We start from the raw sequence: 191366 nt of genomic DNA, 5'->3' as shown, positions 1-191366 counted from the left end.
GATCAGGTGCCGTTGCGTAGGCGACGAAGGAGCAAGCAACGGCACCTGATCGACGGGACCGGCGGGGCCGCGAACTCGAGCGCGCCAGCGCTCCAAAAAACACAGCCGCGAACTCGAGTTCGCCAGAACTCCAAGTAACACAGCATATTTCCCGCAATCGACCTACTCTGGATGACATGCGCAGGTCGTCATTGCCGCCGGTCGCATGCCGGGTCGCGGAAACTCTCATCGCCCGCGGGCACCACGGCGTCATCGTCTGCCCCGAGACGCCGGCTCCCACCGCGGCCGACGCCGCCCGCGCCATGGGCGCCCAGCCCACCGCGATCCTCACCGCCCAGGTCTTCCTCCTCGACGACGACCCCGTCCTGCTCCTGGTGGCCGACCATCACCACGTGGACCTCGCCCGCACCGGCAAACGCCTCGAGGGCACCCTCACCCCCGCCCCCACCGCCCTGGCCGAACGCATCACCGGCCAGCCCGTCGACGGCACGGCCCCTCTCGGCCACCCCACCAACCTCCCCACCTGGGTGGACACCGCCCTCGCCGCCCACCCCGAAGTCTGGGCAGCGGGCGGCCACCCGAACACCGTATTCCGCACCAACTTCCGCGAAATCATCCGTATCACCGCGGGTCTGCCGATTGATATCGACTGAATTCGGCTTCCCATCCCGACCGTGTGAGTTGGATCAAACGGACACAGCGACCGGGAGGACGCGCGCCGGACGGGCGTAAGTTGGGGGCGGTGGGCGATGTGCAACCTTCTGAGACCGGACTGGTCGTTCCCGATGATCTGAGCGGGATAACGGCTGAGCAGTATCGGGCCTCTATGCGGCACTATCCGGCCGGCGTCACGGTGGTGACGCTCGGAGCCGAGAGCGGACCGGTGGGGTTCACGGCCACCTCGTTCGCTTCCCTGTCGCTGGAACCGCCGCTGGTGTCGTTCAACATCGCGCACACCTCATCGAGCATCAACGCGTTGCGAGCCGCGGACTCGGTGGTGATCCATTTCCTGGGCGAACACCAACAACACCTGGCCCACCGCTTCTCTCGTACCGCCGCCGACCGCTTCACCGACCGCGCCCTCTGGACCACCCTCGACACCGGCGAACCGGTCCTGCACGGCACCCCCATCTGGCTGCGCACCACCCTCCACAAACTCATCGACCTGGGCGACCACACCCTCGCCGTAGGCCTGGTCACCCGAGTCCACGACCAAACCGAAGAGTCCCCCTCCGCAGCCCCGTTGCTCTACTACAACGGCAAATACCACCGCCCCACCGCCCTCGACACCTGATCAGAGCGTCTGTGTAGGCCGGTGACCCACCTGCCACAGCTAGGTTGGTCCGATGAGCGAGGAATACGACTGGTCGTGGTTGCGCGCCGGTGTTCCGAGAATCGACCTGGACACGTATGTGGCGATGCCGGAAGACCTCGCTCGGGTGATCGAGGTCAAAGACGGCCTGCTGGTGCATCGCGACTCACCTTCGCCGAATCACATCGCCAGCGCCGACGTGATCAAACAGTCCCTGCGGGAAGCGATCCGGAAACGCGCCACCGGGCAGCCCTGCCTGAAGGCCAGCGGCGAACTGGACATGCTGGTCTCGGAGGTTCCCTTCAACTTCCGCCGCCCCGACGCCATTGTGTACCGCTGCATCGAAGACCCCCGCGACAAGTGGAAAACCAAGCCGACAGCAGGCGACACCCTGCTGGTCGTCGAAGTGGTATCACCGGCGACGGTTACCGCCGATTGTGTGGATAAACGGGCGGAATACGCCCGCCTGGGAATCGAGCAGTACTGGATCGTCCGCATGGAGAACAACGACGGCCGCGTGAAATCCATCGAGATCCTTCGTCTCAATACCGCAGGCGTCTACATCTCCACCGAAACCCGGTTCCGCTCGCACAATCCCCTCGCGATCGCCATCACTGATCCGCTCGACGTCACCATCACCTGGGACGCCCTCGACGCGGACCTCGACTGATGCCTGGCAGCCTCGGCATCTGATCGGCGCTATTCGCAGGCCACGCCGTCGCCGTCTCGGTCCAGGCCGGAGCGGTAGCCGGGATCGCCTGTGCGCAGCGGGGCTGCGCCGGCGGCTCTGGCAGCGGCGCAGTTCTTGTAGTAGGCGCTGGCGGGCGCGGGCGCTTCGGGCTCCGGGACGGCTGCCACCCGTGGGGCGGGGAGGTCGACGGTGGTGGTCGGGACGGGGACGATGACCGGCGGTGGAGCCGGCGCCGCGATCGTGGTGGTGGGTGCAGTGGTGGTGGGTGCGATGGGTGACGGCGGGAGATCGATCGTGGTGGTCGGGGCGGTGGACGCCGTGGTGGTCGGGGCGGCGGTGGTCGTCGACGGCTTGGCCGTGGTCGATGATTCAACGACGCGGGGGGTCGAGGTGGGTGATGTCCGCGCGGCCGGTGAGGGGTTGTCGTCACTGAGACCGGCGACGACCGAGAGACCGAGCACGCCGGCGACTCCGATCCCGGCCAGCAACGGCCAACGCCGCTTCTTTTCGGGTCGGCGGGGCGGACGAGCCCACGGATCGGGCGGCTGAATCGGTCGAGTCACGGTGTCCCCTTTGATTGTCGGGCAATCTCGGGGGCTTCATCGCGACGGGTTCGACAGGCGTTACCCAGCTGGGAGGCAGTCCAAACCTGGAATTTCCGAGAAGCGGTCGGTCGGGTTCTCGGACGGATACCACTCGACGGAAAACGAATATCGGCCGCCGAGAGCAGGTCTCGACGGCCGACGTTCGGCGAATCTCGCCTGTGACGAGTTCAGCCGATCAGGCAGGGGGCGGCGCCTTCGGGGGAAGAGGCGCTGAGGGGACGGGTTTCGGGGGTCGGGTTCCAGTGCCCGTCGGTGGCGGCGTAATTCCAGGCGGGGCCGTGGCTGACCAGGGTGGCTACGGCACTGATCAAGCGGTCTACATCGGCGGCGGTGGTGCCGAGGCCGATGCTGGCTCGGAGGGCGGCGTCGAGGCCGAGGCTCGCGAGGAGGGGGTGCGCGCAGAAGCGGCCGTCGCGCACGCCGATGGCGTGTTCGGCGGAGAGGTACGCGGCGACTTTGCCAGGGGCGACATCGGCGATCGTGAAGGCGACGATGCCCACACAGTCGGGACTGTCGGACCAGATACCGACCAGGTCGACGCCGGGGATCGCGGACAGGCCGTCACGCAGCCGGTCGGCCAGAAAGCGCTCGTGCGCGACGAGTTCGGTGGGATCGATGGCGGCCAGCGCATCGCAGGCAGCGGCAATAGCGGCCGCGCCGAGGACATTCGGCGAACCGGCTTCGTGCCGCTGCGGCGCGCACGCCCATTCGACCTCTGTCACACCGACATTGCGCACCGCACCACCACCGGCCAGGTAGGGCTCGCCCTCGTCCAGCCAGTCGCGCCGGCCGACGAGCACACCCGAACCGAACGGCGCGTACAGCTTGTGTCCGGAGAAGGCGAGGTAGTCGATCCCGGTCTCGCGCAGGGAGATCCGGCGATGCGGAGCCAGCTGCGCGGCGTCGACGAGGATGCGCGCACCACACAGGTGGGCGATGGTCGCGAACCGTTCCAGCGGCAGCACCTCACCGGTGACGTTGGACGCGCCGGTCACCGCGAGCAGCGCGGCAGGCTTGCTGCACAGCTCGGCGACGACACGCTGAATCGTCTCCTCGACCGTGGCGGCGGCTCGCACGACGCGACGACCGTGCTTCGCCCACGGCAGGAAGTTGGCGTGGTGCTCGATATCGAGTACCACGGTCTCCCCTGGCACGCACCCGGCCAGCAGGTTCAGCGAATCGGTGGTGTTGCGCGTGAACACCACGACCTGGTCGTCGTCGGCGTCGAGGAACCGGGCAACGGACCCACGCGAGGCCTCGTAGCACTCGGTGGAGATCCGCGAGGCGTATCCCGCGCCCCGGTGCACGCTGGCGTAGAACGGCAGCAACTGCGAAATCCGGTCGGTGACCTGCTTCAACGCCGGCGCACTCGCCGCGTAGTCGAAGTTGGCGTAGGAGCTGGTACCGCCCTGAACGAGCGGAACCTGCAGGTCGGCACCGGAAACGGCGGCGATGGCACAGGTGGGGTCGATTACAGCAGTCATGACGAAATCCCGTCGGCTCAGGGACCCGCTCCTGAAGAGGTGGCCCGCGCTTGCCGCGCCCAATTCGGACGTCAGCCTGGTCGTCACCCGGAGCACCCCACCGCGGAGGAGGGTTGCCGACCAGCAAGCCGGGGCTGAACGCTGGTACTCGTGACCTGCAACGAGAGTGACAGACGACCACCGGACCTGTCAACCACCGATCGCCGGCGCGCTCGGAGCCGACCCCGGCCACGCACGAGATCTCCCGGTTCGGCGCGGCGGTCGGACCGTCGCGACCCGCAGCGGGAAATCGGTTGTCCACGTGCGCTTTCCTTTGCGACACTCCGGTGATGCCTGCCTTCGCCGATTTCGACCGACGCCACTACCCCACCGTCGATGTCGCCACCGGCTACGACGGCTGGGCCGACACCTACGAGCGCACCGTGATGGACGAGATGGACTCGGCGCTGCTGGATCGGCTTCGCCGCCCGGATTGGGCGGGAGTGCGCCAGGCGGTCGACCTGGGTTGCGGGACGGGGCGAACCGGCGCGTGGTTGCGCAGCCGCAGTAGCGCCGAGATCGACGGCGTCGATCTGAGCGCGGGCATGCTGGCCCGTGCCCGCGTACGCGGTGTACACCGCACACTCACCAGGGCCGACGTGTGTGCCACCGAATTGCCCAGCGGCACTTACGATCTCGTGATCTCCTCACTGATCGACGAACATCTGCCGGACCTGCGCCCGTTCTACGCCGAGGCCGCGCGGCTGGCTGTCCCAGGAGCCACGTTCGCCCACGTCAGCTACCACCCACAGTTCATGATGGTCACCGGAATGCCGACGCACTACACCCCGGCTGGGGGCGATCCGATCGCGATCAGCACCCACCTGCACCTGCTGAGCGAGCACATCACCGCGGGCACCGACGCGGGCTGGGTCCTCACCGAAGCGGCCGAGGCCCTGGTGGACGACGCCTGGCTCGCGGCGAAACCCAAGTGGGCCGACCTGCGCGGCCACCCGTTCACCATGGCGCTGGTCTGGACGCTCGGCATCGCATAGGCACCGCGCCGCACGCTTCGAGGCACGCCCGACGCGAAGGGAATCGCCCATGAGGGGGCGTGGCGGAACTAGCATCCGACGAAGGGAATCGCTGCGCTGAGGGCTCGGCAGATCAATGTGGCGCTGCGGGTGGGGTCCGATGTCAAACCGGTACACAAGGGGTGAACTTTGCCCGTGATGGACGCCGTACGATCGAGTGAAGCGAAAATAGTCCACGTAGTTGATCGGAAGAAGACCATGTCACACGCCTTGAGCTCCACTTCGGCGGACGTGAGCGCCGATCTACCCGACGAATTCGTCCACCTGGCCAGGTTGGCGCTCGCCGGGCGCGAGCAGGACGTCGCAATGTTCGTGCGCCGCGCCGCGCGCCGCCACCGGCATGCCAGTCCCGAACTGGCCGATGCGCTGATCGCGCTGCTGCGCCAGAACCCCACGCGCGCCAACCCCCTACGCGCGGAAGTGGATACGCCGATTCCGGTCGACGGCGACAGCCGACTGCCGCTGCTGCGGGTGATCCCGCCCGGCTCCACTGCCGAAGTGCCGATCCTGGCCGCCGAAACCTATGACGTGCTCACCCAGATCGTCGACGAACGCCGGCAGGCCGACCGGCTGGCCGCCGCCGATCTGACTCCGGCCGGCAGCTTGCTGTTCGTCGGTCCGCCCGGTGTCGGCAAGACGATGGCCGCGGCCTGGCTGGCCCACCAACTGTCGCTACCGCTGGTGGTCCTGGACTTGGCGACCATCATGAGCAGCCTGCTCGGCAAGACCGGCACCAACCTGCGCCATGCCATCGACTACGCCAAGCAGCGGCCGTGCGTTCTGCTGCTCGACGAGCTCGATGCCATCGCCAAGCGTCGCGACGACGATCGCGACGTGGGCGAGTTGAAGCGACTGGTGACGGTGCTGCTCCAGCAGATCGACGACTGGCCGACCGGCGGGGGCCTGGTCATCGGCGCGACCAACCACGCCGATCTGCTGGATCCGGCCGTGTGGCGGCGCTTCGATGTGAGCGTGGAGTTCGCGCTGCCCGAGGCCGAGCAACGCTGCGAGGCGATTCGCCGATTCGCCGGGCAGCCACTGCCCGACGGCGCGGTGGACGCGGTCGCGCTGGCGTCGGAGGGCTTGTCGTTCAACGATATCGAGCGCGCGATGTTGCGATTGCGCAGGCGTTGCGTGCTCGAGGACCAGCTACTGCCCGGGCTGATGGCCGAGCATTCCGCGCGACTGGCAGCTGAACTTCCCAAAACGGATCGGTTACGGCTGGCACAGACGCTGACGGGCGTGTCAGGCTTGTCTCAGCGCCAGATCAGCGCGCTGACGGGGGTGTCGCGCGACACCATTCGTGGTTTCACGCATCGACGGGAATAACGTGGCAGCTGGGGGGATTCACCGGTGGCGGGACCGCGATTTCTGATCGGCTTCGGTGAGCGACTCACCGCGCCCATCTCTCCCAGCAGATCGGGCGGCTCGCCGCAGTCCCCGTACACGGTGGCGCAGGCGCGAGCCCGACTCGCGCCGATGCTCAGCGCGGCCACCTCGAGTGCGGACGCGCTGCCGAAGACGGCCTGCCCGGAGGACGAGACGGTCACGGCGGTCACTCTGCATCCGCAGTACCTGTCCAAAAGTGGTTATCCCACACGACTTCTCACATCGATGCAGTTGGATCCACTGGGCAGCAGGCCGGTGGCGATCGCGCCGGAGCACGGCCGACCACGGGCGAGCACCCTGCTGTTCCTGGCGACGACCCGCGTCAATCTGCAGTTGCTCACCGCGCGGATCAATGCCGACACACCGCTGGGCGGCGCCGAGATCGGAATCGTCAGCCTGGCGGAATTCCGGCTCAACAATGCCGCCGACAGGCTCAGACTCGCAGCGCAACCGCGTAATTCGGAGACCGTCGCCGAATTGGTGCTGCACTCCGATCGCGACATCGCCCTGCAGGGTCTGCTCGACTTCTCCCGCGATCTCGATCTCGACGTGGCCATCGACCGCCGACTCGACAACGGTGGTCTGGCCTTCGTCCCCGTCACCGGAACCCACGCCGCCATCGCCGCGCTCGCCGGCTACTCCTTCACCAGGGTGATCCGCCGCATGCCGCGCATGCGCACCCAGCTCGGACGCGACACCACCACCAGGACAGCGCTGTCGACGTTCCGCCCGGCCTTGCCGACGGCCGAGCCGACCGACCGGGAACTCACCATCGCGGTCTTCGACGGTGGCATCCCCGCACGCACCCCGCTGACCCGCTGGGTCGACGCCCACACCTTCGCCGACAGCGCCGCGCCGCAGCGCACCTATCTCGACCACGGCCACCGCGTCACCTCGGCGCTGCTGTTCGGCAGCGTGGACCCCGTCCAGCCGGTCCCAGTCCCCTACGGCTACATCGACCACTATCAGGTGCTCGACGAGGACACCGACGACGACCAGTGCGAGCTGTACTCGGCCATCGAGCGCATCGATACCGTGCTGCGCCAACGCAAATACGAGTTCGTCAATGTCAGCATCGGGCCCGAACTCCCCATCGAGGACGACGAAGTGCACGCCTGGACCGCGTTCTGGGACGACTACCTCAGCGACGGCACCACGCTGGCCACCATCGCGGTCGGCAACAACGGCGAGGCCGACAAGCCGAGTGGCAATGCGCGCGTGCAGGTTCCGGCCGACAGCGTCAACGCGCTCGCGGTCGGTTCGTCGGATCGGGTGGGAGCGCAATGGAATCGCGCGCCGTACTCCGCGATCGGGCCGGGCCGCTCCCCCGGCACCGTGAAGCCCGACCTGCTCGCCTTCGGCGGCAGCGATCACGAACCGTTCCACGTCGTCGAACCGGACGGCACCGCTGTTCCCGACTCCGGCACCAGCTTCGCCGCCCCGATGGCCCTGCGCGCCGCACTGGGCGCCCGCACCCTGTTCGGCCCGAAACTCGGTGCGCTAGACCTGAAGGCCCTGCTCGTGCACACTGCCGAAAGACGCACCAGTTCACCGGATTCCGACTCAGGACACGGCCGTATCGCCGCCACCCTGGCCGACATGGTTCTGTGCGGCGACGGCGAAGCCAGAGTTCTCTATCAGGGTGAGCTCACCCCCGCGAAGTACCTGCGCGCCCGGATTCCGCTCCCCGCAGCGCTTCCCGCCGGGATGGTCCGCATTCGGGCGACCCTGGTCTTCGCTACCCCGGTCGACCCCGCCGACCCGGGCAGCTACACCCGCAGCGGCCTCGATGTCACGTTCCGTCCGCATGACGAGCGGTTCGCCGAACCGACCAGAATCCACCCGGATTCGGCCCCGTTCTTCCGCGCGACCGAACTCGACCCCGAGGCCGTGCTGCGCCGTGACTCCCACAAGTGGGACACCGTCTTGCACGCCGAGCGGAGCAAGCGCGTCAACAGCCTGCGCAACCCGGTCTTCGACATCCACCACACCGCCAGGGAATCCGGCCATCCCACCGTCAACGCACAGCCGATCCGCTACTCGATGGTGATCACCGTGCGCCACGCCAAGGTCGACGACCTGTACGAGCGGGTGCTCAGCACCTATGTCACCCAGCTCGAAGCGCTCCACCCGACGATCGAGATCCCACTCGATGTCTGAGTTCCCGGCGGAGATCTTCGTCGACCCGATCGCGGCGCGGCGGCTGAGTTGTCAGAGCGTATACCGGCTGCAGCACCTGGGCGCGCGGCTGTTTCCGTGGCAGGAGGAGACGTTCACCGAGATCCTGCTCGGCCATCTCACCGGGGTCGACTACCGCATCGACGCGCCGTGCCCCGATTGCGTGCCGCCGCGCCGGTGCACGTCGTGGGGGTCGGCGACGCAGGCGACGGGATCGGGCGGGCTCCGGCTGCTGACGCGACCGGAGGAGGGCGGTAACCGGGCCCGTGGCAGGCGTGGAGTCGGTGCGGATTTCATCTACAGCGTGCAGGACCCTTCAGGTGCCAGCGAAGTGCGGTTACTCATCCAGGCCAAGCGGGCCAGACAGGGTGTACCGATCAAATCGGCTGCTCTGCCTTCCGCGCAGCGAGCCGATCTGCAGGACGCCGCAGCGCATTTCGGCGCCACCGCGTATTACCTGTTCTACGCCGAGTCCGAGTCGGCGCACGTCGGTCACCTCACCCGCTGCGCCGAGCACACCAGCCCCTCGGATACCTCGATCGTGATCGTCCCCGCACAGGTCCTCACCCGCGCGTTCGACGAGGACAAGCGGGGTTCGATCGCGGCGGAACTCGTCTTCGCGCTCGGTCGCACTCTGCTGTGCCTGGACGGTTGCGCCCCCGCACCGGGCCTGTCGGCGTTCGACCGCGTCCTCGGCTTCGTCCGCGAGGACAATCCCGGCTACCAGCCCGTGGACCCGGCAACGCGACTGCCCGGCACGCCCGCCGTCACCGTCGTCGGCACACGCGCCAAACCGCCCCGGCGGCCGCCGTCACGCCGCGTGACCCGCGCGGGCCACCAGGTCGGCAACGGCGAGATCCTGTGGGTCGACCTGAGCGCCGCCGACCGTTGGGCACAGGCGGGCAGCTCCTCGCACATCACGGAGCCCAGCTGGTACGACGGCGTCGACGCCGACCGATTGCGCGAGCGAACCAGCAGGTACTGGCGACTCGCGCTGCACCGGGCTGTCGCGGTGCGGTACGTCGCAGCCTGGGCCGACGGTGAGGTTCGCGCGGTCTACCGCGTCCTCGACGATTCCCTGGTCATCCACCACGACCACGGCGGCAAGATCTCGTTCGACCTCGCCGATCTCGATCCCGCATCGAGCATCCACGCTCAGGTCCGGCGCCGCGCCGAGACCTATCAGTCCGGGCGCTCGCCACGCGCACGCAACGTGGTCGGTTACCCCTGACCGATTGCCCCCGAGTTGCCTGATCACACCCAGTTTCCAACCATCTAGGCACCCCATGATGGACACCCAAGATGATTGGGTACCTCCACTATTTGCTAGAGTTCCCTCTCATGTCCACGAACACGAACTCCGTCCGCGGCCTTCCGCGCTACCCGGTGTACGCGCTCGGACGGCTCACCAAGGCGCTGCACGCCGAGATCGGCGTCCCGTTGCGCGATCACTGGGTGCTCACCTTCATCGAGGAAAACGCCGACCTGACGCAGAAGAAGGTGGGCGACGCGCTCGGTATCGACCGCAGTGAAGTCGTCCGCCTAATCGACGCGCTGGAACGCGCCGACCTGGTAGAGCGCACCCGCGACGGCAAGGATCGCCGCAAATACCGGCTGCGGATCACCGAGGCCGGGCGCAAGCAGTGCAAACGCACCGACAAGCTGATCGCCGAGGCCACCGCCCGCGTGCTGAGCGGCCTGGATGAAGACGAACAGCGGACGCTGCACCGGCTGGCGGTCACCGCCCTCGGCGAATTGCCGGAATCACCGTCGTGAACAGCGCCGACGGCACGCCTTTCGCTGCCGTCCGGCAACACCCGCACCGAGTACCGTTGGCATCTGGTGACCATCCTGTTTGCCCTCCGGTAACCCGCTCATGAAACAACAGACACCACCGATGGGGGTCAACCGATGAGAGGTGGACTGAGCACGATGCTCGAGCCACACACTGAGGTACCGGCGGTCCTGCGCGACCCGCTGTTGCGCGCGGATCTCGCCGCGCCGCCGCGCACCCTGGTCGACATCCTGACCAGCACCGCCCTCGCACACCCGGACGCACCGGCCATCGACGACGGCACCGTTGTGCTCAGCTACATGGAACTGATCGCCACGATCGAGGCCAGGATGGCCGAGCTCACCGAGGCGGGCGTGCGACCGGGCGACCGGGTCGGCGTGCGGATGCCCTCGGGCTCCGCCGCGCTGTACGTGACGATTCTGGCCGTGCTCTACTGCGGCGCCGCCTACGTGCCCGTCGACGCCGACGACCCGCAGGAGCGAGCCAGGCTCGTCTTCGGCGAGGCGAGGGTGAGCGCGATCGCCACCGGCGACGGCATCGAGTCGGCCACCACGGCCACCGGCGACCACGACTGGAACACCCTGCCCACCCCCGCCGACGACGCGTGGATCATCTTCACCTCCGGCTCCACCGGCACCCCGAAAGGGGTTGCGGTAACCCATCGCAACGCCGCCGCCTTCGTCGACGCCGAGGCCCGGCTCTTCCTGCGAAAGGCCCCGATCGGCCCCGGCGACCGGGTCCTGGCCGGCCTGTCGGTGGCCTTCGACGCCTCCTGCGAGGAAATGTGGCTGGCCTGGCGCAACGGCGCCTGCCTGGTTCCGGCGCCGCGCGATCTGGTGCGCACCGGCGCCGACCTCGGCCCGTGGCTGATGCGCCGCGAGATCAGCATCGTCTCCACGGTGCCGACGCTGGCCGCGACCTGGCCTGCCCAGGCGCTGGAATCGGTGCGACTGCTGATCTTCGGCGGCGAGGCGGTACCTCCGGAGCTGGCCGAACGGCTGACCGGCGCCGACCGCGAAGTGTGGAACACCTACGGGCCCACCGAGGCGACCGTGGTCGCCTGTGCCGCGCTGCTCACCGGCGAGATGCCCGTCCGGATCGGCCTGCCGCTCGACGGCTGGGACCTCACCGTCGTCGACCCGCAAGGCAACCCGGTGGGCGAAGGCGAAACCGGTGAACTCGTGATCGGCGGCGTCGGACTGGCCCGCTACCTCGATCCGGCCAAGGACGCCGAGAAGTACGCGCCGCTGCCCTCCCTCGGGTGGGAACGCGCTTATCGCAGTGGGGATCTGGTCCGCAACGACCGCGAGGGCCTGATCTTCCTCGGCCGCGCCGACGACCAGATCAAGATCGGTGGCCGCCGCATCGAACTCGGTGAGCTCGACAACGCGCTCCAGCATCTGCCGGGTGTCAGCGGCGCGGCCGCCGCGATCCGAACCACCAAGGCCGGCAACAAGATTCTCGTCGGCTACCTCACCGGCGCCGGTCCTGATTTCGATGTGAAGAAGGCCAGAGAGATTCTGGCCGAACAACTTCCGGCTCCACTGGTGCCGCGACTGGCTGTCGTCGCCGACCTGCCGACCCGCACCTCCGGCAAGGTCGACCGCGACGCACTGCCATGGCCGCTGCCGTCGACCGACGAACCCGAGACGGGACTGTCCGGCACCGCGGCGTGGGTGGCGAACCTGTGGGACGCGATCCTCGGCACCCAGCCCACCGATCTCGACGCGGAATTCTTCGATCTCGGCGGCGGCTCACTGTCGGCGGCGCAGCTCGTCGGCGCGCTGCGCGAGCGGTACCCGCACGTCACCGTCGCCGATCTCTACGACCACCCGCGGCTCGGTTCGCTGGTCGAACTGCTCGACGGCAGCGCACCGGTCGCGGCCGTCGACGTGCGCGTCGTGCAGCCGACGCCGCTGCGCGCCCAGATCGCCCAGGTGCTGGCCACGATCCCGCTGACCACCCTCACCGGGTTGCAGTGGGTCACGTGGCTGACCGTGGTCTCGGGCATCGCGGGCTGGTCGGGTTCGCTGCCGTGGCTGCCACGCCTGTCCTGGTGGTGGATTCTGCTGGCGTTCGTACTGTTCATCTCGCCGATCGGCCGCATGACGATCTGCGTGGCGGGCGCCCGAATTCTGCTCGCCGGACTTCGGCCCGGGTCCTACCCGCGCGGCTCGGCCGTGCACCTACGTCTATGGGCCGCCGTACGCCTGTCCGAGGCCAGTGGCGCCGAAAGCCTGTCCGGCGCACCGCTGATGGTTCCGTTCGCTCGCGCGCTCGGCGCCAAGATCGGCAAGGGCGTCGACCTGCACAGCCTGCCGCCGGTCACCGGCATGCTCGAACTCGGCGACGGCGCCAGCGTCGAACCCGAGGTCGACCTGTCCGGCTACTGGGTCGACGGCGACATCGTGCACATCGGCGGTATCACCATCGGTGACGGCGCGGTGATCGGCGCCCGCTCGATCCTGCTGCCCGGCACCAAGATCGGCAAGAAGGCCGAGATCGCCCCGGGCTCCGCCGTCTCGGGCAAGGTCAAGGGCGAACAGGAATGGGCGGGTTCGCCCGCCACCAAGACCGGGAAGGCACCGCGCCGCTGGCCCGACCACTCCCCGGAACGCGCCAGGCACTGGCTTGTCGTGTTCGGCCTGTCGTCGATGGTGCTGGCCGCGATGCCCGTGTTCGGCCTCGCCGTCGGCGGCACTTTCATCGCCTGGTGGGTCCGCGAGGAGACCACGATCAGCGCCGCCGCCCTGCACGGTTTCGCCATCCTGCCGCTCGCCACGCTGCTCAGTCTCGGCGTGTACGCCGTGGCGACCGTGCTCGCGGTGCGGCTGCTCAGCATCGGTCTGCGCGAGGGCTACCACCCCGTGCGCAGCCGGACCGGCTGGCAGGTGTGGGCCACCGAACGCCTGCTCGATTCCGCCCGCACGTTCCTGTTCCCGCTGTACGCCAGCCTGCTCACCCCCGTCTGGCTGCGCCTGCTCGGCGCGAAGATCGGCAAGAACGTCGAGGCGTCGACCGTGCTGATGCTGCCCAAGTTCACCGTGATCTCCGACGGCGCGTTCCTGGCCGACGACACCATGATCGGTAGCTACGAACTCGGTGGCGGCTGGCTGCGCATCGGCGAATCCAAGGTAGGCAAGCGCGCCTTCCTCGGCAATTCGGGGATGACCGCGCCCGGTCGGCGCGTGCCCAAGAACGGTCTGGTCGCGGTGCTCTCGGCCGCGCCGAACAAGGCCAAGGCAGGCTCGTCCTGGCTGGGCAGCCCGCCGGTGCGGCTTCGTCGCGCGACCGAATCCAGCGACACCTCGCGCACGTTCGATCCGCCACTGCGGCTCAAGCTGGCCCGTGCCTTCGTGGAGACCTGCCGGCTGATCCCGGTGATGGTGACCTTCGCTATCGGTCTCAGCGTGCTGCTCGTGCTCGCGTTGATCGCTCAGCACACCGATTACCTTGTCGCGGCTCTTGTCTCAGGTCTGGTACTGATGGCCGCGGGCGCTGTCGCCGGTGCCATCGCGGTGGCCGCCAAGTGGTTGATCGTCGGGCGGATTCGCGCGGTGGAGTACCCGCTGTGGAGCTCGTTCGTGTGGCGCAACGAGGTCTCCGACGCCTTCGTCGAGACCGTCGCGGCGCCGTGGTTCGCGCGGGCCGCCACGGGTACTCCCGTCATGAATCTGTGGCTTCGCGGACTCGGTGCCAAGATCGGCCGCGGGGTATGGTGCGAGTCCTACTGGCTACCGGAGGCGGACCTGGTGACACTCGGTGACGGCGCGACCGTGGAGCGCGGCTGCGTGGTGCAAACACACCTGTTCCACGACCGCATCATGTCCATGGACACCGTGACACTCGACGCGGGCGCCACCCTCGGCCCGCACTGCGTCGCCCTGCCCGCCGCCCACATCGGGGCGGGCGCCACCATCGGCCCGGCGTCGCTCGTCATGCGCGGCGACGTGGTTCCGCCGTCGACTCGCTGGTGGGGCAATCCCATCGCGCACTGGACCGATCCCGCCTCGACGCGGGAGTCGAGGCAGCGCGGAGCCGCCTGATGCGGAGCAAGTTCTACGAGGACCCCATCGACGCGTACCTGCCGCAGAACGGCAATCGCGGCTACCGCGTGTCCCGCTACGAGCTGGAACTGAGCTACCGACCGGCCAGCAACCGGCTCGCCGGGCGTGCGGTGATCATCGCGGTCACCACTGCGGTGCGGCCGTGGTTCACCCTCGACATGTCGCAGGCATTGATGGTGTCGAAGGTTCTCGTCAACGGATCGAAGGCGGTGAAATTCGTCCATCAGCAGGGAAAGCTCGCGCTCACGCCGCAGCAGAAGATCCCCGCCGGTGGCGTTCTCGAGATCACCGTCCACTACTCGGGCACCCCCAAGCCGGTGCGCGGCCCGTGGGGCGAGGTCGGCTGGGAAGAGCTCACCGAGGGCGCGCTGGTGGCGAGCCAGCCCAACGGCGCCGCGTCCTGGTTCCCGTGCGACGACCACCCGAGTTCCAAAGCCTCCTACCGGATTTCGATCACCACCGACAGCCCGTTCTACGCGATGGCCAACGGCACCCTGGTCGGTAAGCAGGCCAAGGCCAGCCAGACCACCTGGGTGTACGAGATGGCCGAGCCGATGGCGAGCTATCTGGCGACGATCCAGATCGGCAACTACCGCAAGTACCGGGTCGGCGCCGTCGGTGAACCCGTACCGATGCACGCGGTCATCCCGCCACGGTTACGGGCGAGCTTCGAACACGACTTCGCGCGTCAGCCCGAGATGATGGCCCTGTTCACCGAGCGGTTCGGGCCGTACCCGTTCGACGACTACTCCGTGGTCGTCACCGACGACGAGCTCGACATCCCGATCGAGGCGCAGGGCATTTCGATCTTCGGTGCCAACCATTGCGATGGCAAGCGCGGCGCGGAACGTCTTGTCGCACACGAACTCGCGCATCAATGGTTCGGCAACAGCCTCACACTGAAGCGGTGGCAGGACATCTGGCTGCACGAAGGTTTCGCCTGTTACGCGGAATGGATCTGGTCCGAAGCGTCCGGTGGACCGACCGCCGATCAGCTGGCGCGGGCGGCGCGCGCGAACCTGGCGCGTCAGCCGCAGGACATCATCGTCGGCGATCCCGGACCCAAGGACATGTTCGACGACCGGGTCTACAAGCGCGGGGCGCTCACCCTGCACGCGCTGCGGCTGGAACTACGCGACCATCTGTTCTTCGAGCTGATTCGCGAATGGACCGCGCGCTTCCTGCATTCCTCTATTACTACGGAGGAGTTCGTCGACCTGGCCGGTCATTACAGCGTGGCGCCGCTGCGTGGGTTGTTCGCGATCTGGCTCGGGACCAAGCCGCTGCCGCAACTACCGCCGCTGGGCGGGCAGGCGCATCAGAACACCAGATAGCGCTGGGCCAATTCCTCGATGAACGGATCGTCGGCCTGCACCATCTCCAGCGCCTCGAGATCGTCGGCGACCGAGATGGTCCTGGCGTCGTCCTGCTCGGGGTCGGGTCCGTCCTGGGCGAGCTGACGCTGCAACTTCCGCCGGACTCTGTCTTTCAGTGAATCGCCCATATCTCCAGGGTGCCCGGTAATCAGCTCGCGAATCAGCGTCAGACGGGGGTGAGCCACGTTCCCCACGGCGTGTTGCGGAGCACGGTATAGAGGGCGAGCAGGCCGAAGAAAGACCACACGGTCACCGCGCTGAGCCCGGGCACGCGCCACCGCTGTCCGCGACGAGCGCGCAGGATCCAGTCGATGACGAAGACCGCGAAGGCCACGGTCAGGGGCAGGGCCAGCAGATTGCTGTGCAGCGAGTCGACGATGTTGCCGTCGGTGAGGTTGTGCATCGCGCGCATGCCGCCGCACCCTGGGCAGTACACCCCGAACAGCGCGTAAACCGGGCACAGCCCGTAGGAACCCTCGATGTGGGGGTCACGGAATTGCAGCAGGGCCAGCGTGCCGACGCCGAGACCGGCGGCGAGCAGGGGTGGCGTCATCCGCTGCCAGGTCGAGCGCGCGGTACCCCGGTTCGGGTCCGCGCCGGAAAACTCGGCCGTGACGTGCGTTTTGTCCACTCCAATACGGTAGCGGCGGCCGTCCGCCGCCGCCAGCGCGACCGATGCCCGATCGTGCCCATCCGGTGTAATTTTTCGCTGATTTCAGGCGATTTCACAATGTCAGCACGCTCGGTGACCCAGTTCACAACAAGTGGGACACTGTGACCCGCTAACACTAGCTAGCACCCTGGCTTGCACTGTACGGTGGCCTACGACACAAAGGAGTGCCGACAATGCTTGCGAAGTCGATGATGACGCTCGCGGCAGCGCGATCCATGGTCTCTCACCTCGAGACCGGCGCACTGACCGCACAGTTCCGTGCCGGGCTGCGTACCCGCAGTTTCGCCACCGCGAAATTCAACGCCCCCACCGTCGAGCACCGGGTCGTCCCGGTGACCACCGCGGACGGCGCCCAGCTCCGGGTCCACGTCTACGGTCCCGATACCGCCCCCACCCTGGTCCTCATCCATGGCTGGGCCTGCAGTATCGAATACTGGAACCCGCAGATCACCGCCTTCGCCGGCGAGTACCGCGTGGTCAGCTACGACCAGCGCGGCCACGGCGCCTCCACCCTCGGCACCGCCGCCCCCAGCGAACACACCCTGGCCGACGACCTGTCCGCGGTCCTCGACGCGACGCTGCGCGAAGACGAGAAAGCGGTCCTGGCCGGGCACAGCATGGGCGGGCTCACCATTCAGGCCTGGGCCAAGCATCACCCCGAACAGGTCTCCGGACGCGCGTCCGCCGTGCTGCTCGCCAACACCGCCAATGCCGCGATCCGCTGGGAAACCGACATGCTGCCGCTGCTGAACAAGCAGCTCACCGTCGCGCAATACCCGGTCACGCTGCTCGGCGCACCGGTACGGATGCCGCAGCCGGTCAGCGAGTCGCTGCTGTTCGCGCCGCTGCCGATCCCCGGCGGCTGGCTCACCCAGCAGGTTCTGCGCAGTCGCATCCTCACCCCCGAGGCCACTGCCGACGAGGTCGACTTCGCGATGGGCATCATCCGCTCCTGTCGCCCGATCGCGCGCGGGCGCCACGCTGCCGCGATGGCCGACATGGATCTGTCGGCGGGCACCGCCAATCTCACCGTCCCGACCACGGTGATCGCCGGCGCCAGGGACCGGCTGCTGCCACAGCGCCTGTCACGCCCGATCGTCGACACCCTGCGCCGCACCGGCCACCTGGCCGATTTCCACGTGCTGCCGCACGGCCACCTCAGCAATGTCGAAGACACCGACGCCTTCGACGCCGTTCTGCACCAGATCCTGCGCAGCTCCATGAACTCTCGGGCCACCCGCCGCAACGTCGCTGCCCGCTGACCCGAGCCAGTTCTCCTGAGACCGATCAACGGCGATCGGCTCAGGAGTAACCGCGAAGAAGGCCCCCGACCTCGTCGGGGGCCTTTCTCGTAGGTTCAAGGGAGCAGCAGACCCCAGTACAGTGCCCAGAGCACGAATCCTGTTCCACCGCAGACCAAGAGGACCCATCGGGTCCGCGCTCCGGCGCTCGCACCGGCGAGGGTGCGACGGGCGCGGGCGAGCACGAAACCGAGCGCGACCACCGCGCCGAAGGCGATCAGCTGCAATGCCAGCCAGGGCAGGGTTCGGCCGAACAGCAAGGGGCCGAACGAGGTTGCGCGGGTGGTGAGGATGTAGCCGAGCTGGACGATCGTGCCGAGGATGCCGATCACCGTCGTACACAACAGCACTCGCGCCGGCAGCCGATCGGGCAGTCGCCAGGAGCGGACCTTTCCGGTGCACGCGTAGCCGCCCAGCGCCAGGATCGTGCCGAACAGCAAGGTCAGCTGCACCGCGGTCGATTCCCACCATGCGGTGGGAGTCAGCGCCCGCACCGAATGCCCCTGTGCCGCAGGTTGATCCGTTGTCGGCGGTGTCGCGGAGCCGGGAAGCCCGTTGACCCAATCACCCATGAGCTCGCCATATCCCGGCGCCAAACCGGGAAGTTTGTCGAAGCCATCGGTGGTCGGTTGTCCGGCGTGCTGGGCGTTCGGGAGGGTGCGCAGCGTGTAGTTCGTCTTTCCGGCATGCTCGAAGGCGGTCTGGAAGCCGCGCAGACTGTCACCGGGTGGAGTCAGACGGTCCAGATCACCCCAGATCGCCAGGACCGGCTGGGTGATCCGCTCCAGCACCGGGATCGGGTCGTAGTCGGCTTGGGCGAACTGACCGGCCGCGACCAGCTGACGAATACCGTTGCGGGCCAGCACATCGACCATCGAACCGCGCACGCCCGCCGCACCGAACCGCGTCTCGTTCGCCCAGTTCTGTTGCGCGGCGGGTGCGGCCGAATTCGCGCCGATCGTGATCAAGAACGCCGCGTCGCCGGATCGCGACGCGGCGAGGGGCGCGACCCATCCGCCCTCCGACAGGCCCCACAGACCCACCCGCGCCGGGTCCACCTCGGGCCGATTCCGCAGTGCGGCAACGCCTGCCAGCGCGTCGTCGGCCAGGAGGGAGTAGTCACGGTGCGACGGCGTGTAATCCTCGGTGCGCTTGTCGTAGCGCAACGCGACGATGCCAGCGCGGGCGAACGCCTCGGCGACATCGTCGTAGTGCTCGCCGCCGCCGTCGCCCGATCCGTGGACGAGCACGACGCCCGGCCTGCCGGACGCGCCCGCCGGAGCATGCACGGTGCCCCCGGTGGTCGTGCCGTCCGAGCGGGTGACGGTGATGTCGACGGTGGTGGTGTTCTGCGCGTGCGCCGCCGGAAATCCGGTGACGACGGTGATCATGAAGGTGAGCAGGATGATTCGCCGGAAGAAAGAGAGCACGCCTAGTCCTAGTTTGCGGTGTTCGTGCGAGGTGCGGGGAAGGCGAGGAAGCGCGTCAGCACACGGCGGGCGCCCGGGCGATCCTGCGGGTGCGACTGCTGAAAACGCTTGAGCAGCGTCATGTAGCCCTCGAAGAATTCCTCGAGTTCGGCCGGCGTCGCGTAGATCGCGCCACGCGAGAAGGGCATCATGTCGGCCCACTCGCCCAGCTCGGCACGCTCGGCCTGGAAGCGCTGGAACATCTCGATGTCTTCGGCGATGTGCTGGGCGACAAGACCTTCCATCAGCTCGCGGAGCTCCGGTGACTGCTCGCGATCCATCCGGTAGCGCAGGTCCTTCGGCGGCGAACGCCACCACCGTTCCTTGCCCTTGGCCAGTTCGGGCGCCTCTTCGATGAAGCCGTGTTCGGCGAGTTGGCGCAGGTGGTAACTGGTCGCGCCGGTGTTCTCGCCCAGCCGAGCGCCCAATGCTGTCGCGGTGGCCGGTCCGTTCTCGGCGAGCGCGCGCAGGATGCGCTGACGCAGGGGATGCGCGAGCGCGCGCAGCGCTGCGGGATCGGTGATCTCTCGGGGCGGTACCTCGTCGGCCATAGTTACAACGTACTCTTTGCACAAATATCTGTGCAAAGAAATTTATGCAACATGGGGTCCGGCCCATGGCACTATCGACAGCACGCTCGTCTCTGGAGACGGAGGGTCCGTGTACGTCTACACCAATCTGTCCGCCGCACTGCGCGACGAGACCTCACCGCTGCGCGAATACCTGCGCGAACGGTTTCCCCACACCAGGGGCGTGCAGGCCGAGTACCGGCGCGGAGCCGGACCACTACTTGTCGACACCGGCGGCGCGAACCCGGCCACCCTCGGCGCCGCGTTCGACTTCGAGATCAGGTTCCTGCTGGTCCCCGAACACGCGCCGGTTCTGCCGCTACTCGGATTCTTCGGCCATCCGCGAGAGTCGGCCGTCATCGAGTCGGTGATCGAGACCGCTCAGGCCGCGGTCGCCCCGACCGCCACCGACGTCGACCGACTCAGCCGAGCCTGCTGGGCCCTTGCCCTGTGCACCGACGTCTACCGGCGCGGCCTGCTGCGCGAGTCAGCCCTGGACAACTTGCTCGAAACCGACCGCTTCACCCCCGAGCACCTCCTGGCCCTCGCACCCCCCGACGCCATCCGCCAACTCTGGGAACTCCGCGGCCTCGCCGAAGAACACCTCCTCCCCCACCTGCACCCCCCGACCTTCCCCGGCCCCACCTTCGATGCCTCGGTCCTGTGCAACGCCGACGCCGACCTCATCAGCGCAGGCCTGCTCCTCGACCTCAAAACCCACCTCGGCCCGAAGAACCAGCGCACCGGCATCCGCGCCGACTCCCTGACCTCCCACGCCCTCTACCAGGTCATCGCCTACGTCCTCTTCGACCACACCGACACCTACGCCCTCACCCACCTCGGCCTCTACTCAGCCCGCTACGCCCACCTGGCCACCTGGCCCCTCCCCGACCTCCTCACCACCCTCGCAGGCACCCCCATCGACATCACCCACGAACGCCGAACAGTCTGGAACCTCCTCGGCGGCCACTAGATACAGCAAAAGACCCTCCCCGGTTTCCCGGAAAGGGTCTGATGACCTCGGAGCCGCCTGGGGGAATCGAACCCCCGACCTTTTCATTACGAGTGAAGCGCTCTACCGACTGAGCTAAGGCGGCGTGCCATTTCGGCGACGCGAGTCTATCGCGGGAAGGGGTAGAACGCGAAAACGGGTGGTCAGGTGGTGCGGGCGGTGATGAGGGTGGCGGTCATGGCGGCGATGGCGAAGCGAGGTTTCACGTTGAGGTCGAGGGCTTCGCGGCAAGCCAGGACGGCGTCGATGCTGCGGAGCAGGCCTTCGGGGCGGACGTTGGTGGCGAGGTCGGTGATCTCGTCGGCCATGTCGGGGTGGGTGAGGGTGATGGGGGCGCCGCGGCCGGCGAATCGCATGGCCAGGGCGTCGCGGTACATGCCGGCGATGTCGATGAGGGCGCGATCGAGTGCGTCGCGGCCGGTGCGGGTGGCGCGGGACTTCTGGCGGCGTTCGAGGTCTTTGAGAACGCCCGCCGAACCGCGGGTGGCGGACGCCGAGCCCTTGCCGGTGCCGCCCGCGCCGAGAGCGGTGGCGAGTTCGTCGCGTTCGCGGTCGTCGCGATCGGCGCTCATCAGTTTGGCTTCGTCGTCGGCTGACTTCACCAGTTCGTCGGCGGCGGCGTAGGCGGCGCCGGGGCGCTCGGTCGCGGTGACCAGAGCGAGGGCACGCTTGCGTCGCTGGCGAGAGTCCTCGTCGGTGGCGAGGCGGCGGGCTCGACCGACATGGCCGCCGCTGATCGAAGCAGCCCAGTCGGCGGTCTTCGCGTCGAGTCGGTCGCGCTCGCGCAGGACCTGGGCGATCGCGGGAACGGTCGGTGTCACGAGGTGAACGTGCCTGCACCGCGAGCGCAGGGTGACGGAGATGTCCTCGGGGTCGACGGTGGGAGCACACAGCAGGAAGACAGTGCGGTCCGGCGGTTCCTCGACCACCTTGAGCAGCGCGTTGGCGGCCCCCTCGGTGAGGCGGTCGGCATCTTCGACGACCACGACCTGCCAGCGACCGGTGCTCGGGCGACGTGCCGCGATCTGCACGATGGCCCGCATCTCCTTGGTGCTGATGCTCAGCCCCTCGGGGATGATGCGCCGCACGTCACCGTGGGTACCGGCCATCGTGGTGGTGCAGGCATGGCACTGCCCGCACCCGACGGTCTCGGGATCGGTGCATTGCAGCGCCGCCGCGAAACACAGCGCCGCGACAGACCTCCCCGAACCGGGAGGCCCGGTGAACAACCACGAATGCGTCATCGCCCCGGTGACCACACCGGCCCGCGCCGCCTTCGCGGCAGCGGCCAGCTCGGTCTCGACCACGTCCTGGCCGACCAGTCGATCGAAGACACCTGCCACGCGCTACACCCTAGCCGCGGGGTCCGACAGGATTCACCGAGGCCGGGCGGGTACGCAGGCGAGCGATCAAACCTCTTCTGCCCCAGCGGATTTCGCGGCGGCCTTCTTGGCCGGAGCCTTCTTCGCTGCCGTCTTCTTCGCGGTGGACTTCTTCGCCGCGGTCTTGGTCGCCGTCTTCGTCGCCGTCGACTTCGCCGCCGCCTTCTTCGCGGGCGCCTTCTTGGCCGCCTTCTTCGCGGTCGTCTTCTTCGCCGCCTTCTTCACCGGCCCACGCGCCCGCCGATCGGCCAGCAGTTCGGACGCGCGTTCGTCGGTGATCGACTCGACCTCGTCGCCCTTGCGCAGGCTCGCGTTGGTCTCGCCGTCGGTGACGTACGGACCGAAACGACCGTCCTTGATCACCATCGGCTTGTCGGTTGCCGAGTCCTTGCCCAGCTCACGCAGCGGTGCCGCGGCCGCGGCCTGACGCCCGCGACGCTTGGGCTCGGCGTAGAGCTTCAGCGCCTCCTCGAGGGTGACCGAGAACAACTGATCCTCGGTCGCCAGCGAACGGGAATCCGTGCCCTTCTTCAGGTACGGGCCGTAGCGGCCGTTCTGCGCGGTGATCTCCTCGCCCGAGGTGGGATCGTTGCCGACCACGCGGGGCAGCGAGAGCAACATCAGCGCGTCGTCGAGGGTGATCTCGGCCAGGTCCATCGACTTGAACAGCGAACCGGTGCGCGGCTTGACCTCCGCGGCCTTCTTGGTCTTCTTCGCGGGCGCCGCGTCCGGTTCGGGTGCGGGCGGTTCCGGCAGCACCTCGGTGACGTACGGGCCGAAACGTCCTTCCTTGGCGACGATTTCGTTCCCCGACACCGGGTCGACGCCGAGCGAGCGCCCCTCCTGCGGCGTCGAGAACAGCTTCTCGGCGACCTCGGGCGTCAGCTCGTCGGGCGGCAGATCGTCGGGCAGGTTCGCCCGCTGCGAGATCCGATCCCCTTCGGGGTCATCGGGATTGATGATCATCCGCTCCAGGTACGGACCGAAGCGGCCGACGCGGACCACGACATCGCGGCCCTCTTCGTCGACGAACATCTTGATCGAGTTCACTTCGCGCGCGTCGATGTCGTCGAGCTGCACGGAGACCATCTTCTTGAGGCCACCCGACCGCGCGACCGAACCCTCGGCGCCGGATTCGCCACCGAAGTAGAAGCTGGACAACCAGTTTCCGCGTTGCTCGCGTCCACCGGCGATGGCGTCGAGGTCGTCCTCCATCGCGGCGGTGAAGTCGAAGTCGACGAGTCGACCGAAGTAGGCCTCGAGCAGGCCGACCACCGCGAACGCCACCCACGCCGGGGCCAACGCGCTGCCGCGCTTGTAGACGTACCCGCGATCGAGGATCGTCTTGATGATCGAGGAGTAGGTCGACGGGCGGCCGATGCCGAGGTCTTCCAGCGTCTTGATCAGCGAGGCTTCGGTGTAGCGGGCGGGCGGGTTGGTGCTGTGGCCGTCGGGAGTGAGCTCGACGGCCGTGACGCTCTGACCCTCTTCCAGTGCGGGCAAGCGGGATTCGGCGTCGTCGGACTGGCCGCCCGCCTCCTCGTCCACGCTCTCGACGTAGGCCTTGAGAAACCCGGCGAAGGTTATGGTGCGACCCGAGGACGAGAACACACACTCCTCGCCGGTCCGCGCGGTGCCGGTGATGCGCAGGGTCAGCGTGGTGCCGCGCGCGTCGACCATCTGCGAGGCGACCGTGCGCTGCCAGATCATCTCGTAGAGCTTGAACTCGTCGTTGTCGACCTTCGAGGCCAGCTGACCGGGCGTCATGAAGGTGTCACCCGAGGGACGGATCGCCTCGTGTGCCTCCTGCGCGTTCTTGACCTTGCGGGTGTACTGGCGTGGCGACGGCGAGACGTACTCCGCGCCGTAGAGCTGGGTCGCCTGCGAGCGAGCCGCCGCGATCGCCGACTCCGACAGCGTCGTGGAGTCGGTACGCATGTAGGTGATATAGCCGTTTTCGTACAACCGCTGCGCGACCCGCATCGTGCGCTCGGAGGTGAACCGCAGCTTGCGGCCCGCTTCCTGCTGCAACGTGGAAGTCATGAACGGCGGGTACGGCTTGCGCGTGTACGGCTTGGCCTCGGCCGAGCTGACCTCGAGCGCGGCGCCGTCGAGCGCCTCGGCCAGCCTGCGGGCATAGGCCTCGTCGAGCACGACGACACCGGTGGCCGACTTGAGCTGACCGTCGGAACCGAAGTCACGACCGGAGGCGACACGGTCGCCGGAGACCTGCACCAGCCGCGCGCCGAACGTGCGCGGGTTGGTCGAATCAGACTTCTCGTCGGGACCCGCGTCGAGCTTGGCGGCGATGTCCCAGTACCCGGCGGAGCGGAACGCGATGCGCTCGCGCTCACGCTGCACGATCACCCGGGTGGCGACGGACTGCACGCGACCGGCGGACAGCCGCGGCATGACCTTCTTCCACAGCACCGGGGAGACCTCGTAGCCGTAGAGGCGGTCCAGAATGCGACGGGTTTCCTGGGCGTCGACCAAATCGTTGTCGAGCTCGCGCGTGTCGGCGGCGGCCGCGAGGATGGCGGGCTCGGTGATCTCGTGGAAGACCATCCGGCGAACCGGGACCTTCGGCTTGAGCGTTTCGAGCAGGTGCCAGGCGATGGCCTCGCCCTCGCGGTCGGGGTCGGTGGCGAGGTAGAGCTCGTCGGCGTCGGCCAGCAAGCTCTTGAGCTCGGCGACCTTGGCCTTCTTATCCGGGTTCACCACATAGATCGGCTCGAAGTCGTGATCGACGTCGACACCGAGGCGGGCCCACGCTTGCCCCTTGTATTTGGCGGGCACGTCGGCGGCACCGCGCGGCAAGTCGCGGATATGACCCACCGAGGCCTCGACCGTGTAGTTGCGACCCAGGTAGGGCGCGATCTTGCGGGCCTTGGTCGGCGACTCGACGATCACGAGACGACGCAGGGGTCGGCCCTGGTCGGCTGAACTGCGGTCTCGTGTTGCCACCGGCGAACACCTTCCTTCTAGATCCGCGCGTCGGGAGGTCCGCTCGGTGCGCGGCTGGGGCAGACGGCGACGTTCGGACATCACCACCAGTGACGTTTATACCCTGCGCACTTGGGGTAGAGGCATTTGCGGCGTTTCACGACGCGGGCGCTGTCCTGGGCGATGGTACCCGGAAATGACTCGTCCCCCTCCTCCGCATGCGGAGGAGGGGGACGAGGCGTTGTTGTGTTCCGCAGCTCAGGAGAGCGCGCGAACGCCGGTGGCCTGCGGGCCCTTGGTGCCCTGGCCTACCTCGAACTCGACCTTCTGGTTTTCCTCGAGGGTACGGAAGCCCGTGCCCTGGATCTCCGAGTAGTGGACGAAGACGTCAGCGGAGCCGTCCTCGGGCGCGATGAAGCCGAACCCCTTCTCCGCGTTGAACCACTTCACAGTTCCCTGTGCCATTCTGTTTCCTTCTCTTTCTACCGGAAACGGCGGACAACTGGGTTCGTCCACCGGGCCCGTTCCGACCGCTGTACTGTTGGTCCCCCTGCAAGGAAATCCTGAGCACGGCGTTCGCAACAACGATCCTGCTGATGGTTTGGACCTTGGATCCGTCCCTCGAACACAGAAGCTTGCGACCGAGACCCAGTGAACCATGTCTCTGCGCAATTCGACAGTCGAGTTACCGACTATTTGCAAAATTCATGATCTTGCGAATGTGCAGGTAAGGGACAGATTGGGTGTATCCGTACTTTCGGTCTGTTTGCTTCTTGATAACCGAGTGAGCTTCCAGCAAACATGCTGTGACCCAGATCGCTACTGGGTTACGAAATCCCAGGTAGTGGTTGTCGCACACACACGTTTCACACTTCGCGTGTCGCGTGAGAGAAGGACTGGATGAATCCGACAGACCGGACCGAGGTCCGAGAGCACGATACGGGCGAGAGCTACGGGCGATCGTTGCTCAATCGTGTCCTGACCGAGGCGGCTGCCGGCGGCAACCCGTTGACCCACATCGCCGAGCTGCCCGCACGGCGCGCGCACACCACTGCGTGGCCGGAATGGGTGCCATCGGAGCTGGTCACAGCCCTGGACGCGCAGGAGATCACGCTGCCGTGGGAACACCAGACCCGCACGGCCGATCTCGCGGCGACCGGAAACCACGTCGTGGTGAGCACGGGAACCGCGTCCGGGAAATCGCTCGGTTACCAGTTGCCGGTGCTCACCGCGCTGCACGACGACCCCCGCGCCACCGCGCTGTATCTCTCCCCCACCAAGGCACTCGGCGCCGATCAACTCCGCGCCGTCGGCAGCCTGATCCATGACAATCCGCTGCGAGAGGCGCATCCGGCGAGCTATGACGGCGACACTCCCGCCGAGGTCAGACAGTGGGTGCGGGCCAACGCCCGCTGGATCTTCACCAATCCCGACATGCTGCACGTCGGGATTCTCCGTTCGCATCAGCGCTGGGCACGGGTGCTGCGCAACCTGCGGTATGTGGTGGTCGACGAATGCCACGCATATAGAGGGGTGTTCGGTTCACACGTCGCTCTGGTGTTGCGAAGGCTGCGTCGGCTCGCCCGGTTCTACGGCGCCGACCCGGTGTTCATCCTGTGCTCGGCGACCAGTGCCGATCCGGCCGCGTCGGCGAGCAGGCTGATCGGGGCGCCGGTGGCCGCTGTCACCGAGGACGGGTCGCCGCGCGGCGCCCGGACCGTCGCCCTGTGGGAACCGCCGTTGAGCGCGATGCGGGCCGGTGAGAACGGAGCACCGGTGCGGCGCACCGCGACCAGCGAGGCGGCCAAGATCATGGCGGCGCTGGTGGCCGAGGGCGCCAGGACACTGACCTTCGTTCGCTCGCGGCGCGGTGCCGAACTGATCGCGCTCGATGCCCGTCGCGTCCTCGCGGAAACCGCCCCCGAGCTGCAGGAACGGGTTGCCGCCTACCGGGCGGGCTATCTGGCCGAGGACCGGCGGGAGCTCGAGCAGTCGCTGTCGCAGGGGACATTGCTCGGCGCGGCGAGTACCAACGCACTCGAACTAGGCGTCGACATCGCGGGCCTCGACGCCGTGGTCATCGCCGGTTTTCCCGGAACGGTCGCCTCGTTCTGGCAGCAGGCCGGGCGGGCGGGCAGACGGACGCAGGGTTCGCTGGTGGTGCTCGTGGCTACCGACGACCCGCTGGACACCTACCTGGTGCACCACCCGCGAGCGCTGCTCGACCGGCCGATCGAGGCCACCATCACCGACCCGTACAACCCTTACATCCTCGGCCCCCAACTGCTGTGCGCCGCGATGGAGCTGCCGCTCACCGACGAGGAGGCGAGCGAATTCAGAGCCGACGAAGTACTCGCCGACCTCGCCGATCAGGGCCTGATCCGGCGCAGGCCGGGCACCCGCGGCGCGGGTGCGCGCTGGCACATCACCGCGCACACCCATCCGCACGACGACGTGGATGTGCGCGGTGGACTCGGCTCGCCGGTCGCGATCGTCGACGCCGAGACCGGACGCCTGCTCGGCACCGCCGACGCAGGCCGGGCACCCGCCACGCTGCACACAGGGGCTGTCCATCTGCATCAGGGCGAGACCTATCTGGTCGACGAACTGGACCTCGAGGGTGGTGTCGCGTTCGTCAACGAGGTGGATCCCGGCTTCACCACCAGTTCCCGGCAGATCACCTCGATCACCGTTCAGGGGGTGATCGAGGAGCGCGTGCTCGGCGCGGTCACGGCTGCATCCGCGCAGGTGGCGGTGACAAACCAGGTCGTCGGCTACCTGCGGACCCTGGTGACCGGCGAGGTGCTCGACCAGGTGGAGCTCGATCTGCCCGCGCACACCCTGCACACCAAGGCCGTCCTGTATACCGTCACGCCCCCGCTGCTCGCCGCCGCGGACATCTCCGACGATCAGCTTCCCGGCGCGTTGCACGCCGCCGAGCACGCCGCCATCGGCATGTTGCCGCTGGTCGCGGGCTGCGACCGGTGGGACATCGGCGGTGTCTCCATCGCCGAACATCCCGATACCGGCGCGCCGACGGTGTTCGTCTACGACGGCCAGCCCGGTGGCGCCGGGTTCGCCGAGCGCGGATTCGCCCAGCTCACGGACTGGTTGTCCGCCACGCTGAGCGTGATCCACAGCTGCGCGTGCCAGGACGGCTGCCCCTCGTGCGTGCAATCGCCCAAGTGCGGAAACGGCAACAACCCCCTGGACAAGGACGCCGCCGCGCGCTTGCTGGCCGCCGTTCTCGGCGAGCTGCGGGCTCATGGGGAGCTACCTGTGGATTCATGATGTCCGCACGCTCGCGGCGTGACCGGCGAGACACCGCACTCGAAGAATGTTGGTCACTCGTCCGAATTACTGCTGACCAGCAGCGATATGCCAGCCGACGCCCCATGTCCGAATAAAAAGGACCACTATTCTATTAACTGGCACATAGCCAACTGGAGCCACGGGCGCGATTACATCGTTTTTTTCATTTTTTTCTCGCCCAGATCAAAGAATGCGCATGAAATAGCGCATAAGCACTTCCGGTTAATTCGAATTGGTTCGGTGCGGAACAACCACCGGCCAGTGATAACACTTGCGCGTCACTCATTCTCTTCCACCGGACCCGCCCGTGCCGAAGCCTGCACAGTGCGCATACCGAACACTCCCGCTGACACATTCGCCTCGACATCTACAACAACATCCCACTGCGCGACCGAGCACCGCCGTACTCGAACCCCCATCCGCCGGGCGATCTCCCCGGCCTCCCCACATGCCGCCTCCGCGCTCTCCGCCAAGAGACCCGCCGCGGCCAGCGCGCCCAGATCCGCGGCCCCCTGCGCCCGATGCCGAGCCACCACCGCTACACCCACCTGGCCCACCAGCAACGTCAGGCAGATCAACCCCGCCAACGCCACACACACGAACGCCGTTGCCCCGCCCCCATCCGCCGTGAACCACGACGACCTACGATCCTTCGACCCGCACGGTTTCACCTCTCGAGCCGTTCCCTCCGCCGGCACCTACGCATCGCTGTCACGGATCCACTCCCGGCTCGGTGACGGCCACCGCTTCGGCGCGAAGGCGCAGGCCGGGCAGGAGTGGGGTGTTCGCGGCGACGGTGGCGACCACCCGATCGCCTTCGGTGCGGAGTTCGACGGTCGCGCCCGATGGGGCGACAGATCGTCCCGCGGTGATCGCGCGCGAGGTGTCACCCCGGGCAGCGAGGCGGGCGGTCTCGCGGGCAGCATCGGTGCAGCGGACCTGGGTGGATCCTGCGAGCAGTGCGCCGACGCACAGGGCTACGGCGCACACCAGGGCCGCGAGTGCGATGGCGGCCTCGACCGTCACCGCACCCGCGTCGGCCACGAGAGTGCCGGTGTCGCGGCGGTTTACACGCTCGTGTTGAGTGCCTTGTCGATGATGCCGGTCAGCGCGTTGACAATGCTGTCCCCGGTGACGACCCCGTAGAGCACGGCTCCGAAGGCCGCCGCGGCGATAGTGCCGATCGCGTACTCCGCCGTGGACATGCCGTCGTCCTCGAGCAGCAGACGCGTGATTCGAGTGCGGGCCCCCAGGTATACCGCGTGCGCGAACGTCATCGTGATCCCCTCTCTGGTTGCACCGCGCGGCCGATCCGCGCGGTGAAGTTTCGGTGGCCCCGTCGCAACCGGTCACAGCAGCCCACCGCCGCCGAGCACGCGGTCGGCGAGACCGATAACGACCGGCACGATGCCGAGGCAGACGAAAGCGGGCAGGAAGCACAGGCCGAGCGGGCCACCGATCAGCACGCCCGCGCGTTCGGCGCGCGCGACGGCAGCGTCCTCCACGGCTTCGCGGCGTTGCGTGGCGAGTTCGCCGACTGCCGCGGCCAGCGAGGCGCCGGAGCGCGCCGAACGACGCGCCATCCTGGCCAGCGACTCCACGTCATCGGCGCCCGCCGACCCCACCGCATCCGCGGCCGCCCGTTCCCATGCCGTCGCCGCGTCGGCGCCCAGCGCGAGAAGGTCTGCGGCCCTGAGCAATGCCGCCCGAAGAACCGGCGGTGCTGTCGGCGCGCTGGCTCGCGCGGCCGCGGCCATCGGCAGTCCCGCTCGGAGACACGCTGCCAGTAGATCGAACGCGGACGCCGACCCGAGCGGGTCGACCTTCGCGGTGTCACCTGCCGTCCCGGAGACGCCGGCCGTCGTCGGACCGAGCGCACGCACCCGTCGACTGACGGCCACTCGCCCTGGTAGCAACACAATCGCCACGGCCGCGATCAGCAACGCCCCCGGCGCAGCAGCACCATCCATCCCCTGCACAGCAAATCCCCTCCTCGAAGTTCGGTCCACACCCATCCACACCCCGATCCGAACTGCCCCATGCGGGGCACCGCGATCAGCGCGTGGTCTTGTTCTGTGATCACAGCTGTCCACAGGCATTCGGCGACTACTCCCGCCCTGCCGTCGGGCCGTGACGCACACCGAGTGAGGCTGTGCTCTTGCAGCGGCGCACATTTGTCCACAGGCCTTCACACGAGTTGTCCACTACCGCCGTCCGTTCGACACCGTCCGGTGCAGATCAGGCGGTGCTCTTACGGGTGATGACATCTGTCCACAGCAGTCCACAGCAGGCGAGGGCGGCGCCCAACGGGAGAAGTAGTTCCCCGGCTGGAGCAGCGAACAGGATGGTGAGCGGGGCAGCTCCCATCAGTTGTCCCAGGCCGATGCCTACCAGGGGAAGGCCGGCCAGAACGGTGGCCGATGCTCGGGCGCCGGCCAGTGCGGCTTCGGTGCGGTCGCGAAAGCGGATGCGTCCGAGTAGGTCGGACCTGGCGGCGGCGAGTAGTTCCGCCAGCGCCAAGCCGTGCTCTTCGGCCACCCGCCAGGCCGCGGCGACTCGCGACAGTTCCTCGGCGACAATCGAATCCGGCTGGACCCAACCGTCGGCTCCGGAACCACCGAGGCGGCTGCGGCCGGCACTGATCGCCAGTACGCGCGCCGCTTCGCCGCGCGACTCGGCTGCGGCGGATTCGGCCGCCGCGCTCGGGTGGGCGCCCACGCGGAGCTCCCCGACCACAGCTTCGAGGCCGGCCAGGAGGTAGCCGCATTCGCGCCGTCGTTCGCGGTCACCTCGACCACGCCGTTGACGGACCGCCACAGTGGTTCCCAGCATCAGAGCGGCCGACCCGACGCCGGGTCCGAACATGAACGCCGTGCACCCCAGCGCGATTCCTGCACACCACTCCACAGGCACGCGTTGTCGCGCAGTGCTCCCGCTCGGCGCGAACAGCCGGGTGAACCGCCGTTGACCGCCTGCCACAGGCAACACCAGCACCGCGATCGCGCAACAGAGCAACGCACTACCCATGAGGCCGCCTCCTCCACACCGAAACCCGCATCTCGTTCGCCACACTCGCCGGCGGCTCCGAGCTCTACCCGCGGCGATCGCCGCTCCGCCTCGCCGCCCGCCGACCACCGCCCGGAATGGCGCGTAGACCTGTGAAGCCAGTTGCCCGCCGCTGTAATTCGCTCATGGCGACACGAATCCCGCGGAGCCACCACCGCATACGCAACCGAGTTACTCATCCGAGACGCACCTCGAGCAGTCGGTGGAGTTCGCCGACCGCGGGAGTCGGGTGGTCGTCCGCCCGCCAGGCGGGGATGATGTGGACTCCCTCGAAATCACGGTGCAGGACCCCGATTTCGTGGAGAGCACGGGTACCGTCGGCGCGGCGCCGAACGTGCAGGACTACCTGGACGGCGGCAGCCAGCTGGCTGTGCAGGGCCGCGCGGTCCATCCCGCCGAGCGCCGCCAGTGCCTCCAGGCGCGCCGGAACTTCCTGGGGCGAGTTGGCGTGGACTGTCCCCGCACCGCCGTCGTGGCCGGTGTTGAGGGCCGTCAAGAGATCGACGACTTCGGCACCACGGACCTCCCCGACGACGATGCGATCCGGGCGCATCCGCAAGGCCTGACGGACCAAGTCGCGCACCGTAACAGCGCCTACCCCCTCGACATTGGCCGTCCTGGCAACCAGCCGAACAACATGTGGATGGACCGGAGCGAGCTCGGCGGCGTCTTCCACGCAGACGATTCGTTCGGCAGGGTCGACGGCGGCGAGCAGGGCCGAGAGCAAAGTAGTCTTTCCCGCTCCGGTACCTCCCACGACCAGGAACGCGAGGCGGGCGCGGACGATGTCGCCGAGCAGACGGCGGGCATCCGGGGGAATCGAACCGGCGGCGGCCAGCGCGTCGAGGCCCTGGGTCGCGGGGCGGAGGATGCGAAGGGACAGGCATGTGCCGTCGTGGGCGACGGGGGCAAGCACCGCGTGGAGTCGAACGCCGAACGCGTCGCCCAGCGTGGCTTCGGTTCCGGCGAGTTTGCCGTCGACCCAGGGTTGAGCGTCGTCGAGGCGGCGGCCTGCGGCCGAGGCCAAGCGCTGGGCGAGGCGGCGAACAGCGGCTTCGTCGGCGAAGCGGACATCGGTCAGCTCCAGGCCGCGGCCACGGTCCACCCATACCGCATCCGGCCCGGTGACGAGTACATCGGCGACCCGAGGATCGTGCAGCAACGGCTCCAGCAGCCCCGCACCGGTCATCTCGGTCTGCAACAGGCGCAGGGCCCGGAGCAGATCGGTGTCGGCAAGCACCCCGCCCGCTTCCGTACGGATCGCGGCCGCCAGCTGCGCGGCATCTGGCACGCCCGGATGCTCGGCGAGGCGCTCACGGACGCGTTCGAGGAGGTCGACGGTCACAAAGGAGGTCATGTCGCGCCGGCTCCGTCCATCCGAAGGGCCGCACGAGGGATGGAGCGCCGGGCGCTGACGGGGGTAGTCATCCCTCGGCTCCGACCATGGCGAGGACAGCGTCGGCGGCGTCGCGCAGGGGGCCGCGCCGGCGGATGCTCAGGCCACCGCGTTCGAGACGGGAGGCGAGGCCGGCCTGCCCGCGGACCGCGGCGAGAAGGGGCAATCCGAGAAGTTCGGCGACTTCCGCGCCGCGCAGTCCGCCGGGCGCGGGACCACGGACGACCAAGCCGCGGTTGGGGTTTCGTTCTCCGAGATAGGCCGAGACGACTTCGGCCGCGGCGATGGAGCGCAGTCGGGCCGGTACTACGAGGACGACCAGATCGGCGGCGTCGAGCATCGCGTCGGCCGCCGGGCCACGCTCACACGACACATCACAGACCACGAGATCTCCTGCGTCCCTGCCCGATTCGATGACCGCACGGACCGCCGCCGGCGCCAGCCCGACGAACGCGTGCCCCACGGAAGCCGAGTCGGGCCGTGATCGCCCCGGACCCACCCCGGTGGCGGGTCGCGCTCGGCCGCAGGACAACACCGCCAAGCCGGGAGCCCCGACGGGCAACGCGTTGTGCAGCGCCGCAGCCGACACCCGTCCGTCCTCGATGATCAGGTCCGGCCAGCGCAGGCCCGGCACGTTCTCCATGCCCAAGACCAGATCTATCCCACCGTCGAGCGGGGCACCGTCGATCAGCACCGTGTCGCGACGCACCCGACGCGCGGCCCCGCGCAGCGCGGTCGCCGCGGCGAGCGTGGATGCGCCGGCACCTCCTCCCGCGCCGACCACCGCGACGACTATCCCTTCACCCGTGCGGGATTCGGCGTGTTCGGCGAACTGTTCGACCAGTGCGACAGCCTCCGAGGGCAATGCGACAACACGTTCGGCACCCACCGCCGTCGCCGCTTGCCAGTCGGGCACGGCAGGTTCCCCCTCGGTGACCAGGACGACGCCCGCCCGCCGCGGGAATCCGCCGACGGCGGCGGCAACAGCGGCGGCGGTATCGAGGATGACCATGCCTGCCCCGGCCCACGCATGCCTGCCGACCGGCATCACCCGTTCCTCGGTGACGCGCTCGGCGGCCGCCGCGACTCGACGCACCTCCGCGCGCAGCCGTTCATCACGCACGAGCACGAGAGCGGGCGCGATCTGTGGCGGGCCACCGCGCATCGGGACTGGGTTCATGCGACTCAGCGTTACCGAGCGAGGAGTTCATCAACACCCCGAAAACACCGATTGTGGATAACTCGGGGGTGTGGAGAACTTTGACGATCGTCCTGAAAATAGAGGACGGCCCCAGCCGGGGGGGAGGAGGCTGGGGCCGTCGGGTTCAGCCCCGGGGGGTCGGGCTGAACGCGCCTGGACTAAGTCCAGGTGCCAGCAATACTACACCCACCCCCTGCCGCGGGCGCAAGTAGCATTCGCCGACATTCTTCGGCGATTCGCGCCGCCCGGCGTCCCCGGGGCAAACCCTTTTCCACGGTGCGGGCAGTCGATCCTGCGGTGCGCGCAGGTCGTGCCTATTCTGTTGACGTGACGCCAGAACGCGACCAGACCTCGCCTACGGACACAAGTCTCGGCAAAACGGGCCGAGCCCCGGTGCCGGGCGGGCGCGTCGCCGCGTTCTTCGACCTCGACAAAACGGTGATCGCGAAGTCGAGCGCTTTCGTCTTCAGCAAACCGTTCTACGCGCAGGGTCTGCTCAACCGCAGAGCCGTGTTGGAGAGCAGCTACGCACACTTTTTGTTCCTGCTTTCCGGTGCGGATCACGACCAGATGGAACGGATGCGGGCAAACCTCGCCAACATGTGCGCGGGCTGGGATGTGGAGCAGGTGAAAACCATTGTGGCCGAGACTCTTCACGATCTGGTCGACCCGCTGATCTACGCCGAGGCCGCCGATCTGATCGCCGATCACAAGATCCGCGGCCACGATGTGGTGATCGTCTCGGCCTCCGGCGAGGAGATCGTCGGACCGATAGCTGAGGTGCTCGGCGCCTCGCACACCGAGGCGACCCGGATGGTCGTCGAGGACGGCAAGTACACCGGCGATATCGAGTTCTACTGCTACGGCGAGGGCAAGGTCGCCGCCATCGAGAAGCTCGCCGCCGAGCAGGGCTACGACCTGTCGCGGTGCTACGCCTACTCCGACTCGGTGACCGACGTGCCGATGCTGAGCGCCGTAGGCCACCCGACAGCGGTGAACCCCGACCGCGCGCTGCGCAAGGAGGCGGCGAGCCGCGGCTGGCCGGTGCTCACGTTCTCCAACCCGGTGTCGCTGTGGTCACGATTCCAGGCGCCGTCGACCACCACTGTCGCCGCGACGGCGGCTGTCGGACTGAGCGCGATCATCGCCGGCGCGATCAGCTACCGACTGCTCCGCAAACGACGCTGACCGGCCGCTTGCAGCACGAATCTCCGAGCGACACGCCGAATTCATCGGGATTCGGTTATGCCCGCGAAACCCTTGATGTGAGTGCCATCACAGTGTAAGAATGGAGTCACGGAAGGACGGAAGGCCAAGACGGAGCCGGAAGAGAAGGTTTCGCCTCCCATCCCACCCTTCCCAGCACGGACACCAGGCACCCACGCGGAGCGCGCCGCGACAAGGCCGAAAGAGTTGTGGGCCTGCGAAATTCGAGCCAACGTCGGCGAACGCCTCGCACAGGTTGCGGGGATGAACCGGCGGGGCTGGGATGATCGCCGAGGCCACCGAACACAACCCACCCTGCACGCTTGGTAACCGGGTGTTCCGTGCTAGCGGGCGGTGAGGTCGGGCAATCGACAACGCCGCCCGTTTCGATGTGTACGGCCGGTTCAGCCGGCCGCCGCGTCGGCGATCGAGTTCGCCTCGCGGGCCCCGTCTTCCAACGCGCCCGCGCAGAACAGCACCCAGCCACCCACGCCCTCCGCGGTGCCCATACCGAATCCGGCGGCCGCGTCGAGGTAGGCCTGGCGGCGGCGCAGCCAGAACACTTCGGGCACGCCGAGGCTGTGCGGATCGAGCCCGCTGGATACCGCGACCAGTCGCGAGGCAGCGCGCGCGACGACACCGTCACCGGTGCCGAACGGGCGCAACGACAGCAGCTCGCCGTGCACGATCGCCGCGATCACCGGGGCGGGCGCCTTGCTCGACTGGACGGTTTGCGTGAGCATGTCGAGCCGCTCGGCGACGCCGGGAGTCGAGCGCGGGCGACCGAGTTCCTGCCCGTCGGTCACCAGGTCGGCGGCGGCGAGCAGGTGCAGCCGGGCCAGCGCCTGCAGGGGCGCGCGCCGCCAGGTGCCGACGAGATTGGTGAGCGCGTCGCCGTCGAGCGCCTGACCCACCCGCAACGCGCCGGCCAGCACCGGGTCACTGACCTGACCGTCGGCGGGCAGGTCGGTGCTAGCGCCTTCGATGGCCGCCGAGGAGCGGGCGGCCCGCACGGCGGCTTCGGCGGCGGTGGTCGCCCAGCCACGCCGGTTCGACTTGTGCCGATGCACGGCCGCGAGCGCGTCGCGCGCCTTGTCGGCGGCCTCGCGCACGCCGGGCAGGTCGACCAGGGGCTGGAGCGGATCAGTCACGGCATGGAGGTTACCGCTCGTACAGTGCGGCCCCCACGGTCACATACAACCCGCGCACCGTCGGCCAGCTGCGATCCGGCCACGGCACCTCGGCGAGCCGCTTGGCTGCCGGGGTCACCGCCCTGCGACGCCGCGCTTCCCGCTCGGCCAGCCGTTCAGCATCGATTCGATCCACCGGCGTCTCCAACCCCGCGATCCAACCCGCACCACCTCGGACGAATCCACGCTACGCCGATGAGCCGGGCTCTCGAAGGGTTTCGGGAGCCCGGCCGGCACCCTTACCCCGTGAGCAGCTCGCGACCAGGAATCGCCTCGAGCAATGCCCGTGTGTACTCCTCGCGCGCAGATGCGAACACCTCGTCCGTTGTGGCCGCCTCCACCACCTTCCCCTCGCGCATGACCAACACGTTGTCCGCGATCTGCCGAACAACCGCCAGGTCGTGAGTGATGAACAAATACGTCAGCCCCAGTTCGGCCTGGAGGTCGTTGAGCAAGGTGAGGATCTGAGCCTGGACCAGGACGTCCAGCGCCGAGACCGCCTCGTCGCAGACCACCATCTCGGGCGAGAGGGCCAGCGCGCGGGCGATCGCCACCCGCTGACGTTGCCCGCCCGACAACTCGTTGGGATAGCGCCGCAGCACCGACGCAGGCAGCGACACCTTGTCGAGCAGGTCACGCACCACCGCTTCGCGCTCGGCGGGAGTACCGATCTTGTGCACCCGCAGCGGTTCCTCGATCGTGCGGAAGATCGAGTACATCGGATCGAGCGAGCCGTAGGGATTCTGGAAGATCGGCTGCACCCGCCGCCGGAAGGCGAACGCGCCCTTGCTGTCGAGCTTCGCGACGTCCTTGCCGTCGAACTCCACGGTGCCCGACGTCGGTTCGAGCAGGCCGAGCACCATCTGCGCGATGGTCGACTTGCCGGATCCCGACTCACCGACGATCGCGGTGGTGGTGCCGCGACAGACCGTGAAACTCACCTCGTCGACGGCCACGAAGTCCGTGGACAGCCACGGCCGCTTGCCGCGAATCTTGAATGCCTTGGACAGGTTTCGCACATCGAGCACGGTGTCGGGCAGTGCGTCGGATGCCTTCTCGGCGACAGCCACTTCGACAGCCTGCGCGCGCACTTCGGCCCGCTGCCGCGACGACGACATCCGCGATGCCGCCAGCGACGGCGCCGAGTTCACCAGCTTCTTGGTGTACGCGTGCTGTGGATCGCGCAGAATCTGCAGTGCGGGACCGGATTCCACCACCTTGCCGCGATACATCACCACCAGGTGCTCGGCCCGTTCCGCGGCGAGGCCGAGGTCGTGGGTGATCAGCAGCACCGCGGTCCCCAGCTCGGTGGTGAGCTGTTCGAGATGGCCGAGGATCTGGCGTTGCACCGTGACGTCGAGCGCCGAGGTCGGCTCGTCGGCGATCAGCAGTTTCGGCCTGCACGACAGGCCGATCGCGATGAGCGCGCGCTGGCGCATACCACCGGAGAACTCGTGCGGGTACTGGTTCACGCGGCGTTCGGCATCGGACATACCCGCCTCGGCCAGCAGTTCCACCGCGCGTTCGCGGGCCGCGGCGCCGGTGGCGATACCGTTGGCCACCAGGGTTTCCCGGATCTGGAAGCCGATCTTCCACACCGGGTTCAGGTTCGACATCGGGTCCTGTGGAACCAGGCCGATGCCGTTGCCGCGGATGGCGACGATCTCCTTCTCCGACGCTTTCGTCAGGTCCTTGCCGTCGAACAGGATCGAACCGCCCGTGACCCTGCCGGTGCCGGGCAGCAGGTTGATGATGGCGTGCGCGGTCGTGGACTTGCCCGAGCCGGATTCGCCGACGATGGCGACGGTTTGCCCGGGGTAGACGGTGAGGCTCACGCCGCGGACGGCGGGGATCTCCTTGCCGTCGGAGGTGAAACCGACGTCCAGGTCCCGGATTTCGAGCAGGGGCTCGGGCGCGGATTTGTCGAGGCTCATCGGGTGCGCTCCTTCGGATCGAGCGCGTCGCGCACCGCGTCGCCGAGCATGATGAAGCTCAGCACGGTGATGGCCAGCGCGGTCGCCGGATAGAACAGGATCGGCGAGGTACGGATCTCGGTCTTGGCGCGGTCGATATCGGCGCCCCAGGACACGATGCTCGGCGGCAGACCGACGCCGAGATAGGACAGCGTCGCCTCGGTGACGATGAAGACGCCGAGCCAGATGGTGGCGACCACGATCAGCGGACTCGCCGAGTTGGGCAGCACGTGTTTCATCAGCGTGCCGAGACGCGACACGCCCAGCGCCTTCGCGGCGGTGACATATTCGCTGTTCTTGGCCTCGACCACCGCGCCACGCGTGATGCGCGCGGCCTGCGGCCAGGTGAAGGCCACCAGGATCGCGACGACCGTCATGATCCCCGCGGGCCGCAGCAGCTGCAGCAGCACGATCGCGGCCAGCACCATCGGAATGGCGTAGAAGATCTCGGCGATGCGCGAGACGATCGTGTCGAGCAGCCCACCGTAGAAACCGGAAATCGCGCCGAGGATGCCACCTACCAGCAGGAACAGCATCGCCGATGCGATGCCGACGCTCACCGACGCACGCGCGCCGTAGACGGTGCGGGCATAGACATCACAACCCTGCTTGTCGAAGCCGAACGGATGACCCTCGCGCGGGCCCTCCATGCCGAACTCCCCCAGGCACAACCGCGGGTCCTGGCTGGTGAACAGCGACGGCCACACCACCACGAGCATGACGAACACGATCAACACCACCGAGACCAGGAACACGGGGTTTCGGCGCAGTCGCCGCCACGCGTCGCCCCAGATACTGGTCGGGGTGCCCTGGTCCAGGACACGGTCGGTGGCGAGCACCTCCACCTCGTCGGCGGGGGCCACGAAATGCTGTTGCTTGTCATGCATAGCGGATCCTCGGGTCCAGTGCGGCGTAGAGCAGGTCGATCACGAGGTTGACGATCAGGAACACCACCACCAGCACCGTCACGAACGACACCACCGTGGGTGGCTCGCCGCGGATGATCGCCTGGTACATGGTGCCGCCGACGCCGGGAATGTTGAAGATGCCCTCGGTGACGATCGCACCCGCCATCAACGCGCCGAAATCGGCGCCGAGAAAGGTGACGACCGGGATCATCGAATTCCGCAGAATGTGCACGCGCACCACGCGTCGGCGCCCGAGCCCTTTGGCCGTCGCCGTGCGAACGAAGTCGGCGGATTTGTTCTCCGCCACCGAGTTTCGGGTCAGCCGCAGCACATAGGCGAACGACAGCGAGCCGAGCACGAACGCGGGAACGATCAACTCGCTCAGGCTCGCTTTACCCGTGACAGTAACCGGGGCGATCCCCCATTTCACACCCAGAAAGAATTGCGCGAGATAACCGACGACAAACACCGGCAGCGCGATGATCACCAGGCTCGCGATGAGCATTGTCGAATCGAAGAGCTTGCCCTTTCGCAACCCGGCGATCATGCCGAACAAGATGCCGAAAAGACCTTCGATGAACACGGCGAGAAACGCCAGCCTGATGGTGATCGGGAAGGCGCGTTCGAGTTCTTCGCGGACCGGTCTACCCGAGAACGAGGTGCCGAAATCTAAAGTCAGAATTCCCTTCAAATAATGCAGGTACTGCACGATGAAAGGCTGATCGAGGTGATACCGGGCGCGCAGTACCGCCTCGGCGGCCGGCGTCAACTGTTTCTCGCCGGCCAGCGCCTTGATCGGGTCACCCGGAATCAGAAAGACCATTGCATAGATGAGCAGCGTCGCGCCCAGGAATACCGGGATCATCTGGAGCAGACGCCGAACTACGTACCAAGCCATCGTTTCCTCCGAAAACGACCGGGGCCGAGCCACTTCGCAGTGGCCCGGCCCAGCTGTCGAGTTCTATTTCTCGATGTTCTCGAAGTCGAACAGGCCGTTCCAGGTGAGCTCGGCCTTGGTGACCTTGTCCGAGCGGCCCGCGTTGGCGACGTAGTCGAACACTGGGATGTCCGCCATCTCCTTGATCATGATCGCCTGCGCTTGCGCGATCAGCTTGTAGGAATCCGCCTGTGTGGGGGCGGCGAGGGCGGCGTTGAACAGCCGGTCCACCTCGGGATTGTTGTAGTTGACGTTGTTGGTCTCGGAGAAGCTGTAGTACTGCGAACTGAGGAACTGCATCATCGTGGGGTAGTCGCCCTGCCAGCCATAGCGGAACGCGGTACCGATCGTCTTGGCGTTCACCGCGTCGCGAATGTTCTTGAACGTCGGCATCGGGTTGGCGACCGCGTCGATGCCGAGGGTGTTCTTCACGCTGTTGGCGACAGCTTCGATCCAGGCCTGGTGGCCGCCGTCGCTGTTGTAGGTGATCTGGTACTGACCCGACCACGGCGATATCGCGTCGGCCTGCGCCCACAGTTTCTTGGCCTGGTCGGGGTTGTAATCGAACACTTCCGCACCCGGCAGGTTCGCGTCGTAGCCGGGCAGGGTCGCGGCGGTGAAGTCGCGCGACGGCGTGCGCGTGCCGTTGAAGATCTTGTCGATGATCTGCGGGCGGTTGATCGCCATCGAGATGGCCTTGCGGCGCAGAATGCCTTCCTCGCCACCGAAATGCGGCACGGTGGTCTGGATGCCGATGTGCTGGTTCTGCGCGGTCGGCTTGGTGATGGCACGGTCGCCGAGATCGCTCTCGTACGTGGTGATCGCGCTGTCGGGAATGGTGTCGAGTGTGTCGAGATTTCCGGCCTGCAGATCCGCGTACGCGGTGTCGTAGGACTGGTACATCACGAATCGCAGGCCCTTGTTCTTGGCCGGGCGGCCACCGGGATAGTCCGGGTTGGGCGTGAGATCGATCTTCACGTTGTGTTCCCACGAACCGAACGCGTAGGGACCGTTGCCGATCGGCTTCTCACCGAACGCCTTCATATCCTTGAAAGCGGCATCGGGCAGCGGATAGAACGGCGCGTAGCCGAGCGCGCTCTCGAAGTCGATCGAGGGCGACTTCAACTCGACGGTGAAGGTGCGATCGTCGACAACCTTCAAGCCCGACATCGTCTTGACGGTGGGATTCTCGGCACTCACCTCGTCGAACCCGGCAATCGGGCTGTACACGTAGCTCTGCAGCTGCGCGTTGTCGGCGAGTGCGCCGTAGTTCCACGCGTCGACGAACGATTTCGCGGTGACCGTGGTGCCGTCGGCGAACTTCCAATTCGGCTTGATAGTGATCTTGTACGACTTCCGATCAGCCGTCTCGATCTTCTCGGCCACCTCGTCGTGGGCCTCACCGCTGGCGTCGTAGTACTTCAGCCCGGCGAACAAACGGTCGACGACACGGCCGCCCATGTTCTCGTTGGTATTGCTGGGCACCAACGGATTCTGCGGCTCGCCCGCATTGGTGGTGACGATGCTCGAATCAGCACTGTCGTCGGACGAGCACGCGGTGAGACCGAGGCTTGTGGCCGCCAGTCCCGCCGCGACCAGCGCGGTCGCTCTGATGAATCTCAACGCTCTCTCCCGGTTCAATTCCGTGGCTAACGGTCGGAGGTTAGCGGCTCCGGCTGGATTTTTCAGCGATCCGAGCCATTTTCAGTTCACATGTATCAGTACGGTTACTCGCTGGAAACGCAGGAAAAATTGCCGAGCCCCTCGCTCTCGGCAGAAAAATATGAACAAATATCGGGAACGCTCAGCTGAACCGTTGAGTAAAAACGATAGCTCGCGACCGTCCGGTCTGTCCGGCGAAGTCATCGGATGAACTAGCCCTATTGACCGCCGCGAAACATCGTCACGACAACGGGACACGCCGTCGCGGGTCAGTTGGCTACTGTCTAGACAGCTGGGCCGCACCCCGGCGACCGACCCGACCGCACCAGGCATGTGAGGCTGAACCGACGTGACCGAAACTGCTGCAGGACACCAGGACTCGTTTCCGCCCAGTGCGGAATTCGCCGCCGCCGCCAACGCGGACGCCACGCTCTACGACCGTGGCGAGACCGACCGCGACGGCTTCTGGGCCGAACAGGCCAACCGGCTGCACTGGCACAAACCCTTCACCGAAGTACTCGACTGGACCGACGCGCCGGTCGCGCGCTGGTTCGGCGACGGCGAGCTCAACGTCGCCTACAACTGCGTCGACCGCCACGTCATCGACGGGCACGGCGATCAGGTCGCTATCCACTGGGAAGGCGAACCCGGCGACTCGCGCGACATCACCTACCGCGAACTGCTGGAGGAGGTCTCGCGAGCGGCGAACTATCTGACCGAGCTCGGACTGGCGGCAGGCGATCGCGTCGCGATCTACATGCCGATGGTGCCCGAGGCGATCGTGTCGATGCTGGCGTGCGCGCGGCTGGGACTCACGCACTCGGTGGTGTTCGCGGGCTTCTCGCCGAGCGCGCTGCGCCAGCGGGTCGACGACGCCGAGGCCCGACTGATCATCACCACCGACGGACAGTGGCGGCGCGGCAAGCCCGCACCGCTCAAGGAGGCCGTCGACGAGGCGCTGGCCGCCAAGGGCGACGTGCCGTCGTCGGTGGAGCACGTGCTCGTGGTGCGCCGGGTCGGCACGGAGGTGCCGTGGACCGACGGTCGCGATCTGTGGTGGCACGAAACCGTCGCCGCCGCTTCACCTTCCCACGACGCACAGCCCTTCCCCGCCGAGCACCCGCTGTTCATCCTCTACACCTCCGGCACCACCGGAAAACCCAAGGGCATCCTGCACACCACCGGCGGATACCTCACCCAAACCGCCTACACCCACCACAACGTCTTCGACCACAAAGCCGGAGACGACGTCTACTGGTGCACCGCCGACATCGGCTGGGTCACCGGACACAGCTACATCGTCTACGGCCCCCTCGCCAACCGCGCCACCCAGGTCGTCTACGAAGGCACCCCCAACTCCCCCGACGAACACCGCCACTTCCAGATCATCGAGAAGTACGGCGTCACCATCTACTACACCGCACCCACCCTGATCCGCACCTTCATGAAATGGGGTCGTGAGATCCCCGACGCCCACGACCTGAGCACCCTGCGACTGCTCGGCTCCGTCGGCGAACCCATCAACCCCGAAGCCTGGCGCTGGTACCGGGAAGTCTTCGGCGCGAACAAGACTCCCATCGTCGACACCTGGTGGCAGACCGAGACCGGCGCCATCATGATCGCGCCACTGCCCGGCGTCACCGCGGCCAAACCGGGCGCCGCGATGGGCCCGCTGCCCGGCATCTCCGCGACGGTCGTCGACGAAGAGGGCAAACCGGTGCAACTCGGTGAGACCGAGGCCAACGGCTACCTCGTGCTCGACAAGCCGTGGCCGTCGATGCTGCGCGGCATCTGGGGCGATATGGATCGCTACCGCGCCACCTACTGGGAGCGCTACGCCGAGCAGGGATGGTACTTCGCCGGCGACGGGGCCAAGCTCGATGCCGACGGCGACCTGTGGGTGCTCGGCCGGGTCGACGACGTCATGAACGTCTCCGGACACCGCATCTCCACCGCCGAGGTCGAGTCCGCGCTGGTGGGGCATCCAGCCGTCGCCGAAGCGGCGGTGGTCGGCGCCACCGACGCGACCACCGGACAGGGGATCGTCGCGTTCACGATCCTCACCGGCGAGGCCGCGGCGTCGGCGGGGCCCGACCTGGTCGCCGAGCTGAAGGCGCAGGTGTCCAAGGAGATCAGCCCGATCGCGCGGCCACGCGAGATCCACATCGTGCCGGAACTGCCCAAGACCCGCAGCGGCAAGATCATGCGCAGGCTGCTGCGCGATGTCGCCGAAGGGCGCGAGCTCGGCGACACCTCCACGCTGGTCGATCCGGGCGTTTTCGAGGCCATTCGCACCGGGAGCAACTGACGCGCACCGGCCGGTGACCTCAAATGTCACCGGCCGGGTCCGTTAGGATCGAGTAAAGGTGTGCCGGGAAGTCTGGTCGGCATGCGGTCGTGAATCGGAGTCGATGAGCGCCCGCAGTTCCGTCGACCTCTGCCGGAAGGCTTGCCCTTGATCACGCGCGTCCGCTCCGAGCTCACCCGCTATCTCCGCACCGAAACCGTCGGCGGTGCGCTGCTGCTCGTGGCCGCCGCGGTGGCCCTGATCTGGGTGAACTCGCCGTGGGGCGCGAGCTACCAGACGATGATCGACACCCGCCTCGACATTCCCGCACTGCACCTCGACCTCACCCTGGCCGATTGGGCCAAGGACGGTCTGCTCGCGATCTTCTTCTTCGTGGCCGGGCTCGAGCTCAAACGCGAGTTCGCCGTCGGCGAGCTACGCGACCCGAAACGGGCCGCGCTGCCGGTCATCGCCGCGGTGGGCGGTGTGATCACCCCGGCCGTGATCGCGCTGGTGGTGGGCCACGGCGTACCCGGCATGGACAAGGGCTGGGCCATTCCCGTCGCCACCGATATCGCCTTCGCGCTCGCGATCCTGGCGATGACCGGTTCGCGGATCCCCACCAGTGCGCGGGTGTTCCTGCTGAGCCTGGCCGTGGTCGACGATCTGCTCGCCATCATTCTCATCGCGGTGCTGTTCACCGCCTCGCTGTCGCTGCTGTGGCTGGCCGCCGCCTTCGCCTGCTGCGGGGTGTGGGCACTGGCCCAGAAGCTGCGCCTGCACACGCCGCTGTTCTATATTCCGGTCGCGCTCGTGTGCTGGTACGCGCTGCACGAGGCGGGCATCCATCCGACGCTGGCCGGCGTCGCACTCGGGTTGCTCACCAGGGTCCGCAAGGATCCCGGCGAGAAGATCGCGCCCGCGACGCACCTCGAGCATGTGGTGCAACCGATCTCGGCCGGCTTCTGCGTACCGGTGTTCGCGCTGTTCGCCTCCGGTGTGCCGCTCAACGGCGCAGTGTTCGGATCACTGTTCACCGACCGGCTCGCGCTGGCGATCATCCTCGGGCTCTTGCTCGGCAAAACCATCGGAATCTTCGGTGTGAGCTGGGTCGTTATCAAACTCGGCTGGGCGAAACGCCCAGCCGGACTGGAGTATCGCGACATGTTCGCCCTGTCGGTACTCGGCGCGATCGGGTTCACCGTTAGCCTTCTCGTGGCGGAACTCGCGCTCGCCGACGTCGGCGACGATGCCATCGATCTTGCCAAGGCCGCCGTTCTGGTGACCTCGATGGCAGCATCGCTGATCGGATCGGCGCTACTGTTGCGCCGAGGACGTGTGCACCAGGCGCGCCGCGATGCAGACCAGTTACCACAGGGAGAAGGGTCGACGAAGTGAGTTACACCCAAGGCGGAAATGACGGTCGGACGGTCACTTCGATCCCGTTGACCGACGCCAATCCGCCCGGATCGGCGAGCATCGGCAGCCTCGTGCGCGATGCCACCGAGCAGATGTCGACACTGGTGCGCGCCGAGGTGGCGCTGGCCAAGGCCGAGGTCACCGGTGAGATCAAGAAGGGCCTCACCGGCAGCGTCTTCTTCATCCTCGCGCTGACAGTGCTGCTGTTCAGCTCGTTCTTTTTCTTCTTCTTCCTCGCCGAGCTGCTCGACATGTGGCTGTGGCGCTGGGCCGCGTTCCTGATCGTGTTCCTGCTGATGGTGCTCACCACTGTCCTGCTGGCCTTGCTCGGCTGGCTCAAGGTACGGAAGGTGCGCGCGCCGGAGAAGACGATCGGTTCGCTCAAGCAGGCCGCCGAGGTGCTGCCCGCCGCGTTCACCCACCGCGATGCGGCCGACGCGCACGCGGCCATCGGATCCAGTGGTGCGGGCGCCACTTCGCTGGAGAAGTCGAGCAACCGATGACGCGCCGGGCGGGCCCGGTCGCAACAGCCGGACCCGCCCACTAGGCTCGATCGGCGTGTCGTCCAATTCATTCCCGGATCCCTCCAGTGTCCGTTTCGACGGACCGTGGACCCACCGGGACGTGCACGCCAACGGAATCCGCTTCCACGTCGTCGAAGCAGTTGTCGCCGAAACCGACGGTGCGGACCGCCCCGAGGCGCCCCTGGTGCTGCTGCTGCACGGTTTCGCCGATTTCTGGTGGTCGTGGCGGCATCAGCTGACCGCGCTGGCAGGCCACGGGTATCGCACCGTCGCCGTCGACCTGCGCGGCTACGGCGATACCGACAAACCACCGCGTGGCTACGACGGCTGGACCCTCGCAGGCGACATCGCCGGCCTGGTCCGGGCGCTCGGGCACACCGAGGCCACGCTCGTCGGCCACGCCGAAGGCGGACTGGTCTGCTGGGCCACCGCGGTGCTGCATCCGCGACTGGTCCGCTCGATCGCGCTGGTGAGCTCGCCGCATCCCGCCGCGCTCAAGAGCGCCGTGCTGCGCGATCCGGCCCAACGGGCGACCTGGTTGCCCGATTTCCTGCGGTATCAGCTGCCGCGCTATCCCGAAAACCTGCTCACCCGACGTGGTGGCGCCGAGGTGGAGCGCCTGCTGCATGATCGGGTCGGTGAATCCTGGTCGCGCACTGCGGAATTCGTCGAGACCGCGTCGCGGATGCGGCATGCCATCCGGATACCGGGGGCCGCGCACAGTGCGCTGGAGTATCAGCGCTGGGCGTTTCGCAGTCAGTGGCGACCGGACGGTAAGCGGTTCATGGCCACGATGCGCACCCCGATCGACATCCCGGTGCTGATGCTGCGCGGCGAGCACGACTCGTATCTGCTCGACGCCACGTTCCGGCGCGGGGAGTCGTTATCGCCCCATCGGACGCTGGTCTCGATTCCGCGTGCGGGGCACTACGCCCATCAGGAGAACCCCAGCAGGGTCAACGAGGCGCTGACCGCGCACTGGCGCGAGCAGAACGGTGTGAACGGGTCGCCGCCGCACGACGACTTGGTTTCGCCGTAGTTTCGGAGCGCCGGCGCGCTCGAAATGGGTCTGGCCTTTGGGTAGGGACGTATCGGGTTCGACCGGGTCCGGGTTAGTTGGAGGCTGTGTTTTTGGAGCGCTGGCGCGCTCGAGCGGGGCCCCTGAGGCCCCGATCTTCCCTCCCTACGGGTACTCCTTCGTCGCACCCTTCGGTCAGTCCAGATCGGGGCGGGCCCCTTGGGGTACAGACATACCGGGACTACCGGGCCCAGGCGGTGTGCGCCGTGCGTCGACGTACCTCTGGCTACTCGGGGACTGGGTGATCAGCTCAGTACGCAGGCGCCCGTGTTGACGGGGGTGCTGCTCGGGGCGGCTGCGGCCAGTTCGGACGCGACCTCGTGCAAGGTGAGGACGTAGCCGGTGTCGTCGTCGGTGACCGCCGCGCCGAAGACCACGCCGAGGAGCTGGCCCTCGGCGTCGACCAGCGGGCCGCCGGAGTTGCCCGCGCGGACCTGACCGCGCACCGTGTAGACCTCACGTTCGACGGTGCCGTCGCGGTGGATGGTCGGGCCGGTGAGGTCGAGGGTCTCGCGGACACGGGCCGCGCTGGCGGTGTACGGGCCGCCACCGGGGTAACCGAGCACGATCGCGCTCTCGCCCGAACTCGCGGGCTCAGGGGCCTGGGGCAGCACGGGGGCGGTCAGACCGGGGACGGCGAGGACCGCGATGTCCTTGGACGGGTCGAACAGGACCACGGTGGCGTCGAGCGCACCGCGCGCGGTGTCGACCGACACGGTGTTGGTGCCCGCCACGACGTGCGCGTTGGTCATCACGCGTTCCGGCGCGACGATGAAGCCGGAACCTTCGAGCGCCCGCTGGCAACTGGGTGCGGTGCCGCGGATGCGCAGCACGCTCTGCTGCAGCGACGCCGCAACCGGGCTGGCCAGCACCGAGGGATCCGGCGGTTCGACGGCGGCGATCGGCGCTCGGCCGAACGGGCCGATCACATCGGGCAAGCCCGACGTGTCGAGCAGCTTGGAGAATTCGTTGGGAACCTTGCGCAACCAGTCCGGCGCGACCGAATTGACGTCGGCGAGCACCTTCGACCCGTTGATCGCGGCGGCGACAGCGGGCTGGGACGCGGTGGCCAGCGGCAACGCGAGCAGCCAGGCCGCGACCAGCACGGTCACCGCCTGCAACACCGCACCGACAACACTGTCCACGCTGCGGGCGACCGGCTGGCGGATGCTGGTGCGCGCGGCCCGGCCGAGCACCATGCCCGCCACCTCACCGACGATCACCAGCAGCACGATCAGCAGGATGCCGCCGAGTACCCGGCTGCGACCCTCACTGAGGTGCTTGAGGATGTGCGGTGCGATCAGAATGCCCGCGACGGCGCCCAGCGCGACGCCGAAGAACGCCAGCGCCGACGCCACCGCGCCCTGCCGCCAGCCGGTGGACGCCGCGACCAGCGCGATCAGTACCACCGCGATGTCGAGCCATACCGAGGCGGTCACAGGGTCATTCCGACCGCAGCCAGCGAGCTCTCCAGGTCACGCACGTCGCCCCGATCCCAGTTTCGTTCCCAGCCAGCGGATTTGATGATGCCGGCGAGAATACCGCCGGTGAGTCCCCACACCAGCATGCCGTCGACCTGGAACGCGGGGCTCTGGTAGCCGAGACTGCCACGCACCATGAATCTGTGTGCCGGATCGAGCAATTCGGTGAGCGGCACACGCACGACACGCTCGGTTTCGCCCTGATCGACGACGCGGACCGCGCTGGGTGCTCGCCAGTAGCCGAGCACCGGGGTCACGTCGAATTTCGACGGCGGAACGAACAGTTTCGGCAGCAGCGCGAACGGCTGGACACCGGCCGGGTCGAGTCCGGTCTCCTCGGCGGCTTCGCGCAGGGCGGTGCCGACCGGGCCGTCGTCGCCGGGATCCTCGGCGCCGCCGGGGAACGCGATCTGGCCGCGGTGCTGGCGCATGGTCGAGGCACGCTGAGTGAGCAGGACGTCGGCGTCGGCGGGCAGGCCCCCTGGCACCGACTCATCGGCGTCGGGCGAGCCGCCGAACAGCACGAGGACAGCTGCCTGGCGTGGCCTGCCGGTGATCGACATGGCCCGGCGCAGGGCGCGGGATGTAGCGAGCGTGTCGTCGGCGTCGGGGCCGCCGGATCTGATCGCGGTGCGCAACCACGAGGGAACGCCGGAATCGTCGAGCCTCGCTACATCGTTCACGCCATCGCCTTCGATCCACACGCCACTGTTACGTCCTCTGTCATACCGTGACCCCGAGCTTCGCGGATACCGTATCCGCGATGTCGGCCACGTCGGCAAACGTACGCACCTCCACGCTCGCGATGGTGCCGTCGGCCCGCACGAGCACCGAGACGGGCAGCACCGCGGGCGCACCGACCGCACTGCGCACGGCGGCCTGCGGATCCTCGACGCCGGGCAGGGTGATGCCGAGTCCGGTCAGCCGAGACAGTGCCTTCGCCTCGTCGGGATCGCTGTGCACGGTCATGACCGTGAGTGCCGAGCCCGCCCGCTGCGCGAACTCCTGTAGATGCGGCAACTCGGTGGCGCAGGGTCCACACCAGTAGGCCCACAGGTTGAGCAGCGCGGGCTTTCCGGCGAGCGCCGCGGCGAGATCGACGGGCGTGCCGTCCGCCAGACAGCTCACCTGGAGACCGGCCAGCGGCCCCGATCCGGATGCGGACGCGGGCGACGGGCAGGGTTGGGACCCCGCCGCCGCTCGTTCCTCGGCCGACACGCCCGATGTCTGTTGCGATGTCTGCGCAACGACGCCGGTGGTCTGCGAACCCTCACGCGGCCACAGCGCCACCGTGGCGGCGACCACCAGGATCACCGCGGCGAGTACCCAGCGCACAGCGGGCCGCCGTAGCAGCGAGGCTTCGCTCACAGGCCGACCATGTTCAGCAGGTGATCGCGCTCCGGGCCCTTCACCAACTCCGCGGCCACCGCCGGGTCGGTGGGGCCGAGCCCGAACGACGGGCAGTCGCCGGCGAGCATGCACGCGCCGCAGGCCGGCTTGCGCGCATGGCACACCCGACGCCCCTCGAAGATCACCCGGTGCGAGAGCATCGTCCAGTCCTTGCGCTCGAACAGCGCGCCGACCGCGTGCTCGACCTTGACCGGATCCTCCTCGTCGGTCCACTTCCAGCGACGCACCAACCGGCCGAAATGGGTGTCGACGGTGATACCGGGCACATCGAACGCGTTGCCGAGGATGACGTTGGCCGTCTTGCGCCCGATCCCGGGCAATTTCACCAATTCGTCCAGAGTGTGAGGCAATTCACCGTCGTATTTTTCGACCAGCGCCTGGCCGAGGCCGATCAGCGAACTGGTCTTGTTCCGGTAGAAGCCGGTGGGCCTGATGTATTCCTCCAGCTCCACCCGGTTGGCCTGCGCGTAGTCGTAGGCACTGCGGTACTTCGCGAACAGGGCGGGAGTGGTGAGGTTCACCCGGACGTCGGTGCACTGGGCGGACAGGATCGTCGCGACGGCCAGTTCCAGCGGCGTGGTGAAGTCGAGCTCGCAGTGCGCGTCGGGGAACGCCGCGGCGAGCGTGCGGTTCATCCGGCGGGCGCGCCGGACCAGTCCGATCCGCGTTTCCGCAGCTATCGCACGGTTCTTGCGTTTGCGAGCGGCCGAGATGCCGGTGGGTACGGCGGCCGAATCCGCTGCCGGATCGGCATCGCCGGCGGCGGCGGGGGCAGGGGAAACGGGCACCGCTTCACCATACGGAACCACTACGACAACATTGCCCGGCCAGTTTGCCCGCTGTGTTCCATCTGAGACCTGGACCGTGTTTACTGCCAGTCATGCAAGGACTCGCTGTGGTGCTCTTCCCAGTGCTGTTGATGCTGTTCGCGCTGGGGATGGAGCGGGTCGAGAATCGGCTCCGAAAGCTTCTCGAACCCGACGAAGAGGTTCAGCAGTACCTGGACAACGCCAGCAACGCCGAAGTGAAAGAGCTGACGAAGCTCGGCCTGCCCGCCGCCGTGGCGCGCGTGCGCAAGCGCCGTTCCCGTACCTCCGAATTGGATGTCGCACGGGCGAGCTAAACGATCGATTCTCAACGCGCAATCCACTCTTTACGTGGTGTCTGTCACTGCGGTGCCGGAATGCCGCGTAGACTGCGCGGTTGGTCGATTCGCTCGACCAGGTTCGCAAGCCATATCCCATAAGGAGCACATTCGTGGACGAGGCCCTCGCCAGAGCAGGCATCTTCCAAGGCGTCGAGCCCACCGCGGTGGCCGCGCTCGCCAAGCAGCTGCAGCCCGTAGATTTTCCGCGCGGCCACGTCATCTTCAACGAGGGCGAACCCGGCGATCGGCTGTACATCATCACGACGGGCAAGGTGAAGATCGGCCGGCGGTCCCCGGACGGCAGGGAGAACCTGCTGACCATCATGGGTCCGTCCGACATGTTCGGTGAACTGTCGATCTTCGACCCGGGCCCGCGTACCTCGACCGCAACCACGGTCACCGAGGTCCGCGCCGTGACGATGGACCGCGACGCACTCAAGTCGTGGATCGATCAGCGCCCTGAGATCGCTGAGCAGCTGCTGCGCGTGCTGGCACGACGCCTTCGCCGCACCAACAACAACCTCGCCGACCTGATCTTCACCGACGTGCCAGGTCGCGTCGCCAAGGCGCTGCTGCAGCTCGCACAGCGCTTCGGCACCCAGGAAGCGGGCGCGCTGCGCGTGACCCACGACCTGACCCAGGAAGAGATCGCCCAGCTGGTCGGTGCTTCCCGGGAAACCGTCAACAAGGCGCTCGCCGACTTCGCTCATCGCGGATGGTTGCGCCTCGAGGGCAAGAGCGTGCTGATCTCGGATTCCGAGCGTCTGGCACGTCGCGCTCGCTGACGTTCGAACACCTGCCGTCCCGGTATGACGGGACCGTTGATGCGTGTGGGCTCACGAGGAGAGGGCCTCGTCCACACCACCGCGGTTTCGTTGTGCCGGGACATCGGCCGTTGTCCGCCGGACATCACTCGATCGCCGACACGGCAAGCGCGTCGGCGATCGACCGGTGTTCAGTTCTGTTCGGCCCGCAGGTATTCCAGCTGCGCCTGCACGGAACTGCGCGCGGCGGGCCACAGGCGTTTGTCCACGTCGGCGTACACCTTGCGGACCACCGCGAGAGCGCCGGCGCCGGGACCCAGTTCGACCAGCGCGGCCCGCACCTGGTCGAGCCGCTCACGCCGGTGGTCGAGGTAGTACTGCGCCACCGGCGCCGCATCGGGGTGGTCGGGCCCGTGCGCGGGCAGCAATGCCTTACCCGCGCCCAGCTCACGCAGCTTTTCCAGCGACGCGAGGAAGTTCGCCAGCGCGCCCGGCGCGGATTCGAGCACCGTGGTGCCGCGGCCGAGGACCGTGTCACCGGTGAGCACCGCGTCGTCGAGCAGCAGGCTCACCGAATCGGTGGTGTGTCCCGGCGTACCGAGCACCGTGATCCGCAGGCCGGCGGCCTCGATCACCTCGCCGTCCACCAGCGGCACGACCGCGCCACGCAGATACGCCGGGTCCACCGATCGCACCGGCGTCCCGGTGGCTTTCACCAGGTGATCGATGCCGCCGGTGTGATCGTGGTGGTGATGGGTGATCAGCGTCAACGCGATCCGGCCGCCGGTGGCCTCGACGATGTCGGCGGTGTGTTTCTTGTCCTTCGGTCCCGGATCGACGACCACATAGGAATCGCTGTCCGGGCCACGCAGCAGCCAGGTGTTGGTGCCGTCGAGCGTCATTTGATTGGGGTTGTCGGCCAGTAGTACCGATGCCGTCGCAGTGACCGGCCTGACCTGGCTGTACGCGGGATGTTCCAGTGCCATGACGGCTGCCTATCCGACCTCGACGATCAATTCCACCTCGACGGGCGTGTTCTTGGGCAGTTCCGAGACGCCGACGGCCGAGCGCGCGTGCACGCCCGCCTCGCCGAACACCTCACCGAGGAACTCCGACGCACCGTTGATCACGATCGGCTGATCGCTGAATCCGGGTGCCGAGGCGACGAATCCGACGACCTTCACGATCCGCACCACCTGGTCGAGCCCGACCAGGTCGTGCACGGCCGCGAGCGCGTTCAACGCGCACAGCCGGGCGGCCTCCTTGGCCTGCTCCACATCCACCTCCGCCCCGACCTTGCCGACCGCCGACAATTCACCGTCGACGAAGGGCAGCTGGCCGGAGGTGTACACCAGCGAACCGGTGCGCACGGCGGGAATGTAGGCCGCGACAGGAGCGGCGACCGGCGGCAGGGTGACACCGAGCCGGTCGAGCGCGTCCTTCCACGCGGTGGCCACGGCTACTTCTGCCGCTTCAGGTAGGCGACGTGCTGTTCGCCGGTCGGTCCGGGCAGCACCGAGACCAGCTCCCAGCCATCGGACCCCCACTGGTCGAGGATCTGCTTGGTCGCGTGCGTCAACAGCGGCACGGTCGCGTACTCCCACAGGGTGACTTCACTCATGGTGTGAGTTTAGGGCTCACCCCGAACGCCTGGGCGAAACGGGTTATAGGCTCGGCGGCGTGGGAGCACCAACAGCAGAGCCGGTTTCGTCGGTTCCCGAACCGTCGACCGGATGGCCACAGCGCGCGGCCAAGGCCCGCTTGCACTACGTGACCGGCAAGGGAGGCACCGGCAAGTCGACCGTTTCGGCCGCACTCGCACTCGCGCTCGCCGCAGGGGGACGCAAAGTGCTGCTGGTCGAGGTCGAGAGTCGCCAGTCCATCGCGCAGTTGTTCGATCGGCCACCGTTGCCGCCCACCGAGACCCATATCGCCAGCGCCGACGGCGGTGGCGAGGTGACGGCACTGGCTCTGGACATCGAGTACGCGTTCCTCGAATACCTCGACATGTTCTACAACCTCGGCTTCGCGGGGCGGGCGATGCGCCGGATGGGCGCCATCGAGTTCGTCACCACGATCGCGCCCGGTCTGCGCGACGTGATCCTCACCGGCAAGATCAAAGAGTGTGTGGTCAGGGTCGGCAAGGACGGCAAACCCGCCTATGACGACATCGTCGTCGACGCGCCGCCGACCGGCCGGATCGCAGGCTTCCTCGACGTCACCACGGCCATGGCCGAGATCGCCAAGGGCGGTCCGATCGCCTCGCAGGCCGAGGGCGTGTCCAACCTGCTGCATTCCGATCAGACGATGATCCACCTGGTGACGCTGCTCGAGGCGCTGCCGGTGCAGGAGACCGCCGACGCGATCGCCGAGCTCACCGCCGACGATCTGCGGATCGGCACGGTGATCGTCAACCGGGCGGCCACCGCCGAACTCACCCCGGCTCAGCGCGACACGGCCGTGGCGGGCGAACTCGACACCGCCGCGGTCGCCGCCGACCTGGCGAAGGCCGGCATCACCCTGTCCGAATCGGACTTCGACGGCCTGATCGCCGAAACGGTCGACCATGCGATCGTGCTGACCGCACAGAACGCGAGTGCCGCCGAACTGGCGCAGATCGACGTCCCCCAGCTGTCCCTGCCCGCCCTCGGCGACGGCATCGACCTCGGTGGCCTCTACGAACTGGCCGAACAGCTATCCGCGCAGGGAGTCCGATGAGCGAGCACGTTTCCACCCCGCCCGCGCTGGATGTCTCGCAGATCATCGCCGACCCGAGTGCCCGCGTGATCGTGTGCTGCGGGTCCGGCGGCGTCGGTAAGACCACCACCGCGGCCTCGATCGCGCTGCGAGCGGCCGAATCGGGTCGCAAGGTGGTGGTGCTGACCATCGATCCGGCGCGCAGGCTGGCGCAGTCGCTGGGCGTGGCCGAACTGGACAACACCCCGCAGCGCGTGGAGCTGGGTCCCGAGGTGCCCGGTGAACTGCACGCGATGATGCTGAACATGCGCCGCACCTTCGACGACATGGTGCTCGAGCACACCAGCGCGGACAAGGCCGAGCAGATCTTCGCCAACCCGATCTATCAGACGGTGGCGTCGTCGTTCGGCGGCACGCAGGAGTACATGGCGATGGAGAAGCTCGGCCAGCTGGCCGCGCGTAAGGAGTGGGACCTGATCGTGGTCGACACTCCCCCGTCTCGCAACGCGCTCGATTTCCTCGACGCGCCCAAGCGGCTCGGCACCTTCCTCAACGGCAAGATGATCCGGTTGATCATGGCGCCGGGACGCGGTGTCGGCCGGATCGTCACGGGGGCGATGAGCCTGGCGATGCGCGGGGTGTCGACGATTGTCGGCGGGCAGATGCTCAAGGACGCCTCGACGTTCCTGCAATCGCTGGAATCGCTGTTCGGTGGGTTCCAGGACCGGGCCGAGCGCACCTTCGCGATGCTGTCCAAGCCCGGTACCCACTTCCTGGTGGTCGCCGCGCCAGAGCCGGACGCGTTGCGCGAGGCGTCGTTCTTCGTCGACCGGCTGTCGACCGAGAAGATGCCGCTGGCCGGTCTGGTGCTGAACCGGACCCATCCCGCGTTGTCGGAGCTGTCGGGCGACCACGCGCTGACTGCCGCCGACCAGCTGGCTGATTCGAACCCGCTGACCGCATCGGTGCTGCGCATCCACGCCGATCGGGTGTCGACGGCGGCGCGGGAGCGGCGGCTGCTGCACCGCTTCACCGGTGCGCACCCGCGGGTGAAGATCGTCTCGGTGACCGCGCTGCCCTTCGAGGTCTCGGATCTCGAAGCACTGCGCGCCGTCGGCGATCAGCTGACCGGTACCCCGGCTTCGGCCTGATCGATTCAGACAAATCCGCTATAGCTCACAATCCGGTAACACTCACCAACGGCGCCGATTCCGCAAACCACGCGGTCTCGGCGCCGTTTGTGATAACGGTCCGGTCTCGTCTGCTAGATAGCTACCTGGTGCTGGCGCTGGGCGTTGAAGAATTCAGCCCACGACGTCACGTCGGGATGCTGTTTGAGCAGCGCACGCCGCTGCCGCTCGGTCATCCCGCCCCACACACCGAACTCGACGCGATTGTCGAGGGCGTCGGCACCACACTGCATCAGCACTGGGCAGTGACGGCAGATCGTTGCCGCCTTGCGCTGCGCCGCACCGCGAACGAACAGCTGATCAGGGTCCACTTCCTTGCATCGCGCCTGGGCAACCCAAGCGATCCTTGCCTCGGCCTGCTCTACATCCAGTCGAGCGATGGGGGTTGTGATGTGCATTTGATGTGCCCCTTTGCAGTCCGAACACCGTTGTGCGGCGCTCCAGAATCGCGAGCGCGGATCACAGCAACCCAACTACCGCTGCGTCCCGCACCACATTCCACTTTGAGTGTTAGCTCTATCACACTGGGTTCTCAATCTAGGTAAAGGTATGGCGGTTACGCAAGACCGCCCCCCGATTTTTTGGTACGGGCGTCCATTCAAATCGGGCCAGAACCGCGCAGTAGTGCTGATCACCGGCGTGGCCGGTCGCGACACGCCGATGTGATCATTTTGTTGACACGCCCGAGCAACCCCCCTGGCACCGCCCGGACATTCCCCGTCGAGCAGCACAGCCGTGAACCTCACCACCCCACCCTCTAGTCTGGGATCGTGCCGATCACTCAAACGCTCGCGAGGCTGGCCGGCAGCTGCGCGCTGGCCGCCGTGCTTGTCGCTGGGCTGTTGTTCCCCTTGGCCGGTGGATTCGGATTCATCTCCAACCGCGCCGCCGACGCCGTCGACAATGTCTCCGCCGAACTGGTGGAGGGCACGGTCCCCGCCGTGTCGACGATGGTCGACGCGAACGGGTCGCCGCTGGCGTGGCTCTACGAGCAACGCCGCTTCGAAGTGCCGAGCGACAAGATCTCCAACAACATGAAGCTGGCGATCGTGTCCATCGAGGACAAGCGCTTCTCCGACCACAAGGGCGTGGACTGGCAGGGCACGCTGCGCGCGTTCCTCACCAACACCTCCTCCGGTGCCGTGCAGCAGGGCGCGTCGACCCTGGACCAGCAGTACGTGAAGAACTTCAACCTGCTCGTGGTCGCCAAGACCGACGCCGAACGCCGCGCCGCGATCGAGACGACACCGGCGCGCAAGCTGCGCGAGATCCGGATGGCGCTCACGCTGGACCGCGAACTGTCCAAGGACGAGATCCTCACCCGCTACCTGAACCTGGTGCCCTTCGGCAACGGCTCCTACGGCATCCAGGACGCCGCGCAGACCTACTTCGGCATCGACGCGTCCCAGCTCAGCATCACCCAGTCGGCGATGCTGGCGGGCATGGTGCAGTCCAGCTCCAAGCTGAACCCCTACACCAACGTGGCCGGCGTCACCGACCGCCGCAACACCGTGCTCGACACGCTGATCCAGAACATCCCGCACCGCGCCGAGGAGTTCCGCAAGGCCAAGGCCGAACCGCTCGGCGTGCTGCCCGAACCCAAGGGCCTGCCGCGCGGGTGCATCTCCGCCAACGACAAGGGCTTCTTCTGCGACTACGCGCTGCAGTACCTGGCCGAGGCCGGGATCAGTCGCGAGCAGATCGACAAGGGCGGCTACCTGATCAAGACCACACTCGATCCGGTGCTGCAGGAATCGGTGAAGCGTTCGGTGAACGAGCAGGCCAACCCCGACCTCGACAACATCGCCGAGGTGATGTCGGTGGTCGCGCCCGGTCAGGATTCGCACCCCGTCCTCGCGATGGCGTCGAGCCGCACGTACGGCCTCAACCGCGACGCCAACGAGACGCTGCTGGGCCAGCCGTACTCGATGGCCGGTGACGGCGCGGGCTCGATCTTCAAGCTCTTCACCACCGCCGCCGCGATGGAGAAGGGCCTCGGCATCGCCGCCCAGGTGGACGTCCCCGGCACCTACGCCGCCAGGGGCATGGGCTACTCGAACTCGCCGGGCTGCCCGGCCGACTCGTGGTGTGTCAAGAACGCGGGCAACTACCCGGGGTCGATGTCGGTGACCGACGCGCTGGCGACCTCGCCCAACACCACCTTCGTGAAGATGATCCAGGACGTGGGCGTCTCGGCCGCGGTGGACATGGCCGTGCGCCTGGGCATGCGGTCCTACACCAACCCCGGCACCTCCGGGCACGGCAACTCAAGCCTGGCCGACCACATCAAGAACAACAACATGGGCTCGTTCACCCTCGGCCCGTTCGCGATCAACCCGCTCGAACTGACGAACGTGGCCGCCACGCTCGGCTCGGGCGGCAAGTGGTGCCCGCCCTCGCCGATCAAGGAGGTCGTCGACCGCAGCGGCAAGACCGTTCCGCTCACCCAACAGGCCTGTGAGCAGGTGGTCGACCCGGGTCTGGCCAACACCCTCGCCAACGCGATGAGCAAGGACGACGTCAGCGGTACCGCCGCGGGCGCCGCGCGCGCGGCCGGGTGGTCGGCACCGATGTCGGGTAAGACGGGCACCACCGAGAGCCACCGCTCCTCGGCGTTCCTCGGCTTCACCAACGCGCTGGCTTCGTCGGTCTACGTCTACGGCGACAGCCCGACCCCCGGCGAGATCTGCTCGTTCCCGCTGCGCAACTGCGGCGCCAGCGATGCCTCCGGCCTGTTCGGTGGTAACGAACCGGCCCGCACCTGGTTCAACGCCATCAAGCCGTTGATGGACCGGTTCCCGCCGCCGGGCCTGCCGCCGGTGGACGACAAGTACGTCCGCGGCGCGAACAACTCCCAGGTCCCCGATGTGGCGGGCAAGTCGCAGGGCGAGGCCACCTCGATCCTGTCCGGTGCAGGCTTCCAGGTCTCCGCGGTGACGGGCGCCGGTTCGCAGGCCAAGGGCACGGTGATGGGCAGTTCGCCGAACGGCTCGGCCATTCCGGGCTCGGTGGTCACGATCTACATCAGTGACGGCACCGTCCGGGTGCCCGCGCCGACGACTCCCCCGCCCGCCGCGCCGGCACCGGTGATTCCGGGGCTGCCGCAGATTCCGCGCCTGCCACCGATCCCCATCCCGGTGCCGCGCTAGTCACACGACAAAGGCCGCCGTCCGATTCGGACGGCGGCCTTTGCTCGTTTCTACAGCCGGGCCTTGACCGCGGCGGAGAGCCGCGAACCGTCGGCCTTGCCGTCGGCCAGCGCGGTGGCCGCCTTCATGACCTGACCCATCTGCTTCATTCCCGGACGCTCACCGAGCTGCTCGGCCACCTCCGCGATCGCGGTGTCGGCGACCTGCGCGACCTCGGCGTCGTTGAGCTGGGTCGGCAGGTACTCCTCGATGATCTCTTCTTCGGCCCGCTCGTTCGCGGCCAGTTCACCGCGACCGTTCTGCTCGTAGATCACGGCCGCCTCGTTGCGCTTCTTCGCTTCCTTCTGCAAGAGCGACACGACATCGGCATCGGAGAGTTCGTGCGCCTCCGTACCGGAGACCTCGGAAGTCTGGATAGCGGCGAGCAGCATCCGCAGGGTCGCGAGACGCAGTTTGTCCTTGGCTTTCATCGCGGTGGTCATATCCGCGCGCAGCTTGGCTTTCAGTTCCGACATGCGGTTTACCGTAGTCGTTCGCTCAGTGGAGTCCCATCACATTTTCGTCGCAGCGAAAATTCCAGACCGTTTGTGCGGAAACACACGCGCCGATCCGGGAGGGGGTCGCCTATGCTGGGCAAATGCCCGTTATCTCGACGTCCGCTGTCCGCCGAACCGCGTTGGGAGCCGCCGGGGCCGCCGTCGCAGGCATCGGCTACGCCACGCTGATCGAACGGAACGCGTTCGTCCTGCGCGAAGCCACGATGCCGGTGCTCGCGCCCGGTTCGCCGACGTTGCGCATTCTGCACGTCAGTGACCTGCACATGATGCCGGGCCAGCAGCTCAAACAGCAGTGGCTGCGCGAACTCGACCGCCTCGAACCCGACCTGGTCGTGAATACCGGCGACAATCTTTCCCATCCCAAGGCCGTGCCCGCGGTGGTGCAATCCCTCGGTGCGCTACTGGCCCGACCCGGCTTGTTCGTGTTCGGTTCGAATGACTATTTCGCGCCGGTGCCGAAGAATCCGCTGAAATATTTCAAGAAAGATCACCGTCGCGTCTACGGCGATCCGCTGCCGTGGAAGGACCTGCGCGCGGCATTCACCGAGCGCGGCTGGCTCGATCTGACCCACACCCGGCGCGACCTCGAGGTGGCGGGCATCCGCATCGCCAGTGCCGGCGTCGACGACCCGCACCTGCAGCGCGACCGCTACGACACCGTCGCGGGCGCACCGAACCAGCTGGCCCAGCTCAGCATCGGTGTCACGCATTCGCCCGAGCCGCGCGTGCTCGACCGCTTCGCCGAAGACGGCTACGACCTGGTGCTGGCCGGTCACACCCACGGTGGGCAGCTGGTCGTCCCCGGTTACGGCGCGCTGGTCACCAACTGCGGTATCGACAAGTCCCGGGTGAAGGGTGCCTCGCAGTGGGGCGAGCACACCCAGCTGCACGTCTCGGCCGGCATCGGCACCTCACCGTGGGCGCCCTACCGCTTCTGCTGCCGTCCCGAGGCCACGCTGCTCACCTTGGTCGGCGCCCAGCCCAAGCGGCCGTCCGCCGACACCGGCTTCGGCATTTCGACCTCGGAGGCCGTCGCCCGCTAGGGTCTGGCTCCGAACGACATTGTCATTGAGGTGTCATCAGGAGACGACCGTGAGCAGTGGATCCGACGACAGGCGCGACGACCCGACCGTATTCGGCGGGCCCGGCGCACCGAACCAGCCCGACCAGCAGTGGCAGCGGCCCGGTTCGCCGGATCCGGCTGCGGAACAGCCGAATCCGGGCGCACCAGATCCCACCGCGGTGTGGACGCCGGGCAGCACCGGTCTCCCTCCGACCCTGCGCTGGGACGGCTCCGGGCCACCACCCGGGCTTCCCGAACCCACGCAGTGGGCGCCGGCGGGTCCGCAGGATTGGCAGGATTCCGGTAATCCCGCTGCGGGACAGCAGGTTCCGCAGCCGGGACAGGCCGACCCCACCCAGCTGCGCCAGCCGGCACCGTGGCCCGGGGCGAATCCGCCGGTGGGCCAGCCGGGTTCGAATCAGCCTTGGCAGCCCGGCATGAATACACCCGCCGGACAACCTGGCCAGCCGTGGCACCCCGAGGCCCCGCAGCCGGGCGGACCGGTAGCTCCCGGCGCCAATTTTCCTGGCGGACACCCTGGTTCGAATCAGCAGTGGCAACCGGGCATGAATCCGCCTGCCGGACAACAGCCTCCGGGTCAGTGGGGCGCGCCGGTGCCTCCCGGTCAGCAGTGGGGCGGTCCCTCGGCCGGTGCGCAGCAGCAGTGGGGCGCCCCGGCGAATCCGCCCGGTCAGCAGCAGTGGGGCACGCCGGCCGGGCAAGCAGACCCGACCAGAGTCGGCGCACCGGGCTGGCAGCAGGCACCGCAGCAATACGGCGAAATCCCCCCGCTGGATCACCAGGGCATCCAGCCCTACGGCCAGCCGCTCCCGCCCAACCGGAAATCCGGGAACAAGGCGGCGATCTGGGCCGCGGCAGGTGTGGCGGCGCTACTTCTGGTCGGCGGCACGATCACCGCGGTCGCGCTCACCCGCGGCGACGACGCACCGACGACCACCGCGGGCGGCGCTCCTTCGATGGTCAGCGCCCTGTCCACCACCCCGGCACCGGCCTCGTCGAGCAAGCCCAAACCCAGCACCACCACCCCCTCCCCCTCGGGCGCCGCGTCGAATCGCAAACCCCTGATCGAGGGCTACCAGGTAGTCGCCTCCCCGGACCGTGGCGCCGCCTACGATGTCCCGGCAGGCTGGAAGGTCGCCACCGAAACCACCATCGGCGGCGTCGGCGAACCCCCGGGCGACTCGGTGATCGGCAAGGGCTACGCCTCCGACGGCCGCGACTACTGCCCGAACTCCACCCGCACCATGTCGCTGCTCACCGGCTCCAAGAACGCCGACAACGCCGCGGCGGGCGCCGAACTCGGCACCAAAGCCGCCCCCCTCGCCTACCAGGGCTCGAAAGGCACCCCCGGCCCCGCCCAGCCACTGAAGTCGATCGACGGCAAAACCGAGGGCATGTTCACCGAGACCACCGGCACCGTCCCCGCCCCCAAACCCGGCTGCGCCGGCACCTACTCCGTCTACACCTACGCCTTCAAAGGCGCCAAGGACGGCAGCTTCGTCATGGTCATGATCGCCGACACCGGCGTTCCCGGCGCCATCGACGCCGCCGAGGCCAAGCGCATCTTCAGCTCCATCAGATCCCTCGACTAACCCCCATCTGACCAGCCAATTTAACGTTTCACGACCCCACGTTGTAAGCTACTTCAGGTTCGCCTCACGGGGTGTGGCGCAGCTTGGTAGCGCGCTTCGTTCGGGACGAAGAGGTCGCAGGTTCAAATCCTGTCACCCCGACGTGTTGGTTGAGACACAGAAGAGCCCCTGATCAGTTCACTGGTCAGGGGCTCTTCGCTTGTCTGTGGGGGTTTGCGGTCGAGGGGGTTCGGCCAGCAGATGGTGAGGGCCGTGAGGGAGATCAGGCTGAGGATGAGGGCCAGGATGGTGGGGCACATGGGGGTCGCCCTTCCGGGGTGAGCGGAGTGGGAGCGCGGCGGTGGGCTCGTGGTCGAGTGTGGGCGCCTCCATGGCGAACGGGGTTGCCTGCGTGTTCGGGGTTGGTTGAGAAGTTCTCCCCACGCGAGGTTGCCCGTGGTGAGGGTGTCGGTGTGAGCAAGGGATAACCTGCCGCTTACTTTCTGTCACTTGATAGAAATTCGCGGTCGATAGCGTATACACCCATGTCGACAAGGGTGGATGCACCGGCCGAGGGCTCGGGAAGGCCGTTGCGCGACGTCGTGTACTCGACGTTGCGGGGGGAGTTGATGAACGGGGACATCCGGTTCGGGGAGCGGCTCACCGAACCCAAACTGTCGACCAGGTTCGGAATCTCCCGCACGCCGGTTCGGGAAGCACTCACCATGCTCTGCTCGGACGGGCTGTTGCAGCGCGAGGAGTTCGGGTTCAGTCCGGTGCGGCCGAGTGTGGCGCGGATTCGCGATCTCTACGAGCTGCGGCTGACCCTGGAACTGGGTGGCATGACGCGGGTACGAGCGGATCCGCGGATCACCCACGACACCGCGCTGCTCCACGCCGAGCGGCAGAAGTGGCTGGCGCTACAGGCCGACCCGCCCGCCCAGGAGCCGGGTTTCGTCGTCGTCGACGAGGAATTCCATGTCGCCCTGCTGACCGCGGCGGGCAATGCCGAGATGGTGCGCGCCCTGGTGGCGGTGAACTCCCGGATCCGGCATGTCCGCATGTACGACTTCATGATCAACAACCGCATCGAGACCACGATCAGCGAGCACCTCGGCATTCTCGACGCCGTCCTCGCCGGTGATCTCACACTGGCCCAGCAGCTCTTGCACACCCACATCGGCGATTCGCTGGATGTGGTGCTCGAGCGGATCTCGCGTGCTGTCGCCGCCATGTCGCTGAGTGAATAGAGGAGCGTTTATGTCTGCCACCCCGACCGCACGGGTCGCCGCCGCCTACGCACGAATCGCCGAGGTGGATCGGCCCGAGGTCTGGATCACGCTGCGCTCCCAGGAGGTGCTGACGACCGAAGCCGTCGACCTGGAACGCCGTGTCGCCGCGGGCGAGCAGTTGCCGCTGGCGGGCCTGCTCCTCGCGGTGAAAGACAACGTCGACGTGGCCGGCTTGCCCACCACCGCCGCCTGTCCTGAATTCGCTTATGAGGCAACGGAAACTGCGTCGTCGGTGCAGCGGCTGGTCGCGGCGGGCGCATTGGTGCTCGGCAAGACCAACCTCGACCAGTTCGCCACCGGGCTCGTCGGCACGCGCAGCCCCTACGGCGCCGTCCGCAACGCCCTTCATCCCGAATTGATCTCCGGCGGTTCGAGTTCCGGTTCCGCGGCGGCGGTCGCGCTCGGCATCGCCGACCTCGCCATCGGCACCGACACGGCGGGTTCGGGACGCGTACCCGCCGCACTGCACGGTATCGTCGGCATCAAGGCCACGCTCGGCGTGATCCCCACCCACGGCGTCGTCCCCGCCTGCGCCGACTATGACGCGGTCACCATTTTCGCCGCCGACCTGGACCTGGCGGTCACCGCCGTGAAGACGATGGCGGGCAAGGACTCTCGCGACCCACGCAGCCGCGAATGGCCCGCCGACGTCCGCCTCGCGGCATCCGCCGAGCCCGAGATCGCCATCCCCCGGCCCGAAGACCTCGAACCGCTGAGCCCGGCCTACCGAACGGCGTTCACGGAAACTGTCGCGGCCCTGCGTGATCACGGCCTGCGCCTCACCGAAATCGATATCTCGCCACTTCTCGACGCGGCCCGACTGCTCTACGACGGCGCGATAGTCGCCGAGCGGTACGCGGCGGTCGGCGAGTTCGTCGACAAGGGCGCACCGGGTCTCGACCGCACTGTCGCCGGAATAATCAGTGCCGCACGAGCACTCGACGCGCACACGTTCGCGCAGGACCTGGACGCCCTCGCCCGAGCCCGCACCACCGCGACAACGCTGCTCACCGGCTTCGACGGCCTCCTACTGCCCACCACCACCGAACACCCGTCGATCGCCGAAGTGGAAGCCGACCCGCTCGCGATCAACCGCCGGCTGGGCACCTACACGAACTTCTGCAACCTCCTCGACCTCGCCGCCGTCGCGATCCCCGGCAAGCCCACCACCGATAACCTGCCGTTCGGCGTCACGATCGCAGTCCCCGCGTTCGCCGACCAATCGGCGGTCGACCTCGCCGCGCGCATCCTCGGCACCCCGGCGCCGCTGCTCGTGGAAACCGGTGTGCCCCTTGCCGTGTTCGGCGCCCACCTGCGCGGCCAACCGCTGCACTGGCAACTCGAACAACTCGGCGCCCGCTTCGCCGGCGAGATCGCCACCTCCGACGCCTATCGCCTGACCGCCCTCGACACCACCCCGGCCAAACCCGGACTGGTCCGCCACGGTGAGGGACACGGCGCACCGATCCTCGGCGAACTGTTCCTCGTCTCCCCCGCGGGCCTCGGCCGATTCCTCGCCGAACTACCGCCGCCGATGGCCCTGACCAGTATCGATCTCTCCGACGGGCGCGCGGTGGTCGGCTTCGCGTGCAGCTACGACGCCGCCGTCGCCGCCACCGACATCACGCGGTACGGGAGCTGGGTGGCGTATCTACGGGATCGGTGACGTCGATGCCGAGCTCGGCGAGCAGGCCCGTCACGCGATGGCCGATGTCGTCGCGGATGGGCCGCACCTGCTCGGTCTCGAGGCCGGCCGGATCATCGATGATCCACTCCACGTAGCGCACCCCGGGCACCAGCGGACAGGTATCGCCGCAGCCCATCGTGACGATCACATCGGCGGCACGGATGATCTCATCGGTCCACGGTTTCGGGTACTCGCGTGAGATGTCGATGTCGACCTCCGCCATCACCGCCACCGCGGCCGGATTGAGCTGCCCACTCGGCACCGACCCGCCCGACCAGGCCACCGCTCGGCCCAGCGCCAGCTCTTCGAAGAATCCGAGCGCCATCTGCGACCGGCCCGCGTTGTGGGTACACAGGAACAGCACCGTCGGACGCGGCCGGGCCACCTTGCCCTCGATCTTGGCCAGCGCCTGCAACCGCTGGCGCCCGAACCGCTCGGCCAGCAGCGGTAGGTACAGGGTCACCGTCGCCCGAGCAGCGAAATTCTCGTAGGAGGAATGCAGGAAACGGTGGATCGTCTCCAGCTCGAACATCGTCGCGAATTCTTCGCGCAGCCGCGCCTCGGCACGGTCGAGCGCGTCGGAGTGCTCCGCTATTTCGACCACCCCCCAACACTTACCCGAATCCGGGCCATACGCAAACGCCCGGGCCGATCACCCCTCGATCGACCGGCCCGGCACGCGTACTCACCGACACAACGTGGAACATCTTCGGCCCAGCCCGTCGGTGTGGTTACCGTCGGCAGTGCGTCTTCAGCATCTGGAAGAGCCACCTTCTGGCTGCACCGCCGGGTCCGACCGATCACCCCTCGAGACCGATCGGACCCGGTTGTTCCGGTGTCTGAAGCAACAATGCGGTGTCGGTCTCTAGAGCTTCTTAAGAACAACTTGTCGGCGAAGTCGGGTTTTCGGCGATGATAGAAGTACCGACGCAAGGAGATCGACCATGGAAACCGCGATCGTCTGGTTGCTGGCAAGCCTTCTGTACTGGTTCAGCAACTTCTGATCCCCTGACACCGTCCACGAGAGAGCCCGGAATCAGGCCCTTCGCCCACCCATGAGACGAGGCAGGTACGCGTATCGCCGTACCTGCCTCGTGCCGTTGTGTGGATCACATCGAGCCGCCGGAATAGTTCACCGGCAGCAGCGGTTGGACTCACTGTCGACGTCCGAACAGCCCCGGGCCTCACCCCATTTGTCGCTACGAGCGACCACCCGCCGAGAGGCGCTTGTGGGGCGTCGGCACCCTGACGGGCCGTCCTCGAGGCGGCCCATCGACTCGAACGCCGCCAGGTCACCCTCATCGACCTGGCGGCGTTTGCCGTATCCGGGTCGCGGGCCACGCGCGCGTGCTCGAGGATGGGTCCATGACTTCGGATGGGCAGTTGCGGCGGGGGCTGGGGTTGGGGGATTCAGTAGTGGTGGGGCTGGGGGCGATGGTGGGGGCCGGGGTGTTCGCGGCGTTGGGCCCTGCGGCGGGGGTGAGTGGGTCCTGGTTGCTGGTGGCCTTGGGGGTGGCCGCGGTTATCGCCTATTGCAATGCGATGTCGTCGGCGCGATTGGCTGCGTTGTATCCGGTGTCCGGAGGGACGTATGTGTACGGGCGGGAACGGCTGGGGGCGTTCTGGGGGTATCTGGCGGGGTGGGGGTTCGTGGTCGGCAAGACGGCGTCGTGCGCGGCGATGGCGTTGACGGTGGGGAGTTACGCGTGGCCTGAGCAGGCGCACGCGGTGGCGGTGGGGGCCGTGGTGGCGGTGACGGGGATCAACTATGTGGGGGTGCAGAAGTCCGCGCTGGCTTCGCGGGTGATCGTGGGCGTGGTGCTGGCAGTGCTGGCGGCGGTTGTCGTGGTGGGAGTCGGTGGGAGTCGTTCGGGGGCATCGGTTCTCGACCAGGAGATCGGGCCGTACGGGGTGTTGCAGGCGGCGGGGTTGTTGTTCTTCGCGTTCGCCGGGTACGCGCGGATCGCCACGCTCGGCGAGGAGGTGCGTGCGCCGGAGCGGACCATTCCGCGGGCGATCATGCTGGCGCTGGCAGTGGCATTGGCGGTGTACGCGCTGGTGGCGGTGGCCGCGTTGCTGACGTTGGGGTCGGGTGGGCTGGCGGCCGCGCGTGATCCGCTCGCGCAGGTGGTCGAGGCGGCGGGGGCGGGATGGCTGGCGCCGGTGGTTCGGGTGGGTGCGGTGCTGGCAGCGGCGGGTTCGCTGATGGCGTTGGTCCTGGGGGTCTCGCGGACCGCACTGGCGATGGCGCGCGACGGGCATCTGCCGCGGGCGCTGGCGATGATCCATCCGAAATACGCGGTGCCGCATCGGGCCGAGCTCGCGGTGGGTGTGGTGGTCGCGGTGCTCGCGGCGACGGTGGATCTGCGCGCGGCGATCGGGTTCTCCTCGTTCGCCGTGCTCGCCTATTACCTTGTCGCCAACCTGTCCGCGGCCACGCTGACCGCCGCCGAGGGCAGGCCGCAGCGCTGGGTTCCGGTGCTCGGAGCGGCGGGTTGCGTGGTGGTCGGGTTCGCGTTGCCGATCGAGTCGGTGCTGGCCGGACTCACGGTCCTCGCGGCCGGCGCGGGGGTCTACGGGTTTCGCAGGGTTGCGGGGAAGTGAACATGCCTGTGATTAGGGGATTCAGCGGCCACGCTATACGGGTTACGGTGCGCGGCACGGGCTACTCTCGCCCGCATGCGGCACATCACGGGCGTTTTCGCGGGAACGATCGCTGCGGTGCTGGCCTCGGCGTGCCTATTCGCCGTTCCGGCGCACGCCGCGCCGAGTACGACCTGCGAGGTGACCTCAGGTCGCGACCTGGAGCGCGCCGAGCCCGAACAGGTGGGGCTGGATTCGGCGAAAATCGAAGCGGCACTGCAGTTCGCGGCCACCCGCAACCGGCTCAATGTCCAGATCTTCCGGCACAACTGCCTCGTCGGTGAGGGCCTGCGCAACGACGAGACCGGCAATACGCCGTGGAACGTCTGGAGCGTCACCAAGTCGGTGGTGTCGATGCTGGCCGGAATCGCTTCCGACGAAGGCAGAATCGATATCGCCGCCCCCATCGACCGCTACCTGCCGCCCGGACTCGGCGACGCGGCGCACCGGTCGATCACCGTCGAGAATCTGCTCACCGAGACCTCCGGCATGCAGGTGGGAGTGCTGTCCGAGGGCATCACCGCGGTGATCCCCATCGACCCGCACTCGGCGGTGCAGGCGCTGTCGGTGCAGCTGACCAACCCGCCCGGCACCACGTTCAGCTACAGCCAGCGCAATGTCGATCTGCTGTCCTACGTGATCGAACTGGCCGTCGGCGAACCGCTACAGCAGTTCGCGCAGCGGGAATTGTTCGACCCGCTCGGCATCCCGCGCAGCGACTATTACTGGGCAAGTGACCGATCCGGCCATACCTACGGCTACGCCCATCTCCTGCTGCCGCCCAACGACCTGGCCAAGATCGGCCTGCTCGTCTCGAACGACGGCCGCTGGGGCGCCGACCGGGTGATCTCCTCGGACTATCTGCGCAAAGCCCGCACACCGTCGGCGGCGAACAGCTGCTACGGCTACCTGTTCTGGCTGGGCGCCGATTGCAGCGAATCTCCCGACTTCCTGCCCCCCGACACGTTTTTCATGTCCGGACTCGGCCTGCAGAACGTCTTCTTCCTGCCGAGCCTGGACATGACGGTGATGTGGACAGGCCCGTTCGGCAACCAGACCGCCTACGGCCCGAGCGGCATCCTCGCCCACGCCGAAGAACTGCCCCACGAGTTCTTCCGCCGTCTGTTCGCCGCCGTCACCGACGCCGCGGTGCCGATCGCCGAACCGTACGTGGAGCCCCCGCTGGAATTCGACGCGGGCAAACTCATCGACGCCAACATCCTGCTGGCCGTATTCGGCATCGGCCCCGGCGCCTACCCCGGCTGCACCGTCTTCGATTGCCTCAACCAACCCCTGGCCGCCCCCTTCGCCAGCATCCCACCGGGCTGCGCCATCCTGGCCTGCGTAGGCCACGACCCACGCACCCCGGGAATCCGCTAGCCGTTCACAGCCGCGGCGAGTCGGCCCGAGTCCAGATAGTCGCGAAACAGCACCACTTCCCCCTCCCGAACCCGGATCACCGTGATGGCGGAGCGCACTCGGATCCGCTGCGCCCCGGGCTTGGTCACCTCGACCTCGGTCTCGACCACCACGGTCTCCGGATCGTCGGTGGCGTAGATACGGGGATGAACCGCGTGGATCCGGACCGATGACGTGGCGGCCCAAGCCTCTTCCAGTGCGGCGCGGATCGCCGCCCTGCCCTCGATCCGAGCTGGTGCGCCCGGCGGCGTGAACGGCAGCTCGAAAACGCCGTCGGCGGCGAACGACTCAGTGAACGCGGCCGCGTCGCGGGCGGGGAGAACGGCCATGAGCCGTTCGGCGACCTGGACCGGAGTGGGGATCATCGGCAGCCTTTCGATGAAACGGAACGATGGACCCGCTTATCATCCGGAACGCTCGCCCCGCTTGTCAACGGCCGCGCATACAATCACAGCCGTGACCGACGAACCACGCCCGCTGCGCGCCGATGCCCGCCGCAACCGCGAACGGGTGCTGGCCGCGGCCCAAGAAGCCTTTGCCGCCGAAGGGATTTCGGTTCCCCTCGACGACATCGCCCGGCGCGCCGGCGTCGGCGCGGGCACCGTCTACCGGCATTTTCCGACCAAGGAGGCGCTGTTCACCGCCGCGATCATCGACCGAGTCGAACGTGCCGCCGCCTACGCGCGCGAACTCGGTACCGCCGACGACGCGGGCAGCGCCTTCTTCGAATTCCTGGCCTTCCTCGGTAGCGAGAACGGCGTGAAACGCGATCTGGCCGACGCGGTCGGCTCGGAGCGGCTGGCCGCGCTAGGATCTACCGCCGACCTGAGTACGGCGATCGGCATCCTGCTGGTGCGGGCGCAAAAGGCGGGCGCGATCCGACCGGACCTGGAGGTCGACGACCTGATGCTCATCCTGAAAGCGGGATTCGCCGCCACCCGCGGCGCCGACGATCGCCGGCGCCGTCTCACCTTCTCGGTCATCCTCGACGGGTTGCGCCGGGTCGAGCCCTGACAACGACAAAGGCCGGGCACACCCGAAGGTGGCCCGGCCGTCGACGGGTGATCAGCGGTTCTCGAGCAGAACTTCCGCGATTTGAATCGTGTTCAGCGCGGCGCCCTTTCGGAGGTTGTCGCCCGAGATGAAGAGCGCGAGACCGCGACCGCTCGGCACACCCGGATCCTGGCGGATACGGCCGACGAGGGAGTCGTCCTGGCCTGCGGCGGCCAGCGGGGTCGGCACGTCGACCAGACGTACGCCCGACGCCTTGGCCAGCAGGTCCTTGGCCTGCTGCACCGAAATCGGTTCGGCGAATTCGGCATTGATCGACAGCGAGTGCCCGGTGAAGACCGGGACCCGCACGCAGGTGCCGCTCACCAGCAGATCGGGCAGGCCCAGGATCTTGCGGCTCTCGTTGCGCAGCTTCTGGTCTTCGTCGGTCTCGAAGGAACCGTCGTCGACCAGCGCACCGGCCAGCGGGATCACGTTGAAGGCGATCGGCGCGACGTAGTTGTTCGGCGCGGGGAACTCGGCGTCCGAACCGTCGTGCACCAGCTTCTCCGCGTCGGCGGACACCGCGCGGATCTGCGAGGCGAGCTCCTCGACACCGGCGAGACCGGAGCCCGAAACTGCCTGGTAGCTGGACACGATCAGGCGCTGCAAACCGGCCACATCGTGCAGCGGCTTGAGCACCGGCATCGCGGCCATCGTGGTGCAGTTCGGGTTCGCGATGATGCCCTTGGGCAGGTTGCGGGTGGCCTCGGGGTTGACCTCCGACACCACCAGCGGCACATCGGGGTCCTTGCGCCATGCCGAGGAATTGTCGATCACGGTGACGCCCGCCGCGGCGAAGCGCGGGGCCTGCACACGCGACATGGTGGCACCGGCCGAGAACAGCGCGATGTCGAGACCCGACGGATCGGCCGTCTCGGTGTCCTCGACGACGATCTCGCCGCCGCGCCAGGGCAGCGTCTTGCCCGCCGAACGCGAGGAGGCGAAGAACCGCACCTCGTCGGCCGGGAAGTTGCGCTCTTCGAGCAGCTTGCGCATGACGGCGCCGACCTGACCGGTCGCACCGACAACACCTACACGTACACCCATTGCTTAACGCCCCGTTCCGCCGTGGACGACAGCGGCTTCGTCGCCGCCGAGATCGAATGCCTTGTGCAACACCTGCACCGCTTCATCCAGTTCCGTGTCACGCACGAGCACCGAGATCCGGATCTCCGAGGTAGAGATCAGGTCGATGTTGACGCCCGCGTTGGCCAGCGCCTCACAGAAGGTGGCGGTGACGCCCGGGTGCGACTTCATCCCCGCGCCGACCAGGGAGACCTTGCCGATGTGATCGTCGGAGAGGATCTCGGCGAAGCCGATCTCGTCCTGACGCTCGGTGAGCTTCTGCACCGCGCGGACCAGGTCGGTCTTGGGGCAGGTGAAGGTGATGTCGGTCTTGCCCGTGTCGACCTTGGAGATGTTCTGCAGCACCATGTCGATGTTGATCTCGGCGTCGGCCACCGCGCGGAACACCTTGGCCGCGTAGCCCGGCTCGTCGGGCAGGGCGACGACGGTCACCTTGGCCTCGCTGCGGTCGTGTGCGACGCCGGTCAGGATTGCCTGCTCCACGGGAATGTCCTCCATCGATCCGAAAACAGTGGTGCCGATCTTGTCGGTGTAGGACGACCGAACATGAACGGGAACGTTGTAGCGGCGCGCGTACTCCACGCAGCGCAGCATGAGCACCTTCGACCCGCAGGCCGCCATCTCGAGCATCTCCTCGTAGGAGATCTTGTCGAGCTTCTGGGCGTCGGGGACGATGCGCGGGTCGGCGGAGAAGATGCCGTCGACGTCGGTGTAGATCTCGCAGACATCGGCTTTCAGCGCCGCGGCCAGCGCGACGGCGGTGGTGTCGGAGCCGCCACGGCCCAGCGTGGTGACGTCCTTGCTGTCCTGGCTCACGCCCTGGAAGCCGGCCACCAGCACGATCTGTCCCTCGGCCAGCGCCTCCTGCAGGCGGCCCGGGGTCACGTCGATGATCTTGGCGTTGCCGTGCGCGCCGGTGGTGATCACGCCGGCCTGCGAGCCGGTGAACGAGCGAGCTTCGGCGCCGAGCGTGTGAATAGCCATGGCCACCAAGGCATTCGAGATGCGCTCGCCCGAGGTGAGCAGCATGTCCATCTCGCGAGCAGGCGGCGCCGGGGCCACCTGCTCCGCGAGATCGAGCAACTCATCGGTCGTGTCGCCCATCGCCGAGCACACGACAACTACATCGTGCCCCTGCTTCTTGGTCTCCACGATCCGTTCAGCGACGCGCCGGATCCGCTCGGCGGTAGCCACCGAGGATCCTCCGTACTTCTGAACTACGAGAGCCACAGCAGGTCCTTCACGATCGAGTGTCAGGTTGGTATCAGCGACCAAGAGTACCGGGCGCGGGCCACCGGTTTTGCTGCTACCTGCCCTGCCTGTGGAAAACGACACAGGCTTGTCACCTGTGGATAACCACGGAATTCACGCTCGATCGAACCAGGTGACCTGCGTGCCGTTGTCGAATTCCTTGCGCCGCACCGGAGCGAACTGTGTCGGTTTGAAGACGCCGGTGAAGACAGGGACACCCTCGCCCGCGACGATCGGATAGCTCTTGATGATCATCTGGTCGATCTCGTCGAGCAGCTGCCCGGCCAGCTTCCCGCCGCCACACAGCCAGATGTCGCCGCCCTCGCGCTGCTTGAGCTCGCGCACCAGCTCGAGGGGATCACCGGAGACGATCTCGACTCCGGGATGGTCGGCCTGGTCGAGTGTGGACGAGACGACGTACTGCTTCAGGTGCGAGAACGGGCTCTCGACGTGCTCATCCGGCAGCACGTAGGTGCCGCGCCCCATCAGCACGGTGTCCCAGTTCTTGGCAGGCAGGTCGGGGTCCATGCCGAAGTGCGCGCGCAGGTGGGTCGGGATGGAGTCGGGAAACTCCGTCATCATCCACTCCACATAGTTCTGCGGTGTCGGATAGAAGTCGACCTCGCCGCCGGAGCCCGCGATGTAGCCGTCGAGGGAGACGCCGATGTAGTAGACAAGCTTTCGCATGGTTACCGCCTCAGATGTAGTACTCTGTTTGAAGTGGTTTCAACGTAGTACTACGGATGGAGTGGTGTCAAGTGCGAACTAATCCCGAACGTCGGCAAGCCCTGCTCGACGCGGCCATCGAGGTCCTCGCCGACGAGGGCGCCCGCGGCCTCACCTTCCGCGCGGTGGACAAACAGGCGGCCGTCCCCGCGGGCACCGCGTCGAACTACTTCGCCAATCGCGACGAGCTGCTCACCCAGGCCGGCGTCCGCTTCTACGAGGTGGTGCAGCCGAGCGAGGAGACGATGGCCCTGGTCAGCGACGGCCCGAAGGACATCGACAACATCACCACGCTGATGAAAGAGGTGGTCGGGCGCATCGAATCGCATCGCAAGGCCTATCTCGCGCTGCTCGAACTACGACTCGAGGCAACCCGGCGGCCCGAACTGCGCACGGTGCTCACCGAACGCGTCCGGGCCGACATCGATTTCAACGTCCGCAACCATCTGGCGTCCGGTCTGCCCGGCGACGCGGAGTCGGTACTACTGCTCTATCTGGCGCTCAATTGGCTCATCGTCGAACACCTCACACTGCCCGGAATCTTCACCGAGGAGCAGAGCATGGCACTGATCGAAACGGCCGTCGAGCGTGTGATAAGCAGCTGACCCGGTCATTTGTCCAGACCATAGACGTGTTGACGATCACTGGTACCACTGTGCACAATCGGGCGCGAAAGCTGCGGGGGTTCGGAGGATAGACACAGATGCGCTCGAAGATCGACATCCGATTCACCGTTGACGCCGAGATCGACCAAGTGATGGACGCACTACTGGCCGTTGACCTGATGTCGGAGTGGTCGACCTCGCTCAGTGATGTCCGGGTCGGGCCGCGCGATGCCGACGGCAGGCCGCGCCGAGTTTTCGCCACCGCCCACTTCATGGGTAACTCCGACGCCCAGGTGCTCGAATACTCCTGGGAGCAGTACCGGTCCGAGTGGCGGGTGGTCGACAGCAGCCGCGGTTCCAAGGGCGGCGGCTGGATCGAACTGGTCGACACCCCGGAGGGCACCGAGGTCGACTACCACGTAGAACTCTCCCTTCCGCTGCCCATTCCGGGCATCCTGTTCAACCGAAGCCTGCGCAAACTGCACGACGAGACGGTCGCGAACTTCATCGACTTCGCCGAGCGGTACCCAGAGGTCGGTGGCTTCGCGGCCGGCTAGATCGCGCCGTCGGAGAACCCCGCGTCGTCGATCTTCAGTCCGCGAATCGCGACCCGGGGTGCGAATATTGACCCCATGATCGGAAATCGACGGGTCCGGTTCCAGCCCGTCACCGAAGAGAACTCGGTGACCCAGCTCGAGCTGTTCTTCGACCTGGTGATCGTCTTCGCGTTCACCATGGTCACCGCACTGGCCGCCGACGACACCACCGCGGCGAACATGCTGCGTGCGACGCTGGTACTGGCCCTGATGTGGTGGCTGTGGATCGCGTATTCGTGGCTGGGCAATGTGGTGCGCGCCGACGAGGGCATCACGCGGGTCGCGATGTTCGTCGCGATGGGCGGTGCGTTCCTGGCCGCGCTCACCATTCCCGAGGCCTTCAGCGATCTGGCCGGTGGCTGGTTCGGTCCGCTGGTGTTCGCGGTGGCCTATCTCGTCGTGCGACTGGTGCACGTGGTGGTGTTCTGGACGATCAGCGCCGGGGATGCCCAGCTGCGCAGGCAGTTGCTGCGCTGGGCGGTCGGCTCGGTCACCGTCGGAACGACACTGCTGGTCGTCGCCGCGATGACGACAGGTCTCACCCAGATCCTGCTGTGGCTCGCCGCGATCGTCGGGGACATGGTCTGGACCTGGGCGGCGGGCACCGACTGGCGCCTCAACTCGGCCAAGCACTACTCCGAACGCTACGGGCTCATCATCATCGTGGCGCTGGGCGAATCCATCGTCTCGATCGGCATCGGAGTGGCCGGACTGCCCATCTCGTGGCCGATCACGCTCGGTTCGATGCTCGGCTTGGCCATATCCGGCCTGCTGTGGTGGCTGTACTTCGATGTCGCCGCGATCTCGATCGAGCACGCGTTCGCCCATGCCAAGGACGCGCGACAGATCAAGATCGCCCAGAACACCTACATGTACGGGCATTTCCCGATGATCGTCGGCATCATCGGGCTCTCGCTCGGCTTGAAGAAGGTGCTGTACTACGTCGGCGATTCCTCGCACCACACGCTCACCGATCCGCTGTACGGCATCCCGCTCGGTGCGCTCTACGGTGGCCCCGCGCTGTTCCTGCTCGGCATCACGTTCGCGAAATACTATGCGACCAAGTCATTGTCGACCGAACGCCTGGTGGTAGCCGCGTTGCTGTTCGCGCTCATCCCGTTCGCCGCGCACCTGCCCGCGCTCGCCTCGCTCACCGTGCTGTGCGCGCTGCTGTCCGTGCTGGTGATCTTCGAGACCCTGCGCTTCGCCCAGCCGCGCGACCAGATCAGGCACGCTTGACCTGACCGAGGTGGTGGCGCACGCCGTGCTCGGCGGGCGTCGCCCCACGGTGCGAGGGCGGGACCCGCACCCCGGCACGCACCGCGTCGTTGATCTGGTCGAGGTTCTCCCGCAGCATGTCCGCGACCAGTTCGTCGGTGCGCGGGTCGTCGAGCAGCTGGCGCAGCATCCGGTAGACCGTGTCGGCGACGAGCCGGATGATGTCGTCGTGGAACGGGACGTAGCGCAGTTTGCCGGTCTGCGGGTCGTTCTTGATCAGGTCCATGATCAGCTGGTCGACCTCGGCGTGGTTCTCCTCCAGCGCGGCGGCGATGTTCTGGGTGTAGTGGCCCGCGCGCAGGACCTTGGAGACCTCGTCGAGGATCGCGATCGTCATCGGACGCTTGATCACGTCGACGATCGTGCCGACGAACCGGTTGACGATCGTCGCGGTGACCCGCTCCCCCAGTGCCCGGTCGGCCACCCGGCCCAGCCGGATCAAGATCACCACGATGCGCAGCAGCCGGAAACTGCGGAACAGCGGGCTGGTCACCGGGATCATGCCGAGGACTTCGTACCAGTAGATGAACGGGAACGACCACGGCCACCCCGCACGCCGCCAGCGCCAGACGAACTCGACGAGGAAGATCGCGCAGATCGACGTGTCGACGATGACGATCGCGTGGTACGTCGGGCCGCTGACATCGAAGAAGGTGATCCACACGACCAGCACCACCGAGATGATCGCGAGGATCAGCATGAGGATGTCGGTACGCAAGGTCGGCGTTTTCGAGCGCACGTCCGGCAGGGCCTCGACCCGTTCGATCCCCGGTGAAGCCACTGTTGCTCCTGAATATCTGGCGGTCGGCGCCGCGTAGGTCGGCCTTGACATCGCTGCCCACGCTAATTGGTCGACCGACGCCGCGAGGGGAGTTGCCGACGCCGGTCGGTGGCGTGTTCAGCCGCGCAGGACGGCCTCGATGTTGCGTTCCGCCAGCGCGGTGATGGTCAGGGACGGGTTGACCGTCGCGGTGCTGCCGGGAATCGCGGCACCGTCCATCACGTAGAGGCCGGGGTGTCCGTGGACGCGGCCGAAGGCGTCGGTGGCTTTGCCGAGGACCGCGCCGCCGAGCGGGTGCGCGGTGAACTGGGCGTTGGCGTCGTAGCCCAGCGCGCCGTATTCGGCGACCGCGCCCGCGCGCTCGGCGATCCGGTGGTCGACCACGCGAGCCGCCGCGGCGACCGCGTGCTGCGTGGCCGTCGACCAGTTCAGGCCGACGCCGCCCGACGCCGTGTGATAGCCGAAACGGGCACGGGTCGGGTCGAGGACCATGCCGAGCGAGGCCAGCGCGCCGGTCTCGAACGGGATACCGGGGATGTACCAGTTCTCCAGGGTGAGGGGCACGTTGGATTCGTCGTGGATCCGGCTGGCGCTCGGCACACCTTGGCCCTGCCCCGCGACAGCGCTCGCGCCGCGGGCCAGCACCACGTCACCGTTGGTGCCGAAGCCGTCGCCGATGTGCTCGTTGAGGTTGGGCAGCGTGCCGGTGGCCTGGGCGCGGACCAGCAGCTCCGAAGTACCGATGGAGCCGGCGCCGAGGAACAGCTTGTCGCACGTCAGGTTGCGGGTGCTCAGCACCTGACCGGTCGGAGCCAGCTTCGATACGGCCACCACGAACCTGCCGCTCGCCTCCTGGGCGATGGCGTCGACGCGATGGCCGGGGAACACCTGGGACTTGCCGGTCTCGCGGGCGTAGCGCAGGTAGTTCTGGTTGAGGTCGAACTTGGCGCCGTTGGAGTTGCCGAGGTTCGAGCGGGCCGAGGTGGCGGATACGCGGGAGGTGCCCGCGAGCTCGCTGCGCAGCACGTCCCAGGTGAAGATCGAGTCGTTGGGCAGCGGCTGGTATCCGGCCGCGCGCACCTGGTCGTCCCAGGCGCGCGAGTGCGCGAACGGCGAGGAGTTGTAGATGTCGGCCGGCATCGTGTCGAGCCGCAGCATCTGGCGCACCCGCGGGTAGTAGACGCTTTCCAGCTCGCCGTAATCGACGACGCCACCGAAGACCTGGTCGAACAGTGTGCGTTGCGGAGCCACCATCGCTCCGCTGAAGATCACCGAACCGCCACCGACCGCGGCGGCGCGCCACACGTCGAGCCCGGAATATTCGGTCACATCCAGCACCCCGCCGAACGCGCTGAAACTCATCGGCACCTTGGTGACGCCGGTGAAGCTGGTGCGATGCCAGAACCCGCGGCCGTCGGGTAGATCGTCGCCGGTGAAGATCTCACGCCACGGGTCGTTGGGCCAGTGTGAACCGCGCTCGAGCACGGTGTTGGCGATCCCGGCCTCGGCCAGGCGCAGCGCCGTCACGGCGGCGCCGAAGCCGGATCCGATGACGATGGCCTGCGTGTGGGCGGGTGCGTCCGGAATCGGCGCGAAGATCTCCGGCACCCAGGACTGGAACATCGCCTCGCGCGGATCCGCCGAAGCGGGCACGCTCGCCAGCGTCGTTCCCACAGCACCGGCAACAGCCGCCAGTCCCGCCGCCTTGAAAAAGGCACGTCTGTGCACCAGGCCACCTCCCTCATCACGCATGGCCGACGCGAAGAATACCTTGCAAACCGGACAATCGCCCGGTCGTACGGGTATTTGTCACATGTCATGGCGACGCGTGGTGCGGGGTGGGACCTCAGCTGGTGAGCAGGCGGATCACCGCGATCGTGCCGACAACCACGATCACCCCTCTGAGCGCATTCGGCGGTAACTTCCGCCCGACCTTCGCGCCGAGCTGCCCGCCGATGATCGAGCCGACCGCGATCAACGCGACCACCTGCCAGTCCACCTCCGCAATCGCGATGAAGATCACCGCCGACACCCCGTTGACGATCAGCGCGAGCACGTTCTTCACGCCGTTGAGCCGCTGGATGTCCTCGTGCACGAACACCCCGAGCAGACCGATCAGCAGCACACCCTGGGCGGCCCCGAAGTAGCCGCCGTAGATGCCGGTGGCGAAGACCGCGACCAGCAGAATCGGGCCGCCGTGTTCCGGCGCCGCCGACGCACCGTTCGCCCTGCGCTGCTTCACCCACGCGGCCAGTCGCGGCTGCACGACGACCAGGATCAGCGCCACGATGATGAGGACAGGGACGATCGCCTTGAACGCCTCCGCGGGCATCGTCAGCAGCAGGATCGCGCCGGTGATGCCGCCCAGCAGCGACGCGGTGCCCAGCTGCAGCAGTCGGGACCGCTGCCCCTCCAGTTCCCGCCGATAGCCGATCACCCCGCTCACCGAGCCGGGGACGAGACCGATCGTGTTCGACACATTCGCTGTCACCGGCGGCAACCCGAACGCGAGCAGCGTGGGAAAGGTGATCAGCGTGCCCGATCCGACGATCGTATTGATGCCACCCGCCGCGATACCCGCGGCGAAGACGGCCACCTGTTGTAACCAAGTCATTCGAATTCCTTTGGTACGTCTCGTCGGACGCGAAGGTCCGTACAAGCGTGCGTTATGGGGGAAACCGTACTGGTCAACCGGTGAGCGAAAGCCAGCGGACTCGGTTCACCTAATTGGCCCGGGTCGCTTACGAGCAAGGGTGGGCACGCGGTAAGCTCGGAGGATCATGCTGCAGCGGGCTCTTCTTCTCGGCCGCCGCGACGGGTCCTGATACGGACCGGCTCCCGTCGCGGGGTTCCAACGCGCCGGTCGACCCGCTCCCATTCACGGGAATCCATCACACCCACGGAGAAACTTGCATGTCCTCGGCTGACGCATTCGTATCCGCTTCGCGCACCATTTCGGCCCCCGGCAAACCCGCACCGGCCGACCAGCCCGCCTGGAACACCCAGAAGAACTCCTCGATGCCGTCGTTCCGGTATCGCCCCTTCGCCGAAGAGGTCGAGCCGATCACGGTGCCCGACCGCACCTGGCCGGACAAGATCATCGATCGCGCCCCCGCGTGGTGCGCCGTCGACCTGCGCGACGGCAACCAGGCGCTGATCGACCCGATGAGCCCGGCCCGCAAGCGCCGCATGTTCGACCTGCTGGTGCGGATGGGCTACAAGGAGATCGAGGTCGGTTTCCCGGCCGCGAGCCAGACCGACTTCGATTTCGTCCGCGAGATCATCGAAGACGGCGCGGTCCCCGCCGACGTCACCATCCAGGTCCTCACCCAGTGCCGCCCCGAGCTGATCGAGCGCACCTTCCAGGCCTGCGCGGGCGCACCGAACGTGATCGTGCACTTCTACAACTCCACCTCGATCCTGCAGCGTCGCGTGGTCTTCCGCGCCGAGCGCGACGCGGTGAAGAAGATCGCCACCGACGCGGCGTCGCTGTGCCTGGAGATCGAGAAGCGCTACCCCGACACCGAGTGGCGCTACGAGTACAGCCCGGAGTCCTACACCGGCACCGAGCTCGACTACGCCCGCGAGGTCTGCGACGCGGTCTCCGAGATCATCGCGCCGACCCCGGCCAAGCCGCTGATCATCAACCTGCCCGCGACCGTCGAGATGGCCACGCCGAACGTGTACGCCGACTCGATCGAGTGGATGCACCGCAACCTGGCCCGCCGCGACTCGATCGTGCTGTCGCTGCACCCGCACAACGACCGTGGCACCGCCGTCGCGGCCGCCGAGCTGGGGTACCAGGCCGGCGCCGACCGCATCGAGGGCTGCCTGTTCGGCAACGGTGAGCGCACCGGCAACGTCTGCCTGGTCACCCTGGGCATGAACATGTTCTCGCGCGGCATCGACCCGCAGATCAACTTCTCCGATATCGACGAGGTCCGTCGCACGGTGGAGTACTGCAACCAGCTGGCCGTCGCCGAGCGTCACCCCTACGGCGGCGATCTGGTCTACACCGCCTTCTCCGGCAGCCACCAGGACGCGATCAACAAGGGCCTGGACGCGATGAAGGCCGCCGCCGACGCCCAGGGCGCCGATGTGGCCGACATCGTCTGGGAGGTCCCGTACCTGCCGATCGACCCGAAGGATGTCGGCCGCACCTACGAGGCCGTCATCCGGGTGAACTCGCAGTCGGGCAAGGGCGGCGTGGCCTACATCATGAAGACCGATCACGGTCTGGTGCTGCCGCGTCGCCTGCAGATCGAGTTCTCGCAGGCGATCCAGGCGATCACCGACGGTGAGGGCGGCGAGGTGACGCCCAAGGAGATGTGGGACGTCTTCGCCACCGAGTACCTGAACCCGATCCTGCCGCTCGAGCGGATCAAGCAGAAGGTCACCGCGGCCGAGACCGACGGCGGCGTCGACTCGATCGTGGCCACCGTGAAGGTCGACGGCGTCGAGCAGGAGATCAGCGGTTCCGGCAACGGCCCGCTGGCGGCGTTCGTCGACGCGATCGCGACCGTCGGCTTCGAGGTCCGCGTCCTCGACTACAGCGAGCACGCCATGTCCGCGGGCGACGACGCCCAGGCCGCGGCCTACGTCGAGGTAGCCATCGGCGACAAGGTCGTCTGGGGCGTCGGCATCGCCACCTCGATCACCACCGCCTCGCTGCGAGCCGTCGTCTCGGCCGTGAACCGCGCGGCGCAGTAGCTCGCTCTATGGCGGCCGGGACCTGAGGTCCCGGCCGCTTTTGTGCCTGTGGATAGATTCTCGGGCCTGTGGACAACTTCGGTTCGCCCGGTCGGCCTCGTTCCGGATATACCGGTTGAGCTGGGAGCATTCGAATTCGCTCTGGGGCATGGGAGTTACTGCCCCCGACGCGCGAAAATTGCCTCCGTGTTAGCGTTTTAGGGCATATTCAGCGCCGAGCTTTCCTGCTCGTTCAGCGAGCAAGTGGGGGAACTGTGACCAACAACGACCATAATCCGACCTCGCCGCCGTGGCTGCAGAGTCCGTCGGCTGACGTGTCCGAAGCTGCGTCCGGTCCCTCCGGTGTGCAGACCGCGACCGAGGACGACATCGAGCCCGCCGACACCGCTGCCGAGCCGACCGGTGACGCTGTCGAGCCGTCGACCGGTGACCAGCCCGTCGCCGAGCCCGGCGCGGCCGGCCTCGCCGACCAGACCGTGTACCAGCCCGCCGGTTTCGCGCCGCCTGGCCAGTTCGCACAGGGCGCGCCGTACTCGGTGCCGGATCCGTACCAGAACAACGGCGGGCAGCCGCCGGTGAACGGCCCCGAGCAGCAGCCGTGGCCGGGTCAACCAGGCGAGCAGCCGTGGCTTCCTGGTCAGCCGAGCGCCGAACAGCCTTACCCCGGTCCGCACGCGACGGGCGAACAGCCGCAGCCCGGCGTGCCGCCGCAGTACCCCGGCGCGGAGGGTCAGCCGTACCCCGGTCCCGAACAGCAGCAGCAGTTCCCCGCCCAGGAGCAGGGCCCGCAGTCCGAGCCCATCTACAGCTGGGCGCCTCCGCCGCCGCCGATGTACCAGCAGCCGATGCAGGGTGGGATGCCGCCCGGTCAGCAGCCGGAACAGCCGGGGCAGTTCCCCGGCCAGCAGCCCGATCAGGGACAGTTCCCCGGTCAGCACGGGCAGTTCCCCGGCCAGCTCGGCCAGCCTGGTCCCCCGCCGGGTCAGCAGTGGGGCGGCGGCCCGGCTCCCCAGCAGCAGCAGCCGTTCCAGCCGCAGCACATGCAGGCACCGGGCCAGCCCGGCCATTCGGTCAACGACCTGAACCTGCTCAAGCGCGCGCGGAAGTCACCGCGCAGCGGGTGGCGCAAGGCTGTGCACAAGGTGTCCGGCGGTGTGATCAACCCGGGTGAGTCGGCGGCGGATGTCGTCTACCGCGATCTCGGCGAACGGGTCAACCAGCCCGTGCGCGGCGACTACCGGATCGCGATCCTCTCGCTCAAGGGCGGTGTCGGCAAGACCACCACCACGGTCGGTCTCGGCTCCACCTTCGCGTCCCAGCGTGGTGACCGCGTCATCGCCATCGACGCCAACCCCGACCTGGGCACGCTCGCCCACCGGGTACCGCGCCAGACCCGTTCGACGGTGCGCAATCTGCTCGAAGACCAGCAGATCACCCGCTACTCGGATGTCCGCGCACACACCTCGCAGGCCCCGAGCCGACTGGAAGTGCTTGCCTCCGAACAGGATCCGGCCGTGTCGGAGGCCTTCAGCGAGGCCGACTACCGCAAGGCCATCGGCATCCTGCAGTCGTTCTACAACATCATCCTCACCGACTGCGGCACCGGCCTGATGCACTCGGCGATGTCGGGCGTGCTGGACATGGCGAGCTCGCTGGTGCTGGTCACCTCCCCCGCGATCGACGGTGCGCGCAGCGCGTCGGCGACGCTGGACTGGCTCGATCACCACGGCTACTCCAAGCTGGTCGAACGCACCGTCGTCGTCGTGAACGCTTCTCGCCGTGGCGCTTCCACGGTCGACCTGGATCAGCTGCGCAAGCTGTTCCTCGACCGCACCCGCGCCGTGCAGATCGTCCCGTTCGACGATCACCTGGCCGAGGGCGCCGAGATCGATCTCGAACTGGTCAGCAAGCCGACCAGGCGGGCCCTGCTCGAACTGGCCGCGATGGTCGCCGACGACTTCAGCTACCACGGTCAGCAGCAGCCGTATCAGCCGGGCCAGCCCTACCCGGGTCAGCAGTACCAGCCGGGTCAGTTCTGAGGTAGCACCGTCAGCGCGCGATCACCTCGCGCGCCGCGGCCTCGAACGCGTCGAGCACCGTCGCGATGGCGGGGCTGCGGTGCGCCTGCGGGCGGGTGATGATCTCGTAGACCCTGGCCGCGCGGACCCCGGCCAGCGGTAGCACCGACAAGTCGGGGTGAGCTACGGCGTAACGCGGCATCAGCGCGACGCCGTAGCCGGAGACCACGAGCGTTTCGATCACCCGGAACTCGTTGAGCCGCTGCGCGATCCGTGGCCGTACCCCGGTGACGGTGGCGATGGACTCGAGCACGTCGTCGACCGGGAACCCGCCGCGCACGCTCACCCAGGTCTCCTCGGCGAGTTCTTCCGGGCACACCGACGAACGCCCGGCCAGCGGATGATCCGGTGCGACTACGACATCGATGGGCTCACGCATCAGCACCCGCGCCGACAATCTCGGCCCGGTCAGCGACGGCGCGCGTTCGTCGCGATGGGTGAGCACGATGTCGTAGTCGGCCAGTAGTTTCGACGCCTCACTCGGCGGCAGGTCCTCGTCGCCCGCGACCAGTTCGACCCCGCTGGTGGCCAGCGTGGCGAGCACGGGCGGCAACAGCAGTGCCGCACCGGACGGGAACGACGCCACCCGCACCTGACCCCGCGGTGAGCCCCGGTAGTGGGCCATCTCGGCGGTGGCCCGGTCCATCGCGGCGAGCACGTCGTCGGCCCGGAGCACCAGCGCCTGCCCCGCGTCGGTGAGCCGCACCCGGCGTCCGTCCGGTTCGAGCAGCGCAACCCCGGCCTCTCTGCCGAGCACCTTCAACTGCTGCGAGACCGCCGACGGGGTCATCGACAGCACCTCGGCGACGGCGGCGACCGTGCCGCGGTCGGCCAGCTCACGCAGAATGCGCAGGCGCTCGATCGAGAACATGAAGTAAAACTACGTTATCTCTCCACATTTATTCGATTGTGCTGATCTTTAGCGGCCCGCACGATAAGGGCGTGACCTCCCGTGATCGCCTGCTCGGACTGACCGTCGTTGTGCTCTGGGGCCTGAACTTCCTGGCCATCCGCATCGGCCTCGACCACTTCCCGCCCTTTTTCTTCGTCGCGCTGCGCTTCGCCGTCATCGCGATCCCCGTGCTGATCTTCATTCCACGTCCGGCCGTGCGCACCCGCTGGCTGCTGCTCTACGGCACCGGCTTCGGCATTCTGCAGTTCGCGTTCCTGTTCACGGCGATGCGCACCGGCATGCCGACCGGCCTCGCCTCGCTGGTACTGCAGTCCTCGGCGCCGTTCACGGTGATGCTGGGCGCGGTGCTGTTGCGCGAGCGCTTGCGGCCGGTGCAGGTCGCCGGACTCGCGGTGGCCGTGTTCGGCATGGTCATCATCGGCGCCGACCGCTTGGCCAACGCCACCCTGCTGCCGGTCCTGCTGACGTTGGCGGGTGGCCTGGGCTGGGCGTTCGGCAATATCGGCGCCCGTCAGGCCGGTGCCGACTCCCCCGGCTACAACCCCCTGCACCTGACGCTGTGGATGTCGGTGGTTCCCGTCGTGCCGATGCTGGCGCTGTCGATGGCTGTCGAGGGGCCTGGCACCGGTTTCCGCGCGGTCGGCGCCGCGTTCTCCGCCGACGGCCTGCCCGCACTCGGCGCCGTCGCCTACATCGCCGTCCTCGCGACCGTGTGCGGTTCGGGCCTGTGGACCTATCTGATGAGCCGCTATCCGGCGGGCACCGTGGCGCCGTTGTCGCTGCTCGTGCCGGTCGTCGGCATCGCGGCGGCGTGGGTGGTCCTCGACGAACAGCCGTCGGTGGCCGCGCTGATCGGCGGGGCGATCGTGATCGCGGGCGCCTTCGCGGCAACCACCGGCCTGGGCCTTCCGAAGGCGCCATCGCCCGCCCCCACCCCGGAATTGGCCCGAGCCTGAACCCGAATTCAGCCCACGACCGCTCGAGCTCTGGCTAGCATGTGACCGGTCGCCCGATGTGTTTCCGTGCGACCGGTCGGTTTTGAGCTCGCGAACGACGCACAGGTCGATACAGCCAGGTCTTCGCCGCGCTCTAGAGTGGTAGCAAATCCCAGGCAATACTCGAGCAAGGCAGCTGAACAGCGTATGGCGGAACAGCGGTTGCCCGTTTCGCGAAGGAACCTTCTTCGTGGCACGGTCGCAGCGGGGGTGATAGCGGCGGGGGCCGTGGCGGGAGCGCCGGGATTCGCCGCGCCGCCGGGGCGCCGGGTAGCGGTTCTCGGCGGCGGTGTCGCCGGGCTCACGGCCGCGCACGAACTGGCCGAGCGCGGGTTCGAGGTCACCGTGTACGAGGCACGCGCGCTGGGCGGCAAGGCCCGCAGCGTGGGGGTGCCGGGTACCGGCCGCGACGGCAGACCCGATCTGCCCGGCGAGCACGGGTTCCGTTTCTTCCCCGGCTTCTATCAGAACCTGCCCGACACGATGCGCCGCATTCCGCATCCGGGCAATCCCGACGGCGTGTGGAACAACCTCATCGCCGTGCCGGAGGCCCGGTTCTCCCGCCGTGACAGCGACGACATCACCCTTGCCCTGCCCGACAGCTTCACCGCCGCGCAGGCGACGCCGGACTCGATCCGCGAAACCCTGGCCGGCACCATCGCCACGACCGCCAAGATGTCGGCGGCGGAAGGCCTGTTCTTCGCCAATCGGCTGATGGTGTTCAACACCAGCTGCGATGCCCGCCGTTTCGGCCAGTGGGAGCACACCTCCTGGTACGACTTCGTGCACGGGCACGAACGTTCGCACGAGTTCCGCGCGGTCGTGTCCCGGTCGCTGACATCGATCATGGTCGCCGCCAAGGAGAACCTGGCCAGCACTCGCACCATCGGCAGCATGGGCGAACAGTTCCTCGGCAACCCGCTCGGCCTCGGCAACGACGGCGGCCTCGACCGCGTGCTCAACAACACGACCAACGCCGCCTGGATCGATCCGTGGGTGCGGCACCTGCGTGAGCTGGGCGTGCGTTTCGAACTCGGCGCACGGGTCAGCGAACTCGAGGTGCGCGACCGGCGGATCCGGGCGGCCCGGATCACCGACGCCACGGGCGCGCGCACCGTCGACGCCGACTATTTCGTGGTGGCGCTGCCGGTGGAACACGCGAGAAAACTGTGGTCGTCGCAGGTACTCGCCGTGGCGCCCGAACTCGCCGCGACGGAGCGGCTCTTCGTCGATTGGATGAACGGAATACAGATCTATTTCCGTGCGCCCCTGCATATTTCGCGCGGACACACGGCCTATGTCGATTCGCCGTGGTCACTCACCTCGATCAGCCAGAATCAGCTGTGGACCGATAAACTGCCGTCCTTCGGCGACGGCACGGTGGCCGATTGCCTTTCGATCGATATCTCCGACTGGAATTCGCCGGGAATGCTGTACGGCAAACCCGCCACCGCGTGCACCCACGAGGAGATCTTCCGCGAAGTCTGGGCACAGTTGAGCAGCCATCTCAACGATCGTGAACAATTGCTCCGGCCCGCCGATGTGCATTCCTGGTTTCTCGATCCGGGAATCACCTGGCAGGGCAGTCACAACGCGAATGCCGACCCGTTGCTCATCAATACCGCCGGCTCCTGGGATGCCCGCCCCGAGGCGCACGGGTCGATCGAGAATCTCTTCCTCGCAGGTGACTACGTGCGCACCGATGTGGACCTGGCGACCATGGAGGGCGCCAACGAGTCGGCCCGTGCGGCGGTGAACGCGCTGCTCGACGTGGCGGGCTCGCCGGCACCGCGCTGCCGTGGTTTCCGGCTGCGCCGCACCCCCGAACTGGAGCCGCTGCGCATCATCGACGCCGACCGCTACGCCAAGGGCATGCCCAACCTTTTCGACGAACCGACCTGACCCGGACAAGCTCACACCGCTCCCGCACGCGCGCCCGGACGGCGCGCACATAGACTCGCGGCGTGGCAGACATCTCGGTGCGTGGACGCTTGGCCTTGCGAGCAGCGGCAGCAGCGTCGTGGGCTTCGCAGAAGGCGGGTCGCGGCAAGGGTTCGATGATCGGCGGCCTGATCGCGTTGAAGATCGATCCGTCGATCATGACGCAGCTCGGGCGCGGTCGGCGAACGGTGCTGATCACCGGCACGAACGGTAAGTCGACCACCACCCGGATGACGACCGCCGCGCTCGGCACGCTCGGCGACGTCGCCACCCAGGCCGACGGCGCCAATATGGACGCGGGCATCGTGGCCGCGCTCAGCCTGCACCCGGGTGTGGCGCTGGCCGCGATCGAGGTCGACGAGCTGCACCTGCCGCACGTGAGCGACGCGCTGGATCCGGCCGCCGTGGTACTGCTCAACCTCAGCCGCGACCAGCTCGACCGGGTCGGCGAGATCAACATGATCGAACGCAAGCTGCGTGCCGGGCTCCTGCGTCATCCCGACGCGGTCGTCATCGCCAACTGTGACGACGTGCTGGTGGCCTCCATCGCCTACGACCACCCGAATGTGGTGTGGGTGTCGGCGGGCAGCGGCTGGGCCGTCGACGCGACGAGTTGTCCGCGCAGCGGCGAGCCGATCGTCTGGGAGGGCGAGAACTGGCGCTCGACCGGTGCCGATTTCCATCGCCCGCAGCCGGTGTGGTGGCTCGAGGGCGAAGACCTGTGCGGCCCTGACGGTTTCCGCGCTCCACTGCATCTGGCGCTGCCGGGTCGCGCGAATCGCGGCAATGCCGCGCAGGCGGTGGCCGCGGCGGTCGCGATGGGCGCCGAGCCCGCGAAGGCCACCGATGCCACCGGCACTGTGCGCGAGATCGCGGGCCGCTACCGCACCGTCACCGTCGGCGACCACGACGCGCGGTTGCTGCTGGCCAAGAACCCCGCGGGCTGGCAGGAAGCGCTGTCGATGATCGACCCGGCCTCGGCCGGTCTGGTGATCGCGGTGAACGGTCAGGTGCCCGACGGCGAGGACCTGTCGTGGCTGTGGGACGTGCGGTTCGAGCACTTCGAGGGCGTGCAGGTGGTCGCCTCGGGCGAGCGCGCCACCGATCTCGCCGTGCGCCTCACCTACGCGGGTGTCGAGCACACGCTCGTCCCGGATCCCGTGCGCGCCATCGCCTCCTGTCCCCCCGGACATGTCGAGGTGCTGGCCAACTACACCGCGTTCCGCGATCTCAACCGTGACCTGGAGGCCCGCAAGTGAGCGAGTCAACCCTTCGTATCGGCCTCGTGCTGCCCGACGTGATGGGCACCTACGGCGACGGCGGCAATGCCCTGGTCCTGCGCCAGCGCCTGCGGATGCGGGGCTACGACGCCGAGATCATCGACATCACCCTCGCCGATCCCGTCCCGGATTCCTTCGACATCTACACCCTCGGCGGCGCCGAGGACTCCGCGCAGCGCCTGGCCACCCGCCACCTGCAGAAGTACCCCGGCCTCCAGCAGGCCGCCGCCAAGGGCGCACCGGTGCTCGCGATCTGCGCCGCCATCCAGGTGCTCGGCAACTGGTACGAGACCTCGGCGGGCGAAAAGGTCGACGGCGTCAGCCTTTTCGACGTCACCACCTCGCCGCAGAAGGTGCGCGCCATCGGCGAGGTCACCACCACGCCGCTGGTTCCCGGCCTGAAAGCGCCTCTCACCGGCTTCGAGAACCACCGGGGCGGCACGACTCTCGGCTCCGATGCCACCCCGCTGGCCCGCGTGACCCGAGGTGTCGGCAACGGCGTGGGCGACGGCACCGAGGGCGTGGTCCAGGGCTCGGTCTTCGGCACCTACCTGCACGGCCCCGCGCTCGCCCGCAACCCCGAGCTGGCCGATCTCCTCATCGCCAAGGCCCTCGGTATCCCCGCCACCGACCTGGCTCCCCTCGACCTTCCCGAGGTCGATCGCCTCCGCAAGGAACGCCTGCGCGCCTGACCCGACAGCGGATCGACGCCGCCGCGCGGACTTCCGCTCATCGCGACTTTTAACCTCCCGTAACCGCTACCTGCGCCGATAGCGTCTCCCTTCGCAGTGCTGGACGAATCCGCCCGGCACCGGAGGTGAGGAGTGCCGAGGTGACCGCAGTGGTGTCGACCGTGGACGCCGACGAAGCGGCCGGTGCGAAACCGAGCACTGCGAAGGCACCTCGGCGGGGTGGTTCGGTGCTGGCCGCGGTGGTGGCGCTCGGCGTCGTGCTGGCCGGCTGGACGGTGGTGACGGCCGCCGGATTGGTCGACCCGCTGTATCTGCCGTCGCCGAAGGCGGTGTGGGATGCCTTCGTGCGCGCCAATTCCACGCATCGGATCGCCGACGGCGTGGATCGGTTCGTGGTCGGCGAGCAGAACTACTACCTGTGGGAACACCTGCTGGCCAGCCTCCAGCGGATCGCGATCGGGGTGGGTGCGGCGATCGTCGTCGGGCCGCTGGTCGGGTTCGTGATGGGGATGGTCGCGCCGGTGCGGTGGGTCACCGAGCCGATCCTGAACTTTCTGCGCGCCCTGCCGCCGCTGGGTTACATCGGTCTGCTCATCGTGTGGTTCGGCATCGGCGACACCGCCAAGATCTGGCTGCTGTTCCTCGCCGCCTTCCCGCCGATCGTCATCGCGACGCTCGACGGCGTACTGGGCGTCAAACAGGACTACCTCAACGCGGCGCGCTCACTGGGCGCCGGTCGCGCACAGGTTATTTCCCTCGTCGTACTCCCCGCCACCCTGCCCAACGTGATCAGCGGTATCCGCATCGCGACGGCTTTCGCCTGGACCACGGTCGTGGCCGCCGAACTCAACAACGGCATCCCCGGCATCGGCGGACTCGCGTATATCGCGGGCACGCAACTGAATACGCCGCTCACCATCGCCTGCATCATCGTGATCGGCGTGGCGGCGATGCTGCTGGACGCGGTGATCGTGTTCATCGGCGCCCGAGCTGTTCCCTGGAAAGGCAAAGTATGAAAACCGCACTGCGCAGGGTCGTCGCGACCTCGGCCGCACTCTCCGCCGTTGTCGCTGTCACCGCGGGCTGCGTGGAATCGGGGCGCGAGGACACCGGCGCGGCCGCGAGCTGCCCGTTCGCCGCCGATCCGAGCGTTACCAGCACCGTTCGCCTCGGCTTCCAAGCCATCCCCAACGGCGATCTGGTGGTGAAGGACCGCAACCTGCTGCAGGCGTGCCTGCCGAACGCGAAGATCACCTGGAGCCAGTTCTCCTCCGGCGCCGATGTGGTGCAGGCCTTCGGCGCGGGCGGACTCGATATCGGCACGCTCGGTTCGAGCCCGGCGACCAAGGCCCTGTCGGCGCCGCTGAACCTGCCCGTGCAGGTGGTGTGGATCCACGATGTGATCGGCACCTCGGAATCGCTTGTCGTGCGGGACAAGTCGATCACTACCCTGGCCGGGCTGACGGGCAAGAAGGTGGCCACGCCCTTCGGCTCCACCTCCCACTACAGCTTGCTCGCCGCGCTGGACAAGGCCGGTCTCACCGGCAAGGTGGAGCTGATCAACCTCGCCCCCGACGCGATTCCCGGTGCGTGGCAAGGCAATCAGATCGATGCCGCCTGGGTCTGGGACCCGACGCTGTCCAAGCTCACCGCGGCGGGCGGCACGGTGCTCACCAGTAGTGCCGAGACCGCGGCGGGCGGTGCGCCGACCTTCGACGTCGCCATCGCCGACAAGAAATTCCTCGCCGACAATGCCGCGTTCGCGAAGACCTGGGCCAAGGTGCAGGACTACGCCGTCGGTCAGCTGAAGAACCAGCAGGCCGAGGCCGCGGTGTCGATCGGCGCGCAGCTCGGTATCGCCCCCGACAAGGTCGTTCCGCAGCTGGCGGGCTACCAGTACCTGCCCGCCGCCGAGCAGGCAGGCGCGAAGTACCTGGGTGGCGGCTTCGGCGCGGACCTCGCCGGTACCGCGCGATTCCTGTTGAGCCAGGGCGGCATCGCCGCGGTCGGCACCGATCAGCAGTACCGCGACGGCATCTCCGCCACCGCCGCGGCGGGCGCGGGCTCGTGACCGCGGGGCCGGTGGCCGCCGATGCCGAGCGGGTGACGTTGACCGGGGTGAGCAAGAGCTACCCCGGTCCCGACGGCGACGTCGTGGTGCTCGCGCCGACCGACCTCACCATCGAACCCGGCGAATTCGTCTGCGTCATCGGCCCTTCCGGCTGCGGCAAGTCCACCCTGCTCAACATCCTCGCCGGATTCCTCCCACCGACCTCGGGTGCGGTGCGGGTCGGCGATCGGGTGATCGACGGACCCGATCCCGACCGCGGCGTGGTCTTCCAGCAGGCCAACCTCTACCCCTGGCTCTCGGTCCGCGGCAATGTCGAGTTCGCCCCGAAAGTCCGTGGGGTGTCGAAGCAGACGCGGCGGGCCGACGCGCAGCGGCTGCTGGAGCTGGTCGGACTCGACCAGCTCGGCGACCGCAAGCCCTACGAGCTCTCCGGCGGCCAGCAGCAGCGCGCGCAGATCGCCCGCGTGCTGATCAACGATCCCGGCATCGTGCTCATGGACGAGCCCTTCGGCGCCCTCGACGCGTTGACCAGGGAACGACTCCAGCGCGAACTGCTCACCCTGTGGCGCGATCGCCGCAAGACGGTGCTGTTCGTCACCCACGGCATCGAGGAAGCCATCCTCCTCGGCACCCGAATCCTGGTGATGGGCACCGAGCCCGGCCGGATCGTGCACGATGTCACGCCCACCTTCGAGGCGGGCGCCGACTTCGCCACGATCCGTGCCGACCCCGAGTTCAGCGCCCTCCGAGACGAATTGGCTCGCCACATCTACGCGGCGCACGCCTGATCTAGACGGCGACGCTCACCTGCCGACGGGTGATGAGCCAGCCGACGAGCGCGGCGAGCGGGAACATCAGCACGCCGTAGACCGCGGCGGGAACGGCCAGCTCGGTGCTGTCGAGCACGCTGATCGCGATGGTGATGGCGATGGTGCTGTTGTGGATACCGACCTCGAACGAGCAGGCGATGGCCTGGCGGTCGGCGACGCCGAGCAGGCGCGGCAGGTAGTAGCCGACCGACAGGCTGATCAGGCAGAACACGACGGTGATGGCGCCGACGTCGGCGAGCGAGTCGGTCAGGGTCTCCCGCTCGCTGACGATGGTGCCGACGATCACCAGCAGCAAGGTGATCGCCGACCCGATGCGGACCGGCTTGTCCATCCGGTCCGCGAACTCCGCCGACCAGCGGCGCACCAGCATGCCCAGGCCGACCGGAACCAGCACGATGGCGAACACCTGGATCACCTTGCTCAGCTGCAAACCGACGGAACCGTCCTCGCCGCTCGGCTCGAAGTAGCCGATGGCGAAGTTGGTCACCAGCGGCACGGTGACGACCGCGATGATCGAATTGACCGCGGTCAGCGACACATTCAGCGCCACGTCACCACGGAAGAGGTGGCTGAACAGGTTCGCTGTCGTCCCGCCGGGCGAGGCGGCGAGCAGCATCATGCCGACCGCCAGAATCGGCGTCAGGTCGAACAGCAGCACCAGGCCGAACGCGACCACCGGTAGCACCAGCAATTGGCAGACCAGCGCGATGGCGACGATGCGCGGCGTCTTCGCGATGCGGGCGAAGTCGGCGCCGGTGAGCGAGAGCCCGAGGCCGAACATGATCACCGCCAGCGCCAACGGCAGACCGACTGATACCAGTGGAGAGTTCATAGCCACACACTTCTCGTCGAGCAGTCCGGGTCGAGGTACCGACCGGATTGAGACGCTCCGGTCTCAATCTCGCAGCGTAGCCAGCTGTGACGTTCGTCGCAGCGAAATCGACAAGGTATTACCCCGTCGAGACGACAGCCTCCGGAGCGGCGGCATGACTGCCGGTGCACAGATCGTGGACGAAGCGCATCTTCTCCAGCACCCGCTCCGGCAACACGAAGGGGTACAGGTCGTCGCGGCCCATCGAGCGGTTGACCATGTTCAGCGACCAGGTCAGCGGCAGCCAGAGCTCGATGATCTTGTCGAACCCGGCGCGGCCGATCTGTGGGCGGTCCAGCGTCGCACCCGCCGGGGCGAGTCCGAAGGCGGCCGCCGTGTCGAGGGTGTCGCGGATGTGCAGGTAGTGGGCGAAGGTCTCGGCCCAGTCCTCGGCGGCGTGCATCGTGGCGTAGGAGGAGACGTAGTCGCGTTTCCAGCCGCTGGGCGCACCCTGGGAATAGTGGCGGTCCAGTGCCGCCTGGTAGTCGGCGAAGGGATCGCCGAACAGGTCGCGAAAGCGTTGCAGGGCAGCGTCGTCGGCGACGAGCACGGAGAAGTAGTAGTGCCCGGTCTCGTGCCGGAAGTGGCCGAGCAACGTGCGGTACGGCTCGGCCATCTCGATGCGCAACTGCTCGCGGTGCGGGTCGTCGGCCTCGGCCAGGTCGAGGGTGACCACGCCGTCCATATGGCCGGTGAGCACGCCGTCGGTCCGGCTGGACAGCAGATCGAAGGCCAGCCCGTGTTCGGGATCCTCGTCGCGGCCGACGATCGGCAGCCCGAGCTCGACCAGCTCGAAGATCAATCGCCGTTTGGCCGTCTCGGCCTCGGCGAACGCGGCGAGGCCGTCGGTGTCGGTGTCGTTGGGCCTGGTCCTGGTGAGCTTGCACGACACGCACAGGCCGGGACCGGACGCGTCACCGTCGACCAGCCAATTGCACTGCGCCACATGCAGGTTGTCGCACAGGCGGAAGCGATCGCTGTCGACGACGCCGGCCACGTGGTCGATCGCCTCGTCGCTCGGCGGGTCACCGATCACCACCAGCGCCCGTTCCCCCAGGCTGAAACCCAGTGCGCTGCGGCACGACAGGCAGACAGAGTTCTCGAAAGCCAGCTGCTGGCCACAGTTCGGACAGACGAAATCACGCACGGACTACACCTCCACCGGGGCCACATCGACCGATACCTTGATTGTGGACTGCTTCGCGTCGGTGTAGATGATGCCACGCAGCGGCGGAACGTCCTGGTAATCGCGACCCCACGCCACGGTCACGTACCGCTCGTCGGCGAACTGGTCGTTGGTGGGGTCGAAGGCGATCCAGCGGCCGGTGCGATCGGTGTCGTCGGCGCCGGGCAACCAGACCGCGGCCCACGCGTGCGTGGCGTCGACGCCGACCATGCGTTCCTTGCCCGGCGGCGGGTCGGTGGCGAGATAGCCGGAGACGTAGCGTGCGGCCAGGCCCTGCGCGCGCAGGCACGCCGCGCCGATTCGGGCGAAGTCCTGGCACACGCCTTCGCGGGCGGCGAACACGTCGGCCACGCTGGTGCTCACCGTCGTGGACCCGGAACGGTACTGGAAGTCGTGGTGGATGCGCGTGTTCAGCTCGGTCACGGCTTCGAGCAGCGGCCTGCCCGGCGGGAAACTCTCCACGGCGTACGCGACGACGTCGGGGGTGATCTCGGGCGGGAGCAGATCGAGGGTGAACTCGACGGCCAGCGGGCCGGTGGCAGACGTAGGACGCGCCGACTCCCATGGCATGTCGGCACCCGGCAGCGCCGCCGGGTCTGCGCCGTCGACATCGATGAGGGACTCGCCGGTGACCTCGAGGTTGCGATGCTCGGAGGTCACGTGGAAATACGTCGTGGTGTTGCCGTAGACGTCGGTGCCCACCGAGCGGTCCGAGGGCACCGGGTCGATGTAGATCTCGTGCTCGAGCAGGCGCTGACCCGGATATTCGCGCGGGGTGAGATACGCGCGACCGTAGGAGCTGGTCACCTCGTCGGAGTAGCTGTAGGTGGTGCGGTGCACCACCATGTATCGCCGGGTCATCCGACCATCCTGGTATTGCCCCAGAGCGGCTGAATACCCAGCGGGACGGTGAGTTTGGTGGCCTCGAACGATTCGGCCAGCTTGCGCAGTCGCAAGTGCACCCCCTCCAGCAGTTCCACCAGTTCGGTGCGCACGCCGTCGTCGTCGGTGTGTTCCAGGTCGGCCGGGTCGACGCGGCGCAGCATGCGCTGGGCGTCGGCGAGCAGGCGCTGCGAACGCGAGGCGCCGGAACCACCGGGCAGCGCCTGGAAGTCGGCCTCGAGACGGTCGAGCTGATAGATCAGCGACCGCGGGTTGCCCGGGTCGAACAGCAGCAGTCCCGCGAGCGCGGCCACGTGCGCCGAACCACGATGGCGGCGACGGTAACTCACCGCCGACTCGGTGGCGGTGAGCACGGCCTCCGCGACCACCCCTTGCACTTCGGCCGAACTCCGTCGCCCCAGCGCGGCATTGATCAGCGACGTCACCGCCAGCCCGCGCTCGATCCGTTTACCGATATCCATGACGTACCAGCCGGTGTCGCGCACCAGCGACTCCGCGCCGATCCCCGACAGCGACAGCAGCGCCGCCAGCGCCAGCGAATGCACCGACGACAACGCCGTCTCCTGTTCGGTACTGGCACTGCGGAATTCGGCCAGTGCGCGGTCGACGGCGCCGATGATCATCCAGGTGTCACCGGACAATTGATCGCGCACCGCTCGCGCGGCGGATCCGTAGTGATCCACCGCGTACGACAGCGACCCGGCCAGCTCACGATCACCGGTCAACGAGGCCAGGTACCCGAACCCCTCAGCCGAAGCTCCGGCCACCGCCCGCCGCGCGGCCACGCCGTCCTGACCACTGGAATCCATGGCTCGGTGGGTGAACTGGCCCTGCGCCTGTCGCGACCGAGCGAGCACCGGCTCGGGCTCGGGGGCCGGCACCGGCTCCGAACCACGCTCGGGCGTGACACCGGTGGTGCGCAGCGCGCGGGCCAGCGCACTGGTCCCCGCCCGCTCCCACGGCGCCTCTGCCTCGGAATCGGGTTCGGGCTCGTCCGCTGTGGGCTGATCCCGACCAGCGGACCGGCTCTGCCCCGCCGACTGTGATGCCTTCGGTTCAGCGGGCGCGTCGTGCTCCGCCGCCTCCGTTCCTGCTTCTTCGCTGACCGAGGACCGCGATGACCGCGTCGCCACCGGGTCAGGCGCTTCGGCGCCTACCGAATCACGGTGCCCAGCATCGGCGTTCGGATCTTCGGTTGCGACATCGCGGGATCGCACGGCCACCAGCTGACCGATTCCGTTGGGCAGCACCGACTCTGGAGCGACGGTGCCCGTGGTGATCGACAGGGCACGCATGAGGATCGGCAAGGCTTCGGCGCCATCGAGCCATGGTCGGTAGCGATAGTCCTGATAGACGTCATGGGTGGCGGCGAGCAGGCGGACCACCGACTCTGCGCGTTCGCTGTAGCGGCCCATCCAGAACAGGTCGTTGAGCACGCGCGGCGAGCTGATCGCCTCGACGACCGGCACCGCCCTGCGCAACCGCTCCTCGTGCGGCGCTTCGGAACTCGCCGCGGGCACGGCCGCCGGAGCCGCGCGGACCCACACGTCCTTCGCGGCCACCTTGATCACGCTCCGGGTCGGTTCGAGCCGCATGCGCTGCTGACCCAGGCCACCCGACATCGCCGTATAGCTGCCCCGTCTGGCCAGCGAGAACAACCGCATACCCACCGGTGCCGGCGCCAGCCCCGCCGGGCCGTCGACCGCGGGCGCGACCGAGAACTCGGCGGGCTCCTGCCCCACCCACTTCCATCGCTCGACCTCGATCCGGGCGGCGAGATCGGCGCGCTCGGCCGCCGACAGGCTCGGTCCGAAGATCGTCGAGCCGTCGACAGCGGAGCGGATCACCAGGTCACCGACGTGCGACACCAAGTGCGCGCGCTCGGTGTCGTCGCCACCCCAGTAGGTGGGGGTGGCATCGAGCAGCAGATCCTCGCCGAGCACCGAGCGGGCGATGCGCGGCAGGAACGGGCTCAGCGCGGGCGATTCCAGCAACCCGCTACCGAGGGTGTTCACCACCGTCACCGCACCGCGACGCAGCACCTCGACCAACCCGACCACGCCGAGCCGCGAATCGGGGCGCAGATCCAGCGGGTCGGAGAACTCGGCGTCCACCCGCCGCAACACCACATCGACCCGTTCCAAGCTGCCGAGCGAGCGCATCCACAGCGCACCGTCGCGCACCACCAGATCAGAACTCTCCACCAGCGGGAACCCGAGCATCTGCGCGAGATAAGCCTGGTCGAAGGCGGTTTCGGAATGCGAACCCGGGCTGAGTACGACGACGACCGGCTCTTCCCCATCGGCCAGTTCGGGCGCCGCCTCCTCGAGCATCAACCGCATGGCCCGCGCGAACGGGCTGAGTGGACGCGGTCCCGCGTGCTCGAACGCCTCGGGAATGGCCGAAGCCACCACACGACGGTCGGCCAGCGCGTACCCGGCGCCCGAGGGTGCCTGCGCCCAGTCGGCGAGAACCCGGAACTGCCCGTCACTCCACCGGCTGATGTCGCAGGCGTGCAGAAAGAGCTGGTGGGTGCCGGGGATCGTGATGCCGTGCGCGGCCCGCACATACCCGGTATTGCCGAACACCACCTCCGGCGGCAACAGGCCCGAACTCAGCAGCCTGCGCGGGCCGTAGACGTCGGTGAGCACCTCATCGAGTACCAGCGAGCGCTGCACGAGACCGGTTTCGAGGCGGGTCCAGTCCTCGGCGGACACCAGCAGCGGAATCGGGTCCAGACGCCACGGTTGCGGTATCGCGGTGTCGTCGTCGCCGCCCAGGCCGACCTCGGTGTAGGTGACACCGTCGTCCTCGATCTGCCTGCGCACCCGGTGATCGATCCGGTCGATCCCGCCGATCCCCTGGTCGATGAAATCGGCCGACAGCTCCGACCACATCGACCGCACCCGCCCACGCCCGTCGACCAACTCGTCGTAATAGCCCCTGGTCGGCCTGCCGCACTCGTCGAAGCGCGCCCCCGCCGAACTGTCAGCCCGATACCGCGCGAACTGCTCGGCAACCTGAGCGCGAACGCCCGATCCCGGCCGATTCCCGCCCCGTTGCGCTTCATCGCGCTGAGCCACCGAGCCTCCTGTAATTTTTGCGGCTGGCGCCGCGGGGTTTTGCGGCCCCGATTGTCCCGATTCTTCCCTCCTCCGGTCAGTCGCTGCGCTCCCTCCCTCCGTCAGTCCAGAATCGGGACGGCCGCAAAACCCAAAGCCGGTGACTTCCATCGACTGGTGACCAGATCGGTGTGCTGGTCGCCCCGGCGTTCTGTGGCGCGCCGGGCCTCCCCTTTCCTACTGGCCCCAGACTGTTCGCGCGCGGCGTAGGTCCAGGATGCCTGGTGCTCCCACATCGGTCGACTGTGCCGCGATCTTCGCACGGAGTTCGGCGGGATCGATCGGGTTCACCGTATGACCGGCGGCCTCGAAACGGCGGTTACGGCGCGATTGGGCGGCGACGGCGTTGACGGGTGCGTCGTCGTAGGCGCGGCCGCCGGGGTGCACGACGTGGTAGGTGCAGCCGCCACGGGAGATGCCCGTCGCGACGTCTATCAGGTCGAACACCAGGGGGGCGTCGACGGTGATCGAGGGGTGCAGGGAGTTCGGCGGCTGCCAGGCGCGGTAGCGCACGCCCGCCACCTGCACATCGGATTTGTCGGTGGCCAGCAGCGGAACCGGCATGCCGTTGCAGGTGAGGACGTAGCGGCCGCGGTCGGCTCCGACCAGTCGCACCTGCAACCGTTCCACCGAGGAGTCCACGTAGCGAGCGGTGCCCTGGCCGGTGGTCTGTTCGCCAAGGGTGAGCCAGGGTTCGATCGCCCCGCGCAGTTCCAGCTCCGCCTCACCGATCATGGCGGTGCCGATACGGGGGAAGCGGAATTCGGTGAAGGGGTCGAGCCAGGCGGTGTCGAAGTCGACGCCCGCCGCGCGCAGGTCGGCGGCCACTTCGGCGATGTCGTTCATCAGGAAGTGCGGCAGCAGATAGCGGCCGTGCAGGTTGGACCCGTGCCGGATCAGCGGCGCGCGCAGCGGCTTGTCCCAGAACATCGCGACCAGGCCGCGCACCAGCAGCGATTGCACCATCGCCATCTGGAAATGCGGCGGCATCTCGAAGCCGCGCAGTTCGAGCAACCCGAGACGGCCGCGCGCGGAGTCGGGGCTGTACAGCTTGTCGATGCAGAACTCGGCACGGTGGGTGTTGCCGGTGAGATCGGTGAGCAGATGGCGCAGTGCGCGATCGATATGCCAAGGGGCCGACTGGATCTCGTACGGCGTCGGCCCGTGGGCTTGCTCGGCGGTGAGCCTGGCGACCTCGGCGAAGGCGATCTCGAGTTCGTAGAGCGCGCCTTCGCGACCCTCGTCCGCGCGGGGCGCCTGCGAGGTCGGGCCGACGAAACGACCCGCGAACAGGTACGACAGCGCGGGATGACGCTGCCAGTAGGTGAGCATGGAGACCAGCAGGTCGGGGCGGCGCAGCATCGGCGAACGCGCCGGGGTGACCCCGCCGAGGGTGATGTGGTTGCCGCCGCCGGTGCCGCCGTGCGTGCCGTCCACGTCGAACGACTCGGTGCTCAGCCGGGCGAACCTGGCCTGCTCGTAGAGGGTGTTCAGCACCTCGGCCTGCTCGGCGAACGAGCTGGTGGGCATGATGTTCACCTCGATCACGCCCGGGTCGGGCGTCACCGAAAACGTCTGTAGCCGTGCATCACTCGGCGGGGCATAGCCCTCCAGCACCACGGGCTGGCCGATCGCCACCGCGGCCGCCTCGACCTTGGCGATCAGATCGAGGAAGTCGTCGAGCTCGGCGACCGGCGGCAGGAACACGTGCAGCCGCCCCTGTCTGACCTCGGCGACCAGCGCGGTCGTCGGGGTGAAATCGGCGGGCTCCACCGCTGCGGGCGGCTCGGCCCGTTCCGCGCGCAGCGGTTTCTGATAGAGCGGGTCGCTGTCGGGCAGGATCGGCGGCGCGTGCCAGGACACCGACCCGATCGGAAGGCGAAGTCCGGCAGGCGAATCACCATCGGCCAACACGATCCGGCCGCGGCCGCCCTCGGCACGCCCGCGACGCAGCTGCCAGTCGGCACTGGCCCAGCCCGCGCCGTCGGCCCGTCGATGAATCGGCAGCACATACGCCGACGGCTGATCGACCGACTCCTCCAGGCTCTCGAGCAATACCCGCCGCACTTCGGGCGAGTCCTCGGCCGGGTCGATATCGGCGGGCGGCGGATCGCCGTACGGCGCACTCACGGTCGCGGCCAACCGCGCCAGCGGATCCTCGAACGCGGGCCGCACCTGTCCATCGGGCAACCCCAGGGTGCCCGCGATCTCAGCGATCAGCGCCTTGGCCGCGCCGATATCGGCAGCGGGCGCCCGGTCGGGGATCACCCCGGCGGCCGAATTGATCGGCTGCGAACGGGCGAGCTGGATGGGCGGGTAGGCCGACTGCGGCGCACTCGCCTTGCCCTTCTTCCCACGAAGTTTGCTCTTCCGCAGCACTTTTCGCAGTGGGTCCTCGGCCTTCTCCGCAGCCTTGACCGACTCCTCGGCTTCCTTCGTCGGCTCCGCGGCCTTCGTCGGCTCCTCGGCCTTCGTCGGCTCCGCGGCCTTCGTCGGCTCCTCGGCCTTCGTCGGCTCCGCGGCCCTCTTCGGCTCCTCGGCCCTCTTCGCGGGGCGAACGGAACCGCCGGCTTCAGCGCTGGCCTGCTGACTCTCCGCGGCCCGGCGGTGCTCGGCGGCGACGAACTCGACGGGCTCGTCGATCAGCGCCGGTCCGTCGTCGAACTCCACCACCTCCAGGTCTACGGCCTCGAGAGCAGGTTCCGCGGCTTCCGCGAGATCGGCCTCGTCGACCACATCGATACCGACCGGCTCGCTGTCGCGCCGGTCATCGTCATCGTCGGCGAGCCCCAGCGCGACGACGGCGGCAGCGAGTTCGTCACCGCCGACCCGACGGCGCGCATCGAAGACCGCGACCATGTCGACCGGGCCAACGGGAGGTAGCTGCGCATCGAGCACCGACACCGCGTCGACCGGCCCCGGCACGTCATCGGCCGCGTTCACGCCGGACTCGTCCGCCAGGCCCAGCGCGACAACAGCGGTCGCGACCTCGGCACCGGCCGGGGCGTAGCCGTTCGAGTGCCCGCCGGTCTCGGCGACCGGCTTCACCGGCGTGTGCTGCGAAATCGGTGTCCACGGGTCGGTGAGCAGGTCCTGGCGCTGCCAGACCGGCTCGCCATCGGGCCGCCACGCGATCGCGATCTCCCAGCGGGGCAACGGTTCTCCGGGATACCACTTGCCCTGGCGATACTGCACGATGCCGGTCGGCGCGTAGATCGCGCGGAGCCTGTCGGCCAGGTCGACGGCGCGCTCACGTTTGTGTCTGCCGTCGGCGTCGGTGGTCCACTGGGCGCTCATCTGGTCGTCGATGGAGACGAAGGTGGGCTCGCCGCCCATGGTGAGGCCCACATCGGCCGCGGCCATCCGCGCGTCGATCGCGGCACCGGAGGCGACGATGCGGTCCCACTGGGAATCGGTATAGGGCAGCGTGACTCGCGGATCCTCGTGGATACGCCGAACCACATTGCTGAAGTCGAGGGTGGCCTCGGTGATCCCGGTCGCCCCGGTGATCGGGGCGGCGGCGCCGGGATGCGGGGTGGCCGCGAGTGGGATGTGGCCCTCGCCCGCGAACAGTCCGGAGGTGGGATCCATGCCGACCCAGCCCGCGCCGGGCAGATACACCTCGGTCCAGGCGTGCAGGTCGGTGAAGTCGGCGGTCGGGCCCGACGGGCCGTCCAGCGAGGGCACGTCGGAGGTGAGCTGGACCAGGTAGCCGGAGACGAAGCGGGCGGCCAGCCCCAGCTCACGCAGCACGCCGACCAGCAGCCAGGCCGAGTCGCGGCAGGACCCGAGCGCGGTGCGCAAGGTGTGATCGGGTGTCTGCACACCCGCCTCCATGCGCACGGTGTAGTCGACCGAATTGCGCAGCGCGTAGTTGAGTTCCACGAGGTAGTCGATGGCACGGGTCCGGCCCTGCGGCCGGTGTACCCGCGCCCACTCCCGCAACAACTCGCCGGGGCCGCTGCCCGGCTCCGCCTCGTCGACGCGCCGCAGATAGGGCGCGAGATCCTCGGCGAGTGCGGTGTCGTACTCGAACGGGAAGAACTCCGCGTAATCCTCGATGAAGAAGTCGAACGGGTTGACCACCTCGAGGTCGGCGATCAACCCCACGGTGATCGACAACTCCTTGGTCGGATTCGGAAACACCAGGCGCGCAACGAAATTGCCGAACGCGTCCTGCTGCCAGTTGACGAAGTGCTCGGCCGGCGACACCTCGAGCGAATACGCCTCGATCGGCGTCCGCGAGTGCGGCGCGGGGCGCAACCGCACTTCATGCGGATGCACCTCGACGAGACGATCGAAGGAGTATGCCGTGCGGTGCTCGAGTGACACCTTGATGCCCATCCACCAAGTGGACCACACACCCCCGACACCGCGCGGGTCGACGAAACCTGAGTTTCCCGACCGGCCCCCCTTTCGAAACACGCTGGTAATAGCGCGGGGCAGGGACCACATCGATTACCGCCGACTCCGCTCCCCGTAGGCTGGCCGGGTGAGCTACGACCACATCCTCCTGCCGTCCGGCGTCGCCAGCTCTGTCGACGAGATCGACGCGTACCTGGCCGCCCAGGAAGGCGTGACCGAGTCCGCATCGATCGCCGAGATCGCGGCCGAACTGAACGCGCGCAACGCCGAACTGCCGGTGGACGACTCGTTCCTCAGCGTCGAATCCGTCGGCGGTCCCAGCGGCGACACGCTCTACATCCCCTCGCCGTACGACGCCATCGGCTTCGTCCGCAATCTGCTCTTCGACCTCGCCACCCCGCGCGGCTACGCCGTCTACGATCCGCAGCTGACCTGGCTCATCGACCCGGCGGGCCACATCCCGATCAACGTCACGCACGGCGGCGCGGGCGAATTCCCCTATCTCACCGAGGAATTGGCCCACCACTGGGTGGCCGGGCTCGCCGCGCCCAACCCGTATCTCATCGTCGAGCAGGGCGAACAGCGCTACATCCAGACCTATCGCGACCCGAACGGGCCCTACACCCTCGAATATCGCGACGGCGGCCCCGACCGGCATTTCGGCACGACCCTCGACGACCCGGCGCAGGTCGCCCGCATCATCTGGGAGTGGGCCAACGGCAAGCCCGCCACCACCGACGGCGTCGCCTGGACCCGCGTCGAGCTCTGATCTTGGTACGGACGTGACCGGCGGCGACCACCGCGCCGCCATCCGTCCTACAGCGTCCGCCTGCCGGACAGTGCCCGTCCGAGGGTCAGTTCGTCGGCGAATTCCAGGTCGCCGCCCATCGGCAGCCCGGAGGCCAACCGGGTGACGGTGAGCCCGGGGAAATCGCGCAGCATCCGCACGAGATAGGTGGCCGTCGCCTCGCCCTCGGTATTCGGGTCGGTCGCGATGATCACCTCGCTCACATCGATGCCGTCCTCCTGATTGCCGATGCGGGTGAGCAGTTCCCTGATCCGCAGCTGATCCGGCCCGACGCCGCTGAGCGGATCGAGCGCACCACCGAGCACGTGGTAGCGACCACGGAACTCGCGGGTGCGCTCGATCGCCTGCACATCCTTGGGTTCCTCGACCACACAGATCATCGTGCGGTCGCGACGTGGGTCGGCACAGATCCGGCACAGCTCACCATCGGCGACGGTGCCGCACGACACACAGAACTGGACGCCGTCGCGCACCTTCTGCAAAGCGGCTTGCAGCCTGTCGATATCCGGCGGCTCCACCTGTAGCAGATGAAAAGCGATGCGCTGTGCGCTCTTCGGACCGACGCCGGGCAGTTTGCCCAGCTCGTCGATCAGATCCTGAACCGGCCCCTCATACATCAGAAGTCGGGCAGACCGGGCATCGAGCCGCCGCCGAGACCCTGCGAGAGCGGGCCGAGGCGCTCGGCCGCGAGCTGCTGCGCATTGGCCATCGCGTCGTTGATCGCACCGATCACCAGGTCCTGCAGTCCGTCGACATCCTCCGGATCGACCACCTTCGGGTCGATCGTCAGCGCGATCACCTCGCCGCTGACCTTGATCGTGGCCTGCACCAGACCGCCGCCGGCCTGACCCGCCACCTCGGTCTCGGCGAGCTCGGCCTGCGCCTGCATCACTGCCTGCTGCATCTGCTGAGCCTGGGCGAGCAGTGCCTGCATATCGAACTGACCATCACCGGGTTGCACAACACTCCTGTGTTTTTTGGCGGCTGGCGCCGCGGGGTTTTCGGCCCTGGGGGCCTCGCACCCGAGGGACGATACTGCGCCTCCGGCGTTTCCGTCTCGCCCCTCGGGTGCGAGGCGGCCGAAAACCGTGGGGTACGTCGGGTGCGGGGCATGGCCGCGTGCGGTTGCCAGTTTAGTCGTGGGAAACGGTCACTGAAACGATGGTTCCGCAGACGATTCGCGCATACGATCAGCCTAGGTAGGGCAATGATTCAGCAATCTCTAGGAGATCCGATGAATGTGTCCCGTGCGCGCCTGGCTTCGATGATGGCCTTGGGCGTATCGTTCTCCAGCCTGCTTCTTCTCGCACCCGCCGCCGTATCGGCCGATTCCGGGACCGGGATCAACGACTACGGCAACGGCTGCGTTCTTGATTCCGGCAATCGGGCGGCGACCGTTGATTCGTTGCGTTTCCGGTGCAGTGTCACCCAGCAGGACCAGATCTACCGGGACTCGCAGGCGGGCGCGGTGCCGGTGGGCCTCACCAACGGGTGGGTGACACGCCCGCAGCAGTTCAGAGGGGCCGCCGAGTCGCTGTGGATCGGCAAGGTGTTCCGCACCGGGCCCGACGGCGGCACACTGACCAACCGGGTCACCGGGGCCGGGATCGAGGCGTTTCCCGCCGATGTCTATCGCGCACCGTCGATCCTCGACGGCGCCCCCACCTGGGCGCTGAACTACGCGCCGTCACCCACCCCGCAGGTCTACGACGAGATCCGCGAGGTCACCCCCGGCGTCTGGTTCGGCTATTCGTGGTGGCGCGAGGGCTCGTGGCCGCTGCTCGCCGCCTTCGTGCTGACGCCCGCCTGATCGGTTCTTGACCCTCCACCCGCTGGAGGGTGTTCCCTGGACTTCATGACAGCAACCGTGGCGATCGGCGAGTTCGCCCGCCTCACCCATCTGAGCGTCAAGACGCTGCGGTACTACCACGAGATCGAGCTACTCGAGCCCGCCGCGGTGGACGCGGGCACCGGCTACCGCCGCTATTCCACCGACCAGGTGGAGCGGGCGCATCTGATCCGCCGCCTGCGCGACCTGGACATGCCGCTGCCGGAGATCCGCACCGTGCTCGCCACCGCGGATCCCGCCGAGCGTGACACCACCCTGCGGGCGCACCTCACCAGGATGGAGGCGGCGCTGCAACGCACCCGTGAGGTGGTGGTCTCGCTGCGCGCCCTGCTCACCACGCCCCCGCTGCCGATCGAGGTCGACTACCGGATCGAGCCCGCGTTCACGGCGCTCACGGTCACCGAACAGGTCGAGCGCACCGACATCGCCGACTGGTGCGGCACGGCGTTCGAGCAGCTGTACATGATCCTGCTGGAGTCCGGTGTCGATCCGGGAGGCGTTGCGGGCGCGACGTATTCGACCGAGTTCTTCACCGAGGCCAACGGCGAGGTCACCGCGTACGTGCCGCTGCCGCCCGGGGCCGAGTTCATCCCCACCCGCGGCTTCGCCATCGTCGACTTTCCCGCCCGCCACTTCGCCGTGGCGGTGCACGACGGCCCGTTCGAAGACTTCGACCGCACCTATGGCGCCCTCGGCAGCCACGTCGCCGAGCACGGCGCCGCACTGCCCGACGAGCCGGTCCGCGAGCGCTACCTCGTGGGACCGGACATCACCGATAACCCGGCCGACTACCGCACCGAAGTGTGCTGGCCGATCACCGAAGGAGAAAGCTGATGACCATCGCCCTGGCGAACATCACCATGGACTGCCACAACGCCACGGCCCAGGCCGAGTTCTACGCGCAACTGCTCGACGTACCCGTCGACCCGGAGGCCTCGCAGTTCTTCGCCACCGTCGGCAGATCCGCCGGTCTCGCCCCGATCCTGATGTTCATCCAGGTTCCCGACAAGACACCTGGCAAGAACGTGGTCCATCTGGATTTCCACACAGCCGAGTGGGCCGACTACATCGAACGCGCAGTCAGCCTGGGCGGCAAGCACATCGGCGACTTCGACGAGTACGGCCTCCAGTGGACCACCCTCGCCGACCCCGAAGGAAACCTCTTCGACATCGGCAAGGACTGACCCGTGAACTGAGCTCAGGCCAGTTCGCGCGAGAGGTTGCCCAGCACCTCGGCCTGGATCTTCTTCAGGCCGAGCGGGGCGAAGATGCCCTCGAAGATGCCCGAGATGCCGCCCGCACCCTTCCAGGTGGTCTCGACGGTGACCTTCGAGCCGGTGCCGTCGGGGGTGACGGTCCAGGTGTTGACCATGGTGGAGTTGGCGTCGCGCTCGGTGAGAACCGAATCGGCCACCGTCACGGTCGCGCGCACGTTGCGTGAGCGCTTCTCGGTGGCCTGCAGCGTCCACTCCACCACGGTGCCCGCGCCGTTGCCGCCCTCGACAACCTTGTAGTCGCGGTAGTGCGAGGAAAGAATGCGCGGCCGGATCGTCTCGTAGTCGCCGATCGCGGCGAGCGTGCGCTGCGGATCCGCGGCGACGACGATCGAACTGCTGGCGCTGACCTGTCCCACTGTTGACTCCTTGCTGGGGGTGTGGCGATATCTCGACCGGGTTACATCCTGCCCTGTCCCCGACCGCTTCACCCGACCAGGTTCAGGCGGTGCGGGAACATGTGCGTGACATTTTGTCGCGGCGCGCAAGTATCCGGTGGCCCGGCGGACACGGTCGTACTAGCGTCAAAGGGTGGCAGTGAGTCTTTTGGGTAGGGCTGGTCACGAACCGGCCACACGCGAGTCCGGATATGCCGCGCATCGAGCGGGAGTGGAGCGACTGCTGGAAAGCTATCGCGCCATCCCACCCGGCGCCGTCGTCCGGCTGGCGAAGAAGACATCGAACTTGTTCCGGGCCAGGGCGGCACCCACCGCGCCCGGTCTCGACGTGTCCGGCCTCGGGCAGGTGATCGCGGTAGACCCGCAGGCCCGCACGGCCGACGTCGCGGGCATGACCACCTATGAGGACCTGGTGGCGGCCACCCTCCCCTACGGGCTGGCGCCGCTGGTGGTGCCCCAGCTCAAGACCATCACCCTGGGCGGAGCGGTGACCGGTCTCGGCATCGAATCCACCTCGTTCCGCAACGGGCTACCCCACGAATCCGTGCTGGAAATGGACATTTTGACCGGGGCCGGGGAGATCGTCACCGCGACGCCGACCAGCGAGCACGCCGACCTGTTCCACGGCTTCCCCAACTCCTACGGCACTCTCGGATACTCCGTCCGGCTGAAGATCGAACTCGAACCCGTCCTGCCGTTCGTGGAATTACGCCACGTGCGATTCCACGACCTGCGCGAACTGGAAGCCGAACTCGATCGGATCGTCGTCGAACGCCGCTTCCAGGACGAAGCTGTCGACTACATCGACGGCGTGGTGTTCAGCGCGAACGAGAGCTACCTGACCCTGGGTCGCCAGACCGACGAGCCCGGCCCGGTCAGCGACTACACCGGCATGGACATCTTCTACCGCTCCCTGCAGCACCCCGACGGCGTGATCCGGGACCGGCTGACCATCCACGATTACCTGTGGCGCTGGGACACCGACTGGTTCTGGTGCTCGCGCGCGTTCGGCGCGCAGAACCCGAAGATCCGCAGGCTCTGGCCGAAGTCGCGCCGCCGCAGCAGTTTCTACTGGAAACTGGTCGCGCTCGATCGCAAGTACCACATCGACGACCGCAGGCAGGCCCGCAAGGGCAACCCGCCGCAGGAACGCGTCGTACAGGACATCGAGGTGCCGGTCCAGCACACCGCCGACTTCGTCGAATGGTTCCTGCGGGAAATACCCATCGAGCCGATCTGGTTGTGCCCATTGCGCTTGCGTGCGCTCGACGACGCGCCGGCGACGGACGGTGTGCGTCCGTGGCCGCTGTATCCGCTCGAGCCACAGCGCACCTACGTCAATGTCGGATTCTGGTCGGCGGTGCCGACAGAGCGAGGTCAACCGGAAGGGGCGGCCAACCGCGCCATCGAGAAGATCGTGTCCGCGTTCGACGGACACAAGTCGCTCTACTCGGACTCCTACTACGACGAGGCCGAGTTCGCCGAGCTCTACGGCGGCGACACCTACACCGAACTGAAGACCCGTTACGACCCGGACCAACGACTGCTGAATCTGTATTCGAAGGCGGTGCAACGCAAGTGACGACATTCAAGGACCGATCCGAGGTATTGGCCGAGCTGGGTACCCGGCTCAACATCGCCGAGGTCGTCGAGAGCCTCGTAGACGGCGAAATCCCCGTCCGCCTGACCGCCTACGACGGCAGCGCGACCGGCCCGGAGGACGCGCCCTACGCGCTCGAGATCAAGACCCCACGCGGCATCAACTACCTGGCAGGCGCCCCCGGCGACCTCGGCATGGCGCGGGCCTATATCGCCGGCGACATGATCGCCGAGGGAGTGCATCCCGGCGACCCGTACGACATCTTGAAGGCCATGCAGGACATGAAGTTCCATCGTCCTTCGGCATTGTCGCTGGTCACCATCGCGCGCTCGCTGGGCTGGGAGCGGCTCAAGCCGATCGCGCCCCCGCCGCAGGAAACGCTGCCGCGCTGGCGCCGGATCGCACTGGAAGGCCTGCGCCACTCCAAGACTCGCGATGCCGAGGCGATCCACCACCACTACGACGTCTCCAACAAGTTCTACGAGTACGTCCTCGGCCCGTCGATGACCTACACCTGCGCGGTGTACGGCGACGAGGACTGGACGCTCGAGCAGGCACAGGAGAACAAGTACCGGCTGATCTTCGACAAGCTGCGCCTGAAGGAAGGCGACCGGCTGCTCGACATCGGCTGTGGCTGGGGCGGCATGGTCCGCTATGCGGCGCGCCGTGGCGTGAAGGTGATCGGGGCGACGCTGTCGGCCGAACAGGCCGCCTGGGCACAGCAGAAGATCGCCGAGGAAGGTCTCAGCGAGCTCGCCGAGGTCCGGCACAGCGACTACCGCGACATCCCCGAGGGCGAATTCGACGCGGTCTCCTCGATCGGCCTCACCGAGCACATCGGTGTGCACAACTACCCGTTCTACTTCGGCTACATCAAGGACAAGCTGCGGGTGGGCGGCCTGTTCCTCAACCACTGCATCACCCGCCACGACAACACCCGCACCACCAAGGCGGGCGATTTCATCGACCGCTACGTGTTCCCCGACGGGGAGCTGATCGGCTCCGGACGCATCATCTCCGATATCCAGAACGTCGGCCTCGAGGTGCTGCACGAGGAGAATCTGCGCGAGCACTACGCGCTGACGCTGCACGAGTGGTGCAAGAACTTGGTCGCCAATTGGGACGCGGCCGTCGCCGAGGTCGGCGAGGGCACCGCGAAGGTGTGGGGCCTGTACATGGCGGGATGCCGACTCGGCTTCCAGCGCAACGTGATCCAGCTGCACCATGTGCTCGGCGTGAAGCTCGACGCGAACGGCGCCTGGGACGTCCCGTTGCGCCCGTGGTGGCAGCCGTAGGTCGCTGATCGCGGCCCGGGCCACCGGGCCGCGATCAGACCAGTAGTTCGTCGAGGAAGTGACCGGGCAGGGCGCGCAGGATCGGATGATCCTGCCCGTCATGGGATTGCGTGCGCAGCACGTGGAGCAGGCCCACGACCCCCGGCCCCGCGTCCAGCAGCGGTCTGGTCCAGCCCAGTTCGGCGCAGGTGCGCAGGACCGGAAGCACCAGCCCGGTCGCCTCCCCGACCCATCCCGCCGACGCGAGACACTCCGCGAGCAGCAAGGTCGCGTCCAATTCCGCCCGGGGACGGCCCTGTTCGAGTGTTTTCGCGTAGATCACCCGCGCATGGCGGGCCGCGCGATCATCGGCACGCAGGCGCTGTTCGGCCAGTAGCCGCCGAATGTCGGCGATGGCCCGCGCCTCGGTGATCAGCGCGGCGGCGCCCTTCTTGCGCCGTGCGCCGTTACCGGAGCTGTCGGGGACGAAGGTGTCTTCGCCGGTGGGGAATCCGAGCCTGGCCCGCTCGGCCCGCACATGCGCGTCCAGGCGAGCCAAGCCGTTCTCCGCGGCCACTCGCGCGCCTTCGTCGAGGCGGGCCGAGGCGGTGTACTGATCGCCGAGCGCCGCCTTCACCCTGGCACCGACCACGAAAGTGGCGATCAGGAAGTCGACGGGACCGACCCGGGTAACCAGCTCGTGGCTCTCGTCGAGGAGCCGATCGGCCAGCGCCAGATCGCCACGGCGATACGCCACTTCGCCGAGCAGGGCCGCCGCGATCCGCGCGGCGTCCGAGCGCGGCCCCGCCTTGGTCCGCGCGGCCTCGTATGCCTGCTCGAAAGAGGTGGTAGCAGAGGCGATGTCGAGTTGCTCGTAGGCGGCGTCGCCCAGCGCGCACAGCCCGAACACCGGACCGAGTGGGTCCTTCGACTGGGTGTGATAGTCGGCGGCCCAATCCTGGAGCTCGGTCACCGCGCTGAAGTCGAACTCGCACAGCCGAACGAACGACATCAGATTCGCGGCGGTCGACACCGTCCAGGCGGGCAGGTCGCCGGGTTCGTCCAGAATGGGTACCAGACTGTCGGCTACCTCGGCGATGTCATCGTGGGCTACCCGGTCGGCAGCGTCCAGCACCGTTGCCACACATCGCTGTTCGGTCAGTTCCGGTTCGCCGGGCGAGCTGCGGGCCAGCAGATTCGAGAGTCGGCCGAGCGCGTTGCGGGCGGTCCCCGTCTGCTGCATGTTCATATTCGCCCTGGCCACCGCCATCAACAGCTTCGACCGTGAGGTCACCTGCTGCACAGGTAGTTTCGAGACGGTGCCGAGCAGGGTGGCGAGCCGGGATCCGTCGATCAGGTCCATGCCCCCGCTCTCGAGCAGGTCGGCGGCGAGTTTGAGATCGGTCGCGGCCAGCGCGTGATCCACCGACTTGCGCAGCAGTTGATGCTCGGCGTACCAGCGTGCGGCCTTGCGGTGCAGCGCTTTCGAACGTCCGGGATGTTCGCGGTCGAGGCGGGCGCGCAGATGCTCGGCGAACAGCGGTTGCATGCGGTACCACTCCGGATCGTGCTGGATCCGATGCAGGAAGAGCTCACGCTGCTCGGCCTGCTCCAGCATCGCCGCACCATCGGAGACATCGGCGAGCACCCCGGCCAGCGACCCGTTCACCCGCTCGACCACCGAGATCGCCATCAGGAACTCCAGCTGCTCGGGCGCCAGCGCGTCGAGCACGTTCTCGGCCAGATACTCGCGCATCCCGTGCCCGCCCTCGGCGAGCGAGGCGAGCAACTGGGCCGGATCGGCCTTGTCGCGCAGTGTGAGGCTCACCAGCTGGATCGCGGCGGGCCAGCCGTCGGTCGCGAGGTGGATCTGTTCGACCTGCTCGTCGGTGAGCGCGAAACCGTTGCGCTCCACCAGGATCTGCCGGGTCTCCGATTCGGTGAGCCGCAGCGCGGCCGCGTCCAGCTCCACCAGTTCGTCGCGCACCCGCAACCTGCTGATCGGCAGGCCGGACTGATCGCGGCTGGTGATGACGAACCGCACGTGATGGCAGCCGTTGTCGAGCAGGGTCGCCATCGCGCGTTGCACGCCGGGATCGCGTACCCGGTGCCAGTCGTCCACCACGACGACCACCGGGCGCCCGCTCGCGTGGATCTCGTCGATCAGGGTGGCGATCACATAGGCGACCGCGTCGGCGGGCCGCTCCTCCAGCACCTGCTCGAGACCCGCGCCGACATCGGGGCGCACCCGGCGGATGGCCTCGATGAGGTGGGCGAGGAACCAGATCTCGCTGTCGTCGTCCTGGTCGACGCCCAGCCACGCCACCGGAATGTCGCGGGTGGCCAGGTCGGCGCGCCACTGCGTGGCGATGGTGCTCTTGCCGAAACCGGCGGGCGCGTGGATCAGGGCGAGTCGGCGCTCGCCGCCCGCACGCAGCACGTCGAGCAGGCGCTGGCGCGGGAAAGGTTCGCGAGCGGGCGTGGGTGGGCGGAATTTGGTGGCGGCGGTCGGCGGAAACGTGCCGGTCGTCGAACCCGGCATGGGCACCGAGGCGCCTGCGGCCTGCAGGGTCAGCGGCCAGCTGCGGCGGCCGGTGACCGACTTCAGGACCTCCGGGGCGTCGTCGGTGGTCTCCTCGGAGTCGAGCAATGCCATTTCGTCTGGCATCTGGCCGTGCGCACGCTGCACTTCGCGGAGCAGTTCGCCGAACTCGTAGGCCGAGGCCGGGCGGTCGGCGGGCTCGGGGGACATGGCCCGTTCGATCACTTCCGCCACGTCGCCGGGGATGTCCTGAGCGCGCAGGTCGGGGACATGCTGGGTGGTGATGCGCAGGAATTGCGCGACCACCTTCTCCCCCGCCTGGCGTTCGAACGCGGCATGGCCGGTCAGCAGGGCGAACAGGGTCGCGCCGAGGCCGTAGACATCAGACCGCACGGTCGGTTCACTGCCCTTGAGCAATTCCGGCGCGGTGAACGCGGGCGAACCGGTGATCAAGCTGCTCGACGTCTGGAATCCGCCGGGGATGCGGGCGATGCCGAAATCGGTGAGTTGCGGTTCGCCATACCCGCTGATCAGTACGTTCGCCGGTTTCACATCCCGGTGCAGGATGCCCGCCCGATGCGCCGATTCGATCGCCGCGGCCAGCTTCACCCCGGCGCGCAGAGTATCCGACCAGGTCAGCGGGCCACGATCGTGGATGAGGCGTTCGAGTGAGCCGCGCGAGGCGTAGGGCATCACGATCAGCGGCAGCCCGGTCGCGGTCACGTCGACCTGCAGGATGTCGACGATATTCGGATGTCCGGACAGCCTGCCCATCGCCTGTTCCTCGCGCAGGAACCGTTCCCGGCTCTCCACATCGATCTCCGAGGACAGCACCTTCACCGCGACCACGCGATCCAGCGCCGGCTGCAATGCGCGGTACACCACGCCGAATCCGCCGCGCCCGATCTCCTTGGCCCCCGTGAGGCCCATGGCATCGAGTTCCGCGATCACGGCCTCGTCGGGCACTCCCGGCGCCACCGCCCGCTGCGTATTGAGCCCCACCGGCGCCGCCTCGGCCAGGCCGCGCCGCATACGCGTCTGCTCCGGATCCATGTGACCACCTCTCACCATCGGCGTCACCGGCGTTTCGGTCGGCATGCGGGGAGGTCACCGACATCACCGCACATATCCAAGCTAGCGCGATCCGGCGTCTATCGGGTGGAGATTCGACGCTGTGGCGGCAACGGTTGTCCGAAACCCGCGGTTCAGCGCACCGCGAGCGCGATCAGCTGAGTGCGCTGTTCGGACGCGAAGTTGTTGTCCGCGACCAGCACCAACGTGCGCTCACCCGAGGGCAGGCGCGGGCCCCAGGTCATTCCCTCGATGTTGTCGACGGCCTCGATCCCGAGATCGGCGAGGTCGGCGACGAGCCGCTTGGCCACCGGGCGAGCACCCGCGATCGGCGCGTCGAGCACAGTACTCGCGGCCGTGGTGTCGATCTCGAAGATCCGCACCCGATTCCCCACCCCCTTGGCGAAAGCCCGTTCGACCACCAGGAATCGGGTCGGATCGAAGCTGTCATCGGCGAGGATCGCGGTCACGCCGTTGCTCGCCTGCCCGGCCTCCGGCCGCGACTCGGCGAACACCGGCTCCAGCGGGTACGCGTACTGTGCGAGCACCGGCCCGAACCTGGCCTGGACGGTGATCCGCGTCGTGGCCCCCGCCGTCGTGGTCGCGCCCGGACCGTCTTGGAGCAGCGGCCCCTCCATCGCGGTCACGAACAACGCCCCACCGGCCGCGAACGTCGCCCCCTCGAGCGCCTGATTCTGCCGTGGCCCCGAATCAGCGCGCATCCGTTCGTTTTCCGGAATCGGCAGCTCCGCGACGAACCCGCCGTCCGTGCGAGCCACCCGTACCGAAGGATCGGCAAGCACCTCACCGGCCCGCTCGCCCTCCTGTGTCCAGAAGTAGTCCCCCGTCCACGGATCAACCCGAATGTCCTCGGGATCCACCGATTTCGGCGGATACACGCCGCCGTCCGCCCGCAGCAGCGGCTTCGTGCCGGTGAAGCTCACGGGCCCGATACCCGTCTCCCCCAATGGAATCCGAGCCGTGTACACCCTGGCGGGCCCCTTTTCCGACCGGTCATCGCTGATCAAGACGAATTCACCGGCGTCGGCGCGATAGTCGATTCCCGACAGCCCGCCGACCACCGTCTCCCCGAATTCGACGTCGTGCCCCACGACCTGTTCCCCCAGCACCCGCACGCCATCGACCGCGGCCCCCGCGTCCGGCACCGCGCCCCCCGCGACGACAATTCCCAGAACCGCTGCAGCCACCCGACGTCCCATGACCGACAAGCTATCCACCGCACCACACCCCCAGGTGAACACCACCCGAACTGTCGGTCGCCGCCCTACCACCTCGACGCAGCCGAAGTCCGAGCTGGACTCCTGGTTGGCCCCGACAACGGCGAACGCCCGCCACCTCGTAGAGGTGACGGGCGCCGACCCGGTGCGAAACCGGGAACTACCGACTTACTTGCGCAGCGAGGCCGGGACCTCGAAACGCGGGCCGAACTTCGCGGCCAGCTCGTCGGCGCGGGCCACGAAGGCCTCCTGGCCACCGGGGTAGCCGACGATGAACTGGTGCGAGCCACCCGACCAGGCCGGGAAGCCGATGCCGAAGATCGAGCCGATGTTCGCGTCGGCGGTGCTGGTGAGCACGCCTTCGTCGAAGCACTTCTGGGTCTCGATGGACTCGGCGAACATCATCCGGTCCTTGAGGTCCTGGAAGGTGACACCCTCCGGGAGCTCACGGCTCGAGCTGAAGATCTCGCGCAGCTCGTCCCACAGGCCGGTGGCCTTGCCGTCGACGTACTCGTAGAAGCCCGCGCCGCCCAGCTTGCCCTTGCGGTCGTACTTGTCGATCAGGGTGTTGAGGACCTCGGCGGTCTTCGCGGACGCGGCGTTGAGCTCACCACCGGCAGCGAGGATGGCCTCGGAGGTCTCCTTGTAGATCTTCTGCATGGTGGTGAAGTTCAGCTCGTCGCTGAGCTTCAGCGGCGCGGCCGGGTAGCCCGCCTGCAGACCGGCCTGCTCGACGGTGGCCGGGTCGACACCCTCGGCGACCATGGAGATGGCCTCGTTGATGAAGGTACCGATCACGCGCGAGGTGAAGAAGCCACGGCTGTCGTTGACGACGATCGGGGTCTTCTTGATGGCGAGGGTGTAGTCGTACACCCGGGCCAGCGCCTCGTCGGAGGTCTTCTCGCCCTTGATGATCTCCACCAGCGGCATCTTGTCCACGGGGGAGAAGAAGTGGATACCGATGAAGTCCTCGGAGCGCTTCACACCGTCGGCCAGCAGGGTGATCGGCAGGGTCGAGGTGTTCGAGCCGAGCAGGGCATCGGCGTCGACGATGTCCTCGATCTCCTGGAAGACCTTGTTCTTGAGGTCCGGGTTCTCGAACACGGCCTCGATCACGAAGTCGACGCCCTTGAAGTCGGCGGCGTCCGCGGTCGGGGTGATGCGAGCCAGCAGCGCGTCGGACTTCTCCTGGGTGGTCTTGCCACGCGAGAGAGCCTTGGCCTCGATGGCCTCGGCGTAGCCCTTGCCCTTGACGGCGTTGGCGAGCTCGACGTCCTTGAGGACGACGTCGTAGCCGGCCTTGGCGGAGACGTAGGCGATGCCCGCGCCCATCATGCCGGCGCCGACGACACCGATCTTCTTGATCTCACGCTTGGGCACATCCGCGACGGACGGACGCGAGCCGCCACCGTTGATGTGGTTGAGGTCGAAGAAGAACGCCTGGATCATGTTCTTCGCGACCGGACCGGTCAGCAGGCTCGTGAAGTAACGGCCCTCGATGGTCAGCGCGTTGTCGATGTCGACCTGCGCACCCTCGACCGCCGCGGCCATGATGGCGCGCGGGGCGGGCATGTTGGTGCCCTTGATCTGCTTGCGCAGGTTGGCCGGGAACGCGGGCAGGTTCGCCGCGAAGGCCGGGGTGGACGGGGTGCCGCCGGGGATCCGGTAGCCCTTCTTGTCCCACGGCTGCGCCGCTTCGGGGTTGGCCGCGATCCACACCTTGGCGGCGGGGATCAGTTCCTCGACCGTGGCGACGACCTCGTCGATCAGGCCGATTTCCTTGGCCTTGGTCACGCGGTGACGCTGGCCCTGCAGCAGCACCTGCATCAGCGCGTTCTGCAGGCCGAGCATGCGCACGGTGCGGGTCACGCCGCCGCCACCGGGCAGCAGGCCCAGGGAGACCTCGGGCAGGCCGATGGCCGAACCCTTGACGTCGGCCGCGATGCGGTAGTGGGTGGCCAGCGCGATCTCCAGGCCGCCACCGAGGGCAGCGCCGTTGATGGCGGCGACGACCGGCTTGCCGAGCTGCTCGAGGCGACGCAGCGGGGCCTTGACGTCGGTGACCATCTTGACGACCTCGGCCGCGTTGTCCGGGCCGACCTTCATCATGTTCTTCAGGTCGCCGCCGGCGAAGAAGGTCTTCTTGCCGGAGGTGATGACGACACCGGTGATGTCGTCCTTCTCCGCCTCGAGGCGGTCGACGGTGGCGTTCATCGACGCGAGGTACGCGTCGTTCATGGTGTTGGCGCCCTGGCTGGGGTCGTCGATAGTGAGGACGACCACGCCGTCGGCGTCCTTCTCCCAGCCGATGATGTTGTCAGTCATAGTTTTTCGTTCTCTCCTATGAGAAGTGAAAGTCGGCCGGAGCTCAGACGCGCTCGATGATGGTGGCGACGCCCATGCCGCCGCCGATGCACAGGGTGATCAGGCCGTAGCGCGCGTTGCGACGCTCCAGCTCGTCGAGCACCGTGCCGGTGATCATCGCGCCGGTGGCACCCAGCGGGTGGCCCATCGCGATCGCGCCACCGTTGACGTTCAGCTTCTCGTCCGGGACGTTCAGGTCCTTCTGGAACTTCAGCACCACGGAGGCGAAGGCCTCGTTGATCTCGACGAGGTCCATGTCCTCGATCGTCAGACCGGCCTTGGCCAGCGCCTTCTTGGCGGCCGGGGTGGGACCGGTGAGCATGATGGTGGAGTCCGCACCGGAGGTGGCGGTCGCGACGACGCGGGCACGCGGGGTCAGACCCGAGTTCTTGCCCGCCTCTTCGGAACCGATCAGCAGCAGGGCGGCGCCGTCGACGATGCCCGAGCTGTTGCCACCGTGGTGGACGTGGTTGATCTTCTCGATGTAGGTGAACTTCTGCAGCGCGACGGCGTCGAAGCCACCCATCTCACCGATGCCGGCGAAGGCCGGGTTCAGCTTGCCGAGGTCGGCGGCGGTGGTGCCGGGACGCATGTGCTCGTCGTTGTCGAGCACGACCAGGCCGTTGATGTCCTTGACCGGGACGATCGACTTGGCGAAGTAGCCGCCGGTGGTCGCCGCGGCGGCCAGGTCCTGCGAGCGCACCGCGTAGGCGTCGACGTCATCGCGGGTGAAACCCTCGATGGTGGCGATCAGGTCGGCCGAGATGCCCTGGGGCACGAAGTAGCCGTCGTAGTTGGTGGCCGGGTCGAGCGCCCAGGAGCCGCCGTCGGAGCCCATCGGTACGCGCGACATCGACTCGACGCCACCGGCGATGACGAGGTCGTCGAAGCCGGAGCGAACCTTCTGCGCAGCCAGGTTCACGGCCTCGAGGCCGGAAGCACAGAAGCGGTTGAGCTGGAAGCCACCGACGGTGTCGGGCAGGCCGGCGATGGTGACCGCGGTGCGGGCGATGTCCATGCCCTGGTCACCGACGGGGGTGACCACGCCGAGGATGAGGTCCGAGATCTGGTCCTCGTCGAGGTTCGGGAAGCGGCCACGCAGCTCCTGGATCAGACCAACAGTCAGATCGATCGGCTTGACCGAGTGCAGCGAGCCGTTCTTCTTGCCGCGGCCGCGCGGAGTGCGGATGGCCTCGTAGATGTAGGCCTCTGTGGTCATATCGGAGTGTTTCCTTCCTTGGGGTGCGGTGGCCGCACGAACGCCACGACCAATTGTCTCGACGCCGTACAAATCCCGGCAAACACCAGCGGAGCATAGAACCATGCTCATCCGGTGAAACCGGCCACCCGTTCATACTACCGTGGTGTGCGAACTCCGGTTAACTTAACGCGGTACGGACGGTGGCTGTCAACCATCCAGACTCTTTGCTCCGAACTGTTCACGTAGCAACGCCAGCGCGACCTCGTCCGGGTCTTGACGGTCACCGGGAGCCACCGGCACCGCGGCGGCGGCCAGCATCTCCCGTTCTTCCTCCGGGGTCGGCGGGGCGAGAACGGCGGCGCTGCGCGCGGAATCGCCACCGGACCGGGACTCGGACCCCTCGTCCGGGCCGGGGTCGTCGGGGAGGTCAGGGAAATCCGGCGGCGGAATGTCGTCGTCGGCAGGCCGGTTCGCCCGGTTCGGCGACTGGTTGCCCGCCGCCTGGCTCGGCCGCGAGAACTTGGGGCGTCCCGCGGGCTTACCCTCCGGATTTCCCGGCCCCCGCGCGGGCCCGGCCTTGGCGGCGGGCGCGGGTCGCGGCGCGGGCGCACCGGTCTCCCAGCGCACATCCAGTTCACGCCCGAGCACGGCCCGCACCGCCGAACGCACTGCTTCGATATTGCGCGGATCGGACAACCGCTGCGCCAACGGCGCGGCCGGATGCGCGAAAACGATCACCTCGCCCTCGACCCGCGACACCGCCGCCCCCGACAACAGCGCCTGCAAGGTAGCCCCGAACTCCCGCACCCTGCCCTTGATCTCCGGCCACGCGGCATCGACGATCCCGACCAGATCCTCGGTGGGTGCCGCGCCGACCTGCGGCTCCACCTGCGCAGAAGCAGTCTCGACCCGCGACGGCGCTTCGGCTTCACCCAGTTCGGGTTCCGGCTGAACCGGCGAATCCACCTGCGGTGCTACCGCTTCCGGAATCGAGTCGATGTCGGCGGCGGGCGAGCCGCTGCCGGTCAGACGGGTCGCCTCGACCTCGGGAGAATCTGCCGCGAGCCGCTGGGAAGCGAGTCCTTCCGACGAGATGTCAACGGCACTGTGCCCGGAATCGATGGGCGGCGCGGAGGGCTCGAGCTGCGCAGGCGGTGCCGTCGGCGCGGACTGCGCCGTCGGCGCTGCCTGCTCGGGTGGCGCGGTCGGCGCCGACTGTGCCGTCGGCGCTGCCAGCTCGGGTGATGCGGTCGGCGCAGACCGTGCCGTCGGCGCTGCCAGCTCGGGTGATGCGGTCGGCGCAGACCGTGCCGTCGGCGCTGCCAGCTCGGGTGATGCGGTCGGCGCCGACTGTGCCGTCGGCGCTGCCTGCTCGGGTGATGTGGTCGGCGCTTGCGGTGCAGCCGGCGTGGCCGATGCTTGCGGTGCGGTCGGCGCACTGGGCGCAGACACTGTCGGGGACACACTCGGTGCGGACGTCACTGGGGCTTGCGGCGCGGCCGCTGCATGCGGTGCGGTCGGCGAACCGGGTGCAGACACTGTCGGGGACACACTCGGCGCGGACGTCACGGGTGGCGGCGGTGTGGCCGGGGCCGCGGTCTTCTGTTCCGCGACAGCAGGGCTCGCGGCGCCGGATGCCGACGATCCGCCGGTCGCCGCTTCCTTCTCGGCGCGCGCGGCGGCGAGAAGTTCCGCACCTCGGCGGCCACGGGCGGCCGGGACGGCCGGGCGTTCGGCGGGTGACTCACCCGCCGCAGGCCCCGGGCGGGCGGGCGCGGGGGCCGATCCGCTCGCGAATCCGCGTTCCAGCCGTTCCAGCCGTTGCAGGGTGGCCGACTCGGCGTCGGACACCGACGGCAGGAGCATGCGGGCGCAGATCACTTCGAGGAGCAGGCGCGGGGCGGTGGCGCCGCGCATTTCACCGAGGCCCTCGTGCAGGAGTTCGGCGTAGCGGGTGAGGGTGGCGGGGCCCAGACGTTCGGCCTGGTCACGCATTCTTTCCAGGACGTCGCCTGGACCGGAGACCAGGCCGCGGTCGGCGGCATCGGGGACCGCGCGCAACAGGATCAGGTCGCGCAGCCGTTCGAGCAGGTCGACGGCGAACCGGCGCGGGTCGTGGCCCGCTTCCATCACCGAATCGACCGTGTTGAACAGGGCCGCACCATCATCGGCAGCCAGCGCGTCGATGGCGTCGTCGATCAGCGCCACATCGGTGACGCCGAGCAGCGAGACCGCGCGCGGGTAGGTGACACCGTCCGGCCCGGCGCCGGCCAGCAGCTGGTCGAGCACGCTCAGGCTGTCGCGCGGCGAACCACCACCGGCCCGGATGACCAGCGGGTACACCGCCTCCTCCACCGCTACGTGCTCCTGCTCGCAGATCTTGCCGAGCAGTCCGCGCATGGTGGCGGGCGGCAGGAGCCGGAACGGATAGTGGTGCGTGCGTGAGCGAATCGTCGGCAGCACCTTGTCCGGCTCGGTGGTGGCGAAGATGAAGATCAGGTGGGCGGGCGGTTCCTCGACGATCTTGAGCAGCGCGTTGAAACCGGCCGTGGTGACCATGTGCGCCTCGTCGACGATGAACACGCGGTAGCGCGACTCGGCGGGCGCGTAGAAGGCGCGATCGCGCAGCTCGCGGGTGTCGTCGACACCACCGTGACTGGCCGCGTCGAGTTCGATCACGTCGAGGTTGCCCGAGCCGCCCGGCCCGAGCGCCACACACGACGAGCACGTGCCGCACGGGGTCGACGTCGGCCCGTCCACGCAGTTCAGCGACCGCGCGAGGATGCGCGCGGACGACGTCTTACCGCAACCACGCGGCCCGGAGAACAGATACGCGTGACTGATCCGTCCGGTATCCAGCGCTGTACTCAGCGGGTCGGTGACGTGCTCCTGACCCACTACTTCTGCGAATGTCGCCGGTCGATACTTCCGGTACAGAGCCACGACCCACAGGCTACCGAGAGTGTCCGACAGGGTTTATCGGCGGCTGGCACTGTACCCGCGCGCGGTAACGAAGCCTTGATAATGATGTGATATAAATCACATTGAATTTCGCGGTATGGAGCGTAGGTGCAAAGCGTGCCGCTAGGCGCAACGGCTGAGCTATCGACTGCCACACACGTGGCGAATCCGCCATCGAACAGTCTGTTGATACTGGTTGCCACGGTAATCCAAACCAATTCCCCGATTGACGGCCCCTTACCGGATGTAACGAAACAATGAACGGTCGTGACAGCGGCGCAAGTGCCTGGCTACCGTGGATCTCGGCAACTTCGGTGGCCAAACCTTCATCAGGTTGGTGACCCCGGCCGGTCCCTCATCCCGACCGGGGCACAACCTTCGCGCACCGATCGCTCCCCCACCGCACCGACCGGAGGAACGTTTCACCGTGCTGTCGTGTGATGACATCGCAACCGCCTGGCTCGCCCACACCGACTTCGCCGGCGACAACGCCGCAGTCGGGCTACTGAGCCGGGCGATCAGCCCACAAGACTTCGACATCAAACGCGACTCGTTACCCGTCGCTGCCGCAGCCGACCCGGCGACCGCCGACGCCATCCTGCAACTGCTCGAACGCGGGCAGGTGCCGACGATGGCGGCCATTCGCACGCTCACCGCGCAGAACGAGATGCGCCGCGAGGCCGAGCGGATCGAGCGGCTCGGCCGTCGCGCCCAGCGCAGCATCGACGAGTTCGGGCGCGTGCTTGCCCGCCTCGCCGCGGCGCACTGGACCGACCACGATATCGGCCCCACCAGGCGCGATATCCTCGCCGATGCCGAGGTCTGCACGCTCATCGCCGAACGGGTGGGTGAGATCGCGCCGTCGGCGGTCAAGCATCTGTGGCTGATCGAGCGGGCACAGCGCGCGGGGTGGATCGCCTCGAACGCGAGCCCCGGTTCGCTGTGCCCGGCGCGGCGCTGGCACACCACCAAGTACGGCAACCGGGTCTCGCAGAAGCCGGTCAACATGATCGGCAAGCTGGTCGCGGGCTTCGTCGTGGAACACACCACCGACCGGGGCAAGCCGCCGAGCTGGGCGGTGCTCGCCCGCGACGCGCGCGACGATCGCGGCCGCCGCCTGTTCTTCGACGTGGCCGACGCGCATGCCCAGCGCCGCTGGCTCACCACCGCCGAGTGGCTCGCCGACGGCGATGACCTGCCCGTTCCCGGCAAGCGCGGCGTGCGGGCGCTGGCCAAGGAAAACCGGGGCTAGCGCCGCCATCCGTGGTGAGTGTTCGGTAACTTTCTCGCAACGCATCCACGCGTGAAAGGAGTTACCGTGCCCGCAACGATCGACCCGGCGGCCACTGCTTGGCTACTCGCGGCCACCGCCATGGTGCTGTTGATGACGCCCGCACTGGCCGTGTTCTACGGCGGGATGGTGCGCTCGACCGGCGTGCTGAACATGCTGATGATGAGCTTCATCGCGATCCCGCTGGTCACCGTGGTCTGGCTGGTCGCCGGCTACAGCCTCGCGTTCGGCGACGACGCGGGTGGTGGCCTGATCGGCGATCTCGAGCATCTCGGGCTGGCCGGGATCAATCCCGACTCCGTCCGCGGCACCATTCCGGAACTGCTGTTCGTCACCTTCCAGCTGACGTTCGCGATCCTGACCGCCGCCCTGGTCTCCGGCGCCATCGCCGACCGTGCCAAGTTCGCGGGCTGGATGGTGTTCGTTCCGCTGTGGACGCTGGCGGTGTACGCGCCGATCGCGCACTGGGTGTGGGGACCGGACGGCTGGCTGCTGAACTTCGGCGCGCTCGACTACGCGGGCGGGCTGGTGGTCGAGATCGCCTCCGGCGCTTCCGCCCTCGCCTTGGCGCTGGTCCTCGGACCGCGCATCGGTTTCAACATCGATGCGATGCGTCCGCACAACCTGCCGTTCGTGCTGCTCGGCGCCGGTCTGCTGTGGTTCGGCTGGTTCGGTTTCAACGCGGGCTCCGCGCTGGGTGCCACCGGCACCGCGGCGGCGGTCTTCCTGAACACCCTGGTCGCGGGCAGTCTCGGCATGCTCGGCTGGCTCATCGTCGAACAGATCCGCGACGGCAGGCCCACCACGTTCGGTGCGGCCTCGGGCGCGGTGGCCGGTCTGGTCGCGATCACCCCGTCCTGCGGCGTGGTGAACACCCTCGGTGCGGTGCTGGTCGGCCTGGCCGCCGGCGTGGTGTGTTCGTTCGCGGTCGGCTGGAAACACAAAGCGGGCTATGACGATTCGCTCGACGTGGTCGGCGTGCACTTCGTGGGCGGCATCGTGGGCACGGTCCTGATCGGCCTGCTGGCCACCCAGGTGATGACCGGCGGCGTGAACGGGCTGCTCTACGGCGGCGGCCTCGCCCAGCTCGGCAAGCAGCTGGTCGCGGTCCTGGTGGTCGCGGCCTACGCCTTCACGGTCTCGTGGGTACTCGGCAAGGGCATCGACAAGATCATCGGTTTCCGGGTGAGCAAGGAAGACGAAACAGCGGGCATCGACTTCGCCCTCCACGCCGAAACCGCCTATGCCGAAGGGGTGCACGGCTCCTCGCCCCGCCGCTTCGGCGAGGGCCACTACGGCAACTAACTGACCTCGTCGTCTGGTGCCAACCAGGTGTTGCATTCGAAATTGCGGTTCTTCGAGTAGCCCTGGTTGTACCAGTTGCCGTTGTGGTCCGGGGTGCCGTGATCGCGGTGGCGGCCGTCGCCGTCACCGCGGTTGTAGTTGTGCTTCACCGCGGCGTAGCCCTCCTGCGAGGTCCACGAACCGCCTGCTTCCGACGAACCGATGTACATGCCGCCGAAACAGCTGGCCTGCAGCTCCATTCGACGCGAGGTCTCCAGCCCGCCCGCCGACATCGTGCCCTGCTCGCGACGCTGGTTCGACGAGGCCTGCATCAGGCCGGTGAGCCCCTGGATGTGGTGACCGTATTCGTGGGCGTAGACCGACAGCGCCTCCATCGGCGGATACGGGGTGTTGTGCAGCACCAACCCCTCCGTCGACATGTAGATGGTGCTCGAAGCACTGCAGTAGAACGCGTCGCTGGTTGAACCACCACACGGCGACGACAGCTGCGACGGCTGTTCCGCGACAACCAGACCCGGGCTCTGGAAGGGCAGATTCGCGGCGGTCAGATTCGACCGCCACATCTGATCGAGGCACACCTGAGCCGCCGCGAAGAACGCCTTGGCCACCGCCGCGGCGGTCGACCAGCGCGGCAGATCGCAGTCCATGTTCGTCAGGCCCGCGTCGTCGTTGCTGAACAGCGGATGCTGACCGAGGGCGATAACAGGTTGCGGCCCCGCCGGTTTGGTCGTTGTCGGCGCCGTGGTGCGCGCGGTGGTCGTAGCGCGCGCTGTCGTCGGATTCGTGGTCGGCACCGGCGAATTCGAGCTGTAGGTGAAACTCGGCGGCGTCGTCTTGGCGACCGAGCCCGGCGAGCTCTGATCGGACAGGGCCACCGCGGCGACCAGCAACCCGATGACCCCGAACACGGTCAACACCGTCAACACCGCACCGACCGCACCCGAACCACCCCGACGCGGCGGCGGATACCCTTGCGGCGCATAGCCGTAAGGCGGCGGCAACGGTCTGCCGTAGGGCGGCATCGCCGGCTGTCCGTACGGCGGCATCTGTCCCCCATACGGCGGCATCTGCCCGCCATACGGTGGCGGCAGGGGCCTACCGTACGGCGGCTGCGGAGGAGGCGGGGGATACATAGAATCACCTGACAACTGGTCACGCACGGACATGGGTAGCTCACCGGGAACGGGCTGACTCACCCCGCGCCCCGCCGTCGGCCGCTCACGCTACCGGTGTGGCGCCCGAGCCCGGCAGGCGCGGAGAGTCGGGATGCCTCAGTTCACTTCGCTCGCAGCGACGGTGAAGGTGTTGCACTGGGCCGTGAGGTTGCGGTCCAGGCCGGTTTCGAACCACTGGCCGCCGTGCTCGGCGGTGCCGTGGTCGCGCATGTCGCCGGGGCCGTCACCGCGGCCGTAGGAATCCTTGGTGGCGACCGTGACCTGCGAGGAGGTCAGCGAACCACCGCCCTTCGAGGAGGCGATGAACATGCCGTCGAAGCAGTTGGCCTGCAACTCGACTCGGCGCGAGAGCTCCAGACCCTTGGCCGAGCGGGCGCCCGCGTCGACGCGCTCGCTGTTGGCCTTGCGCAGGATGCCCGACTGGGCCTGCACGTGGTGGCCGTACTCGTGCGCGAACACCGAGAGGTACACCACCCAGTTGTCGCGGAACTGCTCGGTCTGCAGCTGGCTGATCGGCATGTAGATGGTCTTGTTCGCCGGGCAGTAGAAGGCGGCGAAGTTGCTCGTCGACCCGGTGCACGGGGTGGTGATGCCGTCGGTGGTCGCGGTGACGCTGAGCGTCGGCGACTCGAAGGGCAGATTGTTCTCCGCCAGCAGCGGTTTCCATGCCGACTCGAGGCACTTGGCGGCCGACTCGAAGAAGGCGCGCGCCTTGTCCACCTGCGTGCCCCACGGCGCGTAATTGCACGATGCCGGGACCAGGGTGCCGTCGGAGTCGGTGAGCAGCGGGTTGTCGCCGGTCGCGGCGGGCGCGGTCCCGGGCTGCGGGGTATAGGTAGTGGTCGGTTTCGGACCGATCGCGCCGATCCCGAGGTCGACGCCGGTATTGACGGCGTACTTCACCAGCCCGCCGACCAGCAGGAAGATGACGACCAGGATTGCCGAGGTGAAGCCACCGCCCCGCTTACGCGGCGGCGGAGTCGGCCTGCCCGGCGGCCCGTAGGGCATCGGCGGCGGGCGGTAACCCGGCGGCGGACCATACGCCGGACGCTGCCCATAACCCTGTGGATAGCCCTGCGGCTGTGGATAACCCGGCTGCCCGTATCCCGGTTGTGGCCGGTATCCCGGGGGCGGACCATAGCCGGGGGGTGGTGGAACCGGTCGTCCACCTGGGCCGTTCGGCCCATAACCGTACGGTGGTTGAGTCACTCCCCCGTACCCCCCTCGTCTCATGAGTCGTCGACAGCCGCTGACGCAGAATAGCAAGCTGTCTAGAGTAAGCACCCATGCTGACTTTTCGGGGGGGCGCCGCTGGCGCGCTGCTGCTCGCTGCGGCGGGTTTGCTCGTGGCCGCGCCGGTAGCCCATACGGAGCCCTCCACCTCCGGTGTTTCGATCACCGCCGACCTCACGCTCACCGAAACCGGTGTGCTCGAAGTCATCGAAACTGTCGCGGTACCCGCCGACGGAAATTTCACGATGTCGCTGCCGTTGCGCCTCAAGGTCGGTGACGACGTGGAACGGGTCTTCAAGGTCACCGATGTGACCGCGAGCGGTACGGGCACCGCCACCACTGTCAACGACCAGTTCGTCGTCGAGGCGAAGCCGGGCGAATCGAAGTTCACGTATACGGTGCACAACACCGTCTCCGACATGCCGGGCACGCAGGTGTTCCACTGGCTGGGCGTGCTCAACGCCGATATCGCCGTGCTCGACGTCTCGGTGATCAGCCCGAGCTTCCAAATGGGCATCGTCGACTGCAAACTCGGCTCGGCGGGCAATGCCAAGCCGTGCGCCGATGTCCACACCGAACCCGACGGCGTGCTGTATCTGCACCAGACCGACCTGCGCAAGGGCGATGCCATCGACCTCACCTTGCAGATGCCGCCCGGCACCGTGCCCGCGAATGCCGATGTGCGCGGCGGCGGTACGGGCCCGTTCGCCTTCACCACCCCCGTGCTCGCGGCCTTCGGCGCCTTCCTGCTCGCGCTGGCGGGCATGATCGCCTACGTACTGCTGGCGCGGAAGCGGGCTGCCGCCGCGGTGGCGGGTAGCGACACCTTCGATCCGCTGATCCAGCAGGCAGGCCGCGTCGAGTTCACCTCCCCCGACGGCGTGCTCCCCGGCGAGGCCGGCCTGATCATCGACGAACACGCCGATCCGGTCGACATCGCCGCCACCGTCGTCGATCTCGCCGTCCGGCGCTACCTGTGGATCACCCCCGTGAACGCGCGGGGCGAAGACGATTGGCGCATCAGCCGCGTCAACGCCCCCGACGACCAGCTGCGCGAATACGAGCGCACCGTCTACGACATGCTGCTGCCCGAAGGCACCGACACCGTCGCCGTCCGCGAACTGCGCGCCCCCGGCCGCCTGCAACTGGACCCGATCCGCGCCGCCATGCGCAACGACGCCGTCGCCACCGGCGCCTTCGCCGATCCGAAACAGCGCGCGCTCCCCCGCTGGATCGGCGCCGCCCTGATCGCCCTCGGCCTGATCATCACGGTCACCCTCGCCCTGACCGCGGGGCACGCCCTGGTCGGCGTGGCCATCGCCCTGGCAGGCGGAGCGGCGATGCTGCTCCCCAACTACCTCCCCACCCGAACCCCACTCGGCGACACCGTCGCAGGCCGAATCCGCGCGATGCACCGTGGTCTCGACACCGTCGTGCGCGACCGGATCCCGCCCATCGACCAGGAGACGATCTTCTCCCGCGCCCTCCCCTACACGGTGATCAGCGGCCGAGCGGACAACTGGATCCGCACCTTCCGCGACATGAACCCCGCAGCCGACTCACAGCCCGGCCTCTACTGGTTCGCCGGCTACGACCGAGACCCCAACCTCCACCGCTTCGCCGCCCAGTTCCCGTTCTTCATCACCGCACTGGAAGGCGCCTTCAACCCGCGCTGAGCGACCCGGCATACGAAAAGGCCCTGCCACTCATGAAGAGTCGCAGGGCCTTTCTCGGTTCTCACACCCGGCGGATAGCCGCCAACGGATCCGCGTACAGCGCGCTCAGCGAAGTAACCACCGCCGCGAACTCCTGGACCTTCCCCCCGAATCCACTGATCCGGATATCGGTGGCCGCCAACTGCGTGCTCTGCGAAAACGAGCGAGCCACATGCCCCAGCGCGGGCCGGTACCCCGTGAACGCCTGACCGCCCAGCACAACTCGATCCGGGTTGAGCATGTCGCGAACCAGCGCGACAGTCTGTCCGAGCATCGTCGCCCGCTCGGCGAGCAGTTCCCGCGCCGATTCGGACCCGGACTCGGCCGCCCGATACAGATCATTGATCGTGGTCCCGGCAGTCCCGTTGTGCGCCGGGATGATTCCGCGACCGACAGCCCGAGCCTGCAGGGCCCGATCACCGACGGTCACTTCCAAGCATCCACGCCGGCCGCACGTGCACTGCACATCGGAGCCCGTCGGCAGATGCGCGATCGACCCAGGCCCGTTGCTCGGGGTGTGTACCCGGCCGTCGAGGGTGACGGCGATGCCCGCGGTCTCACGGACGTAGAAGTAGAGGCTGCTGCCGTGCTGGGCAGCGGGAAGTTCGGTATCGGGCTCGGGCCTGCGCGCGTCGAAGGTGGGCAGCAGCAGCTCCGAGGCAGCCATCGCCTCGACGTGCGGCGCGACGGAAACCGGCAGCTCGAGCACATCGCCGAGCACCTGCCCGATCGGCGCACCCTTCCATTCCAGCTTCGGATGGTCGACCACACCGCTCTGCGGATCCACCCGCCCACCGATGGCCACACCCGCCCACAGCGGCGTCCGCCGATGCCACCGCTGCAGGAACGCCTTGGCGCTGCGCGCGACGGTGGTGACCGCGAATTCCTGCCCGGTCTGCGGTGTGGCGATGGCGAGCCCGCCGAGAATGCGGCCACGCAGATCAGCGGCGACGATCTTCGTCGCCTCGGCGCCGATATGAATGCCCAGCGTCAGGTAGGCGTCGTGATCGATCTCGAAGGGCACCCGCGGCCTACCGACCGCGCCCGCGGCGGTCAGATCGGGCCGCTCACGCAGCAGTCCGGCCGAAAGCAGCGACGCCACTTGCCGATTGACGGTGGCGATACTCAAACCCGTTGCTCGCGCGGCGTTGTCGCGCGAGACCGGACCGGAGGCCGCGGTACGCAGCACCGCTGCGGCGGGGTTGTCGCTACGCCGCAGCTCCGGCGGCACAACGGGGCGGGAAACACGAGGGCGACCGGCGCCCGTCCGGGAGACGGGGCGATCGATGATGGGAGCAGACATATGAAGTTCCTTGCCAAAAATCCCGTTATCCCAACGGGATTGCCTACACGTGGGGCGTGGCAGCTCGCGAACCTGAAGGGCTCAGCTGCAGAAGCAGGAACGACACAGTTCGCGCGTCAACGGCAACCGCAAGCCCAGAGCGGCGGTCACGTACGTGACCCGCTGGGCGGGGAGATGGTTGCTGGACATAACAATCAAGTTAACACCTAATCCCGACCCATCCAAGCCAAACCGGCGAATTGTGCGCTGAGGCACATCATCGCCGCAGGTCAGCGGGGGCACACGACAGGCGCAATGGGTACAAACGGGGGAAACCCTCTGCGGGAACCGAGTTCCCGCAGAGGGTTTCGACGATCCGGTCGGACTTACTTGGCCGGCGCGTTGAAGGGCGCGGAGATCGTGGAGAAGTACTGGATCGCAGCACCGATCGCCACCGGGGCGGTGATGAAGATCTGACCCAGGATGACGCCGAGGGCGCCGATCGTGGTGGCGCCGACGACGCAGCCGCCGATGCCGCCGGGGAGGGCGCCGAAGATCGCGCCGAGCACGCCACCGGCGACCAGGCCGCCCGCCGCACCCGCGACGCAACCGAGCGCGGCGCCGCCGAGGCCACCGACCAGGGTGCCGATCGCGGCACCCAGCGAGATGGTGGAGGTCAGACGGCTCCAGGCAGCCTGCTCACGCTCGTACTCGGTCTTCCACGGCGCCTTGTCCTCGTAGGGCAGCGCGACCGGCTTGTAGACAGCCTTGGCCGGATCCAGCTGCGGGGTCAGGGTCGCGGTGTTGCCCGAGATCTCGGCCGCGATCGGCAGCTCGAACTCGTCGAGGCGGAAACTCAGGGGGGTGCCCGCGAGGGTGGCGCCGTTGGGGGCCTTGATCTTGAAGACACCGTCCTCTTCGACCAGCGAGCCGGCATCGGTGGTGATGACGGCCTTCGAATCGTCGACGACCTCGGCGGTGTAGTTGATCGGGGCGGCTTCCTCGGCCGGCGCGGCGTTCACGGTGCCTGCCGTGATGCCCGTAGCCACGGTCAGGAGCGCCGCGACAACGGCGAACTTCCTCATCTTCATAAAACTGCCAATCCCTCATCTGTTGTGGAGCTGTTCGAGATGCAAGCTTCGAGCAGATCCACCCTCGTGACGAGGGAAAAAAGCAGCTAGATCTTAACTAGGAATTCATTTCGAGGCTTTGGCCGCCGCCTTGGCCTGCTTCTTGAATTCTCGTACTTCCGACAATGTTTCGGCATCGACGACGTCGGCGACCGAGCGTCGCGACCCGTCGTCGCCATAGGATCCGGCCGCTTTTCGCCAGCCGTCGGGCTGCACGCCCCGCTGTTTTCCGAGCAATGCGAGGAAGATCTTCGCCTTCTGCGCCCCGAACCCCGGCAGGTCCTGCAACCGGCGCAGCACCTCCGCGCCGTCGGGATCGCCCGCGGTCCAGATCTGCGCAGGTAGGCCGTCATAGTGCTCGATCACATACTGGGCGAGCGCTTGGGCCCGCCGCGCCATCGACCGCCCATAACGGTGAATCGCCGGCGGGGTGGCCGCGAGTTCCTCGAATTCGGCCGGATCCGCTTCGGCGATGCGGCGCAGATCGAATCCGCCCATGCGCTCGGCGAGTTTGCGCGGCCCACGAAACGCGTGCTCCATCGGATACTGCTGGTCGAGCAGCATTCCCAGCAGCAGCGCGAAATCGTCGGTGCTGAGCAGTTCGTCGGCCTCGGATTCCTGCGCGAGGCACAGCGTGCGAGTCATACATTCATCGTGACACATTTCACCAGTAGCCTCTGAGTCCATGCTCACGAGGACTGCTCCCACTCTGGCGGTGCGAATGACCGACTACACCCCACGCCCGGCCCGCTTCGACCGAGCGGCCCGGGATCAGCTGATCGACGCTCATGATCTGGAAGTCACCCAACCCGGTATGCGCGCGCTCGGCGCCTGGAGTCACACCGCGCTGGCGCTGCGGCCCGGCGAGAGCGCGCTCGACATCGGGTCGGGCACCGGATCGGAGGTGTTCACCTTCGCCGAGGAAGTCGGGCCCCACGGCACCGCGATCGGCGTCGAGCCGGATCCGCATCTGCTCGCCTCGGCGCAGCGCCGCGCGATCGAGTCCGGGTCGAGCGCGAGCTTCGTCTCCGGCGATGCCTACGGCTTACCGTTCGGCACCGATACCTTCGACGCGGTGCTGTGCGAACGGGTGTTCCAGCACCTCACCGCACCCGCGCGGGCGGCGGCCGAGATCGCCAGGGTGCTGCGGCCCGGTGGGCGCGCGGTGGTGGTGGACTGCGACTGGGCGACCGCGATCGTGCATCCCGGCAGCCCCCAGGTGGTGAGCGCGGTGATCGACACCCTGATCTCCTCGACCACCAATCCGCTCTCGGGCCGACGCCTCCCCGGCCTGCTCAGCGGCACCGGCCTGGTGGTCGAGGAGATCGGCTCACACGCACTGGTGCAGGATCGAACGGTCGGCGCGGGAGCGCTGGTGCGCCGCATCGCGGACCTGGCCGCCCTGCGCGGGGCGATCACCGCGAGCGATCGCGATCAACTCCTCGCCGACCTGCAGGCAGGCGCGGACCGCGGCGACATCCATATCTCGGTCACCCTGTTCGGCACGCTGGTGACCAAACCGCACTGAGCGTGGGCGGGGCCTCGAGGCCCCGCCAACGCAGGCGATCTCAGAGCAGCTTCTCCGTGGCCGCGAGCAGCACGCAGGTCGCGAGTCCGTCCATCGCCTTCTCCAGTTCCGGCAGCTGCGGGAAGCTGGGGGCGATGCGGATGTTCTTGTCCTCGGGATCCTTGCTGTACGGGAACGCCGAGCCCGCGGCGGTGAGCGCGATGCCCGCCTCCTTGGCCAGCGCGATCACCCGGGCCGCGGTGCCCTCGAGCACGTCGAGGCTGATGAAGTAGCCGCCCTTGGGCTCGGTCCACGAGGCCACCTTCGACGCGCCGAGGCGGTCTTCCAGGATGCGGCGCACGAGCGCGAACTTGGGTTCGAGCAGCGCACGGTGCTTCTGCATGTGGTCGCGCACACCCTCGGCATCGGTGAAGAAGCGCAGGTGCCGCAGCTGGTTGAGCTTGTCGGGGCCGATGCTCTTCTTCGAGGCGTGCGACAGATACCAGTCGATGTTGGCCTGCGACGCTCCGAAGAAGCTCACGCCCGCACCGGCGAAGGTGATCTTGGAGGTCGACGCGAACACCAGCGGACGGTTCGGGTTGCCCGCCGCCTCGGCCAGGCCGAGTACGTCGACGACCGGCGCCGCGATATCGGTGAGCGGGTGCACCGCGTAGGCGTTGTCCCAGAACAGCCGGAAGTCCGGTGCCGCGGCGGGCAGCGAAACCAGTTCGCGGACAATCTCTTCCGAGTAGACGACACCGGTGGGGTTGGAGTAGTTCGGCACCGCCCACAGGCCCTTGATCTGCGGATCGTTCGCCAGCAGCGTCGCGATGGCGTGGACATCGGGGCCGTCGTGGCGCATCGGGATGGTGATCATCTCGATGCCGAGCGCCTCGGTGATGGCGAAGTGACGGTCGTAGCCGGGGGCCGGACACAGCCACTTGATCGGCTCGTCGCCGACCCAGCGGCGCGGGGAGTCGGGTGTGCCGTAGAGCATCGAGAACACGATGATGTCGTGCATGATCTCGAGGCTGGCGTTGTTGCCCGCCAGCAGCCGCTCGACGGGGATACCGAGCAGTTCGCCGAAGATCGCGCGCAGTTCCGGCAGACCGGTGAGGCCGCCGTAGTTGCGGCAGTCGGTGCCCGAGCCGTCGCGGAAGTCGCCCTCGCCCGGCAGGGACAGCAGCGACGAGGACAGGTCGAGTTGCTCCGGCGAGGGCTTACCTCGGGTGAGATCCAGCGTGAGCTTCTCAGTTTTGAGCGTCGCGTATTTCGCGGTCTGGGACTCGTGCTCGGACACGAGTTCCTCGTGGCTCATCAAACCGATCTGCGTTTGCCGGGGCATCCTGGGCAGCCTTTCGAAGCAGCAAGGGGGTGCACGCTATGCGTGCTGACAGGCGCAACGTTACCCGGCGATTGCCCGCAATCGGCGGGGTATCGGGGCCGGGATCAGGCTCGCACGCTGCGAAGGTGCGTAGGCCGATCGGTCGGAGCGGGGACCCCTGAAATTAAAGGGGACCCCGCGCACCCGGCAGAGCCCGTTGACCCTTGCTGCCTTCCGGCCCTGGGGGAGTTCACAGGATGCTCGCCGCGCGGGATCCGTCGGCCAGTGTAGCGGTTGTTCGCGGTACTAGCGATTCCGGTCTTCGAACAGCAGGTCGGCGGCGCGCGTGAGGACCTCGACGCGGGTGCGGCCCGCGTGATCGGCGGCCAGGAAGTGGCTGCCGATGGTGGCACAGAAGGCGAGCAGACTCCTGGCTTCGACCTCGTCGGGATCTTCGCAGAACACGCCGATTGTCTCGCGCAGCAACGCCATTCGCGTGTTGTCGACGCGGCGAAGGCGTGCGGCGACGTCGTCGTCTCGGCGGGCCCAGTCGCGGATCGCGAGGTCGATCGGGAGCAGTCGATTGCTGGAGAAGGTGAGCAGGCCCGCCACGCGCGCCTTGGTCTTCGGGTCGAGGGTTTCGACGCGTTCGAGCACCTGGTCTGTCGCTTCGCTCTCCCACACGTCGAGCATCGCGGTGAGCAGTGCGTCACGGTCGGCGAAGTAACCGTAGAACCCGCCTTTGGTCACGCCGATGCGCTTGGCCAGCGCCTCGACCCGCACGGCGTCGACGCCGGAGGACGCCAGTACGGCCAGGCCCTCCTCGACCCATCTGGCCCGGGGCGTTCGCGCGGTACCCACGACGTGTTCCACCTCATATCCCTCGACGACGAGCGCATCCGACCAGTCGATACTCGAGTGTACGCAACCGTATAACCGCCGCGGCGACGGTGACGCTGGCTACGATCTATCCGATATCGGCAGCGGGGGTTCGGTGTTCCCCATGACTGGAGAGGGGGCCCGATCGTGACCGGCCCGAATCAGCGACCACCCGGCGACGGTGTGCCGCCGTCCGACCCCACCGTCGCATGGTGGGAACGACCAGGCGAAGGCGCAGGTCAGAACCCCGCCCAAGCCGACCCGACAGTGCTGCGCGGCAATATCGGCGCGCCCGGCCCGTACACCGCACCGCCCGGGCCCTATCAGAGCGGCGCGAACCCCCAGCCCTACACCGCGCCGCCCGGGCCGTATCAGAGCGGAGCGAATCCACAACCGTTCCCGCAGCCGCAGCAGTACGCGCATCCGCAAGCGGGCGCCTATCAAGCGCCGCAGCCGCAATGGGGCGCACCGCCGCGGCCGCCCTCGTCGGGCAACAAGGCGGTCTGGTGGATCGTCGGTGGCGCCATCGTGGCGGTGGGCGCGCTCGTGATCGGGCTGATCGCGTTCACGGCCAACAAGGTCGACGACGACAACCCCTTCGGACCCGATCCGGACAAGTGGGCGGGTAGCTACGTCTACAAAGACGGCAAGAACGCCTGCGACCTGGTCGATCTCACCGTGCTGAACCAGTGGTCGTCCACGCGCGAGACGACCACCCACACCGAGCGTGGCCCGTCGGAGTACATCGGCGGCGGCTCCTACGACTGCGACGCCAAGAACCAGGAGTCGGGCCGCAACGCCAACGACGCGGCCCTGGGTCTCGAGGTCGAGTTCAAGACCGAGAGCGAGACCGAGTCCGACTACGCGCGCTGGAAGGGCTACGACACCAAGACCACCGGCAAGGACTACGACCACGGCCCGGTGAGCGGCCTCGGCACGGAGGCGTACTACGCCAGCGAGCAGCACACCTACGGCTCCATCCCGAGCGACTACTCCGTCGTGGTGGCCGCGCACGACAGCAACATCTCGGTGAAGGTGGAGATCGAGGTGTCGACGATGCGCACCGTCGACAAGGCGGCCATGCGCACCGCCGCCGAGACCCAGGTCCGCAAGGTACTGGCCGCTCTGAAGAAGTAGCAGGTCAGAAGCGGTCGCGGGGGCCCGGTTTGGCATCGACCCCCTGCGACCCGCTATGCTGCTCCACGGAGGATTCGCCTAGTGGCCTATGGCGCTCGCCTGGAACGCGGGTTGGGTTAACGCCCTCAGGGGTTCAAATCCCCTATCCTCCGCAACAGCAGGGCCCTGATCGGTTCGCCGGTCGGGGCCCTGTTCGTTTAATCGGTGGATCTGTCAGTGGGCATCCGTAGAGTGAGCCCCGATGGTGCGGGAGACCCCCACCACACCCACATACCGTCGTCGCCGCCCCAACACAGATGTGCGTGCCGACGCAGTCCAGTGGGTACCCAGCCTTCGCGCCGGTCCGGAGTTCGGATCGCGCCGGTCGATGCCACGAGCGCGTCGATCGCACAGAAATCAGAAAGTACAGAACGAAGTGAATACATCACCTGAAACGAGCATCGGGCGCGACGCGTCCGGGCCGATCCGGCTGATGCTGCGTGACCGCACAGCCACCACCGGGCCGATCGACGGCGCCTGGTGGCCGCGAACCGACCAGCCGATGACCGAGTTGCACCAGTTGGTGACCGCGGTCGGACCGCGGATCGGCAAGCTGGCCCGGCTCGGATTCGACTGGACCACCAGCGAATCCGGCGACAGCACAGCCCGCAACGACCAGGCCGCGCGCATCATGCACGTGGTCGGCAGCAACGGCGCCGCGCTCGCGCTGCTGGTCATCCCGGCGGCCACCGAGGCACCCGCAGCGCGCAGCCAGATGCGCTGGGCGGCAGGAAAACCACGCATCCAGGACCCGGCGCCCGCCGACACGGCCGCCGACGGGCCACGCACCCTCGTGCAGATCTGACCAGCACCCTCGTGCAGATCTGAACTTCGCCGACCTACCTCATCGGTCGCTGGTGAACGACGGATCGAAGTCGCGCGGCGCACCACGACGACTCAGCAACCGGTCGAACCATTCACCCAGGATGACGCCCGCGGCCAGCGCGCAGCCGACACCGAACGCCCCGAGAATCTGCCCGAAACCGAGCAGCGTTTCGTCCTCGAGCAGGGCATACAGCCCGCGATATACCTTCAGACCCGGCAGCAGCGGCGTGATGCCCGCCGCCGCGACGACCAGGGGCGGGGTGAGCGCGCGACGCGCCATCAGACCACCGGCGAGGCCGATCACCGTGGCCGCCAGGCCGGCGGACACCACCGGCCCGAACCCGATGTCCTGCGCGCCGAGGAAGGCCATGGTGCCGCCCGCACCGCTGAGCCCGGCCGCGAACAGCGCCCGCCGCTCCGCGTAACAGGCCATCGCGAACGCGATCGCCGCGACCGCACCGGCCACCAGCTTGATCGCCAGATCATCGGTGTCGCGGCCCGCGCTGGCCGCGATCTCGGGCACCGCGATCCCCATCATCGTCGAGATCCGCAGGGCCAGACCGATGCCCGCGACGATGCCGCCGGTCATCATCACCACTTCGAGCATGCGGGCGGCCGCGGTGATCGGCGCGCCGGTGATGGCATCCTGCACCGAACCCACCAACTGCTGACCGGACAGCAGCACGGTGATGCCCGCCGCGACGATCAGCGCCGCGTCGGAACGCCAGTGGTCGCTGATCGAGGCGAGCGCGATGGCCGGGATCGTGGCGATGACACCACCGACCATGTGCTGGAAGAACATCGGCAGACCGAGCTGATGCAGGTACCGGTTCACCACGTCGATCGCCGCGGTGCTCACGAAACTGATCGCGGCGAGAACGAACCCACCGCCGAGCAGCACCGCGATCGCCGCCGCCAGCAGCGACCAACCCGCCGTCGACACCCAGCGCGGGTAGGGGTGGCGCGACGAGATCAGTTCGTCGAGGGCGGCGTGCGCCTGGTCGACGGGGACGATCTGGCTGCGAATGCGGCGCGTCAGCCGGTCGACCGCGGCCAACCGCGTGAAGTCGAGCGAGCGGTACTTCACGACGCGCATATCGCTGGCCGGCGGCAGGCTGGGTCCACGGTCGGCCCAGATACGGATCGCGTCGAAGGTGACGTCGATATCGCAGCTGTTCAGACCGTAGGTCGAGGCGATGAAGCGGACCTGCGCTGACGTGTCACCGACACCGGTACCCGCGGAGAGGACGACCTCACCCACGCGCACGGCCAGGTCGAGTACCTGCGACACCTCGGCGTCGTCGGCGAGGTCGATCGGTTGCAGCGGGGTGGGTGCGGCGACGATGTTGTCGGCGGTGGCCCGTTGTGACGGCAGGACGAACGGCCTGCGCAAACGCCACCATCGCTGGCGCAGACCTGGGCGTTCGAGGATGGTGGCGCCGTCGCCTTCCGCCAAGGGGTCCACACTCATACCTCGACGGTAATAGCGATCGCAGCACCTTCGCCGTCTCGCAATCAGTTCGTCAACGTGTCGGGTCCGGATTCGCTGGTAGCCGAACGGTGACGACGTCCGAGGTCGCGCCGTAGGGTCAGATGTCGTCGATCAATCCGGTGCTGTAGGCCGTCGCCGCCAGGTGCTGTAGGCAGCGCGGGCCGCATCCGTTGTGCTGAGTCAGCACGAAACGGGCCTGCTGGAGCGAAGAAATGGAAGAATCGGCCAGACAGTCGGCATGTGCGGCGCGCCAGTGGCCTTCGTAGCGGAGGGCGGCGGCCCGCGATGTCGGCGGGTCTGGTGCGGAAGTGTCCAGCAGGGTGTGACGGGAGGGGCAGGCAATGGAGGCGATGACTGTATGAACACCGGGACGGGGAAGGTGATCCAGGAGCGGCGCAGGCTGCTCGGGCTCTCGCAGCCCGCGCTGGCCACCGCGATCGGGGTGAGCTCGCGCCAGATCACCAGGTACGAGTCCGAGGAGCAATCGCCCACACTGCCGGTCGCTGTCCGATTGGCCGACGCGTTGCAGGTCTCGCTGGCGGAGCTGGCGGGCATCGTCGACAACCGCGTCGACCTGGCGGGTGACTGGTGGGCAGCCTGGCAGAAACCGGCGAACCACGCGGACGAGGTCGAGGTAGCGGCGGTGACCATCCGGCACGAGGGTGACCATCTGATGCTCGACTCGGCCGCTGAACCGCCTGCGCCCGAAGCCGATCCGGTCGCCCAGGTACGTGGCGAGATGCGGGTCTGGGAGGGCGAGGCGCTCACCGGCTGGATGCGCGGCATGGACATCGCGTTCCCGGTCGGCACCATCTACTACTCGCTGCATCCCCAGGGTGCTCATGCCGTCGGCTCGTGGACGACGAAATCGGGCCCCGACGGCCTGGTACGCGGCTGGAGCGTGCTGGCGCGGGAGAAATCCGACGCCGAGAAGCTGCTGGCGGAAATGCTGCGCACCGACGGCAATGTCGAGTCGTGGCCGGGTCCCTCGCGCTCGGCCTGAAGCCGCCGCCTGATCTCGGCGACGCTCGGGCGCCCGCGTTCGGCGGGCGGTGTGAGTAGTAGGTAGCGGCTCAGCGCCCCGAACACGAACAGCCCCACGGCAATCCACAGATAGATCTCCATCGGTTCCCCTCCGAACGAGTCAGTGCTTGCACGAGTGGCGCGGTATGGTGGTCGCCGAGCCGCCACGAGAAAGTATGGTCGCCGCCAAGACCTTTTGGACAGCAAAAAGCGTCTACAAACGTCTACAGTTCTCTACGATGAGCCCATGTCCAGTCGGGGCGAGCAGGGGAACGGCGTCGTCGGAGCTCGGTTGCGGCGATTGCGGGAAGAGTCGGGGTTGTCGCTGGCGGCGTTGGCCGCGCGCGTTCCGTACAGCAGGGCGGCGCTGGGACACTACGAAACCGGCACGCGAGCCGCGTCTTTCGAGGTGATCGCGTGGTACGAGCGGGTACACGCGCAATCGACGCCCGCGCTGCCAGGCACTCGTCGACGTGATCCGCGAGCTGCCGATGCGGCCCTCGCGACGGCGATCGCCGCGGCGCATCGAACCGGCCCGCTGATCGAGATCGGGCGACCACACCGGGGAGACAGCGGAACCGGATACTTCTGCCCGTTCCGGATCGACGGCGTGATCGAGGGTGAAGCCGCGGGAACCGACCCGGCGACGGCCTTGCACTCGGCGCTGCTCGCGGTGGGCGCGGAGCTCGATCGCGCGGGAAACAGCGTCGGCCACGGTCGACCTCGGTGAAAACTGGTCCTGCCCCGCGGATCAGCGGTGCGCGGCGACGACCGCATCGAGCGCGACGGCGAGCAATTCCAGGTAGCGGTCCGGATCGGACAGCACCCGCGGATCGGAATGCACGGACAGCGTGATCGTTTCGCCGATCCCGTGGACACCGTGAGTCAGGTGCATGACGGTACCGAGGGCCGGGAAACCCCCTGTGAACAGGACCGGGGCACCCGCGAAGGCGAGATCGGCCGGCCCGCGATACACACTGGACACGACGGTATTGCCATCGAGCGCCGCGGGGACATTGTCCAGTTCGGCCCGTTCGATATCACGCACCGCCAGCACCGCGGGGACGACATCGCCGACTCGATCCTGTGCGGAGAGCAGCGGATTCAGCGCTCGTTCGCGGCGGGCAGCGAGTTCATCGGCGATGAGGTTCGCGCGCGTACGCAGGTCGGGTTCGTCGATGTGCAGGTCGATGGACAGTCCGCGGTAGTTGTTGCGGGCCGCGCTCGGCCCCGGAAGTGCCATCGGTAGTGCGGTACCCAGCCGTTCCGGTTGCTCATCTCGCTGCGAGAGATAGTCGACCAGCGCCCGCGAAATCGCCGTCAGCGCAACAACAGTGACGGTTTTGCCCGGAATGCGGAGGTCGTCCGCATCGACGACGAGCATTCTCACGGTGTGACCGTCGACCGCGGTTGCCGGATTCAGCGCACAGGGCGCGAACCCGGTTGTGGCCGCGGGTACCTCACCGGCGGCCGTCCGGTCCGCCAATTCCCGCTGCGCGAGGTACGCGGCCCGCCCGCGCCACACCGTCGCGGCGACCTGCGCGGGAAGACGCAGCACCCCAAGCACTCTCGGATCGACCCGCCGAGCGATCCATCCACAGGGTTGTCCACAGAAATCCACAGGCTGTGCAGAAGTTTCACCAGGTCCGACCGGGTGATCTGCCGAGTTGTCCACAGGCACATCGGGTGTGCTGTGGACAACAGCTTCATCCACAGCCATCCCGAAGAGCGCTCGCGCGATGGCGGCGGCACGGGTGCCGTCGGCCAGTGCGTGCGAAAGTTGCAGCACCACCACCACAACGGGCGCGGCCGACCGTGGTGCGGAGTGAACCGACCGGAAAACATGGACACGCCACGGAAATTCGGTAGCGACGACACCGGTTCCCAGGAGTTCGCCCAGATCCGCGAGCAACGCCTGCCACGACAGGCCGTCCGGCCTGTGGTGCACGAATTGCTGGGAGGTGAATTCGGCCGGAACCCAGCGCGGGTAGCCGAGATCGCCCGGAATCTCCTGCAACCGGATCCGCAGATCCGGAATGCGCGCGGCGCGCGCGGCGATGAAAGCGCGGAGTTCGTCGGTGGCGGAATCGGTTTCGGCGAAAGAGTAGAGCAGGAACACGTCGTTGGCGGTGCGCCGCGACAGCCAGTACATCGTCGCGTCACGCGCGGCCATCGTGGTCATCCGGCCACGATAGGCCACCCCGCCGAGATCACTGAGAAGGCCCCGAGTCCGCTCGACTCGGGGCCGGTATTGCCCATTCGAGATGCATCTCGCGGTTCAGCCCCGCGCGAACTCTCCCGCGGTGACATCGGCGAGGAAGGCTCGCCACTGCCCTGGACCGAAGGCCAGTACGGGTCCGCGACCACGATCCTTGGTGTCACGAACGGCGATGTCGCCGCCGGCGAGAAAGGCTACTTCGACGCAGTTCCCATCGGGTCCGCTGTAGGTGCTCTTCCGCCACACAGCGTCGGTTACATCAACTTCCACGGCACTTGCTCCTTTGGTTCATCGAGAAGAGGGGATAACTCCTGGAATCGTTGCAACATTCCGAAATCCGGCGCGACCGATGAGTTACTTCGTGGCACACAAGGCACTGCCACACGGCGCGCGCAACCGACCGGCACGAACCAGCGCATCGAGGCGTTTCCGCCTCCGGGGGCTGCCCCCGCGGAAGAAACACTAGCAGGTCTTCCGCAATGTTGCGGAAGAGAATTTGCTTTCCCATATCGTTTTGCCAACCTTGCGAAGCTTCACGTTTGCGGAGGCATTGCCAGGCTCCTTACCCATTCCCGATCTGGTTGACACATCCCCATTTACTTCCATGTGATTAGTCCGTGATACGTCAATTTCTCGAGTACCTCAGCAGTCACATGAGCACCATCGAGGGCAGGCGTGGATCATGGGGGAATGATCTCCCGTGACCGCGACACCGCAGGTCGTGCCCGTAACGACCGTCCCCGCGATCGACTCGGCCGACCGCTGCCCCCCGGCAGTGCCGGAGTCGCCCGAATTCCCGACGACCTCGACCTCGGACCCCAGCAAACTCTCACCTTCGCTCAGCAACTGCTGGACGACGGATTGGCATTCAATGCCCACGAGGTATTGGAGGCGGCATGGAAGAACGGGCCGGTTGCCGAACGGATGCTCTGGCAAGGGCTGGCCCAATACGCCGTCGGCCTCACCCACATCCAGCGCGGCAACGCCAAAGGCGCGGGTACTCTACTGCGCCGGGCGAGCGAGCGACTCGGGTCCTACCCGGCGAATGCCCAGCAGCACGATGTCGACCGCGCCGGACTGATCGCGCACGCGCGGGAGCTGCTCGACGCGCTCGATGCCGGCGACGGCATCGCCGAGGAGCGGCTACGTACGCGGCTGTGCCGCGAGCCCACCTAGGATCGTGGAGTGCCAACGAGTCGAGGCGCGGGCCGCTACGCGCCGAGCCCTTCGGGCGAGCTGCACGTGGGAAACCTGCGTACCGCGGTACTCGCCTGGCTTTTCGCGCGAACTTCCGCGCGCGAGTTCCTGATCCGCGTCGACGATCTGGACCGGGTCCGGCCCGGCGCCGCCGCGGGTCAGCTCGACGACCTTGCCGCGATCGGCATCGACTGGGACGGCCCCGTGGTCTACCAATCCGAACGGCTGCCGAGCTACGCGGCCGCTGTGGCCGAACTGACCGCAGCCGGGCGCACCTATGAATGCTTCTGCACCAGACGCGAAATCCAGCAGGCCGCCACCGCGCCGCACGGGCCGATGGGCGCCTACCCCGGCACCTGCCGTGAGCTCAGCGACGCCCAGCGCGCGGCCAAGCGGGCTGAAGGACGCGTCGGCGCAGTGCGATTGCGCGCCGACGTCACCGAGTACGAGATCACCGACCTACTGCACGGCCGATATCGGGGCGCTGTCGACGATTTGGTGTTGCGCCGCGGCGACGGTGTCCCGGCCTACAACCTCACCGTCGTCGTCGACGATGCCGCCCAGGGCGTCGACCAGGTGGTTCGCGGCGACGATCTGCTGCCGTCCACCCCGCGCCAGGCGTATCTCGCGGAACTGCTCGGACTCACCGCCCCGACCTACGCCCACGTGCCGCTCGTGCTCAACGAGGAAGGCAAGCGGCTGGCGAAACGCGATGGCGCCGTGAGCCTTTCGAACCAACGTGCCCTGGGCCACACGCCCGGAGACGTGGTGGCGGCGATCGCGGAGTCACTCGGGTATTCCGCGCGGACGACTAGCGAGCTGCGCGATGTTTTCGACCCAGCGCGTATCCCCGAGAAACCATGGATACTCGAGCCTATCGGGTTGTTCCGACCAGAGGGATGTCCGTAACGTACGCATAGACCGATCTAGAAGATCAAAACGAGGACTGAGATTATGACCAGCGGTGGTTACGACCCCAACCAGTACCCGCAGGGCGGTCAGCCCGGCGGCTACGGCCAGGACCCCTACGGCCAGCAGCAGCCGCAGCCCGGCTACGGCCAGCAGCAGCCGTACGGCCAGCCCGGACACGGCGGCGCACCCCAGCCCGGTTACGGCCAGCCGGACCCCTACGGCCAGCAGCAGCCGGCCTACGGGCAGGACCCGTACGGTCAGCAGCAGCCCTACCCGCAGCAGGGCCAGTACGGTCAGCAGCAGGGCTTCGGCGGGGTACAGGCCGCCGACCTGGGAATCCGCCTCGGTGCGCGCGCGATCGACGGTGCGATCGTCGGCATTCCGATGTTCTTCGTGAACATCGGGCTCAGCTTCGCTTTCATCGACAGCCCCTTCCTCGGCGGCATCGTTATCTGGCTCCTCGCCGGTATCGCGCTCGTCGGCTACAACGTCGGCCTCGAGGTAACGCAGGGCGCCACTCTCGGCAAGAAGCTGCTCGGCCTGCGCGTGCTCGCTCCCGGCGGTGCGCCGACGCTCACCCCCGAGGCTTCGCTCAAGCGCAACATCTTCCTGGCGCCGATGGTGGTCTACTGCCTCGGCGGCCTGGTGACGACCGGCCTGGCGATCTACATCGCGGTCACCATCAGCAACGACCCGAACAAGCAGGGCTGGCACGACAAGTTCGCCGGCGGCACGCAGGTCGTCAAGGGCTGATTCCCCACACCTGACGAAAACAACAGGGGCGCTTCCGGAATCCGGAAGCGCCCCTGTTTCGTTGTGAGATCAGTAGGTCGTGGACGAGTCGAGTCCACCGGCGATGCCGAGCACCACGAAGAAGAGAATGTAGAGGATCCAGCCCACGATCGCGGCGACACCGATCCAGATGCCTGCCTGCGCCATGCCCTTACCTTCGCCGCCGCGCTCCTTGATCTGGTTGAGCGCCATCACGCCGAGGATGATCCCGACGATCGCGCCGACACCGCAGCTGCACAGCCCGATCAGCGAGGAGACCAGCGCGCCGATCGCCAGACCGTTGGTGCCCTGCGGCTGCGGGTACTGCCCGTAGGGCTGGTACGCGCCCGCCGCCGGATAGCCGCCGTAGCCGGGCTGCTGCCCGTAAGCGGGCGGCTGCTGCGGGTACGGCAGCTGATTGGGCTGCTGGTACTGCGGCTGCGACGGCTGCTGCGGGTACTGCGGCTGCGAGGGGGGCGGCGCCGGCTGCTGGGGATACTGCGGCGACGACGGATATTGGGAAGGCTGCGACGGCTGGGCGGTCGGATGCTGCGGCACCGAACCCGGCGCGCCGGACTCCGGGGACACGCCGGAGCCGCCGTACTGCTTCCACCACTCGTCGGAATCGCCGGGATTCGTCATTGCTACAGGGTATTCCACAACGGTGTTCCGTGGAACGCTGGGCGTTTCGAGGCGGGAAGAGGACATACCGGGCGCACCGGCCCCGGGTAGTGTACGGGCTGTGTTTTTGGAGCGCTGGCGCGCTCGAGCGGGGCCCTGGAGGCCCCGATCTTCCCTCCCTCCGGGTACTCCTTCGTCGCACCCTCCGGTCAGTCCAGATCGGGGCGGGCCCCTTTGGGTAGAGACATATCGGGTTTAGCGGGCCCGGGTAGTGGACGGGGTGTTTCTTGGGAGAATGGGGCTCGTGACTGATACAAACTCGCTCGACAAACCAGCTGAATCTGGGCACCCCGCGCCGGAACATGCGGCATTCGCCCAGGTTGCGCGGGGGTTCTATCCGGTAATCGTCGCCCTGTTCACCGCGACGCTGATCATCTCCAATATCTGCGCCACTAAAGGTGTGGAGTTCTTCACCGACAGTTCGGTGATGCTGGGCCCGATCCAGATCCTGCCGATCGCGACCGACGGCGCCTTCTTCCTGTTCCCGCTGGCCTACATCCTCGGCGACGTGCTCAGCGAGGTCTACGGCTTCCGCGCCACCCGCCACGCCATCTACACCGGTTTCGCCGCGCTGCTGCTGACCGTCGCCTGCTTCTACATCGCCATCCAGCTGCCCCCCGCGGGCTTCTACGAGAACCAGGAAGCCTTCCGCACGGTCCTCGGCACCACCCCTCAGCTGGTGCTCGCCGGTCTCGCCGGCTACTTCGTCGGTCAGCTGCTGAACTCGGCCACCCTGGTACTGATCAAAGAGCGCACCAAGGAAAAGCACCTGTGGGCTCGCCTGATCGGCTCCACCGTTGTCGGCGAGTTCGCCGACACCCTGATCTTCTGCTCGATCGCCGCTACCGCCATCGGCATCAACACCTGGCAGTCGTTCATCAACTACGTCATCGTGGGCTTCCTGTGGAAGACCCTGTGCGAGGTGCTGGTCATGCCGATCACCTACCGCGTCATCGCCGTCCTCAAGAAGACCGAACCGACCTACGCTCCGGCGAAGGTCGACGCGCTGCACGACTAGTCCGCAGGGTAGGCGGCGGCTCGGAAGGTCCGCCGCCTACTCCCCCGGCACCTTGATCCGGCCCCGCCACTGACCCAGGAACTCCTTCTTGAACTCGTCGAAGTAGCCGCCTTCGATGCTGGCCCTGATCCGGTCGACGAGACGAATCGTGAAGCGCTCGTTGTGAATTGTGCACAGCGTCGCCGAGAGCATTTCCTTGGCCTTGAACAGGTGATGCAGGTAGGCGCGGGTGTAGTGGGCGCAGGTGTAGCAGTCACAGTTCTCGTCGATCGGGGTGAAGTCGCGACGGAACCGGGCGGTGTTGATGTTGAACCGCCCCTCGTCGACATAGATCGCGGCATTGCGCGCCACCCGCGAGGGATTGACGCAGTCGAACGTGTCCGCCCCGTTCTCGATCGCGGTGAACATGTCCTCCGGCTCGCTGATTCCCAGCATGTGGCGCGGTTTGGCCTCGGGCAGCTCATCACAGCACCACCCGACGATCGTGCCGAGATTGTGCTTCTCCAGCGCTCCGCCGATGCCGTAACCGTCGAATTCCGTTCCACCACTGCCCCGGATCGACTCGAGCTCACGACAAGCCTTGCGCCGCAGGTCTTCGTACTGCGCACCCTGGATCACTGCAAACAGAGCCTGATACGGCCGATGCCCGCGCACGGCGGTGAGCCGTTCGTGTTCGTCGATGCATCGCTGCGCCCACTCGTGCGTGCGCTGCAACGACTTCTCCTGATAGCCACGGGTATTCATCAAGGTGGTCAGCTCGTCGAAGGCGAACATGATGTCGGCCCCGAGTTCGTGCTGGATGCCCATCGACACCTCGGGTGTGAAGCGATGCTTCGAACCGTCCAGGTGCGAACGGAAGGTGACCCCGTCGTCATCGACGGTGGCCAGGCGCTCCTTGCCCGCCGCGATCACCTGATCGGACCGGATGTCCACAGCCTCCATGGCGAGGACCTTCTTGAAACCGACCCCCAGCGACATCACCTGGAATCCGCCGCTGTCGGTGAAGGTGGGCCCCGGCCAGTTCATGAACTTCCCGAGCCCACCCGCCTCGTCGACCACGTCGGCGCCGGGCTGCAAGTACAGGTGGTAGGCGTTGGCCAGCAGCGCCTGCGCCCCGATCTCGCGCATCGTCTCCGGCAGCACGGCCTTCACCGAAGCCTTCGTTCCCACCGGAATGAAAGCGGGCGTGGCGATCTCGCCGTGCGGGGTGGAGATCACGCCGGTCCGGCCGTGCCTGCCCCCGTCCAGACGGGTGCCTACTTCGAAGGAGAACTCGCTGCTGTCGGCCACCGACCCATCGTGCCAGGGCCTTACTGGGCGGCCGCGAACTGGGCGTTGTACAGGTTGTAGTAGGGCCCGCGCTCGGCCAGCAGCCGCTCGTGGGTGCCGTGTTCGACGATGCGCCCCTTGTCCATCACGACGATCAGATCCGCGTCCCGGATCGTCGAAAGCCGATGCGCGATCACGAAACTGGTGCGATCGCGGCGCAGGGCCGCGGTGGCGTGCTGGACCAGCGACTCGGTGCGGGTGTCGACCGAGCTGGTCGCCTCGTCCAGGATCAGGATCGACGGCTTGGCCAGGAACGCGCGGGCGATCGTGATGAGCTGCTTCTCGCCCGCGCTCACCCCGCCGCCCTCTTCGTCGATGACCGTGTCGTAGCCGTTGGGGAGCGAGTGCACGAACCGGTCGACGTAGGCCGCTCTGGCCGCGGCCTGGATGTCGGCTTCCGGCGCCGTCGGATTGCCGTAGGCGATGTTCTCGCGGATGGTGCCCTTGAACAGCCAGGTGTCCTGCAGCACCATGCCGATGCGCGAGCGCAGGTGGTCGCGGGTGATGGTGGTGATGTCGACGTCGTCGATGGCGATGGTGCCCGCGTCGAGTTCGTAGAAGCGCATCAGCAGGTTCACCAGCGTGGTCTTGCCCGCGCCGGTCGGGCCGACGATGGCGACCACGTGGCCGGGATCGGCCACCAGCGAAAGCCGTTCGATGACAGGGGTTTCCGGGTCGTAACCGAAGGACACCGCCTCGAACTCCACCCGCCCGCGATCCACCGGGCGCGCGATCTCCACCACCGGATCGGGGGTCTGCTCCTCGGCGTCGAGGATCTCGAAGATCCGCTCCGCCGAGGCGACGCCGGACTGCAGCAGGTTCGCCATCGCACCGATCTGGGTGAGCGGCTGACTGAACTGGCGCGAGTACTGGATGAACGCCTGCACGTCGCCGAGCGACAGATTGCCGGTGGCCACCCGCAGCCCGCCGACCAGTGCGATGAACACGAAGTTCACGTTCCCGAGGAACATGATGGCGGGCATGATCAGGCCGGAGATGAACTGCGCCTTGAAGCTCGCGTCGTAGAGCTTGTCGTTGCGCTTGTCGAACTCCTCGCCGACCTCGCGGCCGCGGCCGAACGCGGTGATGATCTCGTGGCCGGTGTAGGCCTCTTCCACCGAGGAGTTCACCTCGCCGGTGAATTTCCACTGGTTGACGAAGTGTGGCTTGGACCGCTTGGCGATCTGCGCGGTGACCACGATCGCGGCGGGCACCGTGAGCAGCGCGATCAGTGCCAGCAGCGGCGAGATCCAGAACATCATGATCAGGATGCCGACCACGGTGAACAGCGAGACCAGCAGCTGGCTCATCGTCTGCTGCAGGCTCTGCGAGACATTGTCGACGTCGTTGGTGACGCGGCTGAGCACGTCACCGCGCGGCGCGGTGTCGAAGTAGCGCAGCGGCAGCCGGTGCAGCTTCTGCTCCACCTCGTCGCGCAGCCGCTTCACGGTGCGGTTGATGGCGATATTGAGCAGATAACCCTGCAGCCAGCCGAAGATCGCGGCGGCCACGTACAGCGCGAGCACGAGCATCAGCACGCGGCCGACGGCGTCGAAGTCGATGCCGGTACCGGGGATCACGTTCATCGCCGAGAGCATGTCGGCGCGGGTGGTCTCGCCCTGGCTGCGTAGCAGCTCGACGGTCTGGTCCTTGGTGAGGCCGGGCTCGAGCTGCTTACCGACGAAGCCGTCGAACACCAGGTTCGTCGCCCTGCCGAGCAGATACGGGCCGAGCGTATTGAGCACCACGGAAGTGATCACCAGCGCGACGATCACACCGACGGTGAACTTCTCGGGGGCCAGCCTGCTCACCAGTCGCTTCAGCGACGGACGGAACGACTTGGCCTTCGTTCCCGGCGCTCCGGGAACGGGTCCACCTGGCCTCATCGGGCTTCCTCCACGCTCAGCTGGGACTCGACGATCTCGCGGTACTCCGAGCAGCGCTGCATCAATTGGTCATGGGTTCCGATGCCGGCCATCGCACCGTCTTCGAGGACGACGATCTGGTCGGCGTCGCGAATCGTCTGAATCCGCTGGGCCACGATGATCACCGACGCGTCGGCGGTCTCGGGCTTGAGCGCGGCGCGCAGCCGGGCGTCGGTGGCGACATCGAGCGCGGAGAACGAATCGTCGAACAGGAAGATCCGCGGCCTGCGCACCAGCGCGCGGGCGATACACAGCCGCTGACGCTGACCGCCCGACACCGTGGTGCCGCCCTGGGCCACCGGAGTGTCGAGACCCTGCGGCATCTCCCGCACGAAGTCGGCCGCCTGGGCGACCTCGAGCGCGTGCCAGAGTTCGTCGTCGGTGGCGTCGGGGTTGCCGTAGCGCAGGTTGGTCGCGATGGTGCCGGAGAACAGATAGGCCTTCTGCGGCACCAATCCGATCCCACTACGCAGAAGTTCGAGGTCGAGGTGGCGTACATCGGTGCCGCCGACGTACACCGCGCCGTCGGTGACGTCGATCAGACGCGGGATCAGGTTGATCAGCGTGGTCTTGCCCGCGCCGGTGGAACCGACGACGGCAGTGGTGGTACCGGGCGACACCTGGAATCGGATACCGCGCAACACCGGCTTCTCCGCGCCGGGGTAGGCGAATTCCGCGAACTGCAGGTCGACCGTGGCCTGGTCGCCCTTGAACGACTGCGGCAACCGCGGCGGGCGCACCGAGGACTCGGTCTCGAGCACCGCGCCGATCCGATCGGCGGAGACGGCCGCGCGCGGGGCCATCATCGCCAGGAACGAGGCCATCATGACGGCCATCAGGATCTGCATGACGTAGGACAGCATCGCGGTGAGCGAGCCGATCTGCATCGTGCCGTTGTCCACATGGTGACCGCCGAACCAGATCACGCCGACAGCGGTGAGATTACTGATCAACATCACGGTCGGGAACATCAGCGCCATCAGCTTGCCGACGCGCAGCGACGCGTCGGTGAGCGCGGTGTTGGCCATCCCGAAGCGCCAGATCTCCTGCCGCTCGCGCACGAACGCGCGGACCACCCTGATACCGGTGATCTGCTCGCGCAGCACGCGGTTGACTCCGTCGATGCGTTCCTGCATCTGCCGGAACCCCGGCACCATCCTGGCCACGATCGTGCCCATGGAGAGGGCGAGGGCGGGCACCGCGATCAGCAGCAACCACGAGAGCCCGAGATCCTCGCGCAGCGCCATGATGACGCCACCGACGCACATGATCGGCGCCATCACCAGGATCGTCACCGACATCACGATGAGCAGCTGGACCTGCTGAATGTCGTTGGTCGAGCGGGTGATCAGCGACGGCGCGCCGAACATCCCCACCTCTCTGGCCGAGAACGTCTCCACCCGGTGCAGCACGCCACCGCGCATGTCGCGACCGGCGCCCATCGCCGCCTGCGCGCCGAAGTACACCGACGCGGCCGAGGCCACGATCTGCACGCAGCTCACCGCGAGCATCCACAGACCGGTGGTCCAGATGAAACCGATGTCGCCCTTGGTGACACCGTCGTCGATCAGATCGGCATTGAGACTGGGCAGGTAGAGCATCGCGATAACCGAGATCAGCTGGAGTACGAGGACACCCGCCAGCTGGGCGCGGTACGGGGCCAGGTAGGTCCGCAGCAGGGTGATCAACATGATGGTCGAAGGCTACAGCGCGCGGGTGAGCAGCACCGAGCACTTTTACCTGCCCTGTGGACAACTCTCAGCCTGTGGACAACTTCATGTGCCTGCGGGTGTACGCGGCTCGCGACGCACCCAGGCGCCGGGGTCGGCGACCAGTTCACCGATGAAACCGGGCAGCCGGTCGGTGGCGACGTCGGCGATGGAGACGTTCTCCAGCACGGCTCGAATATTGACCCGCAGCGCGATCCATACCTGCTGCAGCGGTTCCGCCGCGCCCGGATACCGCACGTCTTCGGGCCGCTGCCCGCGCACCGACGCCAGCGGCGACTCCACGGCGCGGATCACATCGGCCACCGAGATCTCGGTCGCGGGTCTGCCGAGGCGATACCCGCCGTCGGGCCCGCGCCTGCTCAGCACGAGCTCGGCGCGACGCAGTTCGGCCAGCACCGTCTCCAGCACCTTCGGTGGGATCTGTGCGGCGGCGGCGATGGCCTCGGACTTGACGACTCCGTCGGCCGCGGCGAGCTCGAGCAGCGTTCGCACCGCGTAATCGACCCTGGCGGTGATATGCACGGTGTCGAACTTACGCGGTGCTCCTGGATCGAGCGGTCAGCGGCCGGAGGCGGTAGCGAAGCGTCACCACGCGGGCCGCCCGCTCACGCCGAATTGATACAGCCGGTCAGTACGCAGGTTGCCGCGTCGAGGAGGGTCTTCTCGACCAGCTCGTCGGTGGCGCCCGGTGCCAGCTCCGAGGACAGCAGCGCCACCCCGAGCACCTCGATGGCGGCGGCGGCACGCAGCATCGAGTTCTGGGTCGGATCGGGCCCGGCCAGCCACAGCCGCAGCTCACGGGTGGGTTCCATAAGGTCGGGATAGCGATCGGCGATGGCGTTGACGATGGCCGCGGTGTCGCGCACGCAGAGCGCCCCCGCGTCGCGATGGCGGATCATGCCGCGCAGGTAGGTGCGCAGGACCGCGCGAATGCCTTCGTCGTTGTAGGGAACGGCCTCGATGTCCTCGACGATGTCGCGCATGTGATCGATGATCGGATCGATGATCGCCAGAAGCAGATCGAGCTTCGACGCGTAGTGGTAATAGAGCGAAGCCTTCGTGATTCCCACCACATCCGCTACCTCGCGCAGGCTCGTCTGTTCGAAACCCTTGGCGGCGAACAGCTGTACTGCGGCGTCGCGGATCGCCTGTTTAGTACCCCCACCTGCGGTGACGGTGTCGGCGATGTCTCGGGCGGGCATGGCGGCAATCCTCCCATGATTCGGTGTGACGGATCCGGCGCCCCCAATATTGAGGTTGCTCCTCCACTTATCCACTAGGTAGTCTACCTACCGCACGGTAGGCAGAAAACGATGTTGTGGAGGCGGGTCCCGCAGGGGTGGCCCGCGAGTGCTGTCTACGAGCCATGCCACCCACCCGTTCTTCGCGCTAGGAGCACACGCGTGTCCGTATACCTGTACAGATGGGGAAAGTTCGCTTTCCGCCGTAAATGGATTGTCCTGCCGGTCTGGCTACTGCTGTTCGTGCTGCTCGGCGGCCTCGGCGCCACCCTGAGCAAGCCGATGTCCAACGACTTCAGCATGCCCGAGCTCCCGTCGGCCCGCGCCAACGAGATCCTCGACAAGCACTTCGAAGGCATGTCGGAGCAGTTCTCGATGGATGCCGTCACCGGCACCTACGTGATCGGCGCGCCGGAGGGGCAGAAGCTCACCGACCCGGCCAACCGGGCCGCGATCGACGCGTTCATCGCCAAGCTCAACGACCTGTCGATCGTCGATCACGAGAAGAAGCTGGCCAGCCCCATCGCGGCCACCGAGGAGATGGGCTGCCTCGCCGCCCCTGACCCGTCGAAGTGTTCGTCGGCCCCGCTCAACGTGCTGAGCGAGACCGCACCCGGCACCGTCGGCGTGCTCAGCGTCCCGTTCACCATCAAGGCCGTCACCGACGTGACCGACGCCGAGCGCGACACCGCCTTCGAGGTCGGCGCCGAAGCCCGCAACGCCGGGCTGACCGTCGAACTCAGCGGCTCGATCGCGATGAAGCAGGAACAGCCGAGCGGCAAGTCCGAACTGATCGGCATGGGTGTCGCGCTGATCGTGATGGTGGTGGCCTTCGGCGCCATCGTCGCCGCAGTCGTGCCCATCATCACCGCCATCGTCGGCCTCGGCGCGGCGACCTCGCTGATCATGCTCGGCACCTCGGTGATGGAGGTGCCCGGCTTCACCACCTTCCTGGCCTCGATGATCGGTATCGCGCTGTCGATCGACTACGCGCTGTTCATCGTCTCCCGGTACAAACACGAACTGGCCGTGCGTGATTCGGCCGAAGAAGCCGCGGGTACCGCGCTCGGTACCGCCGGTTCGGCCGTGGTGTTCGCCGGTCTCACCGTCATCATCGCGCTCGGCGCGCTCGGCATCGTCGGCGTGGAATTCCTGACCTTCATGGGTCTGGGTGGCGCCATCGCCGCCGCGTTCGCCGTGCTCACCGCCGTCACCTTGATGCCGGCGCTGATGGGCGCCTTCGGCAAGTCGCTGTTCAAGCCGAAGCTGCCGATCGTGGCGCAGCACGATCCCGACGACGACACCTCGGTCACCAACGGCCAGCGTTTCGCCAAGCTGATCGCCAAGGCGCCGTGGGTCGCGCTGATCCTGTCGGTGATCGTGCTCGGCGCGCTCGCCGCGCCCGCCGCCGGCCTGAACCTCGGCCTGCCCGGTGACGACAGCATGCCGAAGACCTCCACCATCCGTAAGGCCTACGACCTGCGGACCGAAGGCTTCGGCGAGGGCAGCAACGGTGTGCTCATGGTGGCCGCTGACCTGAGTGCGACGCCCGAGGGTGAGCGCGAGGCCGCCGTCGGCGCGCTGCGCGCCAAGCTCGAGTCCTACGAGGGCATGGATTACGTCACCGAGCCGATGTGGAGCAAGGACAACCAGGGCGCCATGCTCAACGGTGTCCCGAAGTCCGGTCCGAACAACCAGGACACCAAGGATCTGGTCGCCGAAGCGCGTGGCGCGGAAGCGGATCTGAACGCGCAGTACGGCATGGAGTACGGCATCACCGGCACCACCGCCATCTACGCCGATGTCGACCATGTACTGCTCAGCAAGATCCTGCCGTACCTGGCGATCGTGGCCGGTGCCGCGTTCATCCTGCTGATCCTGGTGTTCCGCTCGATCCTGGTCCCGCTCACCGCCGCACTCGGCTTCCTTTTGTCGATGGGCGCCACCTTCGGTGCGACGGTGCTGATCTTCCAGCAGGGCAAGTTCGGCCTGATCGAAGATCCGCAGCCGCTGGTCAGCTTCCTGCCGATCATGTTGATCGGCTTGGTCTTCGGCTTGGCCATGGACTACCAGGTGTTCCTGGTAACCCGTATGCGCGAGGAATTCGTGCACGGCAAGTCGGCCAAGGACGCGATGGTCGCCGGTTACCACCACGGTGCCCGCGTGGTGACCTCGGCCGCGATCATCATGATCTCGGTGTTCGGCTCCTTCATCCTGGAGACCGACGTCACCGCCAAGTCGTTCGGTTTCGCGCTGGCCGCCGGTGTGGCGATCGACGCGTTCATCGTTCGCATGGTCGTGGTGCCCGCGCTGCTGGTGATCATGGGCAAGTGGGCGTGGTGGATGCCGAAGTGGCTCGACCGCGTCGTGCCCGATATCGACGTCGAGGGTGCGAAGCTCGAGCAGCTGCGTACCGAGAACGTCGAAACGGTGAAGCACCCGGTTTCGGTCGGCTGACCCGAGACCTCGAGCCCGGCCCCGCAATCCGCTACCGGATTGCGGGGCCGTTCGTTTTCGGCATCCGCGCTGCACCGGTGCTTGATATCGCCGTTGCTGGGCACCAGACTCAGGGCTAGTTCGACCCGGCTACACCTCCGATCCGCGCTCCGCACCGATCCACGAGGAGAAGAACCGTGTCCATCTATCTCTACCGGTGGGGCAAGCTGGCCTTTCGCCGCAAATGGATTGTGCTGCCCGTCTGGTTGCTGCTCTTCATGGTGCTCGCGGGGCTGGGATCCTCGTTGCAGAAGCCGATGACCGATGACTTCAGCATGCCGAACCTGCCCTCGGAACGGGCCACCGAAATCCTCGACAAGCACTTCCCCGGTATGTCGGAGGCGTTCGCGTTCGACGCGGTGACCGGTACCTATGTTGTGGGAGCGCCCGCGGGCCAGAAGCTCACCGACCCGGCCAACCGCGCCGCGATCGATGACCTGATCGCCGACCTCGAGCAGCTCGACATCGTCGACCATGCCGAACCGATCGTGAATCCGATCACCGCGACCGAGGAAATGGGCTGTCTCACCGGGCAACCCGATCCGTCGACCTGCAGTGGCGCGCCCCTGAATGTGCTGAACGAGACCGCACCCGAGACCGTCGCGTACTTCAGTGTCCCGTTCGCGATCAAGGACTTCGCCGACATCACCGCCGACGAACGCGAGGCCGCCTACAACGCCGGCGACTCCGCCCGCGCGGCCGGGCTGACGGTCGAGATCAGCGGCACCATCGCGATGGAACAGGAGATGCCGAGCGGCAAGTCCGAGATGATCGGTATGGCCGTGGCATTGGTGGTGATGATCGTGGCGTTCGGCGCCATCGTCGCCGCGTTCGTGCCGATCATCACCGCGATCGTCGGGCTCGGCGCGGCGACCTCGCTGATCTTCCTGTCGACCTCGGTGCTGTCGGTGCCGAGCTTCACCACGTTCCTGGCCTCGATGATCGGCATCGCCCTCTCCATCGACTACGCGCTGTTCATCGTCTCGCGCTACAAACACGAACTGGCGGTGCAGGATTCCGCCGAGGAAGCGGCCGGTACCGCGTTGGGTACCGCGGGCTCGGCGGTGGTGTTCGCCGGGCTCACCGTGATCATCGCGCTGGTCGGGCTGAGCATCGTCGGGGTCAGGTTCCTGACGTTCATGGGTCTGGGTGGCGCCATCGCGGCGGCGTTCGCCGTGCTCACCGCCATCACCCTGATGCCCGCGCTGCTCGGCGCCTTCGGCAAGGCGCTGTTCAAGCCGAAACTGCCGCTGATCGCCCAGCACGATCCCGAGGACGACAGCGTCGTCACCAACGGCACCCGGGTGGCCAGGGGGATCGCCAAGTTCCCCGCGGTCACGATGATCCTGGCCATCGTGGTGCTCGGCCTGCTCGCCGCACCGGCGCTGAACCTGAACCTCGGCCTGCCGGGCGAGGACAGCCTGCCCAAGTCGACCACCGTCCGTAAGGCCTACGACCTGCGCACCGAAGGCTTCGGCGAGGGCAGCAACGGTGTTTTGCAGGTGGCCGTCGACCTCAGCGAAACCCCCGTTGACCAGCGGCAGGCGGCGCTGAATGCCTTGCGCGACAAGCTACAGTCCTACCCCGACATGGATCTGGTCACCGAGCCGCAGATGAGCAAGGACGGCGCGGGCGCCCTGATCAACGGCATACCCAAGACCGGGCCCAACGCGCAGTCGACGAAGGATCTGGTGCAGTCGGCGCGCGCTGCGGAATCCGATCTGAACGAGCAGTACAAGATGTCGTACGGCATCACCGGAACCACCGCCATCTACGCCGACATCGACCATGTCCTGCTGAGCAAGATCGTGCCGTACATGGCGATCGTGGCGGGCGCGGCGTTCATCCTGCTGATCCTGGTGTTCCGGTCCATCCTGGTCCCGCTCACCGCCGCGCTCGGTTTCCTGCTGTCGATGGGCGCCACCTTCGGCGCGACCGTGCTGATCTTCCAGGAGGGCGAGCTCGGGCTGATCAAGGATCCACATCCACTGGTGAGCTTCCTGCCGATCATGTTGATCGGCTTGGTCTTCGGCTTGGCCATGGACTACCAGGTGTTCCTGGTGACCCGCATGCGCGAGGAATACGTGCACGGCGCCGACCCCACCGAGGCCGTGATCAAGGGTTATCACCACGGAGCGCGCGTGGTGACCTCCGCGGCGATCATCATGATCTCGGTGTTCGGTTCGTTCCTGCTGGAATCCGATGTCACCGCCAAGTCGATGGGCTTCGCGCTGGCCGCGGGCGTGGCGTTGGACGCGTTCGTCGTCCGGATGGTGCTCATTCCCGCTTTGCTTGTGCTACTGGGCAAGTGGGCGTGGTGGATGCCGAAGTGGCTGGACCGGATCGTGCCCGATATCGACATCGAGGGCTCCCGGCTGCGCGAGGTCCAGGCCGAACAGCGGCAGGTCGCGCCGCTACCGCAAGGCTGAGCGTCGACGGCCGGGGAACTCGTGTTCCCCGGCCGTCTCGCTACTGACTCGGCTGCGGCACTTGACATTCGGTGACGCGCGGATTGAGCCCGATGTAGTTCGCGGGCCCCGCCGCGGCGGTGACCGCGATGGTCGCCCAGTCCGAACACTGCTTGGGCAGGTGAGCGAAGTGGTGCCGCTGGCCGGCCGCGAGCAGCCCGACAGCGACCCAGCCGAGCACGATGAGAACCAGAAGTTTTCCCCCGAGCCCGATTCCGGACTTCGCGGGTGGCGGCTGTCGCCCGCGCATAATCATCGTTCCTTCCCGGATTCGGTGTAACCCAGTCTATTACGCGAGGAATACACCGCAGGTCGGACGAGGTGAATACCCGACGACAGATCTTGCCGCTACCGGGTGGTCCGCGCTCCCCCGCACCGCGACTTCCGGCTTTCCGGCCGAGCCGCGACAGGTGGGCGGATGCCGTGCCGGATCGCGTTCGCGGTGTGGATTCCGATGGCGAAGTCCTTGAGTTGCTTCAACATATCTCCATGGTCGGACTTCCGTGTCATCGGGAGAAGTGGCATAGATGACGACTATCGCTAAGATTTAGACATGAGGTCTGTCTCCGTGCTGGCGTACGACGGGATGACGGCGTTCGAAACCGGCATCGTCATCGAGGTCTTCGGCCTGACCTGGCCCGATATCGAGCAGCCCTGGTACGAGCTGAAAATCTGCACCGAAACCCCCGAACCCGTCCGCGTGATCGGCGGCGCGACCATGACCAGCCCCTACGGTCTCGCGGAATTCGCCGCCGCCGACACGGTCGTGGTCCCGAGCGTCGCCGACCCGCGCGCGCGGACCTCGCCGGAATTGATCGACGCGCTGCGCCGGGCGCACCGCAACGGCTCCCGGATCGTGTCGATCTGCTCCGGCGCGTTCGCCCTGGCCGCCGCCGGCCTGCTCGACGGCCGCCGGGCCACCACGCACTGGCGATACGCCGACCTGCTGCGCGAGCGCTACCCCCTGGTCGAGGTCGACCCCGAGCCCCTCTACACCGACGAAGGCGACATCCTGACCAGCGCGGGCTGCGCCGCCGGGCTGGACCTGGCGCTCCATCTGGTTCGCAACGACCTGGGCGCGTCCGTCGCCAACGCCGTCGCCCGCCGCCTCGTCATCCAGCCCCACCGCGCGGGCGGCCAAGCTCAATACATCGAATCGCCCATGCCCCCCGAACCCCTCGACGCCCCCATCGCCCGCAGCCTCTCCTGGGCGCTCGAACACCTCGCCGACCCGATCGGCGTACCCGATCTGGCCCGGGTCGCAGGACTCTCACCGCGCACCTACCTGCGCCATTTCGTCCGGGAAACCGGGGCGACGCCGAGCAAATGGCTGATCGCCCAGCGGATTCAGGCGGCACTGGCCATGCTCGAGACCGGCGACGCACCCATCGAGGAAATCGCGACCGCGGCCGGTTTCGCCACCCCGGTCACCTTCCGGCACCATTTCACGCGAGCCGTGCGGACCTCGCCGTCGTCGTACCGGCGCACATTTCGAACAAGAAAAAGCCCCCCACCTGCGTGAACAAGTGAGGGGCTCGTGGCGGTGGCGGAGGGATTTGAACCCTCGGAGGGGGGTTACCCCTCACACGCTTTCGAGGCGTGCTCCTTAGGCCGCTCGGACACGCCACCGCCGACTACGGTACCGGAGTGGGTGCGGGATTGTTAAATCGGCTGGTCAGCGCTGGTTTTTGAAGAAGGTGTCGAGGAGGGCGACACAGTCCGGTTCGAGGATGCCGCCGCGGACTTCGGGGCGGTGGTTGAGGCGGCGATCGCGGACTACGTCCCAGAGCGAGCCGACGGCACCGGTTTTGGGTTCCCAGGCGCCGAACACGACCTTGCCGATTCGCGCCAGCACCAGTGCGCCCGCGCACATCGTGCACGGTTCGAGGGTGACCGCGAGGGTCGCGCCTTCGAGTCGCCAGCCGTCGCCGTGGACTGCCGCGGCCGCGCGCAAGGCCAGGACTTCGGCATGCGCGGTGGGGTCGCCGAGGGCTTCGCGCGCGTTGGTGGCGCGGGCCAGTTCACGACCTTGCGCGTCGAAGACGACGGCGCCGACCGGCACATCGCGCGGGTCGGCGTCGGCTGCGGCCGCCAGGGCGGCGCGCATCATCTCCTCGTCGGTCACCTCGGCATTTTGTCCAGGACCGCGGCGAATTCGTCGGCGAAACCGAGACGCTGGGCGATCATGCCGAGCTGCTCGTCGGGGTAGAGGTCGGTGTCGGCGATGATCACGCTGAGAACCGGTTCGGGCAGGCCCAGGTCGGCCAGGACGCCCAGGTCGCCCTCCTCCCACGGTTCGACGTCGTCGAGATCGTCGGGGTCGATGTCGGGGATCTCGACATTGAGCGCGTCGAGGACGTCGGCGGCGATGTCGTAGTCGATCGCCGCGGTGGCGTCGGAGACGAGCAGACGGGTGCCGCTCGGCGCGGGACGCAACACGATGAAGAATTCGTCATCGACGTCGATCAGGCCGAACACCGCACCTGAGCTGCGCAAAGCCTTCAGTTCGGTCTCGGCGGCCGACAGATCGTGCAGGGCATCGGAGCTGAGCGGGCTGACCCGCCATGTGCCTTCTTCGCGGACCACGGCCACTGCGAACCCTTCGACGTCGAAGTCGTCATCCGACGTCGCCCTGTTCGTGCCCGAGCGCTGTGCTGCCATGGACCAAACGGTAGTCTGTCCCACCCCTAATGATGAACTCGTGTGCCAATCTGTTCGGATGAGCATCGACGAGCGTGGGGCTGTGTGCGTCCTCGGGACCGGCCTGATCGGCGGTTCGCTGCTGCGCGCCGCCGTCGCGGCGGGGTACCGGGCGTTCGGCTACAACCGCTCCGAATCCGGCGTCTCCGCGGCGTGTCAGGACGGTTTCGAGGTGTCCGGCGACCTGTCCGCGGTGCTGGTCCGCGCTGCCGAGCTGGACGCGCTGCTGGTGATCGCGGTGCCGATGCCCGCGGTCGAACACCTGCTGGCCGACATCGCCGTGCTCGCGCCCGGGTGCCCGCTGACCGATGTGGTGAGCGTGAAGGGGCCGGTGCTGGACGCGGTGCGAAAGCACGGACTCGAGTCCTTGTACGTAGGCGGGCATCCGATGACGGGAACATCCCAATCCGGTTGGGCTGCCACTGATTCCGATCTTTTCCAGGGTGCGGTCTGGGCGGTCGGAGTGGACGAGGGCACGCGGGTGCAACCGTGGTCGCGGGTGGTGCGGCTCGCGCTGGACTGTGGTTCGGTGGTGGTACCGGTGCTCGCCGAGGAACACGATCGAGCTGTCGCGCGGATCTCGCACCTGCCGCATGTGCTGGCCGAAGCGCTGGCCGCGGCGGGGGCCGCGGGCGGGAAGCTGGCGCTGGGCCTGGCGGCGGGCTCGTTCCGGGACGGTACCCGCGTCGCGGGTACCGCGCCCGACCTCGTGCGTGCCATTTGCGAGCCGAACGCGACCGCGCTGGAACGGGTGCTCGACGAGGCCATCGAGACACTCGTCACTGCCCGCGAATCCCTGCGCGCGGACAGCCGTCTCGGCGAACTCGTCGAGACGGGTTTCCGCGGCCGCACCGCCTACGACGACCGCACGACCTGGAACATCACCGGCATCACGCCCGGCGCCGGCGACTGGCTCGGTGAACTTCACCGCGCCGGTCGTGACGGTGGGGTGCTCCGCGCGCTCTGAGTACCTCTCGCGAGATCAGGCGCGTTCGGCCAGCCCCGGGTAGTCGAGGACGAAACCCTCCGGATCGACCGTCAGGGTGGCGCTCGAGACCGGCGAGAGGACGTTGATCCCGTCGGACGCGCTCGAGTAGATGAGCTCGGCCTCCTGCACCAGCAGGTCGGGTAGTCGCACGTAGACGACGGGGACCTGGACGTCGCCGACGGCGTTCTGCAGGCCGAACCGGCGGATCGGCAGGGTGTTGAAGAACGGGCTCAGCACCACGTCGACGTCGAGGGCGCCGCCGAAGGTGGAGCGCACGTGCGTGCCGCCCGCGTCGACGAGCCAGTAGTTCTCCTCGTCGCGCGAGATCGAGGCATGGCGTTCACCGGCCGCCGTGGTGGTACGCAGCGACAACCGTCGCGTCGCGCCCGCTTCGTCGGTGACCAGGTCGTACGACGCGCTGAATGCCGGGTGCTCATCGCCGGCGCAGCCGATCATCCGGCCCGCCGCCCTGATCCGATTGCCGTTCACCGTCACCCGCACCGATTCCATGCGGGTGTTGTCGTGGGCACGCCAGGTGAGCACCGCAGGCCACCGGGAGGCAGGTCTGATCTCGGTGGGGCCGTCGGCCGGGCCCGGGGCTGGGGTCGTCACCTCTCTACGGTAAGCGACACCAGCCCCGGCGCTGCACAACACGGGCGCATCACACCAGCGAATCCCGCCATGCGGCGTGCAATCCTGCGAAGCGGCCCTGGCCCGCGATCAACTCGGCCGGTGCGCCGTCCTCCACGATCCGGCCGCCGTCGAGCACCAGCACCCGGTCGGCAATGGCCACGGTGGACAGCCGGTGGGCGATGATCACGGCCGTGCGGTCGCGCAGCAGGGTCTCCAGCGCGTGCTGCACCAGCCGCTCACCGGGGATATCCAGGCTGGAGGTGGCTTCGTCGAGGACGATCACCGCAGGATCGGCCAGGAACACCCGTGCGAACGCCACCAGCTGACGCTGGCCCGCCGAGAGCCTGCCGCCGCGCGTGCGCACGTCGGTGGCGTAGCCGTCGGGAAGCCCGCCGACGAAGGCGTCCAGCCCCACCGCGCGCGCGGCCGCGGCGACCTCGGCGTCGGTCGCCTCGGGCCTGCCGAGCCGGATGTTGTCGGCGATGGTGCCGGAGAACAGGTATGCCTCCTGCGTGATCATCACGACGTGCCTGCGCAGCTCGACATCGGCCAGGTGGCGCAGATCCACGTCGTCGAGCGTGATGACGCCACCGCTCGGGTCGTAGAACCGGGTGAGCAGTTTCGCCAGCGTCGACTTGCCCGCACCGGTGGCACCGACGAGCGCCACCACCTGTCCGGCCGGGATCTCCAGGTCGAATTCCGGCAGCACCGACGTGGTGTTGTAGCCGAACCAGACCTGGTCCATCCGCACCGCACCGGTCGCCCGCTCGAGTGTCACCGGGCGTTCGGGTTCGGCGACCGCCGGTTCCTCCTCGAGCACGCCGGAGATCTTCTCCAGCGCCGCGGCGGCGGACTGGTAGGAGTTGAACACCTGCGCGAGTTCGTCGAGGGGACCGTAGAACTGGTCGAGGTAGAGCAGGTACGCGGCGAGTACACCGATCGCGAGGTTGCCCTCCATCACCTGCCAGGCGCCGACCAGCAGCACGATCACCGTGGTCAGCTTGCCGATGAAGTTGGAGAGCCCGACGTAGTCGCCCATCCCGCGGACCGCGGTGGTCGTCGCCTTCTGGTACGCCGAATCCTCGACGCCGAGGACCTCCTCGTTGCGATGTTCGCGCCGGAACGCCTGCACCGCCCGCATGCCGCTCATCGACTCGACGAACTGCACGACAACGCGCGAGATCGCCCCGCGCGTGCGCCGGTAGCCCGCGCGCTGACGCCGCTGCGCCCACCGGGTGACCAGCACCAGCGGCACGAACCCGATCAGCACGATCGAGGCGAGCAGCGGGTCGAGCCAGATCAGCAGGGCCGCGATGGTCACCACCGAGATCACCGCGCTCAGCGCCTGATTCAGCGCGCCTTCGAGCAGTTCCTGGAGTGCTTCGATATCGCTGGTGAGCCGGGTGACGACCTTGCCCGAGGTGTACTTCTCGTGAAACGACACGCTCAATCGCTGCGTGTGCCGGAACGCGCGCACCCGCAGGTCGAACAGCACCCGCTGACTCAGCGACCCGGAGGCCCGCAGGAAGGCGAACGTGGTGAGCCCCGACAGCAACGTCACCGCGACGAATCCGGCGACGGTCGCGATCATCGGCGTCCAATTGCCCTGGCGACCTTGGCTGATGCCGTGGTCGAGCCCGTAGGCGATGAACAGCGGCAGCGACACCTTGGCCGCGTTGTCGAGCAGGATCAGGACGAAGGTGAGAATCGCCTGCTTGCGGTAGGGCCGCACCAGATCGAGGAGCAATCGCCGGGATCGCCCGGCCAGCACCAGGTTTCCGGTCCCGGTGACGGCGTCGTCCTCCTTGGCGATACCGCGCCAGTCGGCCGCCAGATCGGACTTCTCCTCCGGCACTTCCTTTTCCGTCGTCACCGTCTCGGTGCTCATGCTTCACCTCCCATCAGTTCGCGGTAGTGGCTGCTCGTGCGCAGCAGTTTCTCGTGGCTGCCCTCGGCGACGATGCGTCCGTCGGCGAGCAGCGCGACGCGGTCGGCCAGCGCGGCAGTGGACGGCCGGTGCGCGACGAGCAGAGTGGTAGCGCCGGAGAGCACCGCCCGCAGCTGATCCTGCACGCGCTCTTCGGTTTCCACGTCCAGCGCCGACAGCGGGTCGTCGAGGACCATGATCCGGCCGTGGGCGGCGGTGTCGCCGGTGAGCACAGCTCTGGCCAGGGCCAGACGCTGACGCTGGCCGCCCGACAGACTCATGCCCTGCTCACCGATGCGGGTGTCGAGCCCCCACGGCAACGCGTCGACGAATTCGCTCGCCTGCGCGATATCGAGCGCCTGCCGCACGTCGACGTCGGTGGCACGCGCGTCGCCCAGCGCCACGTTCTCGCGCACGCTGGCCGAGAACAGCACCGGTTCCTCGAAGGCCACCGTCACCACCCGGCGCAGCTCCGCCAGGCGCAGCGAGGCGATGTCGACACCGTCGATGGTGATCCGGCCGCCGCTGACGTCGTAGAGCCGGGGAATCAGCTCGAGCAGCGCGGTCTTGCCGCTACCCGTCGCGCCGACGAGCGCGACCGTCTCCCCCGGCCGGATCCGCAGCGAGATCTCTTCCAGCACGGTGTGTTCCGGACCGCCCCCGGATCGCGGGTAGGCGAAGCGGACCCGGTCGATGACCAGTTCCCCGCGCAGCGGATCAGGTAGTTCCGCCGGGTGTGGCGGGTCGGTGATGTCGAGCGGGGTGTCGATGATCTCCCAGAATCGATCGGCCGCGGTGCGCGCCTCGAACAGCTCCGACAGCAGGAAGCCGAGCCAGATGATCGGCCACTGCAGGAACGTGGCCAGCGTGATGCTCGCGACCAGCGTGCCGATCGTCATCGAGCCGTGCACCACCGAGTAGCCACCCACCCCGAGCGACACCGCGATCGACACGGTCGGCAAGGTCACCAACGCCGCCCACAGCGTGGCGTCCAGGCGCACCTTCTCCATTTCCGTGCGCTGCAGCTCGCGCGAGAGCGCGGTGAAACGCGTCCCGAAGAAGCGGCCGCGCCCCAGCGCCTTGAGCACCCGCACACCCTGCGCCGATTCCTGGGCGATGGTGGCCAGGTCGCCGGACTGGTCCTGCGAACGCCGCGAGGCCACCTCGAAGCGGCGGACGAAGCGCGCGCAGAACAGCGTCAGCGGCAGGGAGGTCACCGTGAAGATCAGTCCCACTTGCCAGTTCATCGCGAACAACACGATCAGCCCGGTGGGCATGATCACCCCGTTGACGATGAGGAACGGACCGGCGAACGCGACGAACCGCCGCAGCACCGACAGATCGTCGATGGCGCGCGAGAGCAGCTGACCCGACTGCCAGCCGTCGTGGCGGCCGATCGAGAGGGCCTGCAGTTGCGTGAAAAGCTTGGCGCGCATGGTGATTTCGAACATCGTCGAGGGCTTGGACACCAGCCATCGCCTGCCCCACATACCGAACGATTCGAGTGATCCGAGCAGGAAGATCAGCGCGACCGGCGCCAGCAGACCGACGAAATCGCGCCGCGCTATCGGCCCGTCGACCACCCGTGCGATGACGAGCGGGATCGCGATCGCGGTGCTCGCGGTGACGATCGCCAGCGCGTTGGCCAGCAGCAGCGGCACCCGGTAGGGCCGGAGAAAGGGCAGAAATCGCCGCAGCGACCGCATTCCCCCACGCGACTGCGGCGACGGCCGCTCCGATCTGTCGGCCTCCGATTCGGCGGCCGCCAGCTCTGATGTGACAGACAAAACTCCCCCTTGATGTCCGGTCGGCTGGGTTGGTTTTCCGGTACGGACGCCAGGTGATGTTCGCACTTGGGTCCGACAAGTTCGGCCCATCAAGAGTCCCAGAGCACCCCCACCCCCGGCCACCGATTTTCCTCGGCCCGAGCCCACCCGTCTACCCCCTGCCGAGCCACACGGCACCCGACGTCGGGAAGGATTCGTTCGCGGCCCGCACCTGTTCAGGGGACCGATACAATTCGCCCCAGGCGCGAGGGAACGGGTCGCTGAAGAGCGGACCACCCGGTGGCCGCTAACCCGAGCGCGCCGGCGCTCCGAAAAACACAGGAGTCTCGTTGTCGCGGATGGTCGGGTTGTTCGCCGGGATCGGCGGGCTCGAACTCGGTCTGAGCAGGCATGGTTGGGCGTCGGAGCTGCTGTGTGAGATCGACCCCGGTGCCCAGGGTGTCCTCGCGGCGCGGTTCCCCGACACCGACCTGCACGGCGACATCACCCGCCTGCGGTCGCTCCCCGCGGGCACCGAGCTGGTCGCGGCGGGTTTCCCGTGCCAGGACCTCTCACAAGCCGGGCGCACCGCAGGCATCACCGGTCGTCGATCCGGCCTGGTCGATGAGGTGTTCCGCCTCGTGCGCAGGCAGCGCGGACCGCGGTGGCTGTTGATCGAGAATGTCCCGTTCATGCTGCAGCTGGGTCGCGGCGCGGCCATGCGCCACATCACCGCCGCGCTGGAAGAGCTCGGGTACGCCTGGGCCTATCGGGTCGTCGACGGTCGCGCGTTCGGCTTGCCGCAACGACGTCAGCGCGTGCTGATGCTGGCTTCGCGCACCGAGGACCCCCGCCAGGTGCTGTTCGGCGACGACGCCGGTCCCCGCGACTACGGCGATCCGGACTGCGATCCGTGCGGCTTCTACTGGACCGAGGGTGTGCGCGGCCTCGGCTGGGCGGTGAACGCGGTGCCGACCCTCAAGGGCGGTTCCGGTCTCGGCATCGCCAGTCCGCCCGCGGTCCGGTTGCCCGCGGGCGAGATCGTGACGCCGGGGATCGTCGACGGCGAACGATTACAGGGGTTCGACGCCGACTGGACCGCCCCCGCCCTCGATGTTCCCGGCGTGCGCCACGGTCATCGCTGGAAACTGGTGGGCAACGCGGTGAGCGTGCGGATGGCGAACTGGGTCGGCGAACGCCTGGCCGCGCCGTCGGACCCGCTGACCGTGGGAGAGCCGATAGCCGCGGGCCAGCCGTGGCCGAGCGCCGCCTGGGGACACGCGGGCGTCGTGCACCGCGTCCCCCTCTCGACCTGGCCGGTCCACGAGCCCTACGAGGACCTGAAGAACTTCCTCACCGAGCCCCGCCTGCTCTCTCCCCGCGCGACGGCAGGATTCCTGCGCCGCACCGAGATGGGAAGCCTGCGCTTCCCGCCCGGATTCCTCGACGACGTCCGGGATCACCTCGACCGCATGGGCGGCTGGGCGGCATGAGCGCGCGGCGGGCAGACAACCGGGAATCGCCCGACGAGTCCGCCGCCTCGTCGACGTCATCCGCTGCGCGCAAGCTCGTCACCGACGCCGCCACAAGCGCGCGCATGTCCAAGCAGCGACGCGCTGATACCGCTCCCGAGCTGGCACTACGCCGCGAATTGCACCGGGCGGGCCTGCGCTATTTCGTCGACCGTCCGCCCATCAAAGGTCAGCGCCGCCGCGCGGATGTGGTGTTTCCACGACTGCGCATCGCCGTCTACGTCGACGGCTGTTTCTGGCATCGCTGCCCTGACCACGCGACCGATCCGAAGAACAACGCGCAGTGGTGGGCCGACAAGCTGGCAGGCAATGTCGCCCGCGATCGCGCCACCGACATCGCCTTGACAGCGGCGGGCTGGGCGGTCATCCGGGTGTGGGAGCACGAAGATCCGCAGGCGGCGGCCGAGCGGATCACCGCACTGGTGAAACGCTCCAAACCTGACCGGTGACTATCGAGTTCTTCAGCGACGACGCGGACTGCGTTCGGCGCGAACCCGCACCCGTGCGCGCGACGAATCCGCCGCGACGAATCCGGACACGGCCAGCGCGAGGATCGTGGCAAAACCTGCCAGCGCGATCATGTAGCTCATCGAGGACCTCTCCGTTGGTTACCAACCACCCTGCACGGCGAACCTGACAGCAACCTGTGCGTGCCTGTGATGCCACGATGAAACCACGTCCCCGCTTTCGACGCGCCTGATCCGGGCGGTGGCGGCCGGACACGCACAATGGTCGGTGTGACCGAATTCGCACGGCACACCCGTGGCTACTCGTTGCTGATCGCGCTCGCGATCGCGATCGCGGGCCTGTGCTACTCGTCCTGGCTGCTGGAATTCGCGCTGCCGATCGACACCGACCCGGTCAACGACTTCCTCAGCGAACTCGACGCCGAGGGCAAGCCCTACCGTGAGGTGTTCGGCACCGCCGACACCGTGGTCGGCCTGTTGCTGATCCCCGCGGCGCTGGGTGGACTGCTCGTTTTCCGGCGCCGCCGGCTGACCACGATCGGCTGGACAGCGCTGTTGTGTTTCGGCGCGTCCACCATCGCCGACGCCCTGCTCCCGCTCCACGACTGCGCCCCGGGAGACAGCGCGTGCGGCGGCGACAGCGGACTGTTTCCGCAACTGCATCAACCGCACGCGCTCACGAGCACACTGGCCGTCACCTCGATCGCGGTGGCGGCGTTCGCCTTCAGCGCCGCCGCCTACCGCTACCACCGCTGGCGGATCCTGCGGGAATTCGGTGTCGCCGTACTGGTTCTCGGGTCGGCGGCGACCATCTGGATGATGGTCGCCGACAACCTGTCCGGCTCCTACGCGCTCGGCATAGCCCAGCGAATCCAGGTCGGAACCATGTCGCTGTGGTTGCTCGCCCTGGCCACCGCGGTACTCGTCGAAGCCCGCGAGTGGACTACTTGACGGTGATCTTCACCGTGTAGCCGTCGATCTTCGCCGGCAGCTCGGTGGTATCCACCGCGAGCACCTCACCGATGTCCTGTGCGCCGTTGGGCAGCGTCTTGGGCTTCAGCCCGAACGGGGGCTGTTCACCCTGACTGGCGGCCAGGCCGAAGTCGCTGTCGTTGGCGATGTAGATGGTCTTGCCGCCGTCGAGCGTGGCGATGCCCTCGATCTTGTCGTGACCGAAGAACCTGCCCTTCTCGTCGAGTGCGGCGACCAGCGCGGAGAGGTCGAGGTTGCTCTTCTTCGCGACCGGGGTGACACCCGCCTTGGTCAGCGCGGCGACGGCTTCGGTGGTCGGGGTGACCCCGATCAGCGTCTCCAGGGGCTTGCCGTCGATCAGCAGGCCGCCCTTCTCGGCGTCATAAGTCGCGCCCGGCACGGCGGACTGCGGGCCGACATCGGTCGCGCCCGCGATGTCGATGGTCCAGATCTTCTTGTCCGACTTGGGCGCGAGGTTGCCGTCACGCTCGTCGACCAGGAACGTGGTGGCGCTCAGCGCGGTGATCTCCGAGACCGCGACCTTCGACTGCTTCGGGTTTTCCAGCGGGTACAGGAATTCCTTCTGCGCCTTGGTCTTCAGATCGACGGTCACGATCCGCGCGAACGGCACCTCCTTGGCCGAGCCGCTCAGTCCGGGGGTGTTGAGCGCGCTCTGCACCATGCCGACCAGGGTGCTGCCGTCGGGAGTGATGGTCAGCCCCTCCATGCCCTGGTTGGGTGTGCGCAGCGCGATCTCCTTCGGCAGGCCGCTGCCGGGCGCGAGCCGCTCGATCTCGGTGCCCGTGGCATCGAAATGCACCAGGAACGGACCGTATTCGTCGGAGATCCAGAAGGTGCCGTCGGCCAGTGCGACGAGGCCTTCGGGATCGATGCCGTGATCGGTGGGCGGCAGGACATTGCCCTGGAGGTCCTTGATGGTCTCGCCGGTGCTGGCCGAGGTGTCGACCTGCCCGTTGAACGGCACGCCCGACTTGCTCCGCAGCTCGATGCTCGACTGCAGCACGGCCTTGGTGTCGACCAACTTGAACCGGCCGATCTTGGGCACGAAACCCGGTGTGGGCGAGAGCTTCTCGTTCTTAGCCGGACCGTCGACGTTCGGGCCGCGGTCGGTGAGCCCGTAGAACTCGTCGGCGCTACCGGGCACCGCGGTCCAGGCCGAGCCGAACCCACTGCCCTGCACCGTGGTGCCACCGAACTCGCCGAGCACCGGAATATCGGTCGTGTAGAGGCGAACCGCGTCGGTGGTGGTGACGGTGAACTGGTCGAGACCGGTGTAGCCGGCGCTCGGGGTGTAGACGTAGGCGCCGTCGGCCCGGCGGGTGACATTGCCGTGCTCGGGCTCGAGGCTGACCCCCAGCACCGCGCTGGTACCCGCCTTGGCGACCAGGTCGTCGAGCGAGATCACCAGCGGCTGGTCCTTGCCCGCGGTGAAGCCGGCCGCGGATTCCGGCGACGAGCAGCCCGCCACCACGGCGGCGGCGCACAACGCGGCGGTGAGAGGGAAAAGACGAAGACCTGGACGCACGTTCATTTGCCATGCATACCGTCGTGATCCGACCACGAGACGACGGGGAAATGAATTGTCCTCCACCACGCGGTGGACCATTCTGGCAACCATGACCACAACTCGGGTGAACATTTCCTCAGCCTCCGATTTCGAAGATGTCGTCGGGTATTCGCGAGCGGTACGAGTCGGCGACCAGGTAATCGTCAGCGGTACCACCGCCGCTGTCGCCGGTGGTGGCGCTGTCGGCGGCGACGATATCGGCGCCCAGACCCGTGAGGTCCTGGCTCGCGTCGCCGCCGCGCTGGAGCAGGCCGGGGCAAGCGTGCGCGACGTGGTGCGCACGCGCATGTTCGTCACCGATATCGCCCGCTGGCCCGAGGTCGCGGCCGCCCATGCCGAAGTGTTCGGCACGATCCGCCCCGCGGCCTCCATGTATGAGGTCACCGCGCTGATCGCCCCTGACCTGCTGGTGGAGATCGAGGCCGACGCGATCATCGCTAGCTGAATCGTCACACGGAGCCGCTCCGGCGATCCGGCGTCGACGGCCGATCATCCCCAGTTGTCCACAGGTTCGGAGTTGTCCACAGAGCAGGTTCGACGCCGTCGTTCTCGCGTCCGCGGCGACGGCGGCGCACTACCCTCGAATCCGTGACCAGCGAAACGGCTACTCCCACCGACCTGCTCGATCAGGTCGCCGCCTCCACCGCGCGCTTCGACGCCGCCATCGGCACCCTCACCGATCCGGCGTTGGCCGAACCGTCCCTGTTACCGGGGTGGACGCGCGGTCACGTGCTGGCGCACATGGCACGCAATGCCGACAGCCTGTTGAACCTGCTGCTGTGGGCCCGCACCGGCATCGAGATGCCGCAGTACCCGAGCGTCGCCATTCGTGATGCCGATATCGAGGCAGGCGCACCCCGACCGCTGACCGTGCAGCACGCGGACTTCACCGCCACCGCGCACCGCTGGCAGGCCGTCGCCACCACCATGCCCGCCGCCGACTGGCAGGTCGAGGTCCGCAACCGCCAGGGCGGCACCCTCACCGCCGACCAGATCCCCTGGATGCGCCTGCGCGAGACCGAAATCCACCACGTGGACCTCGACGTCGGCTACACCGCCGCCGATTGGCCTGCCCCCTTCGTCGCACGGCTTCTCCCCGAGACCATCGCGGACCTCTCCGCCAAGCTCCTTCCCGAAGCCACCCCCACGTTCGACATCCAGTCCACCGACACAGATTTCATCGCCACCGTCGGCCCTGGCCGTCCCCACCACACCGTCCTCGGCCCCGCCACCGCCCTCCTCGGCTGGCTCGTCGGCCGTACCTCAGGTAGCGACCTGACCGGCCCCTTACCGCCGCTCCCGGCTTGGAAGTAGTCCCGACAGGGAAACCTCGCGACCTACGAAAGAATCTTCGCTCCAGCACAGTTCGGAGGTTCCGCGTGGTCAGCGAATGCCGATTTTCGGGTCGGTGAAGCGGTTGGTGAAGATCTCGCCCGCTGTCAGCGCCGGTGGGATCGCCGCACCGCCTGCCACCAGGATCGGCCGCAGGTCCTCGAGGTTGCGCTGGGTTCGAGCCTGCTCGTAGGTGCCGAAGGAGCCGTCGGCCTCGTTGGCCAACAGGCCGAGCTCGACGAGCTGCTTCGCGGCGAACTCCGCCTCACCTGCCGGATAGGGAGTGAATGCCGGTGTGCGAGACACGATATCGACGACCTTGGCATTGGCGTCGGCTGGTGCGGAGCCGAAGTCGGCGCCGGCCTGCTGCACGATCGGTACCAACTTGGCCAGACACGGTGCCAGTCCGTCGACTGTGTCGGCGCGCACGGTGAGATTCGAGGCATAGGTGTCGAAGCCGGAGTTCTTGATCAGGTCGTAGGCCACCGGCTTGTTCCAGGCACGGGCCTCGTGCTCGTAGACGTACGGTTCCGCGCTGGCGAAACCCTGCTGGGCGATCGTCGGGTCGGCGACGAAGCGCGCCGGGGCGCCGTCGTATCCGGTATCGATCTGCGACTGTTTCAGCAGGCCCTTGGCCACCAGCCACTGCGGAAAGATCTGCTCCTTCGACACCACAACGGGCGCGTTCGAGCGGCCGATGTCGGCGATCGAACGCCAGTCCGGGTGACTCGCCGGATCCCACATCAGAATGGACGGGCTGTACTTCAGCAGCGGCGTGACAGCGACGACAGACTTGGCGGCACTCGCCGCGATCACCTGCTCGCCGTGCACCACCCCGAGCGTGACGGTGTCGTCGACGTACATGCGCGAGGGGACGGACTGGAAACCGATCGCGGGCCCACCCGCGCGCAGCTGCAACCGCACACCGGTGTCCTTACCGCCTGCCACCAGCGGCCCTTCGACCGACTTGGTCTCCCCGTCCACGCGGTACCCGGGCCCGAGCAGCTGGAACAACCCGCCCTGATCGGATTGCGGCTGCCACTGCAGCTGGATGGTGACCGTGTCCGGGCACACCCCGCGCAGTGTCTGCGCGGGCGCCGCGGGTTCGAGCGCGACAGCGGCGCCACCCTGATCCGGGGAATCGGTGCCGCAACCGGCGACGGCGAGCAGCGCCGCCAACAGCACTGCTCCCGAGGTCGCGGCGCGCCTGCGGTGTCGGTGGTTCTGCATGTCGTCCTCCTCGTCGTCGCGCCCTTCTGCGCGACGACTACATGCAACTTGCGGTCGATTTCCGGACCGTTACGTACTCACTACATGTCTGCTCTTCCATCAGTTCTGTAATGCGGAGGCAATACATGCAATAGACCCTGAAGAGATGACGTCCCCGTTCACCGTCCCCACCATCGACATCACTCCCTTTCTGACCGGCACCGACGATGCCGGTCGCGCGGCGGTCGCCGCCGAAATCGACACCGCTTGCCGCGAGGTCGGCTTCATGCAGATCGTCGGCCATGCCATCCCCGACGAGGTACTCGCCGGACTCACCGACGCGCTCGACGAGTTCTTCGCACTGCCACTCGACATCAAGAAGCGCTACCGGCGCTCGACCTCGGAGAACCGTGGCTACTCGCCGCCGAGGTCGGAATCGCTGAGCCTGAGTCTGGGACTGCCCACGGCGAATCAGATGAACGACTTCTACGAGGCGTTCATCGTCGGCACCCAGTCCACCGACTTCCCCGGCCTCGACCTACCCGCGTCGTCGTATGCCGCCAATAACTGGCCCGAAGCCGCGCCGGGCTTCCGTCCCGCGATCGACACCTACTTCGCCCACGCACAGCGGCTGTCGCGAATCCTGTTGCGCGCCTTCACCGCAGCCCTGCGGCTACCCGCCGACTACTTCGACACCCTCACCGACCATTCCATCGACGCGCTGAAGATGAACAACTACGCCCTGCCAGAAGGCGAACTGCGTCTCGACGGCGACATGACCGGCATGGGCGCACACACCGACTTCGGCATCCTCACCATCCTGTGGGCCGACCGCGTCCCCGGTCTGCAGGTGCTCGACAAACACGGCCACTGGCACAACGTGCAGCCCGCGGAAGGCGCCCTACTGATCAACCTCGGCGACGCGATGGCCCGCTGGACCAACGACCGCTGGATGTCCACCCTCCACCGTGTCGATCCGCCGATCATCGACGGCCACATCCGCCGCCGACGCTCCGCCGCCTTCTTCTTCGACGGCAACCACGACGCGGTGATCCAAGCCCTCCCCGGCACCCTCGCCCCCGGCGAACAGGGCTACCCCCCGATCACCGTCGCCGACAACATCAACGCGAAAGTCGCCGGCCTCAAAGGAATAGCCACCCCCGCACCGACCGCCCGCGAAACCGCCAGAGTCCTGGCAGCGACCAGCCCGGATTGACCAGACCCTCACACGAAAAAAACGACCCCGTATCCACAGATACGGGGTCGATTTCGGTGCGCCCGAAGGGATTCGAACCCCTAACCTCTTGATCCGTAGTCAAGTGCTCTATCCGTTGAGCTACGGGCGCATGGTGGTGCATCTTCAGTTGTTACCCAGCAAGCTGGGTGTGGCGGAGGCGAGAGGATTTGAACCTCCGGTCCCCGTGAAGGGACAACTCATTAGCAGTGAGTCCCATTCGGCCGCTCTGGCACGCCTCCTGGAGCCTTCTCTTTCGAGGGCACCGGTCCTTGTCGAACCGCCGGGAATGAAGATTACACGAGCAGTGGTAGTAGTCCAAAACGCCTGGTCAATCAGCGTAAGTTGCTGTCGAACCAGTCGTAGATACGAGTCTGGGAGTCGATGCGAATGGCGGTGGCCGCCTCGTCTTCGGGATCGGATCGGTCGACACGGTGACTCAGGCCCGGATAAGTGATTGTGAGACTGGCCACATCCGCCTTCGCGGTGGCCTCGCGGAGGCGGTCGACCGCCTCGGGTGGGGTGGCCGGGTCGTCCGCGCCGAAGATCCCGAGCCAAGGGGCCTGGAGGTCGGCGGCGATGTCGATCAGGGCCGCGTTCTGGTCGGGAAGCGGTTCGGAGATGCCGGGGGCGGCCACACTCACCGCGGCGCCGATCGGGCGGGTGGCAGCGACGAGGAAGGCCGCGGTGCCCGCGCTGTCGAAGCCGAGAACGCCGATCGTGTCAGGGAAGACGCCGCGGCCGGTGAGCCAGTCGAAACCGGCGTCGAAGTCGTCGAAGAGTTCGTCACCGAACACCTCGTGTCGCTGCGCGTCGGCGATGCGGTCGAACAGATGCGGCGCGACGACGATCCAGCCCTCGAACGACAGCGCCCGCATCAGATCGAGTAGCTGGGGGGAGAATTCCCGGGATTCGTGCAGGACAACGATGCCACCGCGGGCCACCCGTTCGGGCTCCACCACGGTGATCGGCACGGCAGTGCGCCGCGCGACGGCGGCCGTGTCGGCATCCACCGGCCGCAGGGGGGCGACGTCGTCGTAAGTGCCCGGCATAAACCCAGCGTAGGCGGCAGAACTGCACTTGGGTAGGTCTGGACGGCCGTGCCGCATGTCGCGGCGGCCGATCATCGTAGGGTGGAGGCGTGACCGCGCACATCCGCCCCGACCTCGCCACCATCCCGGCCTACGTTCCCGGCCGTAACCACCCGGATGCGGTGAAGCTCGCGTCCAACGAGACGACCTTCGGTCCGTTGCCGAGCGCGGCCAAGGCGATCGCGGAGTCCGCCGAGCTGGCCAACCGCTATCCGGACAATCAGGTCAGCGAGCTGCGGGCGGCGCTCGCCGAGTTCCTCGAGGTCACCGTGGCGAATGTCGCGGTCGGCTGCGGCAGCGTGGCGCTGTGCCAGGAACTCGTGCAGATCACCTGCGACGCCCCCGCCGACGAGGTGGTGTTCGCGTGGCGTTCGTTCGAGGCGTACCCGATCGTCACGCAGGTGGGCAACGCGACCGCGGTGCGGGTACCGCTGACCGAGGATCACCTGCACGATCTGGACGCGATGGCCGACGCGGTCACCGAGCGCACCAAGCTGATCTTCGTGTGCAACCCGAACAACCCCAGCGGCACCGCGCACGGGCGCGCCGAGCTGGAGCGGTTCCTCGACCGGGTGCCCGCGCACGTTCTCGTCGTGCTCGACGAGGCCTACTACGAGTACCTGCGGCTGACGCCCGAGACCCGCCCCGACGGCGTCGAGATCGGCCGCACCCGGCCGAATGTGGTTGTGCTGCGCACATTCTCGAAGGCCTACGGTCTGGCCGGGCTGCGCGTCGGCTACGCGGTGGGCGATCCCGAGGTGATCGCAGCGCTGCTGAAGGTCCACATTCCGTTCAGCGTGAACCGGATCGCGCAGGCGGCCGCGATCGCCTCGTTGCAGGCGCGTGGCGAACTGCTCGATCGCACCGATGTGCTGGTGGCGCAACGGCATCAGCTGCGCGAGGCGCTACTGGCCGCGGGCTACGAGGTGCCGTCGAGCGAGGCCAATTTCGTCTGGTTGCCGTTGCGCGAGCGCAGTATCGAGTTCGCCGAGGCGAGTGCCCTTGCGGGCGTACTGGTTCGGCCGTTCGCCGGTGACGGTGTGCGGGTGACGGTCGGCGATCCGCACGAGAACGAACAGTTCCTCAGCTTCGCCACCGCACCCGAAACGGCGGCCCGATTCCGTTAGTCCGGCGCACGGTCAGCAACCCTTGACGCGGGTTGCCGTGGGATTACCCCGAATTCGAGCACACCGCCAGCACACCGGTCGTAGGCTTGCCGAAGCTGATTTCGGGTCGACCGATCACCCGGTCGGCGCGCCACCGGTCGAGTGAATGTGTTCTCGGCGGGCAATCTTCCCGCGTCGGAGGGTGCACCCGCACGGCCCCGCACCCTGCTGCCCGACCGGAGATATACCGTGAATCAAGGCTCTCGCCCTGCCGTCTGCGAAAAATCAACCCCCACAGTGACTTTGGCGCCCGATGTCGCTGTCGCCGTGCCGCCGCCGGTCGAGCTGGATCGTCGCCTGCGCGACTGCGACGAGTTCTTCCGCTACCCCGAACTCGGGCACCTGCCCACCCAGCGTCGCCTCGGCGCGCTCGCCGAATTGCGCGATACCGGGACGTATACCCAGACCGCCGAGGAGATCTTGATCGGCGCGAAACTGGCGTGGCGCAACCACGCTCGCTGTGTCGGCCGCAAACATTGGCGATCACTGAAGCTACTCGACGCCCGCCGAGTTACTTCCGCGCGGGAACTTTCCGAGGTGTGCTGGCAACATCTTCGCCTGGCCACCAACGGCGGCGCGATTCAGTCGATGATCACGGTCGGCCCGGCGGCCGAACCCGGCGGCGGCGAGTACCGGATCGAGAGCTCGCAGCTGATCCGCTATGCCGGCTACCGCAACGGCGACGGCACCGTCACCGGTGATCCGGCCAATATCGCGGCCACCGAACAGGCGCTGGAGCTGGGCTGGCGCGGGGCGCGTACGCCGTTCGACGTGCTGCCGGTGCTGATCACCACACCCACCGAGGACGTGCAGTATTTCGACGTTCCGCGCGAATTGGTCCGCGAGGTCGACCTGATCCATCCCGACTACCCGTGGTTCGCCGCACTCGGCCTGAAATGGCACGCGCTGCCCGCCGTTTCGAACATGGATCTGGAGGTGGGCGGTGTTTGCTACCCCTTCGCTCCCTTCAACGGCTGGTACGTCGGCACCGAGATCGGCGCGCGCAACCTCAGCGACACCGATCGCTACAACATGCTGCCGCTGATCGCCGACATGATGGGTCTCGACACCTCGTCGGTGCGGACGCTGTGGCGGGACAAGGCGCTGATCGAGCTCAATCATGCTGTGCTGCACAGCTTTCGCACATCCGGCGTGCACATGGTCGACCACCACACCGTGGCCAAGCAGTTCTGCGATCACGTCCAGCGCGAGGAAGCCGCCGGACGCGCGTGCCCGACCGACTGGAGTTGGGTCAATCCACCCATCTCGTCCGGGCTGACGCCCACCTTCCACCGCTACTACGACGCGCCCGACCTGGACGTTCGACCGAATTTCGTCCGCCGAGACTGAGCTATGGCGGGCTGTTTGACTCGTGACCGACCGGGTATTTGCTGTGACGTAGCCGAATCCGGTCGTGCCGGACGCTACGCCCGATTGATCATCCAACAACCCCCAGCGGAGCCGGCGAACGAGCCCAACATGCCCGCGACCGGCCTCCGTACCAGGTAGGAGGGATCATCATGAGCAAATCGACCCTGGAATCGCTGATCGGCACCACCGCCTACGACGAACGCGGCGACAAGATCGGCAAGGTCAAGCAGATCTACCTCGACAACCAGTCCGGAGCGCCCACCTGGGTTGCCGTCTCGACCGGCTTCTTCAGCCACGACTCGCTGGTTCCGCTGGCCGGCGCCGAACATCTGCCCGACGACGACTCGCTCCGACTGCACGTGAACAAGGAGCTTGTGAAAACGGCGCCCTACCACGACGGGTCCCGGATCAGCGCACAATCGGAACAGGAACTGTTCGAGCACTACCACGTCGATCCACGGGCTTCCGGCTGGAATGCCGAAGGGCGCCCGCGGATTCGACCCGAAGACGACCTGCCGATGACCCATGGCAACCAGTCGCGGACCGTGACCGGCCAGTCCGACACCGCTCGCTACGGTGACGACTCGATGGTGCGCTCGGAAGAGCAGTTGCGCATCGACACCGAGAGCGAAGAGGTCGGCACCGCACGGTTGCACAAGTCGGTGGTCACCGAGGAGCAGACCTTCAAGGTGCCCGTGACGCACGAGGAAGTGCACGTCGAACGCGAGCCGATCACCAACCGCACGGGGCGCACGACCATCGGCGAGGAGGACCGCGAGGTCACCCTGCACGCCGACCAGGTGCACGTCGAGAAGGAAGCCGTCCCGGTGGAGCGTGTACGGCTGGCGGTCGACGAGATCGACGACGAGAAAACGGTCTCCGAAACGGTCCGCAAGGAACGCGTGGAAGCCGAAGGGATCGACGACCGCCGCCGTCAGGAACCCTGACTCCGCGCGTCGACATCCCGCTCGGCCGAACCGGCCACCCACCCGGTGGGTGGCCGGTTCTCGACGGGTTACGCGCGGTCGACGGCGAGCGTAGGGTTCTCGATACGGGCCGAATCGCCCTGGTCCGGCTCGTTTCGACGAGCGAGGGAGCCCCCGATGAGCACCGCATCCAGTTCGGGATTCGATGCCGACGCACTGCGCCGCGGAATCGAAAGCCGTGATGCCGCAACACTGCTGACGCTCTACAGCGACGATGCCGAGATCCGCATGGTCGACCACCGCGACCAACCGAGTCACCCCCGGGTGATGCACGGTCGCTCGGCAATCAGCGCGATGCTCGACGACGTGTGCTCCAGGGAGATGACCCACTCCCTCGACAGCGTCTTGATCGACGGCGACCACATCGCCTTCGTGGAATCGTGCCGATATCCGGACGGCACGCGCGTCCTCGCCCACTCGATGGCGAACCTGCGCGACGGTCGCATAGTCGACCAGACGTCGATCCAGGCGTGGGACGAGGAGTAGTCAGCGGAAATCGGCGACGTGGTCGGCTGCCCATCGACGATAGTCGCGGGCCGGTGACCCGGTGACGTCGTGCACGGTGGAGGTCACCGAGCCCGGTGTGCCGACGAGTCCAGCGAGTCCGCGCAGCACCACGCGCGCGATGTCGGGTGGGAGCCAACCCATTTGCGCCACTGCGTCTTCGGGGCTGATCTCCTCCCAGACCAACGTGCGGCCGAGTGCGGCGCCGATCGCTTCGACCTGGTCGATTCGGCTCAGCGCGGCCGGGCCGGTCAGGTGGTACTTCGCCCCGGCGTGGCCGTCGGTGGTCAGTGCGCGCACGGCGACCGCGGCGATATCCGCCTCGTGCAGCAGGGGCATCGTGGCGGCGCCGTACGCGCCGCGCACGACGTCGCCCGCGCGAATCTGAGGTGCCCATTCGACAGTGTTGGTAGCGAAACCACCGGGCCGCAGGAAGGTCCATTCCAGTGACGACTCGGTGATCGGCTGCTCGATGAGGGCGTGTGCCCGGCCGATCGGGTGGTCCTGCTCATCCAGGTCGTCGCGGACCGAGGCGGAGGAGAGCAGGACGATGCGGCGCGCGTGTGCGGCGATGCGGGCAACGACCCGCTCCGCGATCTCCGCCGACAACATCGGCCAGGTCAGGTAGACCGCGTCGATGCCGTCGAGGGCACTGTCCAAGGTCTCCGGGACTGTCAGGTCGCCCTGCACCACCTCGATACCCGAAGGCAGCGACGCCGCGTGCGGGTCGCGCGCCGATGCCCGCACCCGCGTTCCGCCCGCGGCGAGCTGCGCCGCCACCTGACCACCGACATGACCGGTCGCCCCGATCACCAGAACCCTGCTGATATCCACCATGGGCCAACCGTAGGAAGGGGACTTTCCATTGGAAAGGGCATACCGATAGGTAAGCTCATGACATGGCGGTAGGAGTCCCGGACAGCGACCGGCCCACACTCGGTCAACGTGACGTATTCGACAAAGAGTGTCCGGCCCACGCCATCCTCGGCAAAGTCACCAGTCGCTGGGGCGTCCTGATCCTGGCCGCGCTACTCGACGGCTCGATGCGCTACCACGTCCTGCGTGACCGAATCGGCAGCATCAGCGAGAAGATGCTGTCGCAGAACCTGCGCACCTTCACCGACTACGGCCTGGTCGAGCGCACCGTCGAACCCACTGTGCCCCCACAGGTTTCCTATGCCCTGACCCCGATCGGCCACGAGGCAGCCGAAAAGCTCCACGGCCTGCTGGAATGGGTGAGCACCCGAGCCGAGGAAATCGAAACCTTCCGAACGGGTGGACCCGTGCCAGGACCGAAGCTCCTCGACCGGTCCTGACCTGCGGGCCTTTGGCGGAGACGGAGGGATTTGAACCCCCGATGGTGTTACCCATGCTCGCTTTCAAGGCGAGTGCATTCGGCCGCTCTGCCACGTCTCCCTGGCAAGGATGGTAGCCGACCTGATCCGGCCTTCCGCAAGTCTGGGCGGACCTGGGCCGGGTTGTCTCGCGCCGGCGAGAACTGTCGGCGACATCGGCGCGGGGTTCTGGCTACCGGCGGGGTGTGGGGAGAGGATTGGTGTCATGTACGCGATTGAGCTGAACGGGTTCGGTGGGCCGGAGGTCATGGAGTGGACCGTGACGATCGATCCGGAGCCGGGGCCCGGTGAAGTGTTGGTGGAAGTTGTTGCGGCAGGGGTCAATCGGGCCGATGTGATGCAGCGGAAGGGGTTCTATCCGCCGCCCGCGGATGCGAGTTCGATCCTCGGGTTGGAGTGTTCGGGGACGATCGCGCGGTTGGGGGCGGGGGTGACGGACTGGCAGGTCGGGGATCGGGTGTGCGCGTTGCTCGCCGGGGGTGGGTACGCCCAGTTCGTGGCGGTGCCCGCGACGCAGCTGTTGCCGATTCCGGAGGGGATGGACGCTGTCGCGGCCGCGGGGTTGCCGGAGGTGGCGGCGACCGTGTGGTCGAACCTGGTGATGACGGCGGGGCTGCGATCGGGGCAGCTGGTGTTGATCCACGGCGGCGGTGGCGGGATCGGGACGCACGCGATCCAGGTGGCGCGCGGGCTCGGAGCGCGCGTCGCGGTGACGGCCGGGTCGGACGCGAAGCTGACCAAGTGCGCCGAGCTGGGGGCGGAGATCTTGATCAACTACCGGACCGGCGACTTCGTCGCAACGGTCGCGGATCAGGGCGGGGCCGACGTGATTCTCGACAACATGGGTGCGAAGTACCTGGAACGAAACGTGGAGGCGCTCGCACCCTATGGGCAGCTGGTGGTGATCGGGATGCAAGGGGGCGTCAGCGGAACGCTGAATATCGCCGCACTGCTGCGTAAGTGGGGCACCGTAGCGGCGACCAACGTGCGCGGCCGTCCACGCTCGGGGCCGGGGAGCAAGGCCGAGATCATCGCGGCGGTCCGCGCACAACTGTGGCCGCAGGTGGCCGCAGGCGAGATCGTGCCGGTGATCTCCACCGAGCTGCCGATCACCGAAGCCGCCCGCGCGCACGAACTGCTCGACGACTCGCAGACGTTCGGCAAGGTGATCCTGCGGGTTCGCGACTAACGCACGCTATTCGAGGGCGCTGAGGGCACGGCCGAGCTGGTCGATCTCGTAGCGGGTCGTATAGGGCGCGAGCCCGATCGTCACCGCACCGCCCTCATCGTTCACACCCAGCGCGTCGAGTAGTCGGCTGCCGCCGTGCACACCGCTGACCGTCCCGATCCTGGCATCGGCCAGCTTGGCCGCCACCTTCTCCGCCTGCATCCCGGCCATCGTGAAACTGACCGTCGGGATGCGGGTGGAGGCCCGGCCGATCACGGTGAGGTTGTCGACCTTCTCCAGCACCTGCATGAGGTGATCGAAGAGCTGGTCGTGATAGTCCTGCAGCGAGGTGATCGACATCTCGAGGCGTTCGCGGCGGGTGCCGGAGGCGCGCTCGTCGAGCCCGGCGAGGAAGTCGATCGACTCGGTGAGCCCGGCCAGCAGCGCGTACTGATGCCCGCCCACTTCGAGGCGTTCAGCACCCTTGGCATAGGGGTTGAGCGACATCGAGGGGATGCGATCGAGGAACGCCGGGTCGCGGAAAACCAGTGCGCCCACCTGCGGTCCGCCCCACGACGGCGCGCTCAGCGCGACGACGTCGGCATTGAGTTCGTCGATGTCGATCAGCGCGTACGGCGCCGCGCCGAACGCGTCGGCCACCAGCAGTCCGCCCACGTCGTGGACCCGATCGGCGGCCACCCGGACACCGGGCGCCGACCCGACGATCGGTGACGCGGCGGTGAGCGCCACCAAGCGCGCGGTCGGCCCGATCAGCTCCTCGAACTGCCACGACGGCATCTCGCAGGTCTCGATCTCCACCTCGGCCCAGCGCACGTGCGCGCCGTAGCGGTTGGCGATGCGCAGCCACGGGGCGACGTTGGCCTCGTCGTCCAAACGGGAGAGCACGATGCCGGTACCGAGTCCGAGGCGTGAGCTCAGCGATTCGGCCAGCCAGGCCAGCAGAACCGCACGATCGGGACCGAGGACGACGCCGGCCGGATCTCCACCGACCAGATCGGCGACAGCTTCCCGTGCGGCGTCGAGGATCGCGCCGCTGCGCGATGCCGCACCGTGGCGGCCGATGTGGGAAAACGAAGAGGTGCGGAAACCCGTTGAGACGGCACGAGATACCGAATCGGGAACCAGCATCCCCGCCTGCGGGTCCAGATGGATCCAGCCGTCGCCCAGGGACGGTATCAGGCCCCGAACCCTCGCGACGTCATAAGTCATGGTGGCCACTTTAAGGGCAGGGGGCCTCCCGGGGTAACCGCGTGGGGGTTTTAGCGCGAACCCGGCGCACACGCAATGATGGGGATATGACGCACTCGGAGGATGTCCCCGAATCCATCGTCGTGATCGGTCCCGACGGCCGTCCACTGACCGTGCCCGCCGACGCCGACAACGCGTCCGCGTTCACCGCTCAGGTCGTGCCGGACGACGAGAAGGCCGCGAGCGAGTCGGCGGAGTCGCTGACGGACATGGTCGAGCAGCCCGCCAAGGTGATGCGCATCGGCACGATGATCAAGCAGCTCCTCGAGGAGGTTCGCGCCGCACCGCTGGACGACGCCAGCCGCTCGCGCCTCAAGGAGATCCACAAGTCCTCGGTGCGTGAGCTCGAACAGGGCCTCGCCCCGGAACTGCGCGAGGAACTCGAACGCCTCACCCTCCCGTTCACCGACGACTCGGTGCCCTCGGACGCGGAACTGCGCATCGCTCAGGCTCAGCTCGTCGGCTGGCTGGAGGGCCTGTTCCACGGCATCCAGACCGCGCTGTTCGCCCAGCAGATGGCCGCCCGCGCTCAGCTGGAGCAGATGCGCCAGGGTGCGCTTCCGCCCGGAATGCACGCGGCGGACGCCAAGGCAGGCGGGCATGTGGGCGGCGGCCAGTACCTGTGAACCCCCCGAGTCTCTTGTTCGCGGCCCGCCTCGATCTGGACTGAGTGGAGGGTGCGACGAAGGAGTACCAGGAGGGAGGCGAGATCGAGGCCCCTCGGGGCCGCGACACCCGGCGCCAGCCGGAAAACAACACTGTAAGGTCGGGGACCGTGCCCGCCGCTGCCGCCCGTCCTGAATCGGTCTCCGATGAGGGTGACGTGCGTACCGAAGAGAGCCCCGTGCATTCTGACGACATTCCCGCCGACGCGGCGCTAGCCGAAGTCGCCGCTGCCGAGCACACCACCGATGCGCCGCTGCTGGTGAAGACGCCGATGGTGTCGGATTCGCAGACCTTCGGGCGTGCTTTCAAGGACATGCGCGACGGACTACACCAGCGCGAGCTGTGGTTGTCGCTGGGCTGGCAGGACATCAAGCAGCGCTACCGCCGGTCGGTGCTCGGTCCGTTCTGGATCACCATCGCGACCGGTTTGCAGGCGCTGGCGATGGGCCTGCTGTATTCGACATTGCTGGGCCAGCCACTCAGTGAGTATCTGCCGTATGTGACCGTCGGCCTGATCGTGTGGAACGTCATCAGTGCCTCGATTCTCGAGGGCTCCGATGTGTTCATCGCCAACGAGGGACTGATCAAACAGTTGCCCTCGGCGCTGAGCGTGCACGTGTATCGCCTGGTGTGGCGGCAGTTCCTGTTCTTCATCCACAACGCCGCGATCTACGCGCTGCTGGTGGTGGCGTTCTCGATCTGGCGTGATCTGGATCTGTCGTTCCTGCTGGTGTTCCCCGCGATCCTGCTGCTGTTCCTCAACGCGATGTGGGTGACGATCGTCTTCGGCATCTTCTCCACCCGCTACCGCGATATCGCCCCGATCCTGGGCTCGATGACGCTGATGCTGTTCGTGCTGACGCCGGTGATGTGGTCGACGAAGGCGCTGGAGAACTCGGTCGGCGGGGCGGGCGACCGCGCCAAGCTCCTCGAGATCATCCCCACCTATCACTACCTGGAGATCGTGCGCGCTCCCCTGCTCGGTGAGCCCTCGCAGTGGCATCACTGGGCGATCGTCGGTGCGATCACCGTCGTCGGCTGGGCTGTCGCGATCCTGGCGCTCAAGCAGTACCGTGCCCGCGTCCCGTACTGGGTTTAGGAGCAGTTCTCGATGAGCCGTGTGAGTATCGAAACCCATGAGGCGTGGGTCGAGTTCCCGATCTTCGACGCCAAGTCGCGGTCGCTGAAGAAGGCGTTCCTCGGCAAGGCGGGCGGCGCGATCGGGCGCAACAGCTCCGACGTGGTGGTGGTCGAGGCGCTGCGCGACATCAACCTCTCGCTCAAAGAAGGCGACCGGGTGGGCCTGGTCGGCCACAACGGCGCGGGCAAGTCGACGCTGCTGCGTTTGCTCTCGGGCATCTACGAACCCTCGCGCGGCAGTGCGCGCATCCGCGGCCGGGTGGCGCCGGTGTTCGACCTCGGCGTCGGCATGGACCCGGAGATCTCCGGCTACGAGAACATCATCATCCGCGGCCTGTTCCTCGGGCAGACGCGCAAGCAGATGATGGCCAAGATCGACGAGATCGCCGACTTCACCGAGCTCGGTGAGTACCTGTCGATGCCGCTGCGCACCTACTCCACCGGTATGCGGGTGCGGCTGGCGATGGGTGTGGTCACCTCGATCGACCCCGAGATCCTGCTGCTCGACGAGGGCATCGGCGCGGTCGACGCGGAGTTCATGAAGAAGGCCCGCACGCGGCTGCAATCGCTGGTCGCGCGGTCGGGCATCCTGGTGTTCGCCAGCCACTCCAACGAATTCCTCGCCCAGCTCTGCGATACCGCGATGTGGATCGACCACGGTCAGATCCGCGAACAGGGCGGGATCGAGGACGTTGTGCGAGCGTATGAAGGGCCCGAGGCGGGTAATCACGTGGCACAGGTGTTGCGTGATCTGGAAACCGAGGGCGCACTCGGCGCGGCGGGCGAGAAGAAGCTGGAGCAGAATCAGGTATGAGCGGTCAACGTGACGAGGCTGCCCCGGCTGCCGTGCCGGGTGGGTTCAGCATGACCGACCGTCTCGAGGCGACGCCGGCACCCGTCGAGCCTGCCGCCGTGCTGCCCGGCGACGCGCTGCCCGCGGTGGTGCTGCCCGACGACGCGGAACTGCCCCCCGGTGCCGAACCCGCCGACATCACGACCGAGACCGGCCCGACCGCGCGGATCATCGCGGTGGTCGTCACGCACAAGCGTCGCGAACTGCTCGCCGAGTCGTTGAAAGTGCTCGCCTCGCAGACGCGTCCGGTCGACCATCTGATCGTCGTCGACAACGCCAACGAGGACGCGGTGGCCGAGCTGGTCGCGCAGCAGCCGATCGAGGCGACCTACCTGGGTTCACGCCACAACCTCGGCGGCGCGGGCGGTTTCGCGCTCGGCATGCTGCACGCGCTCACCCAGGGTGCGGATTGGGTGTGGCTGGCCGATGACGACGGCCGCCCGGACGGGCCCGAAGTACTCGCGACCCTGATCGATTGCGCGCGCAGGCACAACCTGGTCGAGGTGTCGCCGGTGGTCTGCGATATCGACGAGCCGGACCGGCTCGCGTTCCCGCTGCGCCGCGGCGTGGTGTGGCGACGGCTGCGTTCGGAGCTCGGCGACGAGGACTTCCTGCCCGGCATCGCGTCGCTGTTCAACGGCGCGCTGATCTCGGCGAAGGCCGTCGACCTGATCGGCGTGCCCGATCTGCGGCTGTTCGTGCGTGGCGACGAGGTGGAGGTGCATCGCCGCCTGGTCCGCTCCGGGCTGCCGTTCGGCACCTGCTTGCAGACCGCCTACCTGCATCCCAACGGCGCCGAGGAATTCAAGCCGATCCTGGGCGGGCGAATGCACACCCAGTACCCGGACGATCCGGTGAAGCGCTACTTCACCTACCGCAATCGCGGTTACCTGATGTCGCAGCCCGGTATGCGGAAGCTGTTGCCGCAGGAGTGGATCCGATTCTCCTGGTTCTTCCTGGTGACCCGCCGCGACCCGGCCGGCCTCAAGGAATGGTTCCGGCTGCGGTCGCTGGGCCGCAACGAGCACTTCGGTAAACCCGACTAGCCCCCGAAACTAGGGGGTAGTTCCCTCTGGCAACAATCTGCCGTTCGGTCTTACGATGCGAACCGTGACCTTCGCAAAGAGTTTCGCATCCGCCGCGGCGACCGTGCTCGCCGGCGCCGCGCTCTGTCTCGCCGCCCCCGGCACCGCCCAGGCGGACGACCAGTGCCAGCTCGGCTGGTCCAATGTCGGCCCGCGCTCCTGCGTGATGAACGAAGTCAGGACCGCGCCGGTGGCTACCCTGGGCAACGGCGTCTGCGTCGGCATCCTGAACGTGGCGGGCACCGCGTTCGACGGACCGCTCAATTCTCCGAGCGTGGCGCCCGGCGCCACCCACAGCATCGCCCTGCGCGTCTCGCAGGGCTTCTCCCCACTCGGCAACTGGGCGCCCACCGTGCTGGCATGCGATGTGAACGTTGTCGTCGACTGGAAGAACCTGGACAGCGGCGCCACCGGCTCGGTGACCCGCTTCATCCCGGCCACCAGCACCAGCACCTACCCGGTCCAGGACGTGATCGCGAACACCGGCCCCGGTCGAGTCCAGGTCACGGTCCGCACCGACAAGCCCAACATCCCCCAGTCGACCGAAGTATTCGTGCCGTAGCCCCGAACGCCTACCTGCGGGACCGCAGGCGTGCCGTCATCGGGCCGCGCAACAGCGCGAGTTCGCCCCTGTGACGACGGCGCAGGACCGCGCACGGAAAATGAGTTGCCGGGTGTCGGCGTGGTCGGGCACAGTGGTGTTCGAACGTTGGAGAGGAGGTGGATGTCCGTGAGTACACACGTGTGGATTGCCGTGGCCGGGCGGCGCGATTGTGCGCCTGCCCAGGTTGCTCCGGACATCACCTCTACTCGCTGAACCCGTCGTTCGGGTTCGGCACCCGACGAAGGATTCCTTACGATGGTCGACTACGACCTGCTCGTCCCTTACGGCTGGACCGAAACCGTAGCTTCTGAATATCTGCCGCTGCTCGGCGATCTCGCACCCGCTCGCATAGTGCGGATGGACCGCAGCGAATGCGATGTGGTGACCCCGCACGGCCCGGCGCGAGCCGCCTGCCCGCGCGACATCACCGGACTGTGCACCGGCGACTGGGTCGGACTCGATGCCGAAGGCACTGTGCGGCAACTGCTCCCCCGGCGCTCGGCGATCATGCGATCGTCGGTGTCGGGGCGCTCGGTGGCCCAGGTGCTGGCCACCAATGTGGATACCGTGCTGATCTGCTCTGCCGCCGATGGTGACGTCGACCTGGGGCGGATCGAACGGATGCTCGCCCTCGCGTGGGAGAGCAATGCCCAGCCGGTCGTCGTGCTCACCAAAGCCGATGCGGCGGAATATCTTCCGCTCGACGAGGTACGTGCGGTGGCGCCCGGTGCGACCGTGGTGGCGGTGAGCGCCGCCGCCGCGGTCGGTCTCGAGGTGCTCACCGCGGTGCTCAACGGCACCGTCGCCCTGATCGGGCCGTCCGGTGCGGGCAAGTCCACCCTCGCCAACGCACTGCTGGGTGCGGACGTGTTCGCCACCAACGCGGTTCGCGCGGTGGACGGCAAAGGCCGCCACACCACGGTGCACCGTGAGCTGCGGCCACTGCCCGGCGGCGGCACGCTCATCGACACCCCCGGCCTGCGCGGCATCGGGCTCTACGACGCCGCGGAAGGCATCGGCAAGACCTTCAGCGACATCGAATCCCTCGCTGCCGATTGCCGTTTCGCCGACTGCGTCCACGAGACCGAACCCGGCTGCGCGGTTCAGGCCGGACTAGCCGATGGCACCATCACCGAACGCAGGCTGACCAGCTATCGCAAACTCGCGAGAGAGAACGACTGGATGGCGGCCCGCACCGACAAACGCCTGGCCGCCGAACGCGAACGAGTCTGGCGCGACATCAGCAAACAGCAGCGGAAGAACTACCGCGAACGCGGCCGCCGCTGAGCCGGAGTAGTTGATCATCAGGCACTCACGCGAACACCGGCCGAGAGCCGAACTGCGTCAGTGCCTGATGATCTCGCTAATCCTGTTCGAAGGTGACGTGTGCGCAATGGGACACGGTGGCCTCGGCCAGATCGATGATGTAGTCGATGGTGCCCGAGTCGGAGCCGAAATGATTGCCGGCGTAGTAGGAGTAATTCACCATGAGCCGGCCGTCGTCCATGGCCACCGCGAGCGCGGGACGGTTCTCCGCTCGTGACCAGCTGTGGTCGATCTCCAGCCCGCCCACCGTGCGCAACTCGCTCCCTGACAGAGCCAGCGTCCAGCGGTTCTCCGGGCCGTGACCGAGATATTCCTTGACATAGATCGTCCGGAATCGCGCGGTGATCACCCGGCCGTCCGGCAGCAGGATGAACGGAACCTCGCCCTCGGCGTACAGGTGGCCGGGTTCGGGATCGTCGTGGAGTTCGGTGTGCCACAGGTCGTCGAGTCGTGGTGCGGGCCAGCCTTTTTCCTCGGCCTCGGCACGCAGCGACGACCAGTGCCCGGCTCGGGCCCGCTCGTAGGCGAAGTCGATGACGTGGGAGCCGATGTAGCACTCCACGGTCGTGAACACATCCGGGTCTGCCTGGTTCGGCGCGCTCACCGTTACTTCCGCGGCGCTCGCTGCCTCGTGGACGGCGGCGAGCAGGGCCGCGCCCGCACCTGCGCCGCGAGAGGACTCCGTGATCAAAAATTCCGAGATCCGTAGCTCACCCGCCGACCACTTGCTCGGCTGGAACAGGTCGTAAGTCGCGAAACCGATCGGTGTTTCGTCTTCGACGATCAGCAGTGGTGCCGGTCGCCAGGCGGAGTAGTCGTTCTGGGTGAGCCGCCGTGTGCGGCGCACGATGTCGGCCGGACGGTGCACCTCGAAATGCGCGTGCAATTCGGCTTGCAGCCCGGCGGCCGCCTCCGCGTCGGACGCGGAGGCGGGCCGGACGAAACGCGTCACGGGTCAGCTCGGGTCGATGCCGTACAGCCGCGCCCAGTTCTCCCGACTCGTGAGTTCCGGTACGGCCCTGCGATATTCGGCCTGCAGCGCCGGGAGTTCCTTACGGAGCTTGCGCAAGGTGCGGTAGGCGCGGATCAGCAACGCGCGCGCACGAGCCTTGTCCCGGCGACGTACCCGCACGCCGGACTGGGAAGCGTCGGTGACCACCACGTGCTCGAACAGGCCGATGTGCCACCAGTGCGCGTCCTCGCGGGTGACGCCGATCAGACCGGGCTGGGTGCGGCCGGTCCACTGGGTGATCGCGCGCTTGATCAGCACCAGGGTGACGCGGCTCGGTTCGCCGCTGGCCCGGCGAACCGAGATGTCGGCGGAGTTCACCGGCGGAGTGGCCGCGGGGTGCTTGATCGTCTCGGGGTAGTCGTTGCGGGTGCTGCGGGCGGCGGCCAGCGCGTCGATACCGCCGTCGCGCAACGCCTTCGGACCCTTCAGGAAGTCCTCGATGCCCTGCAGCGTGGTGTGCACCAGGCCGTACTGCATGCCGACGAGGTGCTCGGCGATGTAGCGGAAGAACTCGCGCGTGATCGCCTTGCCGTCGAGATCGGTGTGCAGGGCGCCGACGATGAGCGAGTTACGGGTGGAGAAGTACCGCGCCCAGTCGTCGTAGTCCTTCCAGTAGAAGTCGGCGTGCCAGACGGCGGCGTTGGGCAGCGTGACGGTGACGAAACCGTGCTCGCGCGCGCGGATGCCGTACTCGACGTCGTCCCACTGGAAGAAGATCGGCACCGGCAGCCCGATCTTCGACACCACCTCGGCCGGGATCAGGCAGGTCCACCAGGCGTTGTAGCCCGCGTCGACCCGGCGCTCCTGGTTCTTCTTGAGCATGGAGGTGTTGCGCAGCGCCTTGGGCACCTTCTGGCCGTGCTTGAGCTCGTGCAGGTGCACCTCCTCCGCGCCGACATTGAGATAGTCGGGGTTGAGCAGGAACAGCATCTGCGCGCCGACCAGGGTCGGTTCGACGGTGAGGTTGGCGAACGCCTGCAGGCGCAGCACGGTTTCGGGCTCGCAGAGGATGTCGTCGTCCATCAGGATGACGTCGGCGTGCTCGTTGGCCGCCGACACCTCGTAGAGGCCACGGGTGAAGCCGCCCGCGCCGCCGAGGTTGGGCTGGCGGATGTAGCGCAGTTTGTCACCGAAATCAGGACGGACCTGCTGGAACAGCGGGCGGTCCTCGACCAGGTCGGTGCCCTGGTCGACGACGTACACCGCGTCGATCGCGGCCAGCACGGTCGCGTCCGAGGCCAGCGCGGCGACGGTGTGCGCGCAGTCCTCGGCCCGGTTGAAGGTGCAGATGGCGATGGCGACCGGGCGCACCTTCTCGGGCGCCTGCGCGGTCCAGGCGAGTTCGGTGATGTCGAGTTCGCCCCCGACGGCGTCGAACTCGAGCCACAACGCGCCGCCGTCGACGTACTGATCCAGCGGTGCCGTCAGCGAGACGACCCCGCTGCTCGTTGCCACCAGCGAGGCGATGATCCGGCGGTGCCCGGCGATATCGGAGGCGACCAGCCGCACATTCGCTTTGTTGCCGACCACCAGATGCGCACCCACCGACACCTCGGTGACGGTGGTCCAGCGCTGCCAGTAACTGGCAGCCAACCGGCCGAAGTAGGTGTTGGTGTGTGCGGTCGCGCCCTTGGGCAGGTGCAGCGAGTGCCGTTCCCGGACCGCGGCACCCCCCTTGACGACGGCGTAGAGGTCGTCGTTCACCCGCGCCGACGGCCCGGTGAAGATGCCTCGGGCCAGCACGAGCCGCTCGGGCGCTGAGTGTTCACCCCGCAGCGATGCGGGCGCGGCCTCGCGCCGATCGTTCGATTCGGTCACGGCTTTGGTAGCCGACTGCTCCATGAAGTCCTCGAAATTCTCGGTATCGACTGCGCCGGCGCAGGCAGTCACGTAAAGAAGGGCGTCGCGGCGGGCGGGGCGAGGATATCAATCACACGCCACCCGCGCGTTGTCAGTGAGGAGTTGCCGCACTCCGCGCGTGTTGCTCATCGCTTGCCGATGAGCCGGTGAAAACGAATTTGCTGTAGGCCCAATAGCGGAATACGACCGCCATCGTCTGCCCGACCACAGTGGCGGAAATGTTGTCCGCCAGCGGTGACGACAGATCGAGCACATATCGGGAAAAGCCGAGGCAGCCGAGTTGCAGGAGGATCGCTACGACATTGACGATCGCGTACAGAACATATTCCCGAACAGGGCTGCCGGACTTGCGGTGCGAGTAGGTCCACCACTTGTTGCCGAAGTAGGTGACCACCGTCGCCACCACGATCGCGATGATCTTGGCGACCAGCGGCGAGTGATAGAGCACACCTTCGGAGAAGGAGAAACCCCCACCCCAGAACACCAAAAGGTTGTAGGTCCCCGCGTCGACCAGAAACCCGATCGCCCCGACAACAAGAAACGCCGCACCCTGCCGCAAACCCGCTATCACCTTCGATACGAGGGGAACAGCAGGCGGTTCAACTGATTGCGACACGCCATGACGGTAGCCAACCAACACCCCGACCCCTAGGGAGGGTCGGCCACGCAGTGGCCGATCCGCGGCCGGGTCGCCGGTTGGACGCCGTTGCGTAGGCGACGAAGGAGCAAGCAACCTG

General features: G+C 67.6%; 166 protein-coding genes, 7 tRNA genes, 1 other RNA gene and 1 riboswitch. Of the genes, 84 read left to right on the top strand and 90 right to left on the bottom strand.

Annotation, left to right across the window (positions count from 1 at the left end; translation table 11 throughout):
• Positions 1 to 176 precede the first annotated feature (176 nt).
• From ACWFRF_RS28335 to ACWFRF_RS28325, 3 genes are all read left to right on the top strand, one after another.
• Positions 177 to 653: a YbaK/EbsC family protein gene (locus ACWFRF_RS28335; RefSeq protein ID WP_378996456.1), complete on the top strand. Its 477-nt coding sequence runs from the start codon at positions 177 to 179 to the stop codon at positions 651 to 653.
• Between the two features lie 173 nt (positions 654 to 826).
• Positions 827 to 1294, top strand: a complete 468-nt coding sequence (locus ACWFRF_RS28330) for a flavin reductase family protein (RefSeq protein ID WP_452453108.1) — start codon at positions 827 to 829, stop codon at positions 1292 to 1294.
• A gap of 52 nt (positions 1295 to 1346) precedes the next feature.
• Entirely contained in the window at positions 1347 to 1982 is a 636-nt protein-coding gene (locus ACWFRF_RS28325) for a Uma2 family endonuclease (RefSeq protein ID WP_452453101.1), read from the top strand.
• Positions 1983 to 2011: 29 nt separating this feature from the next.
• Here the strand turns inward: ACWFRF_RS28325 and ACWFRF_RS28320 are convergent, their stop codons facing one another.
• A complete protein-coding gene (locus ACWFRF_RS28320) occupies positions 2012 to 2566 on the bottom strand; it encodes an excalibur calcium-binding domain-containing protein (RefSeq protein WP_452453099.1) in 555 nt (184 codons plus the stop codon).
• Positions 2567 to 2775: 209 nt separating this feature from the next.
• The gene (locus ACWFRF_RS28315; protein WP_452453097.1) at positions 2776 to 4092 is read right to left on the bottom strand and encodes an aminotransferase class V-fold PLP-dependent enzyme; all 1317 of its coding nucleotides are present in this window, start codon (positions 4090 to 4092) and stop codon (positions 2776 to 2778) included.
• Positions 4093 to 4133: 41 nt separating this feature from the next.
• Positions 4134 to 4248, bottom strand: a riboswitch (SAM riboswitch).
• A 173-nt stretch (positions 4249 to 4421) separates the two neighbouring features.
• Between ACWFRF_RS28315 and ACWFRF_RS28310 the strand changes: the two genes are divergently transcribed.
• From ACWFRF_RS28310 to ACWFRF_RS28280, 7 genes are all read left to right on the top strand, one after another.
• A complete protein-coding gene (locus ACWFRF_RS28310; RefSeq protein WP_452453095.1) occupies positions 4422 to 5126 on the top strand; it encodes a class I SAM-dependent DNA methyltransferase in 705 nt (234 codons plus the stop codon).
• Positions 5127 to 5363: 237 nt separating this feature from the next.
• Complete coding sequence (locus ACWFRF_RS28305; RefSeq protein ID WP_452453093.1) at positions 5364 to 6494, top strand: AAA family ATPase; 1131 nt, start codon at positions 5364 to 5366, stop codon at positions 6492 to 6494.
• 24 nt (positions 6495 to 6518) lie between these two features.
• On the top strand, positions 6519 to 8714 hold the full coding sequence (locus ACWFRF_RS28300) for a S8 family peptidase (RefSeq protein WP_452453091.1): 2196 nt from the start codon (positions 6519 to 6521) through the stop codon (positions 8712 to 8714).
• Positions 8707 to 9963 (top strand): hypothetical protein, encoded by a 1257-nt coding sequence (locus ACWFRF_RS28295; RefSeq protein WP_452453089.1) that lies wholly within the window; start codon positions 8707 to 8709, stop codon positions 9961 to 9963. Before ACWFRF_RS28300 ends, ACWFRF_RS28295 begins: the two co-directional genes overlap by 8 nt.
• Positions 9964 to 10073: 110 nt before the next feature.
• Positions 10074 to 10508, top strand: a complete 435-nt coding sequence (locus ACWFRF_RS28290) for a MarR family winged helix-turn-helix transcriptional regulator (RefSeq protein ID WP_378996442.1) — start codon at positions 10074 to 10076, stop codon at positions 10506 to 10508.
• A 156-nt stretch (positions 10509 to 10664) separates the two neighbouring features.
• Complete coding sequence (locus tag ACWFRF_RS28285) at positions 10665 to 14573, top strand: Pls/PosA family non-ribosomal peptide synthetase (RefSeq protein ID WP_452453087.1); 3909 nt, start codon at positions 10665 to 10667, stop codon at positions 14571 to 14573.
• A complete protein-coding gene (locus ACWFRF_RS28280; protein ID WP_452453085.1) occupies positions 14573 to 15928 on the top strand; it encodes a M1 family metallopeptidase in 1356 nt (451 codons plus the stop codon). The genes ACWFRF_RS28285 and ACWFRF_RS28280 overlap by 1 nt, the downstream gene beginning before the upstream one ends.
• Here the strand turns inward: ACWFRF_RS28280 and ACWFRF_RS28275 are convergent.
• Positions 15913 to 16098, bottom strand: coding sequence for a hypothetical protein (locus ACWFRF_RS28275; protein WP_379312161.1), 186 nt, complete (start codon positions 16096 to 16098; stop codon positions 15913 to 15915). The two genes, ACWFRF_RS28280 and ACWFRF_RS28275, sit on opposite strands and share 16 nt — an antisense overlap.
• A gap of 38 nt (positions 16099 to 16136) precedes the next feature.
• Positions 16137 to 16601 carry a DUF2752 domain-containing protein gene (locus ACWFRF_RS28270; RefSeq protein ID WP_452453083.1) on the bottom strand — a complete coding sequence of 155 codons (465 nt, stop codon included), beginning with the start codon at positions 16599 to 16601 and terminating at the stop codon, positions 16137 to 16139.
• Between the two features lie 215 nt (positions 16602 to 16816).
• Between ACWFRF_RS28270 and ACWFRF_RS28265 the strand changes: the two genes are divergently transcribed.
• Positions 16817 to 17905: an alpha/beta fold hydrolase gene (locus ACWFRF_RS28265; RefSeq protein ID WP_452453081.1), complete on the top strand. Its 1089-nt coding sequence runs from the start codon at positions 16817 to 16819 to the stop codon at positions 17903 to 17905.
• A gap of 95 nt (positions 17906 to 18000) precedes the next feature.
• On the opposite strand, the gene ACWFRF_RS28260 is transcribed toward ACWFRF_RS28265, so the two are convergent.
• On the bottom strand, positions 18001 to 19374 hold the full coding sequence (locus tag ACWFRF_RS28260) for an alpha/beta hydrolase family protein (protein ID WP_452453079.1): 1374 nt from the start codon (positions 19372 to 19374) through the stop codon (positions 18001 to 18003).
• Positions 19375 to 19382: 8 nt separating this feature from the next.
• The gene (locus ACWFRF_RS28255) at positions 19383 to 19964 is read right to left on the bottom strand and encodes an ArsR/SmtB family transcription factor (protein WP_452453077.1); all 582 of its coding nucleotides are present in this window, start codon (positions 19962 to 19964) and stop codon (positions 19383 to 19385) included.
• Between the two features lie 109 nt (positions 19965 to 20073).
• Here ACWFRF_RS28255 and ACWFRF_RS28250 point away from each other — a divergent pair, with 109 nt between their 5' ends.
• Positions 20074 to 20955 (top strand): hypothetical protein, encoded by an 882-nt coding sequence (locus ACWFRF_RS28250; protein WP_452453075.1) that lies wholly within the window; start codon positions 20074 to 20076, stop codon positions 20953 to 20955.
• Positions 20956 to 21006: 51 nt separating this feature from the next.
• Here the strand turns inward: ACWFRF_RS28250 and ACWFRF_RS28245 are convergent.
• The 4 genes from ACWFRF_RS28245 to ACWFRF_RS28230 form a co-directional block, all read right to left on the bottom strand.
• Positions 21007 to 21079, bottom strand: a tRNA-Thr gene (locus ACWFRF_RS28245).
• A 58-nt stretch (positions 21080 to 21137) separates the two neighbouring features.
• Entirely contained in the window at positions 21138 to 22337 is a 1200-nt protein-coding gene (locus ACWFRF_RS28240; RefSeq protein WP_452453073.1) for a DNA polymerase III subunit delta', read from the bottom strand.
• A 66-nt stretch (positions 22338 to 22403) separates the two neighbouring features.
• Positions 22404 to 25340: a type I DNA topoisomerase gene (topA, locus tag ACWFRF_RS28235; protein WP_452453071.1), complete on the bottom strand. Its 2937-nt coding sequence runs from the start codon at positions 25338 to 25340 to the stop codon at positions 22404 to 22406.
• 237 nt (positions 25341 to 25577) lie between these two features.
• Positions 25578 to 25784 (bottom strand): cold-shock protein, encoded by a 207-nt coding sequence (locus tag ACWFRF_RS28230; protein WP_019044597.1) that lies wholly within the window; start codon positions 25782 to 25784, stop codon positions 25578 to 25580.
• A 435-nt stretch (positions 25785 to 26219) separates the two neighbouring features.
• Between ACWFRF_RS28230 and ACWFRF_RS28225 the strand changes: the two genes are divergently transcribed.
• Positions 26220 to 28610 (top strand): DEAD/DEAH box helicase, encoded by a 2391-nt coding sequence (locus tag ACWFRF_RS28225; protein WP_452453069.1) that lies wholly within the window; start codon positions 26220 to 26222, stop codon positions 28608 to 28610.
• A gap of 299 nt (positions 28611 to 28909) precedes the next feature.
• On the opposite strand, the gene ACWFRF_RS28220 is transcribed toward ACWFRF_RS28225, so the two are convergent.
• From ACWFRF_RS28220 to ssd, 7 genes are all read right to left on the bottom strand, one after another.
• The gene (locus ACWFRF_RS28220; protein ID WP_378996385.1) at positions 28910 to 29224 is read right to left on the bottom strand and encodes an Rv3654c family TadE-like protein; all 315 of its coding nucleotides are present in this window, start codon (positions 29222 to 29224) and stop codon (positions 28910 to 28912) included.
• 118 nt (positions 29225 to 29342) lie between these two features.
• Positions 29343 to 29675, bottom strand: coding sequence for a TadE family type IV pilus minor pilin (locus ACWFRF_RS28215; RefSeq protein WP_452453067.1), 333 nt, complete (start codon positions 29673 to 29675; stop codon positions 29343 to 29345).
• Positions 29676 to 29698: 23 nt separating this feature from the next.
• Complete coding sequence (locus ACWFRF_RS28210) at positions 29699 to 29908, bottom strand: DUF4244 domain-containing protein (RefSeq protein WP_378661791.1); 210 nt, start codon at positions 29906 to 29908, stop codon at positions 29699 to 29701.
• A gap of 72 nt (positions 29909 to 29980) precedes the next feature.
• Positions 29981 to 30601 (bottom strand): type II secretion system F family protein, encoded by a 621-nt coding sequence (locus ACWFRF_RS28205; protein ID WP_378996380.1) that lies wholly within the window; start codon positions 30599 to 30601, stop codon positions 29981 to 29983.
• Between the two features lie 268 nt (positions 30602 to 30869).
• The gene (locus ACWFRF_RS28200; protein ID WP_378996376.1) at positions 30870 to 31658 is read right to left on the bottom strand and encodes a type II secretion system F family protein; all 789 of its coding nucleotides are present in this window, start codon (positions 31656 to 31658) and stop codon (positions 30870 to 30872) included.
• A 214-nt stretch (positions 31659 to 31872) separates the two neighbouring features.
• Complete coding sequence (locus tag ACWFRF_RS28195) at positions 31873 to 33054, bottom strand: TadA family conjugal transfer-associated ATPase (protein WP_452453064.1); 1182 nt, start codon at positions 33052 to 33054, stop codon at positions 31873 to 31875.
• 67 nt (positions 33055 to 33121) lie between these two features.
• Positions 33122 to 34273: a septum site-determining protein Ssd gene (gene ssd, locus ACWFRF_RS28190; protein WP_452453062.1), complete on the bottom strand. Its 1152-nt coding sequence runs from the start codon at positions 34271 to 34273 to the stop codon at positions 33122 to 33124.
• Positions 34274 to 34687: 414 nt separating this feature from the next.
• On the opposite strand from ssd, the gene ACWFRF_RS28185 reads away from it, so the two are divergent.
• Positions 34688 to 35482 carry an HAD-IB family hydrolase gene (locus tag ACWFRF_RS28185; protein ID WP_378996458.1) on the top strand — a complete coding sequence of 265 codons (795 nt, stop codon included), beginning with the start codon at positions 34688 to 34690 and terminating at the stop codon, positions 35480 to 35482.
• 422 nt (positions 35483 to 35904) lie between these two features.
• On the opposite strand, the gene ACWFRF_RS28180 is transcribed toward ACWFRF_RS28185, so the two are convergent.
• From ACWFRF_RS28180 to ACWFRF_RS28155, 6 genes are all read right to left on the bottom strand, one after another.
• Positions 35905 to 36651, bottom strand: a complete 747-nt coding sequence (locus ACWFRF_RS28180; protein ID WP_378996368.1) for a Fic family protein — start codon at positions 36649 to 36651, stop codon at positions 35905 to 35907.
• Between the two features lie 10 nt (positions 36652 to 36661).
• Entirely contained in the window at positions 36662 to 36826 is a 165-nt protein-coding gene (locus ACWFRF_RS28175; protein WP_266297608.1) for a hypothetical protein, read from the bottom strand.
• A 103-nt stretch (positions 36827 to 36929) separates the two neighbouring features.
• Positions 36930 to 38624 carry an ABC transporter ATP-binding protein gene (locus tag ACWFRF_RS28170; RefSeq protein ID WP_452453060.1) on the bottom strand — a complete coding sequence of 565 codons (1695 nt, stop codon included), beginning with the start codon at positions 38622 to 38624 and terminating at the stop codon, positions 36930 to 36932.
• Positions 38621 to 39550: an ABC transporter permease gene (locus tag ACWFRF_RS28165; protein WP_452453058.1), complete on the bottom strand. Its 930-nt coding sequence runs from the start codon at positions 39548 to 39550 to the stop codon at positions 38621 to 38623. The genes ACWFRF_RS28170 and ACWFRF_RS28165 overlap by 4 nt, the downstream gene beginning before the upstream one ends.
• Positions 39543 to 40469, bottom strand: coding sequence for an ABC transporter permease (locus ACWFRF_RS28160; RefSeq protein ID WP_452453056.1), 927 nt, complete (start codon positions 40467 to 40469; stop codon positions 39543 to 39545). The genes ACWFRF_RS28165 and ACWFRF_RS28160 overlap by 8 nt, the downstream gene beginning before the upstream one ends.
• A gap of 63 nt (positions 40470 to 40532) precedes the next feature.
• Positions 40533 to 42131, bottom strand: a complete 1599-nt coding sequence (locus ACWFRF_RS28155; protein ID WP_452453054.1) for a peptide ABC transporter substrate-binding protein — start codon at positions 42129 to 42131, stop codon at positions 40533 to 40535.
• A 388-nt stretch (positions 42132 to 42519) separates the two neighbouring features.
• On the opposite strand from ACWFRF_RS28155, the gene acs reads away from it, so the two are divergent.
• From acs to ACWFRF_RS28135, 4 genes are all read left to right on the top strand, one after another.
• Positions 42520 to 44478 (top strand): acetate--CoA ligase, encoded by a 1959-nt coding sequence (gene acs, locus ACWFRF_RS28150; RefSeq protein ID WP_452453053.1) that lies wholly within the window; start codon positions 42520 to 42522, stop codon positions 44476 to 44478.
• Between the two features lie 147 nt (positions 44479 to 44625).
• Positions 44626 to 45855 (top strand): Na+/H+ antiporter NhaA, encoded by a 1230-nt coding sequence (gene nhaA, locus ACWFRF_RS28145; RefSeq protein WP_452453051.1) that lies wholly within the window; start codon positions 44626 to 44628, stop codon positions 45853 to 45855.
• Positions 45852 to 46379: a phage holin family protein gene (locus ACWFRF_RS28140; protein ID WP_378638743.1), complete on the top strand. Its 528-nt coding sequence runs from the start codon at positions 45852 to 45854 to the stop codon at positions 46377 to 46379. The genes nhaA and ACWFRF_RS28140 overlap by 4 nt, the downstream gene beginning before the upstream one ends.
• A gap of 55 nt (positions 46380 to 46434) precedes the next feature.
• Positions 46435 to 47439 (top strand): alpha/beta fold hydrolase, encoded by a 1005-nt coding sequence (locus ACWFRF_RS28135; protein WP_452453048.1) that lies wholly within the window; start codon positions 46435 to 46437, stop codon positions 47437 to 47439.
• Between the two features lie 284 nt (positions 47440 to 47723).
• On the opposite strand, the gene ACWFRF_RS28130 is transcribed toward ACWFRF_RS28135, so the two are convergent.
• From ACWFRF_RS28130 to nth, 4 genes are read right to left on the bottom strand one after another with little or no spacing between them, the layout of a single operon-like run.
• The gene (locus tag ACWFRF_RS28130) at positions 47724 to 48917 is read right to left on the bottom strand and encodes a MarP family serine protease (protein ID WP_378638738.1); all 1194 of its coding nucleotides are present in this window, start codon (positions 48915 to 48917) and stop codon (positions 47724 to 47726) included.
• A complete protein-coding gene (locus ACWFRF_RS28125; RefSeq protein ID WP_378638735.1) occupies positions 48914 to 49642 on the bottom strand; it encodes an NUDIX hydrolase in 729 nt (242 codons plus the stop codon). Before ACWFRF_RS28125 ends, ACWFRF_RS28130 begins: the two co-directional genes overlap by 4 nt.
• A 40-nt stretch (positions 49643 to 49682) precedes the next feature.
• Complete coding sequence (locus tag ACWFRF_RS28120) at positions 49683 to 50327, bottom strand: TlpA family protein disulfide reductase (protein WP_452453045.1); 645 nt, start codon at positions 50325 to 50327, stop codon at positions 49683 to 49685.
• A complete protein-coding gene (nth, locus tag ACWFRF_RS28115; protein WP_378994498.1) occupies positions 50324 to 51082 on the bottom strand; it encodes an endonuclease III in 759 nt (252 codons plus the stop codon). Before nth ends, ACWFRF_RS28120 begins: the two co-directional genes overlap by 4 nt.
• A gap of 167 nt (positions 51083 to 51249) precedes the next feature.
• On the opposite strand from nth, the gene ACWFRF_RS28110 reads away from it, so the two are divergent.
• Both ACWFRF_RS28110 and ACWFRF_RS28105 read left to right on the top strand, forming a co-directional pair.
• Positions 51250 to 51492 carry a hypothetical protein gene (locus ACWFRF_RS28110; RefSeq protein ID WP_056821920.1) on the top strand — a complete coding sequence of 81 codons (243 nt, stop codon included), beginning with the start codon at positions 51250 to 51252 and terminating at the stop codon, positions 51490 to 51492.
• 134 nt (positions 51493 to 51626) lie between these two features.
• Positions 51627 to 52301, top strand: a complete 675-nt coding sequence (locus ACWFRF_RS28105; RefSeq protein ID WP_040703546.1) for a Crp/Fnr family transcriptional regulator — start codon at positions 51627 to 51629, stop codon at positions 52299 to 52301.
• A 170-nt stretch (positions 52302 to 52471) separates the two neighbouring features.
• Here the strand turns inward: ACWFRF_RS28105 and ACWFRF_RS28100 are convergent, their stop codons facing one another.
• The 3 genes from ACWFRF_RS28100 to ACWFRF_RS28090 are packed head-to-tail and all read right to left on the bottom strand — an operon-like array spanning position 52472 to position 53901.
• A complete protein-coding gene (locus tag ACWFRF_RS28100; RefSeq protein WP_378994320.1) occupies positions 52472 to 53266 on the bottom strand; it encodes an MBL fold metallo-hydrolase in 795 nt (264 codons plus the stop codon).
• A gap of 9 nt (positions 53267 to 53275) precedes the next feature.
• On the bottom strand, positions 53276 to 53737 hold the full coding sequence (locus ACWFRF_RS28095; protein ID WP_211300352.1) for a RidA family protein: 462 nt from the start codon (positions 53735 to 53737) through the stop codon (positions 53276 to 53278).
• 2 nt (positions 53738 to 53739) lie between these two features.
• Positions 53740 to 53901 carry a DUF4177 domain-containing protein gene (locus tag ACWFRF_RS28090; RefSeq protein WP_101464811.1) on the bottom strand — a complete coding sequence of 54 codons (162 nt, stop codon included), beginning with the start codon at positions 53899 to 53901 and terminating at the stop codon, positions 53740 to 53742.
• A gap of 59 nt (positions 53902 to 53960) precedes the next feature.
• Here ACWFRF_RS28090 and ACWFRF_RS28085 point away from each other — a divergent pair, with 59 nt between their 5' ends.
• Positions 53961 to 54998, top strand: coding sequence for an ArsA family ATPase (locus ACWFRF_RS28085; RefSeq protein ID WP_378994322.1), 1038 nt, complete (start codon positions 53961 to 53963; stop codon positions 54996 to 54998).
• Complete coding sequence (locus ACWFRF_RS28080) at positions 54995 to 56128, top strand: ArsA family ATPase (RefSeq protein ID WP_378994324.1); 1134 nt, start codon at positions 54995 to 54997, stop codon at positions 56126 to 56128. The genes ACWFRF_RS28085 and ACWFRF_RS28080 overlap by 4 nt, the downstream gene beginning before the upstream one ends.
• Before the next feature lie 113 nt (positions 56129 to 56241).
• On the opposite strand, the gene ACWFRF_RS28075 is transcribed toward ACWFRF_RS28080, so the two are convergent.
• Positions 56242 to 56565, bottom strand: coding sequence for a WhiB family transcriptional regulator (locus ACWFRF_RS28075; protein ID WP_056821932.1), 324 nt, complete (start codon positions 56563 to 56565; stop codon positions 56242 to 56244).
• Between the two features lie 372 nt (positions 56566 to 56937).
• Between ACWFRF_RS28075 and ACWFRF_RS28070 the strand changes: the two genes are divergently transcribed.
• The gene (locus tag ACWFRF_RS28070; protein WP_378994326.1) at positions 56938 to 59316 is read left to right on the top strand and encodes a penicillin-binding protein; all 2379 of its coding nucleotides are present in this window, start codon (positions 56938 to 56940) and stop codon (positions 59314 to 59316) included.
• Between the two features lie 50 nt (positions 59317 to 59366).
• Here ACWFRF_RS28070 and ACWFRF_RS28065 read toward each other — a convergent pair whose 3' ends face one another.
• Positions 59367 to 59831: a GatB/YqeY domain-containing protein gene (locus ACWFRF_RS28065; protein WP_378994328.1), complete on the bottom strand. Its 465-nt coding sequence runs from the start codon at positions 59829 to 59831 to the stop codon at positions 59367 to 59369.
• Between the two features lie 122 nt (positions 59832 to 59953).
• Here ACWFRF_RS28065 and ACWFRF_RS28060 point away from each other — a divergent pair, with 122 nt between their 5' ends.
• From ACWFRF_RS28060 to atzF, 5 genes are all read left to right on the top strand, one after another.
• On the top strand, positions 59954 to 60916 hold the full coding sequence (locus tag ACWFRF_RS28060) for a metallophosphoesterase (protein ID WP_101464816.1): 963 nt from the start codon (positions 59954 to 59956) through the stop codon (positions 60914 to 60916).
• 49 nt (positions 60917 to 60965) lie between these two features.
• Positions 60966 to 62549, top strand: coding sequence for a hypothetical protein (locus ACWFRF_RS28055; protein ID WP_452453040.1), 1584 nt, complete (start codon positions 60966 to 60968; stop codon positions 62547 to 62549).
• Positions 62550 to 62616: 67 nt separating this feature from the next.
• Positions 62617 to 62690: transfer RNA gene (locus tag ACWFRF_RS28050), tRNA-Pro, on the top strand.
• A gap of 383 nt (positions 62691 to 63073) precedes the next feature.
• On the top strand, positions 63074 to 63778 hold the full coding sequence (locus ACWFRF_RS28045) for a GntR family transcriptional regulator (protein WP_378994332.1): 705 nt from the start codon (positions 63074 to 63076) through the stop codon (positions 63776 to 63778).
• A gap of 10 nt (positions 63779 to 63788) precedes the next feature.
• Positions 63789 to 65486, top strand: coding sequence for an allophanate hydrolase (atzF, locus tag ACWFRF_RS28040; protein ID WP_452453038.1), 1698 nt, complete (start codon positions 63789 to 63791; stop codon positions 65484 to 65486).
• On the opposite strand, the gene ACWFRF_RS28035 is transcribed toward atzF, so the two are convergent.
• A complete protein-coding gene (locus tag ACWFRF_RS28035; protein ID WP_378994336.1) occupies positions 65443 to 66111 on the bottom strand; it encodes an arsenate reductase ArsC in 669 nt (222 codons plus the stop codon). The genes atzF and ACWFRF_RS28035 overlap by 44 nt on opposite strands.
• A 761-nt stretch (positions 66112 to 66872) precedes the next feature.
• Here ACWFRF_RS28035 and ACWFRF_RS28030 point away from each other — a divergent pair.
• Together ACWFRF_RS28030 and ACWFRF_RS28025 are read left to right on the top strand one after the other, a co-directional pair.
• Positions 66873 to 68111 carry an APC family permease gene (locus ACWFRF_RS28030; protein ID WP_452453036.1) on the top strand — a complete coding sequence of 413 codons (1239 nt, stop codon included), beginning with the start codon at positions 66873 to 66875 and terminating at the stop codon, positions 68109 to 68111.
• 75 nt (positions 68112 to 68186) lie between these two features.
• The gene (locus ACWFRF_RS28025) at positions 68187 to 69530 is read left to right on the top strand and encodes a serine hydrolase domain-containing protein (RefSeq protein WP_378994341.1); all 1344 of its coding nucleotides are present in this window, start codon (positions 68187 to 68189) and stop codon (positions 69528 to 69530) included.
• On the opposite strand, the gene ACWFRF_RS28020 is transcribed toward ACWFRF_RS28025, so the two are convergent.
• Entirely contained in the window at positions 69527 to 69934 is a 408-nt protein-coding gene (locus ACWFRF_RS28020; protein WP_452453034.1) for a nuclear transport factor 2 family protein, read from the bottom strand. The genes ACWFRF_RS28025 and ACWFRF_RS28020 overlap by 4 nt on opposite strands.
• Before the next feature lie 91 nt (positions 69935 to 70025).
• Between ACWFRF_RS28020 and ACWFRF_RS28015 the strand changes: the two genes are divergently transcribed.
• Complete coding sequence (locus tag ACWFRF_RS28015) at positions 70026 to 70583, top strand: TetR/AcrR family transcriptional regulator (protein ID WP_452453032.1); 558 nt, start codon at positions 70026 to 70028, stop codon at positions 70581 to 70583.
• A gap of 51 nt (positions 70584 to 70634) precedes the next feature.
• Here the strand turns inward: ACWFRF_RS28015 and ACWFRF_RS28010 are convergent, their stop codons facing one another.
• From ACWFRF_RS28010 to ACWFRF_RS28000, 3 genes are all read right to left on the bottom strand, one after another.
• Positions 70635 to 71669 carry an aspartate-semialdehyde dehydrogenase gene (locus tag ACWFRF_RS28010; RefSeq protein ID WP_379318162.1) on the bottom strand — a complete coding sequence of 345 codons (1035 nt, stop codon included), beginning with the start codon at positions 71667 to 71669 and terminating at the stop codon, positions 70635 to 70637.
• Positions 71670 to 71672: 3 nt separating this feature from the next.
• Positions 71673 to 72938 (bottom strand): aspartate kinase, encoded by a 1266-nt coding sequence (locus tag ACWFRF_RS28005; RefSeq protein ID WP_378638675.1) that lies wholly within the window; start codon positions 72936 to 72938, stop codon positions 71673 to 71675.
• A gap of 135 nt (positions 72939 to 73073) precedes the next feature.
• Positions 73074 to 73646: a dihydrofolate reductase family protein gene (locus ACWFRF_RS28000; RefSeq protein ID WP_379312509.1), complete on the bottom strand. Its 573-nt coding sequence runs from the start codon at positions 73644 to 73646 to the stop codon at positions 73074 to 73076.
• Between the two features lie 71 nt (positions 73647 to 73717).
• Here ACWFRF_RS28000 and ACWFRF_RS27995 point away from each other — a divergent pair, with 71 nt between their 5' ends.
• The 3 genes from ACWFRF_RS27995 to ACWFRF_RS27985 all read left to right on the top strand — a co-directional run bounded on the left by ACWFRF_RS27995 (position 73718) and on the right by ACWFRF_RS27985 (position 76125).
• On the top strand, positions 73718 to 74290 hold the full coding sequence (locus ACWFRF_RS27995) for a TetR/AcrR family transcriptional regulator (protein WP_378994352.1): 573 nt from the start codon (positions 73718 to 73720) through the stop codon (positions 74288 to 74290).
• A 98-nt stretch (positions 74291 to 74388) separates the two neighbouring features.
• A complete protein-coding gene (locus ACWFRF_RS27990) occupies positions 74389 to 74847 on the top strand; it encodes an SRPBCC family protein (RefSeq protein WP_378994354.1) in 459 nt (152 codons plus the stop codon).
• A 75-nt stretch (positions 74848 to 74922) separates the two neighbouring features.
• Positions 74923 to 76125, top strand: a complete 1203-nt coding sequence (locus tag ACWFRF_RS27985) for a low temperature requirement protein A (protein ID WP_379312505.1) — start codon at positions 74923 to 74925, stop codon at positions 76123 to 76125.
• On the opposite strand, the gene ACWFRF_RS27980 is transcribed toward ACWFRF_RS27985, so the two are convergent.
• The 3 genes from ACWFRF_RS27980 to ACWFRF_RS27970 all read right to left on the bottom strand — a co-directional run bounded on the left by ACWFRF_RS27980 (position 76112) and on the right by ACWFRF_RS27970 (position 79559).
• A complete protein-coding gene (locus ACWFRF_RS27980) occupies positions 76112 to 76945 on the bottom strand; it encodes an ion transporter (protein ID WP_452453028.1) in 834 nt (277 codons plus the stop codon). The genes ACWFRF_RS27985 and ACWFRF_RS27980 overlap by 14 nt on opposite strands.
• Positions 76946 to 77062: 117 nt before the next feature.
• A complete protein-coding gene (locus ACWFRF_RS27975; RefSeq protein ID WP_452453026.1) occupies positions 77063 to 78673 on the bottom strand; it encodes a GMC oxidoreductase in 1611 nt (536 codons plus the stop codon).
• A gap of 118 nt (positions 78674 to 78791) precedes the next feature.
• Complete coding sequence (locus ACWFRF_RS27970; protein ID WP_379312502.1) at positions 78792 to 79559, bottom strand: sulfite exporter TauE/SafE family protein; 768 nt, start codon at positions 79557 to 79559, stop codon at positions 78792 to 78794.
• 299 nt (positions 79560 to 79858) lie between these two features.
• Here ACWFRF_RS27970 and leuA point away from each other — a divergent pair, with 299 nt between their 5' ends.
• A complete protein-coding gene (gene leuA, locus ACWFRF_RS27965) occupies positions 79859 to 81655 on the top strand; it encodes a 2-isopropylmalate synthase (protein ID WP_387445928.1) in 1797 nt (598 codons plus the stop codon).
• Positions 81656 to 81909: 254 nt separating this feature from the next.
• Positions 81910 to 83694 carry a nucleotide-binding protein gene (locus tag ACWFRF_RS27960; RefSeq protein WP_452453025.1) on the top strand — a complete coding sequence of 595 codons (1785 nt, stop codon included), beginning with the start codon at positions 81910 to 81912 and terminating at the stop codon, positions 83692 to 83694.
• A 10-nt stretch (positions 83695 to 83704) separates the two neighbouring features.
• On the opposite strand, the gene ACWFRF_RS27955 is transcribed toward ACWFRF_RS27960, so the two are convergent.
• Positions 83705 to 84604, bottom strand: coding sequence for a LysR family transcriptional regulator (locus ACWFRF_RS27955; protein WP_452453023.1), 900 nt, complete (start codon positions 84602 to 84604; stop codon positions 83705 to 83707).
• Positions 84605 to 84675: 71 nt separating this feature from the next.
• On the opposite strand from ACWFRF_RS27955, the gene ACWFRF_RS27950 reads away from it, so the two are divergent.
• The 7 genes from ACWFRF_RS27950 (at position 84676) to ACWFRF_RS27920 (ending at position 92413) form a co-directional block, all read left to right on the top strand.
• A complete protein-coding gene (locus tag ACWFRF_RS27950; RefSeq protein WP_378994370.1) occupies positions 84676 to 85602 on the top strand; it encodes an EamA family transporter in 927 nt (308 codons plus the stop codon).
• 186 nt (positions 85603 to 85788) lie between these two features.
• A complete protein-coding gene (locus ACWFRF_RS27945; RefSeq protein WP_452453021.1) occupies positions 85789 to 87543 on the top strand; it encodes a hydroxysqualene dehydroxylase in 1755 nt (584 codons plus the stop codon).
• 62 nt (positions 87544 to 87605) lie between these two features.
• A complete protein-coding gene (locus ACWFRF_RS27940) occupies positions 87606 to 88841 on the top strand; it encodes a MurT ligase domain-containing protein (RefSeq protein WP_452453020.1) in 1236 nt (411 codons plus the stop codon).
• Positions 88838 to 89554, top strand: coding sequence for a type 1 glutamine amidotransferase (locus tag ACWFRF_RS27935; RefSeq protein WP_378660960.1), 717 nt, complete (start codon positions 88838 to 88840; stop codon positions 89552 to 89554). The genes ACWFRF_RS27940 and ACWFRF_RS27935 overlap by 4 nt, the downstream gene beginning before the upstream one ends.
• A 149-nt stretch (positions 89555 to 89703) precedes the next feature.
• Positions 89704 to 90570 (top strand): ABC transporter permease, encoded by an 867-nt coding sequence (locus ACWFRF_RS27930; protein WP_387446168.1) that lies wholly within the window; start codon positions 89704 to 89706, stop codon positions 90568 to 90570.
• Positions 90567 to 91625 carry a taurine ABC transporter substrate-binding protein gene (locus ACWFRF_RS27925; protein ID WP_379312830.1) on the top strand — a complete coding sequence of 353 codons (1059 nt, stop codon included), beginning with the start codon at positions 90567 to 90569 and terminating at the stop codon, positions 91623 to 91625. The genes ACWFRF_RS27930 and ACWFRF_RS27925 overlap by 4 nt, the downstream gene beginning before the upstream one ends.
• On the top strand, positions 91622 to 92413 hold the full coding sequence (locus tag ACWFRF_RS27920; protein WP_452453018.1) for an ABC transporter ATP-binding protein: 792 nt from the start codon (positions 91622 to 91624) through the stop codon (positions 92411 to 92413). The genes ACWFRF_RS27925 and ACWFRF_RS27920 overlap by 4 nt, the downstream gene beginning before the upstream one ends.
• A gap of 1 nt (position 92414) precedes the next feature.
• Here the strand turns inward: ACWFRF_RS27920 and ACWFRF_RS27915 are convergent, their stop codons facing one another.
• The 5 genes from ACWFRF_RS27915 to ACWFRF_RS27895 form a co-directional block, all read right to left on the bottom strand.
• Positions 92415 to 93287 carry a bile acid:sodium symporter family protein gene (locus ACWFRF_RS27915; protein ID WP_378994381.1) on the bottom strand — a complete coding sequence of 291 codons (873 nt, stop codon included), beginning with the start codon at positions 93285 to 93287 and terminating at the stop codon, positions 92415 to 92417.
• 118 nt (positions 93288 to 93405) lie between these two features.
• Positions 93406 to 94473, bottom strand: a complete 1068-nt coding sequence (locus tag ACWFRF_RS27910) for a zinc-binding metallopeptidase family protein (protein ID WP_378638632.1) — start codon at positions 94471 to 94473, stop codon at positions 93406 to 93408.
• Between the two features lie 3 nt (positions 94474 to 94476).
• Positions 94477 to 95373: a transglutaminase family protein gene (locus ACWFRF_RS27905; RefSeq protein WP_452453016.1), complete on the bottom strand. Its 897-nt coding sequence runs from the start codon at positions 95371 to 95373 to the stop codon at positions 94477 to 94479.
• Positions 95370 to 98498 (bottom strand): circularly permuted type 2 ATP-grasp protein, encoded by a 3129-nt coding sequence (locus ACWFRF_RS27900; protein ID WP_452453014.1) that lies wholly within the window; start codon positions 98496 to 98498, stop codon positions 95370 to 95372. Before ACWFRF_RS27900 ends, ACWFRF_RS27905 begins: the two co-directional genes overlap by 4 nt.
• 216 nt (positions 98499 to 98714) lie before the next feature.
• Positions 98715 to 102881, bottom strand: a complete 4167-nt coding sequence (locus tag ACWFRF_RS27895; RefSeq protein ID WP_452453012.1) for a transglutaminase family protein — start codon at positions 102879 to 102881, stop codon at positions 98715 to 98717.
• Positions 102882 to 103029: 148 nt separating this feature from the next.
• On the opposite strand from ACWFRF_RS27895, the gene ACWFRF_RS27890 reads away from it, so the two are divergent.
• Positions 103030 to 103671: a hypothetical protein gene (locus ACWFRF_RS27890; protein WP_378638622.1), complete on the top strand. Its 642-nt coding sequence runs from the start codon at positions 103030 to 103032 to the stop codon at positions 103669 to 103671.
• Between the two features lie 47 nt (positions 103672 to 103718).
• On the opposite strand, the gene recR is transcribed toward ACWFRF_RS27890, so the two are convergent.
• Both recR and ACWFRF_RS27880 read right to left on the bottom strand, forming a co-directional pair.
• On the bottom strand, positions 103719 to 104327 hold the full coding sequence (gene recR, locus ACWFRF_RS27885) for a recombination mediator RecR (protein WP_056822003.1): 609 nt from the start codon (positions 104325 to 104327) through the stop codon (positions 103719 to 103721).
• Entirely contained in the window at positions 104327 to 104644 is a 318-nt protein-coding gene (locus ACWFRF_RS27880; RefSeq protein WP_228536936.1) for a YbaB/EbfC family nucleoid-associated protein, read from the bottom strand. The genes recR and ACWFRF_RS27880 overlap by 1 nt, the downstream gene beginning before the upstream one ends.
• 300 nt (positions 104645 to 104944) lie before the next feature.
• Between ACWFRF_RS27880 and ACWFRF_RS27875 the strand changes: the two genes are divergently transcribed.
• From ACWFRF_RS27875 to ACWFRF_RS27865, 3 genes are read left to right on the top strand one after another with little or no spacing between them, the layout of a single operon-like run.
• Positions 104945 to 105520, top strand: a complete 576-nt coding sequence (locus ACWFRF_RS27875) for a hypothetical protein (RefSeq protein ID WP_378994391.1) — start codon at positions 104945 to 104947, stop codon at positions 105518 to 105520.
• Positions 105521 to 105565: 45 nt separating this feature from the next.
• Positions 105566 to 106393 (top strand): MerR family transcriptional regulator, encoded by an 828-nt coding sequence (locus tag ACWFRF_RS27870; RefSeq protein ID WP_452453009.1) that lies wholly within the window; start codon positions 105566 to 105568, stop codon positions 106391 to 106393.
• Positions 106393 to 106743: a VOC family protein gene (locus ACWFRF_RS27865; protein WP_378994395.1), complete on the top strand. Its 351-nt coding sequence runs from the start codon at positions 106393 to 106395 to the stop codon at positions 106741 to 106743. The genes ACWFRF_RS27870 and ACWFRF_RS27865 overlap by 1 nt, the downstream gene beginning before the upstream one ends.
• A gap of 14 nt (positions 106744 to 106757) precedes the next feature.
• Here ACWFRF_RS27865 and ACWFRF_RS27860 read toward each other — a convergent pair whose 3' ends face one another.
• Positions 106758 to 107192, bottom strand: a complete 435-nt coding sequence (locus ACWFRF_RS27860) for an SRPBCC family protein (RefSeq protein WP_056822013.1) — start codon at positions 107190 to 107192, stop codon at positions 106758 to 106760.
• 178 nt (positions 107193 to 107370) lie between these two features.
• Here ACWFRF_RS27860 and ACWFRF_RS27855 point away from each other — a divergent pair, with 178 nt between their 5' ends.
• Both ACWFRF_RS27855 and ACWFRF_RS27850 read left to right on the top strand, forming a co-directional pair.
• Positions 107371 to 108813 (top strand): FAD-binding oxidoreductase, encoded by a 1443-nt coding sequence (locus ACWFRF_RS27855; protein ID WP_452453106.1) that lies wholly within the window; start codon positions 107371 to 107373, stop codon positions 108811 to 108813.
• A complete protein-coding gene (locus ACWFRF_RS27850) occupies positions 108810 to 110126 on the top strand; it encodes a class I SAM-dependent methyltransferase (RefSeq protein WP_378994398.1) in 1317 nt (438 codons plus the stop codon). Before ACWFRF_RS27855 ends, ACWFRF_RS27850 begins: the two co-directional genes overlap by 4 nt.
• 34 nt (positions 110127 to 110160) lie before the next feature.
• On the opposite strand, the gene ACWFRF_RS27845 is transcribed toward ACWFRF_RS27850, so the two are convergent.
• The 5 genes from ACWFRF_RS27845 to ACWFRF_RS27825 form a co-directional block, all read right to left on the bottom strand.
• Complete coding sequence (locus tag ACWFRF_RS27845) at positions 110161 to 113700, bottom strand: protein kinase domain-containing protein (protein WP_452453006.1); 3540 nt, start codon at positions 113698 to 113700, stop codon at positions 110161 to 110163.
• 152 nt (positions 113701 to 113852) lie between these two features.
• A complete protein-coding gene (locus ACWFRF_RS27840; protein WP_452453004.1) occupies positions 113853 to 114926 on the bottom strand; it encodes an esterase-like activity of phytase family protein in 1074 nt (357 codons plus the stop codon).
• A 198-nt stretch (positions 114927 to 115124) separates the two neighbouring features.
• Positions 115125 to 117281: a 3-hydroxyacyl-CoA dehydrogenase NAD-binding domain-containing protein gene (locus ACWFRF_RS27835; RefSeq protein WP_452453002.1), complete on the bottom strand. Its 2157-nt coding sequence runs from the start codon at positions 117279 to 117281 to the stop codon at positions 115125 to 115127.
• 43 nt (positions 117282 to 117324) lie between these two features.
• Positions 117325 to 118539 (bottom strand): acetyl-CoA C-acetyltransferase, encoded by a 1215-nt coding sequence (locus ACWFRF_RS27830; protein WP_379219863.1) that lies wholly within the window; start codon positions 118537 to 118539, stop codon positions 117325 to 117327.
• Between the two features lie 189 nt (positions 118540 to 118728).
• Positions 118729 to 121464, bottom strand: coding sequence for a DNA polymerase III subunit gamma and tau (locus tag ACWFRF_RS27825; RefSeq protein WP_452453000.1), 2736 nt, complete (start codon positions 121462 to 121464; stop codon positions 118729 to 118731).
• A gap of 445 nt (positions 121465 to 121909) precedes the next feature.
• Here ACWFRF_RS27825 and ACWFRF_RS27820 point away from each other — a divergent pair, with 445 nt between their 5' ends.
• Both ACWFRF_RS27820 and ACWFRF_RS27815 read left to right on the top strand, forming a co-directional pair.
• Entirely contained in the window at positions 121910 to 122734 is an 825-nt protein-coding gene (locus ACWFRF_RS27820) for a hypothetical protein (protein ID WP_452452998.1), read from the top strand.
• Between the two features lie 66 nt (positions 122735 to 122800).
• On the top strand, positions 122801 to 124078 hold the full coding sequence (locus ACWFRF_RS27815) for an ammonium transporter (RefSeq protein ID WP_452452997.1): 1278 nt from the start codon (positions 122801 to 122803) through the stop codon (positions 124076 to 124078).
• On the opposite strand, the gene ACWFRF_RS27810 is transcribed toward ACWFRF_RS27815, so the two are convergent.
• Together ACWFRF_RS27810 and ACWFRF_RS27805 are read right to left on the bottom strand one after the other, a co-directional pair.
• Positions 124075 to 125124, bottom strand: coding sequence for a neutral zinc metallopeptidase (locus tag ACWFRF_RS27810; protein ID WP_379317949.1), 1050 nt, complete (start codon positions 125122 to 125124; stop codon positions 124075 to 124077). The genes ACWFRF_RS27815 and ACWFRF_RS27810 overlap by 4 nt on opposite strands.
• Before the next feature lie 225 nt (positions 125125 to 125349).
• Positions 125350 to 126261: a neutral zinc metallopeptidase gene (locus ACWFRF_RS27805; protein WP_378994418.1), complete on the bottom strand. Its 912-nt coding sequence runs from the start codon at positions 126259 to 126261 to the stop codon at positions 125350 to 125352.
• Between the two features lie 278 nt (positions 126262 to 126539).
• Here ACWFRF_RS27805 and ACWFRF_RS27800 point away from each other — a divergent pair, with 278 nt between their 5' ends.
• Complete coding sequence (locus tag ACWFRF_RS27800; protein ID WP_387445940.1) at positions 126540 to 128162, top strand: DUF2207 family protein; 1623 nt, start codon at positions 126540 to 126542, stop codon at positions 128160 to 128162.
• A gap of 61 nt (positions 128163 to 128223) precedes the next feature.
• Here the strand turns inward: ACWFRF_RS27800 and ACWFRF_RS27795 are convergent, their stop codons facing one another.
• From ACWFRF_RS27795 to ACWFRF_RS27785, 3 genes are all read right to left on the bottom strand, one after another.
• Entirely contained in the window at positions 128224 to 129504 is a 1281-nt protein-coding gene (locus ACWFRF_RS27795; RefSeq protein ID WP_378994422.1) for an ROK family transcriptional regulator, read from the bottom strand.
• A 365-nt stretch (positions 129505 to 129869) separates the two neighbouring features.
• Complete coding sequence (locus tag ACWFRF_RS27790) at positions 129870 to 130574, bottom strand: hypothetical protein (RefSeq protein ID WP_378638579.1); 705 nt, start codon at positions 130572 to 130574, stop codon at positions 129870 to 129872.
• 105 nt (positions 130575 to 130679) lie between these two features.
• Complete coding sequence (locus tag ACWFRF_RS27785) at positions 130680 to 131258, bottom strand: HhH-GPD-type base excision DNA repair protein (protein WP_378994424.1); 579 nt, start codon at positions 131256 to 131258, stop codon at positions 130680 to 130682.
• Positions 131259 to 131334: 76 nt separating this feature from the next.
• Between ACWFRF_RS27785 and ACWFRF_RS27780 the strand changes: the two genes are divergently transcribed.
• Positions 131335 to 132141 (top strand): methyltransferase domain-containing protein, encoded by an 807-nt coding sequence (locus ACWFRF_RS27780; RefSeq protein ID WP_452453104.1) that lies wholly within the window; start codon positions 131335 to 131337, stop codon positions 132139 to 132141.
• 40 nt (positions 132142 to 132181) lie between these two features.
• Here ACWFRF_RS27780 and ACWFRF_RS27775 read toward each other — a convergent pair whose 3' ends face one another.
• From ACWFRF_RS27775 to ACWFRF_RS27765, 3 genes are all read right to left on the bottom strand, one after another.
• Positions 132182 to 133465 (bottom strand): aminotransferase class I/II-fold pyridoxal phosphate-dependent enzyme, encoded by a 1284-nt coding sequence (locus tag ACWFRF_RS27775; protein ID WP_449970070.1) that lies wholly within the window; start codon positions 133463 to 133465, stop codon positions 132182 to 132184.
• Positions 133466 to 133629: 164 nt separating this feature from the next.
• Positions 133630 to 133724: signal recognition particle sRNA small type (gene ffs, locus ACWFRF_RS27770), an RNA gene on the bottom strand.
• A 26-nt stretch (positions 133725 to 133750) separates the two neighbouring features.
• The gene (locus ACWFRF_RS27765) at positions 133751 to 134317 is read right to left on the bottom strand and encodes a TetR/AcrR family transcriptional regulator (RefSeq protein WP_378638571.1); all 567 of its coding nucleotides are present in this window, start codon (positions 134315 to 134317) and stop codon (positions 133751 to 133753) included.
• 153 nt (positions 134318 to 134470) lie between these two features.
• Here ACWFRF_RS27765 and ACWFRF_RS27760 point away from each other — a divergent pair, with 153 nt between their 5' ends.
• From ACWFRF_RS27760 to ACWFRF_RS27750, 3 genes are all read left to right on the top strand, one after another.
• Positions 134471 to 135460, top strand: a complete 990-nt coding sequence (locus tag ACWFRF_RS27760; protein ID WP_378994428.1) for a hypothetical protein — start codon at positions 134471 to 134473, stop codon at positions 135458 to 135460.
• Between the two features lie 67 nt (positions 135461 to 135527).
• Positions 135528 to 135612, top strand: a tRNA-Ser gene (locus tag ACWFRF_RS27755).
• Positions 135613 to 135875: 263 nt separating this feature from the next.
• Complete coding sequence (locus tag ACWFRF_RS27750) at positions 135876 to 136304, top strand: DUF5994 family protein (protein WP_378638566.1); 429 nt, start codon at positions 135876 to 135878, stop codon at positions 136302 to 136304.
• A gap of 39 nt (positions 136305 to 136343) precedes the next feature.
• Here the strand turns inward: ACWFRF_RS27750 and ACWFRF_RS27745 are convergent, their stop codons facing one another.
• A complete protein-coding gene (locus ACWFRF_RS27745; protein ID WP_378994430.1) occupies positions 136344 to 137795 on the bottom strand; it encodes a threonine/serine exporter family protein in 1452 nt (483 codons plus the stop codon).
• A gap of 379 nt (positions 137796 to 138174) precedes the next feature.
• Here ACWFRF_RS27745 and ACWFRF_RS27740 point away from each other — a divergent pair, with 379 nt between their 5' ends.
• Complete coding sequence (locus ACWFRF_RS27740; RefSeq protein WP_378994432.1) at positions 138175 to 138819, top strand: helix-turn-helix domain-containing protein; 645 nt, start codon at positions 138175 to 138177, stop codon at positions 138817 to 138819.
• Positions 138820 to 139086: 267 nt separating this feature from the next.
• Positions 139087 to 139569, top strand: coding sequence for a helix-turn-helix domain-containing protein (locus ACWFRF_RS27735; RefSeq protein ID WP_379313421.1), 483 nt, complete (start codon positions 139087 to 139089; stop codon positions 139567 to 139569).
• A 21-nt stretch (positions 139570 to 139590) separates the two neighbouring features.
• On the opposite strand, the gene ACWFRF_RS27730 is transcribed toward ACWFRF_RS27735, so the two are convergent.
• Positions 139591 to 141021 (bottom strand): wax ester/triacylglycerol synthase domain-containing protein, encoded by a 1431-nt coding sequence (locus ACWFRF_RS27730; protein WP_452452995.1) that lies wholly within the window; start codon positions 141019 to 141021, stop codon positions 139591 to 139593.
• Between the two features lie 96 nt (positions 141022 to 141117).
• Positions 141118 to 141327, bottom strand: a complete 210-nt coding sequence (locus ACWFRF_RS27725; RefSeq protein ID WP_378638552.1) for a DUF397 domain-containing protein — start codon at positions 141325 to 141327, stop codon at positions 141118 to 141120.
• Between the two features lie 420 nt (positions 141328 to 141747).
• Between ACWFRF_RS27725 and ACWFRF_RS27720 the strand changes: the two genes are divergently transcribed.
• Genes ACWFRF_RS27720 through ACWFRF_RS27710 form a run of 3 tightly spaced genes read left to right on the top strand, consistent with a single transcriptional unit; the run spans position 141748 to position 143919 of the window.
• Positions 141748 to 142233 carry a DUF309 domain-containing protein gene (locus tag ACWFRF_RS27720; protein WP_378994438.1) on the top strand — a complete coding sequence of 162 codons (486 nt, stop codon included), beginning with the start codon at positions 141748 to 141750 and terminating at the stop codon, positions 142231 to 142233.
• Positions 142234 to 142242: 9 nt separating this feature from the next.
• Positions 142243 to 143163, top strand: a complete 921-nt coding sequence (gluQRS, locus tag ACWFRF_RS27715) for a tRNA glutamyl-Q(34) synthetase GluQRS (protein WP_379313424.1) — start codon at positions 142243 to 142245, stop codon at positions 143161 to 143163.
• A gap of 45 nt (positions 143164 to 143208) precedes the next feature.
• Positions 143209 to 143919, top strand: coding sequence for an RDD family protein (locus ACWFRF_RS27710; protein ID WP_379313426.1), 711 nt, complete (start codon positions 143209 to 143211; stop codon positions 143917 to 143919).
• 69 nt (positions 143920 to 143988) lie between these two features.
• On the opposite strand, the gene ACWFRF_RS27705 is transcribed toward ACWFRF_RS27710, so the two are convergent.
• Positions 143989 to 144579, bottom strand: a complete 591-nt coding sequence (locus tag ACWFRF_RS27705) for a DUF4190 domain-containing protein (RefSeq protein WP_452452993.1) — start codon at positions 144577 to 144579, stop codon at positions 143989 to 143991.
• A gap of 274 nt (positions 144580 to 144853) precedes the next feature.
• On the opposite strand from ACWFRF_RS27705, the gene ACWFRF_RS27700 reads away from it, so the two are divergent.
• Positions 144854 to 145636 carry a queuosine precursor transporter gene (locus ACWFRF_RS27700; protein ID WP_378994446.1) on the top strand — a complete coding sequence of 261 codons (783 nt, stop codon included), beginning with the start codon at positions 144854 to 144856 and terminating at the stop codon, positions 145634 to 145636.
• A 36-nt stretch (positions 145637 to 145672) separates the two neighbouring features.
• On the opposite strand, the gene tgt is transcribed toward ACWFRF_RS27700, so the two are convergent.
• The 5 genes from tgt to ACWFRF_RS27675 all read right to left on the bottom strand — a co-directional run bounded on the left by tgt (position 145673) and on the right by ACWFRF_RS27675 (position 151822).
• Positions 145673 to 146926 carry a tRNA guanosine(34) transglycosylase Tgt gene (gene tgt / locus ACWFRF_RS27695; RefSeq protein WP_378994448.1) on the bottom strand — a complete coding sequence of 418 codons (1254 nt, stop codon included), beginning with the start codon at positions 146924 to 146926 and terminating at the stop codon, positions 145673 to 145675.
• 20 nt (positions 146927 to 146946) lie between these two features.
• Positions 146947 to 148851, bottom strand: a complete 1905-nt coding sequence (locus tag ACWFRF_RS27690; RefSeq protein ID WP_452452990.1) for an ABC transporter ATP-binding protein — start codon at positions 148849 to 148851, stop codon at positions 146947 to 146949.
• On the bottom strand, positions 148848 to 150581 hold the full coding sequence (locus ACWFRF_RS27685; protein ID WP_378994454.1) for an ABC transporter ATP-binding protein: 1734 nt from the start codon (positions 150579 to 150581) through the stop codon (positions 148848 to 148850). The genes ACWFRF_RS27690 and ACWFRF_RS27685 overlap by 4 nt, the downstream gene beginning before the upstream one ends.
• Before the next feature lie 84 nt (positions 150582 to 150665).
• The gene (locus ACWFRF_RS27680; RefSeq protein ID WP_358102957.1) at positions 150666 to 151142 is read right to left on the bottom strand and encodes an RrF2 family transcriptional regulator; all 477 of its coding nucleotides are present in this window, start codon (positions 151140 to 151142) and stop codon (positions 150666 to 150668) included.
• Between the two features lie 83 nt (positions 151143 to 151225).
• The gene (locus ACWFRF_RS27675) at positions 151226 to 151822 is read right to left on the bottom strand and encodes a TetR/AcrR family transcriptional regulator (RefSeq protein ID WP_379313779.1); all 597 of its coding nucleotides are present in this window, start codon (positions 151820 to 151822) and stop codon (positions 151226 to 151228) included.
• A gap of 201 nt (positions 151823 to 152023) precedes the next feature.
• On the opposite strand from ACWFRF_RS27675, the gene ACWFRF_RS27670 reads away from it, so the two are divergent.
• Positions 152024 to 154318, top strand: coding sequence for an MMPL family transporter (locus ACWFRF_RS27670; protein WP_452452987.1), 2295 nt, complete (start codon positions 152024 to 152026; stop codon positions 154316 to 154318).
• Positions 154319 to 154494: 176 nt separating this feature from the next.
• A complete protein-coding gene (locus tag ACWFRF_RS27665) occupies positions 154495 to 156786 on the top strand; it encodes an MMPL family transporter (RefSeq protein ID WP_379317479.1) in 2292 nt (763 codons plus the stop codon).
• Between the two features lie 40 nt (positions 156787 to 156826).
• Here ACWFRF_RS27665 and ACWFRF_RS27660 read toward each other — a convergent pair whose 3' ends face one another.
• Entirely contained in the window at positions 156827 to 157075 is a 249-nt protein-coding gene (locus ACWFRF_RS27660) for a hypothetical protein (RefSeq protein ID WP_378638529.1), read from the bottom strand.
• Between the two features lie 303 nt (positions 157076 to 157378).
• On the opposite strand from ACWFRF_RS27660, the gene ACWFRF_RS27655 reads away from it, so the two are divergent.
• Complete coding sequence (locus ACWFRF_RS27655; protein ID WP_379318168.1) at positions 157379 to 158347, top strand: GlxA family transcriptional regulator; 969 nt, start codon at positions 157379 to 157381, stop codon at positions 158345 to 158347.
• A gap of 16 nt (positions 158348 to 158363) precedes the next feature.
• On the opposite strand, the gene ACWFRF_RS27650 is transcribed toward ACWFRF_RS27655, so the two are convergent.
• The 3 genes from ACWFRF_RS27650 to ACWFRF_RS27640 all read right to left on the bottom strand — a co-directional run bounded on the left by ACWFRF_RS27650 (position 158364) and on the right by ACWFRF_RS27640 (position 159486).
• Positions 158364 to 158454: transfer RNA gene (locus ACWFRF_RS27650), tRNA-Ser, on the bottom strand.
• A gap of 46 nt (positions 158455 to 158500) precedes the next feature.
• A complete protein-coding gene (locus ACWFRF_RS27645; protein ID WP_378638685.1) occupies positions 158501 to 158935 on the bottom strand; it encodes a nucleoside deaminase in 435 nt (144 codons plus the stop codon).
• Positions 158936 to 158946: 11 nt separating this feature from the next.
• Positions 158947 to 159486 (bottom strand): tRNA adenosine deaminase-associated protein, encoded by a 540-nt coding sequence (locus ACWFRF_RS27640; protein ID WP_378638527.1) that lies wholly within the window; start codon positions 159484 to 159486, stop codon positions 158947 to 158949.
• 58 nt (positions 159487 to 159544) lie between these two features.
• On the opposite strand from ACWFRF_RS27640, the gene ACWFRF_RS27635 reads away from it, so the two are divergent.
• Positions 159545 to 160492, top strand: coding sequence for a prephenate dehydrogenase (locus ACWFRF_RS27635; protein ID WP_452452985.1), 948 nt, complete (start codon positions 159545 to 159547; stop codon positions 160490 to 160492).
• A 15-nt stretch (positions 160493 to 160507) separates the two neighbouring features.
• Here the strand turns inward: ACWFRF_RS27635 and ACWFRF_RS27630 are convergent, their stop codons facing one another.
• Genes ACWFRF_RS27630 through ACWFRF_RS27620 form a run of 3 tightly spaced genes read right to left on the bottom strand, consistent with a single transcriptional unit; the run spans position 160508 to position 164860 of the window.
• A complete protein-coding gene (locus ACWFRF_RS27630; protein WP_378994471.1) occupies positions 160508 to 161125 on the bottom strand; it encodes a putative glycolipid-binding domain-containing protein in 618 nt (205 codons plus the stop codon).
• A gap of 49 nt (positions 161126 to 161174) precedes the next feature.
• A complete protein-coding gene (locus ACWFRF_RS27625) occupies positions 161175 to 163034 on the bottom strand; it encodes an ABC transporter ATP-binding protein (protein WP_378994473.1) in 1860 nt (619 codons plus the stop codon).
• A complete protein-coding gene (locus ACWFRF_RS27620; RefSeq protein ID WP_452452983.1) occupies positions 163031 to 164860 on the bottom strand; it encodes an ABC transporter ATP-binding protein in 1830 nt (609 codons plus the stop codon). The genes ACWFRF_RS27625 and ACWFRF_RS27620 overlap by 4 nt, the downstream gene beginning before the upstream one ends.
• Positions 164861 to 165198: 338 nt before the next feature.
• On the opposite strand from ACWFRF_RS27620, the gene ACWFRF_RS27615 reads away from it, so the two are divergent.
• The gene (locus ACWFRF_RS27615; RefSeq protein ID WP_378638684.1) at positions 165199 to 166332 is read left to right on the top strand and encodes a DNA cytosine methyltransferase; all 1134 of its coding nucleotides are present in this window, start codon (positions 165199 to 165201) and stop codon (positions 166330 to 166332) included.
• Entirely contained in the window at positions 166329 to 166820 is a 492-nt protein-coding gene (locus tag ACWFRF_RS27610; protein ID WP_452452981.1) for a very short patch repair endonuclease, read from the top strand. The genes ACWFRF_RS27615 and ACWFRF_RS27610 overlap by 4 nt, the downstream gene beginning before the upstream one ends.
• Positions 166821 to 166832: 12 nt before the next feature.
• On the opposite strand, the gene ACWFRF_RS27605 is transcribed toward ACWFRF_RS27610, so the two are convergent.
• Entirely contained in the window at positions 166833 to 166961 is a 129-nt protein-coding gene (locus tag ACWFRF_RS27605; RefSeq protein WP_378994478.1) for a hypothetical protein, read from the bottom strand.
• Between the two features lie 147 nt (positions 166962 to 167108).
• Here ACWFRF_RS27605 and ACWFRF_RS27600 point away from each other — a divergent pair, with 147 nt between their 5' ends.
• Positions 167109 to 167789: a DUF998 domain-containing protein gene (locus tag ACWFRF_RS27600; protein WP_378994480.1), complete on the top strand. Its 681-nt coding sequence runs from the start codon at positions 167109 to 167111 to the stop codon at positions 167787 to 167789.
• Here ACWFRF_RS27600 and ACWFRF_RS27595 read toward each other — a convergent pair.
• A complete protein-coding gene (locus ACWFRF_RS27595; protein ID WP_452452978.1) occupies positions 167782 to 169362 on the bottom strand; it encodes an esterase-like activity of phytase family protein in 1581 nt (526 codons plus the stop codon). The two genes, ACWFRF_RS27600 and ACWFRF_RS27595, sit on opposite strands and share 8 nt — an antisense overlap.
• Positions 169363 to 169447: 85 nt before the next feature.
• On the opposite strand from ACWFRF_RS27595, the gene ACWFRF_RS27590 reads away from it, so the two are divergent.
• Both ACWFRF_RS27590 and ACWFRF_RS27585 read left to right on the top strand, forming a co-directional pair.
• The gene (locus ACWFRF_RS27590; protein WP_452452976.1) at positions 169448 to 169843 is read left to right on the top strand and encodes a Rid family hydrolase; all 396 of its coding nucleotides are present in this window, start codon (positions 169448 to 169450) and stop codon (positions 169841 to 169843) included.
• Between the two features lie 143 nt (positions 169844 to 169986).
• On the top strand, positions 169987 to 170712 hold the full coding sequence (locus ACWFRF_RS27585) for a maleylpyruvate isomerase family mycothiol-dependent enzyme (protein WP_379312398.1): 726 nt from the start codon (positions 169987 to 169989) through the stop codon (positions 170710 to 170712).
• 69 nt (positions 170713 to 170781) lie between these two features.
• Here the strand turns inward: ACWFRF_RS27585 and ACWFRF_RS27580 are convergent, their stop codons facing one another.
• Positions 170782 to 171960 (bottom strand): nitrate ABC transporter substrate-binding protein, encoded by a 1179-nt coding sequence (locus ACWFRF_RS27580; protein ID WP_379312397.1) that lies wholly within the window; start codon positions 171958 to 171960, stop codon positions 170782 to 170784.
• A 145-nt stretch (positions 171961 to 172105) separates the two neighbouring features.
• Between ACWFRF_RS27580 and ACWFRF_RS27575 the strand changes: the two genes are divergently transcribed.
• Positions 172106 to 173155: an isopenicillin N synthase family dioxygenase gene (locus tag ACWFRF_RS27575; RefSeq protein ID WP_379312396.1), complete on the top strand. Its 1050-nt coding sequence runs from the start codon at positions 172106 to 172108 to the stop codon at positions 173153 to 173155.
• Between the two features lie 57 nt (positions 173156 to 173212).
• Here ACWFRF_RS27575 and ACWFRF_RS27570 read toward each other — a convergent pair.
• The 3 genes from ACWFRF_RS27570 to ACWFRF_RS27560 all read right to left on the bottom strand — a co-directional run bounded on the left by ACWFRF_RS27570 (position 173213) and on the right by ACWFRF_RS27560 (position 174225).
• Positions 173213 to 173285, bottom strand: a tRNA-Arg gene (locus tag ACWFRF_RS27570).
• Positions 173286 to 173325: 40 nt separating this feature from the next.
• Positions 173326 to 173415, bottom strand: a tRNA-Ser gene (locus ACWFRF_RS27565).
• A 93-nt stretch (positions 173416 to 173508) separates the two neighbouring features.
• Entirely contained in the window at positions 173509 to 174225 is a 717-nt protein-coding gene (locus tag ACWFRF_RS27560) for a dienelactone hydrolase family protein (RefSeq protein WP_378996824.1), read from the bottom strand.
• Positions 174226 to 174314: 89 nt separating this feature from the next.
• Here ACWFRF_RS27560 and hisC point away from each other — a divergent pair, with 89 nt between their 5' ends.
• The 4 genes from hisC to ACWFRF_RS27540 all read left to right on the top strand — a co-directional run bounded on the left by hisC (position 174315) and on the right by ACWFRF_RS27540 (position 178273).
• Positions 174315 to 175391, top strand: a complete 1077-nt coding sequence (hisC, locus tag ACWFRF_RS27555; RefSeq protein WP_452452974.1) for a histidinol-phosphate transaminase — start codon at positions 174315 to 174317, stop codon at positions 175389 to 175391.
• Positions 175392 to 175667: 276 nt separating this feature from the next.
• Positions 175668 to 176780 carry a nitric oxide synthase oxygenase gene (locus ACWFRF_RS27550; RefSeq protein WP_452452973.1) on the top strand — a complete coding sequence of 371 codons (1113 nt, stop codon included), beginning with the start codon at positions 175668 to 175670 and terminating at the stop codon, positions 176778 to 176780.
• Positions 176781 to 176950: 170 nt separating this feature from the next.
• Positions 176951 to 177748, top strand: coding sequence for a DUF2382 domain-containing protein (locus ACWFRF_RS27545; protein WP_452452972.1), 798 nt, complete (start codon positions 176951 to 176953; stop codon positions 177746 to 177748).
• A gap of 156 nt (positions 177749 to 177904) precedes the next feature.
• Positions 177905 to 178273: a nuclear transport factor 2 family protein gene (locus tag ACWFRF_RS27540; protein ID WP_449969988.1), complete on the top strand. Its 369-nt coding sequence runs from the start codon at positions 177905 to 177907 to the stop codon at positions 178271 to 178273.
• Here ACWFRF_RS27540 and ACWFRF_RS27535 read toward each other — a convergent pair whose 3' ends face one another.
• The gene (locus tag ACWFRF_RS27535) at positions 178274 to 179128 is read right to left on the bottom strand and encodes an NAD(P)H-binding protein (protein ID WP_452452970.1); all 855 of its coding nucleotides are present in this window, start codon (positions 179126 to 179128) and stop codon (positions 178274 to 178276) included.
• A gap of 62 nt (positions 179129 to 179190) precedes the next feature.
• On the opposite strand from ACWFRF_RS27535, the gene ACWFRF_RS27530 reads away from it, so the two are divergent.
• A complete protein-coding gene (locus ACWFRF_RS27530) occupies positions 179191 to 179607 on the top strand; it encodes a winged helix-turn-helix transcriptional regulator (RefSeq protein ID WP_378996810.1) in 417 nt (138 codons plus the stop codon).
• 12 nt (positions 179608 to 179619) lie between these two features.
• Here the strand turns inward: ACWFRF_RS27530 and ACWFRF_RS27525 are convergent.
• Positions 179620 to 179707, bottom strand: a tRNA-Ser gene (locus ACWFRF_RS27525).
• A gap of 144 nt (positions 179708 to 179851) precedes the next feature.
• Between ACWFRF_RS27525 and ACWFRF_RS27520 the strand changes: the two genes are divergently transcribed.
• Entirely contained in the window at positions 179852 to 180835 is a 984-nt protein-coding gene (locus tag ACWFRF_RS27520) for an NAD(P)H-quinone oxidoreductase (RefSeq protein ID WP_379316834.1), read from the top strand.
• Positions 180836 to 180841: 6 nt separating this feature from the next.
• On the opposite strand, the gene ACWFRF_RS27515 is transcribed toward ACWFRF_RS27520, so the two are convergent.
• Positions 180842 to 182044 (bottom strand): cysteine desulfurase-like protein, encoded by a 1203-nt coding sequence (locus ACWFRF_RS27515; protein ID WP_378660816.1) that lies wholly within the window; start codon positions 182042 to 182044, stop codon positions 180842 to 180844.
• Positions 182045 to 182130: 86 nt separating this feature from the next.
• Here ACWFRF_RS27515 and ACWFRF_RS27510 point away from each other — a divergent pair, with 86 nt between their 5' ends.
• The 6 genes from ACWFRF_RS27510 to rsgA all read left to right on the top strand — a co-directional run bounded on the left by ACWFRF_RS27510 (position 182131) and on the right by rsgA (position 187718).
• Positions 182131 to 182709, top strand: coding sequence for a bacterial proteasome activator family protein (locus ACWFRF_RS27510; RefSeq protein WP_328658496.1), 579 nt, complete (start codon positions 182131 to 182133; stop codon positions 182707 to 182709).
• A 311-nt stretch (positions 182710 to 183020) separates the two neighbouring features.
• Positions 183021 to 183848, top strand: coding sequence for a galactan export ABC transporter permease subunit Wzm/RfbD (gene wzm, locus ACWFRF_RS27505; RefSeq protein WP_379317561.1), 828 nt, complete (start codon positions 183021 to 183023; stop codon positions 183846 to 183848).
• A 12-nt stretch (positions 183849 to 183860) separates the two neighbouring features.
• Positions 183861 to 184703, top strand: a complete 843-nt coding sequence (gene wzt, locus ACWFRF_RS27500) for a galactan export ABC transporter ATP-binding subunit Wzt/RfbE (protein WP_378996804.1) — start codon at positions 183861 to 183863, stop codon at positions 184701 to 184703.
• Entirely contained in the window at positions 184700 to 185788 is a 1089-nt protein-coding gene (glfT1, locus tag ACWFRF_RS27495) for a galactofuranosyltransferase GlfT1 (RefSeq protein WP_378996802.1), read from the top strand. Before wzt ends, glfT1 begins: the two co-directional genes overlap by 4 nt.
• Positions 185789 to 185852: 64 nt before the next feature.
• Positions 185853 to 186389 (top strand): hypothetical protein, encoded by a 537-nt coding sequence (locus tag ACWFRF_RS27490; protein ID WP_379314408.1) that lies wholly within the window; start codon positions 185853 to 185855, stop codon positions 186387 to 186389.
• A 297-nt stretch (positions 186390 to 186686) separates the two neighbouring features.
• On the top strand, positions 186687 to 187718 hold the full coding sequence (gene rsgA / locus ACWFRF_RS27485; RefSeq protein WP_452452966.1) for a ribosome small subunit-dependent GTPase A: 1032 nt from the start codon (positions 186687 to 186689) through the stop codon (positions 187716 to 187718).
• Between the two features lie 76 nt (positions 187719 to 187794).
• Here rsgA and ACWFRF_RS27480 read toward each other — a convergent pair whose 3' ends face one another.
• The 3 genes from ACWFRF_RS27480 to ACWFRF_RS27470 form a co-directional block, all read right to left on the bottom strand.
• On the bottom strand, positions 187795 to 188709 hold the full coding sequence (locus ACWFRF_RS27480; RefSeq protein ID WP_452452964.1) for a GNAT family N-acetyltransferase: 915 nt from the start codon (positions 188707 to 188709) through the stop codon (positions 187795 to 187797).
• A gap of 3 nt (positions 188710 to 188712) precedes the next feature.
• Positions 188713 to 190611 (bottom strand): glycosyltransferase, encoded by a 1899-nt coding sequence (locus ACWFRF_RS27475; protein WP_379314411.1) that lies wholly within the window; start codon positions 190609 to 190611, stop codon positions 188713 to 188715.
• A 109-nt stretch (positions 190612 to 190720) separates the two neighbouring features.
• On the bottom strand, positions 190721 to 191269 hold the full coding sequence (locus ACWFRF_RS27470; RefSeq protein WP_378996790.1) for a GtrA family protein: 549 nt from the start codon (positions 191267 to 191269) through the stop codon (positions 190721 to 190723).
• Positions 191270 to 191366: the final 97 nt, after the last annotated feature.

Source organism: Nocardia sp. NPDC055165, from assembly GCF_053606985.1.
The sequence above is the reverse complement of the archived record's forward strand: the minus strand, read 5'-3'. Positions and strand labels throughout refer to the sequence as shown.

Bases quoted from the DNA above. Each gene is read 5' to 3' on its own strand.
- ACWFRF_RS28195 (WP_452453064.1), bottom strand. From the start codon at position 33,054: ATGACCTCCTTTGTGACCGTCGACCTCCTCGAACGCGTCCGTGAGCGC.
- ACWFRF_RS28090 (WP_101464811.1), bottom strand. From the start codon at position 53,901: ATGAGTGAAGTCACCCTGTGGGAGTACGCGACCGTGCCGCTGTTGACG.
- ACWFRF_RS27785 (WP_378994424.1), bottom strand. From the start codon at position 131,258: ATGACTCGCACGCTGTGCCTCGCGCAGGAATCCGAGGCCGACGAACTG.
- ACWFRF_RS28160 (WP_452453056.1), bottom strand. From the start codon at position 40,469: ATGGCTTGGTACGTAGTTCGGCGTCTGCTCCAGATGATCCCGGTATTC.
- ACWFRF_RS27530 (WP_378996810.1), top strand. From the start codon at position 179,191: ATGGCGGTAGGAGTCCCGGACAGCGACCGGCCCACACTCGGTCAACGT.
- ACWFRF_RS27660 (WP_378638529.1), bottom strand. From the start codon at position 157,075: ATGCGCGGGCGACAGCCGCCACCCGCGAAGTCCGGAATCGGGCTCGGG.
- recR (WP_056822003.1), bottom strand. From the start codon at position 104,327: ATGTATGAGGGGCCGGTTCAGGATCTGATCGACGAGCTGGGCAAACTG.
- ACWFRF_RS28225 (WP_452453069.1), top strand. From the start codon at position 26,220: ATGAATCCGACAGACCGGACCGAGGTCCGAGAGCACGATACGGGCGAG.
- ssd (WP_452453062.1), bottom strand. From the start codon at position 34,273: ATGAACCCAGTCCCGATGCGCGGTGGCCCGCCACAGATCGCGCCCGCT.
- ACWFRF_RS27875 (WP_378994391.1), top strand. From the start codon at position 104,945: ATGAATGTGTCCCGTGCGCGCCTGGCTTCGATGATGGCCTTGGGCGTA.
- ACWFRF_RS28335 (WP_378996456.1), top strand. From the start codon at position 177: ATGCGCAGGTCGTCATTGCCGCCGGTCGCATGCCGGGTCGCGGAAACT.
- ACWFRF_RS27870 (WP_452453009.1), top strand. From the start codon at position 105,566: ATGACAGCAACCGTGGCGATCGGCGAGTTCGCCCGCCTCACCCATCTG.
- ACWFRF_RS27575 (WP_379312396.1), top strand. From the start codon at position 172,106: ATGACGTCCCCGTTCACCGTCCCCACCATCGACATCACTCCCTTTCTG.
- ACWFRF_RS28330 (WP_452453108.1), top strand. From the start codon at position 827: ATGCGGCACTATCCGGCCGGCGTCACGGTGGTGACGCTCGGAGCCGAG.
- ACWFRF_RS28265 (WP_452453081.1), top strand. From the start codon at position 16,817: ATGCTTGCGAAGTCGATGATGACGCTCGCGGCAGCGCGATCCATGGTC.
- ACWFRF_RS27990 (WP_378994354.1), top strand. From the start codon at position 74,389: ATGCGCTCGAAGATCGACATCCGATTCACCGTTGACGCCGAGATCGAC.
- ACWFRF_RS27560 (WP_378996824.1), bottom strand. From the start codon at position 174,225: ATGCCGGGCACTTACGACGACGTCGCCCCCCTGCGGCCGGTGGATGCC.
- ACWFRF_RS27795 (WP_378994422.1), bottom strand. From the start codon at position 129,504: ATGTCTGCTCCCATCATCGATCGCCCCGTCTCCCGGACGGGCGCCGGT.
- ACWFRF_RS27880 (WP_228536936.1), bottom strand. From the start codon at position 104,644: ATGCAGGCACTGCTCGCCCAGGCTCAGCAGATGCAGCAGGCAGTGATG.
- ACWFRF_RS27675 (WP_379313779.1), bottom strand. From the start codon at position 151,822: ATGCCCGCCCGAGACATCGCCGACACCGTCACCGCAGGTGGGGGTACT.
- ACWFRF_RS27830 (WP_379219863.1), bottom strand. From the start codon at position 118,539: ATGACCACAGAGGCCTACATCTACGAGGCCATCCGCACTCCGCGCGGC.
- ACWFRF_RS27895 (WP_452453012.1), bottom strand. From the start codon at position 102,881: ATGGGCATCAAGGTGTCACTCGAGCACCGCACGGCATACTCCTTCGAT.
- ACWFRF_RS28165 (WP_452453058.1), bottom strand. From the start codon at position 39,550: ATGCATGACAAGCAACAGCATTTCGTGGCCCCCGCCGACGAGGTGGAG.
- ACWFRF_RS27545 (WP_452452972.1), top strand. From the start codon at position 176,951: ATGAGCAAATCGACCCTGGAATCGCTGATCGGCACCACCGCCTACGAC.
- ACWFRF_RS27635 (WP_452452985.1), top strand. From the start codon at position 159,545: ATGAGCATCGACGAGCGTGGGGCTGTGTGCGTCCTCGGGACCGGCCTG.
- ACWFRF_RS27605 (WP_378994478.1), bottom strand. From the start codon at position 166,961: ATGAGCTACATGATCGCGCTGGCAGGTTTTGCCACGATCCTCGCGCTG.
- ACWFRF_RS27985 (WP_379312505.1), top strand. From the start codon at position 74,923: ATGATCGGAAATCGACGGGTCCGGTTCCAGCCCGTCACCGAAGAGAAC.
- ACWFRF_RS28325 (WP_452453101.1), top strand. From the start codon at position 1,347: ATGAGCGAGGAATACGACTGGTCGTGGTTGCGCGCCGGTGTTCCGAGA.
- ACWFRF_RS28020 (WP_452453034.1), bottom strand. From the start codon at position 69,934: ATGATCCCCACTCCGGTCCAGGTCGCCGAACGGCTCATGGCCGTTCTC.
- ACWFRF_RS28275 (WP_379312161.1), bottom strand. From the start codon at position 16,098: ATGGGCGATTCACTGAAAGACAGAGTCCGGCGGAAGTTGCAGCGTCAG.
- ACWFRF_RS28315 (WP_452453097.1), bottom strand. From the start codon at position 4,092: ATGACTGCTGTAATCGACCCCACCTGTGCCATCGCCGCCGTTTCCGGT.
- ACWFRF_RS27510 (WP_328658496.1), top strand. From the start codon at position 182,131: ATGACGCACTCGGAGGATGTCCCCGAATCCATCGTCGTGATCGGTCCC.
- ACWFRF_RS27595 (WP_452452978.1), bottom strand. From the start codon at position 169,362: ATGAACGTGCGTCCAGGTCTTCGTCTTTTCCCTCTCACCGCCGCGTTG.
- ACWFRF_RS28310 (WP_452453095.1), top strand. From the start codon at position 4,422: ATGCCTGCCTTCGCCGATTTCGACCGACGCCACTACCCCACCGTCGAT.
- ACWFRF_RS27790 (WP_378638579.1), bottom strand. From the start codon at position 130,574: ATGAAGATGAGGAAGTTCGCCGTTGTCGCGGCGCTCCTGACCGTGGCT.
- ACWFRF_RS27810 (WP_379317949.1), bottom strand. From the start codon at position 125,124: ATGCCGCCGTACGGACAGCCGGCGATGCCGCCCTACGGCAGACCGTTG.
- ACWFRF_RS28060 (WP_101464816.1), top strand. From the start codon at position 59,954: ATGCCCGTTATCTCGACGTCCGCTGTCCGCCGAACCGCGTTGGGAGCC.
- ACWFRF_RS27520 (WP_379316834.1), top strand. From the start codon at position 179,852: ATGTACGCGATTGAGCTGAACGGGTTCGGTGGGCCGGAGGTCATGGAG.
- ACWFRF_RS27845 (WP_452453006.1), bottom strand. From the start codon at position 113,700: ATGGATCCGGAGCAGACGCGTATGCGGCGCGGCCTGGCCGAGGCGGCG.
- ACWFRF_RS27865 (WP_378994395.1), top strand. From the start codon at position 106,393: ATGACCATCGCCCTGGCGAACATCACCATGGACTGCCACAACGCCACG.
- ACWFRF_RS28170 (WP_452453060.1), bottom strand. From the start codon at position 38,624: ATGAGCCTCGACAAATCCGCGCCCGAGCCCCTGCTCGAAATCCGGGAC.
- ACWFRF_RS27775 (WP_449970070.1), bottom strand. From the start codon at position 133,465: ATGCCCCGGCAAACGCAGATCGGTTTGATGAGCCACGAGGAACTCGTG.
- ACWFRF_RS27540 (WP_449969988.1), top strand. From the start codon at position 177,905: ATGAGCACCGCATCCAGTTCGGGATTCGATGCCGACGCACTGCGCCGC.
- ACWFRF_RS27780 (WP_452453104.1), top strand. From the start codon at position 131,335: ATGACCGACTACACCCCACGCCCGGCCCGCTTCGACCGAGCGGCCCGG.
- ACWFRF_RS28025 (WP_378994341.1), top strand. From the start codon at position 68,187: ATGCGGCACATCACGGGCGTTTTCGCGGGAACGATCGCTGCGGTGCTG.
- ACWFRF_RS28075 (WP_056821932.1), bottom strand. From the start codon at position 56,565: ATGCACATCACAACCCCCATCGCTCGACTGGATGTAGAGCAGGCCGAG.
- ACWFRF_RS28290 (WP_378996442.1), top strand. From the start codon at position 10,074: ATGTCCACGAACACGAACTCCGTCCGCGGCCTTCCGCGCTACCCGGTG.
- ACWFRF_RS27970 (WP_379312502.1), bottom strand. From the start codon at position 79,559: ATGACTTGGTTACAACAGGTGGCCGTCTTCGCCGCGGGTATCGCGGCG.
- ACWFRF_RS27955 (WP_452453023.1), bottom strand. From the start codon at position 84,604: ATGTTCTCGATCGAGCGCCTGCGCATTCTGCGTGAGCTGGCCGACCGC.
- ACWFRF_RS27730 (WP_452452995.1), bottom strand. From the start codon at position 141,021: ATGACCACGATGGCCGCGCGTGACGCGACGATGTACTGGCTGTCGCGG.
- ACWFRF_RS28065 (WP_378994328.1), bottom strand. From the start codon at position 59,831: ATGTCGGAACTGAAAGCCAAGCTGCGCGCGGATATGACCACCGCGATG.
- ACWFRF_RS27945 (WP_452453021.1), top strand. From the start codon at position 85,789: ATGGCGGAACAGCGGTTGCCCGTTTCGCGAAGGAACCTTCTTCGTGGC.
- ACWFRF_RS28080 (WP_378994324.1), top strand. From the start codon at position 54,995: ATGAGCGAGCACGTTTCCACCCCGCCCGCGCTGGATGTCTCGCAGATC.
- ACWFRF_RS27700 (WP_378994446.1), top strand. From the start codon at position 144,854: ATGGGGCTCGTGACTGATACAAACTCGCTCGACAAACCAGCTGAATCT.
- ACWFRF_RS28210 (WP_378661791.1), bottom strand. From the start codon at position 29,908: ATGACGTTCGCGCACGCGGTATACCTGGGGGCCCGCACTCGAATCACG.
- ACWFRF_RS27705 (WP_452452993.1), bottom strand. From the start codon at position 144,579: ATGACGAATCCCGGCGATTCCGACGAGTGGTGGAAGCAGTACGGCGGC.
- ACWFRF_RS27710 (WP_379313426.1), top strand. From the start codon at position 143,209: ATGACCAGCGGTGGTTACGACCCCAACCAGTACCCGCAGGGCGGTCAG.
- ACWFRF_RS27720 (WP_378994438.1), top strand. From the start codon at position 141,748: ATGATCTCCCGTGACCGCGACACCGCAGGTCGTGCCCGTAACGACCGT.
- ACWFRF_RS28010 (WP_379318162.1), bottom strand. From the start codon at position 71,669: ATGGGTGTACGTGTAGGTGTTGTCGGTGCGACCGGTCAGGTCGGCGCC.
- ACWFRF_RS27610 (WP_452452981.1), top strand. From the start codon at position 166,329: ATGAGCGCGCGGCGGGCAGACAACCGGGAATCGCCCGACGAGTCCGCC.
- ACWFRF_RS27805 (WP_378994418.1), bottom strand. From the start codon at position 126,261: ATGCCCTACGGGCCGCCGGGCAGGCCGACTCCGCCGCCGCGTAAGCGG.
- ACWFRF_RS28255 (WP_452453077.1), bottom strand. From the start codon at position 19,964: ATGGCCGACGAGGTACCGCCCCGAGAGATCACCGATCCCGCAGCGCTG.
- ACWFRF_RS28200 (WP_378996376.1), bottom strand. From the start codon at position 31,658: ATGGGTAGTGCGTTGCTCTGTTGCGCGATCGCGGTGCTGGTGTTGCCT.
- ACWFRF_RS27615 (WP_378638684.1), top strand. From the start codon at position 165,199: ATGGTCGGGTTGTTCGCCGGGATCGGCGGGCTCGAACTCGGTCTGAGC.
- ACWFRF_RS27655 (WP_379318168.1), top strand. From the start codon at position 157,379: ATGAGGTCTGTCTCCGTGCTGGCGTACGACGGGATGACGGCGTTCGAA.
- atzF (WP_452453038.1), top strand. From the start codon at position 63,789: ATGTCTGCCACCCCGACCGCACGGGTCGCCGCCGCCTACGCACGAATC.
- ACWFRF_RS28285 (WP_452453087.1), top strand. From the start codon at position 10,665: ATGCTCGAGCCACACACTGAGGTACCGGCGGTCCTGCGCGACCCGCTG.
- ACWFRF_RS27740 (WP_378994432.1), top strand. From the start codon at position 138,175: ATGAACACCGGGACGGGGAAGGTGATCCAGGAGCGGCGCAGGCTGCTC.
- wzm (WP_379317561.1), top strand. From the start codon at position 183,021: ATGGTGTCGGATTCGCAGACCTTCGGGCGTGCTTTCAAGGACATGCGC.
- ACWFRF_RS27685 (WP_378994454.1), bottom strand. From the start codon at position 150,581: ATGTTGATCACCCTGCTGCGGACCTACCTGGCCCCGTACCGCGCCCAG.
- ACWFRF_RS27590 (WP_452452976.1), top strand. From the start codon at position 169,448: ATGACCACAACTCGGGTGAACATTTCCTCAGCCTCCGATTTCGAAGAT.
- ACWFRF_RS27580 (WP_379312397.1), bottom strand. From the start codon at position 171,960: ATGCAGAACCACCGACACCGCAGGCGCGCCGCGACCTCGGGAGCAGTG.
- ACWFRF_RS28110 (WP_056821920.1), top strand. From the start codon at position 51,250: ATGCAAGGACTCGCTGTGGTGCTCTTCCCAGTGCTGTTGATGCTGTTC.
- ACWFRF_RS28030 (WP_452453036.1), top strand. From the start codon at position 66,873: ATGACTTCGGATGGGCAGTTGCGGCGGGGGCTGGGGTTGGGGGATTCA.
- ACWFRF_RS27745 (WP_378994430.1), bottom strand. From the start codon at position 137,795: ATGAGTGTGGACCCCTTGGCGGAAGGCGACGGCGCCACCATCCTCGAA.
- ACWFRF_RS27915 (WP_378994381.1), bottom strand. From the start codon at position 93,287: ATGAACTCTCCACTGGTATCAGTCGGTCTGCCGTTGGCGCTGGCGGTG.
- ACWFRF_RS27800 (WP_387445940.1), top strand. From the start codon at position 126,540: ATGCTGACTTTTCGGGGGGGCGCCGCTGGCGCGCTGCTGCTCGCTGCG.
- ACWFRF_RS27925 (WP_379312830.1), top strand. From the start codon at position 90,567: ATGAAAACCGCACTGCGCAGGGTCGTCGCGACCTCGGCCGCACTCTCC.
- ACWFRF_RS27645 (WP_378638685.1), bottom strand. From the start codon at position 158,935: ATGATGCGCGCCGCCCTGGCGGCCGCAGCCGACGCCGACCCGCGCGAT.
- glfT1 (WP_378996802.1), top strand. From the start codon at position 184,700: ATGAGCGGTCAACGTGACGAGGCTGCCCCGGCTGCCGTGCCGGGTGGG.
- ACWFRF_RS27625 (WP_378994473.1), bottom strand. From the start codon at position 163,034: ATGAGCACCGAGACGGTGACGACGGAAAAGGAAGTGCCGGAGGAGAAG.
- ACWFRF_RS28100 (WP_378994320.1), bottom strand. From the start codon at position 53,266: ATGGCACTGGAACATCCCGCGTACAGCCAGGTCAGGCCGGTCACTGCG.
- ACWFRF_RS27735 (WP_379313421.1), top strand. From the start codon at position 139,087: ATGTCCAGTCGGGGCGAGCAGGGGAACGGCGTCGTCGGAGCTCGGTTG.
- rsgA (WP_452452966.1), top strand. From the start codon at position 186,687: ATGGTCGACTACGACCTGCTCGTCCCTTACGGCTGGACCGAAACCGTA.
- ACWFRF_RS27690 (WP_452452990.1), bottom strand. From the start codon at position 148,851: ATGAGGCCAGGTGGACCCGTTCCCGGAGCGCCGGGAACGAAGGCCAAG.
- ACWFRF_RS27640 (WP_378638527.1), bottom strand. From the start codon at position 159,486: ATGGCAGCACAGCGCTCGGGCACGAACAGGGCGACGTCGGATGACGAC.
- ACWFRF_RS28045 (WP_378994332.1), top strand. From the start codon at position 63,074: ATGTCGACAAGGGTGGATGCACCGGCCGAGGGCTCGGGAAGGCCGTTG.
- ACWFRF_RS28000 (WP_379312509.1), bottom strand. From the start codon at position 73,646: ATGCGAAAGCTTGTCTACTACATCGGCGTCTCCCTCGACGGCTACATC.
- ACWFRF_RS27475 (WP_379314411.1), bottom strand. From the start codon at position 190,611: ATGGAGCAGTCGGCTACCAAAGCCGTGACCGAATCGAACGATCGGCGC.
- ACWFRF_RS28205 (WP_378996380.1), bottom strand. From the start codon at position 30,601: ATGGATGGTGCTGCTGCGCCGGGGGCGTTGCTGATCGCGGCCGTGGCG.
- ACWFRF_RS28305 (WP_452453093.1), top strand. From the start codon at position 5,364: ATGTCACACGCCTTGAGCTCCACTTCGGCGGACGTGAGCGCCGATCTA.
- ACWFRF_RS28280 (WP_452453085.1), top strand. From the start codon at position 14,573: ATGCGGAGCAAGTTCTACGAGGACCCCATCGACGCGTACCTGCCGCAG.
- ACWFRF_RS28230 (WP_019044597.1), bottom strand. From the start codon at position 25,784: ATGGCACAGGGAACTGTGAAGTGGTTCAACGCGGAGAAGGGGTTCGGC.
- ACWFRF_RS27515 (WP_378660816.1), bottom strand. From the start codon at position 182,044: ATGACTTATGACGTCGCGAGGGTTCGGGGCCTGATACCGTCCCTGGGC.
- ACWFRF_RS27535 (WP_452452970.1), bottom strand. From the start codon at position 179,128: ATGGTGGATATCAGCAGGGTTCTGGTGATCGGGGCGACCGGTCATGTC.
- ACWFRF_RS27905 (WP_452453016.1), bottom strand. From the start codon at position 95,373: ATGACCCGGCGATACATGGTGGTGCACCGCACCACCTACAGCTACTCC.
- ACWFRF_RS27835 (WP_452453002.1), bottom strand. From the start codon at position 117,281: ATGACTGACAACATCATCGGCTGGGAGAAGGACGCCGACGGCGTGGTC.
- wzt (WP_378996804.1), top strand. From the start codon at position 183,861: ATGAGCCGTGTGAGTATCGAAACCCATGAGGCGTGGGTCGAGTTCCCG.
- ACWFRF_RS28295 (WP_452453089.1), top strand. From the start codon at position 8,707: ATGTCTGAGTTCCCGGCGGAGATCTTCGTCGACCCGATCGCGGCGCGG.
- leuA (WP_387445928.1), top strand. From the start codon at position 79,859: ATGTCCTCGGCTGACGCATTCGTATCCGCTTCGCGCACCATTTCGGCC.